219 protein-coding genes, 1 tRNA gene and 1 pseudogene (2 of these 221 cut by a window edge) are annotated in these 227,977 nt (G+C 68.0%); 141 read left to right on the top strand and 80 right to left on the bottom strand.

The window, feature by feature from the left end; genetic code table 11:
* The 4 genes from G3T36_RS15805 to G3T36_RS15820 form a co-directional block, all read left to right on the top strand.
* Positions 1-236: the end of a GNAT family N-acetyltransferase gene (locus G3T36_RS15805; protein ID WP_338031607.1), read on the top strand. 343 nt of this gene lie to the left of the window's left edge; only the last 236 of its 579 coding nucleotides appear in the window; its start codon lies beyond the left edge, outside the window; its stop codon occupies positions 234-236.
* A gap of 124 nt (positions 237-360) precedes the next feature.
* Complete coding sequence (locus tag G3T36_RS15810; RefSeq protein WP_163290796.1) at positions 361-1,383, top strand: hypothetical protein; 1,023 nt, start codon at positions 361-363, stop codon at positions 1,381-1,383.
* Between the two features lie 299 nt (positions 1,384-1,682).
* A complete protein-coding gene (locus tag G3T36_RS15815; protein WP_163290797.1) occupies positions 1,683-2,147 on the top strand; it encodes a hypothetical protein in 465 nt (154 codons plus the stop codon).
* 67 nt (positions 2,148-2,214) lie between these two features.
* Positions 2,215-2,763: a DUF2781 domain-containing protein gene (locus G3T36_RS15820; RefSeq protein WP_163290798.1), complete on the top strand. Its 549-nt coding sequence runs from the start codon at positions 2,215-2,217 to the stop codon at positions 2,761-2,763.
* A gap of 18 nt (positions 2,764-2,781) precedes the next feature.
* Here G3T36_RS15820 and G3T36_RS15825 read toward each other — a convergent pair whose 3' ends face one another.
* Positions 2,782-3,159, bottom strand: a complete 378-nt coding sequence (locus tag G3T36_RS15825; RefSeq protein WP_491047483.1) for a DMT family transporter — start codon at positions 3,157-3,159, stop codon at positions 2,782-2,784.
* Positions 3,160-3,182: 23 nt separating this feature from the next.
* Here G3T36_RS15825 and G3T36_RS15830 point away from each other — a divergent pair, with 23 nt between their 5' ends.
* Entirely contained in the window at positions 3,183-3,644 is a 462-nt protein-coding gene (locus G3T36_RS15830) for a VOC family protein (RefSeq protein WP_240148598.1), read from the top strand.
* 418 nt (positions 3,645-4,062) lie between these two features.
* A complete protein-coding gene (locus G3T36_RS15835) occupies positions 4,063-4,425 on the top strand; it encodes a hypothetical protein (protein ID WP_163290747.1) in 363 nt (120 codons plus the stop codon).
* A gap of 29 nt (positions 4,426-4,454) precedes the next feature.
* On the opposite strand, the gene G3T36_RS19860 is transcribed toward G3T36_RS15835, so the two are convergent.
* Positions 4,455-4,787, bottom strand: a complete 333-nt coding sequence (locus G3T36_RS19860) for a hypothetical protein (protein WP_193571297.1) — start codon at positions 4,785-4,787, stop codon at positions 4,455-4,457.
* Positions 4,788-5,019: 232 nt separating this feature from the next.
* Between G3T36_RS19860 and G3T36_RS15845 the strand changes: the two genes are divergently transcribed.
* On the top strand, positions 5,020-6,447 hold the full coding sequence (locus G3T36_RS15845) for an amidase (protein ID WP_163290800.1): 1,428 nt from the start codon (positions 5,020-5,022) through the stop codon (positions 6,445-6,447).
* Between the two features lie 43 nt (positions 6,448-6,490).
* Positions 6,491-6,634, top strand: coding sequence for a hypothetical protein (locus tag G3T36_RS15850; protein WP_163290801.1), 144 nt, complete (start codon positions 6,491-6,493; stop codon positions 6,632-6,634).
* A gap of 137 nt (positions 6,635-6,771) precedes the next feature.
* On the opposite strand, the gene G3T36_RS15855 is transcribed toward G3T36_RS15850, so the two are convergent.
* The 6 genes from G3T36_RS15855 to G3T36_RS15880 all read right to left on the bottom strand — a co-directional run bounded on the left by G3T36_RS15855 (position 6,772) and on the right by G3T36_RS15880 (position 11,890).
* Positions 6,772-7,629, bottom strand: coding sequence for an SDR family NAD(P)-dependent oxidoreductase (locus tag G3T36_RS15855; RefSeq protein WP_163290802.1), 858 nt, complete (start codon positions 7,627-7,629; stop codon positions 6,772-6,774).
* A complete protein-coding gene (locus tag G3T36_RS15860) occupies positions 7,626-7,991 on the bottom strand; it encodes a Fe-S oxidoreductase (protein ID WP_163290803.1) in 366 nt (121 codons plus the stop codon). The genes G3T36_RS15855 and G3T36_RS15860 overlap by 4 nt, the downstream gene beginning before the upstream one ends.
* Position 7,992: 1 nt before the next feature.
* The gene (locus G3T36_RS15865) at positions 7,993-9,435 is read right to left on the bottom strand and encodes a dihydrolipoyl dehydrogenase family protein (RefSeq protein WP_163290804.1); all 1,443 of its coding nucleotides are present in this window, start codon (positions 9,433-9,435) and stop codon (positions 7,993-7,995) included.
* A 105-nt stretch (positions 9,436-9,540) separates the two neighbouring features.
* Positions 9,541-10,326, bottom strand: coding sequence for a crotonase/enoyl-CoA hydratase family protein (locus G3T36_RS15870; RefSeq protein WP_163290805.1), 786 nt, complete (start codon positions 10,324-10,326; stop codon positions 9,541-9,543).
* A 44-nt stretch (positions 10,327-10,370) separates the two neighbouring features.
* Entirely contained in the window at positions 10,371-11,228 is an 858-nt protein-coding gene (locus G3T36_RS15875; protein WP_338031608.1) for an arginase family protein, read from the bottom strand.
* Positions 11,229-11,242: 14 nt separating this feature from the next.
* Positions 11,243-11,890 carry an NADPH-dependent F420 reductase gene (locus G3T36_RS15880; RefSeq protein ID WP_163290807.1) on the bottom strand — a complete coding sequence of 216 codons (648 nt, stop codon included), beginning with the start codon at positions 11,888-11,890 and terminating at the stop codon, positions 11,243-11,245.
* 105 nt (positions 11,891-11,995) lie between these two features.
* Between G3T36_RS15880 and G3T36_RS15885 the strand changes: the two genes are divergently transcribed.
* Complete coding sequence (locus G3T36_RS15885) at positions 11,996-12,742, top strand: gamma-glutamyl-gamma-aminobutyrate hydrolase family protein (protein WP_163290808.1); 747 nt, start codon at positions 11,996-11,998, stop codon at positions 12,740-12,742.
* A 28-nt stretch (positions 12,743-12,770) separates the two neighbouring features.
* Here G3T36_RS15885 and G3T36_RS15890 read toward each other — a convergent pair.
* The 9 genes and pseudogenes from G3T36_RS15890 to G3T36_RS15930 all read right to left on the bottom strand — a co-directional run.
* Positions 12,771-13,400, bottom strand: a pseudogene (locus G3T36_RS15890) (protein-L-isoaspartate(D-aspartate) O-methyltransferase); the annotation flags it as partial.
* A 130-nt stretch (positions 13,401-13,530) separates the two neighbouring features.
* A complete protein-coding gene (locus G3T36_RS15895) occupies positions 13,531-14,556 on the bottom strand; it encodes an N-acetylglucosamine kinase (RefSeq protein ID WP_163290810.1) in 1,026 nt (341 codons plus the stop codon).
* Entirely contained in the window at positions 14,553-15,824 is a 1,272-nt protein-coding gene (locus G3T36_RS15900) for a family 4 glycosyl hydrolase (RefSeq protein WP_163290811.1), read from the bottom strand. Before G3T36_RS15900 ends, G3T36_RS15895 begins: the two co-directional genes overlap by 4 nt.
* 2 nt (positions 15,825-15,826) lie before the next feature.
* Complete coding sequence (locus G3T36_RS15905; RefSeq protein ID WP_163290812.1) at positions 15,827-16,729, bottom strand: carbohydrate ABC transporter permease; 903 nt, start codon at positions 16,727-16,729, stop codon at positions 15,827-15,829.
* Positions 16,726-17,706 (bottom strand): ABC transporter permease subunit, encoded by a 981-nt coding sequence (locus tag G3T36_RS15910; protein WP_163290813.1) that lies wholly within the window; start codon positions 17,704-17,706, stop codon positions 16,726-16,728. Before G3T36_RS15910 ends, G3T36_RS15905 begins: the two co-directional genes overlap by 4 nt.
* 1 nt (position 17,707) lies before the next feature.
* Entirely contained in the window at positions 17,708-19,045 is a 1,338-nt protein-coding gene (locus G3T36_RS15915) for an extracellular solute-binding protein (protein WP_163290814.1), read from the bottom strand.
* A gap of 100 nt (positions 19,046-19,145) precedes the next feature.
* Complete coding sequence (locus G3T36_RS15920; protein ID WP_338031609.1) at positions 19,146-20,330, bottom strand: ROK family transcriptional regulator; 1,185 nt, start codon at positions 20,328-20,330, stop codon at positions 19,146-19,148.
* A 171-nt stretch (positions 20,331-20,501) separates the two neighbouring features.
* Positions 20,502-21,494 (bottom strand): SDR family oxidoreductase, encoded by a 993-nt coding sequence (locus tag G3T36_RS15925; RefSeq protein ID WP_163290816.1) that lies wholly within the window; start codon positions 21,492-21,494, stop codon positions 20,502-20,504.
* 30 nt (positions 21,495-21,524) lie between these two features.
* A complete protein-coding gene (locus tag G3T36_RS15930; RefSeq protein ID WP_163290817.1) occupies positions 21,525-22,385 on the bottom strand; it encodes an AraC family transcriptional regulator in 861 nt (286 codons plus the stop codon).
* Positions 22,386-22,511: 126 nt separating this feature from the next.
* Between G3T36_RS15930 and G3T36_RS15935 the strand changes: the two genes are divergently transcribed.
* Entirely contained in the window at positions 22,512-23,282 is a 771-nt protein-coding gene (locus G3T36_RS15935) for a phytanoyl-CoA dioxygenase family protein (RefSeq protein WP_163290818.1), read from the top strand.
* Between the two features lie 15 nt (positions 23,283-23,297).
* Here the strand turns inward: G3T36_RS15935 and G3T36_RS15940 are convergent.
* Together G3T36_RS15940 and G3T36_RS15945 are read right to left on the bottom strand one after the other, a co-directional pair.
* A tRNA-Arg gene (locus G3T36_RS15940) sits at positions 23,298-23,370 on the bottom strand.
* Positions 23,371-23,395: 25 nt separating this feature from the next.
* Complete coding sequence (locus G3T36_RS15945) at positions 23,396-24,028, bottom strand: iron ABC transporter ATP-binding protein (protein ID WP_163290819.1); 633 nt, start codon at positions 24,026-24,028, stop codon at positions 23,396-23,398.
* Between the two features lie 183 nt (positions 24,029-24,211).
* On the opposite strand from G3T36_RS15945, the gene argS reads away from it, so the two are divergent.
* The 8 genes from argS (at position 24,212) to prfA (ending at position 35,441) form a co-directional block, all read left to right on the top strand.
* Positions 24,212-25,888: an arginine--tRNA ligase gene (gene argS, locus G3T36_RS15950; protein WP_163290820.1), complete on the top strand. Its 1,677-nt coding sequence runs from the start codon at positions 24,212-24,214 to the stop codon at positions 25,886-25,888.
* A gap of 10 nt (positions 25,889-25,898) precedes the next feature.
* Positions 25,899-26,714: an LmeA family phospholipid-binding protein gene (locus tag G3T36_RS15955; RefSeq protein ID WP_163290821.1), complete on the top strand. Its 816-nt coding sequence runs from the start codon at positions 25,899-25,901 to the stop codon at positions 26,712-26,714.
* A gap of 143 nt (positions 26,715-26,857) precedes the next feature.
* Positions 26,858-28,270 (top strand): diaminopimelate decarboxylase, encoded by a 1,413-nt coding sequence (gene lysA, locus G3T36_RS15960; RefSeq protein ID WP_163290822.1) that lies wholly within the window; start codon positions 26,858-26,860, stop codon positions 28,268-28,270.
* Positions 28,267-29,607 (top strand): homoserine dehydrogenase, encoded by a 1,341-nt coding sequence (locus G3T36_RS15965; protein ID WP_163290823.1) that lies wholly within the window; start codon positions 28,267-28,269, stop codon positions 29,605-29,607. The genes lysA and G3T36_RS15965 overlap by 4 nt, the downstream gene beginning before the upstream one ends.
* A complete protein-coding gene (gene thrC, locus G3T36_RS15970; protein WP_163290824.1) occupies positions 29,607-30,719 on the top strand; it encodes a threonine synthase in 1,113 nt (370 codons plus the stop codon). Before G3T36_RS15965 ends, thrC begins: the two co-directional genes overlap by 1 nt.
* Positions 30,716-31,678 (top strand): homoserine kinase, encoded by a 963-nt coding sequence (gene thrB, locus G3T36_RS15975; RefSeq protein WP_163290825.1) that lies wholly within the window; start codon positions 30,716-30,718, stop codon positions 31,676-31,678. Before thrC ends, thrB begins: the two co-directional genes overlap by 4 nt.
* Positions 31,679-31,925: 247 nt before the next feature.
* Complete coding sequence (rho, locus tag G3T36_RS15980; RefSeq protein WP_163290826.1) at positions 31,926-34,241, top strand: transcription termination factor Rho; 2,316 nt, start codon at positions 31,926-31,928, stop codon at positions 34,239-34,241.
* A 120-nt stretch (positions 34,242-34,361) separates the two neighbouring features.
* Positions 34,362-35,441, top strand: a complete 1,080-nt coding sequence (prfA, locus tag G3T36_RS15985) for a peptide chain release factor 1 (RefSeq protein ID WP_163290827.1) — start codon at positions 34,362-34,364, stop codon at positions 35,439-35,441.
* Between the two features lie 159 nt (positions 35,442-35,600).
* Here the strand turns inward: prfA and epsC are convergent, their stop codons facing one another.
* Positions 35,601-36,173, bottom strand: coding sequence for a serine O-acetyltransferase EpsC (gene epsC / locus G3T36_RS15990; protein WP_163290828.1), 573 nt, complete (start codon positions 36,171-36,173; stop codon positions 35,601-35,603).
* A gap of 5 nt (positions 36,174-36,178) precedes the next feature.
* Entirely contained in the window at positions 36,179-37,117 is a 939-nt protein-coding gene (gene cysK, locus G3T36_RS15995; RefSeq protein WP_163290829.1) for a cysteine synthase A, read from the bottom strand.
* Between the two features lie 139 nt (positions 37,118-37,256).
* Between cysK and prmC the strand changes: the two genes are divergently transcribed.
* On the top strand, positions 37,257-38,138 hold the full coding sequence (gene prmC / locus G3T36_RS16000) for a peptide chain release factor N(5)-glutamine methyltransferase (protein WP_163290830.1): 882 nt from the start codon (positions 37,257-37,259) through the stop codon (positions 38,136-38,138).
* 16 nt (positions 38,139-38,154) lie between these two features.
* Here the strand turns inward: prmC and G3T36_RS16005 are convergent, their stop codons facing one another.
* The 8 genes from G3T36_RS16005 to G3T36_RS16040 all read right to left on the bottom strand — a co-directional run bounded on the left by G3T36_RS16005 (position 38,155) and on the right by G3T36_RS16040 (position 45,979).
* Positions 38,155-39,225 (bottom strand): glycoside hydrolase family 130 protein, encoded by a 1,071-nt coding sequence (locus G3T36_RS16005; RefSeq protein WP_163290831.1) that lies wholly within the window; start codon positions 39,223-39,225, stop codon positions 38,155-38,157.
* Positions 39,222-40,304 carry a glycoside hydrolase family 130 protein gene (locus G3T36_RS16010; RefSeq protein WP_163290832.1) on the bottom strand — a complete coding sequence of 361 codons (1,083 nt, stop codon included), beginning with the start codon at positions 40,302-40,304 and terminating at the stop codon, positions 39,222-39,224. The genes G3T36_RS16005 and G3T36_RS16010 overlap by 4 nt, the downstream gene beginning before the upstream one ends.
* Before the next feature lie 12 nt (positions 40,305-40,316).
* Positions 40,317-41,240 (bottom strand): carbohydrate ABC transporter permease, encoded by a 924-nt coding sequence (locus tag G3T36_RS16015; RefSeq protein WP_163290833.1) that lies wholly within the window; start codon positions 41,238-41,240, stop codon positions 40,317-40,319.
* Positions 41,237-42,217, bottom strand: coding sequence for a carbohydrate ABC transporter permease (locus G3T36_RS16020; RefSeq protein WP_163290834.1), 981 nt, complete (start codon positions 42,215-42,217; stop codon positions 41,237-41,239). The genes G3T36_RS16015 and G3T36_RS16020 overlap by 4 nt, the downstream gene beginning before the upstream one ends.
* 5 nt (positions 42,218-42,222) lie before the next feature.
* A complete protein-coding gene (locus G3T36_RS16025) occupies positions 42,223-43,512 on the bottom strand; it encodes an ABC transporter substrate-binding protein (RefSeq protein ID WP_163290835.1) in 1,290 nt (429 codons plus the stop codon).
* A 51-nt stretch (positions 43,513-43,563) separates the two neighbouring features.
* Positions 43,564-44,613 carry a LacI family DNA-binding transcriptional regulator gene (locus tag G3T36_RS16030; RefSeq protein WP_240148599.1) on the bottom strand — a complete coding sequence of 350 codons (1,050 nt, stop codon included), beginning with the start codon at positions 44,611-44,613 and terminating at the stop codon, positions 43,564-43,566.
* 107 nt (positions 44,614-44,720) lie between these two features.
* Positions 44,721-45,350: an HAD family hydrolase gene (locus G3T36_RS16035; protein ID WP_163290836.1), complete on the bottom strand. Its 630-nt coding sequence runs from the start codon at positions 45,348-45,350 to the stop codon at positions 44,721-44,723.
* A complete protein-coding gene (locus G3T36_RS16040; protein ID WP_163290837.1) occupies positions 45,350-45,979 on the bottom strand; it encodes an HAD-IA family hydrolase in 630 nt (209 codons plus the stop codon). The genes G3T36_RS16035 and G3T36_RS16040 overlap by 1 nt, the downstream gene beginning before the upstream one ends.
* Before the next feature lie 63 nt (positions 45,980-46,042).
* On the opposite strand from G3T36_RS16040, the gene G3T36_RS16045 reads away from it, so the two are divergent.
* From G3T36_RS16045 to G3T36_RS16105, 13 genes are all read left to right on the top strand, one after another.
* Entirely contained in the window at positions 46,043-46,771 is a 729-nt protein-coding gene (locus tag G3T36_RS16045; protein WP_163290838.1) for an L-threonylcarbamoyladenylate synthase, read from the top strand.
* A complete protein-coding gene (locus G3T36_RS16050) occupies positions 46,768-48,027 on the top strand; it encodes an MraY family glycosyltransferase (protein ID WP_163290839.1) in 1,260 nt (419 codons plus the stop codon). The genes G3T36_RS16045 and G3T36_RS16050 overlap by 4 nt, the downstream gene beginning before the upstream one ends.
* Positions 48,028-48,510 carry a Cg1360 family ATP-synthase-associated protein gene (locus G3T36_RS16055; protein WP_163290840.1) on the top strand — a complete coding sequence of 161 codons (483 nt, stop codon included), beginning with the start codon at positions 48,028-48,030 and terminating at the stop codon, positions 48,508-48,510.
* Between the two features lie 156 nt (positions 48,511-48,666).
* Positions 48,667-49,464, top strand: a complete 798-nt coding sequence (gene atpB, locus G3T36_RS16060) for a F0F1 ATP synthase subunit A (protein ID WP_163290841.1) — start codon at positions 48,667-48,669, stop codon at positions 49,462-49,464.
* A 48-nt stretch (positions 49,465-49,512) separates the two neighbouring features.
* Positions 49,513-49,734 carry a F0F1 ATP synthase subunit C gene (gene atpE, locus G3T36_RS16065; RefSeq protein ID WP_163290842.1) on the top strand — a complete coding sequence of 74 codons (222 nt, stop codon included), beginning with the start codon at positions 49,513-49,515 and terminating at the stop codon, positions 49,732-49,734.
* Between the two features lie 32 nt (positions 49,735-49,766).
* Complete coding sequence (locus G3T36_RS16070) at positions 49,767-50,324, top strand: F0F1 ATP synthase subunit B (RefSeq protein WP_163290843.1); 558 nt, start codon at positions 49,767-49,769, stop codon at positions 50,322-50,324.
* The gene (locus G3T36_RS16075; protein WP_163290844.1) at positions 50,324-51,118 is read left to right on the top strand and encodes a F0F1 ATP synthase subunit delta; all 795 of its coding nucleotides are present in this window, start codon (positions 50,324-50,326) and stop codon (positions 51,116-51,118) included. Before G3T36_RS16070 ends, G3T36_RS16075 begins: the two co-directional genes overlap by 1 nt.
* A gap of 66 nt (positions 51,119-51,184) precedes the next feature.
* Positions 51,185-52,822, top strand: coding sequence for a F0F1 ATP synthase subunit alpha (gene atpA, locus G3T36_RS16080; protein WP_163290845.1), 1,638 nt, complete (start codon positions 51,185-51,187; stop codon positions 52,820-52,822).
* Positions 52,823-52,887: 65 nt separating this feature from the next.
* Complete coding sequence (locus tag G3T36_RS16085) at positions 52,888-53,790, top strand: F0F1 ATP synthase subunit gamma (RefSeq protein WP_163290846.1); 903 nt, start codon at positions 52,888-52,890, stop codon at positions 53,788-53,790.
* 44 nt (positions 53,791-53,834) lie between these two features.
* A complete protein-coding gene (atpD, locus tag G3T36_RS16090) occupies positions 53,835-55,304 on the top strand; it encodes a F0F1 ATP synthase subunit beta (RefSeq protein WP_163290847.1) in 1,470 nt (489 codons plus the stop codon).
* 2 nt (positions 55,305-55,306) lie between these two features.
* Positions 55,307-55,570, top strand: a complete 264-nt coding sequence (locus tag G3T36_RS16095) for a F0F1 ATP synthase subunit epsilon (protein ID WP_163290848.1) — start codon at positions 55,307-55,309, stop codon at positions 55,568-55,570.
* Between the two features lie 5 nt (positions 55,571-55,575).
* Positions 55,576-56,151: a P-loop nucleotide/nucleoside kinase family protein gene (locus tag G3T36_RS16100; RefSeq protein ID WP_163290849.1), complete on the top strand. Its 576-nt coding sequence runs from the start codon at positions 55,576-55,578 to the stop codon at positions 56,149-56,151.
* The gene (locus G3T36_RS16105) at positions 56,151-56,936 is read left to right on the top strand and encodes a peroxide stress protein YaaA (protein WP_163290850.1); all 786 of its coding nucleotides are present in this window, start codon (positions 56,151-56,153) and stop codon (positions 56,934-56,936) included. The genes G3T36_RS16100 and G3T36_RS16105 overlap by 1 nt, the downstream gene beginning before the upstream one ends.
* A 419-nt stretch (positions 56,937-57,355) precedes the next feature.
* Here the strand turns inward: G3T36_RS16105 and G3T36_RS16110 are convergent, their stop codons facing one another.
* Positions 57,356-57,928, bottom strand: a complete 573-nt coding sequence (locus tag G3T36_RS16110) for a DNA-3-methyladenine glycosylase I (RefSeq protein WP_163290851.1) — start codon at positions 57,926-57,928, stop codon at positions 57,356-57,358.
* Positions 57,925-58,422, bottom strand: a complete 498-nt coding sequence (locus G3T36_RS16115; protein ID WP_163290852.1) for a methylated-DNA--[protein]-cysteine S-methyltransferase — start codon at positions 58,420-58,422, stop codon at positions 57,925-57,927. Before G3T36_RS16115 ends, G3T36_RS16110 begins: the two co-directional genes overlap by 4 nt.
* A gap of 120 nt (positions 58,423-58,542) precedes the next feature.
* Here G3T36_RS16115 and G3T36_RS16120 point away from each other — a divergent pair, with 120 nt between their 5' ends.
* From G3T36_RS16120 to G3T36_RS16165, 10 genes are all read left to right on the top strand, one after another.
* The gene (locus tag G3T36_RS16120) at positions 58,543-59,640 is read left to right on the top strand and encodes a dipeptidase (RefSeq protein ID WP_163290853.1); all 1,098 of its coding nucleotides are present in this window, start codon (positions 58,543-58,545) and stop codon (positions 59,638-59,640) included.
* A gap of 74 nt (positions 59,641-59,714) precedes the next feature.
* Positions 59,715-61,295 (top strand): ABC transporter substrate-binding protein, encoded by a 1,581-nt coding sequence (locus G3T36_RS16125; protein WP_163290854.1) that lies wholly within the window; start codon positions 59,715-59,717, stop codon positions 61,293-61,295.
* Positions 61,273-62,373, top strand: a complete 1,101-nt coding sequence (locus G3T36_RS16130; RefSeq protein WP_240148600.1) for an ABC transporter permease — start codon at positions 61,273-61,275, stop codon at positions 62,371-62,373. The genes G3T36_RS16125 and G3T36_RS16130 overlap by 23 nt, the downstream gene beginning before the upstream one ends.
* Positions 62,370-63,248: an ABC transporter permease gene (locus G3T36_RS16135; RefSeq protein WP_338031610.1), complete on the top strand. Its 879-nt coding sequence runs from the start codon at positions 62,370-62,372 to the stop codon at positions 63,246-63,248. Before G3T36_RS16130 ends, G3T36_RS16135 begins: the two co-directional genes overlap by 4 nt.
* Positions 63,245-64,111, top strand: coding sequence for an ABC transporter ATP-binding protein (locus G3T36_RS16140; RefSeq protein ID WP_163290855.1), 867 nt, complete (start codon positions 63,245-63,247; stop codon positions 64,109-64,111). The genes G3T36_RS16135 and G3T36_RS16140 overlap by 4 nt, the downstream gene beginning before the upstream one ends.
* Positions 64,108-64,887 carry an ABC transporter ATP-binding protein gene (locus G3T36_RS16145; protein WP_163290856.1) on the top strand — a complete coding sequence of 260 codons (780 nt, stop codon included), beginning with the start codon at positions 64,108-64,110 and terminating at the stop codon, positions 64,885-64,887. Before G3T36_RS16140 ends, G3T36_RS16145 begins: the two co-directional genes overlap by 4 nt.
* Positions 64,888-64,935: 48 nt before the next feature.
* Positions 64,936-65,898 (top strand): aldo/keto reductase, encoded by a 963-nt coding sequence (locus tag G3T36_RS16150; RefSeq protein ID WP_163290857.1) that lies wholly within the window; start codon positions 64,936-64,938, stop codon positions 65,896-65,898.
* A gap of 103 nt (positions 65,899-66,001) precedes the next feature.
* Positions 66,002-66,640, top strand: a complete 639-nt coding sequence (locus G3T36_RS16155; RefSeq protein WP_240148601.1) for a TetR/AcrR family transcriptional regulator — start codon at positions 66,002-66,004, stop codon at positions 66,638-66,640.
* A complete protein-coding gene (locus tag G3T36_RS16160; RefSeq protein ID WP_163290858.1) occupies positions 66,631-68,364 on the top strand; it encodes an ABC transporter ATP-binding protein in 1,734 nt (577 codons plus the stop codon). Before G3T36_RS16155 ends, G3T36_RS16160 begins: the two co-directional genes overlap by 10 nt.
* On the top strand, positions 68,361-70,337 hold the full coding sequence (locus G3T36_RS16165) for an ABC transporter ATP-binding protein (RefSeq protein ID WP_163290859.1): 1,977 nt from the start codon (positions 68,361-68,363) through the stop codon (positions 70,335-70,337). The genes G3T36_RS16160 and G3T36_RS16165 overlap by 4 nt, the downstream gene beginning before the upstream one ends.
* Before the next feature lie 15 nt (positions 70,338-70,352).
* Here the strand turns inward: G3T36_RS16165 and G3T36_RS16170 are convergent, their stop codons facing one another.
* From G3T36_RS16170 to G3T36_RS16180, 3 genes are all read right to left on the bottom strand, one after another.
* Complete coding sequence (locus tag G3T36_RS16170) at positions 70,353-71,750, bottom strand: NAD(P)/FAD-dependent oxidoreductase (protein ID WP_163290860.1); 1,398 nt, start codon at positions 71,748-71,750, stop codon at positions 70,353-70,355.
* Between the two features lie 83 nt (positions 71,751-71,833).
* Positions 71,834-73,231 (bottom strand): aspartate aminotransferase family protein, encoded by a 1,398-nt coding sequence (locus G3T36_RS16175; RefSeq protein WP_163290861.1) that lies wholly within the window; start codon positions 73,229-73,231, stop codon positions 71,834-71,836.
* A 2-nt stretch (positions 73,232-73,233) separates the two neighbouring features.
* Positions 73,234-73,716: an Lrp/AsnC family transcriptional regulator gene (locus tag G3T36_RS16180; protein ID WP_163290862.1), complete on the bottom strand. Its 483-nt coding sequence runs from the start codon at positions 73,714-73,716 to the stop codon at positions 73,234-73,236.
* Between the two features lie 88 nt (positions 73,717-73,804).
* Between G3T36_RS16180 and G3T36_RS16185 the strand changes: the two genes are divergently transcribed.
* From G3T36_RS16185 to G3T36_RS16225, 9 genes are all read left to right on the top strand, one after another.
* On the top strand, positions 73,805-75,241 hold the full coding sequence (locus tag G3T36_RS16185; protein ID WP_163290863.1) for a gamma-aminobutyraldehyde dehydrogenase: 1,437 nt from the start codon (positions 73,805-73,807) through the stop codon (positions 75,239-75,241).
* 60 nt (positions 75,242-75,301) lie between these two features.
* Complete coding sequence (locus tag G3T36_RS20185) at positions 75,302-76,366, top strand: FHA domain-containing protein (RefSeq protein ID WP_163290864.1); 1,065 nt, start codon at positions 75,302-75,304, stop codon at positions 76,364-76,366.
* Between the two features lie 37 nt (positions 76,367-76,403).
* Positions 76,404-77,240 (top strand): protein phosphatase 2C domain-containing protein, encoded by an 837-nt coding sequence (locus tag G3T36_RS16195; RefSeq protein WP_163290865.1) that lies wholly within the window; start codon positions 76,404-76,406, stop codon positions 77,238-77,240.
* Positions 77,241-77,428: 188 nt separating this feature from the next.
* Entirely contained in the window at positions 77,429-78,853 is a 1,425-nt protein-coding gene (locus tag G3T36_RS16200; RefSeq protein WP_163290866.1) for a serine/threonine-protein kinase, read from the top strand.
* On the top strand, positions 78,826-84,771 hold the full coding sequence (locus G3T36_RS16205; RefSeq protein WP_240148602.1) for an Ig-like domain-containing protein: 5,946 nt from the start codon (positions 78,826-78,828) through the stop codon (positions 84,769-84,771). Before G3T36_RS16200 ends, G3T36_RS16205 begins: the two co-directional genes overlap by 28 nt.
* Before the next feature lie 82 nt (positions 84,772-84,853).
* Positions 84,854-85,825, top strand: coding sequence for an AAA family ATPase (locus tag G3T36_RS16210; protein WP_163290867.1), 972 nt, complete (start codon positions 84,854-84,856; stop codon positions 85,823-85,825).
* On the top strand, positions 85,822-87,165 hold the full coding sequence (locus G3T36_RS16215) for a DUF58 domain-containing protein (protein ID WP_338031611.1): 1,344 nt from the start codon (positions 85,822-85,824) through the stop codon (positions 87,163-87,165). The genes G3T36_RS16210 and G3T36_RS16215 overlap by 4 nt, the downstream gene beginning before the upstream one ends.
* Before the next feature lies 1 nt (position 87,166).
* Positions 87,167-89,479, top strand: a complete 2,313-nt coding sequence (locus G3T36_RS16220) for a DUF4129 domain-containing transglutaminase family protein (protein ID WP_163290868.1) — start codon at positions 87,167-87,169, stop codon at positions 89,477-89,479.
* A gap of 65 nt (positions 89,480-89,544) precedes the next feature.
* Entirely contained in the window at positions 89,545-90,081 is a 537-nt protein-coding gene (locus G3T36_RS16225) for an FHA domain-containing protein (RefSeq protein WP_338031612.1), read from the top strand.
* Positions 90,082-90,097: 16 nt separating this feature from the next.
* Here the strand turns inward: G3T36_RS16225 and ald are convergent, their stop codons facing one another.
* Entirely contained in the window at positions 90,098-91,216 is a 1,119-nt protein-coding gene (ald, locus tag G3T36_RS16230; protein ID WP_163290870.1) for an alanine dehydrogenase, read from the bottom strand.
* Between the two features lie 264 nt (positions 91,217-91,480).
* Here ald and G3T36_RS16235 point away from each other — a divergent pair, with 264 nt between their 5' ends.
* From G3T36_RS16235 to G3T36_RS16250, 4 genes are read left to right on the top strand one after another with little or no spacing between them, the layout of a single operon-like run.
* Complete coding sequence (locus G3T36_RS16235) at positions 91,481-92,665, top strand: ABC transporter substrate-binding protein (protein WP_163291109.1); 1,185 nt, start codon at positions 91,481-91,483, stop codon at positions 92,663-92,665.
* Positions 92,665-93,867, top strand: a complete 1,203-nt coding sequence (locus G3T36_RS16240; RefSeq protein WP_163290871.1) for an ABC transporter ATP-binding protein — start codon at positions 92,665-92,667, stop codon at positions 93,865-93,867. Before G3T36_RS16235 ends, G3T36_RS16240 begins: the two co-directional genes overlap by 1 nt.
* A gap of 1 nt (position 93,868) precedes the next feature.
* Entirely contained in the window at positions 93,869-94,783 is a 915-nt protein-coding gene (locus G3T36_RS16245) for an ABC transporter permease subunit (protein WP_163290872.1), read from the top strand.
* On the top strand, positions 94,780-95,589 hold the full coding sequence (locus tag G3T36_RS16250; RefSeq protein WP_338031613.1) for an ABC transporter permease: 810 nt from the start codon (positions 94,780-94,782) through the stop codon (positions 95,587-95,589). The genes G3T36_RS16245 and G3T36_RS16250 overlap by 4 nt, the downstream gene beginning before the upstream one ends.
* A 33-nt stretch (positions 95,590-95,622) precedes the next feature.
* Here the strand turns inward: G3T36_RS16250 and G3T36_RS16255 are convergent, their stop codons facing one another.
* On the bottom strand, positions 95,623-96,636 hold the full coding sequence (locus G3T36_RS16255; protein ID WP_163290873.1) for an asparaginase: 1,014 nt from the start codon (positions 96,634-96,636) through the stop codon (positions 95,623-95,625).
* The gene (gene gabT, locus G3T36_RS16260; protein ID WP_163290874.1) at positions 96,633-98,006 is read right to left on the bottom strand and encodes a 4-aminobutyrate--2-oxoglutarate transaminase; all 1,374 of its coding nucleotides are present in this window, start codon (positions 98,004-98,006) and stop codon (positions 96,633-96,635) included. The genes G3T36_RS16255 and gabT overlap by 4 nt, the downstream gene beginning before the upstream one ends.
* Positions 98,007-98,061: 55 nt before the next feature.
* Between gabT and G3T36_RS16265 the strand changes: the two genes are divergently transcribed.
* Positions 98,062-98,535 carry an OsmC family protein gene (locus G3T36_RS16265; protein ID WP_163290875.1) on the top strand — a complete coding sequence of 158 codons (474 nt, stop codon included), beginning with the start codon at positions 98,062-98,064 and terminating at the stop codon, positions 98,533-98,535.
* Positions 98,536-98,549: 14 nt separating this feature from the next.
* Here the strand turns inward: G3T36_RS16265 and G3T36_RS16270 are convergent, their stop codons facing one another.
* Complete coding sequence (locus G3T36_RS16270) at positions 98,550-98,801, bottom strand: hypothetical protein (protein ID WP_163290876.1); 252 nt, start codon at positions 98,799-98,801, stop codon at positions 98,550-98,552.
* Positions 98,802-98,886: 85 nt separating this feature from the next.
* On the opposite strand from G3T36_RS16270, the gene G3T36_RS16275 reads away from it, so the two are divergent.
* Entirely contained in the window at positions 98,887-99,393 is a 507-nt protein-coding gene (locus G3T36_RS16275; protein WP_163290877.1) for a CGNR zinc finger domain-containing protein, read from the top strand.
* A gap of 15 nt (positions 99,394-99,408) precedes the next feature.
* Here G3T36_RS16275 and G3T36_RS16280 read toward each other — a convergent pair whose 3' ends face one another.
* Genes G3T36_RS16280 through G3T36_RS16290 form a run of 3 tightly spaced genes read right to left on the bottom strand, consistent with a single transcriptional unit; the run spans position 99,409 to position 102,451 of the window.
* On the bottom strand, positions 99,409-100,218 hold the full coding sequence (locus tag G3T36_RS16280; protein ID WP_193571299.1) for a lysophospholipid acyltransferase family protein: 810 nt from the start codon (positions 100,216-100,218) through the stop codon (positions 99,409-99,411).
* Positions 100,215-101,102: a LasA N-terminal domain-containing protein gene (locus G3T36_RS16285; protein ID WP_163290879.1), complete on the bottom strand. Its 888-nt coding sequence runs from the start codon at positions 101,100-101,102 to the stop codon at positions 100,215-100,217. The genes G3T36_RS16280 and G3T36_RS16285 overlap by 4 nt, the downstream gene beginning before the upstream one ends.
* Before the next feature lie 11 nt (positions 101,103-101,113).
* Positions 101,114-102,451 (bottom strand): aminotransferase class III-fold pyridoxal phosphate-dependent enzyme, encoded by a 1,338-nt coding sequence (locus tag G3T36_RS16290; RefSeq protein WP_163290880.1) that lies wholly within the window; start codon positions 102,449-102,451, stop codon positions 101,114-101,116.
* Between the two features lie 149 nt (positions 102,452-102,600).
* Between G3T36_RS16290 and G3T36_RS16295 the strand changes: the two genes are divergently transcribed.
* The 6 genes from G3T36_RS16295 (at position 102,601) to G3T36_RS16320 (ending at position 109,876) form a co-directional block, all read left to right on the top strand.
* Complete coding sequence (locus G3T36_RS16295) at positions 102,601-103,569, top strand: FKBP-type peptidyl-prolyl cis-trans isomerase (protein WP_163290881.1); 969 nt, start codon at positions 102,601-102,603, stop codon at positions 103,567-103,569.
* Between the two features lie 16 nt (positions 103,570-103,585).
* Positions 103,586-104,668, top strand: a complete 1,083-nt coding sequence (locus G3T36_RS16300; RefSeq protein ID WP_163290882.1) for a 1-deoxy-D-xylulose-5-phosphate reductoisomerase — start codon at positions 103,586-103,588, stop codon at positions 104,666-104,668.
* A 71-nt stretch (positions 104,669-104,739) separates the two neighbouring features.
* Positions 104,740-106,062: a site-2 protease family protein gene (locus G3T36_RS16305; RefSeq protein WP_163291111.1), complete on the top strand. Its 1,323-nt coding sequence runs from the start codon at positions 104,740-104,742 to the stop codon at positions 106,060-106,062.
* Between the two features lie 66 nt (positions 106,063-106,128).
* Positions 106,129-107,259 (top strand): flavodoxin-dependent (E)-4-hydroxy-3-methylbut-2-enyl-diphosphate synthase, encoded by a 1,131-nt coding sequence (gene ispG, locus G3T36_RS16310; RefSeq protein WP_163291112.1) that lies wholly within the window; start codon positions 106,129-106,131, stop codon positions 107,257-107,259.
* Positions 107,260-107,376: 117 nt separating this feature from the next.
* Positions 107,377-108,063 carry an SGNH/GDSL hydrolase family protein gene (locus G3T36_RS16315; protein WP_163290883.1) on the top strand — a complete coding sequence of 229 codons (687 nt, stop codon included), beginning with the start codon at positions 107,377-107,379 and terminating at the stop codon, positions 108,061-108,063.
* 46 nt (positions 108,064-108,109) lie between these two features.
* Positions 108,110-109,876, top strand: coding sequence for a proline--tRNA ligase (locus G3T36_RS16320; RefSeq protein WP_338031614.1), 1,767 nt, complete (start codon positions 108,110-108,112; stop codon positions 109,874-109,876).
* A gap of 27 nt (positions 109,877-109,903) precedes the next feature.
* On the opposite strand, the gene G3T36_RS16325 is transcribed toward G3T36_RS16320, so the two are convergent.
* On the bottom strand, positions 109,904-110,707 hold the full coding sequence (locus G3T36_RS16325) for a DUF1206 domain-containing protein (RefSeq protein ID WP_163290884.1): 804 nt from the start codon (positions 110,705-110,707) through the stop codon (positions 109,904-109,906).
* Positions 110,708-110,849: 142 nt separating this feature from the next.
* Here G3T36_RS16325 and nusA point away from each other — a divergent pair, with 142 nt between their 5' ends.
* Positions 110,850-111,857: a transcription termination factor NusA gene (nusA, locus tag G3T36_RS16330; protein WP_163290885.1), complete on the top strand. Its 1,008-nt coding sequence runs from the start codon at positions 110,850-110,852 to the stop codon at positions 111,855-111,857.
* Between the two features lie 348 nt (positions 111,858-112,205).
* Here nusA and G3T36_RS16335 read toward each other — a convergent pair whose 3' ends face one another.
* Positions 112,206-114,662 carry a cell wall-binding repeat-containing protein gene (locus tag G3T36_RS16335; protein WP_163290886.1) on the bottom strand — a complete coding sequence of 819 codons (2,457 nt, stop codon included), beginning with the start codon at positions 114,660-114,662 and terminating at the stop codon, positions 112,206-112,208.
* Positions 114,663-114,825: 163 nt separating this feature from the next.
* Here G3T36_RS16335 and G3T36_RS16340 point away from each other — a divergent pair, with 163 nt between their 5' ends.
* The 4 genes from G3T36_RS16340 to G3T36_RS16355 all read left to right on the top strand — a co-directional run bounded on the left by G3T36_RS16340 (position 114,826) and on the right by G3T36_RS16355 (position 118,975).
* A complete protein-coding gene (locus G3T36_RS16340; RefSeq protein ID WP_163290887.1) occupies positions 114,826-115,104 on the top strand; it encodes a YlxR family protein in 279 nt (92 codons plus the stop codon).
* 80 nt (positions 115,105-115,184) lie between these two features.
* Positions 115,185-118,001 (top strand): translation initiation factor IF-2, encoded by a 2,817-nt coding sequence (infB, locus tag G3T36_RS16345; protein WP_163290888.1) that lies wholly within the window; start codon positions 115,185-115,187, stop codon positions 117,999-118,001.
* Positions 118,002-118,112: 111 nt separating this feature from the next.
* On the top strand, positions 118,113-118,637 hold the full coding sequence (rbfA, locus tag G3T36_RS16350; protein ID WP_163290889.1) for a 30S ribosome-binding factor RbfA: 525 nt from the start codon (positions 118,113-118,115) through the stop codon (positions 118,635-118,637).
* 32 nt (positions 118,638-118,669) lie between these two features.
* Entirely contained in the window at positions 118,670-118,975 is a 306-nt protein-coding gene (locus tag G3T36_RS16355; RefSeq protein WP_163290890.1) for a YciI family protein, read from the top strand.
* A 31-nt stretch (positions 118,976-119,006) separates the two neighbouring features.
* Here the strand turns inward: G3T36_RS16355 and G3T36_RS16360 are convergent, their stop codons facing one another.
* On the bottom strand, positions 119,007-119,906 hold the full coding sequence (locus G3T36_RS16360) for an HhH-GPD family protein (RefSeq protein ID WP_163290891.1): 900 nt from the start codon (positions 119,904-119,906) through the stop codon (positions 119,007-119,009).
* Positions 119,907-119,943: 37 nt separating this feature from the next.
* Between G3T36_RS16360 and G3T36_RS16365 the strand changes: the two genes are divergently transcribed.
* Positions 119,944-120,618 (top strand): nucleoside/nucleotide kinase family protein, encoded by a 675-nt coding sequence (locus G3T36_RS16365; RefSeq protein WP_163290892.1) that lies wholly within the window; start codon positions 119,944-119,946, stop codon positions 120,616-120,618.
* A 5-nt stretch (positions 120,619-120,623) separates the two neighbouring features.
* On the opposite strand, the gene G3T36_RS16370 is transcribed toward G3T36_RS16365, so the two are convergent.
* A complete protein-coding gene (locus tag G3T36_RS16370) occupies positions 120,624-121,625 on the bottom strand; it encodes a ketopantoate reductase family protein (RefSeq protein ID WP_163290893.1) in 1,002 nt (333 codons plus the stop codon).
* A gap of 71 nt (positions 121,626-121,696) precedes the next feature.
* Complete coding sequence (locus G3T36_RS16375) at positions 121,697-123,136, bottom strand: MFS transporter (RefSeq protein ID WP_163290894.1); 1,440 nt, start codon at positions 123,134-123,136, stop codon at positions 121,697-121,699.
* 86 nt (positions 123,137-123,222) lie between these two features.
* On the opposite strand from G3T36_RS16375, the gene G3T36_RS16380 reads away from it, so the two are divergent.
* The 6 genes from G3T36_RS16380 to G3T36_RS16405 are packed head-to-tail and all read left to right on the top strand — an operon-like array spanning position 123,223 to position 127,922.
* The gene (locus G3T36_RS16380) at positions 123,223-123,867 is read left to right on the top strand and encodes a TetR family transcriptional regulator (RefSeq protein ID WP_163290895.1); all 645 of its coding nucleotides are present in this window, start codon (positions 123,223-123,225) and stop codon (positions 123,865-123,867) included.
* Positions 123,864-124,823, top strand: coding sequence for a tRNA pseudouridine(55) synthase TruB (gene truB, locus G3T36_RS16385; RefSeq protein ID WP_338031615.1), 960 nt, complete (start codon positions 123,864-123,866; stop codon positions 124,821-124,823). The genes G3T36_RS16380 and truB overlap by 4 nt, the downstream gene beginning before the upstream one ends.
* On the top strand, positions 124,820-125,188 hold the full coding sequence (locus G3T36_RS16390; protein WP_163290896.1) for a hypothetical protein: 369 nt from the start codon (positions 124,820-124,822) through the stop codon (positions 125,186-125,188). The genes truB and G3T36_RS16390 overlap by 4 nt, the downstream gene beginning before the upstream one ends.
* A 26-nt stretch (positions 125,189-125,214) precedes the next feature.
* On the top strand, positions 125,215-125,721 hold the full coding sequence (locus G3T36_RS16395) for a hypothetical protein (RefSeq protein ID WP_163290897.1): 507 nt from the start codon (positions 125,215-125,217) through the stop codon (positions 125,719-125,721).
* Entirely contained in the window at positions 125,718-126,647 is a 930-nt protein-coding gene (locus tag G3T36_RS16400) for a bifunctional riboflavin kinase/FAD synthetase (RefSeq protein ID WP_163290898.1), read from the top strand. Before G3T36_RS16395 ends, G3T36_RS16400 begins: the two co-directional genes overlap by 4 nt.
* A 51-nt stretch (positions 126,648-126,698) precedes the next feature.
* Positions 126,699-127,922 (top strand): MFS transporter, encoded by a 1,224-nt coding sequence (locus G3T36_RS16405; protein ID WP_163290899.1) that lies wholly within the window; start codon positions 126,699-126,701, stop codon positions 127,920-127,922.
* 21 nt (positions 127,923-127,943) lie between these two features.
* On the opposite strand, the gene G3T36_RS16410 is transcribed toward G3T36_RS16405, so the two are convergent.
* Positions 127,944-128,891, bottom strand: a complete 948-nt coding sequence (locus tag G3T36_RS16410) for an ROK family protein (protein ID WP_163290900.1) — start codon at positions 128,889-128,891, stop codon at positions 127,944-127,946.
* A 119-nt stretch (positions 128,892-129,010) separates the two neighbouring features.
* Between G3T36_RS16410 and G3T36_RS16415 the strand changes: the two genes are divergently transcribed.
* The 5 genes from G3T36_RS16415 to G3T36_RS16435 all read left to right on the top strand — a co-directional run bounded on the left by G3T36_RS16415 (position 129,011) and on the right by G3T36_RS16435 (position 134,044).
* Positions 129,011-130,003, top strand: a complete 993-nt coding sequence (locus tag G3T36_RS16415; RefSeq protein WP_163290901.1) for a sugar-binding transcriptional regulator — start codon at positions 129,011-129,013, stop codon at positions 130,001-130,003.
* Positions 130,000-131,022 carry a deoxyribose-phosphate aldolase gene (gene deoC, locus G3T36_RS16420; RefSeq protein ID WP_163290902.1) on the top strand — a complete coding sequence of 341 codons (1,023 nt, stop codon included), beginning with the start codon at positions 130,000-130,002 and terminating at the stop codon, positions 131,020-131,022. Before G3T36_RS16415 ends, deoC begins: the two co-directional genes overlap by 4 nt.
* 9 nt (positions 131,023-131,031) lie before the next feature.
* A complete protein-coding gene (locus G3T36_RS16425) occupies positions 131,032-132,540 on the top strand; it encodes an aldehyde dehydrogenase family protein (protein WP_163290903.1) in 1,509 nt (502 codons plus the stop codon).
* Positions 132,537-133,397, top strand: coding sequence for an aldehyde dehydrogenase family protein (locus G3T36_RS16430; protein ID WP_163290904.1), 861 nt, complete (start codon positions 132,537-132,539; stop codon positions 133,395-133,397). The genes G3T36_RS16425 and G3T36_RS16430 overlap by 4 nt, the downstream gene beginning before the upstream one ends.
* Before the next feature lie 62 nt (positions 133,398-133,459).
* Positions 133,460-134,044 (top strand): GDSL-type esterase/lipase family protein, encoded by a 585-nt coding sequence (locus G3T36_RS16435; protein ID WP_163290905.1) that lies wholly within the window; start codon positions 133,460-133,462, stop codon positions 134,042-134,044.
* Positions 134,045-134,060: 16 nt separating this feature from the next.
* Here the strand turns inward: G3T36_RS16435 and G3T36_RS16440 are convergent, their stop codons facing one another.
* Genes G3T36_RS16440 through G3T36_RS16450 form a run of 3 tightly spaced genes read right to left on the bottom strand, consistent with a single transcriptional unit; the run spans position 134,061 to position 136,233 of the window.
* On the bottom strand, positions 134,061-135,413 hold the full coding sequence (locus G3T36_RS16440) for a M20/M25/M40 family metallo-hydrolase (RefSeq protein WP_163290906.1): 1,353 nt from the start codon (positions 135,411-135,413) through the stop codon (positions 134,061-134,063).
* A 13-nt stretch (positions 135,414-135,426) separates the two neighbouring features.
* On the bottom strand, positions 135,427-135,951 hold the full coding sequence (locus G3T36_RS16445) for an O-acetyl-ADP-ribose deacetylase (protein ID WP_163290907.1): 525 nt from the start codon (positions 135,949-135,951) through the stop codon (positions 135,427-135,429).
* 3 nt (positions 135,952-135,954) lie between these two features.
* Positions 135,955-136,233 carry a metal-sensing transcriptional repressor gene (locus tag G3T36_RS16450; RefSeq protein ID WP_163290908.1) on the bottom strand — a complete coding sequence of 93 codons (279 nt, stop codon included), beginning with the start codon at positions 136,231-136,233 and terminating at the stop codon, positions 135,955-135,957.
* 244 nt (positions 136,234-136,477) lie between these two features.
* Here G3T36_RS16450 and G3T36_RS16455 point away from each other — a divergent pair, with 244 nt between their 5' ends.
* The 3 genes from G3T36_RS16455 (at position 136,478) to G3T36_RS16465 (ending at position 139,758) form a co-directional block, all read left to right on the top strand.
* Complete coding sequence (locus G3T36_RS16455; RefSeq protein WP_163290909.1) at positions 136,478-136,903, top strand: RbsD/FucU domain-containing protein; 426 nt, start codon at positions 136,478-136,480, stop codon at positions 136,901-136,903.
* A 124-nt stretch (positions 136,904-137,027) separates the two neighbouring features.
* Positions 137,028-137,369, top strand: coding sequence for a DUF6804 family protein (locus tag G3T36_RS16460; RefSeq protein WP_163290910.1), 342 nt, complete (start codon positions 137,028-137,030; stop codon positions 137,367-137,369).
* A 217-nt stretch (positions 137,370-137,586) separates the two neighbouring features.
* On the top strand, positions 137,587-139,758 hold the full coding sequence (locus G3T36_RS16465; protein ID WP_163290911.1) for a DEAD/DEAH box helicase: 2,172 nt from the start codon (positions 137,587-137,589) through the stop codon (positions 139,756-139,758).
* A 47-nt stretch (positions 139,759-139,805) separates the two neighbouring features.
* On the opposite strand, the gene G3T36_RS16470 is transcribed toward G3T36_RS16465, so the two are convergent.
* Positions 139,806-139,994, bottom strand: coding sequence for a hypothetical protein (locus G3T36_RS16470; RefSeq protein WP_163290912.1), 189 nt, complete (start codon positions 139,992-139,994; stop codon positions 139,806-139,808).
* An 81-nt stretch (positions 139,995-140,075) separates the two neighbouring features.
* Here G3T36_RS16470 and G3T36_RS16475 point away from each other — a divergent pair, with 81 nt between their 5' ends.
* The 6 genes from G3T36_RS16475 to G3T36_RS16500 all read left to right on the top strand — a co-directional run bounded on the left by G3T36_RS16475 (position 140,076) and on the right by G3T36_RS16500 (position 145,581).
* Positions 140,076-141,833: a pyruvate dehydrogenase gene (locus tag G3T36_RS16475; RefSeq protein WP_163290913.1), complete on the top strand. Its 1,758-nt coding sequence runs from the start codon at positions 140,076-140,078 to the stop codon at positions 141,831-141,833.
* A gap of 40 nt (positions 141,834-141,873) precedes the next feature.
* Positions 141,874-142,536, top strand: coding sequence for a CYTH domain-containing protein (locus G3T36_RS16480; RefSeq protein ID WP_163290914.1), 663 nt, complete (start codon positions 141,874-141,876; stop codon positions 142,534-142,536).
* Positions 142,537-142,627: 91 nt separating this feature from the next.
* Positions 142,628-143,656 (top strand): 6-phosphofructokinase, encoded by a 1,029-nt coding sequence (locus G3T36_RS16485; RefSeq protein ID WP_163290915.1) that lies wholly within the window; start codon positions 142,628-142,630, stop codon positions 143,654-143,656.
* Between the two features lie 72 nt (positions 143,657-143,728).
* Positions 143,729-144,655, top strand: coding sequence for an NADP-dependent oxidoreductase (locus tag G3T36_RS16490; protein ID WP_163290916.1), 927 nt, complete (start codon positions 143,729-143,731; stop codon positions 144,653-144,655).
* An 84-nt stretch (positions 144,656-144,739) separates the two neighbouring features.
* Complete coding sequence (locus tag G3T36_RS16495) at positions 144,740-145,168, top strand: DUF1761 domain-containing protein (protein ID WP_163290917.1); 429 nt, start codon at positions 144,740-144,742, stop codon at positions 145,166-145,168.
* Positions 145,165-145,581: a hypothetical protein gene (locus G3T36_RS16500; RefSeq protein WP_163291115.1), complete on the top strand. Its 417-nt coding sequence runs from the start codon at positions 145,165-145,167 to the stop codon at positions 145,579-145,581. The genes G3T36_RS16495 and G3T36_RS16500 overlap by 4 nt, the downstream gene beginning before the upstream one ends.
* Here G3T36_RS16500 and G3T36_RS16505 read toward each other — a convergent pair.
* The gene (locus tag G3T36_RS16505) at positions 145,536-146,897 is read right to left on the bottom strand and encodes an alpha-hydroxy-acid oxidizing protein (RefSeq protein ID WP_163290918.1); all 1,362 of its coding nucleotides are present in this window, start codon (positions 146,895-146,897) and stop codon (positions 145,536-145,538) included. The genes G3T36_RS16500 and G3T36_RS16505 overlap by 46 nt on opposite strands.
* A gap of 59 nt (positions 146,898-146,956) precedes the next feature.
* Here G3T36_RS16505 and G3T36_RS16510 point away from each other — a divergent pair, with 59 nt between their 5' ends.
* Positions 146,957-147,367: a DUF1622 domain-containing protein gene (locus G3T36_RS16510; protein WP_163290919.1), complete on the top strand. Its 411-nt coding sequence runs from the start codon at positions 146,957-146,959 to the stop codon at positions 147,365-147,367.
* Between the two features lie 62 nt (positions 147,368-147,429).
* Here G3T36_RS16510 and G3T36_RS16515 read toward each other — a convergent pair whose 3' ends face one another.
* The gene (locus G3T36_RS16515) at positions 147,430-147,816 is read right to left on the bottom strand and encodes a DUF5997 family protein (protein ID WP_163290920.1); all 387 of its coding nucleotides are present in this window, start codon (positions 147,814-147,816) and stop codon (positions 147,430-147,432) included.
* Positions 147,817-147,848: 32 nt separating this feature from the next.
* Here G3T36_RS16515 and G3T36_RS16520 point away from each other — a divergent pair, with 32 nt between their 5' ends.
* Positions 147,849-148,544, top strand: coding sequence for a LysR family transcriptional regulator substrate-binding protein (locus G3T36_RS16520; protein WP_163290921.1), 696 nt, complete (start codon positions 147,849-147,851; stop codon positions 148,542-148,544).
* A 47-nt stretch (positions 148,545-148,591) separates the two neighbouring features.
* Entirely contained in the window at positions 148,592-148,993 is a 402-nt protein-coding gene (locus G3T36_RS16525; RefSeq protein WP_163290922.1) for a DUF6855 family protein, read from the top strand.
* A gap of 20 nt (positions 148,994-149,013) precedes the next feature.
* Here the strand turns inward: G3T36_RS16525 and G3T36_RS16530 are convergent, their stop codons facing one another.
* Together G3T36_RS16530 and G3T36_RS16535 are read right to left on the bottom strand one after the other, a co-directional pair.
* Entirely contained in the window at positions 149,014-151,002 is a 1,989-nt protein-coding gene (locus tag G3T36_RS16530) for an APC family permease (RefSeq protein ID WP_163290923.1), read from the bottom strand.
* A gap of 61 nt (positions 151,003-151,063) precedes the next feature.
* Positions 151,064-152,593: an SDR family NAD(P)-dependent oxidoreductase gene (locus G3T36_RS16535; protein ID WP_338031616.1), complete on the bottom strand. Its 1,530-nt coding sequence runs from the start codon at positions 152,591-152,593 to the stop codon at positions 151,064-151,066.
* Between the two features lie 169 nt (positions 152,594-152,762).
* Here G3T36_RS16535 and G3T36_RS16540 point away from each other — a divergent pair, with 169 nt between their 5' ends.
* A complete protein-coding gene (locus tag G3T36_RS16540) occupies positions 152,763-154,340 on the top strand; it encodes an HNH endonuclease signature motif containing protein (RefSeq protein WP_163290924.1) in 1,578 nt (525 codons plus the stop codon).
* Positions 154,341-154,420: 80 nt separating this feature from the next.
* Here the strand turns inward: G3T36_RS16540 and G3T36_RS16545 are convergent, their stop codons facing one another.
* The 3 genes from G3T36_RS16545 to G3T36_RS16555 are packed head-to-tail and all read right to left on the bottom strand — an operon-like array spanning position 154,421 to position 156,050.
* Entirely contained in the window at positions 154,421-154,720 is a 300-nt protein-coding gene (locus G3T36_RS16545; protein ID WP_163290925.1) for a DUF6510 family protein, read from the bottom strand.
* Positions 154,717-155,442 (bottom strand): FAD-binding oxidoreductase, encoded by a 726-nt coding sequence (locus tag G3T36_RS16550; RefSeq protein ID WP_163290926.1) that lies wholly within the window; start codon positions 155,440-155,442, stop codon positions 154,717-154,719. The genes G3T36_RS16545 and G3T36_RS16550 overlap by 4 nt, the downstream gene beginning before the upstream one ends.
* Positions 155,443-155,456: 14 nt before the next feature.
* The gene (locus G3T36_RS16555) at positions 155,457-156,050 is read right to left on the bottom strand and encodes a sulfite oxidase-like oxidoreductase (RefSeq protein ID WP_193571301.1); all 594 of its coding nucleotides are present in this window, start codon (positions 156,048-156,050) and stop codon (positions 155,457-155,459) included.
* 75 nt (positions 156,051-156,125) lie between these two features.
* Here G3T36_RS16555 and G3T36_RS16560 point away from each other — a divergent pair, with 75 nt between their 5' ends.
* Complete coding sequence (locus G3T36_RS16560) at positions 156,126-156,443, top strand: MoaD/ThiS family protein (RefSeq protein WP_338031617.1); 318 nt, start codon at positions 156,126-156,128, stop codon at positions 156,441-156,443.
* 21 nt (positions 156,444-156,464) lie between these two features.
* Here the strand turns inward: G3T36_RS16560 and G3T36_RS16565 are convergent, their stop codons facing one another.
* From G3T36_RS16565 to G3T36_RS16605, 9 genes are read right to left on the bottom strand one after another with little or no spacing between them, the layout of a single operon-like run.
* Positions 156,465-157,655: an ATP-binding cassette domain-containing protein gene (locus G3T36_RS16565; RefSeq protein WP_163290927.1), complete on the bottom strand. Its 1,191-nt coding sequence runs from the start codon at positions 157,653-157,655 to the stop codon at positions 156,465-156,467.
* Complete coding sequence (locus G3T36_RS16570; protein WP_163290928.1) at positions 157,652-158,485, bottom strand: ABC transporter permease; 834 nt, start codon at positions 158,483-158,485, stop codon at positions 157,652-157,654. The genes G3T36_RS16565 and G3T36_RS16570 overlap by 4 nt, the downstream gene beginning before the upstream one ends.
* Positions 158,460-159,290 (bottom strand): molybdate ABC transporter substrate-binding protein, encoded by an 831-nt coding sequence (modA, locus tag G3T36_RS16575; RefSeq protein ID WP_163290929.1) that lies wholly within the window; start codon positions 159,288-159,290, stop codon positions 158,460-158,462. Before modA ends, G3T36_RS16570 begins: the two co-directional genes overlap by 26 nt.
* 4 nt (positions 159,291-159,294) lie before the next feature.
* Positions 159,295-159,699 (bottom strand): TOBE domain-containing protein, encoded by a 405-nt coding sequence (locus tag G3T36_RS16580; protein WP_163290930.1) that lies wholly within the window; start codon positions 159,697-159,699, stop codon positions 159,295-159,297.
* 49 nt (positions 159,700-159,748) lie between these two features.
* A complete protein-coding gene (locus G3T36_RS16585; RefSeq protein WP_163290931.1) occupies positions 159,749-160,162 on the bottom strand; it encodes a molybdenum cofactor biosynthesis protein MoaE in 414 nt (137 codons plus the stop codon).
* Positions 160,155-161,264, bottom strand: a complete 1,110-nt coding sequence (moaCB, locus tag G3T36_RS16590; RefSeq protein ID WP_338031618.1) for a bifunctional molybdenum cofactor biosynthesis protein MoaC/MoaB — start codon at positions 161,262-161,264, stop codon at positions 160,155-160,157. The genes G3T36_RS16585 and moaCB overlap by 8 nt, the downstream gene beginning before the upstream one ends.
* Positions 161,252-162,469 (bottom strand): molybdopterin molybdotransferase MoeA, encoded by a 1,218-nt coding sequence (locus tag G3T36_RS16595; protein WP_163290932.1) that lies wholly within the window; start codon positions 162,467-162,469, stop codon positions 161,252-161,254. Before G3T36_RS16595 ends, moaCB begins: the two co-directional genes overlap by 13 nt.
* 42 nt (positions 162,470-162,511) lie before the next feature.
* Complete coding sequence (locus tag G3T36_RS16600; RefSeq protein WP_163290933.1) at positions 162,512-163,711, bottom strand: ThiF family adenylyltransferase; 1,200 nt, start codon at positions 163,709-163,711, stop codon at positions 162,512-162,514.
* A 19-nt stretch (positions 163,712-163,730) separates the two neighbouring features.
* Positions 163,731-165,317, bottom strand: coding sequence for a molybdopterin-dependent oxidoreductase (locus G3T36_RS16605; protein ID WP_163290934.1), 1,587 nt, complete (start codon positions 165,315-165,317; stop codon positions 163,731-163,733).
* 99 nt (positions 165,318-165,416) lie between these two features.
* Here G3T36_RS16605 and G3T36_RS16610 point away from each other — a divergent pair, with 99 nt between their 5' ends.
* From G3T36_RS16610 to G3T36_RS16635, 6 genes are all read left to right on the top strand, one after another.
* Entirely contained in the window at positions 165,417-168,035 is a 2,619-nt protein-coding gene (locus G3T36_RS16610) for a DEAD/DEAH box helicase (protein WP_163290935.1), read from the top strand.
* Positions 168,036-168,111: 76 nt separating this feature from the next.
* Complete coding sequence (locus tag G3T36_RS16615) at positions 168,112-169,722, top strand: carboxylesterase family protein (RefSeq protein ID WP_163290936.1); 1,611 nt, start codon at positions 168,112-168,114, stop codon at positions 169,720-169,722.
* A 117-nt stretch (positions 169,723-169,839) separates the two neighbouring features.
* Positions 169,840-171,117, top strand: a complete 1,278-nt coding sequence (locus G3T36_RS16620) for an inorganic phosphate transporter (protein ID WP_163290937.1) — start codon at positions 169,840-169,842, stop codon at positions 171,115-171,117.
* Complete coding sequence (locus G3T36_RS16625) at positions 171,114-171,449, top strand: peptidase (RefSeq protein ID WP_193571303.1); 336 nt, start codon at positions 171,114-171,116, stop codon at positions 171,447-171,449. The genes G3T36_RS16620 and G3T36_RS16625 overlap by 4 nt, the downstream gene beginning before the upstream one ends.
* A gap of 107 nt (positions 171,450-171,556) precedes the next feature.
* Entirely contained in the window at positions 171,557-172,948 is a 1,392-nt protein-coding gene (locus G3T36_RS16630) for an aldehyde dehydrogenase family protein (RefSeq protein WP_163290938.1), read from the top strand.
* A 214-nt stretch (positions 172,949-173,162) separates the two neighbouring features.
* Positions 173,163-174,578 (top strand): aspartate ammonia-lyase, encoded by a 1,416-nt coding sequence (locus tag G3T36_RS16635; RefSeq protein ID WP_338031624.1) that lies wholly within the window; start codon positions 173,163-173,165, stop codon positions 174,576-174,578.
* A gap of 24 nt (positions 174,579-174,602) precedes the next feature.
* Here G3T36_RS16635 and G3T36_RS16640 read toward each other — a convergent pair whose 3' ends face one another.
* Positions 174,603-175,478 (bottom strand): fumarylacetoacetate hydrolase family protein, encoded by an 876-nt coding sequence (locus G3T36_RS16640; RefSeq protein WP_163290939.1) that lies wholly within the window; start codon positions 175,476-175,478, stop codon positions 174,603-174,605.
* A 65-nt stretch (positions 175,479-175,543) separates the two neighbouring features.
* Here G3T36_RS16640 and G3T36_RS16645 point away from each other — a divergent pair, with 65 nt between their 5' ends.
* Complete coding sequence (locus G3T36_RS16645; protein ID WP_163290940.1) at positions 175,544-176,443, top strand: alpha/beta fold hydrolase; 900 nt, start codon at positions 175,544-175,546, stop codon at positions 176,441-176,443.
* A gap of 108 nt (positions 176,444-176,551) precedes the next feature.
* On the opposite strand, the gene G3T36_RS16650 is transcribed toward G3T36_RS16645, so the two are convergent.
* Both G3T36_RS16650 and G3T36_RS16655 read right to left on the bottom strand, forming a co-directional pair.
* Positions 176,552-177,319, bottom strand: coding sequence for a glycosyltransferase (locus tag G3T36_RS16650; protein WP_163290941.1), 768 nt, complete (start codon positions 177,317-177,319; stop codon positions 176,552-176,554).
* Positions 177,320-177,356: 37 nt separating this feature from the next.
* Positions 177,357-178,865 carry an AlkA N-terminal domain-containing protein gene (locus tag G3T36_RS16655; RefSeq protein ID WP_193571304.1) on the bottom strand — a complete coding sequence of 503 codons (1,509 nt, stop codon included), beginning with the start codon at positions 178,863-178,865 and terminating at the stop codon, positions 177,357-177,359.
* 76 nt (positions 178,866-178,941) lie between these two features.
* On the opposite strand from G3T36_RS16655, the gene G3T36_RS16660 reads away from it, so the two are divergent.
* The 5 genes from G3T36_RS16660 (at position 178,942) to rpsO (ending at position 183,023) form a co-directional block, all read left to right on the top strand.
* Positions 178,942-180,333, top strand: a complete 1,392-nt coding sequence (locus G3T36_RS16660; protein ID WP_163290943.1) for an FAD-binding oxidoreductase — start codon at positions 178,942-178,944, stop codon at positions 180,331-180,333.
* A 220-nt stretch (positions 180,334-180,553) separates the two neighbouring features.
* Positions 180,554-180,928, top strand: a complete 375-nt coding sequence (locus tag G3T36_RS16665) for an FKBP-type peptidyl-prolyl cis-trans isomerase (protein ID WP_163290944.1) — start codon at positions 180,554-180,556, stop codon at positions 180,926-180,928.
* An 87-nt stretch (positions 180,929-181,015) separates the two neighbouring features.
* Positions 181,016-181,795, top strand: coding sequence for a VOC family protein (locus G3T36_RS16670; RefSeq protein ID WP_163290945.1), 780 nt, complete (start codon positions 181,016-181,018; stop codon positions 181,793-181,795).
* A gap of 41 nt (positions 181,796-181,836) precedes the next feature.
* The gene (locus G3T36_RS16675; protein ID WP_163290946.1) at positions 181,837-182,622 is read left to right on the top strand and encodes a hypothetical protein; all 786 of its coding nucleotides are present in this window, start codon (positions 181,837-181,839) and stop codon (positions 182,620-182,622) included.
* A 131-nt stretch (positions 182,623-182,753) separates the two neighbouring features.
* Complete coding sequence (gene rpsO, locus G3T36_RS16680) at positions 182,754-183,023, top strand: 30S ribosomal protein S15 (RefSeq protein WP_163290947.1); 270 nt, start codon at positions 182,754-182,756, stop codon at positions 183,021-183,023.
* Positions 183,024-183,152: 129 nt separating this feature from the next.
* Here the strand turns inward: rpsO and G3T36_RS16685 are convergent, their stop codons facing one another.
* Entirely contained in the window at positions 183,153-183,554 is a 402-nt protein-coding gene (locus tag G3T36_RS16685) for a VOC family protein (RefSeq protein WP_163290948.1), read from the bottom strand.
* 3 nt (positions 183,555-183,557) lie between these two features.
* Complete coding sequence (locus G3T36_RS16690; RefSeq protein WP_205245078.1) at positions 183,558-184,787, bottom strand: low temperature requirement protein A; 1,230 nt, start codon at positions 184,785-184,787, stop codon at positions 183,558-183,560.
* Between the two features lie 111 nt (positions 184,788-184,898).
* Between G3T36_RS16690 and G3T36_RS16695 the strand changes: the two genes are divergently transcribed.
* From G3T36_RS16695 to G3T36_RS16720, 6 genes are all read left to right on the top strand, one after another.
* Entirely contained in the window at positions 184,899-186,305 is a 1,407-nt protein-coding gene (locus G3T36_RS16695) for an HNH endonuclease signature motif containing protein (RefSeq protein ID WP_163290949.1), read from the top strand.
* Between the two features lie 23 nt (positions 186,306-186,328).
* Positions 186,329-186,781, top strand: a complete 453-nt coding sequence (locus G3T36_RS16700; protein WP_163290950.1) for a VanZ family protein — start codon at positions 186,329-186,331, stop codon at positions 186,779-186,781.
* Positions 186,782-186,845: 64 nt separating this feature from the next.
* On the top strand, positions 186,846-187,988 hold the full coding sequence (locus tag G3T36_RS16705; protein WP_163290951.1) for an LLM class flavin-dependent oxidoreductase: 1,143 nt from the start codon (positions 186,846-186,848) through the stop codon (positions 187,986-187,988).
* A complete protein-coding gene (locus G3T36_RS16710; RefSeq protein ID WP_163290952.1) occupies positions 187,985-188,614 on the top strand; it encodes an FMN reductase in 630 nt (209 codons plus the stop codon). Before G3T36_RS16705 ends, G3T36_RS16710 begins: the two co-directional genes overlap by 4 nt.
* Before the next feature lie 91 nt (positions 188,615-188,705).
* On the top strand, positions 188,706-189,500 hold the full coding sequence (locus G3T36_RS16715; RefSeq protein ID WP_163290953.1) for a fructosamine kinase family protein: 795 nt from the start codon (positions 188,706-188,708) through the stop codon (positions 189,498-189,500).
* A 367-nt stretch (positions 189,501-189,867) separates the two neighbouring features.
* Positions 189,868-192,180, top strand: a complete 2,313-nt coding sequence (locus tag G3T36_RS16720) for a polyribonucleotide nucleotidyltransferase (RefSeq protein ID WP_163290954.1) — start codon at positions 189,868-189,870, stop codon at positions 192,178-192,180.
* A gap of 92 nt (positions 192,181-192,272) precedes the next feature.
* Here G3T36_RS16720 and G3T36_RS16725 read toward each other — a convergent pair whose 3' ends face one another.
* The gene (locus G3T36_RS16725) at positions 192,273-192,740 is read right to left on the bottom strand and encodes an Lrp/AsnC family transcriptional regulator (protein ID WP_163290955.1); all 468 of its coding nucleotides are present in this window, start codon (positions 192,738-192,740) and stop codon (positions 192,273-192,275) included.
* Between the two features lie 266 nt (positions 192,741-193,006).
* Between G3T36_RS16725 and pdhA the strand changes: the two genes are divergently transcribed.
* The 3 genes from pdhA to G3T36_RS16740 are packed head-to-tail and all read left to right on the top strand — an operon-like array spanning position 193,007 to position 196,672.
* Positions 193,007-194,194, top strand: a complete 1,188-nt coding sequence (gene pdhA / locus G3T36_RS16730; protein ID WP_163291123.1) for a pyruvate dehydrogenase (acetyl-transferring) E1 component subunit alpha — start codon at positions 193,007-193,009, stop codon at positions 194,192-194,194.
* A complete protein-coding gene (locus G3T36_RS16735) occupies positions 194,191-195,201 on the top strand; it encodes an alpha-ketoacid dehydrogenase subunit beta (RefSeq protein ID WP_163290956.1) in 1,011 nt (336 codons plus the stop codon). The genes pdhA and G3T36_RS16735 overlap by 4 nt, the downstream gene beginning before the upstream one ends.
* Position 195,202: 1 nt before the next feature.
* Entirely contained in the window at positions 195,203-196,672 is a 1,470-nt protein-coding gene (locus tag G3T36_RS16740; protein WP_163290957.1) for a 2-oxo acid dehydrogenase subunit E2, read from the top strand.
* 9 nt (positions 196,673-196,681) lie between these two features.
* Here G3T36_RS16740 and G3T36_RS16745 read toward each other — a convergent pair whose 3' ends face one another.
* Positions 196,682-197,302, bottom strand: coding sequence for an SACE_7040 family transcriptional regulator (locus tag G3T36_RS16745; protein ID WP_163290958.1), 621 nt, complete (start codon positions 197,300-197,302; stop codon positions 196,682-196,684).
* Positions 197,303-197,407: 105 nt separating this feature from the next.
* Between G3T36_RS16745 and G3T36_RS16750 the strand changes: the two genes are divergently transcribed.
* The 8 genes from G3T36_RS16750 (at position 197,408) to G3T36_RS16785 (ending at position 206,507) form a co-directional block, all read left to right on the top strand.
* The gene (locus tag G3T36_RS16750; protein ID WP_163290960.1) at positions 197,408-199,015 is read left to right on the top strand and encodes a carboxyl transferase domain-containing protein; all 1,608 of its coding nucleotides are present in this window, start codon (positions 197,408-197,410) and stop codon (positions 199,013-199,015) included.
* 5 nt (positions 199,016-199,020) lie between these two features.
* On the top strand, positions 199,021-201,228 hold the full coding sequence (locus G3T36_RS16755) for an acetyl/propionyl/methylcrotonyl-CoA carboxylase subunit alpha (RefSeq protein WP_163290961.1): 2,208 nt from the start codon (positions 199,021-199,023) through the stop codon (positions 201,226-201,228).
* A gap of 2 nt (positions 201,229-201,230) precedes the next feature.
* On the top strand, positions 201,231-202,433 hold the full coding sequence (locus G3T36_RS16760; protein ID WP_163291124.1) for an acyl-CoA dehydrogenase family protein: 1,203 nt from the start codon (positions 201,231-201,233) through the stop codon (positions 202,431-202,433).
* A gap of 62 nt (positions 202,434-202,495) precedes the next feature.
* Positions 202,496-203,263, top strand: coding sequence for a CoA transferase subunit A (locus tag G3T36_RS16765; RefSeq protein ID WP_163290962.1), 768 nt, complete (start codon positions 202,496-202,498; stop codon positions 203,261-203,263).
* The gene (locus G3T36_RS16770; RefSeq protein ID WP_163290964.1) at positions 203,263-203,916 is read left to right on the top strand and encodes a CoA transferase subunit B; all 654 of its coding nucleotides are present in this window, start codon (positions 203,263-203,265) and stop codon (positions 203,914-203,916) included. Before G3T36_RS16765 ends, G3T36_RS16770 begins: the two co-directional genes overlap by 1 nt.
* A 13-nt stretch (positions 203,917-203,929) precedes the next feature.
* Positions 203,930-204,421 carry a MaoC family dehydratase gene (locus G3T36_RS16775; protein WP_163290966.1) on the top strand — a complete coding sequence of 164 codons (492 nt, stop codon included), beginning with the start codon at positions 203,930-203,932 and terminating at the stop codon, positions 204,419-204,421.
* Complete coding sequence (locus G3T36_RS16780; protein WP_163290967.1) at positions 204,418-205,233, top strand: HpcH/HpaI aldolase/citrate lyase family protein; 816 nt, start codon at positions 204,418-204,420, stop codon at positions 205,231-205,233. Before G3T36_RS16775 ends, G3T36_RS16780 begins: the two co-directional genes overlap by 4 nt.
* Before the next feature lie 218 nt (positions 205,234-205,451).
* Positions 205,452-206,507, top strand: coding sequence for an aldo/keto reductase (locus tag G3T36_RS16785; protein ID WP_163290968.1), 1,056 nt, complete (start codon positions 205,452-205,454; stop codon positions 206,505-206,507).
* Positions 206,508-206,646: 139 nt separating this feature from the next.
* On the opposite strand, the gene G3T36_RS16790 is transcribed toward G3T36_RS16785, so the two are convergent.
* On the bottom strand, positions 206,647-207,231 hold the full coding sequence (locus G3T36_RS16790) for a TetR/AcrR family transcriptional regulator (RefSeq protein WP_163290970.1): 585 nt from the start codon (positions 207,229-207,231) through the stop codon (positions 206,647-206,649).
* Between the two features lie 187 nt (positions 207,232-207,418).
* On the opposite strand from G3T36_RS16790, the gene G3T36_RS16795 reads away from it, so the two are divergent.
* Both G3T36_RS16795 and G3T36_RS16800 read left to right on the top strand, forming a co-directional pair.
* Positions 207,419-208,795 (top strand): M16 family metallopeptidase, encoded by a 1,377-nt coding sequence (locus G3T36_RS16795; protein WP_163290972.1) that lies wholly within the window; start codon positions 207,419-207,421, stop codon positions 208,793-208,795.
* A 55-nt stretch (positions 208,796-208,850) separates the two neighbouring features.
* A complete protein-coding gene (locus tag G3T36_RS16800; protein ID WP_163290974.1) occupies positions 208,851-209,453 on the top strand; it encodes a histidine phosphatase family protein in 603 nt (200 codons plus the stop codon).
* 20 nt (positions 209,454-209,473) lie between these two features.
* Here G3T36_RS16800 and G3T36_RS16805 read toward each other — a convergent pair whose 3' ends face one another.
* Positions 209,474-209,983 carry a GNAT family N-acetyltransferase gene (locus tag G3T36_RS16805; RefSeq protein ID WP_163290976.1) on the bottom strand — a complete coding sequence of 170 codons (510 nt, stop codon included), beginning with the start codon at positions 209,981-209,983 and terminating at the stop codon, positions 209,474-209,476.
* A gap of 47 nt (positions 209,984-210,030) precedes the next feature.
* Here G3T36_RS16805 and dapB point away from each other — a divergent pair, with 47 nt between their 5' ends.
* Positions 210,031-210,813, top strand: coding sequence for a 4-hydroxy-tetrahydrodipicolinate reductase (gene dapB, locus G3T36_RS16810; protein WP_163290977.1), 783 nt, complete (start codon positions 210,031-210,033; stop codon positions 210,811-210,813).
* On the top strand, positions 210,810-211,265 hold the full coding sequence (locus G3T36_RS16815; RefSeq protein WP_420811055.1) for a hypothetical protein: 456 nt from the start codon (positions 210,810-210,812) through the stop codon (positions 211,263-211,265). The genes dapB and G3T36_RS16815 overlap by 4 nt, the downstream gene beginning before the upstream one ends.
* Positions 211,266-211,287: 22 nt before the next feature.
* Here the strand turns inward: G3T36_RS16815 and G3T36_RS16820 are convergent, their stop codons facing one another.
* The 4 genes from G3T36_RS16820 to G3T36_RS16835 form a co-directional block, all read right to left on the bottom strand.
* Positions 211,288-212,196 (bottom strand): TIGR01777 family oxidoreductase, encoded by a 909-nt coding sequence (locus G3T36_RS16820; protein WP_163290978.1) that lies wholly within the window; start codon positions 212,194-212,196, stop codon positions 211,288-211,290.
* 7 nt (positions 212,197-212,203) lie between these two features.
* Positions 212,204-212,629, bottom strand: a complete 426-nt coding sequence (locus G3T36_RS16825) for an OsmC family peroxiredoxin (RefSeq protein WP_163290979.1) — start codon at positions 212,627-212,629, stop codon at positions 212,204-212,206.
* Positions 212,630-212,724: 95 nt separating this feature from the next.
* Positions 212,725-213,198: a DUF4395 domain-containing protein gene (locus tag G3T36_RS16830; protein ID WP_163290980.1), complete on the bottom strand. Its 474-nt coding sequence runs from the start codon at positions 213,196-213,198 to the stop codon at positions 212,725-212,727.
* Positions 213,182-213,631, bottom strand: coding sequence for a TlpA family protein disulfide reductase (locus tag G3T36_RS16835; RefSeq protein ID WP_163290982.1), 450 nt, complete (start codon positions 213,629-213,631; stop codon positions 213,182-213,184). Before G3T36_RS16835 ends, G3T36_RS16830 begins: the two co-directional genes overlap by 17 nt.
* A 134-nt stretch (positions 213,632-213,765) precedes the next feature.
* Between G3T36_RS16835 and thyX the strand changes: the two genes are divergently transcribed.
* The 14 genes from thyX to dapF all read left to right on the top strand — a co-directional run.
* Positions 213,766-214,476, top strand: a complete 711-nt coding sequence (gene thyX, locus G3T36_RS16840; RefSeq protein WP_193571352.1) for an FAD-dependent thymidylate synthase — start codon at positions 213,766-213,768, stop codon at positions 214,474-214,476.
* A 48-nt stretch (positions 214,477-214,524) separates the two neighbouring features.
* The gene (gene dapA / locus G3T36_RS16845) at positions 214,525-215,502 is read left to right on the top strand and encodes a 4-hydroxy-tetrahydrodipicolinate synthase (RefSeq protein ID WP_163290985.1); all 978 of its coding nucleotides are present in this window, start codon (positions 214,525-214,527) and stop codon (positions 215,500-215,502) included.
* Positions 215,503-215,569: 67 nt separating this feature from the next.
* The gene (locus tag G3T36_RS16850; protein WP_163290987.1) at positions 215,570-217,246 is read left to right on the top strand and encodes a ribonuclease J; all 1,677 of its coding nucleotides are present in this window, start codon (positions 215,570-215,572) and stop codon (positions 217,244-217,246) included.
* A 193-nt stretch (positions 217,247-217,439) separates the two neighbouring features.
* A complete protein-coding gene (locus G3T36_RS16855) occupies positions 217,440-217,931 on the top strand; it encodes a GNAT family N-acetyltransferase (protein WP_163290988.1) in 492 nt (163 codons plus the stop codon).
* 63 nt (positions 217,932-217,994) lie between these two features.
* Positions 217,995-220,805 carry an FtsK/SpoIIIE family DNA translocase gene (locus G3T36_RS16860; RefSeq protein ID WP_163290990.1) on the top strand — a complete coding sequence of 937 codons (2,811 nt, stop codon included), beginning with the start codon at positions 217,995-217,997 and terminating at the stop codon, positions 220,803-220,805.
* Positions 220,806-220,809: 4 nt separating this feature from the next.
* Positions 220,810-221,430 (top strand): CDP-diacylglycerol--glycerol-3-phosphate 3-phosphatidyltransferase, encoded by a 621-nt coding sequence (pgsA, locus tag G3T36_RS16865; RefSeq protein ID WP_163290992.1) that lies wholly within the window; start codon positions 220,810-220,812, stop codon positions 221,428-221,430.
* Positions 221,423-221,935, top strand: coding sequence for a CinA family protein (locus tag G3T36_RS16870; RefSeq protein ID WP_338031619.1), 513 nt, complete (start codon positions 221,423-221,425; stop codon positions 221,933-221,935). The genes pgsA and G3T36_RS16870 overlap by 8 nt, the downstream gene beginning before the upstream one ends.
* Positions 221,936-222,090: 155 nt before the next feature.
* Positions 222,091-222,402: a helix-turn-helix domain-containing protein gene (locus G3T36_RS16875; RefSeq protein ID WP_163290993.1), complete on the top strand. Its 312-nt coding sequence runs from the start codon at positions 222,091-222,093 to the stop codon at positions 222,400-222,402.
* A 74-nt stretch (positions 222,403-222,476) separates the two neighbouring features.
* The gene (locus G3T36_RS16880) at positions 222,477-222,701 is read left to right on the top strand and encodes a DUF3046 domain-containing protein (protein ID WP_163290995.1); all 225 of its coding nucleotides are present in this window, start codon (positions 222,477-222,479) and stop codon (positions 222,699-222,701) included.
* Positions 222,702-222,870: 169 nt separating this feature from the next.
* Positions 222,871-223,944, top strand: coding sequence for a recombinase RecA (gene recA, locus G3T36_RS16885; protein ID WP_163290997.1), 1,074 nt, complete (start codon positions 222,871-222,873; stop codon positions 223,942-223,944).
* Between the two features lie 5 nt (positions 223,945-223,949).
* Positions 223,950-224,714 (top strand): regulatory protein RecX, encoded by a 765-nt coding sequence (locus G3T36_RS16890; protein ID WP_240148626.1) that lies wholly within the window; start codon positions 223,950-223,952, stop codon positions 224,712-224,714.
* Between the two features lie 86 nt (positions 224,715-224,800).
* The gene (miaB, locus tag G3T36_RS16895; protein ID WP_163291000.1) at positions 224,801-226,411 is read left to right on the top strand and encodes a tRNA (N6-isopentenyl adenosine(37)-C2)-methylthiotransferase MiaB; all 1,611 of its coding nucleotides are present in this window, start codon (positions 224,801-224,803) and stop codon (positions 226,409-226,411) included.
* Positions 226,398-227,354, top strand: coding sequence for a tRNA (adenosine(37)-N6)-dimethylallyltransferase MiaA (gene miaA / locus G3T36_RS16900; protein WP_163291002.1), 957 nt, complete (start codon positions 226,398-226,400; stop codon positions 227,352-227,354). Before miaB ends, miaA begins: the two co-directional genes overlap by 14 nt.
* Positions 227,355-227,356: 2 nt before the next feature.
* Positions 227,357-227,977 carry the 5' portion of a diaminopimelate epimerase gene (gene dapF, locus G3T36_RS16905; protein ID WP_163291003.1) on the top strand. 261 nt of this gene lie beyond the right edge of the window, so 621 of the gene's 882 nt are visible here — the first part of the coding sequence; the start codon lies at positions 227,357-227,359; its stop codon lies beyond the right edge, outside the window.

The raw sequence follows: 227,977 nt of genomic DNA on the forward strand, positions 1-227,977 counted from the left end.
TGGGCGCGGCATCCACGGGCAAGGGCCTCGGGCCGGTGCTGATGCAGGCACTGATCGACAAGTCGAAGGCGGCCGGCCTCAAAGAGATGATCGCGGTGATCGCCGACAAGGGCGCCGAAGCATCCATCAAGATGCACGAGAATTTCGGGTTCACCGAGATCGGACGGATGGGACGGGTCGGCTACAAGTTCGACCGCTGGCTCGGCACCGTGCTGATGCAGAAGTCCCTCAAATAACGATTTCGCATTCGCCCGCCGTCGCCGTGTGCGATCGGCTAGTCTCCTCGTGACGGGTTCGTTCGGGCATACATGCCCTGGGGGGAATATGCGACGTACGCGCATCATAGCGGCACTGCTTACGATGCCCTTCGTCGCGCTGCTCGCGGCGTGCGCACCCAGCGCGCCGCCTGCCGCCCTCCCCGCCTCGGCGCCCGTCGCCAGCTCGACGCCCACGCCGACGTCGCCTGTCGCGACGGGGCCGACCCTGCGTGTGAACACGACCTGCGACGACCTGGTGCCCCCGGCGATGGTCCAGCAGCTGGCGGGTAAGGCCCTGTCCACGGTGGTGCCGACGGGGACGACCTCGCCGACTTCGTTCGGCAACGCGCGGGTCGGTGCTCTCGAATGTCGGTGGTCAGACGGGGGCACGCCGGGCTTCGATGGAATAGCCCTGTATCTGACGGTCGGCCCAGACGTGACGCGCGACGGCTTCGACTACTATCTCCACGGAGAGAGTGGCGGGGACGCGAAACCGTCCACGGTGGGTCCAGACGCCTATCTCATGTCCCAGGGCGGCACGCCGGTCGGGTTCGTGTTCCTCACCGCGCACTACGGCGTCAGTGCATACGTCTACAAGCCTGCTGCGGTCACGCTCGCGCCGACCGCTGCGTCGACCCTGCTCGAGCATGTGTACGGAATCGTCTCGGCTCTCCCAGCGCCGGCCCCTTTGTGGAGGCCGACCCCGGACCTCCGCGGCACAACAGGCTGTGACGGCCTTGCGACCGCCGGTCAGGTTGCAACAACGGTAGGGCTGGACAGCCCTCGTGTCGTGAAAGACGACGGGGGAGAATACTCGACGTCACTCTTCGACATCGATCGGCAGGTCGGCGGCTACTGGTGCGTTTGGGTGTCCGACACGGGATCCAGCGCATATGCGAGCGTGGCAATACTTCCCGGAGGCGCCAGCTTTGCGCCCAAGGCCAGAGTCGCAGGCTCGCGCGATATCGCAGGGCTCGGCGACTCGGCGTTCGTCAGCCCGGATGGGCGCCTGGACGTGATAGCCGCCAACGGTTGGATTCAGCTGGGGGACCCCGGAGCGACCGAGGAGCAGCTGGTCGCACTCGCTCGCACGGTGCTTCAGAACAACGGTTACCAGGGAGGATGAGCGTCGTGCCGACGATTCATCGAAATGTGCTCGTGAAGCGCGTTTCGGTTATCTGCCTGGCGGCGGGTGTCGCCGCGCTCGCGCTTTCGGGATGTGCCGGATCGGAACCGACGGCCCAGGCCATCCCGGCGGGAGCGGCCTCGGCCACGCCGACTGCGTCAGCCCTCGGATCCGACACACCGACGCGGCAAACCCCTGCGGTAGATACGCCGACTCCGCCACTCGTGGAATCGGACGCCCCGCCGCCCGCGCCACCCGTTGCATCCGCGCCCCCCTCTCCGCCCGCGCCGGCGCTTCACGTGCCGACGGCGTGCAAGGCACTCATCCCCCTGTCCGCGATCCTCGACGATGCAGGCGAAACGGTGGATCCGACCGCCTTCGCGCCGGGGCTGACCCCTCCGAGCTTCGCGGACACCTCGAACGGCGCACTCCGGTGCCTGTGGGCCGGCTACGACGTCTACGATCCTGCGACGGCGGCGATCGAGATCAGCATCGTTCCGCGCGTCTCTCGCGCCGTCTTCGACGCGTATCGCGCCGGCATCGGGTGGCCGGAGACCGTATCGTCGGTCGCGCCCGACGCGTACACCTACTGCACGACGGCTGGGCACGTGTGCGGGTTCCACGAGCTCACGCCCGACTACGCGATCGTCGGCTTCGCCTGGAACCTCCACACGAAGCCACCGGAAGGAGTACGGGCGTCTGCGCAGGATCTGCTGCGACGAGTCAACAGCGTCGTCGCCACGCTCCCTGCGCCAAAGCCATAGCGATCAGGCTGACACGCGGACGGCCTGGTCTGCCACGCGACGTTCCGCACTGACTAAGGTGTCGTTCGTGACCACCGTGACCCCCGCGAACGACAAGGCAACCGCATCCGCCGTAGCGACACCGCCGAACCTGCCGCTGCGCAAACGCCCGATCGACATCTTCTTCCTCGTGATGTTCTCGCTGTTCATCGTGACCTGCATCATCAGCGATGCGATTCCGACACTGGGCATTCCACAGACGGCGACGACCCACAACCTGTTCGCGCAATGGAACTACACGTACTCCTCGCAGTACGACCCGCTGTACGAGAATCCGCCGATCTGGCTGCGGTTCATCACCGGCACCTCCGCATTCATCTACCTGCCGTTCTACGTGCTGCTCAACATCTGCCTGGTCAAGGGATACAACTGGATCCAGCTGCCCAGTGTCATCTACGCGACCATGATCATCAGCCTCACGGCCATCCCGATCTTCGGGGTCGAGTTCTTCGGCGACGCCGCCCAGCGCACCCCGCAGCCGATCATCTTCCTGCTCTACAACGGGCCGTACGTGCTGGTCCCGCTGCTGCTGCTGATCCGGATGCGCAAACCGATGCCGTTCACGCGAAAGTTCTGAACCGGCCTGGGAGCTCGGTCAGGCGTGCCTCCCGCCGAGCTCCAGCAGCCCGACACCCCCGATGACGAGCACGATGCCGACGAGCTGCACCCAGGTGAGCGATTCGTGGAAGAACAGCCACGAGATGAGGACGATCAGGACGACGCCGACCGCCGACCAGATCGCGTAGGCGACGCCGAGCGGGACGCCGCGGCTCAACGACTGCGAGAGGGCGACGAACGAGACGATGTAGCCGGCGGCCACGATCAGCCACGCCCACCACTTGGCGTCCTCGCCGGAGGTGAACTTGAGGAACGTCGTCGCAACGACCTCGGTCACGATCGCGATGGCGAGGAATAGGTAACCCAGCATGGACGGTTGCTCCTGTCGTCGGGCGGATGCTCGATCTGGAAACACCGTACCGACCAGGAGGCGAAGTCATGGGCGACATCGACGGGAACGGCGACATCCGCACGAACAACGAGATGGGCGGCGAGCGGCGGGTGCGGCAGCTGAGGGTCGTGGTGGAAGCGGAGGACTACGAGGCGGCGCTTGCGTTCTACCGGGACGTACTCGGACTCCCCGAACAGGAATCGTATTCGGGAGAGGGCGGCGCGCAGGTGGCGATCCTCGACGCCGGACGTGCGACGCTCGAGATCACCAACCCCGCCCAGAAGCGCATGATCGACGAGGTCGAGGTCGGACGACAGGTCGCGCCGCGCATCCGCCTCGCCTTCGAAGTCGCCGACACGGCCGGCGCGACCGAAGATCTGGTGGATGCGGGTGCAGCGCTCGTGGCGCCACCCACCGTTACGCCGTGGCAGTCCCTGAACGCGAGGCTGGACACCCCCGCCGGCCTGCACATCACCCTCTTCGAGGAGCGCGGCGGCGTCGAAAACTGAGCGTTGCCTTTCACCCGGGTTCGGAAACCCCGGGGGTTTGGTTCGCGGTGGCTCGGGCGACCTAGATTGAAACCAACGTCATCGACGGTTCGGACACCCGGGAAACGGGTGATCGGGCCGTGACGAGGCAGATGCGAAAACCGGGGCCGGCAGGGGAGACCTGCCGGCCCCGTCCAACTGTGCTTGTTGGCGTCGCCGGTCCTCGCCCGGCGGCGCGTGGCTTCGCTGTGGCCCGACGCGACGGCCCTTCGCTACGCTGGTTTCTGGCGTCGCCGGTCCCCGCCCGGCGCCGCGTGGCTTCGCTGCGGCCCGACGCGACGGCCCTTCGCTACGCGGTACCGGTGGTAGCTCGATGGTGCTGCTGGCGCGCTGCATGGGAGCGATTCCGGGGAACCGCGGGCTGACGTAGCATCGGGGGATGCAGGATGCGTCACTCGAACGGCCCGCGAAGAACACCCCACTGCTCGCGCTCGCCGGGGTGGTGCACGCGGATGCGGACACGACCTACGCGGTGCTCGCCGAACTCGTCGCACCGCAGGGTGAGGGCGCAACCTTCCTCCGCGACGACGAGACGCGCACGCTTGTCGTGCAAGGCGGCTGGTGGTATCGCGGCGAATACCGTGTGCTCCCCGACGAGGAGGGCGCGCGAGTCGAACACGAACTCGTCAACGTCGCCCGCACCGCTCATTGGGCCGGCCCGATCACCGGCCGCTCCGTGATCGCCGACACGCCCGCCCTGTTCCAGCAGCTCCTCACCGACCTCGTCGCGCGCGTCGAGTAGCCCAGCCGCCGAGCACAGGGTTGTTCCCGTTATGAGTCGCTGATAACGGGAACAGCCCTGTGCTCGGCGGCGTGGGGCTGGAGGGCGGCGCGGGCGGTGCGGGGGCTGCGGTCGTGGCGGTCGTGCGCTCTGTCGAATTCTGTCGGCTGGACGTTGGTCTTGCGGGCGATCAGTTGCTGGAGGGACACCGGCGACAGCTCGAGTCCCGCAGCGACGGCCTCGGCACGCTCGGCGGGGCTCAGTGCGCCGAGGGTGACGGAGGCGAGCCCGCCGATCCCTTCGCGGTGGAGCACGTCGCGGCCGGCGGCAAACGCGTCGACGGCGCCGCGCGAACCGACGACGGTGGTGGCCGACCCGCGCACGGCGTCGGCTTGGTCTTGCCGGCGCCGTTGCGGCCGAGCAGCCCTTAGATGCGGTTCGGCTTCACGGTGAAGCTGACATCATCGATGGCCGTGAAGGACCCGAAGCGCTTGGTGAGTCCGTCGACGCGAATGGCCGGGGCGATGGAGGCCGTGGTGGTCATGCGCTGACCCCTTCTGTGGCGATCGTTGACGAGTTTGTCAATACCCGAAGATCCGCGGATAGTCTCTCCACATGGCTGAACTGCACGAGCTGACCGCCCTCGAACAATGGGAGGAGCTGCAGGCCGGCTCCGTCTCCCCGGTCGAGCTCGCCACCCACTATCTCGATCGCATCGACCGGCTGAACCCTGAGCTGGGCGCCTTCGTCACCGTCACCGCGGATGCGGCGCTCGAGCGAGCTGAGAACGTGGCCTCCTCGGTACCACGCACTGCTCCGCTCTGGGGGCTCCCGTTCGCCGACAAGGACCTGTGGCTGCGCGCCGGCGTGCCCGCCGGGTTCGGTTCGCGGCTGATGGCTGGGTACGTGCCGGACCACTCCGATGAGATCGTCGAGACGCTCGACGCGGCGGGCGGCGTCAGCCTGGGCAAGACGAACGCACCCGAGTTCGGCCTCCCCGCCTACACCGAGAGCCTCGTGGCCCCGCCCGCGCGCAATCCGTGGAGCATCGATCGGGGCGCGGGCGGGTCCAGCGGAGGTGCTGCCGTTGCCGTGTCCGCCGGGCTGCTGCCGTTCGCGCCGGGCTCCGACGGCGGCGGTTCCATCCGCATCCCCGCCGCCGCCTGCGGGCTGGTCGGCCTCAAGCCGACCCGCGGCCTCGTGCCGGCCGGCAGCGGCATCGACTCCCTCGCCGGGCTCGTCGTCGATGGACCGCTGGCGCGGACGGTGGCGGATGCGGCCCTCCTGCTCGACGGGATGATCGCCCGGGTGCACGGCCGCATCGACCACCACTACACGCTCCGGGCACCCGACGACGATGAGGGTCCCCTGCTCGGTGCCGCCATCCGCGGGGAAGGGCGTTACCAGCTCGGCGTGATGACGACCTCCGCCTGGGACGACGCCTACGAGATCACCCTCGACCCGGCGGCGCTCGGCGCGCTCGATGAGGCTGTCCTCGCCTTCGACGCTCTCGGCCACGGGATCGAGCAGACCGCACTCGAACACGACGAGACGTACGCGCCCGCTTTCCGCACGATCTGGCAGGCGGGGGCGGCACGCATCCCGGCGGAGGGCGACGCTCTCGACCTCCTCGAGCCGCTGACCCGCTGGCTCGTCCTGCGCGGGCGGGAGCTGTCGGCCCGCCAGCTGAGCGAAGCGCTCAGCACCCTGACCGCCTTCGAGCGTTCGCTCATCCGCCAGCTCGCCGCGTACGATGCGGTGCTGACGCCGGCCATGGCGATGACCCCACGGCCGCTCGGCTGGTTCGACCAGGAGGACGGCGAGCGCAACTTCGCGCAGCAGGTGCAGTACACGCCGTTCACCTCGATGCTGAACGTGAGCGGCCTTCCGGCGATCGTGCTTCCCGTGTCGCAGACAGGCGACGGGCTCCCGATGGGTGTGCAGCTGATCGGGCGGCCGGGAGGCGAGGCCACGCTGCTGTCGCTCGCCCGGCAGCTGGAGCGGCGCATCCGGTGGGATCGCCGTCACCCACCGGTCTGGTGACGTCCCGGCGTCCGCCCGGTTTCAGGCTTCGGTTAGGTTAGGCATGCCGATACTGAGTGCGAGCGAACTCGCGCTGCTGCCTCTGTGCGCTCGTGGCCGGGTCTTCGTCGAGGTCGATAGCCCAGAGGACTTCGCCCCCGACGCGGTCTCTGCGCCCGCCGCGTTCCGCCTCCGCGCCTCGCACTGACGGGCCCGCACTGACGCGCCCCGCACTGACGCGTTCAGCGCCTTCGCGTGGGCGAGCGTGCCAGTTCCCGTCGAGCGTGCCCGGCACAACTGTCGCACTTGTCTGGAACCGACGGTCTCGGCGCGCGATGCCCGCCCTCAGGCCACGCCGGTGAGCTGCGCCGACAGCGCCCAGAGGTCGCGGCCGAGCTGGGCGTCCTTCGCCTGGGCCCGCACCCGCCCGTTCGCCGCGAGCCGGTCGAAGTAGGTTCCACTCGGTGCCCCCACGGGCGCATCGGCGGCGAGGGCGATCAAGGGGACCGCGCCGGCATCGGCCGGGATTCCGTAGGTGCCCCGGGTCGCCCAGTTGCCGAACCGGATGAGGGCGCTCGACTGCCCGAAACCGGTCACCACGGTTCCCGGATGGAACGAGTAGGCGTCGACGCCGGTACCGGTGAGCCGTTCTGCGAGCTCGCGGATGAAGAGGATGGTGACCAGTTTCGACGTGCCGTACGCACGCCATCCGCCGAGCCACGGCCGTTTCTCCCAGTCGAGGTCGTCCAGTCGCACATGTCCGAACAGGTTCGCCAGGCTCGCAGTCGACACGACGCGGGGGCCGTTCTCCCCGTGGCCGACGGTGTTCGCGGTCTCGATCAGCCTCGGGAGCAGCAGGTTCGTCAGCAGGAAAGGCGAGAGATGGTTGCTCTGGATCGTGCGCTCGTGCCCGTCGACGGTGAGCTCGCGACGAGAGTGCAGGCCGCCGGCGTTGTTCGCGAGCACATCGATGTGTTCGTAGCGCTCGAGAAGGGCGGCGGCCAGGCTGCGCACATCGTCGAGCCGGTCGAAATCAGCGAGGAACGCCGTGCCGCCCACCCGGTCGGCGACGGCCCTGGTCCGCTCGGGGTTGCGGCCGACGATCGCGAGGTCCGCTCCCTGCTCGGCGAGCCGGTCCGCCGCGACCGCCCCGATGCCGGAACTCGCGCCGGTGAGGACGATCGTGCGCTTGCGGGGGCTCACAGGTAGCCGCCTTTCTCGAGGCCGGCCTCGATCTCGAACCTGTTCTTCAGCGGATTACGGCCTGCCGCCAGGTAGAGCAGCGGAAAGAGCATCCCGTACCGCTGCCACTGGCGTTTGTGGACGGCCTCGTGCTCCATCACCTCGTCGTTCACGTTCTGCGCGGTGAGGTAGCAGCCGCCGACGCACGAGCCGCCGCGGCCGAACGACCACGTGGGCAGGCCCCGGAACACGATCAGCCCGGCCCGGCGCTCGATCGGGCCGGTGCTCCAGATGAAACCCCACACCAGACCCACGGCGGTGGCATAGAGGTAGCCGAGGCGGCTGAGCGGGGAGTCGAACAGCAGGTCTTCGAGGGTCTTCACATCACTCCGTCGGTCGTCCGTAGGCCTCGAGCAGACGCAGCCAGACTTCGCTGAGCGTCGGGAACGACGGTACGGCGTGCCAGAGCCGCGAGAGCGGAACCTCGCCGACGACGGCGATGGTCGCGGAATGGAGGATCTCGGCGACATCCGCTCCGACGAAAGTGACGCCGAGAAGCACCTGGCGGTCCTCGTCGACGATCATGCGCGCCTGGCCGACGTAGTCGTCGGCTGCGATGCTCGCTCCGGACAGCCCGCTCATGTCGTAGTCGACGACGCGGATGCGGTGCCCGGCCTTCTCGGCTGCGGCTGCGGTCAGGCCGACGGATGCGACTTCCGGGTCGCTGAAGGTGACTTTCGGGATTGCGGAGTGGTCGGCGGTGGCGACGTAGGTCGACCACGGCTCGGTGGAGAGGGTGCGGCCTTTCGCGCGGGCCGCCATCGCGTCCCCGGCGATGCGCCCCTCGTATTTGCCCTGGTGGGTGAGGAGCACGCGATGTGCCACGTCCCCGGCGGCGTAGAGCCAGTCGATCGGCGACCCGTCCGGGCCGATGACCCTCATCGAGTCGTCCGTCTCCAGCCATTCGCCGGACGGGAGCCCGAGGGTCTCGAGGCCGAGGTCGCTCGTACGCGGATGGCGTCCGACGGCGACCAGTAGTTCGTCGGCTTCGATCGTGTCACCGTTGCCGAGCTCGATGTGTACGACGCCGTCGGCGGTTCGCTCGACACGGCCGACACCGGTGTGGAGGTGCAGCGAGACGCCGAGGTCTTCGAGCGCTTCGGCCACCATCTCTCCGGCGAACGGCTCCTCCTTCGACAGCAGGGTGGAGCGTGCGATGAGGTCGACGTGGGTTCCGAACCCGGCGAACGCAGTCGCGATCTCCACGCCGACGACACCGCCGCCGAGGATGGCCAGGCGGTCGGGCACCTGCTTCACACTCGTCGCGTCGCGGCTCGTCCACGGCCGGCTCTCACGGAGACCGGGCAGATCGGGAAGCACCGCTGCGGAGCCCGTGACCACGGCGACCGAGTGCCGGGCGGTGAGGGTCGTGACCGTTCCGTCGGGACCGGTCACGGTGACCTCGCGCGGGGCGGTGAACATCGCGTGGCCGCGCACGAGGTCGATGTCGGCGCTGCGGAGCCACTCGACCCCGCCGTCGTCCGTCCAGTCGCTCGTCATCCAGTCGCGCCGTCTCAGCACGGCGGCCACATCGAGTTCGCCGGTGATCGCTTCGCGCGCCCCGCCGACTTTGCCCGCCGCCCGCAGGAGTGCACCACTGCGCAGCAGGGTCTTCGACGGCATGCACGCCCAATAGGAGCATTCGCCGCCGACCAGTTCGGCTTCCACGATGACCGTGCGCACTCCACCTTGCGCGGCACGGTCGGCGACATTCTCGCCGACCGTTCCCGCCCCGATCACGATCACGTCGTACTCGGCTGCGTTCATGGGTGCTCCTTCACGGTCTGGATGTCACGGTCTGGATTTCACGGTCTGGATGTCTGGGTCCGGATGGTCACTGTACGCTCGGCGCCCGGGCCGGAGTCCTCGTGTTCAGCGCCCGACGAATTCGGCTTCCGTGCGCTGGAGGAAGGACTCCATGCCGATGCGCGCATCCTCTGTCGCGGCGAGCCTCGAGAGCGCCGGCTGCAGTTCGGACTCGGCTGCAGCGTCGCCGTCGCGGATGGCCCGCTTCGCGTTCGCGAGGGTCGCCTGCACGGCCAGCGGAGCCTGTGCTGCGATCCGCTCGGCGATCGCGAGGGCCCGGTCGAACTGCTGTCCGTCGGGGACGATCTCCTGAACGAGTCCGATGCGGTGGCCCTCGGCCGCGTCGAACCAGTCGCCGGTGAGGATCCAGCGCATCGCATTGCCCCAGCCGACCGCGCGCGGAAAGCGCAGGGTCGCGCCACCGAACGGGAGGATCCCCCTGGTCACTTCGATCTGCGCGAAACGCGTCGATTCCGCTGCCACCGCCACCTCGCTCGCCAGCATCAGTTCGATCCCGAGGGTGAGGCAGATGCCCTGGACGGCGACGACGACCGGCTTGCTCAACTGCTCGCCTGTCACCTGCCACGGGTTGATGCCGCCTTCGGTGACGTAGTCGATGCCATCGGCGCCGATCCGCGGGCCGATGTCTGCGAGGTCGAGCCCGGCGGTGAAGTGGTCGCCGACCGCGTACACGAGGCCTGCGCGGAGCTCCGGGTCGCGCTCCAGTTCCCCGTAGGCGAGCGCCAGCTGGCTGAGCAGTTCGAAGTCGGCGGCGTTGCGCTTGTCGGGCCGGTTGAAGCCGATGAGCAGCACGTGCCCGCGGCGTTCGGTGAGGATCCTCGGTTCGGTCATGATCCGAGGCTACCCTCGCAGGCCCTCGCACTCCCCCAGGCAGCTCAGGGAGCTGCCTGGGGGAGTGGTGCCGTCAATGCGCCGAGTACGCGCAGGATCACCGCGAGGTCGGCCGAGGCCGCATCGAGCGACTCCGGTGCGAACTCGGTCAGCGCGGCTCCGGCGAGTTCGAAGCGTCGGCGCACGGCGCGGATCACATCGCTCAGCTGGTCGGGCTGGATGCCGAAGGGCTCGGGAAAGCCGATGCCCGCGACGGTCCCCGGGTCGAGGACGTCGAGGTCGATGTGGAGGTAGACGGCGGATGCGCCGGTCGCCTCGATGGCAGAGACGACGGACTCCGGGTCGGCCAGGTCGTCGACACTGATCACACGGATGCCCGACGCATCGACGAAGGCGCTCTCGCCGTCGTCGAGCGCACGGGTTCCGGCGAGGATCACGTTCGACGGTGTCACGAGCTCTGCGCCCGTCGAAGCGAGACCTTCGGGCGCATCCCCGAGGAGCGCTCGAAGCACCATCCCGTGGAAGGCGCCGGAGGGCGACGTCGTCGGGTCGTTGAGGTCTCCATGGGCGTCGAGCCAGACGAGAGCTACGTCGCCTGCAGGCCGCGCGGACACCGCGTGCTGCACACTCGCCAGGTCGGCCGCGCAGTCGCCCCCGATGGTGACGACGGGGCTTTCGAGCGCACGCAACTCCGCCATCGCGGCTTCTCGGATGGCGACGAGGGCTGAGAAGCGGTGCACCCCCGTATCCAGGGATTCACCGGCCTCCATCGGAACCTCGACGACGTGCGTGGCCGACGCGGGAAGATCTCCCTGGATCGCCTCCGCCCCGTCGATGAGCCGCATCGCGCGCGACGAACCCGAGCCTTGCCATTGGGGTACCACCAGGAAACGTGCAGCCACGCTCCCAGTCTGCCCTACATGTCGCGGTGGCGCCTCGCCGAAGCGAGGGCATCGCGCAGTTCCGGAGCCGTCAGGCGGGAGCCGTAGGCCGGGGTGTCCTTCTGGTAGCGCCATCCCTCCGCGAGCGGACCGGCGTCCACGACGTCGAATCCGATCGTGTCGATGAAACCGGCGACCGCGGCCTTGGCGGCCTCGTCGTCGCCGGCGATGGCGAGCGCCCTGCGGTTCGGGTCGCCGGCAGGCCGTCCGTCCGCCGTGAGGTCCGCCGCATAGATGTGGTTGAAGGCCTTCACGACGTGTGCACTGGGCAAGTGGGCCTGCAGGAGTTCCGACACCGTGGTTGTCTCGTCGTCGAGCACGGGGAACTGTCCGTCGCGCTGGGGGTAGTAGTTGTCGGTGTCGATCACCGTCTTGCCGTCGAACGCGCCCGCGGGCAGGCTTCCGATGTTCTTGAGCGGGATCGTGACGACCACCAGGTCTGCCGATCTGGCCGTGTCCTCGACCGTCGCCGCGCGGGCGGACGGGCCCAGCTCGTCGACGAGTGCAGCGAGCGTTTCCGGCCCCCGTGAGTTGCTCACGATGACCGTGTAGCCGTATGCCACGCCGAGGCGGGCGAGCTGGCCGCCGATGTGTCCTGCGCCGATGAGTCCGAGAGTCGTCATTGCACCATGCAATCACGATTCATGCATTCAGGATTCGGCGTGCAGTGTTTCCGGAGGTTACGGCGGCGGATGCGGGCGTTGCGCACCGCAGGCACACTGGTTGTCATGTCCGCAGCCCGCTCCCTCGCCGTCGTCGAGGTCACTCGCTTCCGGGCACACGATCCCGCCTACCACGACTACGTACAGGTGCTCATCGGCCGCACGATCGCACGGGCCGAAGAGCTCGGCTGGCAGGTCGACCGCGTCGCGGCCGCAGACCTCGGCCCAGCGTCCCTGCTCGCGCAGACCGACTCGGCCGACGCGGTCGTCATCATGGGCGGCGAAGACATCGCACCGGAGTTCTACGGCGGCCGGGCGGGTTACGAGGGTGAGAGCGCGCACTTCCCTTCCGCAGACGAAGGCCAGGTCGCCCTCGTTCTTCGCGCCCTCGAGCGCGGGACCCCGCTTCTCGGCATCTGCCGAGGACACCAGATCATCAATGTCGCACTCGGCGGCACGATCATCCAGCACCTCGGTGATGCGACGGTGCACAAGAACCACGGCGCTCCGATCGCGGAGATCATGTCGTCGCACGGCGTCGAGCTGGTCCCGGGGAGCGCCGTCTCAGACCTGCTCGGCGCGGAGCGGGTGCAGGTCCAGAGTGCTCACCACCAGGCGATCGACACGCTGGGTGAGGGACTCGTGGTAGCCGGCCGCACGCCCGAGGGCGAGATCGAAGCGATCGAGCACACGCAAGCGCCCATCGTCGGCGTCCAGTGGCATCCGGAAGACCCGGGTGCGCCCGCGGGCCAGCTCGCCGCACTCCTCTCATCCCTCGAGCGCGTGCCGGCCGGCGTGCGCGTCGCCGCCTGACCCCGCAACAGCGACCGGATGCACGCCCTCAGCCGTCGACGGGCCAGGCCTGCTCTCCGAGCAGCGGCACGAAACTGACGGCGCCGAGATTCTCCTCGCGCAGGTGGCCGTGCGAATCGAGTGTGAAGGCGGCAAGATGCTGTGCGCCTCGCGGGGAGCCGATCGGCATCACGATCCGGCCGCCGGGGGCGAGCTGTTCCACCCAGGCCCGGGGAACGGACGGTCCGGTCGCCGCGGCGAGCACGGCGTCGTACGGGGCTCCGTCGGGCCAGCCGAGCGAGCCGTCGCCCTCGACCACCTCGACGCGGTAGCCGAGCCGTTCGAGACGCTCCGCCGCACTCGCGGCGAGGCGTGGCTGCCGCTCGATGCTGACGACCCGGTCGGCCAGCTCCGCCGCCACCGCTGCCGCATAACCGGAGCCGGTCCCGACGTCGAGCACCGTATCGTCCGGGCCGATGCGCGCGCTCTCGACCATGAGGGCGACGATGTAGGGCTGCGAGATCGTCTGCCCCTCTGTCAGGGGGAGCGGCCGGTCGTCGTAGGCGTAGTCGACGATTCCGGGGGGAACGAACTCGTGCCGCGGCACGCGGGCCATCGCATCGAGGACCCGTGGATCCCCGATCCCGCGTGGGATCAGCTGGCGCTGAACCATCCGGCGTCGAGCTTCATCGAATGCCGTGAGATCCTCCCTTCATCGATTAGACCACCGGTCCACCGAATCGGAAAGGACTCAGCCCGCGACGGCCGGCCGCGAGAGCCTCAGCCCGCGATGGCCGGCCCCGAGAGCCTCAGCCCGAGACGGAGACCGAGGCCTGGCGTGATGAGAGCCCGGCACGCGCCGTCTCCAGTGCCTCCCGTCCGGCCCCGACCGCCTCGAGGGCGAGCAGTCCGGCGCCGAGGATCGGCGCTGCAGTGACCAGCTCGATATGGGCGCGTGGAGCACGCGCTGCGAGCCCGCGCTCGATCCCGGACAGGAGCCGCTCGTCGCGCGCGCCGATCACGCCGCCGCCGAGCACCAGTGGCGTCGGCCGGTCGAGCAGTCCGAGCTTGCGCAGCGTGGCTTCGGCGAACACGACGATCTCCTCCGCCTGCCGGTCGACGAGTCGCCCCGCAATGGCATCGCCTTCTCGCGCCGCCCGGAACACCACCGGGCTCAGGGCCGACAGCTCGGCGTTCGGGAGACGCCCGAAATGCATTGCTTCGATCACCGCCTGGACGTCGGCGAGGCCGAATGTCTCGGGAACCGCTTCGACGAGGGATGTGGCGGGTCCACGACCGTCGACGGCGCGCGCCGCGTGCCAGAGCGCCTTCTCGCCCAGGTGCCAGCCGCCGCCCCAGTCGCCCGAGATCATCCCCAGTGACGCGTACCGCACGACCGCACCGTCGGCGCGGACACCGACGCAGTTGATGCCCGTGCCGCAGACCACGGCCACCGCATCGGCCTCGTTCGTTCCCGCGCGCAGCAGGGCGAACAGGTCGTTCTCGACGATCGCTGGTCGCCCCGTCGCACCGGATGCCCAGGGAAATGCGCTGATCGAACGGGAGAACGCCTCCACCTCCGCCGGCAGGTCGAGACCCGAGAGGTAGATGTTCGACTGCACGATCGGCCGGCCCCCGGTCTGCTCGACGATCTCGTTGGCGAGCCCGTCGATGAGCGCGATGGTCGCGTCGACGCCGATGATGTGGGGGCTCGAGGTCGCAGCACGCGCGCTCGCCAGCACGTTGCCTGCGAGGTCGAGAGCGACCGCATCCGTCTTCGAGCCGCCGCCGTCGACGGCGAGCACGACGCCGTCGCGGGGGTACCCGCCGCTCATCGCGCCCACGCCAGGTGCTCGCGGTTGCGGTCGATGAGCAGGTCGGTGAGCTTCTCGGCTTTGTCGTACTGCCCGACCAGCGGATGCGCGAGCATCGCCCGTACCACCCGGTCGCGTCCTCCGTGCACGGCCGCGTCGAGGGCGAGCCGCTCATAGCCCGCGACATGGACGACCAGGCCGGCGATATCCGCCGGGAGCGGCTCGATCGGCAGTGCGGTGAGCCCGTCCGCGCCCACGACCGCGGGAACCTCGATCACGTGGTCGTCGGGCAGGAACGGCAGCGCACCGTTGTTGCGGAGGTTCACGATCTGCGTGTCGCGGCGGTCCGACGTCAGGGAGGCGAGCAGGTCGACAGCCGCCTCCGAATAGAAGGCGCCGCCGCGCTTGGCCAGCGCATCCGGTTTCGTGTCGACCGCAGGGTCGGCGTAGAGGTCGAGCAGCGCGCGTTCGACCTCGAGAACGGCCTCGGCGCGTGTGGGGGAGCCGAGCTGTTCGCGCAGGACCTCGTCGTGGGCGTAGTAGTAGCGCAGGTAGTACGACGGCACGGAGTCGAGCAGCGTGATCAGCGATGCGGGAAGCTCGATCTCCTCGGCCAGCGTGCCGAGGTGGTCGCCGATCAGGCCGGGCAGCGCGTCATGCGTCCCGTTCTCGTCGGTCACGTAGGCCGCGCGTTCCCAGGTCAGGTGGTTGAGCCCGACGTGGCCGAGGCTGATCGCGGTGTGGTCGACGCCGAGCAGGCTCGCGAACCGGCGCTGGAATCCGATCGCGACGTTGCAGAGGCCGACGGCGCGGTGGCCCTCCTGGAGAAGAGCGCGCGTGACGATCCCGACCGGGTTGGTGAAGTCGACGATCCACGCATCCGGTTTCGCGTGCGCACGCACCGCTTCGGCCACCCGGAGGACGACCGGAACCGTGCGCAGCGCTTTCGCGAACCCGCCGGGGCCGGTGGTCTCCTGCCCGATGCAGCCGCACTCGTGCGGGAAGGTCTCGTCGCCGTGGCGTGCGGCCTGGCCTCCGACGCGCAGCTGGATGAGCACGGCATCCGCGTCCGACACCCCGGCGACGAGGTCGCCGGTCGGCACGATGCGCCCGGTGTGGCCGGCCGCGCGGAACATGCGCTCGCTCATCCCTCCCACGAGGCGGAGCCGTTCGGGGTCGGTGTCGACCAGCCACAGCTCTTCGATGGGGAGCAGGTCGCGCATACGGGCGAACCCGTCGATGAGTTCCGGGGTGTAGGTGGAACCTCCCCCGACGACAGCGAGTTTCACGGCTATCCCTTCACGCCGGTCAGTGTGATGCCCTCGACGAAGACGCGCTGGGCGAAGAAGAAGATGAGGACGACGGGGACCGTGACGAGGATGGTCATGGTCATCGTGAGCCCCCAGTCCGTCCCGTGCACCCCGCGGAACGACGCCAGGCCGTAGGCGACGGGCCAGTTGTCCGCGTTCTCCGAGGTGTAGAGCAGTGGGCCGTAGTAGTCGTTCCACGAGTTGAAGAACATGAAGATCGCCGTCGCCGCGATGCCCGGCTTCGCCATCGGGATCATCACGCGCCAGAGCACACCGAACTCACCGCAGCCGTCGATGCGCGCGGCGTCGGCGTATTCGCTGGGGATCGTCAGGAAGAACTGTCGCAGCAGGAAGATCGAGAACGCGTCACCGAGCAGGTTGGGCAGGATGAGCGGCCAGAGCGTCCCGGTCAGGTTCAGCTGCGACCACATCACATAGATGGGGATGGCCGTGACCTGCGGCGGGAGCAGCATCGCGATGATGATCGCGGTGAAGAGGACGTTCGCGCCGCGGAACTTGATCTTCGCGAGCGCGTACGCCGCCGGGACGGACGAGAGCAGCATGAAGGCGGTAGCGAGCACGGCATACAGCGCCGAGTTGCCGAACCACTGCAGCAGCGGGACGGTCTGGAACACGGTGAGGTAGTTGCTCCAGACGAACGGCTGCGGCCACAGGGAGGCCGTGAGCGTCTGGTCGCTCGACATCAGCGAGGTCAGCACGACGAAGACGACTGGTGCGATGAAGATCACGGCGAGCGCCACCAGCACCGTGTGTTCGGCGATCCAGCCCAGGAGGCGACGCCCGCGCAGAGGCGGAGTGCGTCGCTTCGGGGCCGGTGGCGCCGGCGGCTGGGCGGGTTTCGCGGTGAGCGTTGCGGAGGTCATTGTGCGCCTTCGGGGGTGAACGCCTTGAACCGGCGGAGCAGGAGGATGAGGATCGCGCTGGACACGAGGAACAGGATGACCGCGAGAGCCGACGCGTAGCCGAGCTGGTACGTGCTGAAGCCGCGGACGTAGAGCCATTGCGTGTAGGTGAGAAGCGACTGGTCGGGGTAGCCGATGTTGTTGCCGATGCCTTCGCCGACGACGGCCTTGCCTGACGCCACACCGGACGCGACCGCCGCCTCGGTGAAGTACTGCACTGCCGCGATCACCCCGGTGATCAGGGCGAACAGCAGTACCGGCGAGATGCTGGGCAGCGTCACGTACCGCACCTGTTGCACACCGTTGGCGCCGTCGAGCGCCGCTGCCTCGTACTGTTCGCGCGGCACGTCGAGGAGCGCTGCCAGGAAGATGATCATGATGTCGCCCATGACCCAGATGCCGAGCAGCACCAGCGACGGCTTCGACCAGGCGGGGTCGTTGAACCACAGCGGACCCTGGATGCCGAACACTTTCAGGATCTGGTTCACGGGGCCCGTGCCCGGGTTGAACAGGAAGACGAAGGCCACCACGCTCGCGACCGGAGGCACCAGCGCCGGCAGGTAGAAGATCGTCCGCCAGGCGCCGGACGCCTTCTTCGCCCGCGCGAGGAGCCCGGCGATCAGCAGCGCGAAGACGAGCTTCGCGGGCACCCAGAACACGATGAACCACAGCGTGTTGACGGTGGCCGTCCACACGTTCGGGTCCTGGGTGAACAGGTAGACGTAGTTGCGCAGGCCGATCCACTGCGGCGCCGACACGAGGTCGAATCGCGTGAACGAGTAGTACACGGATGCGATCAGCGGGTAGACGAAGAAGATCAGCAGGCCGAGGAGCGCAGGGGCGAGGAGCGCGAGCGTCGCCAGCTTGCGCTTCCTCCTCGCCCGCGAGGAGCGGCCGGTGGTGGCCGGCCGCCCCCCGCGTGTGGTGGTGGAGGTCACGTCACGGACCCGAGACGAGTGCGAGCGCGTCGTTGATCTGCTTGTCGACGCTCTTGAGTCCGGCCTGGACGTCGCCGCCTTCGCTCTGGTACTTGTTCCACCAGTCCTGGAAGGACTGCTGGTAGCCGGCGCCGAGCGGGCTCGCCGGGGTGGTGGAGACGTTCTTGTTCGCGGCGACGTCGAGGAACGTCTTGTACTGGTCGGACACCTGGAGGTCGGGGGAGTTGAGCGCGTCGTTCGTGGTCGGCACGTTCTTGAGGCCGTTCGCGAGCTTCACCACGGCACCCGTATCGGTGGTGAGGTACTTCAGGAGCGCCCACGCCAGCTCCGGGTTCTTCGAGCCCTTCGAGATGCCGATGATGTTGCCGGTCATGTAGCCGCCGCCGTACAGGTCCGTGTGGTTGTCCGCGGTCGGGAAGGGCGCCGTCCCGTAGTGGAGGCCCTTCGCCTGGTCGTCGATGAATGCGGTGCGGTACTCACCGTCCATGTTCATGGCGACCTTGCCCTTCTGGAAGGCGTTGTCGGCCGAGAACTCCTGGCCGAGGCCCGAGGTGAAGGTGTTCAGCTTGTCCCAGCCGATCTTGTCGACGAAGGCCTTCTGCCAGTTGATGAGCTCGGTCCAGCCCGGCGAGGAGCTGATGGCACTGGTGCCGTCGGCCTTCAGCCACTCGGCGCCGGCCGCGGGGCCGTAGTGCGCCGCCGCGTTCTCGTACCAGCCCATGGTCGGGTTGAAGCCGAGGGTCTTGATCGAGCCGTCCGGGTTGTAGGTGGTCAGCTTCTGGGCCATGGACTCCAGCTCGGAGAGCGTCTTCGGCGGTGCGCTGAATCCAGCCGCGCTGAGCAGGTCCTTGTTGTAGTAGAGGCCGTAGACGTCGGCGAGCATGGGCATCGAGCAGCGGTTGCCCTCGAACTCGGTGTAGCTCTTGACGGTCGGCGAGAACTGGCTCATGTCGATCTTGTCGCGCGCGATCACCTTGTTGAGACTGCGGAACGCACCGGTCGAGCAGAAGTTGCCGACGATGTCGGTCGAGTAGGACAGTCCGACGTCGACCTTGCTGCCGGTTGCGATCGCCTTGCGGAGTTTCTCGTCGTCCTGGCCCGAGTGCACCTGGACCTTGATCTTCGGGTACTTCTTCTCGAAGTCGTCGACGACGGACTGGATGACCTTCGCCTCGCGGTCCGAGAAGAAGTGCCAGAACGAGACGGTGCCCGAAAGATCGGACGGCGTCGTCGACTCGAAGGCCGTGCTGCTGCCTCCGCCGGAACACCCGGCGAGGGTCAGTGCCGCTGCCGCGGTGACCGCGACGGCGGCGATGATGTGACGGGAACGGTGTTTCACTGTGTCTTCCTCACTGTTCTTGTTTGTTGGCCGGTGCCCTTCGGTGCTTCTTCGACGCTGGCGAGGCACGGCCGGCTGTTGTTGGTGCGGTGCAGGACGGTCAGGCTGTGATGCGGCTGACCTCGGAGAAGAGCGAGTTGCGGACGTCGGCGAGCAGGTGCTCGCGCGCTCCGCGGAGTACCGGATGCTCGGCCACGCCCGTAGCGACGATGGTGGCTGTCCAGCGGGACGCTCGCCGAACGTGGTGTCCGACGAGTTCGGCGAGGCGGTCGCCGCCCGCGCGGCCGGTGGGGCCGCCCAGCACGACGAGTTCGGGATCGAGGAGGGCCAGGACCGGGATGACTCCGACCGCGATGCGCGGCGCCAGGTCGTGGAGGACCGCCTCGCGCTCGGGAGCCGTCGCGATCGCCTCGACGAGTGCCGCGTAGCCGCGACCGCGCAGCCCGTGGGACCGTGCGATGCGCGCGACGCTCGGGCCGCCGATCAGGTCCTGCAGGTCGGCAGCCTCGGGGTCGAGCGCTCCGGCGGATTTCGGAGTCGGGAGGTATCCGATCTCGCCGGCGCCTCCGGATGCGCCGCGATGCACGACGCCGCCCTGGTCGATGGACAGTCCGAGTCCGTCGCCCATCCACAGCAGTGCGAACCCGCTCGAATCCTCGCCGGCGCCCTCCGAGCGCTCCGCGAGCGCGGCGAGGTTCACGTCGTTGTCGATGTGCACCCGGATGCCCAGCGCCTCTTCGAGGTGACGGCGGATGCCTTTGCGCGGCCAGCCCGGAAGGGTCTCGACGAAGCTCAGCTCGTCGGTGCGCGGATCGAGGGCGCCCTGCACACCGATGCTCACGGCCTGCACCGCGCTGGAGGTGACACCTGCTGCGTCGCAGGCTGCGTCGATGGCGGTCCGCACATCCGTCGCCGCGGAGCGTTCACGCGCGGACCGCGACAGTGTCAGGCTGATCGTGGGATGCTCGTGGCCGCTCGCGTCGACGACGGTGGCCCGCATGACCTGGTAGTTGATGTCGATGGCGACGCCGAGCACGCGATCGGTGCGCACGGCGTAGCTCGCCGCGTTCGGTCCGCGTCCACCGGACACTTCACCGACGGCGTGGATCAGCCCCGCCGTTTCGAGGCGGGCGACCATCTGGGCCGCCGTGGGCTTGGAGAGGCCGGAGAGCTCGCCGATCCTGGTGCGCGTGAGGACTCCGTGCTCGAGCAGGAGGGCGAGCGCGGTGCGGTCGTTGGTCTCACGAAGCCACGACGGTGTCCCGCGTACCGGTTTCGGACTCACTCTCCGCACATCCCTTCGTTGGAACGACTGCATTCATTGGAACGACTGTGTCCAGAATGTATCAGGAAAGTTTCTTAATAGTAAAGATGATGTTCGAACACGACCCGCGACCCGGTGAGGGGTGCCCGGTCAGGGGTGCCCGGTCAGGGGTGCCCGGTCAGGGGTGCCCGGTCAGATCGAGCGGGCGTGGTCGGCCAGGCGGTCGAACGCGGCGTCGAGGTCGGGGTCGACACGCTGTCGCGCGGGGTCGGCGAGATACCAGTCGACGATCTCACCCGCACCGTGTGCGAAGGCGACACGGGTCTGGAATTCCGGCACCAGGGACTTCACCTTGCTGTTGTCGAACACCATCGAGTGGGCTTTGTCGCCGATGAGACCCGGACCGAGTGCGGGCACAGCGGCCGCGATCGTCTCCGAGGCGACGTGCACGAGGTCGGCTTCGACGCCGAGCCCTTCGGCCAGCCAGCAGTAGATCTGGTCCCACGTCGGCGCCTCGTCGGACGTGATGTGGAACGAGTCGCCGACGGCCTCGGGGCGACCCAGGAGACCGACGAAGGCGACGGCGAAGTCGGTGTTGTGCGTGATCGTCCAGCGGCTCGTGCCATCGCCGTGCACGATGACGGGGGCGCCGCGGCGCATCCGCTCGAGGTCGGTCCAGTGACCGCTCGTCGGGATCATGGTGCGGTCGTACGTATGGGACGGCCGGACGATCGTCATCGGGAACCCGCGCTCGCGGTAGGCCTCGACGAGGAGGTCCTCGCTCGCGATCTTGTCGCGCGAGTACTGCCAGAACGGATTGCGCAGGGGAGTGGACTCGACGACAGGGACCCGTGCAGGCGGCTTCTGGTAGGCCGACGCCGAACTGATGAACACGTAGTGCCCGACGCGGCCCTCGAAGAGTTCGAGGTCGGTGCGGATGTGCTCGGGAGTGAATGCGAGGAATTCGGCGGCGACATCGAAGCTGCGTTCTCCGAGGGCGGCGTGCACGCTCTGCGGATCGCGGATGTCCGCGTGCAGCTCCTCCACCCCGCTCGGGAGCGGCCGGTTCGTCGGACGTCCCCGGGTGAGCACAGTGACTTCGTGCCCCTTCTCGACCGCCCTGGCGACACACGCCGAGCTGATCACTCCCGTTCCCCCGATGAAAAGCGTCCGTGTCGCGGCCATGCGTCCGACTCCTTCTCTCCCCATACCGATTCAGCGTAGCCCCGACGCATCCCGCGTCGCGCCCCAGAAGCGACGGCGGTACTCGGTCGGGGTCACCGCGTACAGGGCGCGGAAACGACGGCTGGCGTAGTTCGGGTCTACCCAGCCCACCGTACGCCCGATCCGGGAGATCGGGAGGTCGGTCTGCACGAGCAGCCGTGCCGCAGCCTCGCCGCGGAGCTGGTCGAGCCACGCCATCGGTGAGATCCCGACCTGGCTGCGGAAGGACCGCTGGAGGTGGGGTGCCGAGATCCGCGTCGCCTGCGCCAGTGCTGGGACGGTCCAGGGGCTGTCGAGCCGGTCGGCGAGAAGCGCCATGGCCTCACGGACGAACGGGGACGGCGCACGAGCATCCGCCGGCGTGCCGGAGAACTCCGCGTCGACCAGTTCGGCGAGGATGCACGTCGTCAGCCCCAGCAGGGACGGGCGGCGACGCGGGCTGGGCAGCGCTTCCAGCTGGCCGAGCCACTCGGATGCCCGTTCCAGCGCATCCGGCGAGATCGACGCGGTCGTCGCGCCTCCCCGCAGGAGCGCGGAGGAGAGCGAGGGATGCTCCAGGATCCAGGACAGATCGCGGTGCAGCAGTTCGGGTGCGACGTAGAGATTCACGACCGTCAGCGGTTCCAGCCGTTCGTAGGCGTGCCAGCTTCCGGGCCTGACCAGCACGACCGAGCCGCGCTCGACCAGCTGGGTACCGTCGGCCGCGCGATGGTGCGCGCGCCCCTCCGTCACGAAGGCGATCTCGATGAAGTCGTGCGTGTGCTCCCCGACGTCGTGCGTGACCTCGACGCGGGCGGCGCCGACCTCCTCGTCGGGCGCGACGAAGACGTCGCGACGCCGGTACAGTTCCATCCACCGCTCCCGTCAGATGCGTAATCGTGCTAGTAGTCGGTCGCATCGTACTACGGGTGGACCGGCGCGCCGATGAAGAATCGAGTGCGAGCATCCGCCGCATTCTCTTCCCGAAAGGTGCGAACCATGGCCAGTGCCGATCTCGTTTCGACCCCGTTCCTTCTCGACGCCGACCTCGTATCGTCCTATCGACGCGACGGGTTCGCCCACATCCCGTCGGTGCTCACGATCGACGAGGTCGACCGGTACCGTGAGGCGGCTGCGCGGCGCTACGACGCCGACACCGGGCTGGCGTACGCCGGCAACATCTTCCGCCAGATCATCCAGGTCTGGAAGACGGACGACGTGCTTCGCGAGCTCACCTTCAACGCCGACCTCGCATCCATCGCGACGCAGCTCGCAGGGGTGCCGTTGCGCCTCTGGCACGACCAGCTGCTGGTGAAGGCGCCGCACAACGGAGCGAAGACCGAGTACCACCAGGATGCCCCGTACTGGCCGCACGAGAACGCGCGGCACAGCCTGTCGGCGTGGATCGCGCTGACCGACGTGACGGTGGAGCGCGGCTGCATGACGTTCATCCCGGCCCAGCAGGATCGCCACGACATCCGGGCGATCGACCTGACCGGAGGCACGGACCTCTTCAGCGCAGCGCCGGACCTCGTCTGGGAGCCGCGCGTCACGATCCCGCTCCGCGCCGGCGACGTCACATTCCACAACGGGTATACGCCCCACACGGCCAACGCGAATGACACCGACGAGTTCCGCTGGGCCCAGGTGAACATCTACGTGGATCGCGCTGTGACGTTCAGCGGTGGTGAGCATCCGGTCACCGACGGGCTCGGCCTCGCACGGGGCGACCGGCTGCCGGACACAGAGTTCCCGCCGCTCCCGCGGTAGGGACGGGTGAAAAAGTGCCCCCAGTAGGATTTGAACCTACGGCCTTCTGCTCCGGAGGCAGACGCTCTATCCCCTGAGCTATGGGGGCCAGGAGTGCGAGCACTAGGTTAGCATCACTGCTTGGGCAGGTTGTCCAGTACGTTCTGCATGAGCGGTGCCGCATCGCCGGGCTCCTGGAACGCCGGTGAATTCGCGACGACCCAGTAGGCGCCGGTGAAGATCTGCACCTCGCCCTTGGCGCCGCGCATCGCGAAGTAGCCTTCGACCTGCGGCGGGATTCCGTACGTCGGCACCGGCTGGCTGTTGGTCACCGCCGTGTTCTTGAGCCCGTCCAGCTCGCTCGCCGGCGGCTTTGCGACCGCGATCTCGATCACGTCGCCGCTCGTCTGGTTGAGCCAGCCGCACGCCACGCCCTGGTCGGCGACGACGGAGGCCTCGAGGGATCCGGACGTCGGCGCGTAACCGGGATCGGCGCCGAAGTTGGGGTTGTACGCGTAGACCTGCTGGGGTGTGACGATCTGGTCGCACGTGAGCGTCACGGGCGTCGGCGGATCGGACGGCGTGGGAGTCGGCGTCGGAGTGGGCGTCGCCGACGCTGTCGGGGTGGACGATGCGGCGTTCGTCGCCGTTGCCGCCGGCTTGGCCCCGCCTGCGCAGGCGCTGAGGGCTATCGTGCCGGCCACGACCAGGAGGACAGCGCCCGTTCGAGCGAGACCTGTGAATCGATTGCGGGTCGGTTCAACCATGTCGGGAGTTTCCTTGTGCGATGCGGATGTGCGGAATGGTCTGGTGAGTCGCGCACCGTCGCGCGTCTCCGCGACCTTATCAAGCGCGGATGGGTGCAACCGACCAGACACCGGCTTCGTTGCGGAATCGATGCGCCGGACTCTCGCCGGGCCCACAGTCGGCGCCCGGTAGAATCGGTCCCTGTGACTCCAGCCGACCTTTCCGCCTCCCTGCTCGACATCGTGACCGCGATCGTCGACCGGCGACGCGCGGCCGAGCCCGGCTCCGCGCCCGTCGTCCTGTCCATCGCCGACGTTCCCCTCGAGCGTCCGAAGAACCGCGAGCACGGCGACTGGGCCTCGAACGTCGCGATGCGGCTTGCGAAGCCGCTCGGCGTCAACCCGCGTGAGCTCGCGTCGGAGATCGCGGAGGCCGCATCCGGGATCGACGGCGTCGCGTCCGCCGAGGTGGCCGGCCCCGGCTTCATCAACTTCCGGCTCGACGCGGCCGCCGCCGGGCAGCTCGCCCGCACGATCGTCGACGCCGGCGAGTCCTTCGGCAACGGATCGATCTACGACGGCATCCCCATCAACCTCGAGTTCGTGTCGGCGAACCCGACCGGCCCCATCCACATGGGCGGCGTCCGCTGGGCGGCCGTCGGCGACAGTCTCGCCCGCATCCTGGCAGCCGAGGGGGCGGATGTGACGCGCGAGTACTACTTCAACGACCACGGTTCGCAGATCGACCGGTTCGCCCGCAGCCTTCTCGCCGCGTACCTCGGCGAGCCCACCCCGGAGGACGGGTACGGCGGAGCGTACATCGGCGACATCGCCGCGCAGGTGGTCGAGCGTTTCGACGGCGACCTCGCGAGCCTGCCGCGCGACCAGCAGCAGGAGGTCTTCCGTTCGATGGGCACCGAGCTCATGTTCGGCGAGATCAAGTCGAAACTGCACGGGTTCGGCGTCGACTTCGACGTGTACTTCCACGAAGACTCCCTGCACGAGTCCGGCGCCGTCGAGCATGCGATCGAACGCCTCCGTGAGCAGGGTCACATCTTCGAAGAGGACGGCGCGGTGTGGCTGCGCACGACGACGTTCGGCGACGATCGCGACCGAGTGATCATCCGCAGCAACGGGGAGCCCGCGTACATCTCGGGCGACCTGGGCTATTACCTGAACAAGCGCGAGCGCGGCTTCGAACAGAACCTGATCATGCTCGGTGCCGACCACCACGGCTATGTCGGGCGCCTGATGGCGGCGGTCGAAGCTTTCGGCGACACGCCCGGGGTGAACCTGCAGATCCTGATCGGCCAGATGGTCAATCTGCTGCGCGACGGCGAGCCGGTGAAGATGAGCAAGCGCGCCGGGACGATCGTCACGCTCGACGACCTCGTCGACGCCGTCGGTGTCGACGCCGGCCGGTACGCGCTGGTGCGGTCGTCGAGCGATTCGCAGCTCGACATCGACCTCGACCTGCTCAGCAAGCGCACCAACGAGAATCCGGTCTTCTACGTGCAGTACGCGCACGCCCGCACCCGTTCCGTCGCGCGCAACGCCGAGACCGGCGGCGTCGACCACAGTGCTTTCGCGCCCGAACTGCTCACCCACGAGACGGAGTCTGCGCTCCTCGGCGCCCTCCAGGAGTTCCCGCGGGTGGTCGCCCTGGCGGCCGAGCTGCGCGAGCCGCACCGTGTCGCCCGGTACATCGAGGAGGTCGCCGGCCTCTACCACCGCTGGTACGACTCGACCCGGGTGATCCCCTTGGGCGACGAGCCCATCACCGACCTGCACCGCACCCGCCTGTGGCTGAACGACGCCACCGGCCAGGTGATCCGCAACGGGCTCGGCCTCCTCGGAGTGTCCGCGCCCGACCGCATGTGAGGATGCTGCGATGACGGACGCGACCCAGCCGACCGAACCGCTCGCCCCATCTCCCCCTGCCCAGCCGTTCGTGCCCGAACCCCGAAGGCGGAGGCGCGGGCTCCGGGCGATGCTGTGGATCGGCATCTCCATCGTCGTGCTCCTCGTGCTCTATTTCGTCGCCGACGGTGTGGCCCGTGCGTACGCGGAGGGCCGTGTGAAGGCCGAGATCGAGCAGAACCTGCCCGATGTCGTCACGGGCGACGTCACCGTGCACATCGGCGGCGTGTCCGTGATCGCCCAGTACCTGTCCGGAACGTTCGAGAAGGTCGAACTGGATGCGCCCCAGCTGACCGTCCAGTCGATCCCGTTGTCCGCATCCGTCGTCGCGAACGGGGTTCCCGTCGACCTGACGAAACCGGTGTCCGCTTTGACAGGGACGATCACCATCAGCCAGTCGTCCGTCAACTCCCTGCTGCGCCTGCCGGGTGCCACCGGGGACGTCACCCTCGGCGAGGGCACGCTCCAGTACGACGGGAGCACGACGGTGCTCGGTCTCCCGATCGGCTACAAGGTGACCGTCGAGCCGACCGCCGACGGCGACTCGATCCTGCTGAGGCCCACCAAGGCGGAGGTGACGACAGGTGGGGGCAACCTCGATCTCTCGCGCCTGCTCGGCACCGTCGTCGGCTCGAAGCCGCTCTCGGTCTGCGTCGCCCAGTACCTGCCCGCCGGTGTCAAGGTCGACGACGTCACCGTCAATCCGGGCGCGGCGACCATCCACCTGTCCGCCCAGGATCTGGTGCTCTCGCAGTCGACGCTCGCGACCAAGGGCACCTGTTCGTAACGAAGTCGAAGCCGGTCGCCGAACATCGCTAGAATTCCGGTACCACGCGCTTGACGCGTCTGTTCTCCATTGGCTTCAGGGACCAAGCCGGGTCCGCTCGCCCCGAGAGACCCCCACTCGTCCCGACCCGTGAGGTTTTCCCCGTGGCCCCGAACCCGCTCGCACCGCACTGGCTGGTCGTCCCCGACGACGCCAACGCGCTCTCACCCGAGCTCTGGTCCCGGACCGTGACCCGGTCGAGCGGCGAACTCACTGTCGGCGGGGTCGGCGTCGGCGAGCTCCAGAGCCGCTACGGAACGCCGCTCTACGTGGTCGACGAGCTCCACGCACGAGAGCGGGCCGCCGAGGTCCGCGACGCCTTCACAACGGCATTCGCGCGGGTCGGGTCGGCGGCGAAGGTCTACTACGCGGGCAAGGCCTTCCTCAGCATCGAGATCGCGCGGTGGATGACCGAGGCCGGCCTCAACATCGACGTCTGCAGCGGCGGCGAACTCGCGGTCGCGCTCGCGGCGGACGTCGACCCCGGGCGCCTCGGATTCCACGGCAACAACAAGTCGGTCGGCGAGATCGACCGCGCGGTGTCCGTCGGCGTCGGCGCCATCGTGATCGACAGCGTGCAAGAGATCGAGCGGGTGGCAGAGGCTGCAGCACGGCACGGGCGGGTGCAGCGGGTGCGGCTGCGCGTGAACAGCGGCGTCCACGCCCACACCCACGCCTTCCTGGCGACAGCGCACGAAGACCAGAAATTCGGCATCGCGCTCGGTGACGCGGCGGATGCCGTTGCGCGCATCCGCTCGAATCCCGGCCTCGACTTCGTCGGGCTCCACTGCCATATCGGGTCGCAGATCTTCGGCTCGGACGGGTTCGCGGAGTCGGCGGCGCGGCTCCTGGCCGTTCACGCCGAACTGCTCGCCGAGGGTCCGGTGCCCGAACTCAACCTCGGCGGCGGATTCGGGATCGCCTACACGACCAGCGACGACCCGTCCCCGATCGGAGAGCTCGCGGACCGCATTGCGGATGTGGTGGCGGCCGGATGCGCGACCCTCGACATCCCCGTGCCGGTCGTCGCCTTCGAACCGGGCCGGGCGATCATCGGCACCGCCGGGTTCACTCTCTATACAGTCGGCACGACCAAGGATGTCCTCGTCTCGACCGGCGACGAGGGGGTCACCGCGGTCCGGCGCTATGTGAGCGTCGACGGCGGCATGAGCGACAACGCGCGCCCCGCACTCTACGGCGCGGACTACGCCGTGCGCATCGCCGACCGGGTCAGCGACGCGCAGCCGGAGCTCGTCCGGGTCGCCGGAAAGCACTGCGAGAGCGGCGACATCGTCGTCGACGCCGACTATCTTCCCGGTGATGTGCGGCCGGGAGACCTGCTGGCCGTCCCTGTGACGGGCGCATACTGCTGGTCCCTGGCCAGCAACTACAACTATCTCGGGAGGCCACCGGTGGTCGCTGTGCGCGACGGGGCGTCCCGCGTCATCGTCCGCGGCGAGACCGAGGCCGACCTGCTGGCGCGCGACGCCGGATTCCGCGAAGGAGCATCCGCATGATCGAATACCGCAACCTCAGGGTCGCGCTCCTCGGCGCCGGCTCCGTCGGCTCCCAGGTGGCGAAGCTCCTGCTCGAGCACGGCGACGAACTCGCCGCGCGGGTGGGCGCAAGCCTCGAGATCGTGGGGATCGCGGTCCGGGACGAGACCGCGACCCGTGACGTCGACCTGCCCAGGCACCTCTACACGACGGACGCCGAGTCCCTCATCCTCGGCGCCGACATCGTCGTCGAGCTGATGGGCGGCGTCGAGCCGGCGCGCAGCTATGTGCTGCTCGCGCTCAATTCGGGGGCGGATGTGATCACGGCCAACAAGGCGCTCCTCGCCACCCATGGTCCCGAACTCTTCGACGCCGCTGAGCAGGTCGGCGCGCAGCTCTACTACGAAGCGGCCGTCGCCGGCGCCATCCCGATCATCCGGCCGCTGCGCGACAGCCTCGCAGGCGACCGCGTGAACCGCATCCTCGGCATCGTCAACGGCACGACGAACTTCATCCTCGACCGCATGGACGTCGACGGCGACACCCTGGAAGACGCCCTCGCCACGGCGACCGAGCTGGGCTACGCGGAAGCCGACCCGACGGCCGACATCGGCGGCTACGACGCGGCGCAGAAGGCGGCCATCCTTGCCAGCCTCGCCTTCCACACGACCGTGCCGATCGAGTCGGTCTACCGCGAAGGCATCACGTCGGTCAACCGGGCGCAGGTCGAGGCTGCGCGGGCCAACGGCTCGGTGATCAAGCTTCTGGCGATCTGCGAGCGCATCGTCCACCCGGTGACCGGCGTCGAAGGCGTGTCCGCTCGCGTCTACCCCGCGCTCATCAGCAGGACGCATCCGCTCGCCGCCGTGCACGGCGCCCACAACGCGGTGTTCGTCCAGGCTGCTGCGGCGGGCGATCTCATGTTCTACGGGGCGGGCGCCGGGGGAGTGGAGACCGCATCCGCCGTCCTCGGCGACCTGGTCTCGGCCGCGCGCCGCCACGTCGTCGGCGGGCCCGGCGTCGCGGAGTCGACGCACGCCCAGCTTCCGGTGCTCGACATCGGCCAGGTCATCACCCGCTACCAGATCACGCTCGAGGTCGTCGACCAGCCCGGTGTGCTCGCCACCGTCGCGCGCATCCTCAGCGACGGCGGCGTATCCGTCGAGACCGTGCAGCAGTCGATCGCCGGCACCCCCGTTCCCGCACTCCCCGGTCAGGAGCTGGGCGCGGCCACCGCTACCCTTGTAATCGGCACCCACGAAGCCGAGGAGGCCGCGCTCGCGGCCACCGTGGAGGCGCTGAGCGCGAGTGATGTGGTCAGCGCCGTCGCATCCGTTCTCCGAGTCGAAGGATCGTAATGCCCGCAGAATTCACCCCCCGCCCGAACAGCCGCCAGTGGCGCGGAGTCCTGCGTGAGTATGCGGACCGCCTCGACATCTCCGACGCGACGCCGATCATCACCCTGGGCGAGGGTGGGACGCCGCTCCTTCCCGCCCCCGCGCTGTCGGCGCGGACCGGTGCGAACGTGTTCGTCAAGTTCGAAGGGATGAACCCGACCGGCTCGTTCAAGGACCGCGGCATGACCATGGCCATCTCCAAAGCCGTCGAGCACGGCGCCAAGGCCGTCATCTGCGCCTCCACCGGCAACACGTCGGCGTCGGCCGCGGCCTACGCGACCCATGCGGGCATCCAGGCCGTCGTGCTGGTGCCGGAGGGCAAGATCGCGATGGGCAAACTCAGCCAGGCCATCGCCCACAATGCGCAGCTGCTCCAGGTACAGGGCAACTTCGACGACTGCCTCGAGATCGCGCGCGACCTGGCCACCAACTATCCGGTGCACCTGGTCAACTCGGTCAACCCCGACCGCATCGAAGGCCAGAAGACGGCGGCGTTCGAGGTCGTCGAGGTGCTCGGCGACGCGCCCGACTTCCACATCGTCCCCGTGGGCAACGCCGGCAACTACACCGCTTACCACCGCGGCTACTCCGAGGAGCTGAAGCGTGGCGAGTCGACGAAGCTGCCGCGGATGTTCGGCTTCCAGGCGGCCGGAAGCGCGCCGCTCGTGCTCGGGCACCCCGTCAAGGATCCCGACACGATCGCGAGCGCGATCCGGATCGGCAACCCGGCATCGTGGGACCTCGCGCTCAATGCGCGCGCCGACAGCGACGGCTATTTCGGCGCCATCGACGACACCAGGATCCTCGAAGCACACCGGATCCTCTCCGCCGAGGTCGGCATCTTCGTGGAGCCCGCGTCGGCGATCAGCGTGGCCGGACTCCTGGAGCGTTCGGCGGCGGGTGTGATCCCCGCGGGCGCGACCGTCGTGCTGACGGTCACCGGCCACGGCCTCAAAGACCCGCAGTGGGCCCTGCGCACGGCCGACGGCTCCGACGTGAAGCCCACCGTCGTCCCCGTCGACATCACGGCGATCGCCGAGGTGCTCGGCCTGACGGCGGGAGCACACGCGTGACCTACTCCGCCGGTGACCTCCGGGGCCGCGCGGTCACCGTCAAGGTCCCCGCGACGAGCGCCAACCTCGGCCCGGGCTTCGACACGCTGGGCCTCGCTCTCGCGCTGTACGACGAACTCGAGGTGCGAGTGCGCGACGAGCCGGGTGCGTCGGTCGACGTGCACGGTGTCGGGGCGGGCGAGGTGCCCACCGACGAGAGCAGCCTCGTGGTCCGTGCGATCGCCCACACCTTCGCCGCCGTCGGGCACCCGATGCCGGGCCTCGATCTCGTCGCGCGCAACGCGATCCCGCACGGGCGGGGGATGGGATCGTCGGGAGCGGCGATCGTCTCGGGCATCATGGCCGCCAAAGGTCTGCTCGAAGGGATCGTCGAGATCGATGCGCAGGGACTGCTCGCCCTCGCCAACGAGATGGAAGGCCATCCCGACAACGTCGCACCCGCGTTGTTCGGCGGACTCACGATCGCGTGGGTCACACCCGATGGCCCGCGGTTCAAGAAGCTGATCGTCCACCGGGGGGTCTCTCCTCTGGTCTTCGTCCCCGAGCACGTGATGTCGACAGCACTTGCGCGCAGCCTCCAACCCGACTCGGTGCCCCACGAAGACGCCGTGTTCAACCTGTCGCGCTCAGCGCTGCTCGTGGCGGCGCTCATCCAGAGCCCCGAGCTGCTCCTCGCGGCGACGGAGGACAAGCTCCACCAGAGCTACCGGGCCTCGGCTATGCCGGAGACCGACCGGCTCATCACCCTCCTCCGCGACAGCGGCTTCGCGGCCGTCGTCTCCGGTGCGGGGCCTTCGATCCTGGTGCTGTGCAGTGACCCCAGCCAGCGCCTCGCCGCCGCCGATCTCGTCGCCCAGAAGGCGGAGACGCGCTGGCAGCCCCTGATGCTCGCCGTCGATTTCAAGGGCGCGACGGTGCAGCAGATGGCCGCAGGCACGGTCGACACGCCCGCGGCCTGACGGAATAATCACCATCATCAATGGTGTTAGACTGTGACAGAACCCAGGAGATACCGCGTAACGAGCGAATCTGGTCTTCGGGTGACTTTCTAGCAATCATGCTGTCGCTCCTGCCTGTGTACCCGGGCCTATCGTCCCGAGTACCGACGCCGTGTGGATCAGAACACACCGCGTAAAAAGGCAGTTCACGTGACACGCGCTCCAGACGCCAGCGAAAAACGCTCGTCGGAGGAAAGGAATCCTCTTAGTGACTGATGTCAAACTCCACGCCCCGGGTGTGGAAAAGAGCGAACTGACGACTCTCAAAGTGGCTGAGCTCCAGGCTCTCGCCGCCCAGCTGGGTATTCAGGGAGCCAACAAGCTTCGTAAGGGAGAACTCGTGGATGCCATCTCCGAGATCCAGAACCAGGGCGAAGGTGATGCAGCGGCCGATGCCGCTGACTCGGCCGAGCCCGCGGAGTCCGAAACGACCGAATCCGCCAGGGCGGCGTCCCAGGTCCTGATCGAGCCGCTCATCGCGGAGCCGCTCGTGGGTGACCTGCTCGCCGGCATTCCTGCAGCCGAGGTTGCTCCGGGTGCCGTGGCGACGGATGCGTCTTCCGCGCCCCGCCGGCGCGCACCCCGCCGCGCGACGAGCGCGGACGCTCTCGCCGGCGTAGCTGCCGGATCGCACGTCAACTCCGGTACGACCGGCGTCGACTCCCTGATCCCGGCCGTCGACGCCCTTCTCGACCGCGCCCGCGCCGAAGCGGCGTCGGATGAACAGCCCAGCACGCAGGACGGCGCACGTACGGAAGGCGTCCTGCGCAACGGCCGCCGCAACGGTGCCCAGCGCGACAACGCTCCCGAGCGTGCCGACCGTGCGCCCGAGCAGGGTGAACCCGGCGAGTCCGGCGACGAGCAGGCAGAGCGCGCCGATCGGGCAGAGGGCGAGCAGCAGGCGGAGGGCGGCCAGGCCGAGGGTGCAGAGCAGCCGCGCCAGGGTCGCAACCGCAACCGCAACCGTAACCGCAACGGTCAGAACCAGGGCGGCCAGAACCAGGACCGCGAAGGCCAGGGCGACCGTGCTCAGGGCGACCGTGCCCAGGGTGACCGTGCCCAGGGTGACCGTGCCCAGGGCGACCGTGCTCAGGGTGACCGTGCTCAGGGCGACCGCAACCAGGGCGACCGCGCTGACCGTTCCCAGGGCGACCGCGCTCAGGGCGACCGCGAGCAGGGCGGCGACCGCCAGGGCCAGAACCGCAACGGCCAGGGCCAGAACGGGCCGGCCGGCCAGCTCCAGGTCGACGGCGAGCGCAGCGGCCGCAGCCGCTACCGCGACCGCAAGCGTCGCGGCCAGGGCGCCACCGACGACCTCGAACCCGAGATCTCGGATGACGACGTCCTCATCCCCGTCGCCGGCATCCTCGACGTGCTCGACAACTACGCGTTCGTCCGCACCTCGGGCTACCTGCCCGGTTCGAGCGACGTCTACGTCTCGCTCGGACAGGTGAAGAAGTACAACCTGCGCAAGGGCGACGCCGTCGTCGGCGCGATCCGCCAGCCGCGCGAGGGCGAGAACAACGGCCGCCAGAAGTACAACGCGATCGTCAAGGTCGACTCGATCAACGGCCAGACCCTCGAAGAGGCCGAGAACCGCGTCGAGTTCGGCAAGCTGACCCCGCTCTACCCGCAGGAGCGTCTGCGCCTCGAGACCGAGCCGGGCAAGCTCACACAGCGCATCATCGACCTCGTCGCCCCGATCGGAAAGGGCCAGCGCGGCCTCATCGTCGCGCCCCCGAAGGCCGGCAAGACGATCGTCATGCAGCAGATCGCGAACGCGATCACCACGAACAACCCTGAGGTCCACCTCATGGTCGTGCTGGTCGACGAGCGTCCTGAAGAAGTGACGGACATGCAGCGCACGGTCAAGGGTGAGGTCATCGCATCCACCTTCGACCGCCCGGCTGAAGACCACACCACGGTTGCCGAGCTCGCCATCGAGCGCGCGAAGCGCCTCGTCGAACTCGGCCACGACGTGGTCGTCCTCCTCGACTCGATCACCCGCCTGGGCCGTGCGTACAACCTGGCCGCCCCGGCATCCGGACGCATCCTCTCCGGCGGTGTCGACGCATCCGCCCTGTACCCGCCGAAGCGCTTCTTCGGGGCCGCTCGCAACATCGAGCACGGCGGATCGCTCACGATCCTCGCCTCGGCGCTCGTCGAGACCGGGTCCAAGATGGACGAGGTCATCTTCGAAGAGTTCAAGGGCACCGGCAACATGGAGCTCCGCCTGTCACGCCAGCTGGCCGACAAGCGCATCTTCCCCGCCGTCGATGTGAATGCCTCGGGCACCCGTCGCGAAGAGATGCTCATGGGCGCCGACGAGGTCAAGATCACCTGGAAGCTGCGTCGCGCCCTCGCGGGCCTCGACCAGCAGCAGGCGCTCGAGATCGTCCTCGGACGACTCAAGGAGACCACGAGCAACGTCGAGTTCCTGATGCAGGTGCAGAAGTCGATGCCGGCCCCGGCGACCACCCACGGCACGGCGCACTCGCACTCCAGCGAGCACGACCACCGCTAGCTGAATAAGTGCCCGCCCGGTTCGACCCTGTGTCGACCGGGCGGGCACTTTTCCATTGGTGCCGGATGTGCACCGCGAGAAGAATGAAGGCAGCGACTGGCTGCCGAGGGAGATGAAGAGATGTTCGAGTCGGTGAACAGTCTGCTCGCTGAGCACGACGACCTGCAGGAGCAGCTCGCCGACCCCGACCTGCACAGTGATCCGGTGCGCTCCAAGCGCGTCAACCGCCGCTATGCCGAACTCAGCCGGATCGTCGCCGCCTACCACCAGTGGAAGCAGCTCGAAGACGATCTCGCGGCCGCGCGCGAACTCGGCGCTGAGGACGAGGCGTTCGCCGCCGAGATCCCCGAGCTCGAAGAGCAGCTCGACGACTCGAGCGAGAAGCTCCGGCGCCTCCTGATTCCCCGCGACGAGAACGACGGCCGCGACGTCATCATGGAGATCAAGATGGGTGAGGGCGGTGCGGAATCGGCGCTCTTCGCAGCCGACCTCCTCCGCATGTACCTCCACTACGCCGAGTCGAAGAAGTGGAAGACGGAGATCCTCGAACAGACTTCGAGCGACCTCGGCGGGATCAAAGACGTGCAGCTCGCCATCAAAGGCAACTCGAGCGACCCCGCCCAGGGCGTGTGGGCGCACCTCAAATACGAGGGCGGCGTGCACCGGGTGCAGCGTGTTCCGGCGACGGAGTCGCAGGGGCGCATCCACACGTCGGCCGCGGGCGTCCTCGTCTTCCCCGAGGTGGACGAGCCCGAAGAGGTCGAGATCAACCCGAACGACCTCAAGATCGACGTCTACCGGTCGAGCGGCCCTGGCGGCCAGTCGGTGAACACGACCGACTCGGCGGTGCGCATCACCCACCTCCCGACCGGCATCGTCGTCGCGATGCAGAACGAGAAGAGCCAGCTGCAGAACCGCGAGGCGGGGATGCGAGTGTTGCGGGCGCGCGTCCTCGCGCGGCAGCAGGAGGAACTCGATGCCGCAGCGTCGGCCGTGCGGAAGAGCCAGATCCGTACGATGGACCGCTCGGAGCGCATCCGGACTTACAACTTCCCGGAGAACCGGATCGCCGACCACCGCACAGGCTACAAGGCCTACAACCTGGATGCGGTCATGAACGGCGCGCTCGACCCGGTCATCGAGTCGTGCATCGCCGCCGACGAGGAGTCGCGCCTCGCCGACCTCGGCGCCGAGGTCTGACCGCGCGTCGTAGCCACGAGCGTGCTCGGGCCGAGCGCCCCGAGGGGATTGGTCGCCAGAAGGTACTGCCGCAAGGCGATCGGTTGCCAGAATATTGGCGACCAATCGGCGCGGGCCGCGAGGCCCGGCCGGGATGAGGACCCCCGCGGGAGTGACGGGTCAGATGTAGATGCCGGGGTCGATCCAGGTGTCGCCCGGGATCTGCTCGGTGCCGGTGCGCGGGCGCGCGGTCGCCGGCACGCCGACGAGCAGCGAATTCGGCGGGGCGTCGTGGACGACGACCGCATTCGCGCCGACGACGCTGTGTGCGCCGAGAGTGATCGCTCCGAGAACTTTGGCGCCGGCGCCGACGGTCACCCCGTCGCCGATCGTCGGATGACGTTTGCCGTGCCCGCGTCCCTTCCCGCCCAGGGTCACCCCGTGGTACAGCATCACGTCGTCGCCGATCTCCGCCGTCTCACCGATCACGACACCCATGCCGTGGTCGATGAAGAAGCGGCGGCCGATCGTCGCGCCCGGGTGGATCTCGACCCCGGTGAGGAAGCGCGTGAACTGCGACAGGATGCGCGCCACGGTGCGTGCACCCGCCAGCCAGAGTCGGTGCGACAACCGATACGCCCAGATCGCGTGCAGCCCCGAGTACACGACGAAGATCTCACCTCCGCTGCGCGCAGCCGGGTCGTGCCTGCGCGCATTGGCGATGTCTTCGCGGAGTCGGGAGATGACGGCCATCGGGACTAGTCGACCAGATCCGCCCAGAGTGCCGTCGAAATGTAGCGCTCGCCGGTGTCTGCGACGATCGCGACGATCGTCTTGCCCGCGTTCTCAGGGCGCTTCGCCTGTTCGAGGGCGGCCCAGACGATCGCTCCGGACGAGATGCCGGCGAGGATTCCCTCCTCGCTGGCAAGGCGCTTGGCGACCGCGATCGAATCGTCGAACGTGACGTCGACGACCTCGTCGTAGACCGTGGTGTCGAGGATCTCGGGCACGAAGTTCGCGCCGATGCCCTGGATCTTGTGCGGTCCCGGCTTGCCGCCGCTCAGGATGGGGGAGTCGATCGGCTCGACCGCCACGATCTTCACACCGGGCTTGCGCTCCTTGAGAACCTGGCCGACGCCGGTGATCGTGCCTCCCGTTCCGATACCGGATACGAAGATGTCGACGCCGCCGTCGGTGTCGGCCCAGATCTCCTCGGCGGTCGTCGCGCGGTGGATGGCCGGGTTGGCTTCGTTGGCGAATTGCTTCGCCCAGATCGCGTTCTCGGTGTTCGCGACGATCTCCTGTGCCTTCTCGACGGCTCCGCGCATCCCGTCGGGGCCGGGCGTGAGCACGATGTCCGCGCCCAGTGCGCGCAGCAGGACGCGGCGCTCCTTGCTCATCGTCTCGGGCATGGTGAGGATCACCTTGTAGCCGCGGGCCGCGCCGACCATGGCCAGGGCGATTCCCGTGTTGCCGCTCGTGCCTTCGACGATGGTCCCGCCCGGCTTCAGCTCACCGGATGCCTCTGCCGCGTCGATGATCGACACCCCGATCCGGTCTTTGACGCTTCCCGCGGGGTTGGCGAATTCGAGTTTCACGAGCACGGTGGCGTCCGCGCCGTCGGTGATGCGGTTGAGCCGGACCAGCGGGGTGTTTCCGACTGTTTCGGCGACGTTGGCGTAGATGTGACCGGACATGGGCCTCTTCCTTGTGGCAGACGGGTGGATCGTGGGCTCCACCAGCCTAATCATCCGCCCCGTGTGCGGCGCTTGTGTGACGGAGTGTGATCGTGACCGGTGCCTGACGTCGACTCGCAGAAGATAGGCTCGACGGGCGATGACGACTGCTCCCGACCACCACCCGGCCACGTTCCGGTCCCTGCGCGACCAGGTCGTGGGCACCCTCGACCGCGCCGGCGTTCCCGACCCCGACGTCGACGCCGAGCTTCTGATCGGGCATGTCGTCGGGGAGGGACGGGGCCGCGTCCAGGCGCTCGTCGCGATGGACGCGACCGTCGACGACTCCGTTCGGGATGCGGTGCTCGCGCTCGCCGACCGCCGCGCGACCCGCGAACCCCTCCAGCACATCACCGGGCGTGCTCCGTTCCGGTCGCTGGAGCTCGCCGTCGGGCCGGGCGTCTTCGTGCCCCGCCCGGAGACGGAGCAGGTCGCCCAGTTCGCCATCGACGCACTCCGCGCGGTCGCGTCGGCGGAGCCCATCGGTGTCGACCTCGGCACAGGAAGCGGTGCGATCGCGCTCGCAATGGCCACGGAGGTGCCGCATGCGCGGATCATCGCCGTCGAGAATTCCCCCGAGGCGTTCATTTGGGCACGACGCAATGTCGACGAGTCGGGCGCTTCGAACGCGCGCGTCGTCTTCGTCGATCTCGCGGATGCCCTCCCGGAGCTCGACGGAACCGTCGACGTCGTGATCTCGAATCCGCCGTATATCCCGGCGGACGCCATCCCCCGGGATCCGGAGGTGCGCCTGTTCGACCCGGAGCGCGCGCTCTACGGCGGCGCCGACGGTCTGGATGTGGTGCGTGCCGTCTCACGCACGGCCCTCCGCCTCCTGCATCCCGGCGGCACGCTGGTGATCGAGCACGGCGAACTGCAAGGTGCCGAGATCCGTGCGCTGCTGGCAGCGGATGGTTGGCGGGCGCCGGCCACGCACCGCGACTTCACCACGCGGGATCGCGCGACCACCGCCATCCGCTGAGGCGTGGATGCTCGGCTCAGCCGGCCCGACGGCTGAGCCGAGCAACCCCGATCTTCGAATCGGCCATGCCGTAGAAGACGTAGTCGACGCCGTCGACCGCTTCGATAGCGGTGGGGAACACCACGTTCGGTACGGTGCCGGAACGCTCGTCCTCGGTCTCGGCGGACAGCAGAGGAGCCGATGTGCGGTCGATGACCCGCCACGGCTCGTCGCCGTCGAGGATCATCGCGGCCGCGGCGTAGTTGACGTTCTGCTGCTGGGCCATCGAGTTCACGATGACACCCGTGACGCCGTGGTGCAGCAGCAGCCAGCCTTCCGGGACCCGGCGAGGGGCCGGGCCGCCGCCGATCTTGAGCTCCTCGAAGTCGAACTCGGGGCCGGCGAGGAACCGGTTTCCCCGCCAGCGTGCGAGTTCACGGATGTCGTCGCCCACCGCGGCGAGCGGGATGAACGCGATCCAGATGCTCGGACGCGGATCGGGGATGTTCTCCGGAGGCCGGTTTCCTTCGCCGGGGCGCACCTCGCCGAGCTCCCAGACCGGGCGATGGAGCACAGCGAGACTCTCGACACCGTCGGGCGCGATGACCGGCTCCGGAAAGAACACGGTGTCCTTGTTGTGGTACAGCCCGAGGTCGACGCCGAGCTCGTCGTCGTACTCGAAGGTGACGGGACCGAGACGACGCCAGGTGCGCAGGTCATCGGAGACGGCGACCGCGGTGCGCGGGCCGAGCGGTCCGAACGCGACATAGGTCATGACGTGCAGACCGAGCGCCGGAATGGTCGTGATGCGCGGGTCCTCGACTCCGGAGTTGTTCGCGCCCTTCTCCCACTCGCGTTCCGGTTCGAGGACGACACCCTCGCGCGTGACGCTGACGGGCACGCCGTCGACGACGTTCACCTTCGCAAGCCCCACGCGCGACACGTTGCCGTCGGCGACGAGGCGCGGCAGCAGGTAGAGCTCGCCGTCGGGTCCCCGACCACTCGCCGGGTTCAGCACACCCTCCGCCTCGAGAGGATTGCCGTCTTCGGGCGTCATCACGACGCCGACACGCTCGAGGAAGTAGGGGAATTCGTCTGGGGTGCTCATGCGGTCGTGGTTCCTTCGTTCGGTGCAGTTCGATAGATGAAGATCTCGCGGGTGTTCGGCCGGGCGTCCCAGCCCTGAGGGAACGCCCAGTCGCCATCCAGCTGAAGCAGCCCGCCCCATGCCAGCGACCCGCCGCGGTTGATCGCGAGCTGGGTGAACGGGGCGGTCGTCGAGTAGTGGGCCTGGGCCGCGGCGAACTCTCCGTCGGCGTCGCTGTAGAAGAAGTCGAGCACCAGGTCGTCCTCGGCGTGCGCTCCGACGACGGCGCAGGCGACCTCGTAGAGCGAGCCGCCCAGTTCGCCGAGGTCGAGGTAGGGCTGACGCTCGAAACGCCACTCGAGCAGGTCGGTCGATCGTCCGACTGTCGGCACTCCGCCGCATCCCTCCGACAGGAACATCAGGTACTCGCCGCCGATCTTCACCGCTTCGCCCGCTCCGTTGCGGGGGATGACCGCCCCCTTCGCCCAGAGGCGCGACACCTCGTACGGCACCGCCAGTCCGCGCTTCTCCCAGGTGACCAGGTCGTCCGAGACGGCGACCATGATGTCGCATCCGACGTCCCCGAGCGGATAGTCCGGTGACGGATACGTCTCGCGGTCGGGAGACCCGGCGATCGAACGGATGCCGTTGTAGAACATCACGTAACGGCCGTCGACCGCGTAGACCTTCGGGTCCTCGCAGCCGAGGGTCTCGTTCTCGAAGGTCGGGTAGATCACCGGGTTCGCCGGGTCATCCGTCCAGCCCACTCCGGGCCGATGGACGGCATGCCCGATCCGGCTGGAAGTCGATTCCTTGCGAGGCGAGGCTCGGTAGAAGAGGTGCAGTTCGTCGCCGCGGGCGATCATCGTCGGATTGAAGATCGAGTCGCTCGTCCAGCCGATCCCGGTCGGGTCGTCCCACTGCCCGGCGAGCTCGAAGGTCAGCGATTCGTCACGCGCGAACGGGCCGATCGCCCACTCGGGCCGCTCGTCGTAGTGAGCAGAGAACTGATCGGTGGAGATCCGGTCGGTCAGGGCGTTCGTGTGCTCGAGGGCCGCCCGGTAGCTGTCTCGGAGCGCGCTGGTGTCGGCAGTCTGCATGTGTAGGGCCTCCTAGCCCTTGACCGACGAACCGATGTCCGTCGAGATGAAGTAGCGCTGGCCTGCGATGAACAGGATCACGACGGGCGCAGCGAGCACGACGGCACCGGCGAGGATCGATCCGAAGGGGTTCGTGGTGGATGCCGCGACCGTACTCAGGTAGTTCGCCAGGGACACGGCGAGCGGCTGCATGCTTGCCTCCTTGGTGATGAGGAACGGCCAGAGGAATTCGTTCCACGGCCCGATGAACGTCAGCAGGATGACCGTGACGAGCGCCGGCCTCACCAGCGGCAGCGCTATGCGCCAGAGCACGGCCAGTTCGCCAGCGCCGTCGATCCGGGCGGCGTCGAAGAGCTCATTCGGTATCTGGAGGAAGTACTGCCGGAAGATCAGCACCGCCGTCGAGTTGATCGCGAAGGGCAGGATCATGCCCAGGTAGTTGTCGGCCAGCCCGTAGTTGCGTGCGATGAGCACGTAGAGCGGGATCATCAGCAGCTGGAACGGTACGACCTGCACCAGCAGGGCGAGCGCGAAGGTCGTCCCTCGCCCGCGCCACCTCAGGATCGAGAGCGCGTAGCCGACGAGAACGCCGAACACGACCGTGCAGAGCAGGACCCCGCCGGTGAAGATGCCCGAACTGACGAGCCCGCTCAGGAGGCTGATCCGCGAGTTGATCGCCACGTAGTTATGGAACGTCAGGTTCGCGGGATTGGGGAAGGCTCCCGCCACTGTGGTGTCGGGCGCGGCCTGGAACGAGCCGATGAGCATGTAATAGAAGGGGAACAGGAAGGCGAGGGCACCGATGGCCAGCACGGCGCCTTGCAGGATCGCCTGGCCTCGAGTGAGGCTTCTGGCCGATCCGAGGTCACGCCGCCGACGGCGGGGCTTCTTGAGTACGGGGGGAGTGGCACCCACCGCGGGTCTGATCGAGGTCATGATTCCCGTCCTCCAGCGAATCGGTTCTGCAGGAATGCGATGATGAGGACCCCGATGACCAGCACGATGCCGATTGCCGAGGCGAAGCCAGGATGGCCCTGCTCGATGCCCTGCTGGTACATGAGGAACACCGGCGACGACGATGCTCCATTCGGACCTCCGCCGCCCGTCAGCAGGTAGGGCTCGGTGAAGAGGTTCGCCCCCGTGACGGTCGCCAGGAGCAGCACGAGTACCGTCGCCGAACGCACTCCGGGGACCGTGACGGAGAAGAACGAGCGGATGCGCCCCGCCCCATCGGTTGCAGCGGACTCGTACAGCTCCGTCGGCACGTTCTGGAGTGCGGCGAGGTAGAGCAGGATGTAGAAGCCGAGCTCTTTCCACGTCACGTAGATCGCGATCGACGGCATCGCCAGCGTCGGATTGATGAACCACGTCGGGTTCGGAGCGAGCGGGCCGAGGATGTGGTTCACGAGCCCGTCTCCGCTGAACAGGAACAGCCACACCCCGATGATCGCGACGCTTGCCGTGACGTATGGCACGTAGTAGCTGACCCGAAGGAAGCTGCGGAACCGCTTGACGCTGTTCAGGCCGCTTGCAAGGACGAGCGAGAGCACGACCGTGAGCGGGACATTGATGATCAGGAAGATCCCCACGTTGGCGAACGACTGGAGGATCGCTGGATCGGTGAACACCTGCACGTAGTTGTCGAAGCCGACGAAGGGGCGGTCGACCACCGCTCCCGGCGCCGCGAAGAAATAGTCGAAGAACGACATGTACAGAGCGAACCCCAGGGGGAAGGCGAAGACGATGAAGACGAAGATCAGGTAGGGCGCGCTGAACAGCCATCCGAGCGGATTGCGTCCGAAGACGCGGACGCGCAGGGGCTTGTTCCGGCGGCCGGGAGCCCGGCCCGGCCGCCCGGCGGCGGGAGGCTGTGCAAGCCCTCCTGCCGCCGGGGTGGTGCTGGTGTCGGCCATGGCAGCTACTTCTGTGTCTGCAGCTGGTCGATCTTGTCCGAAGCCGCCTTGAAGGCGTCCTCGACGCTGCCGCTGCCCGAGATCACGGACTTCGTGTAGGCGTCACGCAGCGCCTGCATCTGGGCCACGGTGTTCGGACCCGACGGGTCGTCGACCGTGCGCGCCGCCTGGGCGCCGAACTCCTTGTAGGCGGGGTGGGAATCGAAGTAGCTCGCGTAGGTGGACTGCAGCTGGTCGCGGATCGGCATCTGGCCGGTCACGTCCAGGAGCTTGCCGTCCTGGTCCTTGCTCGTCGCGAACTTGAGGACGTCCCATGCGGTGCCCTGGTTCTTGCACGAGGTGTACATCCCGATGTTCTTCGCGTCAGGGAAGGTGTAGGTCTTGTCAGCCGAGACGCCGTCCTTGGTCGGAACCGGGACGGAGCCCCACTTGACCTTGTCGCCGTAGTAGGCGATGGCCCACGGGCCGACGATGGCCATGGCCGACTTGCCGTCGGCGAACGCGTCGCCCTGGTACTGCTCCTTGCCGGCGAGGCCCTGGCTGTAGATCGACTTCCAGAAGTTGGCGACCGTGGTGGCCTCCGGGCTGGTGAGTGTCGACTTGCCGTTCTCGATCATGCCCTTGCCGCCGGTCTCGGCGGCGTACAGCGGGAGGAAGTCGAAGTTCGGCTGGAAGAACTCGCTGGTCGGCGACGGGTAGATCGCGTACTTCGCCGCGCCGCTCGAGACGACCTTCTTCGCTGCGGCAAGGAACTTGTCGTAGGTCGAGAGGTCGGGGTTGTCGCCGAGGCCGGCCTTCTCGAAGATCGCCTTGTTGAAGAAGATCATCACAGGGTTCGACTTCCACGGCATCTGGTAGTAGTCGCCGTTGGGCGACTTGTACTGCGCCGCAGCGCTACCGCTGCGCGACTCGATGTACGACTTGCCGTCACTGAACTTCGAGAGGTCGACGAGGCCGCCCTGCTTCTGGAACTGACCGGTCGCCGCCGGAAGGTTGTTGAACACGAGGCACGGAGTGGTGCCCGCGGTGATCGCGGCCGTGATGACCTCTTCCGTGCTCTTGCCGGCGGGGACTTCCTGTGCCTTGATCTGCTCCTTCGGGTGTGCCGAGTTCCAGGAGGAGACCATCGACTTGCCCCACTGGACTTCCTGGGCGTTGTTGGAGTACCAGATCGTGATCGGGCCTTTGGCCTTCATCGCGTCGGTTGCGCCTCCTCCGCTGCTGCTGCATGCGGCGAGCGAGACGCCCAGGGCGGCCGCCGTGATCATGCTGATCAGGATTCTGCGTCGTTGCATTGTGTGCTTTCCTTTATCTACTTGGTGCGATGCCCGATGAATCGCATGCGGTCACGGGCGGGCGGGTGGCGCCGTGGAAGCGCGCACCACGAGTTCTGCGGGTGGAAGGGCGACGTCGTCGGAGGCGCCTTCCTCGATGAGCCGCAAGAGCGAGCTCGCCGCAGCGAGACCCCATTCGGTCGGGTCGTTCCTGAGGGTGGTCAGTGACGGATACACGTAGGTTCCGATCTGGGATCCGTCGAGTCCCGTGACCGAGAGGTCGCCGGGAACGCGGAGGCCACGCCGGTGCGCCACGGACATCCCGGCGATGGCCATCGGGTCGTTTCCATAGATGATGGCCGTCGGAGGCTCTGCCGAGTCGAGGAGCGCTTCGGTCGCCGCAGCGCCCTGCTCGGGCGAGAAGTCCGTCGGCACGACGACGGCCTGCAGTCCTGCGTCGCTCATCGAGCGCTCGAACTGCTCCCGGCGGAGGCGCCCGTGCAGCATCCGTTCGTCGCCGGAGACATGCGCGATGCGACGGTGGCCGAGTTCCATGAGGTGGTCGGCCAGCGCCGCGATGCCCTTGTCGTAGTCGCGGGTGACCACCGGGAAAGTGCTGTCGACGTTGGGTTCACCGAGCGTGACGGCGTGCATCCCGAGCCCTTCGATGAGGTGGATGCGGTGATCGTCGGCGAGCAGGTCGGTGATGAGGAAGCCGTCGACGCGCTTGTCGTGCGCCAGGCGGGTGTATGCCTTGGCCTCGCTCTCGACGTCGGGAACCACACTCAGCACGAGGACCTGGCCACGGTCGGCGAGGACGGTCTCGACGCCGGCGATGAAGGCGGAGAAGAAGGGGTCGGCTTCGATGATGCTCGGGTCGCGCCGCACGATGAGCCCGAGGGCGTATGCCCTCCTGCTGGTGAGTCCGCGCGCGCTCGGGTTGGGGTGCCATCCCAGCTCTTCGGCCGCTTCGAGGATGCGCGCACGAGTGTCGGGGGCGACCCCGGCGCGGTCGTTGAGTGCGAGCGATACGAGACCCTTGCTGACGCCGGCGGCGCGGGCGACATCGTTGATCGTCGGTTGCAGCGCCACCTCGTCATCTCCTTCGATGGTCTCGGCCAAACCCGGACTAAACCGGTTTAGTTCATCTGAATGTGACGCTAAACCGGTTTAGAGATGATGTCAACCCCTTGATCTGCGCTGCCGATGGTGCATCGGGCGGCGCGCGCTCAGCTGGTGCGGGGGCGTCCGAGCTGGGAAGCCGCGAAGTCCTCGATCGCCTCGGCGAGCGCCTCCGGAGTGCTGAACAGGTGCCCCGTGATGCCGATCGACTCGGCGCCGGCGACATTCTGCGCCATGTCGTCGGCGAAGAACGTCTCCGACGGTTCAGCGTCGTAGCGCGCGAGAACACGGCGGAACACCGTCGGATCGGGCTTGCGCGCGCCGTACTCCGACGAGGTGAACAGATGGTCCGCGCCGAACAGTGGCACCAGGTCGGGAGCGAGGGCGTGGAGATGTTTCGCCGTCATGGCACCGTTGTTCGTCAGCAGCGTGATCGTACCCAGTTCGGAGGCGCGCTTCACCGCCGCGAGCGAGTCGTGCCACGGGGTCATGGCGGCGGCCCGCACCCGCACCCAGTCCTCCTCGCTGACCGGGAAGCCGAGCGCGGATCGAAGGGCCTGGAGGTAGTCGTCGGCCGTCGAGTAGGCGCCGGCCTCGGCGGCCCATTCGCCTTCGTCGTTCCACCAGCGCTCACGGAGCTGGTCGAGGTCGAGGCCGGTCAGTTCGGTCATCGCGGCCATCCGGTGCCGCCAGTCGTACTCGTAGAGCACGTTGTCCATGTCGAAGATGAACAGCATCAGCGGTCCCGCCCGGCGAAGGCGCGCATCGCCTCGGTGAGGCCTTCGGTGTCGAAGCCGTCCGGGCCACGGCGGAGCTGGAACGCGTGCATCCCCACCTCTCGCGCTCCGGCGACGTTCGCGGCCGAGTCGTCGAAGAGGATCGCATCCTCCGGGGGCACCCCGAACCGGCCGAGTGCACGCGTGTAGATGCGCCGCTCGGGCTTGCGGGCACCGAGGACCGCCGAGATGAGGTCGTTGCCCTGGAGCGCATCCACGATCTCGGGCGTCAGCACGGGCAGCGAGTCCCTGAACGGGATCGGATTGTTCGACAGGAGCGAGACGGTGCCGAGCGTGGCGGCCTCGTGGAGGGCGTCGATCGCGCCGGCGATGGGCGTCATGGCCGCCTTGCGCGCCTGTTGCCACTGCCCGAGCGTGAGGGATGCGCCGGTCACCTCGGCGAACGCGGCCAGGTACTCCTCGCTGGTCCGGTACTCGCCGATCTCCGCAGCGCGTTCGAAGCCGCCTGCCCACCACCGGGATGCCAGCCGGTACTGGCTGACTCCGGTGAGCTCCGCAAGCATCGGAAGCCGCTTGTGGAAGTCGTAGTCGTACAACGTCTTGTCGCAGTCGAAGAAGTAGACATCCATCGCGTCAAGTATCGCCCAGTACTCAGGGTGTGCGGGCCGCCCTCAACTATCATTGGTGCCGACATGGCTCCCATCTACGACTGCTCGGTCGACTCCGAACTTCTCACCGGCATGAGACTCGCACGCGCGGCGATCGGCCGCGGCGAGCTGGTCGTCATCCCCACCGATACGGTGTACGGCGTCGCCGCCGACGCCTTCGACCCCGCTGCCGTGCAACGTCTGCTGGATGCCAAGGGCCGCGGCCGCCAGTCGCCGCCGCCGGTGCTCATCCCCGGCATCCCGACGCTCGATGCCCTGGCGCAGTCCGTCCCGCAGGCGGTGCGCGACCTCGTCGCCGAGTTCTGGCCGGGTGGACTCACGATCGTGGTGCCAGCGCAGCCGTCCCTCGCGTGGGACCTGGGCGAGACCCGTGGCACGGTGGCTCTCCGGATGCCCAGCGACACGATCGCGCTCGAACTGCTCTCCGAGACCGGGCCCCTCGCCGTCTCATCGGCCAACCTCACCGGTCGGCCCTCCGCGCGCACCGCAGCGGACGCCGAGAGGATGCTCGGCGACTCCGTCTCGGTCTATCTCGACGGCGGCGAGGCGGGGGCGGGTTACGAGAACGACGGGGGAGCCGACTCGTCGTCGACGATCGTCGACGCGACGGCGCTGGCAGCGGGCGTTGGCCCCTTGCGCATCCTCCGGCACGGCGTCATCAGTGAAGAGCGCCTCCGCGCGGTCGTCGGCGATCAGCTCGAACCGAGGGCGACCGATCGGGGCGAGGCCCCGGCGGGTGAGACGACGACGTGACCCTCTACCTCGCTCTCGCGCTGATCTCGGCCGTCATCACCTTCGTGATGTCGCTGGTCGTCTACCGGCTCAGCCTCAAGTACCGGCTCTATCCGAAGATCCGTGCCCGCGACGTGCACACCCGGCCGACCCCGCGCCTCGGCGGGATCGCGATGTTCCTCGGCATCGTCGTCGCCTTCGGCTCCGCCTACCTGCTGTCGAGCCAGTTCCCGATCCTCCGGCTGATCTTCGCCGATCCGGGTCCCATCCTGGCGATCCTCGCGGCATCCGTGCTCATCGTCGCGATCGGTGTCGCCGACGATGTGTGGGACCTCGACTGGATGACCAAACTTGCCGGCCAGTTCGTCGCGGCAGGGCTCGTGGCGTGGCTCGGCGTGCAGATCTACTCGCTGCCCATCGGCGGGATCACCGTCGGCTCGCCCCTGATGAGCATCGTGATCACCCTGTTCGCGATCGTCCTGGTGATGAACGCGATCAACTTCATCGATGGGCTCGACGGCCTCGTCGCGGGCGTGGCCCTGATCGCCAACGGCACGTTCCTCATCTACACCTACCTGCTGCAGCGCGAGATCAACCCGACCAACTACTTCAGCCTGGGCGGCGTCATCGCGGCGATCCTCGTCGGGGCGTGTGCGGGGTTCCTCCCGCTCAACTGGCACCCGGCGAAGATGTTCATGGGCGACGCCGGAGCGCTCCTGGTGGGCCTCCTGATGGCGACCTCCGCGATCTCCGTCACCGGCAACATCAACCCGGAGACCCTTCCGACGCTGGGCCGCTCCGCGCTTGTGCCGGCGTTCATCCCGATCATCCTGCCGTTCGCCGTGCTCATCGTGCCCCTGCTCGACTTCGGGCTGGCTGTCGTCCGGCGCCTGCGTGCGGGCAAGTCGCCGTTCAGCGCCGACCGCAAGCACCTGCACCACCGCCTGCTCGACATGGGCCATTCGCACCTGCATGCCGTGCTGATCTTCTACGCGTGGACGACCGTCCTCTCCGTCGGCTGCCTGCTGTTCTTCTTCCAGCCGTACTGGATGGCGATCGTCTTCATCGCGATCGGTCTCGTGGTGTGCGCGGCGTTCACCTTCGCGCCGCTGAGCAGGCGCAAGATCGCCGAAGCCGCGGCAGAGCTGACCCCGGCCGGATCCGCAGAGGCCGACGAGGTCGCCGTGTACGACCCGCTCGACCGGGCATCCGACGACCTTCCGATCGACACCGACACGCCCGTGACGACACCGGCCGCCACCACCAAGGAGCTGTAAGTGACCGACAACCAGAACCCGAAGCCGGCCCGCCCGGTGCCGTCGTCGGAGCCCGTGCTCCGCAACGTGCTGAAGTGGGGCGGGATCCTCGCCATCGGGATCGCGGTCGTCGGAGCGATCGTCGGTTACATCTTCGCCGGCTGGATCGGCGTGGCGAGCGCCCTGATCGGCACGGCGATGGCCGTGGTCTTCCTCGGCATCACCGCTGCGAGCATCCTGCTCGCGAACCGGTTCTCGGGCTCCGACATCTTCGTCGGGGCGTTCTTCGGGATCGTCCTCGGGGGGTGGCTGCTCAAGTTCGTCCTGTTCATCATCCTGGCGTTCGCGCTCAAGGGCCAGCCCTGGATCAACCCGACGGTGATGTTCCTCAGCCTCATCGCCGGGGTGCTCGGATCGCTGGTCGTGGACGTGCTGGTCGTGTTCCGCTCGCGGATGCCGTACGCCAGCGATGTCACGCTGCCGGGGGAGAACCCTAAAGCATGATTCGATTCGTTACCTCAGCGAAACTCTTGTAGAGTTATCGAAGATTCCCCCCACCCGCTCCACGGATTTCGTGGAAATCCCGGGTGCCACATGTTCGTCGTCGCGAGAGCCTAGCTCGACGCCCCGAAACAGGAGATAGCGCTGTTAGCTAACGCTGTGAACCTGCTGGTCCAGACCACGACTACCGACGATGGTAGCTTCCATGGTCCGTCGATCGATGAGTTCTTCCCACCGGCCGTCTTTTCCATCGGCAGCTTCGAAGTCAACCGCGTCATGCTGGTGCGCTTCGTCGCCGTCATCGCGATCCTCCTGGTCTTCTGGCTCGGCACCCGCCGGATGAAGCTCATCCCGGGCCGCGGGCAGAGCATCGTCGAGATGGGTCTCGACTTCGTGCGCGTCAACATCGCCGAAGACCTCCTGGGCAAGAAGGACGGCACGCGCTTCCTGCCGATCCTCACGTCCATCTTCTTCATGGTGCTGTTCATGAACCTGACGGGCATCATCCCGTTCCTGAACATCGCCGGCACGTCCGTCATCGGCGTGCCCCTCGTCCTGGCGATCGTCGCCTACATCTGCTTCATCTACGCCGGCGTCAAGAAGAGCCCGGGCAACTTCTTCCGCAACTCGCTCTTCCCGCCCGGTGTTCCGTGGTTCCTCTACATCCTCGTGACTCCGATCGAGTTCGTCTCGACGTTCATCCTGCGGCCGATCACCCTCACGCTCCGACTTCTCATGAACATGGTCGTCGGGCACCTCCTCCTCGTCCTGTTCTTCAGCGCGACGGCGTTCTTCCTCTTCACCGCGGGCAGCTGGTGGTCGCTCTTCGGAATCGGCACCTTCGCCTTCGGCTTCGCTTTCACACTGTTCGAGATCCTGGTGGCAGTCCTCCAGGCTTACGTCTTCGCACTGCTCACGGCTGTCTACATCCAGCTCGCAGTCGCCGAGGAACACTAATCGAGCTGCGCGCCCGCACAGCTCACATCACGGAAGGAAACACATAACGTGGACATCGCTGCTATCTCCGGCAACATTGCCACCGTCGGATACGGTCTCGCCGCCATCGGCCCCGCGATCGGCGTCGGCATCGTCGTCGGCAAGACCATCGAGGGCGTTGCGCGCCAGCCTGAGCTCGCCGGCCGCCTCCAGGTCCTGATGTACATCGGTATCGCGTTCACCGAGGCGCTGGCGTTCATCGGTATCGCCGTCGGCTTCATCTTCGTCTAATCCTCTTTATCTTTCTTCAGTAAGGAGGAACGATGCTCAACGGTGTGGTTAGGGCCGCAACGGGGGAGACGATCAACCCGCTCATCCCCGCGTGGTACGACATCGTCGGATCGCTGATCTGCTTCGCCATCATCCTGTTCTTCTTCTGGAAGCTCGTGCTTCCGCGTATGAAGAAGCTGCTCGATGAGCGTGCGGAGGCCATCGAAGGCAACATCGCGAAGGCCGACGAGGCCCAGCACAAGGCGGAGGCGCTCCTCGAGGAGTACACCGAGCAGCTGGCGGATGCGCGTGCCGAGGCAGCGAAGATCCGCGAGCAGGCTCGCACCGACGGCCAGAAGATCCTGGCCGAGCTGAAGGAGCAGGCGTCCGCCGAGGCGGCGCGCATCACTGCCACCGCTCAGGCCCAGATCGAGGCGGAGCGCCAGGCGGCGGTCGTCTCGCTGCGTGGCGAGGTCGGATCGCTCGCGATCGACCTGGCTTCCAGTGTGGTCGGAGAAGTCCTGAGCGACGACGAGAAGGCGCAGGCCATCGTCGACCGCTTCCTCGCCGACCTCGAGGCCAGTGAAGCGAAGGCAGGATCGGGCTCGTAATGGGAAGCGCCACCAGAGAAGCATTGGCCAACGCTGTGTCGGCACTCGCCGAACTCGGCGCCAAGGCCGATCTGGCGACGGCTGAAGACCTGTTCGCCGCAGGACGAGTCGTCGCCGACTCCGCCCAGCTGCGTGCGGTCGTCAGCGATCCTTCCGCCGACCCGCAGGGCAAGGCGGAACTCGTGAAGCGTGTCTTCGCACAGCTGTCGCCCGGCGCCGTCTCCCTTCTGTCCACGATCGCCGCGCAGCGGTGGTCGCGCCAGAGGGACGTACTCGCTGCGATCGAAGAGCTGGGCATCCGGAGTATCGCGATGTCCGCGCCTGCCGGGACGGACATCGAAGGCGAGCTGTTCACATTCGGAGGCGCCGTGATCTCCAGTGCTGACCTGGAACTCGCCCTGCGCAGCAAGCTCGCCGACCCGACGGAGAAGGCCGCACTCGTCGACCGGCTCCTTGCCGGAAAGGCCTCACCGCAGACCTCGGCGATCATCCGCCAGATCGTGCTGCAGTCGCGTGGCCGCAGCATCCGCGAGGCACTTCGTGAAGCCGCCCGGATCGTGGCCGACCAGTCCGGGCACTCCATCGCGACGGTGACCAGCGCCCATGCGCTTCCGGCCGCGCAGCTCGAGCAGCTGCGGGCCGCGCTCTCCGCGAAGTACGGCGTGCGCCTCAAGATCAACGAAATCGTCGACGCCGCCGTGATCGGTGGGGTGCGGGTGCAGGTCGGCGATGATGTGATCGATGGAAGCATCGCGCGCCGGATCAGCGATCTACGACTTCAGCTGGTGGGCTGACCCCGACGGGTCGACCACCTCAACAGGCATCTGGGACGACGTGTCCCGCATAGATAGGGAACAAAGATGGCAGAACTAACGATCAGCCCCGACGAGATCAGGGACGCGCTCAAGGACTTCGTCTCGGCATACGAGCCGAACCGGGCCGACGCCACCGAGATCGGCCACGTCATCGACGCGTCTGACGGCATCGCGCACGTCGAGGGGCTCCCCGGCGTGATGGCGAATGAGCTCATCCGCTTCTCGAACGGCGTCTCGGGCCTCGCCCAGAACCTCGACGAGAACGAGATCGGCGTCGTTATCCTCGGTGAGTTCGACGGCATCGTCGAAGGCATGGAAGTGACGCGCACCGGTGAAGTCCTCTCGGTGCCCGTCGGCGACGGCTACCTCGGTCGCGTGGTCGACCCACTGGGCAACCCGATCGACGGTCTCGGCGAGGTCGCATCGGAAGGCCGCCGCGAGCTGGAGCTCCAGGCGCCCGGCGTCATGCAGCGCAAGAGCGTGCACGAACCGCTCCAGACCGGCATCAAGGCAATCGATGCGATGATCCCCATCGGTCGTGGACAGCGTCAGCTGATCATCGGCGACCGCCAGACCGGCAAGACCGCGATCGCGATCGACACGATCATCAACCAGAAGGCCAACTGGGAGTCCGGCGACGAGAACAAGCAGGTTCGCTGCATCTACGTCGCGATCGGCCAGAAGGGCTCGACGATCGCGGGTGTGAAGGGTGCACTCGAGGACGCCGGCGCGATGGAGTACACCACCATCGTCGCGGCTCCCGCCTCAGACCCGGCCGGCTTCAAGTACCTGGCCCCGTACACCGGTTCGGCGATCGGCCAGCACTGGATGTACGCGGGCAAGCACGTCCTCATCATCTTCGACGACCTGTCGAAGCAGGCCGAGGCCTACCGTGCCGTCTCGCTTCTTCTCCGTCGTCCGCCGGGACGCGAGGCCTACCCTGGTGACGTCTTCTACCTGCACTCCCGTCTGCTGGAGCGTTGTGCCAAGCTCTCCGACGAGCTCGGCGCGGGGTCGATGACCGGACTGCCGATCATCGAGACGAAGGCGAACGACGTCTCGGCTTACATCCCGACCAACGTGATCTCGATCACCGACGGCCAGATCTTCCTCCAGTCCGACCTGTTCAACGCGAACCAGCGTCCGGCCGTCGACGTCGGCATCTCGGTGTCGCGCGTCGGTGGCGATGCCCAGGTCAAGTCGATCAAGAAGGTCTCGGGCACGCTGAAGCTCGAGCTCGCACAGTACCGTTCGCTCGAGGCGTTCGCGATGTTCGCATCCGACCTCGACGCTGCGAGCCGTCGCCAGCTCGCCCGTGGTGCCCGCCTGACCGAACTGCTCAAGCAGCCGCAGTACTCGCCGTTCCCCGTCGAGGAGCAGGTCGTCTCGATCTGGGCCGGAACGAACGGAAAGCTCGACGAGGTTCCGGTCGAGGACATCCTGCGCTTCGAATCCGAGCTGCTCGACCACCTGCGACGCAACACCGATGTGCTCGACGTGCTGCGCGAGACCAACGTGCTCTCCGACGAGACCGTCGACAAGCTCGAGGCAGAGGTCGACAGGTTCAAGCTCGAGTTCCAGACGGGCGAGGGCAAGCCGCTCGCGTCGGTCGGCAGCGAGAAGTTCGAAGCCAGTGCCGAAGAAGACGTCAACCAGGAGCGCATCGTCAAGGCGAAGCGCTGACGCGCCGCGCGAAACGCATTGACGACACGCACGAGACGCATCGACAAGTTAGGTAAGTAGGAGACATGGGAGCGCAACTTCGGGTCTACCGGCAGAAGATCAAGTCTGCCCAGACGACCAAGAAGATCACTCGGGCCATGGAGCTGATCTCCGCCTCACGCATCCAGAAGGCGCAGGCGAGGGTGGCGGCGTCCACGCCGTACGCGCGCGCCATCACGCGCGCCGTGTCGGCGGTCGCGACGTACTCGAATGTCGAGCACGTTCTGACCACCGAGCCGGAGAAGATCGAACGCGCGGCGATCGTCATCTTCTCCTCCGACCGCGGACTCGCCGGCGCGTTCAACTCCAACGTGCTCAAGGAGTCCGAGCAACTCGCCGAACTCCTGCGGAGCCAGGGCAAGGATGTCGTGTACTTCCTTGTCGGGCGCAAGGCGGCCGGTTACTTCAGTTTCCGCCGGCGCTCTTTCGAACGCGTGTGGACCGGTGGAACCGACGCACCGGAGTTCGAGACGGCCAAGGAGATCAGCGACGCCATCCTCGAGTCGTTCCTCCGTGACGCCTCCGACGGCGGGGTCGACGAGATCCACATCATCTACAACCGCTTCGTCAGCATGCTCACCCAGGTACCCGAGATCGTGCGCCTGCTGCCCCTCGAGGTTGTCGAGGGCGTCGAGGAGCCCAGCGACGGAGAGGTGCTCCCGCTCTACGAGTTCGAGCCCGACGTCGAGACGGTGCTGGACTCGCTGCTGCCGGTCTACCTCGAGAGCCGTATCTTCAACGCCATGCTCCAGTCGGCCGCATCGAAGCACGCCGCGACCCAGAAGGCGATGAAGGCTGCGAGCGACAATGCCGACAAGCTCATCCGCGACTACACGCGTCTGGCGAACAACGCGCGACAGTCCGAGATCACCCAGCAGATTTCCGAGATCGTCGGTGGCGCCGATGCGCTGGCCACCTCCGACAAATAATCCGGTCACGAACCACGTTTGACGTAGAACGAGAAGAGAAGACAATGACAACGATCGCAACCGACGAGACGCAGACCGCGCCGGTGCAGGCCGAAGGCGCCACTGGGCGCGTCGCCCGCGTCACCGGCCCCGTCGTCGACATCGAGTTCCCGCACGACTCGATCCCCGGCATCTACAACGCCCTCAAGACGACAATCGCCATGGGCGGGACGTCGCATGAGATCACGCTCGAGGTCGCACAGCACCTCGGCGACGACCTCGTCCGAGCGATCGCGCTGAAGCCGACCGACGGTCTCGTCCGCGGCCAGGAGGTGCGCGACACCGGCGGTCCCATCACGGTCCCCGTCGGCGACGTGACCAAGGGCAAGGTCTTCAACGTGACCGGCGACGTGCTGAATGCCGAGCCGGGCGAGAAGATCGAGATCACCGAGCGCTGGGGCATCCACCGCGAACCCCCGAAGTTCGACCAGCTCGAGTCGAAGACCCAGCTCTTCGAGACCGGCATCAAGGTCATCGACCTCCTCACGCCGTACGTGCAGGGTGGAAAGATCGGCCTGTTCGGTGGTGCGGGCGTCGGCAAGACGGTGCTCATCCAGGAGATGATCCAGCGCGTCGCGCAGGACCACGGCGGTGTGTCCGTATTCGCCGGTGTCGGCGAGCGCACCCGTGAGGGCAACGACCTCATCCACGAGATGGAAGAGGCCGGGGTGTTCGACAAGACCGCCCTCGTGTTCGGCCAGATGGACGAGCCGCCGGGAACGCGTCTCCGCGTCGCGCTGTCCGCGCTGACGATGGCGGAGTACTTCCGCGACGTGCAGAAGCAGGACGTCCTGTTGTTCATCGACAACATCTTCCGCTTCACGCAGGCGGGCTCCGAGGTCTCCACGCTGCTCGGCCGCATGCCGTCGGCGGTGGGCTACCAGCCGAACCTCGCCGACGAGATGGGTGTGCTCCAGGAGCGGATCACCTCGACCCGCGGTCACTCGATCACGTCGCTGCAGGCTATCTACGTCCCTGCGGACGACTACACCGACCCGGCGCCCGCGACCACGTTCGCGCACCTCGACGCGACGACCGAGCTCTCTCGTGAGATCGCCTCGAAGGGACTGTACCCGGCTGTCGACCCGCTGACCTCGACCAGCCGCATCCTCGACCCCCGGTACCTGGGCGAGGACCACTACCGCGTCGCCACCACGGTCAAGCAGATCCTCCAGAAGAACAAGGAACTGCAGGAGATCATCGCCATCCTCGGTGTCGACGAGCTCTCCGAGGAAGACAAGATCACGGTGTCGCGTGCGCGCCGCATCCAGCAGTTCCTCTCGCAGAACACCTACATGGCCAAGAAGTTCACAGGCGTCGAGGGTTCGACCGTCCCGCTGAAGGACACGATCGAGTCGTTCGACGCGATCGCCAAGGGTGAGTACGACCACGTGGCCGAGCAGGCGTTCTTCAACGTCGGCTCGATCTCCGACGTCGAAGAGAAGTGGGCACAGATCCAGAAGGAGAACGGCTGAGCATGGCTTCGCCGCTGAAGGTGAGCGTTGTCGCCGCCGACCACGAGGTATGGTCAGGCGAAGCGACCATGGTCGTCGCCCGTACCGTGGAGGGCCAGATCGGAATCCTCGCCGGGCACGAGCCACTGCTGGCGATGCTGGCGACCGGAGAGGTCCGCGTCACCCAGGTCGGAGGGTCCGTCGTGACCGCCCAGGCCGATGACGGGTTCCTCTCCGTTGAGAACGATACGGTGACGGTCGTCGCCCGCCAGGCGGAACTGGTCTAGGCGTTATGGCCGAAGCGGGGGCGGCTGTGGACCGGCAGTTCGGGGATGTGCGCGTACCGGTGCTCATCGCCATGGCGGGTCTGCCCGGAGCGGGAAAGTCAACGATCGCCGAGATCATCGGCGCCCGGCTCGGGGCGGCGATCGTCTCAGTCGATCCGATCGAGTCCGCGATCCTGAGTGCGGGCATCGACTCCGACCAGCCGACGGGTCTCGCCGCCTACCTGGTGGCAGAGACGATCGCCGAGCAGGCTCTGCTGTCCGGGCATTCCGTGATCGTGGACGCGGTCAACGCGGTCGAGCCGGCGCGGCTCCAATGGCGCGATCTCGCCGCGCGCGCCGATGTCAAACTCCGCGTGATCGAGGTCGTCTGCAGCGACCAGGACCTCCACAAAGCTCGACTCGAGAAACGCATCCGCAGGCTGCCGCACGTCGATGAGACCTCGTGGCACGCCGTCGAGCAGAGCATCGAAGAGTATGACGAGTGGAGGGGCGCGAGCGCAGCCCTTCCCCGCATCACGGTCGACACGACCGCGACCATCGGCGAGAACGTCGAGACCGCGCTCGCCTTCCTGGAGGGGTAGTGCTCGTCCTCCTGCCGCCGTCGGAAACGAAGAACGACGGCGGGTCCGGCGGCACGCTCGATCTGGGAAGCCTGCGGTTTCCGTCGCTCACCCCGACGCGGCGCGCGGTGCTGCGTTCGGTGGCCGAACTGTCACGGGATCGCGAGGCGAGCATCCGTGCCCTGAAACTGGGGCCCAAGCAGCACGGCGAAGTCGACCGCAACCGGAGGCTCCGGCGTTCGCCGACGATGCCGGCCATCGAGCTGTACAGTGGCGTGCTCTACGATGCATTCGATGTGGGGACGCTCTCGCCGACAGAGCGGGAGCGGACACAAGACGTGGTTGCGATCCACTCCGCGTTGTTCGGGCTCGTCTCCGCGGGAGACTCGATTCCGCCTTACCGGTTGTCGTTTGATTCGCGGGTCCCCGGGACGACCCTCAAGCGGAGCTGGACGGCGCCCGTATCGACGGTACTCGAACGAACGACCGGTGTGATCGTCGATCTCCGCTCTGACGGCTACGCGGCCCTCGGCCCTCTTCCGACAGGAAAGGAAGCCGTCACCGTGCGCGTGCTCGGGCGTGATGCGGAAGGACGTGTGCGGGCGCTGAACCATTTCAACAAGCAGGCGAAAGGGCTCTTCGCGCGAGCCATCGTCGCAAGCGGGCTCGAATTGGCTGACGCCGAGCAGCTTCTGGACTGGGCCAGAGCCGAAGGTTACGACGTTGGGCTGAACGGCAGCGAATTGGAGCTGACCGTATCGCAGGTGACGGGTGAGCCCGGCCGTCTGATGGCGGCGCTGCGTTAGCGAGCAATCGCTGTTCAGACTACGAAAACGTGAGAAAGGTCCGTCCGGAGATTCCGAGGTCGGCATGGTGGTGTCCACCAGAAAAGTGAGATATGCTCACCCTAAGGTGAAGCTCATCACAGCTTCGTATCGGGCTATGCGAAACAGAGGAGGAGCACTCAGCCTGGGTGGGCCCTCGATCAGCGACGGTCGGTCGCAGCAGAGGTCCCCGCCAATCTGTCGGGCCGACGCATCGGTTGCACGGGCGCGAATCCCCTCGCGCCGGAGTCGAGCAGCTCGGACGCGTGACGATCCCTGACTCCGCCCTGCGGTCGGGCCGTGCGGAGGTGATCTCACGAGCGAGAGTTCGAAGCTTGCGATTCCCGCAGCCTTCGTCGGCCCGACGCTCTTCGTCGGCCTCGCGTTCCCGCGGACTTCGCTCAGACGGTCGCGCGGAAACAGCCCACCACGTGGTCGTCGACCATTCCTGTCGACTGCATCAAGGCATACATCGTTGTCGGGCCGACGAAGCGGAACCCACGTCGGCGGAGCTCCTTGCTCATCGCAGTCGATTCCACGGTGACGGCCGGGACCTCGCTGAAGTCCGCCGGGCGCGGGCGGCCCGGTGCGGGGGCGAAGCCCCACATCAGCTCCGTGAGCCCGACATCGAGAGCGAGAGTCGCTTTCGCGTTCGCGATCGTCGCCTCGATCTTGCCGCGATGCCGGATGATGCGCTCATCGAGCAGCAGGCGCTCGACGTCGACCTCCGTCATCGCAGCGACGCGCGCCGGTTCGAAGTCATAGAACACCTCGCGGAACGCCGGCCGGCGCCGCAGGATCGTGATCCACGACAAGCCTGCCTGGAACCCTTCGAGGCAGAGCTTCTCGTACAGTGCGCGTGGATCGCGCTGGACGCGCCCCCACTCGTCGTCGTGGTAGCGCAGATACTCCGGGTCGCTGCCGGCCCACGAGCACCGTTGTCGTCCGTCTTCTCCGATGATGGTCGCGCTCATGCGGCCAGCATGATCCCCTCATGGGTGAGCAGCCAGAGTTTGGTCGGGATGCCCTCGCCCCCGCTGTAGCCGGTGATGCGCCCGGTGGAGGAGAGAACACGATGGCAGCCGACGATGATCGGGATGGGATTCGCGCCGACGGCGCCGCCGATGGCCCGCCCGGATCCCGGCCGGCCGATCTCTGCTGCGAGCTCGCCGTACGACGTGAACTGGCCGTACTCGAGCCGGCCCAGCGCATCCCACACACTCCGCTGGAACGCGGTGCCGTCCTGCCGTAACGGGAGCTCGAAGTCTTTGCGGGTGCCGGCGAAGTATTCGCCCAGCTGCCGGACGGCCTCGTCGAGGACAGGGGTCGTGCGCTCCGGATGCTCTTCGAGCGGGAGGTGGCCGTCGCGCTCGATGGACAGCGAAGTGATCGCTTCGCCGTCGCTGGTGAGCTCGAGCCGGCCGATGGGGCTTTCCGTGCGGATCAGGTACGCGAATGAAGTGCTCATGTCTCGACTGTAGACGGACCCTGTGACAGGTTCGCGCGGAAATCGGACATTGGGGATAACTCGCCTGCAGGGGGTGTGGACAACGCCGGAGGCAGGCATTCGAACGGTTAGCCTTGGCAGATGCCGATCACCGATGACAGCCCCTCCGCCATCCCTGCGATCGTCTCCGAGGTGCTCCGCAGCTCGCCCGTGATCGACGGGCACAACGACTGGGCCTGGGAGTGCCGCGAGAATCGTGGCTACTCGGTCGAGGGGCTCTCCGAGCCTCTCTTCACCGACACGGACATCCCGAGGCTGCGCGCTGGCGGCGTGGGCGCCCAGTTCTGGTCGGTCTACATCACCGATGAGCTCGAGGGTGCGGCCGCCGTCCAGGGAACGCTCGAGCAGATCGACTGGGTCTACCGGCTGATCGCGCGCTATCCCGATGCATTCGCGCTCGCGCGCACGGCAGACGATATCGAAACGGCCGTCCGGTCGGGCAGGATCGCGTCCCTCCTCGGAGCCGAGGGGGCGCACGCCATCAACGACTCGCCGGCCGTTCTCCGGATGCTCGCGCGGCTCGGAGTGCGCTATCTCACGCTTACTCACGTCCACAACACGGAATGGGCCGACTCGGCGACCGACGAACCGCGCTTCGGAGGGCTCTCCGAGCGTGGTCGCGACTACGTGCGCGAGCTCAACCGGCTGGGCATCCTCGTCGATCTGTCCCATGTCTCGGCGGCGACCATGCACGACGCGCTCGATGCGACGGCCGCTCCCGTGATCTTCAGCCACAGTTCGTGCAGGGCGCTCGCCGGTCATCCGCGCAATGTACCCGACGACGTGCTCGCCCGGCTCGCCGCGAACGGGGGAGTCGTGATGATCACCTTCGTCCCGCAATTCCTGTCGGAGGACTTCGCCGAATGGGCGGACGGGCCGAGGACGGCCCCGCCACCGCGCGTCACGATCGCCGATGTCGCCGATCACATCGACCACGCGCGTACCGTGGCCGGCCTCGAGCACGTCGGCCTCGGCGGCGACTTCGACGGAACCGACCTGTTCCCTGAGGGGCTGGAGGGCGTAGACGGGTACCCGGCGCTCCTCGCGGAGCTCGCTCGCCGCGGCTGGAGCGCATCCGAGCTCGCGGCTCTCACAGGGGGGAACATCCTGCGCGTGCTGCGCGCGACGGATGGCGCCTTCGCTGCACCGCACCTGGGCGTCCCGGCACTCGAACTCTGATTCGCCGCGAGTCGGAAACTCGCGCGAAACGTGCGCGCCCTACGCTGGGCGAACAGCGCAAAGAAGGGGAATTCATGACCAGGTCTCACACCGGGCGCACGATCGCGGGCATCGTCGCGGTCGGCATCGCAACCGCACTCGTCATCACCGGATGCTCACCGAGCGGGGGAGCCAAGAGCTCCAGCGGAAAGACCCTCGTGGTCGATCAGTCGTTCGACCTGAAGACCGCCGACCCCGGTCGTGCCTTCGAGCTCACGGGCAGCATCGTCGATCGCGCGCTCTACGAGACCCTTCTCACCTTCAAAGGCTCCGATGTCACCAAGCCGGTGCCGCAGCTCGCCACGTACAAGGAGTCGTCCGACAACAAGACGCTCACGCTCACGCTCGACGGCAAGCACACGTTCTCGGACGGAACGACGGTCACCGCCGACGACGTCGTGTTCTCTCTCAAGCGAGTCCAGGGAATCAAGGGCAACCCGTCGTTCCTCCTCGACGGGGTCACCGTGAACAAGGTCGACGACAAGACCGTCACCCTCACCACCGCGACCCCGAACCCCGCGCTTCCGTTCATCCTCCCGAACCCGTCGCTCGGAATCCTGAACTCGAAGCTCGTCACGAAGAACGGCGGAGCGCCGGACAACACCGACAAGGCGGAGGCGTTCCTCAACAAGACCTCCGCGGGCTCCGGGCCGTACGAGCTCGAGTCGTACAACGTCAGCACCAAGGTCGTCTTCAAGCTGAACCCGCACTACGTCGGCGCCGCACCCGCCTACAGCCGCGTCGTTCTCGAGAATGTCGCGGGACCCACGCAGAAGATCAACGTGCAGGCCGGCTCGAGCCAGGTCGCACTCGACCTCAACGCTGACCAGGTCCAGGGCCTCGACGGAGGTTCGACCAAGGTGATCAAGGGCGTCTCGCCGTACGTGATCTACACCTGGTACAACCAGAACCCGACGGTCGGGGCAGGCGTCACCAACAAGGCGCAGTTCCTGACGGCGGTCCGCCACGGCATCGACTACTCGAAGATCCTGTCCATCGCCGGAACGGGCTCGACCCAGCCCGGCGGCATGGTCCCGTCGATGTTCCTCGGTGCGCTGACCTCAGATCCGTCGAACACGTTCGATGCAGCCGCGGCGAAGACCGCGCTCGCGGCATCCGGATACGCCGGCCAACCCGTGAAGTTCTCGTACCCGAACGACATCACGGTCAACGGGCTGCAGATGCAGACCCTCGCCGAGGCCATCCAGGCACAGCTGAAAGACATCGGCATCACCATCACGCTCGCTCCGTCTCCGATCTCGACCTTCCTCGACGCCTACCGGGCCGGGAAACTGCAGTCGGGGATCATGTACTGGGGCCCGGACTTCCCGGACCCGTCGGACTACCTCGTGTTCAACCCGGGTGAGTCCCTCGGCCTGCGCGCCGGCTGGGCGAAGGGGGCAGACCCCGCGGTCAGCACTCTGGCCGACGCCGCTGCGTCGGCGGTCGGGTCGGCCGACCGCACCAAGGCCTACCAGGCCTGGCAGACGCAGGCCAACGCCACGGGGCCGTTCCTGCCCGTCGTGCAGCCCGGCCAGTACGTGGTCACCGCAACCTCGGTGACGCAGCTCGAACTCAATCCCGTGTGGACCGTTGACCTCGCAGAGATCAAGTAGCTCGACCCTGGAGGCGCCTGCGCCCGACCGGCTCGTCACCGACGAGCGCAGGCGCCTTCCCCCTCTCGTCCGCTACATCGCGCTCCGCCTCGGTGTGAGTGTGCTGCTGATCTTCGGCGTCACACTCGTCACCTTCACGCTCACGAACCTCGTACCGGCCGACCCGGCCCAGGCGGCACTGGGAGAGCGGGCGGCGAGCGACCCCGCCGTGGTCGCGGAGTTCCGCAAAGCGCAGGGCCTCGACAAACCGGTGGTCGTGCAGTATTTCGTGTACCTCGCCCACCTGCTCCAGGGAAACCTCGGGGTCTCCACGCAGACGCACAACCCGGTGTCGCAGGACCTCGCGGTCGCCTTCCCAGCGACGGCTGAGCTGGCGATCTTCGTGATCGTCTTCTCGATCATCATCGGGATCGGGCTCGGATTGTTCGCAGCGCTGCGACACAACCGCTTCTCGGACCAGCTCATCCGGATCTTCAGCCTCGGCGGGATCTCGATCCCGACGTTCTGGCTGGCGCTCGCGGTGTTCTACATCTTCTTCTACCAGCTGCACTGGGCGCCGGGCAGTGGTCGGCTCGATCCGGCTGCACAGGCCCCACCCACGGTCACCGGCATGTACACGGTCGACGCGCTCCTGGCCGGTCAGTGGGACACCTTCTGGGATGCGCTGTCGCACCTTGCGCTCCCGGGCCTCGTCCTCACGCTGTACACCGTCGGCCTGCTGATCCGCTTCGCCCGGTCTGCCGTGCTCGACATCCTCGGTCTCGACTACGTGACCGCTGCCCGCGCCAAGGGGCTGAGCTCCCGGCGCGTCGTCTTCGGTTACACGCTGCGCGGCGCGCTCCTTCCGATCCTCACGATCGTGGGACTCGCCTTCGGGTCGCTGCTCTCCGGGACGGTGCTCACCGAGCAGGTGTTCTCCTGGGGAGGCATCGGCCAGTACGCGTACAAAGCCGCGACGACCCTCGACCTGCCGGCCGTCATGGGCGTCGGCCTGATCGTCGGGCTCGTCTACATCATCACCAACTTCGTGATCGACGTGATCTACGGTCTGGTCGACCCGAGAGTGAGGGTCCAGTGACCGCAACCCTCGACATCGCCGTCAAGCGCAAGCGACCCATCCTGCCCGCCGTCTGGCGCCGGCCGATGGCCGTCATCGGAGTGGCGGTGATCGCCATCTGGCTGTTCATCGCGATCTTCGCGCCGCTCATCGCGCCGTACGACCCGCTCGCCCAGAGCTTCACGCGTCTCTCGCCGCCGAGTTCGGCGCACTGGTTCGGAACGGACGCTGTCGGGCGCGACGTTCTCTCGCGTACCCTGTACGGCGCACGGGTATCGCTTCCGCTCGCGCTCATCCTCGTGGTGTCCTCGATGATCATCGGCTCCATCCTGGGAGCGGTCGCCGGCTACTTCGGCCGCGGAGTCGACGAAGTGATCATGCGCATCTCCGACCTGGTCTTCGCGTTCCCGACGATCATCCTCGCCATGATCGTGGCGGCCTCGCTCGGCCCGAGCCTCACCAATGCGGTGATCGCGCTGCTGGTGGTGTCCTGGCCGAGCTATGCCCGCGTCATGCGATCCATGGTGCTGGGAGAGCGGGCACGCGAGTACGTCATCGCCGGCCGGCTGCTCGGGGCGAGCGCCTACCGCTCGCTCGGCCGCGATGTGCTGCCGAACGTCGCAGCTCCGGTGCTGGTACTCGCCACCCTGGACTTCGGCAACGCGATCCTGCTCCTCTCGGGGCTGTCGTTCCTCGGTCTCGGCGCGACGCCGCCGACACCGGAATGGGGTTCGATGGTCGCCGACGGCGTCCAGAACTTCAGTGCCTGGTGGCTCTCGGCGTTCCCCGGTCTTGCGATCTTCACCGTCGTCATGGCCTTCAACTTCCTGGGTGACGCGATGCGCGATGCGCTCGACCCGCGCACTGCCGGCAAGGTCCAGGGGGTCTCGGTATGACCGGAATCACGATCTCGGACCTCACTCTGGAGCTCGGCGACCCGAAGTCGCCGAAACGGATCCTGCGCGGGATCGATCTCGAGGTGCCCGCGGGCCAGATCACCGGCCTCGCCGGCGAATCCGGTTCGGGGAAGACCGTGACCGGACTGACCGTCTGCGGGCTTCAGCCTGCTGGTTCCCGCGTGTCCGGTCGCATCAGGCTCGACGGTGCGCGCCGGTCGGTCGACAACCTCCTCGAGCTCTCGCAGGCCCAGCTCAACCGGCTGCGCGGGCGTGAGCTGGCGATGATCTTCCAGGACCCGACTGCGAGCCTGCACCCCATGATCTCGATCGGCGGCCAGCTCACCGATCACGTGCGCTACCACCTGGGCCTCGGACGCCGGCAGGCGCGCGAACTCGCGGTCGAACTGCTCGAGCGGGTGCGCGTCCCGGAGCCGGAGAATGCGCTGTCCAAATACCCGCACCAGTTCTCGGGCGGCCAGCTCCAGCGCATCGCGATCGCGATCGCCATCGCGTGCGAACCGTCCGTACTGATCGCGGATGAGCCGACGACGGCGCTCGACGTGACGGTCCAGGCGGGCATCCTGCGACTGCTGCGCGAACTCTGCGACACGATGGACCTGGCGATCCTCCTCGTCACGCACGACCTCGGCGTCATGTCGGCGGTGGCCGACACGGTGGCGGTCATGCACAACGGCTCGATCGTCGAACACGGATCGCGCTACCAGGTCATCCGCGAACCGCGCACCGAATACACGCGCTCGCTCATCGAGTCGCTGCCGGCCGTGCCTCCGCCCCCGCAGGTCGTGCACGAGGTGGCCGTGGAGACCGGGATCGAGAACGACGAGGAGAGCGGCCGATGACGGGCGAACTGGTGGTCGACGGTGTCAGCGTGCAGTATCGCCGCCCCGGGCGCGGAAAGCTCACGGCCGTAGACGATGTCTCGCTTTCGCTCGGCACCGGCGAGGTCGTCGGGCTCGTGGGCGAATCCGGTTGCGGAAAGTCCACGCTCGCACGCGCCATCTGCGGACTGGAACCCCTCTCCGGGGGATCCATCACCTTCGACGACGAACCGGTGCCGAGGCTGCGACTGCGGTCGCGACCGGTCCGCCTGCGGCGGATTCAGATGGTGTTCCAGAACCCCTACGCCTCGCTCAACCCGCGCCGCAAGGTCGGCGCCCAGATAGCGGACGCTTTCGCGGTCGCCGGCCCGGATCGCTCCACGGTGCCCGAGCTGCTCGCCGACGTCGGGCTCGACCGTGACGCGGCCGACCGCTACCCCCATGAGTTCTCCGGCGGCCAACGTCAGCGCATCGCGATCGCACGCGCGATCGCAGCCCGACCGGACGTCCTGATCGGCGACGAGCCCATCGCATCCCTCGACGCCTCGCTCCAGGCGAAGGTCGCTCAGCTCATGCGCGACGTCGCCCTGAAGAACGGCGCCTCCCTCCTGTTCATCAGCCACGACCTCTCCGTCGTGCGGGTCATCGCAGATCGGGTCGCGGTCATGCAGGCGGGCCGGGTGGTGGAGAGCGGGCCGATCGACCAGGTCTGGAACGCGCCGAAGAACGACTACACGGCCAGGCTGCTCGCCTCGATCCCGGTTCCCGACGGCCTGGGGAACCTACCCGTCGGCTGACGGCGGCACGGGCACGGGCCCGTCTCGGCGGGCGGCTAGCCTAGGATCATGGCTCAGATCGAATACCGCACCCTCGGCACATCCGGACTCGTCGTCTCCACCATCGGACTCGGCTGCAACAACTTCGGCAGGCAGGGGACGGCATCGGAGAGCCAGGCCGGTACGGACGCCGTGATCGGGGCCGCCATCGACACCGGGGTGACGCTCTTCGACACGGCGGACATCTACGGCGCTGAGCGCGGCCTCTCCGAGACCCTGATGGGCAACGCACTCGCGGGCAAGCGCGATGGCATCGTGCTTGCGACCAAGTTCGGAATGGACATGGGTGGTGCGAACGGTCCCGACTGGGGTGTTCGCGGATCGCGCCGATACATCCGCCTGGCGGTGGAGGCGTCCCTGCGCCGCCTGCGAACCGACTGGATCGACCTCTACCAGTTGCACACGCCGGACCCGGTGACGCCGATCGAGGAGACCCTGGCGACCCTGGACGATCTCATCACCGAAGGAAAGATCCGCTACATCGGCCATTCGAATCTCACCGGCTGGCAGATCGCCGAGGCCGAGTTCACCGCCCAGCTCGCCGGACACCCGAAGTTCATCTCGGCCCAGAACGAGTACAGCCTTCTGGTACGCGGCGCTGAGAAGGAGGTGCTGCCCGCCGTCAACCGGTACGGGCTCGGGTTCCTCCCATATTTCCCGCTCTACAACGGCCTGTTCACGGGCAAGTTCTCTCGTCAGGGCGGGCCGGCGGACAGCCGCATCATGAGGATCCGCCGGCATCTCGCCGACAACGCTCCGTGGGATGTCATCGAGCAGTACCAGGCGTTCTGCGACGAGCGCGGGGTCACCATGCTCGAGGCGACGTTCGCGTGGCTTCTCGCACAGCCCGGGCTGACGAGCGTGATCGCAGGCGCCACGAGGCCCGAGCAGATCATCCAGAACGCGGAAGCCGCTTCGTCGTGGAAGCCGACCGCCGACGAGGTGGCGGCCATCTCGGACCTGTTCTCGTAGCCTTCGGGCCACGTGAGGGTTCACGGCGACGCGCCGCCGTTTTCGCCGTGAGCGAACGCCTTGCGGCACCTGAGTGAGTACTCACTCAGCTAGTCTGGACACCATGGTGCAGAACCGGCGAGCGCAGCCGTTGTCGGTCGAGGAGCGGCAGTCGATGATCATCGATGCCGTCATCCCGCTGCTCATCGAGCACGGCCGCAGCGTCACCTCGAAGCAGATCGCCGAAGCCGCCTGCGTCGCCGAAGGCACGATCTTCCGGGCGTTCGGCGACAAGGACACCCTGGTCACGGCCGCCATCGAGAAGTATCTCGACCCGGAGCCGCTCCGGCAGGCGCTGCGGTCGATCGACCCCGCGCTTCCGCTCGAGAACAAGGTGCGAGCGATCATCTACCTCATGCGCGAACGCTTCTCGAGCATGTTCCGCATGATTGCCGCCATCGGGGGCGAACGGCCGCCCGTGCCGCACGCGCGCCACGAGTTCCCGGCGATCATCGCCGAGGTCCTCGCACCCGAGGCGGCGATGCTGAACTGGCCGCCCGAGCGTGTCGCGCACATCGTGCGGATGATCAGCGTCGCCTCCTCATTTCCCGCGCTCAACGAAGGCATGGAATTCAGTGTCGACGAACTCGCGCGCGTCGTCCTCTACGGGATCGCCGGGAAACCGGTCGATCCACATGAGACGCTCCCTCCTGCCCTGTCCACCACTGCAACCGCTACGAGCGAGGACCGAACATGCTCCTGAAACTCCTCGGGCGCTTCCTGCGCCCGCATTGGCGACTCCTCGTCGGAGTCGTCTTCTTCCAGCTCGCGCAGTCCCTGCTCTCGCTCTGGTTGCCGACTCTCAACGCCGACATCATCGACAACGGGGTCGTCAAGGGCGACACGAACTACATCCTCTGGGTGGGTGCCGGGATGCTCGGGGTCACGGTCCTGCAGGTCGCGTGCTCGATCACCGCCGTCTACTTCGGGGCGAAAGTCGCGATGCGGGTGGGCCGTGACCTGCGCGGCGCGATCTTCGTCAAGGTCGGCGAGTTCTCCGAACGGGAAGTCTCGGCCTTCGGAGCGCCGTCGCTCATCACGCGGAACACCAACGACGTGCAGCAGGTGCAGATGCTCGTGCTGATGACCTGCACGCTGCTGATCTCGGCGCCGATCCTGGCCGTCGGCGGCATCATCCTGGCACTCCGGCAGGACATCCAGCTGTCCTGGCTGATCGTAGTCAGCGTGCCGGTCCTCCTGATCGCGGTCAGCCTGATCATCGTGCGGATGGTTCCGCAGTTCCGGCTCATGCAGGCCCGGATCGACAAGGTCAACAAGGTGCTGCGCGAGCAGCTCTCCGGCATCCGCGTCGTCCGTGCGTTCGTGCGCGAAGACGTCGAGGTCCGGCGGTTCAAGCAGGCCAACGAGGAGGTCACCGAGACCGCGCTGCGCGCCGGCCGCCTGTTCGCACTGATGTTCCCGATCGTGATGCTGGTGCTGAACGTCTCGAGTGTCGCTGTGATCTGGTTCGGTGCGTTCCGCATCCAGGACGGCTCGATGCAGATCGGGACCCTGACCGCCTTCCTGCAGTACCTGATGCAGATCCTGATGGCGGTCATGATGGCGACGTTCATGGCCGTGCTGATTCCGCGCGCATCCGTGTGCGCGGACCGCATCTCCGAGGTGCTCAACACGGAGTCGACCGTGAAATCGGCCGCGACGCCCGTGAGCGTGCTCGAGACGCACGGGACCGTGGAACTGGTGGATGCGAGCTTCGCCTACCCCGGTGCGGAGCAGCCGGTCCTCAGCGACGTGAGCTTCCTGGCCCGCTCGGGCCGCACGACGGCGATCATCGGCAGCACCGGCGCGGGCAAGACCTCGCTCGTCAACCTGATTCCGCGGTTGTTCGATGCGACCAGCGGCCTCGTCCTGGTCGACGGAGTCGACGTCGCCGAGCTCGAACCCGACCTGCTCTGGTCGCGCATCGGATTGGTGCCGCAGAAGCCGTACCTCTTCTCGGGCACCGTGGCGAGCAACCTCCGCTACGGCAAACCGGACGCGACCGACGACGAATTGTGGGCTGCACTCAGCGTGGCGCAGGCGCGTGACTTCGTCGAAGCGATGCCGGAGCAGCTCGAGGCACCGATCGCACAGGGCGGCACCAACGTTTCGGGCGGCCAGCGGCAGAGGCTCGCCATCGCCCGCGCTCTCGTCAAGCGACCGGAGATCTACGTCTTCGACGACTCGTTCTCGGCGCTCGACGTCGCCACGGATGCGCGGCTGCGGCAGGCGCTGAAGCGCGAGATCGCCGACGCCACGTTCATCATCGTCGCACAGCGGGTGTCGACGATCATCGACGCCGACCAGATCCTCGTGCTCGAGGACGGCCGCATCGTCGGCCGGGGCACGCACGAAGAACTCCTCGAGACCTCCGAGACCTATGCGGAGATCGTCTCGTCCCAGCTCACCGCGGAGGAAGCAGCATGAGCACGACAGAAGAGAAGACCCCGACCCCGCCTCCGCCGGTGCGGCGCGGGCCCGGTGGCGGTGGGCCCTTCGGCGGCATGCAGGGCCCGGTCGAGAAGGCGATGAACTTCGGGCCGAGTGCCAAGCGCCTCGCCGGTCGCCTGTCGCCGGAACGCTGGGGAATCTTCTTCGTGACGATCCTCGGTGTCGTCAGCGTGGCGTTCGCGGTCCTCGGGCCGAAGATCCTCGGCAATGCCATCAACATCGTCGTAGCCGGGGCGATCTCGTCGACGATGCCCAAGGGGCTGACGCAGGAACAGGTCATCGCCGGGCTCCGCGCGTCGGGCCACGGACAACAGGCCGACCTGCTGAGCGGCATGACCCTCACGCCCGGCGCCGGGATCGACTTCCATGCGCTCAGTATGGTGTTGATGGGTGTTCTCGCCCTGTACGTCTTCTCGTCCGTTTTCGCCTACCTGCAGGCGTATGTGCTGAACGGGATCACGCAGCGCACCGTGTACCGCCTGCGTGAAGAGGTCGAGGCGAAGATCAACCGGCTTCCGCTGAAATACTTCGACGGGATGAACCGCGGCGAGCTGCTGAGCCGGGTCACGAACGACATCGACAATATCTCGCAGACGCTGCAGCAGACCCTGAGCCAGTTGCTCACCTCCCTGCTCACCGTGATCGGCGTCGTCGTGATGATGTTCATCGTGTCGCCGCTCCTCGCGCTGATCGCGCTCATCACCATTCCGCTCACGCTCATCGTGACGATGCTGATCGCCCGGCGCTCGCAGAAGCTGTTCGTAGCCCAGTGGAAGCACACGGGCGAACTGAACGGCCAGATCGAGGAGGCCTTCACCGGCCACGCCCTCGTCAAGGTGTTCGGGCGTCACCGCGAGGTGGAGGAGCAGTTCCGGCTGAAGAACGAAGAGATGTACAAGGCGAGCTTCGGAGCGCAGTTCATCTCGGGCATCATCATGCCGGCCATGATGTTCGTCGGGAACCTGATGTACGTGGTCATTGCGGTCGCGGGCGGACTCCAGGTCGCATCCGGTGCGCTGCAGATCGGCGACGTCACCGCGTTCATCCAGTACTCCCGGCAGTTCACCCAGCCGCTCACCCAGCTGGGCTCGATGGCGAACCTCCTTCAGTCCGGCGTCGCGTCGTCTGAGCGCGTCTTCGAGCTGCTGGACGCCGAGGAGCAGTCCGCCGATCCGGCCGCCCCGAAGAGCCCGGTGGGCACCAGGGGGCGCCTCGAGTTCCAGGACGTCTCGTTCCGATACACCGAGGAGACGCCGCTGATCGAGAACCTGTCCCTGGTCGCCCAGCCCGGCCAGACGGTCGCGATCGTCGGCCCGACGGGGGCAGGAAAGACCACGCTCGTCAACCTGATGATGCGGTTCTACGAGATCGACTCCGGCCGCATCACGCTCGACGGTGTCGACATCGCGTCGATGAGACGCGACGATCTTCGGAGCCGGATGGGGATGGTGCTGCAGGACACCTGGCTGTTCGGTGGCACCATCCGCGAGAACATCGCCTACGGGCGACCGGATGCGACCGAGGAAGACATCCTCGACGCTGCCAGGGCGACCTACGTCGACCGCTTCGTTCACTCGCTGCCGGACGGCTACGACACAGTGCTCGACGACGAGGGCTCGAACGTCAGCGCCGGCGAGAAGCAGCTGCTCACGATCGCCCGGGCGTTTCTCGCGCAGCCGAGTGTCCTCATCCTCGACGAGGCGACGAGCTCGGTCGACACCCGCACAGAGCTGCTGGTGCAGAAGGCGATGAGCGCACTGCGCGCCGACCGCACGAGCTTCGTGATCGCGCACCGGCTGTCGACCATCCGTGACGCCGACCTGATCCTCGTCATGGAGTCGGGCCGCATCGTCGAGCAGGGCACGCACTCCGAACTGCTGGCGGCCGGCGGCGCGTACTACAACCTGTACAACTCGCAGTTCGCTGCGGCGATCTCGGAGGACGTCTGATCGGTCAGTGGCCGGTCAGTGGCCGGTCAGCGGCCGGATGAGTCGCGCGGCGACGGAGGGGCGGCGGGTGAGCCGCTCCTCCGTGTCGGCGAACTGCATCCCGACGAGGCCGGCGTTGGCGCCGGCGAACCGGAGCGGTTCCGGCTCCCAGCGGCGCGATCGGTGGTTCACCCACGCCAGTGACGTCAGTTCCGTCGACGCGCCCGTGATCAGGTCGGCCAGGGTCCGTCCGGCGAGGTTGGTGGTGCTCACGCCGTCGCCGACGTAGCCGCCCGCCCACGCCTCCCGGCGTCCCGCGTCGTAGCCGACCGACGCGTGCCAGTCCCGCGGTACGCCGAGCGGGCCGCCCCACTCGTGGGTGATGCGGGCGTCCGCAGCGGCGGGGAACAGGTCGACGAGCGCCTTGCGCAGGTGGTGGGTTACCCGGCCGACGCGATCATAAGCGGGCCTGATGGCGCTCCCGAGGTGATAACGGGCGCCGCGGCCACCGAAGGCGAACCGGTTGTCCGCGGTCCGCTGGCCGTAGATCAGCAGGTGACGGAAGTCGGTGAACGTCTGGCCGTGCTCGATTCCGATGCGGTCCCAGACCTCATCGGACAGGGGCTCCGTCGCGATCATCAGCGAGTAGAGGGGGAGGATTCGTCGTCCGACCTGGGGAAGCGCCGAGCCGTAGCCTTCCGTCGCATTGACGACGGTCGCGGCGCGGACGGTTCGCGGCGTGCCGGCGACCACCGCATCCACTCGGCCGTCCGCCCAGGCGCGCACCTCGGTGCGCTCGTAGATGGTCGCGCCGCGTAGTTCGACCGCGCGGGCGAGACCGCGCACCAGCTTCGCCGGCTGGATGCGGGCGCACTCGGGCGTGAAGGTCGCGGCGATCGCGCTCGGCACCCCGAACCGCTCCCGCACGGTCTCCGTGCCGAGCAGCGACACCTGGTCGACACCGAAGCGTGCGGCCTCGGCGACGTCGGCCCTTGCGCTTTCGAGCTGGACCGCGGAACGCACGAACGCGACGGTGCCGCCGCGTACGAAGTCGCAGTCGATGCCCTCTGCCTCGGCGGCCCGGCCTACCTCGTCGACGGTGTCGACCATGGCCCGGCGCAGCGCCACCGCGGCGTCGAAGCCGTAGCGCGATTCGAGGGCGGATGCCGACAGCGGGAACAACGCGGAGCTCCAGCCGCCGTTCCGCCCGGACGCGCCGAACCCGGCGATGTCCTTCTCCAGGATCGCGATCGACAGCGTCGGATCGGCCTGTTGCAGGTAGTAGGCGGTCCAGAGTCCGGTGAGACCGCCGCCGACGATGCACACGTCGACGGTGACGTCCTCAGCGAGCGACGGGCGGGGCTGCAGGTCATCTGCGCCCGACGCGACGAGCGCATCCATCCAGAAACTGACGCGCCGGTAACCGTCGCTCATCTCACGTCCTCCAGGAAGCCGAACACAGGAGAAGTGGGCTCAAAGCGGCGCCTTGGACCCACTTTTCCTGTGGTGGTGGTTGGTCAGAGTCGCGTCCACGCCTCGGAGAGGACTCCACGGAGGATCTGGCCGATCTCCTTGAACTCCGCCGGTCCGATCGTGAGCGGAGGAGCCAGCTGCACGACGGGGTCGCCACGGTCGTCGGCGCGGCAGTAGAGGCCTGCGTCGAACAGCGCCTTGGAGAGGAACCCTCGGAGCAGGCGCTCTGACTCGTCGTCGTCGAAGGTCTCCTTGGTCGCCTTGTCCTTCACCAGCTCGATGCCGAAGAAGTAGCCGTCGCCGCGGACGTCGCCGACGATGGGCAGGTCGAGGAGCGTCTCGAGCTCCGCTCGGAAGAGCGGCGAGTTCTCGCGCACGCGCTCGTTGAGCTTCTCCTCTTCGAAGATGTCGAGGTTCTCCATCGCGACGGCGGCCGACACCGGGTGACCGCCGAAGGTGTAGCCGTGGTAGAACGACGTGTTGCCGTGCTTGAAGGGCTCGTAGATGCGGTCGCTCACGATCGTGGCGCCGATCGGGGAGTACCCGCTCGTCATCGCCTTGGCGCAGGTGATCATGTCGGGCACATAACCGTACTCGTCGCAGGCGAACATGTGGCCGATGCGGCCGAAGGCGCAGATGACCTCGTCGCTGACCAGGAGCACGTCGTACTTGTCGCAGATCTCGCGCACGCGCTTGAAGTAGCCGGGAGGCGGCGGGAAGCAGCCGCCCGAGTTCTGCACCGGCTCGAGGAACACGGCCGCGACGGTGTCGGGGCCTTCGAACTGGATCATCTCCTCGATGCGGTCGGCCGCCCAGACACCGAAGGCCTCGAGGTCGTCGCCGTGCTCCGGCGCGCGGTAGAAGTTCGTGTTCGGAACGCGGAATCCGCCAGGCGTCAGCGGCTCGAACATCTCCTTCATCGCCGGGATGCCGGTGATGGCGAGGGCGCCCTGCGGCGTGCCGTGGTAGGCGACGGCGCGCGAGATCACCTTGTGCTTGGTCGGCTTGCCCTGCAGCTTCCAGTAGTACTTGGCGAGCTTGAACGCGGTCTCGACCGCTTCTCCGCCGCCGGTCGAGAAGAACACGCGGTTGAGGTCGCCGGGCGCGTAGCTCGCGAGCCGGTCCGCGAGTTCGATGGCGTTCGGATGCGCGTACGACCAGATCGGGAAGAACGCGAGCTGCTCGGCCTGGCGAGCGGCGACCTCGGCAAGGCGCTTGCGGCCGTGGCCGGCATTGACGACGAACAGGCCGGACAGGCCGTCGATGTACTTGCGCCCCTGCGAGTCCCAGATGTGGTGGCCCTCGCCGCGCGTGATGATCGGCACACCGTGCCCGTCTTCCATGACGGACTGGCGCGCGAAGTGCATCCAGAGGTGGTCCTTCGCCTTGGCCTGCAGTTCGGCCTCGGTCGAGGTGGTCGGTGCTTCGGTGGTTGTGCTCATAATTACCGCGTTCCCCAGTTGTAGAACTGTTTGTGGAGTTTCAGATAGACGAACGTCTCTGTCGAGAGCACACCGTCGAGGGTGCGGATCTCCGAGTTCAGCATGGTGATGAGGTCGAGGTCGTTCTCGCACACCACCTCCGCGAGGATGTCGAACGTGCCGGCCGTCAGCACGACGTAGTCGACGGCCGGCATGGCCGCCAGCTTGTCGGCCACGACCCGGGTGTCACCGCTGACACGGACGCCGATCATCGCCTGCCGGTAGAAGCCCAGCTGCATCGGGTCCGTCACGGCGACGATCTGCATCACCCCGGATTCCGTCAGCTTCTGGACGCGCTGGCGCACGGCGGCCTCGCTCAGCCCGACCGCTTTGCCGATCTCCGCGTAGGAGCGTCGGCCGTCGGCCTGGAGTTGCTCGATGATCGCTTTGGACACGTCGTCGATCTGCATCGGCTTGCCCGGCGTCGACGCCCTGAGGGTGCTCATGGGTCGATTCTGTCAGCGAGATCCACCTTCAGCAAGTGATTCCGTATATTTCGACCCATTTCACAGACGAAATCAGTAGACTCGCGGCATGGAAACGCAGGAACTCCGCAATTTCGTCAACGGTGACTACGCCGAATCCCGCGCAACGGAGCGCATCCACCTCATCGACCCGGCGACCGAGAAGGTCTACGGGAGCACACCCGTGTCGACCGAGGCCGATGTCGCTGAAGCGTTCTCGGCCGCTCGCGACGCATTCGAGGTGTGGGGAGAGACCACGCCGGGCGAACGCCAGCTCGCGCTGTTCCGGATCGCGGACGCGATGGAGGCGCGTGCGGAGGAGTTCGCCGATCTCGAATCGCAGGACACCGGAAAGCCCCGGTCCACTCTCGTCGACGACGAGATCCTCCTGTCGGTCGACCAGATCCGTTTCTTCGCCGGCGCCGCTCGGAACCTCGAAGGCCGCAGCGCCGGCGAGTACATGAAGGACCACACGTCGTTCATCCGCCGCGAGCCGATCGGCGTCGTCGGCCAGGTCACGCCCTGGAACTATCCGCTGAACATGGCGGTCTGGAAGTTCGCGCCGGCGATCGCGGCCGGGAACACGACCGTGCTGAAGCCGTCCGACACGACGCCGCAGTCCACGCTCCTTCTCGCCGAGATCATCGCTGAATTCGTCCCGGCCGGGGTCGTCAACGTGATCACGGGGGACCGGACGACCGGTGCGGCGATGACGCAGGACCCGATCCCGCAGATGATCTCGATCACCGGTTCGGTGCGGGCGGGGATGGAGGTGGCACGCGCCGCCTCGTTCGATCTGAAGCGCGTGCATCTGGAGCTCGGCGGCAAGGCGCCCGTCATCGTGTTCGACGACGCCGACATCGACGCGGCCGTCGAGGGCATCGTCGCGGCCGGGTACTTCAACGCGGGCCAGGACTGCACGGCGGCCACGCGGCTGCTCGTCCAGGAGGGCATCCACGACGAGTTCGTCGCCGCCCTGACCGCTTACGCGCGCGAGAATGCGACGACCGGCGCGCCGGACCAGGACGGCATCCTGTTCGGTCCCGTCAACAACGCGAACCAGCTCGCCCAGGTCTCCGGCTTCATCGACCGGCTGCCCGATCACGCGACGGTGCAGCTGGGCGGCCACCGCCAGGGTTCGAGCGGCTACTTCTACGAGGCGACCATCGTGTCGGGCCTCAGACAGGACGACGAGGCGGTGCAGCGCGAGATCTTCGGGCCGGTCCAGACCGTCCAGAAGTTCTCCGACGAGGCGGAGGCGCTGCGGTGGGCGAACGGCGTGCAGTACGGCCTTGCGTCGTCGGTGTGGACGCGCGATCACGGCCGGGCCATGCGCTTCGCGAAGGGCCTCGATTTCGGCTGCGTGTGGATCAACACCCACATCCCGATCGTCGCCGAGATGCCGCACGGTGGATTCCGGCACTCCGGCTACGGCAAGGACCTCTCGATGTACGGATTCGAAGATTACACTCGGATCAAACACGTCATGAGCTACATCGGCTCATAGGCCGCAGCGGATGGAACGCGCGGCCGACCCACGCATCGCCGGCAGCAGGAGGCAGCAGCAGTGACCCCCGGCTACACGCGGTACGCGCCGAGCGCGGGCCGATCGAAGTGGCATTTCGTCTCGGGCCGCACGTTCGTCGCCGTCTTCGACAGCACCGCGAGCGATTCGGTCGTCGATGCGCTCTGGTGGCTCGCGGAATCCGACCTCGCCACGATCGAATCGGTGGTCGGGGCGTTCCCACTCGTCGGGGACGACGCCGTCCGGTCGTTCGCGGCCGCGACGATCGCCGTGCAGCACGAGACGGGGGAAGGGCACGTGACGGCCGTCGTGCGCGGCAGCGCGTGCATCGACGTGTTCTCGGTGGGCGGCTCCCGCCGTTTCTCCGCCCGGGGAACCCAGCCGTGGGTGCTCGCCGAGTTCCGGTCCGTCATCGGCCTGGTGCTCGGTGACGACGACCATCCCACCGGGCCGGTCGCGACGGCGGCCCGTGGGGCGCTTCCGCTCGGGACGGGCGTCGTCGACGGCGAGCTGCTCGTCTGGTCGACGCATCCGATCGAGCGCGTCGACGAACCTGCCGAGGCCGCCCCGCACGCGAGACCACAACCCGAATCGGTCGCACCGGCGCCGGCTGAGGGCGAGACGGACGAGACGGTCATCCGGCCGAAGCGTGTTCCCCCGCCGGTCGTCGACGTGGTCACGGCCGCCATCCCGCTCCCGACGATGAACGACTCGGTGCGCGCCGGGCGCCGAGCCGTACTGGCCCAGGCACCGGATGGGGTCCTCGGATTCCGCGTCGGCTCGGCCGACCCCATCGATCTCGATCTTCCCGTGCTCATCGGCCGCAGCCCGCGGCCTCCGCGGGTGTTCGCCGGCGTCGAGCCGCGGCTCATCGAAGTGGAGTCGCGCCAGCAGCAGGTGTCGTCGACGCATGTCCAGCTGGAGCAGGTGGGCGACACGGTGGTCGTCACCGACCTCCGTTCGACCAACGGCACGTTGGTGTCGTCGCGGGAAGGACTACAGAGCCGGCTGAAACCCGGCGAGTCGATCGTGGTGCTGCCTGGCGCCCGGGTCGACATCGGCGACGGTAATATCATCGAGATCACCCCTGCACGGGATGAACCGTGATGACCTACTCGTCAGGCACGACAACGAGAGGATGCGCGTGACCCAGATCGGTCGCAGCAACAGACGCCACAATGTGGCTGTGCCCGGAGGTTCGGGCGCCCGCGTCGGCCTCGCCTGGGCGGCATTGAGCGACAAGGGATACCGTCGTTCCGTCAACGAGGACAGTCTGCTCGCGCGTTCCCCGATCTTCGCTGTCGCCGACGGCATGGGTGGCCACACGGCCGGTGACTTCGCCAGCACGGCTGTGGTTACCCGCCTCGCCGAGCAGGTCTCGGTCGACTTCGTCCGGGAGGACGCGATCAACGACGCCCTCCGCTCGGCGGTCGACGACATGGGTCGCGGTGTCGGGCACACCGATCTCGGGACGGGGACGACCGTCACCGGTCTTGCGCTGACCCTCGTCGACGGGGCCCCGTACTGGCTCGTGTTCAACATCGGCGACTCGCGGGTGTACAGCTTTCTCGACGGCGTGCTCGAACAGCTGACGATTGATCATTCGATCGTCCAGGAACTGCTCGACGCGGGCGCGATCACGCCGGCGGAGGCAGAGGTGCACCCGCACAGCAACGTGATCACCCGTGCCGTCGGCCTGAATGAAGATCCGGTGCCCGACTACTGGTTCATCCCGATCGTCGCGGGGACGCGCCTGCTGGTCTGCTCCGATGGGCTGACGAAGGAGCTGACCGAGCACGGCATCCGCCATTTCCTGCGGGAGGGCTCGTCCCCCCTCGATGCGGCGCAGCAGCTGATGGATGCGGCGCTCGGCAACGGCGGGCGCGACAACGTGACCGTCGTCGTGGTCGACGTTCTGGAGACGCCGGAGAGCGGCGCACGCGGCGAGGGTTTGTCGCGCCGGGCGGTCCGGAGGCACTGACCCCCCGGCTTTGTCCCCCGAGTTGGGGGTGTTTAAGTTGTCCACAACGGGGATAGGCGCCCCGGACCGTTATCTGCGCCTGCCTAGAATAGGGAAACGTTTGCCGTTCAACCCGTACCGGCGGCGTTGACGGATCCGACACAGGCAGCACGACGTACCGGAGTGCACGACTTCATACGGGAGGCGAAATGGCCAGGCGTCTGCCATCCCAGCCACCGAACCTTCCCGGGTTCTCGTACGTCCGTGTCCTCGGGTCCGGCGGATTCGCCGATGTCTTCCTCTACGAGCAGAACCTCCCTCGCCGCCAGGTGGCCGTGAAGGTCATGCTCGCCGAAGTCGTGACCAGCCAGGTGCGACAGATGTTCCAGGCCGAGGCGAACCTCATGGCCCAGCTGAGCACGCATCCGTCGATCCTCACCGTCTACCAGGCCAGCGTCTCCGCCGACGGGCGCCCGTACCTCGTCATGGAGCTGTGCTCTGCCGCGATCGGCCAGCGCTATCGCACCGAGCCGCTGCCGGTGCCCACGGTGCTCAGCATCGGCATCCGTATCTCCAGCGCCGTCGAGACGGCACACCGCGCCGGTGTGCTCCACCGCGACATCAAGCCCTCCAACATCCTGACCACCGTCTACGGGCATCCCGTGCTCAGCGACTTCGGAATCGCGGCCACCCTCGGTGAAGCGGACGTCACGGAGGCCATCGGGCTCTCGATCCCCTGGTCGGCGCCCGAGGTGCTGCTCGACGAGACGTCGGGCACCATCGCCAGCGAGGTCTGGGCGCTCGGCGCTACCATTTACTCGCTGCTCGCCGGTCGATCGCCCTTCGAGGTTCCCGGCAAAGAGAACACGTCCGCCGAGCTGATCTCCCGCATCACGAGGGGCCGCCCGCAGCCGATCGACCGTGCCGATGTGCCGCCGCGCCTCATCGCCGTGCTCGAGCGAGCGATGTCCAAGAAGCCGAACTCCCGGCAGCACTCGGTCCTCGAACTGATCCGCGAACTGCAGGCGGTCGAGACCGAGCTCGGGCTCGCCCAGACGCCGATCGAAGTGGCCATGGATGACTGGGCGCTCGCGACGGCCGCTGACCCGGAGGACCGCACCCGCATCAAAGGCGTTGTGACGGTCGACCCGGCGGGAACCCGGCGGCGCCGGACGGGAGGCGGAGGATCGACCTCGCGCGCTCCGTCGAGCACCATCGTGCGCGAGACCCTCGGCAGCGCCGATACACCGCCGCAGGCGCCTCCGTCGCGGTGGTCGCGCGCGCTCGTGCTGTCGATCGCAGCGTGCTCGGTGCTGGTGGTGGCGCTCGCCATCACGGCGACACTCGTCCTGGTGCGGGTGGGGTCGAGCAGTGACATCCCCACGGTGCGCGACCTCTCCGGTCAGCTCACCCAGGGAACGGTCGTGTTCACGTGGACCGACCCCGGGCTCCAGCCCGACGACGCCTACCAGGTCGCGGTCGGGGACTCACCGCCGAGCATCCAGCGCGGAACGGAGTTCCGGGTCGACGCCAAACCGGGGGAGCGGGTCTGCGTGACCGTGACCGTCAACCGGGACGGGCGCACCGGCCAGCCCAGCGCGCAGAAATGCGTCGAACGGTCCGGCGGCTCATGATCGGATCGTGGCTCGCAGCGCATAAATCGCTCGTCGCGACAGCGACCAGCGGTACGGCGATCGTCGCACTGGTGACGACGATGGCCGTCGTGTCGAGCGGCTACAGCGCCCAGCGTATGAACCTGGGTGATGCGGCGGTGTGGGTCGCAAGCGGCGCCAAGAAATCGATCGGGCGGGCGAACACGGAGATCGACAGCCTGAACACGGTGGTCCCTGCCACGGGGAGCACGCTCGACGTCGTCCAGGACGGCACCAACGTGCTGCTGGTCGACTCCGAGAGCAATACCGTCGCGGTCGTGGACCCGGCCACGAGCGAGGCGGGCAAGAGCATGCCGCTGCCCCCGCGGAGGCCTTCCGTGCACCTGGCCGGAAACCGGGTCGCGATCACCTCGCAGACGACGGGCCAGGTCTGGCTGACGACCGTCGGCGACCTCTCCAACTTCAATTCCGGTGCTGCGCCCACGCTCGATCTCGGCGGGGCGGCCACGACGACGATGGATGCGTCAGGCGTGCTCTACGCGTTCCTTCCGGACACGGGGGTAGTGCACCGCATCGACACGTCGGGCACCGACACGGTCAGCACGACGGAGCGCGTGCCGCAGGCGGCGCAAGGGGTCGACGACACCATCACGACCGTCGCGGGCCGCTGGGCGCTCCTCGACCCCGATCGGCGCGTCCTGTACCTCCACGGCCGCACCGTCGACCTGGCCCCGATCCTCGGAACGTCGACCGACCCGGTGCTGCAGCAGCCGAGCACCACAGGTGACAGCGTTGCCATCGCGACGTCGACGGGCCTCATCCGCGTTCCTCTCGACGGTTCGCCGCCGGTGCTGCGGGTCAGCGGCCGCTCCGGTCTCCCGGCGCCTCCGATCACGGTCGGCGGATGCACGTACGCGGCCTGGACGGGCGGTTCGAGCTGGTCCGCCTGCTCCGACAGCGCGGCCGGATCGACACGGGCGCTGCCGCAGCTGCCGCCCGGTGCGTCCCTCGCCTTCCGCGCAAACGGACCGCGTGTCGTGCTGAACGACGCGAAGTCGGGTGTGGCCTGGGCGGTGCAGAACGGCAACGCCGTCATCGACAACTGGGATCAGCTCGTCCAGAAGAAGAACAACCAGGAGCAGGTCGACCAGAGCAAACAGGACAGGCCTCCCCAGTATGCGAAGGCGCAGCAGCCGCCTGTGGCGATCAATGACAGCTTCGGCGCGCGGCCGGGGCGCGTCACCCCGCTGCCCGTGCTGCTGAATGACTACGACCCCAACGGGGATGTCCTCGTGATCGACTCGTTCACCGGCATTCCTGCCCAGCAGGGGACCGTCGAGCTGGTCAACAGCGACCAGCAGCTGCAGATCACCCTCCCCGAGAACGCCACGGGGCGGATCTCGTTCCAGTACACGATCTCCGACGGTCACGGCGGGAGTGCGTCGGCCACGGTGACGGTCACCGTGCGGCTGCCCGACGAGAACTCGCCACCTGTGTGCACGCGCACCGCGAAGGCGGTCGTGCAGTCCGGCGGCCGGGTGACCAGCCAGGTCCTCGGCAACTGCTACGACCCCGACGGCGACGCGTTCTTCCTCGCGTCGGCCACCGTGCCCGCACCGGATGCCGTCACCTTCACCCCGCAGGGCTCGGTCGCGTACTCCGACAAGGGCAGGGGCGGGACGCTCAAGGACGTCTCGCTCGTCGTCTCCGACTCGAGGGCCGACGGCACGGGGACGCTGTCGGTGACGGTACGCTCGCCCGGCTCGGTGCCGATCATCGCCGATCCCTTCGCCGTGCTCGCCTACCAGGGCCAGGAGGTGACGATCTCCCCGCTCCTCCATGTGCGCGGTGGCACCGGAACGGTCCGGCTCAGCAACGTGCCCGCCAAAGCGGACTCGACGATCACCCCCGACTTCCAGGGTGGGACGTTCCGCTTCACCAGCGATCAGGTGGGAACGCACAACCTCGAATACGCCGTCACCGACGGTGTGCTCACCGCCACAGGTTCGATCCGCATCGACGTCAAGGCGCCGCCCGGCGCCAAGACCCAGCCGGTGGCGGTGCCGCACACCGCGTTCATCCGCGAGCAGACGACCCAGTCGGTCGACGTGCTGGCCACCGACTTCGACCCGTCGGGCGGCGTGCTCCTGATCACGGCCGTGACTCCACCGCCCGCCGCCACCGGGGTGCGTGTCGAGATCCTCGGCCAGCGCACCCTCCGTGTGACACTGAACCGCCCGCTCGACGTTCCGGTGAACTTCCACTACCGCATCAGCAACGGCCTCGCCGAGACCGAAGGCACGGTGACGGTGGTCATGCTGCCGCCACTGACGATCCACCAGCCGCCGATCGCGAACCCAGACACGGTCTCGGTTCGGGTCGGCGACGTGGCCGACATCCCTGTCCTGGCCAACGACGTGCAGCCCGACGGCGACAAGCTCACACTGGATCCGACGCTGGCATCGCCGCTGCCGGCCGGCGCGGGCCTGCTGTTCGCCTCGGGAAACCAGTTGCGCTACCTGGCGCCGTCGAAGCCGGGTAACTTCACCGCGGTCTACCGGGTCACGGGCGAGGACGGCCAGTGGGCGACCGCCGAAGTCAGCATCTCGGTCCGCGAGCGAGACGCGGCGACGAACAATCCGCCGGTGCCGAAGACCGCGACGGCCCGCGTCCTCTCCGGCGACACCGTGCGCATCACCATCCCGCTGTCGGGGATCGACCCCGACGGCGACTCCGTTCAGCTCATCGGACAGGAGACCAACCCCCAGAAGGGCGCCGTCATCGCCTCGGGCCCCGACTGGATGGACTACCAGGCCGGGGAGTACTCCGCCGGAACGGACACGTTCACCTATGCGGTGGTGGATGCGCTCGGCGCGCGCGCGACAGGCGTCATCAGGGTCGGCATCGCGCCGCGGATCGACGGCGCGCGCAACCCGGTCGCCGTCGAGGACGACGTGACCGTGCGCCCGGGCAAGACCCTCTCCATCCAGGTCCTGGCCAATGACTCCGACCCCGACGGCAGCCCCCTGTCGATCACGAAGGTCACCTCGCTGGACGGCAAGGCGACGGCCAAGATCGTCGGCAGCATCGTGACGGTGAAGGCTCCGAAGACCGAGGGCGTCACGAGCTTCTTCTACACGATCCAGAACGAGCGCGGGGGCACGAGCGAGAACTTCATCAGGGTGACGGTGAGCAAGGATGCGCCCCTCGCGCGGCCTGTCGCCAGCGACACTGTTCTCGGGCTCTCCGACATCCTCGGCAAGCGCACCGTGTCGGTGAACGTGCTCGCCAACGTCTTCTTCGCGGACGGGCCGGTGGGCAGTCTCAAGCTCAGCGTCGTCCCGGGGTACGGCAACAACGCCGAGGTGACCTCGGGCAAGCGCATCCGCATCGCCATCACGGCGAAGAGCCAGATCATCCCCTTCAGGGTCGCCCACCCGGACGACGACAAGATCGCCGCGTACGCGTTCGTGCGCGTGCCCGGGTACGACGACGCGCTGCCCCAGCTGAAGCGGGGTGCGCCGAAACTGAGCGTGCCGAGCGAGAAGCAGCTGACGATCCACCTGAACGACTACATCGTGGCGGTCGGCAACCGCAAGGTGCGGCTGACGGATGCAGCCACCGTGCGTGCAACACACGCGAACGGCGACGATCTCGTGGTCAACAACGACACCCTCCAGTTCACCAGCGAGGCACGCTACTTCGGCACCGCCTCGATCTCGTTCCAGGTGACGGACGGGTCGAGCGACAACGACCCCAACGCCAACGTCGCGACCATCGTGCTGCCCATCACGGTGACGCCGCGACAGAACCAGCCGCCCGTGTTCACCGGTGCCCTCATCGACTTCGAACCGGGTCAGTCGAAGACGATCAACCTGGCGAAGCTGACCAGCTACCCGTACGCGAAAGACCAGAACGAGCTCGTCTACACTGTCCAGGAGCCTAAGCCCGCCGGCGTGAACCTGAGCCTCGACGGGCAGAAGCTGACGATCGCTGTCGATGCGAACACGCCCAAGGGAGCGCATCCGTCGATCTCCGTCGGCGTGAAGGATGCGATCAACGCCGGCCAGGCGGGGAGGATCGACCTCAACGTCGTCCCGTCGACGCGGCCGCTCGCCAGCCCGGCGGCCGACCGGGTGATCGCGCCGAGAGGCAAGACGACGACGGTCGACGTGCTGGCCAACGACAACGCGACCAATCCGTTCCCCGACAAGCCGCTCAAGGTCATCGGAGTGCGCGGGCTCACCAGTTCGAACCTTCCTGCAGGGGTCACCATCGCGCCGAGTGCGGACAAGAGCACACTGAGCGTGACGGTCTCGCCCACGGCGGCCCCGGTGGACACCACGCTGCAGTACGAAGTGTCGGATGCGACGGGCGACCCCGCCCGCTACGCCTGGGGCACGGTCACCGTCTCGGTGCAGGATCGCCCCGCCCCCGTGTCGAACGTGCAGGTGACGACGTTCGCCGACCGGGCGCTGACGCTGTCCTGGATCCCCGGGGCGTACAACAACTCGCCGATCCTCGGCTACGACCTCACGGTGACCCGCGCCGACAACGGCCAGGTCTTCGGGGTGACCACCTGCGTGAGCACGACCTGCACCGTTCCGACGCCGGGCAACGGGCCGGACAACGCCGTCCACATCACCGTCGCCGCGCGAAATGCTCTCGGGCTCTCCGACCCGGTTCCGTACACCGACGCCGTCTGGTCCGACCTCGTACCGACGGCCCCCGCCAACGTGTCGACCACCCCGCTCGACCACGGACTGCGCTTCACCTGGACCAAGCCGGCGGACGCCTCCGGCGCGAGCCCGATCACGTCCTATCTTCTGACACTCGGCAGTGTGACGGCATCGCTCTCGGTCTCCGGTAAAGACGGGGTGGGCACGGCATACTCCCTCAACCTCACCGACGCGGGAGTCTCGAACGGTGCGAGCGTCCCGATCAGCATCGCTTCGCGGAACGACTTCTACGCAGGCAGGACGACCTGGAACCAGACGACGGGAAGCGGTGTGCCGGCCGGTGCTCCCATCGCCACCGGCGCCGTTCCGGTGGCATCCCCGAGCAGGAGCGACGGCCGCTCGGCCACGTTCAGCTGGGGCGGGGCCTTCGCCGACAACGGCCGCGCCATCCAGTCCTACTTCGCAGGCGTGTACGAGGGGAACAACGCGCCGTCCTGCACGGTCACCGGCGTCGAGAACGGCCAGCCCGTGCTCACGGTGGACAACCTCGGACCACGGTTCAAGCAGGTCGACGGGAGCTCGGTCGACTTCTCCGGGCTCAGCCCCAACCACACGTACTCCTTCATCGTGTACGCCTACAACGGGCAGGGATGCACGGCCGCCCCGGTCGTCCAGGCGGTTCCGCGGCTCGCCCCCGGGACACCCACCGACGCCCAGACCTCGCCGCCCACCGACGACGGCACAGGGCTGTTCGACTTCACGCTCACCGGGGTCACCTACCGGGCGGGCGGCGGCACCAATGGAAGCGTCGTGAACTACGTATTGACCGGCAACGGCGTGAACGAGTCGGGGCAGCTCGGGCTCGGCGGCGGGGTGCTCGCGCCCGCGGGGACCCGTCACTACGGCGTCTCGCTCACTCTTCACGTGCAGGTGTGCGACCTGTACCCCGGCTCCGACCCGATCTGCAGCGGCACGTTCCAGGAGCCGCTCGGCACGCCCGTCAGCACACAACTCAGCGGGGCACGCTACGACCCGGTCGCGCGCACCTTCAGCTGGACCGGATGGCCGACCGGCGCGTACGACTATGTGCGGTTCAGCTGCGACGGGGGCGCCACCCGCACCGACATGCCCGCCGTCGGCCAGACCCCGACGTGCACCGTCACGCCGATCGAGACCAACCCGACGCTGATCGTGTACGTCGGAGTCCCCGGTGTCTCGACCCCGTACGAACACAGCTGGAGGAGTGCCGACCTTGGATAGCCCCTCGCCCACCATACTGATGAATGGAACGCCGCCGATGAGCAGTGCCCCGCAGACGAGCACGATCGAAAGAGACCCCAGTATGACGATGACGCCGGAACAGGCCACCTGGTTCTCGGACGTGTTCGAGCGCATCGTGTCGAACGTCGACCGGGTGCTTCTCGGCAAGGCGCACATCATCCGGCTCGCACTGACGGCACTCTTCAGCGAGGGGCACCTGCTTCTCGAGGACTACCCCGGCACGGGGAAGACCTCGCTCGCGCGAGCGATAGCCCAGAGTGTGCGCGGCACCAGCAACCGTGTGCAGTTCACGCCCGACCTGCTGCCCGGTGACATCACCGGCGTCAACATCTATGACCAGCGCACCGGCAATTTCGAATTCCACCGGGGACCGGTCTTCGCGAACATCGTGCTCGCCGACGAGATCAACCGCGCCAGCCCGAAGACCCAGTCCGCGCTGCTCGAGGTGATGGAGGAAGGCCAGGTGACGGTCGACGGCGTGACGCATCCGGTCGCCGGTCCGTTCATGGTCATCGCGACCCAGAACCCCATCGAGCAGGCGGGGACCTACCGGCTCCCCGAAGCGCAGCTCGACCGCTTCATCATGAAGGCGTCCATCGGGTACCCCGACCATGAGGCGACCATCCGCATCCTTGAGGGATCCGAGCGCAAGGCGCACGAGATCGTGGTCCCGGAGGTCGTCCCGGCGGCCACGGTCGTCGAGATGGCGGCTCTCGCGCGATCCGTCCACGTCGACGCCTCGATCAACGACTACGTCTCGCGGCTGGTGGATTCGACCAGGACGGCGGCGGAGGTCCGGCTCGGCGTCAGCGTTCGCGGGGCACTCGCGCTCGTGCGTGCGTCCAAGACCCTGGCCGCTGCAAGCGGTCGCTACTACGTGACCCCCGACGACATCAAGTCCCTGGCGGAGCCGGTGCTCGCCCACCGACTCGTCCTCGACCCGGAGGCGGAGTTCGAGGGCGTCACGTCGTCGAGCGTCATAGCCCAGATCCTCATCGAGACCGCACCACCGATCGATCGGCCCGCCGTGTGACCAACACCGCGAAACTCACCCAGACGGAGCTCACCAACGCGCGTGCCCGCATTGTCGGCACGCGCGATGGCCTGCTCGCGGACACCATCATCGCACTCGTACGGTTCACGCGAGCGGCAGGCGCGGCGATCGCGCGCGTCTGGGCCTGGCTGACCGGGGTGATCACCGCCCTCGGCTGGTCGATCATCGTCGTCGGGATCGTCTCGCTCGCGGCCGGCTACCTGCTCGGCTGGGTCGAAGCGGTCGTCGTCGGCTGGACAGCGCTGGTGATGATCGGCATCGCCACGCTGTACCTCGCGGGTCGGAACGCCTACGCCGTCACGCTCGGTCTCCCCGGCAACCGCGTCGTGGTCGGTGACAAGGCGCCGGGCGAAGTGATCGTGGCGAACCCGACACGTCGCCGCCTGCCCGGCGTGCGGGTCGAAGTGCCCGTCGGGAAAGGCCTGGCCGAATTCGCCGCGCCGTCCCTTCCGCGAGGCGACAGCCACAGCGACGTCTTCCTGGTGCCGACCTCGAGGCGCGGGATCATCCCGATCGGTCCCGTGCGCACGGTCCGCGCCGACCCGGTCGGCCTGCTCCGGCGTGAAGTGGTGTGGGCGGAATCGCTCGACCTCTTCGTGCATCCGCGCACCATCGCCATCCCGAGCATGAGCACCGGCTTCGTGCGCGACCTGGAAGGGGCGCCGACGAGGGATCTCACCGCAAGCGATGTCGCCTTCCATGCGCTCCGCGAATACGTGCCGGGGGATGAGCGGCGCAACATCCACTGGAAGAGTACGGCGAAGACCGGCAGCTACATGGTGCGGCAGTACGAGGAGACGCGGCGCAGCCACCTGCTCGTCGCGCTCAGCCTGTCGAAATTCGACTACGCCACGCCCGACGAGTTCGAACTCGCCGTCAGTGCGACGGCGTCGCTCGGGGTGCGCGCGATCCACGATTCGCGAACGCTGTCCGTGGTCGCGAGCGAGGAGACGCCGGAGTTCGCCAAGCGCACGGTGCACGCCGTCCGGCGCATCAGCACGCTCAACCGCGGGCGGCTCCTCGACGACCTCTCAGCGGTGGAGACCGCCCATGCGGCGCTCCGGGTGCCCGAGCTCGCGCGGATCGCGGCGGAAGGCGCCGCCGGCACGTCGATCGCGTTCCTGGTCTGCGGATCGGCGGTCACGCCGGCACAGCTGCGGTCCGCCTCAGCGCACTTCCCGGTAGGCGTGGACGTCGTCGCCGTCGTCTGCGACACCGGCGCGACGCCGCGGCTGCGTCGCGTGGCCGAGCTCAGCGTGCTCACGATCGGGTTCCTCGAGGACCTCCAGAAGAGCCTGGCGAAGCGGATGGCGGCGTGACATGAACAGGACACGCGCCGGCTTCATCGTGATCAACGTCGTGCTCGCACTGCTGGCCACCGGTCTCGCTGCGGCATCGTTCTGGCCGGTCTACCAGGACGCAGCCTTCGTGACGATGCTGGCGGTCACCCTCGCCGTCGGTGCGGCCATCGCGCTGTGCGGGGCCCTGTTCCGGTGGCCGAGCATCATCGTGGCCGGTGCGGCGGTCGCCGCCTACGTCGTGCTCGGAGTGCCCCTCGCGATCCCCAGCGAAGCGACAGGGGGCATCCTGCCGACCGGGCAAGGCCTGAGCTCGCTGCTGACGGCGACCTGGGAGAGCTGGAAGCAGCTGGTCACGATCTCGCTGCCGGTCGGGTCGTACCAGGCGCTGCTCGTGCCCGCCTTCATCCTGACCCTGCTGGCGATCGTCGTCTGCCTGACCGTCGCGCTCCGGGCGAAGCACGGCGAGCTCGCTGCGCTTCCCCCTGTCGCGCTCCTGGCCGCCGGCATCCTGCTCGGACCCGGATCGTCCTCGCTCCCGATCGCGCTCAACCTCGGCCTGATGGCCATTCTGCTCGTCTGGCTCATCTGGTTCCGCTGGCAGCGGAGGTCGGCCTCGATCGGGCTGCTCGCGGAACACACCGGTGTGCTGGTGGAGACGCCGCGGGAGCGACGGTTCGCCGGCGTGCGGACGGTGGTCGGCGCCGCCGTCATCCTCGTCGTGGCGGGTGTCGCCGGAACGGCCGCCGCCATCGTGCTGCCCGCGCGCGTCGACCGCCAGGTCGTGAGGACGGCGATCGAGCAGCCGTTCGACCCCCGCGCCTACGCGAGCCCGCTGAGCGGGTTCCGCAACTACCTGGAGCCGGCGGAGTCCGATGTGCCGATGCTGACCGTCAGCGGTCTGCCCGCGGACCGCCGCATCCGCGTCGCCACCCTCGACACCTACGACGGCGTGGTCTACTCCGTCGGGACCGACCAGGTCTCGAGCGCGTCCGGATCGTTCACCCGGGTACCGTCCCGTCTCGAACAGTCGGGCGTCCACGGCGCGAAGGACACCATCACGGTCGCGGTGCGCGGGTACTCCGGCGTGTGGGTTCCCGGGAGCGGTCAGCTGCAGCAGATCACCTTCGCCGGCGGTGACGCCGAGGCCCTGACCGGTTCGTTCTACTACAACGACACGACCGGCACGGGGGCGGTGACGCGCGGGCTCCGCTCAGGCGACGCCTACACGCTGGACGCCGTGGTGAAACCTCAGCTCACACCCGCCCAGCTCGTCGATGCGCAGCCGGGTACCGCGCCCGTGCCGAAACCCGCCGTTGTGCCGGACGAGCTGACGCAGGCCCTGCAGAAGTACTCGTCGGCCCAGACGACGCCGGGCGCCAAGCTTGCCGCAGCCCTGAAGGGACTGCAGGCCGACGGCTACATCAGCCACGGGATCGGCCCGAACGAACCGGTCAGCCGTTCCGGCCACGGAGCAGACCGGATCACGCAGCTCCTCACCGACGATCCGATGGTGGGCGACCAAGAGCAGTACGCGGTCACGGCGGCCCTCATGGCCAGGCAGCTCGGGTTCCCCGCCCGCGTCGTCGTGGGCTTCGTCGCACCGTCCAGTGCGCCGGCCGGAGGTACGGTCACGCTCACGGGCGCCGACATCTCCGCGTGGATCGAAGTGCAGACCCACGGAGCCGGCTGGGTGACGGTCGACCCGACCCCACCCATCCGCCCGATCCCGCCGAAGCAGCCGGAGACACCCACGCAGATCTCGCGGCCGCAGACGAACGTCCTGCCGCCGGTGGACGACACTCAGAGCCAGCGCGACGATCCTCCCCAGGCTCAGGTCGACAACAGCGACCAGAACAACGCGGACCCGCTGCTGGCGACCATCCTCGCGGTGCTCACGATCGTGGGATGGACGCTGCTGGGGATGGCGCTCGTATCGGCGCCGTTCCTCGCCATCATCGGGGCGAAATGGCGCAGGCGCACCCTGCGGAGGACGGCGCCGACATCGGTGGACAGGATCAGCGGAGGCTGGCGGGAGTTCGCGGACGCCGCCATCGACCACGGCTACAATCCGCCCCCGTCGGCGACGCGGAGCGAATTCGCCCGCACGGTCGGCGGCTCACGAACGGCCGCCCTCGCCTCGGTCGCCGACCGCGCCGTCTTCGGTCCCGCAGCGCCGAGCCCGGAGGAGGCGGACACGGTCTGGCGCGCGGTCGACGACCTCCGACGGGCGCTCGGCAGGCGCCTGACGCCCTGGCGCCGGTTCGTCGCCCTCATCTCGCTGCGTTCGCTCGGCGCCAGCCGTGGACGCACGGTTCGAAAGACCCGACGATGAACTGCAGGGTGTGCGGCAGCGAACTGCCTGAGGGCGCGCTCTTCTGCGGGGAATGCGGGAGTTCCGTGACAGCCACGCGGGTGCGGCCCCCGGTGGTCGTGGACCCTCGGACGTCGGACACGACGATCGTCGAGCCGTTGCCGAAGCCGGCGGTGGTCGGACGCTTCCCCGCAGCGGACGACGGCGGCCGGCAGGCGGTGGTCTCTGTGGAGTCGGCCCCGATCGTTCCCGACCCGGCTCATGCGATGCCTGCCGACGCCGAGCCGGCGGGTGGCCATCACACCTTCACGCTCTCGTTCAGCACGGGCGAGATCGTCACCGTGCGCGGAGACGGCCTGCTCGGGCGTCGTCCGATCGCGCAGCCCGGTGAGAGCTTCGATCAGCTCATAGCGATCACCGATCCGGGCCGTTCGGTCTCCAAGACGCACCTGGAGTTCGGCCTCGAGGGCGACGAACTCTGGCTCTGCGACCGATACTCCGGCAACGGCACGATCGTGCGACCGCCCGGCGGCGTCACCCGCCAGTTCGAGCCGGGGCGACGGTACCGCGTCGCCCGAGGCACGCGCGTCGAGATCGGCGACCAGTACTTCGATGTGAACTGATCGCCGTCCCCGGGGTTCAGCCGGCGATAGCCGAGCCGACCGTTCCCGCCGTGAGTGCGTGCGCCGCGGCGACGGCGTCGTTGGTGACGATGCCCGCGTGCGTGTTGAGCCCGACAGCGAGCGAGGGGTCGGCCGACAGGGCCTCACGCCAGCCGCGGTTGGCGAGCGCGCGAGCGTAGGGGAGGGTCGCGTTGGTGAGCGCGTAGGTCGACGTGTGGGGCACGGCGCCCGGCATGTTGGCGACACAGTAGAACAGCGACTGGTGCACCGCGAAGGTCGGATCGGCGTGGGTCGTCGGGTGGGAGTCGGCGAAGCATCCACCCTGGTCGACGGCGATGTCGACGAGGACGCTGCCCGGCTTCATCCGCGACACGAGCTCGTTGCTGACGAGCTTCGGGGCTTTCGCTCCCGGGACCAGGACCGACCCGATGACCAGGTCGGAGGCCACGACGGCTTTGTCGATCTCGAAGCTGTTCGACGCGATCGTCTTGATGCGGCCCGCGTAGAGGGCATCCAGCTCGCGCAGCCGCGCAATGTTCGTGTCGAGCACCGTCACCTCGGCGCCGAGGCCCACGGCGACGCTCGTCGCATTGGTGCCGGCCACACCGCCGCCGAGCACGGTCACCACAGCCGGATGCGTTCCCGGGACCCCGGGTACCAGGAGGCCTGGACCACCGTTGGGCTTCATCATGGTGTTCGCGCCGACGATGGGGGCGAGCCGCCCTGCCACCTCGCTCATGGGGGCGAGCAGGGGGAGCGAGCGGTTGGGGAGCTGCACGGTCTCGTAGGCGATGGCCGTCACGCCGGACGCGAGGAGGGCGCGCGTGAGCTCCTCCTCGGCGGCGAGGTGGAGGTAGGTGAAGAGCACCAGGTCGGGGCGGAAGAACCGGTATTCGGACTCGACCGGCTCCTTGACCTTGAGGAGCAGTTCGGCGATCTCCCAGGTGCTCTCAGCGTCGGGGAGGATCGTGGCTCCGGCCGAGACGTATGCCTCGTCGGGGATGGATGAGCCCACTCCGGCGCCCGTCTCGACGAACACGTCATGACCGTTGCCGACGAGGTCGTGGACCCCTGCAGGCGTAATCGCCACCCGGAATTCGTTGTTCTTGATTTCGCGGGGGATCGCGACCTTCATGGTGCTCCTAACACATCTGCGTTGACCGTTCGGCTTCAACAAGCGTAAACCGTCCGACCAACGATTTCGACCGACGAACGTGCCCTTCGGTGCTGATTTCGTAAAGTTTATGTTTCCAAATGGGCGATTTCCCCACTAACTGCTGCGCTCCGCCCTGTGCCTGTGCAAGTATCGATCCACCGCATCGTCGCGGAAAGAATACGCAACCCTAGTCGTATCGAAGGAGTCACCGACGTGAACTCGAGGCAGCTGCCACAGGACCCGATGATCCAGAACCTCATCCAGCACGCACGTCAGTCGCAGGTCACACGCCGGGGCATCCTCGCGGGCGCGGGCGCCGGCGCGGCCGCGCTCGCGCTCGCCGCGTGTTCCACCGGCGCCAGATCCACCAAGCCGAAGGCGGCCAAGGACCTGTCGTCGAGCGACAAGACCCTGACCTGGGCCAACTGGCAGGCCTACCTCGACCAGGACGACGCGGGCAAATACCCCACACTCGAGGCCTTTCAGAAGCAGTCCGGCCTCGCCGTGAAGTACGACGTCGCTGTCGACGACAACAACACCTATTACGCCAAGGTCAAGGACCAGCTGGCGCTCGGCAAGGACATCGGCGCCGACACGGTGTGCCTGACCGACTGGATGATCGCGCGCCTGATCCGGTTCGGCTACGTGCAGACCTTCGACGAGGCGAAGATCCCGAACAAGAAGAACCTCACACCGGCGCTCGCGAACGCCGACTTCGACCCCGGGCGCAAGAAGTCGCTGCCCTGGCAGAGCGGTTTCGCCGGGATCTGCTGGAACAAGAAGAAGGTTCCGAACGGCCTGAAGTCGGTCGACGACCTGTGGGACTCGAGCCTCAAGGGCAAGGTCGGTGTGCTCAGCGAGATGCGCGACACGATGGGCCTCATCATGCTCCAGCAGGGCGTGGACATCTCGAAGAAGTTCACGGACGACCAGTACATGAAGGCCATCGACAAGCTCACCAAAGAGGTGAGCGACGGCCAGGTGCGCAACATCAAGGGCAACTCGTACCTCAACGACCTCAAGAGCGGTGACACGCTCGCTGCGATCTGCTGGTCGGGCGACATCACCCAGTTGAACGCCGAGGCAGGCGACAACTGGGAGTTCGCCATCCCCGAGGCGGGCGGCACGCTGTGGAGCGACAACTTCGTGATCCCGATCGGATCGCCGCGCAAGTCGAACGCCGAGGAGCTCATCAACTACTACTACGAGCCCGCCGTCGCAGCGGAGGTCGCCGCCTGGGTGAACTACATCACCCCCGTCGTCGGCGCCAAGGAGGAGGCGGTCAAGATCGACCCTGCTCTGGCGGACAACCAGCTCATCTTCCCCGACGCATCGACCCTCTCGAACGCGCACATCTTCCGCTCGCTCACCCCCGCCGAGGAACAGAAATACCAGGCGGCCTTCCAGAAGGTGATCCTGGGCGCCTGATGGCCAGGGGAGTTTTCGCCGAGTCCGGCGCCGATCTGCAACTGGTCGGGATCACGAAGCGCTTTCCCGGGTTCACCGCGATCCAGGATCTCGACCTCACCATCCCGGCCGGTTCGTTCTTCGCGCTGCTCGGGCCGTCCGGCTGCGGCAAGACGACCACGCTGCGGCTGGTCGCCGGCCTCGAGGAGCCGACGACGGGGAGGATCCTCATCGGCGGCAAGGACGTGACGCAGGCGAAACCGTTCCAGCGGCCGGTGAACACGGTGTTCCAGAGCTACGCACTCTTCCCGCACATGACGGTCCTCGAGAACGTCGCGTTCGGGTTGCGCAGGCGCAGGATCCCCGACCCGGTGGCCCGGGCGCACGAGGCACTCCGGCTGGTCGAGCTCGACCATCTCGCCGCCCGCCGCCCGGCGCAGCTCTCCGGCGGCCAGCAGCAGCGGGTAGCACTCGCGCGCGCCGTGGTGAACCGCCCGGCTCTGCTCCTGCTCGACGAGCCGCTCGGCGCACTCGACCTCAAGCTCCGGCGGCAGATGCAGCTCGAATTGAAGTCGATCCAGAACGAGGTCGGACTGACGTTCGTGCACGTGACGCACGACCAGGAGGAGGCCATGACGATGGCCGACACGGTCGCCGTCATGAACAAGGGTTCGATCGAGCAGATGGGTTCGCCCGAAGTGCTCTACGAGCTGCCGTCGACCGTCTTCGTCGCGAACTTCCTCGGCCAGTCGAACCTGTTCGCGGGCCCCGTACGCGACGACCGGGGGTCGACGATCTCTCTCGACATCGCCGGGCACCGCCTTGTCGTCCCGAAGAGCAGGGCGAAGCGTCACTCCGGCCGCGTCACAGCCGGTGTCCGCCCCGAGAAGCTGTCGCTCCACGCCGGTGCGGCGAGCATCCCCGGCGGTCGCAACCAGCTCGGTCCCGGTCGCGTCATCGACGTCTCGTTCAGCGGGGTGAGCACCCAGTACCTGGTGAACGTGCCCGGTGTCGGCACCGTCGTCGTGTTCGCGCAGAACATGGCCGCAGGCCCCGTCGTGACTCTCGGGTCCGAGGTCTGGGTGAGCTGGGATCCGGACCATACCTTCGTGCTCGCGGACGACCAGGTCGACGCAGCGGCCGACGAGACGGTGGATGCGGACACGGCGGCGGTCGCAGCGCAGACCAGGGAGCGGCTCCTCTCCGAGCTCGAGGAGGCCTGACGTGGCGCTCGCTGCGTTCACGACGGCGGCTCCAGCACAGGAGCCCGCACAGCGCCGCAAGAGCGGGATCGCGCTGGTGCTCCTGCTTCCGGGTGTGCTCTACCTCATCCTGTTCTTCCTCACGCCGCTCGTCTCGCTGATCATCACGTCGTTCCAGGCTCCGGTCGAGGGCGGCGACATCGGCCAGTATCAGGCAGCGTTCCAGTGGCAGAACTATACGGATGCGGTCGCCGAGTACTGGCCGCAGATCATCCGGTCGTTCGGTTACGCGCTCATCGCGACCGTGTGCGCGCTGCTCATCAGCTACCCGCTTGCATATTTCATCGGCGTCAAGGTGCGCCGGTTCCCGCTGTTGCAGAACCTGCTGATGACCCTCGTCATCGCCCCGTTCTTCATCAGCTTCCTGCTGCGGACCCTCGCCTGGAAGCAGCTGCTCTCCGACGACTCCTGGTTCACGAGTTCGCTGAAGGCGCTCTCGATCCTGCCGCCGGACGCACACCTCACCGGCACCCCGTTCTCGGTGATCTTCGGCCTGACCTACAACTTCATCCCCTTCATGACCTTGCCGCTCTACTCGACTCTGGAGCGACTGGACACGAGGCTGCTCGAGGCGGGCTCCGACCTCTACGCAGGAGCGTTCACGACGTTCCGCAAGATCACCATCCCGTTGTCGATGCCCGGCATCGTTTCGGGCACGCTTCTTACCTTCATCCCGGCCGCAGGTGACTACATCAACGCATCGCAGGACTTCCTCGGAAGCGCGGACACGTCGATGATGGGCAACGTCATCGAGAGCAACTTCCTGGTGCTGCAGAACTATCCGACGGCGGCGGCCATGTCCGTGATCCTGATGGCGGTCATCCTCGTGATCGTCGGCTTCTATGTGAAGCGGAGCGGAACGGAGGACCTGCTGTGAGAAGCGCACGATTCCGGTTCCGCGGGCTGGGCCTCGCCACCTACTCGGTGCTCGCTCTCGCGTTCCTGCTCATCCCGATCGTCTACACGTTCATCTTCTCGTTCAACGCTGCCCTGAAGAACAACATCGCGTGGCGCGGGTTCACCCTCCGCAACTGGACCAACGTCTGCGATGCGCCGGGAATCTGCGACGCCTTCGCAGCGAGCATCATCATCGGCATCGTGTCGACGGTGATCGCCACGGTCCTGGGCACGATGATCGCCATCGCGCTCATGCGCTATCGCTTCCGGTTCCGGTCGCAGACGAGCCTGCTGCTGTTCCTCCCGATGGCCAGCCCGGAGGTCGTCCTCGGTGCGGGCCTCGCCGCGCAGTTCCTCAGCCTCGCCGTGAACAAGGGCTTCGGGACGATCATCATCGCCCACGTGATGTTCTGCATCAGCTTCGTCGTGGTAACGGTGAAGGCCAGGGTGGCGAGCCTCGACCCCGCCCTTGAGGAGGCCGGTCGAGATCTCTACGGGTCGCCGAACGCCGTCTTCTGGCGGATCACCTTCCCGCTGCTGCTGCCGGGCATCCTCGCCGCCGCGCTGCTGTCGTTCTCGCTCAGCTTCGACGACTTCATCATCACGAACTTCAACGCGGGGGCGGTGACGACCTTCCCGATGTACATCTACATCGCGGCGTCGCGCGGTATCCCGGCGCAGGCGAACGTGATCGCATCCGCCGTCTTCATCCTGACCATCCTCGTCGTGCTGATCACTCAGATCACGGCGGCGGCCCGGGCCAGACGGCTCGCGCGCATCCGCTAGACCCCCTGAGCCGCCTACCCGCAGCGACCGGGCTCACTGCGGGTAGGCCACCCGGATGGAACCGACGGGCACCCCTCCGCCGAGCACGGCCAGGTCGAGCTCCGGGGTCAGAGCGTCGACGTCGGCCGACGCGATCGCACCGGCGTCGACGAGCAGCCGCAGTGCGACGATCGAGGCGGCGCGCAGGCTTCCGTCGAGCATCTTGAGTGCGACCGTCGTTCCGTCGGCGGCGGCCATCACCATCACGCCTTCCGCGCCGAGTTTGGCGAACACGCCGAGACGATCGATGACGACGGTGTTGGCCCGGCCGGGGCCGTCGATGGCCCAGCCGTCGGCCAGCACGGCGTTCCTCAGGATGGCCGCGTTGCGGTACAGCGCGAACGGCGACCCCGATGACGCGGTCGCGATCCGGTGGATGCCGCGTGCGAGTGCCTCGAGCGTCATGGCGTAGACGGGCGCGCCGCAGCCGTCCACCGCCGTGGCGGCCACCTTCTCGCCGGTCAGGCGTTCGATGGTCTCGCGGATGCGCACCTGAAGCGGATGCTGCGGGTCCAGGTACGTGTCGGTCGGCCATCCGTTCGCCACACAGGCGAGCAGCATGGCTGCGTGCTTGCCGGAGCAGTTCATGTACAGGCGCTGCTTCGTCTCGCCGGCGCGGATGACGGTCTCCCGCGCTCCTGCGTCGAGGGGCCAGTCGCGCGGGCATTGCAGGGCGCTCTCGGGAAGCTGCGCCTGGGCCAGCAGTCCGCGGACGACGGACAGGTGGGCAGGGGTGCCGCCGTGGCTGGCCGTTGCGAGCACCGCTGCCGGTCCGTCGAGTGGGACGCCCGCGCCCATGACGGCGATCGCCTGGAACGGTTTCATGCTGGAGCGCGGGAAGATGAGCGCCTCCGGGCTGCCGAGCTTCCTGACCACGCTGCCGTCGGGACCCAGCACGACGGCCGAGCCGAGGTGGCGCGATTCGGCGAAGCCGCCGCGTTCGACCACGGCGAGCTGGACGGCTTCCGCTCCGGTGAACGTGCCGAGCGGCGTGGCTCCCAGGCTCACAGGGTCGCGAAAGCGTCGTCGAGCACCGAGACGGCGTCGGCGATCAGCTCGTCGGTGACGGCGAGGCTCGGCAGGAAGCGCAGGACGTTGCCGTAGGTTCCCGCGGTGAGCACGAGCACGCCGTGCTGCGCCGCGTAGGCCGCGATCGCGCTGACCGCTGCGGCGTTGGGCTCCTTCGTCGTGGACGCCGTTCCCGGCTGGACGAGTTCGATGGCGAGCATCGCGCCGATCCCGCGCACGTCTCCGATGATGTCGTACTTCTCCTGGAGGGCGAGTAGCGCCGGCTTGAGGGCGGCTTCGATTCTGCGCCCTTCGGCCAGGAGGTTGCTCCGCTCGATCTCCTCGAACACAGCGACGGCTGCCGCGGCGGCGACCGGGTTACCCCCGAAGGTGCCGCCCAGGCCGCCGGGGTGCGACGAGTCCATGATCTCGGCCCGTCCCGTGACGGCGGCCAGGGGGAGCCCGCCCGCGATGCCTTTCGCGCTCAGCACGAGATCGGGGACCAGGCCGAAGTGCTCGCTCGCGTAGTACGCGCCCGTGCGCGCCATGCCGCTCTGGATCTCGTCGGCGATGAACACGACGCCGTTCGCGGTGCACCACTCCTGGAGTGCGGGGAGGTAGCCGTCTGCGGGAACCATGAAGCCGCCCTCGCCCTGGATCGGCTCGACGACGAGGCACGCGAGGTCGGCCGCGCCCACGATCTTCTCCAGGTAGGCGATGGTGCGCGCAGCGGCATCCGCCCCGCCCAGGCCGTCGTGGTAGGGGTACGAGCTCGGGGCGTGGTAGACGTCGCCGGCGAACGGGCCGAAGCCGGCGCCGTACGGCATCGCCTTGAAGTTCATCGCCATTGTGAGGTTGGTGCGGCCGTGGTAGGCGTGGTCGAGCACGGCGACGCCGCGGCGTCCCGTGTACTTGCGCGCGATCTTGACGCCGTTCTCGACGGCCTCGGCGCCGGAGTTGACGAGCACCGTCTTCTTCGCGTGGTCGCCCGGCGTGTGCTCGGCGAGAAGCTCGGCGACGCGTACGTACTCCTCGTACGGCGTGACCGTGAAGAGGGTGTGGATGACGTCCTGGAGCTGCGCCGCTGCAGCCTGGACGACCGTCTTCTCGGTGTGGCCGATGGTGGTCACACCGATGCCGGCGCCGAAGTCAACGAACTGGTTGCCGTCGACGTCGACGAGGATGGCACCGTTCGCCTTGGCGATGTAGACGGGGAGGATGGAGGATACGCCCGTCGGCACGACGGCCAGCCGGCGCTCGTGCAGCGCCTGCGACCGGGGGCCGGGGATCGCCGTGACGATGCGGCGTTCCTGCGGGATGGAGACGACGGGGGCGTCCGAGGACGCAGCGGTGCTCAGCGTTTCAGTCATGATGGGCAAGTTTAGCCCGGCCCGAACCGTCCGCTGCTGCTGACAGAATCGGATCATGAAGAACGCACACCGTTACGAGGTCTACCTCGAGTGGACTGGAAATCGCGGCACGGGCACGAGCGCATATCGTGCGTACGGCCGCGACCATCTCGTGTCGGTCGAGGGCAAGCACGACATCGAGGGGTCGTCCGATCGCGTCTTCTTCGGCGACCGGGATCGCTGGAACCCCGAGGAACTCCTGCTCACCGCCCTGAGCCAGTGCCACATGCTCAGCTACCTCCACGTCGCGACGAATCACGGCGTCGTCGTCGTCGGCTACACCGACGAACCGACGGGCGTCATGGAGGAGACGGGGAACGGCGGCGGCCACTTCACGAGTGTGACCCTGCGGCCGCGTGTGACCGTCCTCGAACCGGGGATGCTCGAGACCGCGAAGTCCCTCCACCACGAAGCGTCCGAGTTGTGTTTCATCGCGTCTTCGGTGAATTTCCCCGTCCTCCACGAGCCGGAGACGTTCGTCGTCGCCTGAGCGCCGACCCGGATTCAGGCGGTGGCGCACCCCGCGGCTGCCGCGCCCATCGTGGGCGCTACCGTACGCGGTGCCGGGGCCTTCTCCACAGCGCGCGCCTGCGCCGCCTGCTCTGCCCGCCGGTGCAGAACATCGGCCCAGTGCTGGTCGCGTGCGCGCTCCGCCTCCCGGACGCGCGCATCCCGCTGCCGCCGCATCAGCCGGTCTTCGTTTTCGCGTTCACGGAACTGCGAGGTGCTGATGAGCCAGACTGCAAGCGGATGCATGATGTCCTCCTACGACGATGTAACCTGCAAACCCTTTTTGCTAGTTACATCGTAACGTAACCAGCTATTGGGTTACAATGGTTATATGCGTACGAATGCACCCGCGGTCGAGGAGCGCGAGACCGAACGTGAACCCGAGCTCGGAGCCGGGCTTCTGGTCGATTTCCTCAACACGCTCGACATCGAGGAGGGCACCGACCTGCTCGACGACGCAGCGGCCTTCGACGCCTGGTGCGACACGCATGCGGTGAGTGCGGGCGATCGTGCGGAGGCGAAGTCGGTGAGGGATGCGCTCCGTTCGTTCCTCGACGGTGAATCGCCGTCGCTCCCGAGCCTGGAGCTGGAGACGACGTGCGGCGACCGCGGAGTGGCCCTGCGTGCGCGCACCGCGGCCGAGGCGGCCGTCGCCTCATCGGTCGTGCTGAGCATCCAGGGGTCGATGGGGCGCGTCAGGCTGTGTGCCGCCGAGGACTGCCGCTGGGCGTTCTACGACCGTTCGAAGAACGGCTCCCGCACCTGGTGCAGCATGGGCGTGTGTGGCAACCGCCAGAAGGCGCGTACCTACCGCGCCAAAGGCTCCCCTGACGACTGACGCCGCGACGGCGGGTTAGAGGCGCTCGTGGGGGAGAGCCCGCCTGACGCGCTCGACAGTCGTCGCGGGCGGCGCCTCGTTGTACTTGTTGGCCAGTTCCTGCCCGGTGAGCGCGTGGATGGCAGCCATCACTTCGTCGGTCGCCTGCCGCCTGGCGCGGCCCGAGTCCGGGCTGCCGTAGTGCGACAGGTCGATCGGCTTGCCGAAGGTCACGGTGATGGGCCTCACCCGCGGCACCTTCGTGCCGACAGGCTGCAGTTCGTTCGTCCCGATCAGCCCGACCGGCACGACCGGGGCGCCCGTCGTGAGCGCCAGCCACGCGATGCCCGTGCGCCCCTTGTAGAGGCGGCCATCGAGCGAGCGGGTCCCTTCCGGGTAGAGCGCGAAGGCGGCCCCCGTGTCGAGGATGCGCTTGCTCTGCTCGAGCGCCTCCTGTGCGGCCTGGCCGGCGCCGCGCTCGACGCCCACAGCCCCGATGGCCGTGAAGAACGTGCGGGAGAGTGCGCCCTTGACGCCGGTCCCCGTGAAGTAATGCGACTTGGCCAGGAACTGCACTCTGCGGGGAGCCATCAGCGGTATGGCTACCGAGTCGATGAACGACAGGTGGTTGCTGGCGAGGATCACCGGCCCCTTGCGAGGAACGTTCTTGCGCCCGATGACGGTGGGCCGGTAGACGAGTCGCGCGATCGGTGCGACGACGGTGCGGATGAACAGGTAGAGGAAGCCGGGGCGGCGTGGTTCCTCCGTCGTCCCGCCATCGGGTTCGATTTCCGTCACGTCATTGAGCGTAGCGACAAATGTATTCCGCTGCCGGAATGGCCTCATCGGCCCGAAGCCATGGCAGCGAAGTCGAATGGCTGGTCAGAAGGACAATCCTGACCGCCGACGAAGTTGAGGCATGCCGGGAGGATGCCGGGGAACCTCACCGTGAGGGGCGACCCGAACCACTGGTTGAAGATGCGCGAGAAATTCAGGTTGCCGAACGTCGAGCAGGAGCCCGCCGGACCTTTGGGGTGCGCGAGCGTCTCCGCGTTGGGCTGGTACGGCGTGTAGTTGTAGAGGTTCGCGGTCGCCTGGTCCGCGATGTGCACGGTGCTCGAGCCGCACGCCGCATCCGGGTGGTACTGCACCGGCACCCGGCCGATCCGGTAATGCCATTCGCCGGGATGCAGTGTGTATTCCCTGAACTGCCACGCAGCGCGATACACCTGGTTGAAGAAGCCGAGGTACTTCTTGTCGCAGGCGGCCGTGTCGGGGCAGGCGTACCCCGTCGCCTTCGCATAGCCGGAGGCGCTCGGTGCGGTCAGCAGGGACTGCTCCTTCTGGAGCAGGACGAGCAGCACCTGCGGGTTGATACCGCAGGCGACGGCGACGCGCTCGATGATGCTGCTGGCCGCTTCGTTCCGGCGCCCGGTGATCGCGTCGCAATGCCCGGCGCCCTGGTCGGGGATGCTGCGGCTGTCGGCCGAATAGTCCGCCAGGCACGGGGACGTGTCCTTCGGCTTGCAGGTGCGGGCTTCGAGGAACGCCTGGATGTCCCGCGCAGACATCGACTGGTAGTTGTAGAACGTGTCGTCGCTGATGATCAGGCCGGGGTGGAACGGCGGGTCGGATGCGGCTGCCGCGGGCGCTGCGAAAAGCGTCACGACGACAGCGATCGCTGCTGCCGACGCGCCGACGATCGTGGCGGCCCTGCCGCGGAGTCCCATGCCGCGCCGATTCAGTTGAATCGGGCGAGAGCTTCTTCGATGACGGTCGCCGCGTCGTCGATGAGCTCTTCGCTGATGATCACCGACGGCATGATGCGCAGCACGCTGTCCCAGCTGCCCGCGTCGAGCGCGATGACGCCGTTCGACGTGGCGTGCCTGAGCACGGCCGTCAGGGCCTCGGGGTTGGGCTTCTTCGAGCCGGGGTGAACGAGCTCGACACCGAACATCGCGCCTTTGCCGCGCACCTCGCCGACGACGGCGAACCGATCCGCCCAGTCACCGATGCGCGCGAGGAGTGCGCGCTCGACGCGCTGCGCTTCGGCCAGCAGCCCTTCGCTCTCGATCACGTCGAAGACGGCGAGGGCGGCGGCCGTCGAGACCGGGTTGCCGCCGAACGTGCCGCCGATCCCACCGGGCTGGACCGCATCCATGATCTCCGCCCGACCGGTGACGGCGGCGAGCGGGAACCCGCCGGCGATGCCCTTGGCGCTCGTGACGAGGTCGGGCACGACGCCGTGGTGCTCGATCGAGTACCACGTGCCGGTGCGGCCGATGCCGGCCTGGATCTCGTCGGCGACGAACACGATGCCGTTCTCGGTGCAGAACTCGCTGAGTCGGCGGAAGAAGCCGTCCGCCGGGATGATGATGCCCCCGTCGCCCTGGATCGGTTCGACGAACAGGGCCGCGAGCTCGGTCGCCCCGATGTGCGTGTTGATGTAGTCGATGGTGCGCTCGGCGGCTTCTTCGCCCGTCATGCCGTCGGGGTCGCGGAAGGGGTAGCTGATCGGCACGCTGTACAGCTCGCCGGGGAACGGTCCCATGCCCGCACGCTCTGGCCAGGGCCGGTAGGTCATCGCCATCGTGAGGTTCGTGCGCCCATGGAACGCGTGGTCGAGGGATGCGATGGCACGCCTGCCGGTGAACTTGCGGGCGATCTTCACCGCGTTCTCGACCGCCTCGGCCCCGGAGTTGACGAGGATGGAGTGCTTCTCGAAGTCGCCGGGCGTGATCTGTGCAAGCTTCTCGGCGACGCGGACGTAGTTCTCGTACGGCGTGACCGTGAACAGCGTGTGGGTGAGCTTCGCCGCCTGCTCCGCCGCCGCAGCCGCGACCGCGGGATGGGCATGCCCGATCGTGGTCACGCCGATGCCGCAGCCGAGGTCGATGAGGTGGTTTCCGTCCACGTCGACCAGGATCGCGCCCGAACCGCTCTCCATGTAGATGTTCGCCAGAGTGCCCGCGCCGCGGCTGACGGAGGCGACCCTGCGCTCCTGCAGCGCGATCGAACGCGGACCGGGGAGGTCGGTGACGAGCTTGCGGGCCTGCGGAACGGAGAAGTCACGTGTCATCCCCCCATCGTAGGTCGACCGTGTTTCCGGCTCGTCACCGCGCGGCCGCGCGGGCGAATGGACAGGAGGTGTTAAGGCCACTGTCAGCTTGGACAAAGGCCGATAGGTCAGACTGGGTGCCTCCCCTCTCGACTTCCGAAAGTGATCCCGTGCGCAAAACCCTCTCCCTGATCGTCGCCACCGGCGCCATCCTCGCTCTTGCGGCCTGCAGCTCGGGTTCCCCGGCGCCAACGTCGACTTCGACGTCCGCCTCCGGCGCGAAGTGCGTGAGCACCCCCTCGGGCTCGATCTCCGACTCGGTGAAAGTGACCGGCGACTTCCGCGCAACGCCGACGGTGAAGTTCTCGGCGCCGCTGAAGGCGACCTCGATCCAGCGCACCGTCGTCATCAAGGGCGACGGGGCCGACGTCAAGCCGTCGAGCACGGTCGACATCGCGCTCGCCGCCTACAACGGCACGACCGGCAAGCTTCTCAGCGCGAGCGGGTTCGACAAGACCAGCCCCGTGCCGATCGTCGTCGACGCCACCCAGTACGTGCCCGGTCTCGTGCGCACGATCGAGTGCGTCCCGGTCGGCTCGCGTGTCGTCACCACCTCGAGCGTGAAGGATTCGTTCGGCAGCGCCAACACCTCGAGCCTGGGGCTTAAGGCGACCGACACGGTCGTCTTCGTCGCCGACGTCGTGGATGTGGTGCCGACCCGTGCCAACGGCACGCCGGTCGCGCCGACCCCCGGTTTTCCCACGGTGAAGCTCTCCACGACCGGTCAGCCGACCGTCACCATCCCGAAGAGCGCGCCGCCGACCACGACGAAGATCGCCCTGCTCAAGCAGGGTGACGGCGCCGTCGTCACCTCGGCCGACACGATCTCGCTGCAGTACCAGGGTGTGCTCTGGCGTACCGGCAAGGTCTTCGACCAGAGCTGGGGCCGCGGGGTGTACAGCGGGCCGGTCACCGGCTTCGTTCCCGGCTTCACGAAGGCCCTCGAAGGCCAGAAGGTCGGTTCGCAGGTCCTCGTGGTCATCCCGCCGGCCGACGGCTACGGCTCGAAGGGCAACGGCGAGATCAAGGGCACCGACACCATGGTGTTCGTGATCGACATCGTGAAGACCACGCACTAGCCCGTAGCATGGCCCTGTGCGCAGGGTAGTGATTCTCGGCTCGACCGGGTCGATCGGAACGCAGGCCCTCGACGTCATCCGCGCCAACCGCGAGCGGTTCAGTGTCGTCGGCCTCGCGGCCGGCACGAACGTCGAGCTCCTCGCGCAGCAGGCCGAGGAGTTCGACGTCGCCGACACGGCCCTCGGGGCGGCGGATGCCGAGCGTCTCGTGCGCGCCGTCGACGCCGACGTGGTGCTGAACGGCATCACCGGATCGGTCGGGCTCGGGCCGACGCTCGCCGCGCTCGAAACGGGGCGCACGCTGGCACTGGCGAACAAGGAGTCGCTCATCGTCGGCGGCGAGCTCGTCACCCGCGTCGCGCGTCCGGGGCAGCTCGTCCCGGTGGACTCGGAGCATTCCGCGATCGCGCAGGCCCTGCGCTCGGGGACCGCAGCAGAGGTCTCACGGCTGGTGCTCACCGCATCCGGCGGCCCTTTCCGTGGTCGCAGCCGCGAGTCGCTGCGCGACGTCACCCCCGCCGAGGCCCTCGCCCACCCGACATGGGACATGGGGCTCGTCGTGACGACGAATTCGTCCACGCTCGTGAACAAAGGCCTCGAGGTGATCGAAGCGCACGTGCTGTTCGACGTGCCGTACGACCGGATCGCTGTGACGGTGCATCCGCAGTCCGTCGTCCACTCGATGGTGGAGTTCGTCGACGGATCCACGATCGCGCAGGCCTCTCCACCCGACATGCGCCTGCCGATCTCGCTCGGACTCGACTGGCCGAACCGTGTCGCCGGGGTCGGCGTGCCGCTCGACTGGACGACCGCCCACGCCTGGACGTTCGAACCCCTCGACGGTGAGGCGTTCCCCGCGGTCGCGTTGGCGAAGCGCGTCGGCACGGCAGGGAGCACCTATCCCGCCGTCTTCAACGCCGCGAACGAGCAGGCCGTGACCGCATTCCACGCCGGGCGGATCGGTTACCTCGACATCCTCGACACCGTCGAGCGCGTGGTCGACGCGCACGAACCGGAACGGGAGCTCACCCGTGAGACGCTCGCCTTCGCCGAACTCTGGGCGCGTTCGGAGGCCGACCGGCTGATCGCCGCCCACTGAGCGCGACCGTCGCACAGCGAACGTCCGGCTGGTTCCAAGCCGTCCGGCGGTAGGGTTGCGGCGTGGAATCCGTGCTGCTCTTCATCCTCGGCGTCGTCATCATGGTGATCGGCCTCGCCGTGTCGATCGGCCTGCACGAGATCGGGCACCTCGTTCCGGCGAAGGCGTTCGGCGTCAAAGTGACCCAGTACATGATCGGGTTCGGCAAGACCCTCTTCTCGTTCCGCAAAGGCGAGACCCAGTACGGGGTGAAGGCGATCCCGCTGGGCGGCTACATCTCGATGATCGGCATGTTCCCACCCGGCAAGGACGGCGCGGGAGCGCGCAACGCCACGACCGGCTTCATGCAGAACATGGTGCAGGATGCGCGCGAGCAGAGCGCACAGACCATCGCCGCCGGCGAGGACAGCCGAGCGTTCTACCGCCTCCCCGTCGCCAAGCGCATCGTCATCATGCTCGGCGGCCCCGTCATGAACCTCCTGATCGGCATCGCGTTGTTCGCCGTGCTGCTGTGCGGTTTCGGCACCGCCCAGAACAGCACCACCGTCGCCACCGTGAGCACCTGTCTCATCTCGCCGACCGCGACCAACCAGAAATGCGCACCCACCGACCCGGCCGCTCCGGCATACGCTGCGGGCATCCGGCCGGGCGACCGCATCGTAAGCATCGACGGCACGGCTATCACGAGCTGGGACCAGTCGACGGCGATCATCCAGAAGTCGGCTGACCGGGCACTGACGGTCGTCGTGGAGCGCAACGGCACGAAGCACACCTTCACGGTGACGCCGGCGACGACGAAGAAGTACGTGACGGATGCACAGGGCGCGGTCGTCAAGGACGCGAGCGGCGCATCCGTCACCACCCAGGCCGGCTTCATCGGCATCGGTCCGCTCCGCGAACTCGTGCAGCAGCCGCCGAGCGCCATCCTTCCCGCCGTCGGCACGCAGATCGGCGCCGTCGGCGGCATGATCATCGATCTGCCCCAGCGGCTCGTTGGCGTCTGGAATGCCGCCTTCGGCCCGGGCGAGCGCGACCCCAACGGTCCGATCAGCGTCGTCGGCGTCGGGCGCGCCGCCGGCGAGCTCACGGCTCTCAACAACGTCCCGGTGGTCGACAAGGTGTACACGATGATCGGCCTGCTCGCGTCGCTGAACATCGCGCTGTTCGTGTTCAACCTGATCCCCCTGCTGCCGCTCGACGGCGGCCACATCGCCGGGGCCCTCTGGGAGGGCATCCGGCGCAGCTGGGCGAAGCTCTTCAAGAAGAAGGATCCGGGCCCCGTCGACATGGCGAAGCTGATGCCGTTGACGATGGCGGTCGTCGTCGTGCTGGGCGGGATGAGCCTGCTGCTGATCTACGCCGACATCGTCAAGCCGGTCAACCTCTTCGGCTGAGGCTTCTCCCATAGAACCTTGTGGCGCGCGGCCTAAGCTAGAGGCGTGGCTGCAATCAATCTGGGAATGCCCAAAGTGCCCGAAGTCCTGGCTCCGCGACGGAAGACACGACAGATCAGGGTCGGCAAGGTCCTCGTCGGCGGCGATGCACCGATCAGCGTCCAGTCCATGACGACGACGCCGACGCCGAACATCAACGCGACGCTTCAGCAGATCGCCGAACTCACCGCATCCGGTTGCGACATCGTGCGTGTCGCCGTGCCGAGCCGCGACGACGCCGAGGCCCTTCCGATCATCGCGAAGAAGAGCCAGATCCCGGTGATCGCCGACATCCACTTCCAGCCGAACTACGTCTATGCAGCGATCGATGCCGGATGCGCGGGCGTGCGCGTGAACCCGGGCAACATCCGCAAGTTCGACGACCAGGTCGGCAAGATCGCCCGGCGCGCCAAGGAGGCGGGTGTCTCGATCCGGATCGGCGTGAACGCCGGCTCTCTCGACCCGCGCCTTCTGGAGAAGTACGGCAAGGCGACTCCCGAGGCACTCGTGGAGTCGGCCGTGTGGGAGGCGAGCCTCTTCGAGGAGCACGACTTCCACGATTTCAAGATCTCGGTGAAGCACAACGACCCCATCGTGATGGTCAAGGCGTACCGCCTGCTCGCCGAACGCGGTGACTGGCCGCTCCACCTCGGCGTCACAGAGGCGGGCCCGAGCTTCCAGGGCACGATCAAGTCGGCGACGGCGTTCGGGATCCTGCTCTCGGAGGGCATCGGCGACACGATCCGCGTCTCCCTGTCGGCCCCTCCAGCTGAGGAGGTCAAGGTCGGGCTGCAGATCCTGCAGTCGCTGAACCTCCGTGAGCGCAAGCTCGAGATCGTGTCCTGCCCGAGCTGCGGCCGTGCGCAGGTCGACGTCTACAAGCTGGCGAACGATGTCACCAGCGGACTCGAGGGCATGAGCGTTCCGCTGCGGGTCGCGGTCATGGGATGCGTCGTCAACGGCCCCGGCGAAGCGCGCGAGGCCGACCTCGGTGTCGCTTCCGGAAACGGCAAGGGCCAGATCTTCGTCAAGGGCGAAGTCATCAAGACCGTCCCCGAGTCGGAGATCGTCGCGACCCTCATCGCGGAGGCCAACCGGCTGGCTGCTGAGATGCCGGACGCCACGAGCGGGGAGCCGGTCGTCACCGTCGCGAACTGAGCCACGCCGGGCCGAGTCGCGCAGGCGTCCTCAGGCGGGCGTCCTCAGGCGGGTTCCCTCAGCCGGAACAGGGCGAGCGCATAGCGGATCCACGGTACCTTTGCATATCCTGTCGCCATGGGATCGAGGGTCAGGCGGATTCCGGCTGCACTGGCTGCCGGCGCCCTCGTCGTCGCCGCATCGCTCGCGATCGGCGTCGTCGCCGCAGCGGGCACGCCGACCGTCGTCCCCCACACGACGGTGGCCGCTCCGCACGGACCGGTCGTGGTCGCGATCGGGGATTCGATCATGGAAGGCCACGGGCTGGCACCGAGCCAGGCGTGGCCGGCGCTCCTCGCGAACGAGTTCGGCTGGCGGCTCACCAACCTGGCGAGCGACGGGTCCGGTTTCGTCACCACCGGCAACAACGGCGACGATTTCGCCGACCAGGTGGCCGCAGCCGCACGCCTCGACCCGTCGATCGTGCTCGTCTCGGGGAGCAGCAACGACCTCGGCGACGATGACACGATGATCGCGGGGGAGACCGCTGCGACCATCCGCGCCCTGCATGCCGCCCTGCCGCGCGCCCAGATCTTCGCGGTGAGCCCGATCTGGAACGACAAGGACGTCCCGCCGCAGCTGGACAGCATCGACCTCGACGTCACCCGCGCGGTGGCAGCCGTCGGCGGCCGCACGCTGGACATCGGCCAGCCGTTGTACGGTCAGCCGGCCCTACTGCAGTCCGACGACGTGCATCCGACCCCGGCCGGCCAGCAGGTGATCGCGGCGGCCGTCGCGAAGGCCCTGCAGCATCCGGCGGCGTGACCGGATGCCGTCTGTGGCGCCGGTCGCCGCCCTCTAACATGGAACGGTGCCTACACGCCTGTCGAACTACTTCCTCCGCACCCTCCGTGAAGATCCCTCCGACGCAGAAGTGACCAGCCACCGGCTGCTCGTGCGTGCGGGGTACATCCGCAGGCAGGCGCCCGGCATCTTTGCGTGGCTGCCCCTCGGGCTCCGGGTCAAGGGAAAGATCGAGCAGATCATCCGCGACGAGATGGAGACCGCTGGAGCGCACGAGGTGCATTTCCCGGCGCTCCTCCCGCGCGAACCGTACGAGGCCACCGGGCGGTGGGAGGAGTACGGTGACGGGATCTTCCGGCTCAAGGACCGCAAAGGCGGAGACTACCTCCTCGCCCCGACGCACGAAGAGGTCTTCACTCTGCTGGTGAAGGACCTGTACTCGAGCTACAAGGATCTTCCCCTCTCGATCTACCAGATCCAGGACAAGTACCGTGACGAGGCGCGGCCCCGTGCCGGCCTGCTGCGCGGACGCGAATTCACGATGAAGGATGCGTATTCCTTCGACTACACCGACGAAGGGCTCGACGCGAGCTACATGGCCCAGCGCGACGCGTACGAGCGCATCTTCGCGCGGCTCGGCCTCGAGTACGTGATCGTGCAGGCGGATGCGGGCGCGATGGGCGGCTCGCGCAGCGAGGAGTTCCTGCACCCGACTCCGGTCGGCGAGGACACCTTCGTGCGCTCGGCCGGCGGCTACGCGGCCAACGTGGAGGCTTTCACGACTCTGGCGCCGCCCACCCGCACGTACGAGAAGCTGACGCCTGCCGAGGTCCTCCACACTCCGGACACCCCGACGATCCAGACCCTGGTCGACCTGGCGAACGAGAAGCACCCGCGCCCGGACGGCCGCGCCTGGACCGCCGCCGACACGCTCAAGAACGTCGTCCTCGCGCTCAAGCATCTCGACGGACGGCGCGAAGTGATCGTCGTCGGCCTTCCTGGCGACCGGGAGGTCGACCTGAAGCGCGCCGAAGTCGCGTTCGCGCCGGCAGAAGTGGAGCAGGCGACGCCGGAGGACTTCCTGGCGAACCCCGGACTCGTGAAAGGCTACATCGGGCCCTGGTCGGCGCTCGGCCCGGTGCTCGGCGAAGACGCGAGCACGGGCATCCGCTATCTCGTCGACCCGCGCGTCGTCGACGGTTCCGGCTGGATCACCGGCGCGAACGAAGAAGGACACCACGTGTTCGGACTGGTGGCCGGGCGTGACTTCTCCAGCGACGGCACGGTCGAGGTCGCCGACGTGCACGACGGAGACCCGGCGCCCGACGGTTCCGGACCGGTCGAGCTCGCCCGTGGCATGGAGATCGGCCACGTGTTCCAGCTCGGCCGCAAGTACGCCGAGGCGCTCGGACTGAAAGTGCTCGACGAGAACGGCAAGCTCGTCACCGTGACCATGGGGTCCTACGGCATCGGCGTCACGCGCATGCTCGCGATCATCGCCGAGCTGAACAACGATGACAAAGGACTGATCTGGCCGGAGTCGGTCGCGCCGTTCGATGTGCACGTCGTCGCCGCCGGTCGCGAACCGGTCGTGTTCGAGGTCGCCGAGGCACTCGCCGCCTCGCTCGACGGCGCCGGATTCGACGTGCTGTTCGACGACCGTCCCAAGGTCTCGCCCGGTGTGAAGTTCGGCGACGCGGAGCTCATCGGCGTACCGAAGATCGTCATCGTCGGCCGGAGCGCAGCCGAGGGTGTTGTCGAGGTGTGGGATCGCCGCACCGGCGAGCGCGCGCAGGTTCCCGTCGCCGAGGTGGCCGGGCAGCTCGATCGCTGAGGCCGCGTTACCGCGGCCCTCGCGGGATCAGAGGCGGACGACGAACGCTTTCACGCAGTAGTAGACGCCGTAGGCGATGAGCCCGAGGGACACCGCAAAGAGGATGACCGGGCCGAAGGGCAGCCCGCGGAGCGTCACGAGGGCGCCGTCCAGCCCGCTCGCCTTCTGCGGATCGGTCGTCACTGCCGCGACGACCACGAGAATGCCGACGATTCCCAGCGCAATGCCCTTGGAGATGTAGCCGACCACGCCGAGCGTGATCGTCGCATCCCCGACGGCGCCGGATGGCGTCTGGATGTCGCGGGCGAAAGTCTTCCTCGCGCCCCTCACGATGTAATACACGCCGATGGCGATGACGCCGAGTCCGATCAGGACCAGCAGGAAGACTCCGCCCGGTGCCGCGAGGATCTTCGCGGTCATCGAGGTGTTCGACGAGTTCGAACTCGCCGACCCGCCTGTCGCGATCACGAACCCGAGCCAGGCCAGCGCGAAGTACACGATGGCCTTGCCGCCCTCTTTCAGTCGGGTCGCCCAGCGCCGCTTCGGGTCCGCGCCCGGCGCGAGGATCGTCTCGAGCACCTCCCAGAGCCCGAGGGCCAGAAGCCCGACGACCACGACCCACAGAATGAAGACGCCACCGGGCGTCTTCATGAGCTGCTGGAACGCACCCGACTGGTCCGCCTCACCGCTGGCGCCGAAGGCGAGGCTGATCCCGATGCCGCCGATAAGGATGTGCACGACCCCGACGGCGACATTGCCGACCCGGGCGAGCGCTTGCACAGCTGGATTGTTCTCCGCGGAGCGCGCGGCTCCCTTAACTTCCGTCGTCATCTCGGTCACGGTACGCCCGCGCGGCCGATTGTCCAGTAGACCGACCGCCCATCGTTACGAGTGGGCTCGCGATCGGGTACCGTAGATAGCTGAGTCCGTCGCGCGGTTCGCGACGGCAAGAATCTGAATAGAGGAGGCCGGCATGGACATCGACCTCAGCGTCTTGCGTCTCATGGAACGCGAACGAGAGATCCCCTTCGACGAGCTGGTGCAGATCATCGAGCAGGCGATCCTGACCGCCTACCTGAAGCACACCAACCAGGCCGACCACCGTCACGGCCACACGGATCAGCCTCCCGCAGCGCGTGTCCACCTCGATCGCAAGACCGGTCACGTGTCCGTCTTCGTTCCCGAGCTCGACGATGAAGGAAACGTCATCGGCGAGGCGGAGGACAGCCCGAGCGACTTCGGGCGCATTGCGGCGTTCGCTGCGAAACAGGTCATCAACCAGCGTCTGCGCGACATCGCCGACGACGCTGTGCTCGGGGAGTTCCGTGGGCGCGAGGGTGACATCGTCGCCGGCGTGATCCAGCAGGGTCCGAACCCGCGCATGATCCACGTCGACCTGGGAAGTGTCGAAGCGATCCTTCCGCCGGAGGAGCAGGTTCCCGGCGAGGAGTACACGCACGGTTCGCGCATCCGCGTCTACGTCACCAGTGTCTCCAAGGGGCTCAAGGGCCCGTCGATCACGGTGTCGCGCACGCACCCGGCGCTCGTCCGCAAACTGTTCGCGCTCGAGGTCCCTGAGATCGCGAGCGGCGTCGTCGAGATCGTGTCGCTGGCCCGTGAGGCGGGTCATCGCACGAAGATCGCGGTGCGGGCGACCGAGCCCGGCGTCAACGCGAAAGGCGCCTGCATCGGAGAGCTCGGGCAGCGTGTGCGTGCCGTCACGGCCGAGCTGAACAACGAGAAGATCGACATCGTCGACTATTCGCCCGACCTGGCCACGTTCGTGTCGAGCGCCCTTTCACCGGCTAAGGTCACCAGCGCGTTCGTGATCGACGAGTCGCTGAAGGCCGTCCGTGCGCTCGTCCCCGACTATCAGCTGTCGCTGGCGATCGGCAAGGAGGGCCAGAACGCCCGCCTCGCCGCCAAGCTGACGGGCGCGAAGATCGATATCCAGCCGGACTCGATCCTCGACGACGAGTAACTCTGGATATCGGTCTTCGCGCAGGCGCATAAGCACGTATTCAGCCGTCTTTGCTGTCACCCTGCCGCCCGCGCCTGTTTTCACAATTCAGGATCTTCGGCGGCACGCCGGCGGGAGCCGGTCATCCGATCAGGGCTTTTTCCGCGCAGGCTTGCGCGTCCGTCACTTCTGTCACATGAACTCCTGAATTACGAACGGCGCCCCTCGCGCCGTAGCCCCTTCTGCCTGCGCCTGCGGTGTTCGCAATTCAGGGACTCCCCGGCGAATCCGCGCGAGTCAGTCGGGCACGACCCTCGACGAGTAGAGCGAGTGTGACCGGAACTGACGGGTTGGAGCGTGTGGGCAGGCTCAGTGCACGTAGGCGCCGAGTGCCTGCTGCACGGAGTTGTCGACGGCGCCCGTTCCACCGACCACGATGATCGCTGTCGGCTGCAACTTCGTCAGCGCGTCTGCGATGGCAGCGGGAATCGAGTGCGTGGTGACCAGCAGAACCGGGGCGTTGACATGTCCCGCAGCGCTGGCCGCCGCGAGGCCGTCTGCGAAGGACGTCCCGACTGCGACGTAGGCGACCGAAGCCCCTGGCGTGAACGTGTTCGCGACGGCGGCGCTCGTCCCGTACCTGTCCGTGCCCTCGATTCTGGTCACTCCGGCCGCGCCTCGGGTCGCGAAGCCTGCAAGCTGCTGCTCGACGGTGGTGCTCACGGCGCCCGTCCCGCCGAGGACGACGATGTTCGCCGGCTTCAAGCGACCCAGTTCGGTGGTGATCGACGCGGGAATCGCGTCATGCGTGACGAGGAGCACGGGACCGCCATTCTTGCTTCCAGCAGCCAGTGCACCCCCTGATAGTGCGTCGGGGAAATCCTCGCCGCTAGCGACGTAGGCGACGGGATTTGAGGGTGCAAAGGCCGACTTCGAGATCCGAGCGCTGGTGTCGTAGCGATCCGTCCCGGCGATCCGGGACACACTCGTCGCGCCGCCGCTGGCGTACTTGGCGAGTTGCGCCCTGACGCCGTCACTCACAGCACCCGTCCCGCCGAGCACGACGATGCTCGTCGGACGCAGGCGTGTCAGTTCGGCGGCGACGCTCGACGGGATGCCGGTGGGGGTTACCAGCAGCACCGGACCACCGCCTTTGCCTGCCGCGGCCGAGCCGGAGAGCGCATCCGCGAAGCCTGTGCCCGACGCGATGTAGGCGACCTGCACACCGGGACTGAACGTAGACGCCGAGAGGGCGGCGCTCGTCGCATAACGGTCGGCGCCGGCGACGCGTGATGCTGTCGGAAGGGTGAACGCGCGCAGGTGCCCACTCCCGTCGGCGTAGAACAGGGCTCCGTTGACGACGATGGGGCTCTGCCAGTGGAGTCCGACGGTGCCGGACGGGTCCGACCACAGGACCTGACCGGTCGTGGGATTCAGTGCGCGCGCACCGCCGTTGGTGAGGTAGAAGAGCACCCCGCCGGCGATGATCGGCGATGTGCCGGCGGATGTGCTGGTCCAGCCCTGCGCGAGCTGAGGCTTGCTGCCCGTGCCCAGCACCACCTTGAGCGCTGAGATACCGTTGCCGTTCGCGACGAACACCCAGGAGGTCTTGGTCGCCGGGTCCACCCATGCGGCAGGCTGGGTAAGGACGGTACCACCCTGGGGCACATTGATCGGCGACAGTTCGCCGCCTTGATGGCCGGGGCCGCCCTGTCCGCTCAGGTTCGACAGGTTGAGGAGTCGCAGTTTCGCGTCCTTGCCGCCCTGCACTCCGAGGTTCACGACGGTCGAGCCGGCCGGCGCGGTCACGATCTCGGGCGCTGTGCTCCCGAGGTCCCGATCGGACGAGTTGAGCTGGTCCTGGTTGAGGGGCGTGTAGCTGTCCACCGGGCCGCCGCCCGCACCGCTGCCGTCGGGGTTGAGGGCCAGCACCGAGTCACCCCAGTTGTGAACTCCGTCGAAGGTCCCGTTGCCCGTGGCGAAGTAGATCCGGTTGGTGGCGGCGTCGTAGTCGACGCTCGGCCGCGCCCACACCGCGGACTGGACCTGCGGGCAGTCGGTCGACGCCGTCGTGGTGAAGTGGATCGTCTTGTCGCTGCAGAGAGTGTTGAAGACCTTCTGGGCTCCGGTGGCGAGGTTGATCGTCGTCACGTGACCCTGGTAGTCGCCCCGGTCGCCCGGATAGCCGCCGTTCGCTGCGTACAGGTACGACGTGCCGTTGACGGTCGCGATCGTGAGCGCGGGGGAGCTCTTCTCGTCGAAGGGCTTCGTCGTGGTGAGCTCGGGCCAGGGTGCTGTCTTCACCTCGGAGCCGTCACCGATGCGATACTTGTGCACCCGCCCGTCGAGCCCGTACGAGTAGACGAACGTGGCCGCGGGGTCGATCGCAGGCGACGAGGTGGTGTAGCAGGGCGTGCTGCCATCGTTGTTGATGGTGCAACCGCCCGGCCCGTTCTGGTGCGACCAGATCGTCGAGCCGGTGGAAGCGTCGAGGGCGACGATCCAGCCGGACTTGGTCGTCACGAAAAGGAGGTCGCGCGTACCGCTCGGCGTCACGACCCCCGGCTGGTAGACCGGCGGTCCGTCGGACGTGCCGGGCAGCGACGCGCTGTACCTCAGGGTCAGGTTTCCGACCGTGGCTGCGCTGATCGCCGTCTCGGACGCGTTGACGCCGGAATGGGCGGGCCCGTTGCCGAACTGCGGCCAGGACGTGGCTGCGCCGGCGGCGGGAGAGGCGAGGCCGAGGGCCAGCACCACGGCTGCGGCGGTACCGGCGGCTATCACCCCGGTCCGGCGGCGTCTGCGCTTTGTCAGAACATGCTTCATCAGGACATGCTTCGTCAGGCCATGCGTCATCGGATCGATCCCTCCCGCATGAAGTGTGCCCCCTCGCATGGGTCGTTGACAATGCTCGCCCGCGTGGCGCCGAGGTAGCCTGAACGGTGGACGTGGCGCAGCTGTGCGCCGCAGCCGCCTCAGGAGGGGTAAGATGGTACCTGTAAGAACGTGCGTCGGTTGCCGTTCTCGCGCCTCCCGGTCCTCACTTCTGAGGGTTGTCGCTCGGGGTTCAGAACTCGTGGTGGACCATTCCGCCACTCTGCCCGGGCGTGGTGCGTGGCTGCATCCGACTGGTGAGTGCCTCGCGAAGGCCTTGCAGCGACGGGCCTTCGGGCGGGCGCTCAGGGTCGAGGGAGCGCTCGACACCGAGGCCATCCAGGCCGCACTACGAGAGAACAGGCTGAACGGCACAGTGAACTCAAATGAGTGACAACTAATGAGCGGCTCGAAATGAGACCCGTCCGTTACTAACGGTCTGCCCTGTCCGGGTCAGGCCCAGACAGGAGAATTGTGGCTGCAAAACCACGCGTACACGAGGTCGCTAGCGAACTCGGAGTCGACAGCAAGGTAGCCCTTGCAAAACTGAAAGAAATGGGCGAGTTCGTCAAGGGACCGTCCTCCAGCATCGAACCGCCGGTCGCGCGCAAGCTTCGCGCAGCCCTCCAGGCGGATGGCATCGCCGCGCCCGCAGCTGCGACCGCGACCGCGCCGACAGCACCCAAGGCCCGCCCGACCCAGGCGACGGTCGCGGCCCCCGCGCCCGCCGTGGCAGAGCCGGCAGCGGCTGCACCCGCAGCAGCGCCCGCAGCCCCCGTTCCGAGCGCACCGCTGTCGGTTGCGGAACGTCAGGCGCTCGCAGAAGAGAAGGCTGCGGCCGAGAAGGCCGCCGCTGACAAGGCCGCGTCGGCCGCAGCGACGCCCGCCGCGGAAGAGAAGCCCGCTGCAGGCGACACCGCAGCACCGGCGGCGCCGCGCCCCGCGGGTAGTATCCCTCGCCCGGGCGCACCGCGTCCCGGCAACAACCCCTTCGCCTCCAACCAGGGCATGGGCCAGCGTCCGGCGAACCCGCGACCGGGCAACAACCCGTTCGCAAGCTCGCAGGGCATGGGCCAGCGCCCGAGCCCCGGCAACATCCCGCGTCCGTCGGCGCCGCGTCCCGGTTCGCCGCGCCCCGGTGCACCCGCACAGGGTCAGCGCCCCGGCGGCGGTGGCTTCCAGCGCCCCGGCGGTGGAGCCCGAACCGGTGGCTTCCAGCGCCCGGGTGGTGCTGGTGCCGGTGCAGGCGGCGGCTTCCAGCGCCCCGGCGGCGCCGGAGCCGGAGCCCCCGGCGGCAGTGGATTCGGTGCACCCCGCCCCGCAGGCGGCGGTGGCCGTGGCCGTGGCCCCGGCGGTGGTACCGCTGGTGCGTTCGGTCGCGGTGGCGGCAAGAGCAAGGCTCGCAAGTCGAAGCGCACGAAGAGGCAGGAATTCGAGCTGCGCGAAGCTCCGTCGCTGGGCGGCGTGAGCGTACCCCGCGGCGACGGCAACACCATCGTCCGGCTCCGTCGTGGCGCCTCGATCTCCGACTTCGCCGACAAGATCGACGCGAGCCCGGGAAACCTGGTCACCGTGCTCTTCCACCTCGGTGAGATGGCGACGGCGACCGAGTCCCTCGACGAGGCCACCTTCGGCATCCTGGGCGAAGAGCTCGGCTACAAGGTGCAGATCGTGTCTCCGGAAGACGAGGACAAGGAGCTCCTCGAAGGCTTCGACATCGACCTCGACCAGGAGCTCGAGGACGAGACCGACGAAGACCTCGAGATCCGTCCGCCCGTCGTCACGGTCATGGGCCACGTCGACCACGGTAAGACGCGACTCCTCGACGCGATCCGCAACGCGAACGTCGTCGCGGGCGAGGCCGGCGGCATCACCCAGCACATCGGTGCCTACCAGGTGCGCACCGAGCACGACGGTCTCGACAGGGCGATCACCTTCATCGACACCCCGGGCCACGAGGCGTTCACCGCCATGCGTGCCCGTGGTGCGCAGGTCACCGACATCGCGATCCTGGTGGTCGCGGCCGACGACGGCATCATGCCGCAGACCATTGAGGCACTGAACCACGCCCAGGCGGCGAACGTGCCGATCGTGGTCGCGGTGAACAAGATCGACAAGCCCGACGCCAACCCGGCGAAGGTGCGCCAGCAGCTCACCGAGTTCGGACTGGTCGCCGAAGAGTACGGCGGCGACGTCATGTTCGTCGACGTGTCTGCGCGTAACGACATCGGCATCCAGGACCTGCTCGACGCCGTGCTCCTCACGGCCGACGCCGGGCTCGACCTGCGCGCGAACCCCAACAAGGACGCACGCGGTGTCGCGATCGAAGCGAAGCTCGACAAGGGCCGCGGTGCCGTCGCGACGGTGCTCATCCAGTCGGGAACGCTGCGGGTCGGAGACGCGATCGTCGCCGGAACGGCGTACGGACGCGTCCGTGCGATGGCAGATGAGAACGGCGATGTGGTCCTCGAGGCCACCCCGTCGCGTCCCGTCCAGGTGCAGGGCCTTTCGAGCGTGCCGCGAGCAGGCGACACCTTCCTCGTCACCGAGGAGGACCGCACCGCCCGTCAGATCGCCGAGAAGCGCGAAGCCGTCGAGCGCAACGCCCAGCTGGCCAAGGCCCGCAAGCGCATCAGCCTCGAGGACTTCACCCGTGCACTCGAAGAGGGCAAGGTCGAATCGCTCAACCTCATCATCAAGGGCGACGTGTCCGGTGCCGTCGAGGCGCTCGAGGACTCGCTCATGAAGATCGAGGTCGACGACTCGGTGCAGTTGCGCATCCTCCACCGTGGTGTGGGTGCGGTCACCGAATCCGACATCGACCTGGCGACCATCGACAACGCGATCGTGATCGGCTTCAACGTCCGCCCGGACGTCAAGGCCCGCGAACGCGCTGCCCGCGAGGGTGTGGATGTGCGCTTCTACTCGGTCATCTACAACGCGATCGAAGACATCGAGAACTCGCTCAAGGGCATGCTCAAGCCCGAGTTCGAAGAGGTCCAGTCGGGTGTGGCCGAGATCCGCGAGGTGTTCCGCTCCTCCAAGTTCGGGAACATCGCCGGTGTCATCGTGCGGTCCGGCACCATCACACGCAACGCGAAGGCGCGGGTCATCCGCGACGGCGTCGTCGTCGCTGATGGTCTCGCGATCGAGTCGCTGCGCCGGTTCAAGGACGACGTCACCGAGGTGCGTACCGACTTCGAAGCCGGTATCGGCCTCGGCAAGTTCAACGACATCCAGATCGGCGACGAGATCGAGACGATCGAGATGCGCGAGAAACCGCGCGTCTGATCGATCGGGCCGGAAGCGGGCAACCGCTTCCGGCCCATTCCCATTCACGGCCCTGCAGCGGATGCAGGTCACCGGCAGTGACTCCCTGAAGGGAAGAAAGAGGGGACAACGATGGCCGACCCGGCACGCGCGAGAAAGCTCGCCGACAGGATCAAAGTGATCATCGCCAAACGGCTGGAGCGCGGAGTCCGCGATCCCCGGATGGGTTTCGTCACGATCACCGACGTCAAGGTGACCGGTGACCTCCAGCACGCGAGTGTCTTCTACACGGTCTACGGCACCGACGAGGAACGCGCCGACACGGCAGCCGCACTCACCGCTGCGACGGGAATGCTCCGCAGCGAGGTGGGCAAGAACATCACGGCCCGCCTCACACCGTCGCTCGAGTTCATCCCGGACGCCGTCCCCGAGAACGCGGCTCACATCGAGGACTTGCTCCGCGAGGCGCGCCAGCGCGACACTGAGGTGGCGGGCCTAGCGGCCGGAGCCACCTATGCCGGGGAGGAGGATCCCTACGTGAAGCCACGTGAGTTGGACACTGCGGGCGAGGACGACGATTTCGGCAGCGACTTCTACGCCGACGACGACGATGCCGCCGAAGAAGAGGTCGAGGAAGAGGCCTCCGAAAAGTCGTAGCCGAATCCGCAGGTCGACGGTAGCCTTCGACCATGTATGCGGTCTCGTTCTATGACAGCGACCCCGACCCGGATCCGAAGACGTTCGAACGCCTGGTCGAGACGTATCCACGCCATCGCGCCTACCTCGAGGAGTTCGCAAAGGGCGGCGAAGTGCTGATGATCGGTACGTTCGGCGACCCGGCCACCGAGGGTTCGATGGCGGTCTTCACGTCCCGCGAGGCTGCGGAGCGTTTCCGTGAGAACGACCCCTTCGTCACCGAAGGCCTGGTCTGGCGTTCGCGCATCCTCGACTGGAATCCGCTCGTGTTCGAGGGCGGGACCCTGCTCGAAGGTTAGGGCCCTGCTCGAAGGTTAGGGCCCTCGAGGGCTAAGGGAGGACGAGCCCGTCGGGGTTCTCCACCGCGAGACCGTCGGCGACCAGACCGGCGATCGCGCGCTCGCGCTGTGCACTATCGGGCCACAACGTCTCGAGTTCCGCGCGCGTCACCGGGATGTGCGATGCCCTGAGCTCCGCCATCACGAGGCCGCGGACCTGCCGGTCGGAGCCTTCGTACTTCTTCTGCACGGCCTTCCGCGGACCGTCGTAGGCAGGATAGCCCGCCAGGCGCCACGCGCAGGCTTCGCTCAGCGGGCATCCGTCGCACCGTGGCGCGCGCGCCACGCAGACGATCGCGCCGAGTTCCATCATTCCTGCGTTGAACGCCACCGAGGCCGCGCGGTCGCCGGGCAGCAGCGACTCCATCGCCGGCAGGTCGCGTCTGGCGTTCGGCGGGCCGGGGTCGGCGTTGCCGTCGACCACCCGGGCGATGACGCGGCGGATGTTCGTGTCCACGACCGGATGCCGGCCCCCGTACGCGAAGACGGCGACCGCGCGCGCGGTGTAGTCGCCGATCCCCGGGAGGGTGAGGAGCGCATCCACGTCGTCGGGTACGACGCCGCCGAACTCCTCCGTGATGGCGACCGCGCAAGCGTGCAGCCAGAGCGCACGCCGCGGATAGCCCAGGGACTTCCAGGCGCGCACCGCCTCGCCGGGCGGAACGGTGGCGAGATCGGCGGGCGTCGGCCAGCGGGTCAGCCAGTCCTCGAGGTGAGGGATCACGCGCGAAACGGGGGTCTGCTGCAACATGAACTCGCTGACCAGGGTGCCCCAGGCGGTGAACCCGTCGCGGCGCCACGGGAGGTCGCGCCGGTTGGCGTGGAACCAGTCGATGACGATCGCGGCGAGCGGCAGCGGCGGCGCGGAGGCTGCTGCGATTTCGGACACCATCCCAGCGTAAGCGGCCTCAGCGGCTTAGGCTCGACTCATGCAGCTGCCGCCCACACCGCGCATCGAATTCCTGAGGGAACTGGTGGGAGAGATCGCCCACAACTACGGCCACGGACGGGTGATCGTCGCGATCGACGGCATCGACGGGGCCGGCAAGACGTCGTTCGGCGACGACCTCGCCGCCGTGTTCCGCGAGGCCGGTCATGACGCCTTCCGTGCATCCATGGAGGACTTCCACCGTTCGCGTGCCGAGCGGTACCGGGACGGCCGCGAATCGCCGGAGTCGTTCTACCGCGATTCGTTCGACTACGGGACGTTTCGCCGGGTGCTCATCGACCCGTTCCGGATGGCGGGCAGCACCGGCTTCCAGACCGCGGCGTGGGATGTGAGACGGGATGCGCCCACCCTGTCCCGCTGGATCACCGGCCAGCCCGACGGCGTGCTCATCGTCGACGGGGTCTTCCTGAGCCGGCCCGAACTGCGCGGGATCTGGAACTATTCGATCCTGCTCGAGGTCCCGTGGGATGTCGCCTATGCGCGCCTGGCCGAACGCGATGCCCGCGACCCGAACCCGGATGCGTTCGCGAACGCACGATATCGGGAGGGTCAGGAACTCTACTTCGCGGAGGCGAACCCGCGGCAGTATGCCAGCGCGCTCGTCGACAATGCCGACCCCGCGCATCCGAAACGGATCTTCGCCGACAGCTGCTGAGCCGGCTACAGCAGCGGCGCGATCGTCGTGATCACCTCGGCCGGTGTCACGAACTCGCCGGTGTGTTCGACGCGGTGAACGAGGCCGACGAGGGCTGCGTTGATCGGTGCGTGGATGCCGAGACGAGCGGCCTGGTCGACCACGGCGCCGTTGAGGTAGTCGATCTCGGTGGGCTGGCCGCGCCGGATGCTCTGCAGCGTCGATCCCGGGTTCGGAGTGCGCCCCATCCGCCGCTTCATCAGCAGAGGTACGACCTGTGCGACCGCCAGCGGACTGCGCGCGACGAACCGCAGGATGGGGTCGGTGAGACCCTGCAGGCTCCCGAAGTGCACGCCGGCGGAGATGGCGACGCGGACGGCTTCGCGCAGGCTGGCCGTGACGATGAGGCGCAGGTGCCGGTCGGCGAGGGTCTCCTGCGCGCTCAGGCCGGTGATCGCCGGCATCGCGTTGATCTGGTTGACCATGAGCTTCGTCCACTGACAGCCGGTGAAGTTGTCGGTCGCCTGGCACGGCATGACGGCGCCGAGCACGCGGGCGACGAGCAGCGTCGCAGCGGTGGGCGGTCCGTCGCCGGAGCCGAGATAGGTGGTCGACGGGGTCGTCACGCTGACGGAGCCCGGGGACAGGTAGCTCGCAGCCCAGAGCGCAAGGGCCCCGACGCAGTCGGAGTCGGGAAGGAGGGCGGATGCCTCGTCGAGCCCGGTGAGCCCGTTCTGCACGATGACGACCGGAATGCCTGCGAGCAGCGCGGTGTGCTCGCGAATGGCTGCCGCCGCATCCTGCGCTTTCGTCGTGACGAAGGCGAGCTCCGGCGCCCGCTGGAGGGTTTCGGCCGCTGCGACGTGCGCGGTATGGGTGCCCCAGCCTCCCGATAGTTTCAGCCCGGTAGACCGGATGGCGGCGAGGTGTTCACCTCGCGCGGTCACTTCGACGTCGTGGCCCGAACGGTCGAGGAGGGCGGCGATCGTTCCGCCGATCGCTCCCGCTCCGATCACTCCGATTCGCATCGTCCCAGCGTAGCGGCGGCGGTGTTCCGGGGGGCTCGCCTTCAGGTGCGCGGCGCTCTGGCGCCCGGCGCTCAGGCGGTGCGGGCAGGCTCCGGGACGGCATCCGGGATGGCCGGGGCCGCGACCGGCTCGCGGCGGCGGATGCCCGACGGAAGTGCGAGGGAGATGAGGGCTGCGAGGCCGAGGACGCCGGCCCCGACGAGGACGGCCGGGATGGCGGCGTGAACGTAACCGGTCGGGGTGAGCGTGCCGCCGGCACCGGTGAACACGGCTGTCAGGACGGCGACGCCGAGGGCGACACCGATCTCGCGCAGCGTCGAGTTGGTGCCCGACGCCTTGGCGTGATCGTCCGGCACCATGTTCGCGAGGACCGCGGTCGAACTGGGCGCGAAGACCAAGCCCATGCCGATACCGGCCACGGCGAAGGCCGGCCACATCTCGCTGTACGGCTCGGTCGCCGACAGGGTGAGCGCGATCCACAGCATGGCGGCCGTCAGGAACACCAGGCCGATGAAGATCGGAAGACGCGTGCCGGTGCGTGGCGAGAGCAGTCCGGTGAGCGGCGCGACCACCATCGGCGCGAGCGTCCACGGCATCGTCATCACGCCGGCCTCGAGCGGGGTGTGGCCCTGCACCACCTGCAGGAACTGGATGAGGATGAAGATCGACCCGAAGATGCCGAAGCTGAAGGTGATGCCGACGAGGTTCGCGACGGTGAAGCTGCGGTCGCGGAACAGCCGGAGGGGGAGGAGAGGCGACGGTGTGCGCGACTCCCAGATCACGAACGCGACGAGCAGCACCCCGCCGGCTACGAGCGATCCGACGACCTCGAAGCTGTCCCAGCCGACGGGGTTGCCCCGGACGATCCCGTAGACGAGCCCGAGCAGTCCGAGACCTGCGAGGAGGAGCCCTACGACGTCGGCGCGAACGCGCTCGCCGAAGCTGTTGGGCAGCGCCAGCAGGATGAGCGGAATGGATACGATGCCGAGCGGCACGTTCAGCCAGAAGATGGCCTGCCAGTTCCAGCCCTGGACGACGGCTCCTCCGATGAGCGGGCCGAGGGCGACTCCGAGGCCGGCGATGCCTCCCCAGATGCCGATGGCGGCGGGACGCAGGCGTTCGCTCACGGTGCCCGCGAGCAGGGTGAGCGACAGCGGCATGAGCGCTGCGGCTCCGACGCCTTGGACGGCGCGTGCCGCGATCAGCATCCACGGCTCGGTCGCGAGGGCGCTGAGCGCGGAGGCGACGGTGAAGACGCCGACGCCCGCGAGGAAGATGCGACGTCTGCCGAACCGGTCGCCGAGGGCCACGGCCATGAGCATCATCGTCGCGAAGGTGAGCGTGTAGGCGTTCACGACCCATTGCAGGTCTTCGATGGACGCCGTCAGGTCCCTGGCGATGACTGGGAGGGCGCTGGTGACCACGAGGTTGTCGAGTGTCGCCATGAACATCGGGAGGGATGCTGCGATGATGGCGAGCCAGAGGGGCACGCGCCGTGCGGGTGAACTCATCGACCGGCTCCGTTCAGGAGAGAGGATTGTGGTTATTGGATGATTACTAAGCCACAGAGTAGTAATCGACTGATAACCTGTCAAGCGTGAAAGACAAATCGGCCGAGCGGATTCCTGCAGGTGAACGACGCGAGTCGATCCTCGCGGCGGCGAGCCTCGTCTTCGGCGAGCGCGGGTACTTCGGCGCGACCACCGACCAGATCGCCCGCGCAGCAGGCATCAGCCAGCCGTACGTCGTGCGCATGTTCGGCAGCAAGGAGAACCTCTTCCTCGAAGTCCTCGACCGCGCGGTCGGCAAGCTCATCGAGGCGTTCCGCTCCGTGCTCGCCGAGAGCCGGGACACCGACGAACCGGACGACGACCTGCACGTGCGCATCGGCTTCGCCTACGTCAACCTCATCGAGGACCGCGGGATCCTGCTCTCCCTGATGCAGGCCTTCAGCATGGGCGGCGATCCCGTCGTCGGCCGCAAAGCGCGCGAAGGCTTCCTCACGATCTACCGGCTGCTGCGCGACGAAGCCGGCTTCGACGCTGAGCGCATCCGCGACTTCCTCGCCCACGGCATGCTGCTCAACACCGTGCTGGGGCTGCGGATGCCCGACGAGTACCTGACCGACGACGCCGCGCGCGAACTGCTCCAGTCGACGTTCGGCACGAAACTGCAGATGGTCCTCGACCTGGCCGCTCTCGAAGCGGCAGGCGAGTCACGAGCGGTCGGGGCCGAAGCGTGAGCCTCACCGAAGGAGTGCTCGCCGGGACGCCCGCGCCGAGCGGCATCCTGCTCGTCGACAAGCCGGAAGGCTGGACCAGCCACGACGTGGTCGCGCGCACCAGGCGCCTGGCGGCGACGCGCAAGGTCGGGCATGCCGGAACGCTCGATCCGATGGCGACGGGTCTGCTCATCCTGGGCATCCAGAGCTCGACGCGCCTGCTCACCTACATCGTGGGCACGGACAAGGAGTACCTCGCGACGATCCGGCTCGGCGCTTCGACCACGACCGACGACGCGGAGGGCGAGATCCTCTCGGAGGCGGCCGCCGCCGCGCTCGACGCGGTGCAGCCGGATGCCGTGCTCGCAGCGATCGCCGACCTCACGGGCGAGATCGAACAGGTCCCCAGTTCGGTGAGTGCGATCAAAGTCGACGGCAAGCGGGCCTACGCGCGCGTGCGCGCCGGCGAGGAGGTCGTGCTCCCGGCACGGCCCGTGACCGTGTCGACCTTCGAACTCCTCGGCTCCGAACGCGTCGTCGACGGCCTCCTGGCCGGCATCGACCTCGACGTCCGGGTCGTGTGCTCGTCGGGGACGTACATCCGTTCACTCGCCCGCGACCTGGGCGCCGCTCTCGGCGTCGGAGGTCACCTGACCCGGCTGCGGCGGACGCGGGTGGGGCCCTTCGACGTGGCGGATGCGCGCCCGCTGGAGGACATGGACGTCGTGGCGCGCATCATCCCGCCCGCCGATGCGGCCGCGCGCCTCTTCGAACGGTTCGACCTGACCGAGCAGCAGGCGCTGGACCTCGGCCACGGCAAGCGCATCCACGTACCCGACCGTGAGGGCGGGGGTGAGCCCGTCGCGGCCATCGCTCCGACCGGCCATCTCGTCGGCCTGATCGAGTTCCACGGCAAGGAGGCCAGGACCCTGGTCAACTTCCCGGCCGACGAGATCGCCGAGGGCGCCGGGGCATGATCGAATGGTTCACGGCGGTCCAGGTGGCCGTCGCGTGCATCGCCGGTGTGCTCTGCATCGTGCTCGGGCTCGCCGGGCGGGTGCCTTCCGACCTGACGATGGGCGCCGTCGCGCTCGTGGAACTCCTCCTCGTCGCCCAGCTCGTCGTGACGATCATCGCCCCAGTCGTCGGGAACGAGCCGACCGGGAGCCTCGCCGAGTTCTACATCTACCTGATCTCAGCCCTCATCCTGCCCCTCGCCGGGGGGTTCTGGGCGCTCGTCGAACGCAACAGGTGGAGCACCGTCATCCTCGGTGCCGTGTGCCTCGCGATCGCGGTCATGGTGTACCGGATGGGGCAGATCTGGTTCGTGCAGGGCACCTAGCGGCACGCGTCTAGAATCGTAAGGCGATGCCAGAACAGACCCCCGCCGTGCACCAGCACGCCAAGACCAGAAGACCGCGTATCACCGGCGTCGGCCGTCTCCTCATCCTCGTCTACGGCATCCTCGCGCTCGCGGCCACGGGGCGCAGCGTCTTCCAGATCATCGACCGCTTCGGCGAGGCGCCCGTCGCGTTCACGCTGTCCGGGCTGGCCGCCATCGTCTACATCGTGGCGACCATCGCGCTGATCGCTCCGGGAGCGGTCTGGTACCGCGTCGCGTGGTTCACCATCTCGTTCGAGCTGGCCGGCGTGCTGGTGATCGGCACCCTCAGCCTGTTCGCGCCCGAGACGCTCGGGCTCACCAGCATCGACCCCTTCGGGCGGCAGGCGACGGTGTGGTCGGTCTACGGCATGGGCTATCTCTTCGTCCCGCTCGTCCTTCCGATCCTGGGCATGCTCTGGCTGTCGAAGAACAAGCCTGTTCCTGCCGAGGTCGGCGAGACCGCGGAATCCACCGAAGCCGGTATGTCGTGAAGGTCTTCAGGACGCTCGAGGCCGTTCCGGCCGATTTCGGCCCCAGCGCCGTCACGATCGGCAAGTTCGACGGCGTGCACTCCGGGCACCGGGCGGTCATCGCGACCCTCGACCGCGCTGCCGCCGAGCAGGGCCTGACGGCGACCGTCATCACGTTCGACCGGAATCCGCTCGAACTCCTGGCGCCCGAGAAGTGCCCCGCCTCGCTGACCGGCATCGAGCAGAAGCTCGACCTGCTGGCCGGCACCGGTGTCGAGGCGACACTGCTGCTGACCTTCGACAGGCAGACGGCCGACCTGAGCCCAGAAGACTTCGTGGAGAGCATCCTGGTCGACCGGCTCCACGCCCGTGTGGTGCTGGTCGGCACCGATTTCCGGTTCGGTGCGCACGGTGCAGGCGACGTCGCCGCACTCGAGGCACTCGGCAGGAGGTTCGGTTTCGTGGTCCGTCTCATCGACGACGTGCGCCCGGAAGGCGGGCGACGGGTGTCCTCGACCTGGATCCGTGAACTGCTCGCGGAGGGCGACGTCGCCCATGCGGCGCGCCTCCTCGGCCATGTGCCGACCGTTCGGGGTGTCGTCGTGCACGGTGCGAAGAGGGGGAGGGAACTCGGCTTCCCCACCGCCAACCTGTCTCCCGAGTCGGAGGGCCTGATCCCCGCCGACGGCATCTACGCGGGCTGGCTGACCGACGACGGCGTGCGCTACCCGGCGGCCATCTCGGTAGGCAACAACCCGACCTTCGAGGGCGTGCCCCAGAAGCAGGTCGAAGCGTATGTCCTCGACGAGGATCTGGACCTGTACGACCACCGCGTCGAGATCGCGTTCGTCGAGCGCATCCGGGGCATGGTCGCCTTCTCCGGGATCGAACCGCTGATCGCGCAGATCGCGGCGGACGTCGAGCAGGCCCGCGTCATCCTTTCCTGACCGGGAGGGCTCCTGACCGGGGGGCCCGAGCGTCCCCGATAGGATCGAGTGGTGTCGGACTCCCCGCAACGCCCCCTCTGGCACGGCAGGACGCTCGCTCTTCTGGGCATCCTGCTCGTCGCGGCGAACCTGCGGACCGCGGTCGCCGCATTGTCGCCGATCTTCGCCCAGATCCGCGTGGATTTCGCACTCACCAGCATCGGCGTCGGCGTGCTCGGGATGCTGCCCCCGGTCTGCTTCGCGGTCTTCGGGATCCTCGCTCCGGCCTTCACCCGCCGCGCGAGTCTCGAGACCGTCATGGTCTTCTCGCTGGTGGCCATCCTGCTCGGCGACCTGGTGCGCGCCCTTTCCGGGTCGTTCGTGGTGCTGGCCGTCGGGTCTGCCATCGCGTTCGCCGGCATGGGGGTGGGCAACGTGCTGCTCCCGCCGCTCGTCAAGAGGTACTTCCCCGACCGGATCGGGCTCGTCACGTCGCTCTACGCAACCGTCATGTCGGTCAGTACGCTGCTTCCGCCGCTCATCGCGGTTCCGGTCGCGGACAGCCTGGGCTGGCGCACCTCCGTGGGCATGTGGGGCGCGCTGAGCCTTCTGGCGGTGCTCCCGTGGCTGCGCATCCTGGTCTCGCACCGGCCCGCGCATCCCGACCACGACGTCGAGGTCGAGGAGCCGGAGCCGCGCCTGTTCGGCCGGGTCTGGCACACCGCGATCGGGTGGTCGCTCATGATCATCTTCGCCGTATCGGCTGTGAACGCGTACGCGATGTTCGCGTGGCTGCCCGAGATCCTCCACGACACCGCCGGGTCCGACCCGGTCGAGGCCGGCGCCCTGCTCTCGCTCTACGCCGCGATGGGCATCCCGTCCAGTCTGCTCGTCCCGCTCCTGGCGGCGCGGCTGAAGAATGTCGCCCTGCTGGTCTACGCCGCCGTCGCCTGCTTCGTGGTGGGCTATCTCGGACTCATCCTGGCCCCATCGACGGCGACCTGGGTCTGGGTGGTGTTCGCCGGGCTCGGGCCGCTGCTCTTCCCGCTCTCGCTCGTGCTCATCAACGTTCGCACGCGCACGCACGAGGGGGCCGTCGCGCTCAGCGGGTTCGTCCAGGGCGTCGGCTACACGCTCGGCGCCCTCGGCCCGCTCGTCGTGGGCGTCCTGCACCAGGTGACGGGCCAATGGACGCTCGCACTCGTCGTGCTGCTGGCCACCGCGGCAGCCGCGGCGGTCGCCGGCTCGGTCGTCGCGCGCCCGCACCAGCTCGAGGACAGTTTCCGACTTCGCTGACTCCGTTGACCGGGGGTCGGGTCAGCGTCGGGACAGCAGGTGCGCCCGGTGAACGAGCGCGCCTGCTCCGATGAGCGGGCCTTCGCCGGAGAGTGCGGACGGCACGACCCTCACCTTGCGGACGAATTCGAAGTAGTGGCGCGCGATCGTCGCACGGACGACATCGAACAGGTCGGGTGTGGACTGTGAGAAGCCGCCCCCGATGGCGACGAGTTCGAGGTCGACGAGCGCTGTGGCGGATGCGATGGCACGGCCGACCGCCTCGCCGGTGCGTTCGATGGCCTGGCGTGCGATCGGGTCCCCGGCTGCGTACGCTGCGGCGAGGTCTTCACCGGTCGCGCCGGTGAAGCCGTGGCTGCGCGCCCAGGCGACCGTGTGGGGACCGGAGGCGATGGCCTCGAGCGCGGTGGGGCTGCCGAAGGTGTTCTCCCCGGTCATACCGCCGACATCGACGTGACCGATGTGGCCGGCGTTGCCGGTCGGGCCGGTGATGACACGGCCGCCGACGATCAGCCCGCCGCCGATCCCGGTCGAGACCACCATGCCCATGACGTTGTCGACGCCCTGTGCCGCACCGACCCAGTGCTCGGCCATGGTGATGGCGACCCCGTCCATCTCGAGTTCGGCGGGCACGTCGTGGCCGGCGGCCTCTGCGACCCCTGCGACGAAGGACCGCATCGGGTAGTCGCGCCAGGCGGGCACATTGAGCGGGGACACGAGACCGTCGACCCGTTCGATGGGGCCGGCGCAGCCGATCCCGATGCCGATCACCTCGCCGTCGGGCGGAACGGTTGAGAGCGCGTCGCGGACGACGGTCGCAACGGAGTGCTCCAGCGCATCGGAGGTGGCGGCTCGGCCCGTCGGTTGACGGTGCCGCGATCCGGGAACGACCGCGCCGTCGGCATCGACGAGAGCGGATTCGACTTTGGTGCCACCGAAGTCGACAGCGAGGGCAAGGGGTGTGCGCACCCGTCAAGAGTAGGCGAAACAAGGGATGCTCATATGAGCAAACAGCGCGCAAGCGTTGCTCCGGCGCGAATGGCTTCTTAAGCTGTTGAGGGTGCATCGTGCGAAGGGAGACAGCCGCGATGAATGACAGCGACGAGATCCTCGCCGTGAAAGCAGCCGAACTCTATTACGAGGCGGGCAAGACGCAGGACGAGATCGGGCTTGCGCTCAGCGTGAGCCGATGGAAGGTCGGCCGGCTCCTGGTGCAGGCCCGCGAGCAGGGTTTCGTCCGGATCGAGATCGTCCACCCGAGCGCCAGGCGCTTCTCGCTCGAACGCGAACTCTGCGGCTTCTACGACCTCGCTGACGCGGTCGTCGTGCCCACCATCGACTCCGACTCCGACGTGCAGGCCAGGGTCGCGCAGGCGGCCGCCGACTACCTCACGACCCTGCGGCCCGTTCCCCGCGTCCTCGGCGTGAGCTGGGGCCGCACGCTCCACGCGGTGGCCGCACGACTGCGGCCCGGCTGGGCCGTCGGCGTCAACCCCGTGCAGATCAACGGCAGCGTCAGCAGCACCCGGCAGGCGACAGCCGCAGCCGACACCGCCGTCGTCATCGCGCGCAAAGCCCAGGGGACGGCGACGCTGCTGCCCAGTCCGGCGATCTTCGAACAGGCGGCGACGCGTCGCGCGATCGAAGCGGACCGCGCCGTTCAGAGCGTGCTCGAGATCGCGCGGAACGCATCCGCGTACCTGTTCAGCGCCGGCGTCGTCGACGCCAGCTCGGTGCACGTCGACAGCGGCTACCTGACCGCCGAGGACGTGCGCAGCCTCGCCGAGAAGGGCGCCGTCGGCGATGTCGTCGGCCGGTTCATCACCGAAGACGGCTTCGTGGCCGACGAGGAGCTGAACGGCCGCACCCTCGGCATCACGCTCGACGAATTGCGGGCCGCGCGCGTCAGCATCGCGGTCATCGCCGGCGAATCCAAGCACCGGATCGCCCACGCGGTCGTCTCGAGCGGTCTGTGCACCACGCTCATCACCGACGAAGCGACCGCCAACGACCTGCTCGGCAGGTCGACGACCGCCGGCAACGCTGTCGGCGACCCCGTCAGAATCGAAGGAGTGAAGTGACCATCGAAACAACGCCGCCCGTGCGATCCCTCGCGCCGGCAGCACGCGCAGTGGACGTGCTGGGCGGTGACCTCACTGAGGCCAGCCTGCGCCGCTACCTCGAAGGCATCCCCGGGGTCGACGCCGTCGGCCTCGAACAACGCGCGGGCGGTCTGGGCACGCGCTCCATCAAGACCTCCAGCAAGCGCTGGGCCCTCGACAAGATCATCGAGCTCATCGACCTCACCACCCTCGAAGGCGCCGACACCCCCGGCAAGGTGCGGTCGCTCGTGGCGAAAGCCATGACGCCGGACCCGGGCGACCTCACCACGCCACGGGTCGCTGCGGTGTGCGTATACGGCGACATGGTCCCCTATGCGGTCGCAGCGCTCGGCGACGCCCACGTGGCGAAGAACCCCGGCGGCATCGCCGTCGCAGCGGTCGCCACGGCCTTCCCCAGCGGGCGGGCCTCGCTCACAGTGAAACTCGCCGATACGGCGGATGCGGTGGCCGCGGGAGCCGACGAGATCGACATGGTCATCGACCGTGGCGCCTTCCTCGCCGGCCGCTACGGTCTCGTGTTCGATGAGATCGTGGCCGTCAAGGAGGCCTGCCGTCGCCCCGACGGCACCTACGCTCACCTCAAAGTGATCCTCGAGACGGGGGAGCTGAACACGTACGACAACGTGCGCCGCGCATCCTGGCTCTCCATCCTCGCCGGAGGCGACTTCATCAAGACCTCCACCGGCAAGGTCTCCCCGGCGGCGACACTGCCCGTCACCCTCTCGATGCTCGAGGTCGTGCGCGACTGGCACCGGCTCACGGGCGAGAAGATCGGCGTGAAGCCGGCCGGCGGCATCCGCTCATCGAAGGATGCGATCAAATACCTCGTGACGGTCGCCGAGACCGCAGGCGAAGAGTGGCTGCAGCCGCACCTGTTCCGGTTCGGCGCCTCCAGCCTGCTGAACGATGTGCTGCTCCAGCGGCAGAAGATGACGACCGGGCACTACTCCGGCGCCGACTACGTGACGATCGACTAAGGACAGACAATGAGTTTCCTCGAATACGCACCTGCGCCCGAGTCGCGGTCGATCCTGAATCTTCGCGACCAGTACGGCCTCTTCATCGACGGCGAGTTCGTCGACGGCGGCGGCCCGGCCTTCCAGACCATCTCGCCCGCATCCGAAGAGCGCATCGCGACGATCGCCACCGCCGACGCGGGCGACATCGACACGGCGGTCGCGGCAGCGCGCCGCGCCTACGACCGGGTCTGGTCACGCATGAGCGGCTCGGACCGCGGCAAATACCTGTTCCGCATCGCCCGCCTCATCCAGGAGCGCTCCCGCGAGCTCGCCGTCGCCGAGAGCCTCGACAACGGCAAGCCGATCAAGGAGAGCCGGGATGTGGATGTCCCGCTCGTCGCGGCGTGGTTCTTCTACTACGCGGGATGGGCCGACAAGCTCGACCACGCCGGTCTCGGCCCCGCTCCGCGCGCGCTCGGGGTCGCAGCCCAGGTCATCCCGTGGAACTTCCCGCTGCTGATGCTCGCGTGGAAGATCGCCCCCGCGCTCGCGGCGGGCAACACGGTCGTGCTCAAGCCGGCGGAGACCACGCCCCTGACCGCACTGCTCTTCGCCGAGATCGTGCAGCAGGCCGACCTCCCGGCGGGTGTCGTCAACATCGTCACCGGTGCGGGCGAGACCGGGCGGCTCCTGGTGAACCACCCCGACGTCAACAAGGTCGCCTTCACCGGTTCGACGGCCGTGGGTCGCGAGATCGCACGTTCGGTGGCCGGCACGGACAAGAAGCTGACCCTCGAGCTCGGCGGCAAAGCGGCGAACATCGTGTTCGACGATGCTCCGATCGACCAGGCCATCGAAGGCATCGTCAACGGCATCTTCTTCAACCAGGGCCACGTCTGCTGCGCAGGCAGCCGCCTCCTGGTACAGGAGAACATCCACGACGAGGTCGTCGACCGCCTGAAGACGCGACTGTCGACGCTCCGCCTCGGCGACCCGCTGGACAAGAACACCGACATCGGCGCCATCAACAGTGCCGAACAGCTGCAGCGCATCCGTGAGCTGTCCGACATCGGCGAGGCCGAGGGGGCCGAACGCTGGAGCCCGGCCTGCGACATCCCGGAGAACGGCTTCTGGTTCGCACCCACGATCTTCACGAACGTGTCGACCAGCCACCGCATCGCCCGCGAAGAGATCTTCGGGCCGGTGCTGTCCGTGCTGTCGTTCCGCACCCCGGCCGAGGCGATCGCCAAAGCGAACAACACGCCGTACGGGCTTTCGGCCGGCATCTGGAGCGACAAGGGCAGCCGCATCCTCGCGGTCGCCGACAAGCTGCGCGCCGGAGTGGTCTGGGCGAACACGTTCAACCGGTTCGACCCGTCGAGCCCGTTCGGCGGCTACAAGGAGTCGGGCTACGGCCGCGAGGGTGGTCGCCACGGACTGGCTGCCTACCTTAAGCCGGCCATTTCGGCGTCTGCCGCGAAGGCCGTCACAGCACCCGCATCCACCTCCACCTCCACCAAGGGAGCGAAGAAATGAGCCGCCTCGCCGTGCCGAAGACCTACAAGCTGTACATCGGCGGAAAGTTCCCGCGCAGCGAGTCGGGTCGCACCTTTGAGGTCGTCTCGGCCAAGGGCGCGTTCCTGGCGAACGCGGCCAAAGCATCCCGCAAGGATGCGCGTGACGCCGTCGTCGCCGCCCGTGCGGCTCTCGGCGGATGGGCCGGTGCGACCGCCTACAACCGCGGCCAGGTGCTCTACCGCATCGCCGAACTCCTCGAGGGGCGTCGTGCGCAGTTCGTCGACGAGATCGTCCACGCGGAGGGCGTCACCGCGTCCGTCGCAGGTGCTCAGGTCGATGAAGCGATCGACCGCTGGGTCTGGTACGCCGGATGGACCGACAAGTTCGCCCAGGTGGCCGGCAACGCCAACCCGGTCGCCGGCCCCTACTTCAACATCTCGGTTCCCGAGCCGACCGGTGTCGTCGCCGTCATCGCCCCACAGGGCTCCAGCCTCCTCGGATTCGTCAGTGCCGTCGCTCCCGCCCTCGTGGCCGGGAACACGGTGGTCGTCGTCGCGAGCGAGCGGTTCCCGCTGTCGGCGATCAGCCTGAGCGAGGTGCTCGCGACCAGCGACGTCCCGGGCGGCGTGGTGAACATCCTGACCGGCTCGCCGGCCGAGATCGCTCCGTGGCTCGCATCCCATTCCGATGTCAACGCCGTCGACCTGGTCGGCGCCGGTGACCTCGACTGGGTCGACCTGCAGATCGCGGCCGCCGAGACGCTGAAGCGCGTCCTGCCGCCGGAGAACGGGGCGGATGCAGCGGCGCCCAGCCTCGATCGGATCACGGCGTTCACGGAGACCAAGACCGTCTGGCACACCAAGAGCCTCATCTGATCGACGGGTCGTCGTCGGTCGGCGCGCTGGCGGTTCGGAGCCGCGCGGGTGATGATGGATACATGTCGGAATTCGGAGCCACTGCGTTCGTCGGCGACAGCCTGACCCAGGCGGGCCGCTGGGAGGAGTGGTTTCCTGACGAGGATGTGCTGAATTTCGGGGTCAGCGGCAACACCACCGATGACGTCATCGTCAGGCTGAGCGAGGTGATCGACTCCGGGCCTGGCTCGATCGTGCTGCTCATCGGAACCAACGATCTCGCCTGGCGCAGGTCGGCCGAGCACATCGTGCGCAATGTCGAGACCATTCTCGTCACGCTGCGACGGGACCTGCCGGAGACGCGCATCCTGGTGCAGTCCGTGATGCCGCGCGGGCACGAGTTCGCACCCGAGATCCGCGACGTGAACAGGCACCTCTGGCAGTTCGCTCCGACGATTCACGCACAGTGGCTCGACCTGTGGCCGGCGCTCGCCCTCGAAGACGGTGAACTGAATCCGGCGTACTCCGACGACCGCCTGCACCTCAACGAGGCGGGCTACAGCGCGTGGATCGCCGAGTTGAGGCCCGCGCTCGAGCGCCTGCGCCAACAGCCGCCGTCGAGCCGGGCGATCCAGTTGCCCGACCTGCGCGGCTGGACTGGGCCGTGAGCGTTCCCCAGCGTCGTCAGCGCGAACGCAGCAGCGCGGCGTAGAAGCCGATCCCGCGCAGCCAGGTCGCCACCCGGATACGTTCGTTGCGGGCGTGCAGGGTGCCGCGCTCCTCGGTGCTCATCTCGAACGGGGTGAACCGGTACACCGCGTCGCTGATGGCTGTGAAGTGCCTGCTGTCGCTTGCGCCGAGCATCACGTAGGGCGAGACGATCGCCTCCGGGAAGGTCTCTGCGATGCTCTCCCGGATCGACTCCCATTCCGCCCCGCTGGTCGGCGAGACAGAGGAAGGCTCGTTGGCGTCGACGACGATCACCTCGACGAACGGGTCGCCGATCGCACGGCGGACGTGGCGCAGCGTCTCCTCGACGGTCGAACCGACCGCGATCCGCACATTCACCTCTGCGTAGGCCTCTTCGGCGAGGGCGTTGGAGGCGAGGCTCCCGCTCAGCCGGGTGACGGCCGTGGTCGTCCGCACGATCGCCCTGGTCTCGTCGCTGAGGCGCCCGAACGCTGCGATCAGGAGCGGCTTGAGCAGGCGCGCCCGCGTGAACACGTGCCGCAGCGGCCCACTGGCGTGGCCGCCCAGCGTCTCGATCATCTGCAGGTCGGTCTCCGACAGGCGCGCCGGGAAGGGCCGTCCGTTCAGGCGGGTGATCGCACGCGCGAGACGCACTGGCGCGCTCATCCGGGGCGGGGTCGAGGCGTGGCCGCCGGGCTGGCTCACCTGCAGTCGCAGCGTGGTGATCCCCTTCTCGCTGACCCCGACCACGGCTATCGGGTCGTGCACGGCGGGGAAGACGCCCTCCACGATCGCACCGCCCTCGTCGACGACCATGGCCGGCCGGATGCCTCGCTCCGCCAGGTGCGCGACAACGGCCTGCGCGCCTTTGCCGGTGGTCTCCTCGTCGTGCCCGAAGCTCAGGTAGACGTCGTGCTGCGGCAGGTGACCGGCGCCCACGAGCGCGTCGACCGCCTCGAGGATCGCGACGAGCGCACCCTTGTCGTCGAGCGTCCCGCGGCCCCAGAGCACCCGATCCTGGTCAGACCCGACCAGGTCGGCGGCGAACGGCGGATGCTCCCAGCCCTCCTCCTCGGCGGGGACGACGTCGTAGTGCGCCATCAGAATCGTCGGCGCGCCGGGCTCGCGCCCTGCCCAGCGGTAGAGCATCGAGTGGCGCGCGATGAGGGTGCGCTCGACCGTGGCGTGGAGTTCGGGGTAGAGGCGGGGAAGTGCCTCGACGAAGGAGTCGAAGTACTGCCACTGGGTCGTCTCGATCTCGTTGCGGGACATCGTCGGGATACGCAGGAGTTCACGGAACCGATCCACAGCCACGGCGTTCTCGTGTTCCAGGGCGCAGTCGGGCATGGATCGACTGTACTCATTCACCGGCGGCCGCTCGGAACGCGGCAAGCGCGGTGTCGGAGAAGAGCACGAACCGCACCCGCTCCACCGTCCCGGTGGAGGCGGCGAGCACCGAGCGCACCGTGCTGATCGCCGTACGAGCGGCATCGTTCATCGGCCATCCGTAGATGCCGGCCGAGATCGCCGGGAAGGCGATGCTCGTGGCACCCAGTTCGCGCGCCACCCGCAGTGACGAGCGGTACGCGTCCTGCAACAGGGGAGTGCGGTCGTCCGTGGCCGACCAGACGGGGCCGACCGTGTGGATCACCCAGCGTGCGTCGAGGCGCCCCGCCGTCGTGGCCACCGCCTGGCCGGTCGGCAGCCCGTCGGGGTACGTCGTCGCTCGCAGCCGGCGGCACTCCTCGAGGATCTCGGGGCCGCCGGCCCTGTGGATCGCGCCGTCGACGCCGCCGCCACCGAGCAGTGAACTGTTGGCGGCGTTGACGATCGCATCGACCTGTTCGTCGGTGATGTCGCCGCGCACGATCTCGATGCCGCTCATCGGTCAGCTGCGGTTGTTGGAGAGTTCGTACACTTTCAGCAGTTCGGCGATGGCAGCGTCGCGCGTGCTTCCGCCTTCTTCGAACATTTCGGCCACATGGGTCCTGAGGTGGTTCTCCACCAGGAGCTTGTTGAGGGAGCCGAGTGATTTCTGGATGGCGAGGGATTGCGTGAGGATGTCGACACAGTAGTCCTCGTTCTCGATCATCTTCTCGACGCCCCGAAGCTGGCCTTCGAGGATGCGGGCGCGGTGGAGGGCGCGCTTCTTGATGTCTGCGATCACAGGTCACACGATACTCTTCGAACGTGTATACCCCTCAGGGGTACCGTGAGCCCTCCTTCGGGTGGGCAGGCGATATATGCCGCCGACAGCATCTGCGCCTAGCAGATACGTCCCCCGGAATGGGTCTGGTTTCCCGGCGCGTCACGTGAATTACCCCATAACGGGGGGTGGGGTGCCCTAAACAGACGGGTCTATGCTCTGCGTAGGGGTTGAGAAATATTCGTTTAACAGGAAAGGCCCGACTTTGCTGAAGAACCTCAGCCCGCTGCTGTCCGGCGCGCTTTTAAGCGCTCTGGATTCCATGGACGATGGCGACCTCCTTACGTTGGTCGGCAGCGGCTACCCAGAAGAAGAAATCGTTTCACCCGTCATTCATCTCGGTGAGGTGACGACAGAGGCCGCGGCAGACGCGATCCTCAGCGTCGTTCCGCTCGACTGCCACGATCCGGCTCCCATAGCGTTTCTGGACTGCACAGGCACCCTCGACGACTTGCCAGACGTGGCATTCGCAGTGAACGGCATCGCGTCCGATGCCGAACTCCGCCGCATTTCGATGTCACGCCTCGAGCTCGACGAATTCGTCGCGCTCGCCCGTCAGTCCGTGGTGACCGTGCGTGTGGGCTCAGATGCCCCACCGTGCGCGTTCCTCCTCCGGAAAGGCATCTGCTAAGGGCGCGTGCAGGGGGTCGGCCTGCACCACGCATTCGGCCGGGTCTCTCGTCCGCCGCGAACGAGCGGTGGGCGGGGAGCCCCCGGCCAGGGGCGCCGGCGCGGTGCCGTAGACTCGGTCAGCTATGACACGACCGGCGGCCAGACCCGAATTCTCCCGCAGCGCGCTCGTACCCGGCTTCCTCGGGGCCATCGTCCTCATCGCCGGCTTCGCGCTCATCGGAACCGAGTGGTACCTGTACGTGCAGTACGCCGTCAGCATCCTCGCCCTCATCCTGTGCGTATTCGCCGGGCAGGCGAAGCAATGGTGGTGGCTGGCCGGGCTCCTTCCGATCGCCGTGATCTGGAATCCGGTGTGGCCGATCACGCTCGCCGACCTCGTCCTCCGCGGACTCGAACTCGTCGCGGCGGTCGTCTTCGTCGGCGCGGCGATCGTCATCAAGGTCCCGGTCGATCACCGACGCTGACCCGAAGGGTTCGCCACACCCACCGGATCGGTGGTGTCGAACTGCCTCCTCTCGCGTAAACTGGGAATGCGTCACCGGTTTCGTGACGCACTCGCTCGTCTCGGCCGGGATCACCCTCTCCGGCTGCCACGGCTGACATCTCAGCCACACGGCGTCGCCCGCCCACACCGGCGGCGCGCAGCGGTCGCAGCCGACCGCCCGCTCTCACTGGAGGACCATGCCCCGTTCCGGTCAACGCAGCGCCTCGCCGCGCGCGACACAGCAGCGCCGCACCCGGCACGCGAACAACGACGGCCTCATCCCGGTGCTCGCGCGAAAGGTGCGCGAGGTCGAAGCGAAGGCCGCCGACGGCAAGAAACTCGGGCCGACGAACCGCACGAAATTCCAGGTCATCGCATTTCTCATGCGCGAAGAGCGCGCTCGGGCCAAGGCCGACACGGAACTGTCCGATGCCGCTCGCGCGGAACAGCTCAAACGACTCGACGGGATCGCCACGATCCTCGCGAAGACCGCTGCTCGCGACACCTCCCTCATCGCCCTGCTCGAGAGCGAAGCCCCGCCGAGTGCGACCGCCCAGAAGCTCCGCCGTGACTGGCTCCTCGAATCCGGCACCGAACTCAGCCCCGACGACCTCATCATCACCACCGAACGTCCGGCCCCGCCGCAGGAGTCGATGCTCCCGCCCGAACTCGCCGAGAAGCAGGTCGTCCCCCAGTCGGTGAAGGCCCGCCAGCTCTCCAACCCGTTCCTCGCCCCCGATTTCTCGCGTGCCGCGGCATCCACTCCAGCGCCCCGGCGTCGCCTCGACTCCTGGGAGCTCCTCGGACCGCTCTTCAAATCGTTCGAGTACGGATCGGGCGGCCAGGCGGCCTCCATGGACCTGCCTCCCGCGCCCGCGATCGACCGCTACTCGCCTCCTGGCCTCGAACTGATGCACCACCAGGCGCGCTTCGTCGAAGAAGTCCGCCGTGGGCATCGCAGTTTCCTCCTCGCCGACGAGCCGGGACTCGGCAAAACCGCCCAGTCGCTTCTCGCGGCCTCGGTCGCCGGCGCCTACCCGCTTCTCGCGATCGTGCCGAACGTCGTCAAGATGAACTGGGCGCGCGAGGTGGAACTCTGGACACCGCACCGCCGGGCCACGGTCATCCACGGTGACGGCGAGGGGCTGGATGCGTTCGCCGACGTCGTCATCGTCAACTACGAAGTGCTCGACCGGCACCTCGCGTGGCTCAGCAGGCTCGGCTTCAAGGGCATGGTCGTCGACGAGGCGCACTTCATCAAGAACCTGCACTCCCAGCGCAGCAAATACGTCCTCGGGCTGGCAGAAGCCATCCGGGCGACCGCGCCGGCGGGCGACCCGCTTCTCCTCGCTCTCACCGGAACGCCGTTGATCAACGACATCGACGACTTCCGTGCCATCTGGCAGTTCCTCGGCTGGATCGACGGCGCGAAGCCGCGTCCGAAACTGATGGAGAAGCTCGAGGAGACCGGCCTCACCCCAGCCGACTTCGGCTTCTACGCCGCCGCGCGCGAGGCCGTGATCGACATGGGCATCGTCCGGCGCCGCAAGATCGATGTCGCCGCCGACCTCCCGAGCCGCCGCGTTGTGGACCTGCCGGTCGAGCTCGACGACGATCTGGGCCGCTCGATCCGCCAGGCTGAGCGCGAGCTCGCGGCGCGGCTGGTCGCACGCTTCAACCGCGCTGCGGCAGCGGGGCGCCCGGACTCCTTCGAAGGCGACGACGAAGCCCACCGCGCCCACCTCATCCGGCTGGTCGCGCAGTCCGAGCTGGAGGAGTCGAAGTCGGCGAAGACCGGCGAGAACGTCTTCACGATGGTGCGCAAGATCGGCCAGGCGAAAGCCAACCTGGCCAGCGACTACACCGCGCAGCTTGCGCGCTCCGTCGGCAAGGTGGTGTTCTTCGCGAAGCACATCGACGTGATGGATGCGGCGGAGGCGGCGTTCGCCTCCCGCGACCTGAAGACCATCTCGATCCGCGGCGACCAGACGGCTCTCGCGCGGCAACGGGAGATCGACGCATTCAACAACGACCCGACCGTGGCGGTGGCGGTGTGCTCACTCACCGCGGCCGGCGTCGGCCTCAACCTGCAGGCCGCCTCGAACGTCGTGCTGGCCGAACTGTCGTGGACGGCCGCTGAGCAGACCCAGGCGATCGATCGAGTGCACCGCATCGGTCAGGAGGAGCCGGTCACGGCCTGGCGCATCGTCGCCGCGCAGACCATAGACTCGAAGATCGCCGAACTGATCGACGCGAAGAAGGGCCTTGCTGCCCGAGCGCTCGACGGTTCGGATGTCGAACCCGGCTCGGCGGACTCGGTGCAGCTCGAAGCTCTGATGGGGCTGCTCCGTGACGCCCTGGAGAACTGACGCCCGGGAGAACTGACGCCCGGGAGAACTGACGCCGGGGAGAGGGGCTAGTCGATCTCGGCGTCGTCGAGGTCGAGCGGCACGGGGCGCTGCTCGTCGGGGACGAGGTCGTCCTCATCCTCGTCGACAGGAACGTCGTCGGCGTCGAACGGCGTCGGGGCGGGCTCGTAGTCGCCGTCCTGCGCCTCGATGAAGTCGTCGAGTGAATCGTCCCGATCGGTGTCGCGATCGCTCATGTCTGCAAGGGTACGCCGCCCGCAGCCGGGGGTCTACGCCCGCTCTGGCGCGCTGCACGCTGCCGGGAGTTGAATGGGCGCATGGCCACGACAGTCGCAGACCAGCTCATCGCCCAGCTCATCGACGCACGCGTCCACCGCATCTACGGGATCGTCGGCGACAGCCTCAATCCTCTGGTCGACGCGGTGCGGCGAACGGGCGGCGCCAAGAACGGGGGGATCGACTGGGTCCACGTCCGCAATGAGGAGGCGGCGGCGTTCGCGGCGGGTGCGGAGGCCCAGCTCACCGGGGAGTTGGCCGTCTGTGCAGGCAGTTGCGGCCCCGGCAACCTGCACCTGATCAACGGCCTGTACGACGCCCACCGGTCGGGGGCGCCCGTCCTGGCGATCGCGAGTCACATCCCGAGTGCGCAGATCGGGTCGGAGTACTTCCAGGAGACCCATCCGGATCGCTTGTTCGTCGAATGCTCCAGCTATCGGGAGCTGGTCTCCACCGCCGAGCAGGCGCCGCGCGTGGTCAACTCGGCGCTGCGCCACGCGATCGCGATGAAAGGCGTAGCCGTCGTGTCGCTTCCCGGCGACATCGCCGAGCTGGATGCGGTCGGGACCGCGCCCGCGTTCGTGACGACCCTGCCGCCGACCATCGTGCCTGCTGAAGGTGATGTCCGTGCCCTGGCCGACGCGATCAACGCAGCGAAACGCGTCGCCATCTTCGCCGGCGCCGGGGTGGCGGGCGCACATGACGAGGTGGTCGCGTTCGCCGACCTGCTCGCCGCACCGCTCGGCCATTCGCTCCGCGGAAAGGAGTGGATCCAGTACGACAACCCGTTCGATGTCGGGATGACCGGTCTCCTCGGCTATGGAGCCGCCCACGACGGCATCCACGACGCGGATCTCCTGCTCTTGCTCGGCACCGACTTCCCCTACAACCAGTTCCTCCCCGACGCCGGTGACGTGGTGATCGCGCAGGTGGATGCACGGGCAGAGCATCTCGGCCGCCGTGCCAGTGTCACGGTCCCTCTACACGGGGATGTCGCGGCAACGATCGCCGCGGTCACTCCGCTGATAGATCGCACCCCTGATCGCCGGTTCCTGGATCGCACCCTGAAACACCACGCGAAGCTGCTCGACTCCGTCGTCGGAGCGTACGCGAAGAACGTCGAACGCAAGACGCCGATCCACCCCGAGTTCGCCGCATCCCTGCTCGACGACCTGGCCGCGGACGACGCCATCTTCACGGCCGACACCGGCATGTGCAATGTGTGGACGGCTCGGTACATCAACCCGAACGGAAAGCGCCGGCTGATCGGTTCGTTCCTCCACGGCTCGATGGCCAACGCCCTCCCGCAGGCCGTCGGCGCCCAGTTCAGCCATCCGGGCAGGCAGGTCGTCTCCGTGTCCGGCGACGGTGGACTCTCGATGCTGCTGGGCGAGCTCGTCACCGTCGCGGCCTACAAGCTGCCGGTGAAGATCATCGTGTTCAACAACTCGACGCTCGGGATGGTGAAGGTGGAGATGCTCGTCGACGGCTTCCCGGATTTCGGGGTGGACGTCCCGATGGTCGACTATGCGGCCCTCGCCGAGTCGCTCGGCATCTTCGGCCAGCGCGTCGAGAAGCCGACCCAGATCGAGGGCGCGCTCCGGGCGGCGTTCGCGTTCGACGGGCCTGCCCTCGTCGACCTGGTGACCGATCCGCTGGCGCTCTCCCTTCCGCCGACCATCACCGGAGACCAGCTCAAGGGTTTCGCTCTCGCCATGTCGAAGGTCGTGATGAACGGGGGAGTCGGCGAAGCCGTGAAACTGGCCAAGACGAACCTGCGGAACATCCCGCGACCGTGAGCGATTTCGCGCCAGCCGTTTCCTCGACTAGACAAGTGGAATGACCAAGCGAAGCCAGGTCGAGATCGAGCGCAAATACGACGTCGACGAGAGGGCTGTTCCGCCACGCCTTGTCGGCGCGGGGCCTGTCGCCCTCGAGAGCGACCCCGAAACAGTGGAGCTCGTCGCCGTCTACTTCGACACTCCGGGCCTCGAACTGGCCCACCACCGGATCGCGCTGCGCGTGCGGCACGGAGGCGGCGATGCGGGTTGGACCGTGAAGCTGCCGGGCGACGAAGGACGCACCGAGCTCAGTTGGCCGCTGGGCGCGGCAGAGGGTGTGCAACCGGGCTCGCAGCCCCCGCCCGGCGAGGTCGTCGACGCCGTGCGCGAATACATCGGGGATGCGCCGCTCGAGCCGCTCGCGCGCGTCACGAACATCCGGACCACCGTGATCCTCCAGGACGCAGCCGGTTTCGCGATCGCGGAGCTGTGCGACGACCACGTGAGCTCGGAAGGACTGCGCGGGCCAGAGGATCCGTCGTCCGTGCGGCGATGGCGCGAATGGGAGGTCGAGCTGCTCGAAGCGGCCCCGGACACCCGGGAACGCCGCGCCGCCCTCCTCGACGACATCGAGGCGAGAGTGCTGGAGGCGGGAGCGCGTCCGTCCACCAGCTCATCGAAGCTGGCCAGGGCACTCGGGGTCGACTCCCTCGGCAGCTAGGCCGACGGCGTTTTGGAGCTGCCGCCCCTGCTCGGGCAAGATCGACTCAGGCGGCAAGATCGACTCAGGCGTTAACGAGGTTAGGAGCACCATGAAGATCGGCATTCTCACGAGCGGTGGCGACTGCCCCGGGCTGAACGCCGTGATCCGCGGGGCCGTCCTCAAAGGAGACCGCGTTCACAAGGCCGGTTTCGCCGGGTTTCGCTACGGCTGGCGGGGTGTCGTCGACGGTGACATCATGCCGCTCGACCGCCACAGCGTGCGCGGACTCTCTCGCCAGGGTGGCACGATCCTCGGTTCGAGCCGCACCAATCCCTTCGAAGGCCCCAACGGGGGCCCCGAGAACATCCAGCGCGTGATGGACGAGAACGGGATCGATGCGATCATCGCCATCGGCGGTGAAGGAACCCTCACGGCGGCCAGACGACTGACGGATGCGGGCATCAAGATCGTGGGAGTCCCGAAGACGATCGACAACGACCTCGCCGCGACCGACTACTCGTTCGGCTTCGACACCGCGGTGGAGATCGCGACAGAGGCGATCGACCGCCTGCGCACGACGGCCGAGTCCCACCAGCGCTGCATGGTCGTCGAGGTCATGGGGCGCCACGTCGGCTGGATCGCCCTGCACTCGGGGATGGCCGCCGGCGCCCACGCGATCCTGATCCCGGAGCAGCCGCAGTCGATCGAGCAGATCTGCGAATGGGTCGAGTCGGTCCGCGACCGCGGCCGTGCTCCGGTGATCGTCGTATCCGAGGGCTTCCACCTCGACACGATGGAGGAGGCGCACTCGCACAAAGGCCTGGACGCCTTCAACCGTCCCCGCCTGGGCGGCATCGGAGAGATGCTCGCGCCGATGATCGAAGCGCGCACGGGGATCGAGTCGCGGGCGACCGTGCTCGGTCACATGCAACGCGGCGGCGTCCCGAGCGCCTACGACCGCGTACTCGCCACACGTCTCGGCATGGCGGCGATCGACGCCGTCTTCGAGGAGCGGTGGGGCAGCATGGTCTCGCTGAAGGGCACCGACGTCGTCAACGTCAGCATCGCCGACGCGACCGGCGGACTGAAGACGGTCCCCCAGCAGCGGTACGACGAAGCCGCGCTACTGTTCGGGTAAGACTGTACGGGTAAGAGACCGAACGGGATCACCATGCAGCAGGGGTCGTCGCAGAACCGTGAAGGGACGAGGATGTCGCGTTTCGTGCAGTTCGAGGAATACGGTCCACCCGAGAACCTGAAGGTCGTCAACGTCCAGCCGCCGTGGCCGGGACCGGGCGAAGTCCGGGTGCGCGTGATGGCGGTCGGCCTGAACGCCGTCGACTACAAGGCGATGGCCGGCGGACCCGCCGTGAATGCGTTCGGACTGAAGCTCCCCTCCGGGATCGGATACGACTTCTCGGGGTTCGTCGACGAGGTAGGCGCCGGCGTCACGCGTTACACGCCGGGCGACGCCGTCCTCGGCAGCAAGCCGTTCGAGGCTGCAGCCGACTTCGTGATCGTCGCGGAGGACGGGCAGCTCATCCCGAAGCCCGCCGCGCTCACCTTCGAGGTGGCCGGTGCGCTCGGCGCGGTGGGCCGCACGGCGATGGCGAGCGTCGCATCCCTCGAACTCGACGAGTCCGACACGGTCCTCGTCAGCGCCGCGGCAGGCGGTGTCGGGGTGCTGGCGTGCCAGCTCGCGATCCGTGCCGGCGCCACGGTGATCGGGACCGCGAGTGCGGCGAACCACGACTACCTCAGCGACCTCGGCGTGATCCCCGTCGAATACGGCGAGGGGCTCGCGGACCGCATCCGGGAATCCCTGCACGACGGCCAGCCGCTGACGGCAGCGCTCGACAACCACGGACCCGAGACCATCGACGTCGCGATCGAGCTCGGCGTTCCGGTCGAGCGGATCAACACGATCGCCGCCTACGGACCGGCCGCCCGCGGCGCCGCGCACGTCGGCGGAAGCCGGGCGACGAACGACCACCTCGCCGAGATCGCCGAGCTGCTCGCGCAGGGGGAGCTCGTGCTGCCCATCGACTCGATCTTCCCTATCGAGCGCGCCGCCGAAGCGTATCGCCGGCTCGCGGCGGGACACGTCCGCGGAAAGGTCATCCTCGTCACCGACTGACACCGTGCGTAATAGACTCCGTAAAAACCGCACAGGGCGGCCAGCTGCAACCCAAGGCCGACTGCACCGAAGGAGTTCTGCCGCATGGTTCCTGCCATCAACTACTGGGCCGTCCTGCTCGCCACCGCCTCGAGCATGATCGTCGGGTCGATCTGGTATTCGCGCCGGGTGTTCGGAACCTACTGGATGAAGGCGGTCGGCCACGACGAAGAGTCCATGCGCACCGGCGCGGCGTTCCCTCTGATCATCACGGTCGTCGTCAGCTTCATCACCGCGTGGGTGCTCGCCGGAGCCGCCGACATCTCCTGGCGGTTCTACAACGGCAGCTTCTTCTGGAACGCCGTCCTGACCGGCATCATCCTGTGGGCCGGGTTCACGGCCGCCCGCATGATCACCCACGATGCCTTCGACCGGAGGCCGAGCGGGCTCACCGTGCTGAACCTCGCGCACGAGTTCGTCACGATCGTCATCATGGCGATCATCATCGGCGTGTGGCCGCCTGCCGGCGCATGATCGACCTCGTCGTCGCGCGCGACCTGAGGGAGGCGGGCCTGCGCTGGAGGCCGATCTCGGGCGACGCGTTCGCGATCGACCGACCCGACATGCAGGGTGAGCTCTTCACCGTCAGCGAGATGACCATCGAACCGCACGAATTCGACACGGGAACCATCCTCGGCTTCAACGGGACGACCGAGTGGGCCCTCGACTCGCTTGCGCTCGAGGACGCGTTGTGGCTGCCGAGGGAAGACCAGCTGCGGGAACTGCTCGGCGAGGCTTTCCGGTCGCTCCAGCGTACGGGCGGCGGGTTCCGGGTGGAGGTCGACGATCCGGATGCGATCGGCGGGATCGCCGCGTACCAGGACGCCGACGCCGCGACCGCCTACGGCCGGGCCCTGCTCGTCCGCATCCGCTCCGCCGTCGGCTGAAGCTCGAGGATGTCCGGGGTGAGGTCGGCGATCGAGGTCGCGCCCGCCAGCCCCATCGTGATGTCGAGTTCCGCGGAGAAGTTCCGCAGCAGTTCGAGCACCCCTTCCTCACCCGCGATCGCGAGAGCGTAGGCGTACGGCCGCCCGATGCCGACGGCGGTCGCTCCGAGTGCGAGGGCGATGACCGCATCCGCACCGCTTCTGATCCCGCTGTCGAAGAGCACCGGGATGCGTCCAGCGACCGCCGCGACCACACCCGGCAGCGCATCCAGGCTCGCGACCTCGGAGTCGATCTGCCGGCCGCCGTGATTGGAGACCACGATGCCGTCGACACCGTACTCCACCGCGCGTGTCGCGTCGTCGGGGTGCAGCACGCCCTTGAGGATGATCGGCAAGGTCGTATGCTCGCGGAGGAATGCGATCCGCTCCCAGGTCAGCGCGGGGTTCGCGAAGACGTCGAGGAACGTCTCCACGGATGCACGGGGAAGCGGTGAACGGAGGTTGTCGAGCACCCGGCCCGGGTGGTGCCGCAGGATGCTGGCGAACGACGCGATGGTCGTCGGAGTGACTCGCATGCGCGGCGCCGGAGCGGCATCCGGATCCGGCTGAGCTGCGGGCATCCGGCTTGCGGCGTCCACGCGTTCCTGGACGAGCCGCTGGAAGACCGGGTCGCTCGTGTACTGAGCGATCCCGCGTCCGCGGCTGAACGGCAGGTAGCCGAGGTCGAGATCACGCGGGCGCCAGCCGAGCACGTGCGTATCGAGCGTGACGACGATGGCTTCGCATCCGGAGCGCTCGGCCCGCGTGACGAAGCTCGCGACGAGCTCATCCGAGGCACTCCAGTACAGCTGGAACCATCGGGCCGCGGTGTCGTGGGGTGTACGCCCCGCATCCATCGCCCGCGCCACGACCTCCATCGGCGTCGATGCCTGGTTGGAGAGGACCGCCGGAACGCCTGCCCGCGCGGCCGCGCGCGCTGCGCCGGCGTCGGCGGCAGGATGCGCGAGATCGAGCACGCCGATCGGTGACAGGAAGAACGGGGTCGGTCTGCGCTCGCCGAACAGCTGTACCGACTGGTCGCGGCGCGCCACGTCGCGCAGCACGCGCGGCACGATGCGGCGCGATCGGAACGCCGCCAGGTTCGCCGCATCCGTGCGTTCGAGCCCCGCCGAACCGGCGATGTAGGCGAAAGCGGCCCGCGACAGCCGGCGCTGCGCGGTGCGCTCCAGTTCCGCCCAGGAGACAGGGATGCGCGGCCGGCGGCCGGAGACCCCGTCACGATAGATGGCCGACTGGGCTTCGCGTCCGGTGCTCATGCGCTCATTCTGCACCCGGCTTCCCCGTCGCCGGCGTCAGTCTGTGGGACCATGAGCCCATGCAGGACTTCTTCGAGACGGTGACGAACGTCTTCGAGTTCGTCGGTGTCGCCACGATGGTGCTCGGATTCGTCGTCGTGGCCGGAATCGCCATCCGCGTATGGGTCCGCTCACGCGACGGTGGCGTTGCGTTCCGCACGCTTCGGCAGTCCATCGGAGGGGTGATTCTGCTCGGGCTGGAGATCCTGGTCGCGGCAGACCTGGTCAAGACCGTGACGTCGCCACCCTCGCTGACCGACGCCGTCGTGCTCGCCGTCATCGTGCTCATCCGGACGGTGCTGAGCTTCTCGCTGCAGGTCGAGATCGACGGGGTCGCCCCCTGGCGCAGGGCGTTCGTGACCGGCCCCGAGGTGATCGCGCACGCCGCCCGTCGCGCGGACGGCTCGGTGGAGGGTTCTTCAGGGGTCTAGACCTCGGTCGCGCAGCTGCCTCGGCGCTGGCGTCGCGGTGCCGCAGTGCGGCACTCTCGGCTTCAGCGCGTTGCTCGCTCCGCGTTGCGGGCCTTGACGCGGGCGTTCTCAGCGCGCACCTCGGCCTGCGTCGCCCGCTCCTTCACAAGCCACTCGGGCGGCGCGGCGAGCAGGTCCTTGATCTGCGCGGTCGTCAGGGCCTCGGTGATCCCTCCCCGGGCGAGGCCGGACACGGACACCCCGAGCTTGTTCGCCACGACGTCGCGCGGGTGCGGGCCCTCACGCCGCAGCTCGGCCAGCCACGCAGGCGGTTCCGCGAGAAGCTCGTTGAGCTCCGTCCGGGTGATGTCGTGGTCGCCGAAGCCGTCTGGCGCGGCCGGGAGGTAGATCCCGAGCTTCTTCGCTGCCGTCGCCGGCTTCATGGTCTGCGGCTTCTTGTCGGCACTCATGCACTCAGGGTATCCCGCGCTACCCTCGACACATGGCACCGGGAACCTTCACCATCGCATTCCCGCTCGGGGTGACGGTGGGCAAATGGACCCGCGTCTTCGAGGAACGGCACCCGGATGTGGACCTCTCGGTCGTGAGGGAACGTCCGGACGAGTTGCGCGTACGCCTCGATCTCGGCGAAGTGGACCTGGCATTCGTGCGGCTGCCGCTCGATACCGAAGGCCTCCATGTGATCCCGCTGTACGCCGAGAACGTCGTCGCGGCCATGAACCACGAGCACGTCCTGACGCTGGAGAAGAAGCTGCACATGGCCGACCTCGACGGCGAGACCATCATCGATCCCGGCGCCGGAGAGGAATGGGACGAGACGTTCATGCGTCGGGTCGCCGCCGGAGACGGCATCGGGGTCGTGCCGCAGTCCGTCGCCAAAGCCCTGCGCCGACGCGACGTCGTCGCACTTCCGCTGGAGGATGCGGATCCCGCCGAGGTGGCGCTCGCCTGGCCCCGGGAGTCGGAGAACGCGTGGGTGGACGAGTTCATCGGCATCGTTCGTGGCCGGACCGCACACAGCTCGCGCAACCCCGAAGTCGCTGCTGCGGAAGCGGCGGATGCCCGGCAGAAGGACGCCGCAAAGGGGCGGACAGGCGACAAGCCGCGAACAGGCGTCCGTTCCGGCTCGAAAAGCTCCCGCGGTGGGAAGGGTGCGCCCCGCAAAGGCCGGCGCTAGCGTTGAGCTGGTCGCTTCGACCCGCAACGGAGCCAAGGGAGCATGCGATGGCGCAGGGAACCAAAGACGATCCGTGGGTGCTGAAGACCGCACCCGGAACGAGCGAGTACACCATGTACCGCGACGAGAGCGCCGATCCGCCCGCACTCGTCTGCCAGGTCGGATCGACCAAACTGCTCTACCAGCTGCGTGCGATCGACGACCTGCGAGCCTGGCTGGCCGAGCAAGGGGACTGGGTGCCGCTGGGGGCGGCCGACGAGCAGAAGCCGGCAGCCAAGGGAACGGTCGAGGCGTGGGGTCGCGACGAAGGCAATCCGGTCGGCGGATGGTATGGGCTGCGCAAGGGGTACCGCGGTCGGTTCGGCATGTACCTGCCGCCCCTGCTCGAGGAACTCGGCTACGTCGAACTCACCCACGACGCGCGCAACAACTCGGTGAAGGCGATCTGACCTGGCTGACGTGGACGGCCCTAGCTGACGTGGACGGCCGGCCGTCGTTTGACGTCCTTCTCCGCCTCTCGCAGCACTTCGCGGGTGACCGGTGCGACCTCGCCGACGCCGGTGATGAGGAACCGGAACATGTTCGAGATCGGATTGCCTTCCGTCCACTCGAAGTAGATCGTCGGTACCACGCCGGTCACGTCGCGGATCTCGAGCAGTACCGCCGCGATGGTGTTGGGGACGTTGCCGCTGCTCACCTTCAGGACCCGGTAGCCGTGCTTGACCACGCCCTCCACGACGAGGTCCTCCTCGAAATCGGACGAGTCGGACGGGTACACCTCGAGGAAGATGGTGCGTGAACGCTGCGGGATGTGACTGAACCGTCGCTCGTCCTTGTTCTTCTGGGCATACTCCTTGTCGGTGTCGACGTCGGGTTCGTGCGAGATGATCCGGATCTCGCCCTCCTCCGCGTCCTCGAGGACGAAATCGAGGGCCGAGATGTCGAGGGTCACACTCGTCGCCCGGAGCTGGAACGACCGGCCGACACGGGAGATGAGCGAGATGACGAGGATCCCCAGGATGAACAGGCTCGCGATGCGCAGGCCGTCCGGCCGCTCGATCATGTTGTCGATCGTGGTGTAGATGAACACCAGGGAGATGACCGAGAACGCGATCGTGCGGTTGCGCTGCCGCTTGCGTCGTGCAGACAGGGTCACCGCGACGGATGCGGACGTGATGAGCACCAGGACGCCGGTCGCGTACGCGCCACCCTGCGCATCCACGTTCGCGCGGAAGACCAGCGTGATGATGAACGCGATGGCGGTGAAGACGAGCACCAGGGGCCGGACCGCGCGCGACCACTGCGGAGCCATGCCGTAGCGGGGAAGGTACCGGGGCACCAGGTTCAGCAGGCCCGCCATCGCGGAGGCTCCCGCGAACCACAGGATCAGGATCGTACTGATGTCGTAGACCGTGCCGAAACCGTTGCCGAGGTACTCGTGCGCCAGATAGGCGAGTGCGCGGCCGTTCGCGGGTCCCCCCGGCTGGAAGTCCTTCTGCGGGATCAGCAGCGTGGTGACCAGGCTCGAGGTGATCAGGAACACGCTCATGATGATCGCGGCCGTGCTCAGAAGGCGGCCGGCCCCGCGGATCCGTCCCTTCGGATAGTTCGGGTCGTCGTCCGGATCGCCCTTGATCTGCGGCATGACGGCGACGCCCGTCTCGAAGCCCGACAGGCCCAGTGCGAGGCGGGGGAACACGAGCAGGGCGATTCCGACGATGATCAGAGGATCGCCATGCGCGGTGGTGAGCGCCGCCCACCAGTCGGTGATCGTTGACGCGTGGGTGAACACCTCGCCCAGCGACACTGCGATCACCACGACGTTGAGGGCCAGGTACACCGCGACGAGGATCACCGCGATCCCGATCGCCTCACGGAACCCTTTGAGGAAGACCGCGCCGAGCAACGCCAGGAGGAAGAGCGTGATGCCGACCTGGTTGCCCTGGAACCACGCAGGAGCGAACGGATTCTCGATCGCGTGCGCCGTCGCATCCGCCGCCGACAGCGTGATCGTGATCATGAAGTCCGTCGCCGCGAACCCCAGCAGCACGAGAACGAACAGCTTTCCCGCCCACCAGGGGAGCAGGCGTTCGAGCATCGCGATCGACCCCGAGCCCTTGAAACTCTCCCGAGCCACCCGGCGGTACACCGGGAGCGCGCCGAGCAGCGTGAGGGCGACCAGTACCAGCGTTGCGAACGGCGAGACCAGGCCGGCGGCCAGCGCAGCGATGGCCGGCTGGTAGCCGAGGGTCGAGAAGTAGTCCACACCGGTCAGGCACATGACCTGCCACCACGGATGCGTCCGCTCCGGAGCCTGACCGTGCGGGCCCTGGTGCTGGCCGCGCTCGTCGACGATTCCCTTCAACAACCAGTGACGGAACGGGCTCAGCTGCCGGCGGGGAGGCGGTATGTGCGCCTGCCCGGGAACCGGAGTGGATTCCGCGGGGGTGGTGGACATCAGCATCCTTCTTCGCATCGTGCGCCGGGCGCGCAGACTTCAGATTACCCGCCTGCGGGCGTCACCATGCGGAGACGCGGTAGTCCTTCAGGAACACGCCGTGGACATCCTCGCCGGCCTCGCCGCGGACGATCGGGTCGTACACCCGCGCTGCCCCGTCGACCAGGTCGAGAGGCGCGTGGAAGCCCTCCTCAGCCAGGCGGACCTTCGTGAAGTGCGGGCGCTCATCGGTGATCCACCCCGTGTCGACACTCGTCATCAGGATGCCGTCGGACTCGAACATCTCGCGGGCGCTCGTGCGGGTGAGCATGTTGAGGGCCGCCTTCGCCATGTTGGTGTGCGGATGCCCGGGCCCCTTGTAGCGGCGCCCGAACACGCCCTCCATCGCCGACACGTTCACGACGTAGGACCGATGGGTCGTCGTCGCCGCCATCGAAGCGCGGAGCCTGCTGATCAGCAGGAACGGTGCCGTCGTGTTGCAGAGCTGCACCTCGAGCAGCTCGAGCGGGTCCACATCCTCGATGTTCTGGGTCCAGCTGTTCACATGGTTGATGTCGGGGACCAGGCCGCCCGCGTCGATCGCGCTTCCGTCGGCGTGACGCGCCAGCGACGACGAGCCGGGGGCCATCGCCAGGGTGGCCAGGTCATCCGCGGTCAGCACTGGCGCAGCCGACGCCGCGACCGTGCCGGCGAGGGACGCGACCGACAGGATGGGGTGGCTGGCGACCGAGGCCTCGAGCGCCTGCGGGTGCGGATCGTTCGTGTGACCGAACGTTTCCATCTCAGGAAGCGGTCCGTCGGGAAGCGGCTGTGTCTCCGCATCTGCCAGCAGCGAATACGAACCCGGCGACCGGCGGACCGTCTGGGCCGCGTTGTTGATCAGGATGTCCAACGGACCCTGCGCCGCAACCGAGTCGGCGAGGGCGACGACCTGGGCAGGGTCGCGCAGGTCGATGCCCACGACGCGCAGGCGATGCAGCCACTCGGGTGAGTCGGGTAGGGACGAGAACCGGCGCACCGCATCGCGGGGGAACCGTGTGGTGATCGTCGTGTGGGCGCCGTCGCGCAGCAGCCGGAGTGCGATGTGCATACCGATCTTCGCGCGACCACCGGTGAGCAGGGCGCGCTTCCCGGTGAGGTCGGTGCGGGCGTTGCGCTTCAGGTGGCTGAACGTCGCGCACTCCGGGCAGAGCTGGTGGTAGAAGGAATCGACCACGCTGTAGTGCTTCTTGCAGATGTAGCAGGCGCGCGACTTGATCAGAGTGCCCGCAGTCGGTGCGCTCGTGGTGATCGCGAGCTGGATTCCGCGTGTCTCGTCATCGATGCGATCCGGGGCGCCCGTCGCCGTCGCCGCAACGACTGCGCGGTCGGCATCCTGCACGGCGTCACGGAGTTCCCGTCGACGCGCCTTCTTGACAGCCTTGAACATGTGCGCCGTCGCGCGGCGCACCGTGATGAAGTCGGTGCTGTCCTCGTCGAGGTCCTGCATCGCGGCGAGGACACGGAGGGTCGTCGCAAGATCGGCGGGGTCGATGGGGAGGCCGGCGCGGTCGGCCGGGTCGGCGGGTTCAGCGGGAGTCTCGTGCAGCACCGGAGGATTCTACTCGCGCGCTGCTGAGCGGCAGCTTGTGGTCGTGACCGGGGGTTTTGTCGAGCCCTCCACAATTGGGCGTTTCCGGAATCTATCCACAGGGAAATTGCTGATCAGAGGTTGTTTATTCGCGGCTCCGATTGTCGGTGGTTGCTGGTTGGGTTGAACCATGACCTTCCCACCCGCCGACGATCTCGACGCGGTCGCCGCCGCGCTCGCCGCGTTGCGTGCGCTCGAAGCGGATCCGGATGCGGTGGCGGTAGCGGATGCGGGTGCTTCCGGTCTGAGTGAGGCGCAGCTGCTCGCCCGCTCGCTGGCGGCGATCGGCGCGGTGCGGGCGGCGGTGGAGCGGGTGGCGTTGCGGCGGATCGCTGCCCTGGACCGGGCCGGCGGCCTCGACCCGGCGACGGATCCGGTGCGGGCCGGCGGGCACGGTGATATCGGGTCGTTTCTAGCGGAGGTGTGGCGGACCAGCCTGCCGAGTGCCCGCCAGTTGTGCGCGGTGGCCCGCGCAACCGCACCTCAGTACAGCCTGCATGGCGAAGAACTGCCGCCCGTGTTCCCCGAGCTCGCCGTCGCTCTGCTCGGCGTCCCTGACGACCCTGACTTCGACGCTGAGTCCGAGACCGACGTGCCGGCAGCCCCGAGCGTGTCGACCGATCAGGCGGCGGTGATCATCCGGGAACTGGGCAAGACCGGCGACGGCTGCAGCCTGGAGCAACGCCATATAGGTGAGCGGTTGTTGGTCGAGCATGCGCCGGCCCTGACCGTCGAGCAGGTGCGCCGTGCGGCGATCCAGCTCCGCGACCGGCTGGATGAGGACGGCACCGAACCGAGGGAGCAGATCCAGCGCAGGCGTCGGTCGTTGACGATCACGACCACCCGGGATGGGATGACCCGTATCGACTGGCGCCTCGACGCCGAATCCGCTGGGCATGTGGTGCCGCAGATCACCGCCTATGTCTCCCGCGACTTCCACGACAAACGCAACGGCCGCAACACCGGTGACGGTCACGACGTAGGCGACTCCGGCGACACCGGTGACGGTCACGACGTAGGCGACTCCCGCGCCACGGCCGACGCCCGCAATGCGTCGGCTGGATCGACGGGTGTGCGGTTCGAAGACCCCGAACCCGGCCCAACGGACACGCCAGCGATGGAGGAGACCCGGAGTATGGCCCAGCTGCGCTCGGATGGGGCGGTCGAGGTGTTCCGGCACCGGGCCGGCTGCACCTCCGGGGCGACCAGTCCGCCGGTGACCATGATCGTCCGAGTGGGCCTGGACCAGCTGCGCTCCGGGAAAGGTGCCGCGGAGATCGACGAAGTACCCAGCCCGGTCTCCGGCGCGACGGCACGGCGGCTCGCCGCCGACGCGAACCTGATCCCGATGGTCTTGGGGCGTGACAGTGAAGTGCTTGACCTGGGCCGGAAGCAGCGACTGTTCTCCCCGGCGCAGAAACACGCCCTCGCCGAACGGGACGGCGGGTGCGCCTGGACCGGCTGCCCACACCCACCCTCCTACACGCAGGCGCACCACATCCGCTGGTGGGACAGAGACACCGGACCGACCGATCTGAAGAACGGGATCCTGCTCTGCTCGCACCACCATCATCGGGTGCACGACGACGGCTGGGACATCCAGGTCCGCGAACACATTCCCTGGTTCACCCCACCGGCGCACCTCGACCCGACCCGCACACCCCGCAAAGGCGGACGCATCCGGCTGCCCGACAAGGCACCACCATGACCCGCACCACCATGACGGGCACCACCACGACCAGCACACCACCATGACCAGGCGCCCGCATGGTAACCCAGTGGCACCGGTCAGGCGAAGATCTCCAGGAAGGTCATCCCTCGCAGATCCAGGCATGTCGAGTGATCCGTTTCGACGATTCGGACCAGGATGTTCTCGCATACCGAGCACCGCAGCAGCATGCCGTGGTCATCCGGATACAGTCGGGCAGCCGCGACCACCGCCTCGTTGCCGCAGCTCGCACACCGGCCGCGCGCGCTCGTGATGTCGGCACGGAAAAGGTCCGAGAGGATTCCGGCGGCCGCATTCCCATCCAGGTAGTCCTTGCGTGGAAAATCCTGCCGCGCGAAGTCTTCGACGACGTCACTCACGATGCTCCTCCGATCCCGCCGTAGCGTTCGGTCTTGATGCGGTCGGGATCATGCCCGGACTGCACGAGCCAGTCGGAAACGGTCTCGACGAAACCGGTCGCGCCGCAGATGAAGAAGGCGGGGTTCTCAGGAGCGGGGAGGACGCTGCGCGCCAGAAGGTCCGCATCCAGCCGTCCAGGCGGTGTCGGCCAGCCGGCAGGTGCGACACGCGTGTACACGTAGGTGATGTCCAGCGGAGCGGAAGCACCCGGCATCGCGAGCCGCGCGAGCTCGTCGCGGTAGAACACGGAATCCGGGTTGCGCACGGAATAGAGCAGCCGGAAAGGCGCAAGGCTTTCGGAGGCCGCGTGAGCCCGGATCATCGACATGAGCGGGACGACACCCGAGCCACCGGCGATCAGCTGCGTGGGCGAGGAGTCGTCGGGATGCCACACGAACCATCCGCCGACCGGTCCGCGGATCTCGAGCTGGTCGCCCACGGAGACACCGCGGACGAGGTACGGCGAGACTTCCCCGTCCGGCAACTCCTCGACGGTGATCTCCAGCTCGTCCGACGGGAGGGCACTCGCGACCGAATACGACCGAACGGCCTGGTAGCCGTCTGGCGCGGTCAGCCGCACATCCACATGCTGGCCGGCGAGGTGGCCCATGAGTTTCGGCACACGCAGGCGCAGAGTCCTGGCGTTCGGGGTTTCGTCATGGACGGCGACGACATCGGCCACCTTCCAGCTGCTCCCTACCAATAGCGTTCTTCCCGCCACGGGTCGCCATACATGTTGTAGCCATTCTGCTCCCAGAAACCGGGCTCGTCGCGACGAAGCATTTCGAGTCCGCGCACCCATTTGGCGCTCTTCCAGAAGTACAGGTGAGGCACCAGCAGACGAGCAGGTCCGCCGTGTTCGGGCGCGAGATCCTTGCCGTCGAACTGGTGGGCGACCCAGGCCTTGCCGTCCAGCAGGTCCTTCAGCGGAACGTTCGTGGTGTACCCGCCGTACGAGTGCGCCATCGTGAATTCGCAGTCACTGTCGACGTTCTCGAACAGGGTGTCGAGTTTCACGCCACGCCAACTGGTTCCGAGTTTGGACCAGCTGGTGACACAGTGGATGTCCGTGCTGACGTCGTCCTGCGGGAGCGCCATGAACTCGTCCCAGGTCCACCGGTAGACCTTGCCGGTCTCGTTCGTGATGGTGAATTCCCACACGGATTTGTCCACCTTGGGGGTGGGCCCTGCGGACAGCACAGGGAACCCTTCGGTGATGTACTGACCCGGTGGCAGGCGCGGGTCGTCCGTTCGGCGACGACCGAGGAAGCCGTTCGAAATGATTCCCATGTTCGCTCCTCGCTTCGAGGTGGCTGATCATTCGCAGCTTATTCGCACGAGCGGTCGGCGGTCTATGGTGAACGGGTGGCATACACGCAGCAGCACGCGCAGCAGTCCGGGCAACAGTCTGGGCAGAAACCCGGTCAGGCTCCGTCGCAGACGACGGTGACGGTCCGCTATTTCGCAGCAGCAGCGGATGCGGCCGGCCGCGAGGAGGAGACGATCGCACTCGAGCAGCCGACGGTCTCCGCTTTGCGCACCGAACTCGCGCACCGGTACGGGGAACCGATGGAGCGCGTGATGCGCTCGGGTTCGTTCCTGGTCGATGCGGTGGTCAGCCGGGACCCTTCCCAGACGATCGTGAAGACAGTGGATGTCCTCCCTCCGTTCGCCGGCGGCTGAGACCAGCTGACCTGCCGCCGGTCAGGCGGGATAGAGATCGACATCGGTGGCGGCGAACGAGAGCACGACCGGCGAACCGGGGGCAAGGTCGAGATCGGCGACTCGGCCCGGAGTGATGTCGGCGACAAGCCATTCGGTGCGCACCCTGACGAGGTCGCCGTGCGGTTCGAGATCGCGAACGGTGGCGGCGACGACGTTCACGCCGTCCGAATCCGGCGGCGACCAGGCGACGGAGCGGCGATCCACATGGACGGCGGAGGGTCTCAGCGCAGCCGTGACGCGCAGGCCCACGACCGGGTGGGCAGTGTGATGCCCGTCGTCCGACTCGGATGCGCGCACCGGGTCGAAGGGTCCGGTCGACTGCGCGGCGCGGGTCACAGGGCCGGCCGCGGTCGCGGTCGCGGCTCCGGTCGCAGCCGGCACCCGGTGCGATTCGACCGCGGCGATGGTGACGCCATCGTCGGTGAGCAGACCGCCGGGAACCCGCAGGCCGGTGAGCAGGCTCACACCGGCGAGCTGTGCGGTGAACTGCGCACGCGGTCGCTCGAGAACATCGCGTGTCGGTCCCTGCTCGACGATGCGCCCACCGCCGACGATGACGACCCGGTCGGAGAGCAGGTAGGCGTCCAGCGGGTCATGGGTGACGACGATCGTCGTGCGGTGCGCGATGACGCGCCGGAGCATCCGACGGATGGTGGGAGCGACGGCGACATCCAGGGCGGCGAGGGGTTCGTCGAGCAGGAGGAGTTGCGGCTCGGCGGCCAGCGCGCGTGCGATCGCGACACGCTGTGCCTGGCCTCCCGAAAGCTCTTCCGGCTTGCGGTCGGCGAGCTCGAAGGTCTCTGTCTCGGCGAGCCAGTGGTCGGCGCGATCGGCTGCATCCGCCCGGGATGCGCCGAGGCTCCGCGGACCGAAGGCGACGTTCGCGCGGACGGTGAGGTGGGGGAACAGCAGAGGCTCCTGCGCAAGGAGCGCTACCCCGCGACGGTGGGGCGCTAGCGAGGTGGAGCGATCCTCGGCGAGGTCGAAGAGGATGCGTCCGCCGATGTCGGCGTGACCGTCGTCCGGTCGGATGAGGCCTGCGAGCATCCCGAGGAGCGTCGACTTGCCTGCGCCGTTCGGCCCGAGCACGGCCAGGGTCTCACCGTCGGCGACCTCGAGAGCGATGTCGAAGTCGCGTGCGCGCAACCGAGCGTCGAAACGGACGCTCACCGCGCATCCCTGAGTCTGGTGCGAGCCGGCTCCGCCGCGCCGTGGGCGACCGCGACGACCACGATGGCCACGACCACGAGCACCAGGGAGAGCGCGACGGCGGCGTCAGGGTCGGTCTCGCGACGCAGGTAGATTTCGAGGGGCAGTGTGCGGGTCACGCCCTGAAGGCTGCCCGCGAACGTGAGTGTGGCGCCGAACTCGCCGAGTGCGCGCGCGAACGACAGGACGGCGCCCGACACGAGAGCGGGAAGGACGAGCGGGAGGGTCACCCGCCAGAGAACCGTGCTCGGTCGTGCACCGAGCGTGGCTGCGACGGCTTCGAAGCGGGTGCCGGCGGTGCGGAGCGCTCCCTCGAGGCTCAGCACGAGGAACGGCAGCGCGACGAACGTCTGCGCGAGGATCACGGCGGTGGTGCTGAAGGCGATGGTGATCCCGAACAGGTCGAACGTGGATCCGAGCAGGCCACGCCGCCCGAAGAGATACAGGAGAGCGAGGCCGCCGACGACGGGCGGGAGCACGAGGGGGAGCAGCACAAGCGCACGTACGACTCTCTGCCCGCGGAAGCGGGTCCTGGCGAGAACGAGAGCCATGGGAACACCGAGGACGGTGCAGAGCACGGTCGCGACGAGCGAGGTTCGCAGACTGAGGAGCAAAGCGTCGATCGACGATTGCGACGTGATCAGCGGGATGAAGTTCGTCCAGTCGACCCGCGTGACCAGCGCGACGAGCGGGAGCAGGATGAACAGGGCGCCGGCGATGGCGACGACGACGACCCAGACGGGAACCCCGAACCGCTCGCTCGCCTTACGGTTTGCCGAAACCTGCGTCACTCAACACCTTCTGTCCCTCAGGGCCGGTGACGAACTCGACGAAAGCGTCAGCCACCTTGCTGTTCGGTGCACCCTTCAACACGGTGATGGGGTAGACGTTGACCACACCGGCAGCCTCGGGGAACGGAACGGACTCGACGCTGGAGCCTGCGCCCGTGACATCGGTGACGTAGACGATGCCCGCATCCGCCTCACCCGAGCTCACTTTGCCGAGCACATCGGTGACCGCGGACTCTTCGCTCACAGGATGGAGGGTGACGCCTGTCGACTTCTCCACCTTGACGGTCGCGGCGCCGCACGGCACCTGCGGCGCACAGGTGACCACCTTCACGCCGGGTTTCGCGAGCTCGTTCCACCCGGTGATCTTTGCCGGGTTGCCCGGGGGTACGGCGATCGCGAGAACGTTGGTGGCGAAATCGACGGGTACTCCGCTCGCCAGCCCGGCGTCGGTGACCTTCTTCATGTTGGCCTGGTCAGCGGATGCGAACACCGAGGCGGGGGCGCCCTCCGTGATCTGGGAGACCAGGTCGCTCGAACCGGCGAACGAGAAGGTCACCTTGGTGGTGGGGTTGGCTTTCTCGAAGTCGGCACCGAGCTGGATGAACGTCTTGGTCAGGGAGGCGGCCGCGAAGACGGTGATGGGGCCGCTGAGACTCGAGGTCGCTGCGGCGGGAGTCGGCGTCGAACCGCTGGAGCTGGAGCATGCGGCCACACCGACGGCGACGGCCGCTGCGAGAGCGGCAGCACACACCACGTGGCGCAATCCGCGGTGCCCGGTGCGCGCGGAGGTGGCTGCTGTGCGCATCCGATCAGTCCTTCCCGGGCGGCGTTTCGACGATCACGGTCGTCGCTTTGACGACGGCGACGGCGACCGAGCCGGGTTCGAGACCGAGTTCGCGCACGGCTTCGCTGCTCATGAGCGAGACGACGCGGTGCGGGCCGCACTGCAGCTCGACCTGGGCCATGACGGTGTCCATGAGGATGTTCGTGACCAGGCCGACGAAACGGTTGCGCGCGGATCGCCCGACCTCCGAGGGATCGGGTGGCAGCACGGCGTTGTCCCGTGCCAGTTGCGCGAGGGCGAGTCCGTCGACGACGGTGCGACCGGCATCGTCGCGGCTGCTTTCGAGAGTTCCCGCGTCGATCCACCGCCGAACGGTGTCGTCACTCACTCCCAGGTACAACGCGGCGTCTCTGACCCGAATCTGCGGCATGAATCACATGGTAGAGCCGAATCTGCGGATGCGGGAGAGGGGATGGGTCCTAAAGACCGACCCACTCCGACATGCCGTCGGCGAAATGCTGCCGTTTCCAGATCGGGACGTCCGTTTTGATCCGCTCGACGAGTTCGGCGCACGCGGCGAACGCGGCTGCGCGATGCGGGGCCGCGACGACGGCGAGGAGAGCCAGGTCGCCTACGGCGAGCGAGCCGACGCGGTGGACGGCAGCGACGGCGAGACCGGTTCGCTCAGCGACGGACTGGCAGCAGTCGAGCAGGAACCGCTCGGCTTCGGGATGCGCCTGGTACTCGAGCAGGGTGACGGCGCGACTGCCGTCGTGGTCGCGGACGATGCCCCGGAATCCGACGAGCGCGCCGTTCGCCGGAGAGAGCACGAAGCCGTCGAGCTCGCCCGGCTGGATGGGCTCGGCCGCAATTCGCGCGAACGCCTCAGCCACGGTCGTGCTCCCGGGTCTCCACGCTTTCGTCATGCCTCGCCGACCCGGATACCTGGTCGACGAGATGGGCGAGGATGCCGTCGAGCACCTCCAGGCCGTCTGCGACGCCGCCGCGGGAGCCCGGCAGATTGACGACGACGGTCCGACCGGACGTTCCGGCGAGCCCACGACTCAGAGCGGCCGCCGGCGTGCTGGCGAGGCCGCGGGCACGCAGCGCCTCGGCGACGCCGGGGAGTTCTCGGTCGAGTACGGCGCGGGTCGCCTCGGGGGTCACGTCGGTGGGGGAGACGCCGGTGCCGCCTGTGGTGACGACGACGGACGGATGCTCACCGACCGCATCCGCGAGGGCCCCGGCCACGTCCGCATCGGCCACGACCATGGCCGGCCCGGTCTGGTACCCGCGCTCGGCGAGCCAGGCGACGATGACGGGACCTGTCGTGTCCTCGCGTTCGCCGGCTGCACCGCGCGTGGACGCGACGATGACCCGAGCCGTAAGCGAGGCGGGCCGTGCCTGTGCTTCGTCCTGCGCTGCGGGCCGGGCTTCCTCGTCGGCTGTGCGTACAGGTTCCGTGCGTCCGCGTTCCCAGCGGCCCCGTTTGCCCCCGCTCTTGAAGTCGAGCCGGATGTCGGTGATCGTCGAACCGGGATCGACCGCCTTGATCATGTCGTGCAGGGTGAGACCCGCGACGGCAACGGCGGTGAGCGCTTCCATCTCCACCCCGGTCCGGCCGGTGGTCTTGGCGATGGCTTCGATGTCGATCGTCGTCTCGCCGAGTTCGAAAATCACCGTGACGCCGGTCAGCGGCAGGGGATGGCAGAGCGGGATCAGGTCGGAGGTGCGTTTCGCCCCGGCGATCCCCGCGATGCGCGCGGTGGCGAGGACATCGGCCTTGGGCAGGCCGTCGGCGCGGACGAGCCCGATCACCTCGGCTGTGGTCTGCACCCGGCCGCGGGCGATCGCGACACGGTGGGTCTCGGGTTTTCCGCTGACGTCGATCATGCGGGCGCGCCCTTCGGAGTCGACATGCGACAGGCGGTCAGCGCCACCGGCATCAGCGCCGCCAGCATCCTGGTTCACAGCATCCGGGTTCACAGCATCCACACTGCCACGCTCTCTCCCGCTTCGAGGCGGGTCGTCTCGACCGGAATGTCGATCAGCACGTCGGCGCGCGCCATGGCGGCCACGAGATGGGAACTGGGACCGGAGACCAGGGCCACGGTCCCGTCGTCGGACGCGACACCGCGCAGGAACTGCCGCTTGCCGGCGACGGACTGAACCGGGGACGCGAGTGTCCGGGTCTCCGCCGACCGAGCCGGCAGCCCGGCGACACGTCGGAGGATCGGCGCGAGGAAGACCGCGAAGGAGACCTGCGTGCTCACGGGATTGCCCGGAAAGCACACCACCGGCACGCTGTCGACCACGGCGGTTCCCTGTGGGCCGCCGGGCTGCATGGCGACGGAGCCGACGGATGCTCCGAGCGGTTCGAGAACCTCCCGCACGACCTCGAAGGCCCCTTTGGACACGCCGCCTGATGTGATGACCAGATCGGACGCCCCGATGACCTCGTCGAGGACCCGTCGGAACGTCACGGGATCGTCGTCGCTGCTCGTCGCGATGGACACGATGGCGCCCGTTTCGGCGATTCCGGCCGCGAGGGCGATGCGATTGGCATCGAAGATCCGCCCCAGCGCGAGTTCTTCGTCGTCGGCGACGAGTTCGGCCCCGGTGGTGATGACGCCGACCCTGAGGCGTCGGCGCACGTCCACGTGACTGACGCCCGCCGCGGCGAGGGCTGCGAGGTGACGGGGTGCGAGCCGGGTTCCTGCCGGTAGCAGCAGGTCGCCGCGCCGGAGATCGCTGCCGCGTTCCCGAACGAACTCACCGGCGGAGCGTGCACGCGCAACGGTCACGATGGCTCCCTCGAGGGCGTCGTCGCGTCCGAGCACGAGTTCGGTGTCCTCGACGGGGATGACAGTGTCGGCACCGGTGGGCATCGGCGCGCCGGTCATGATCCTGAGCGCTGTGCCGGCGATCAGAGCGACGGGAGCTGCGTGCCCGGCAGGGATGTCGCCGGTGACTTCGAGCGCGATCGGAGCCGAGGCCACATCGATCGCCCGCACGGCGAATCCGTCCATCTGCGAGTTGCGGAACAAGGGAAGGTCGACGTCGCTTCGGATGTTCGCGACGGTGAGGCACCCGAGGGCCGAGGCCAGCGGAACGGGCTCTGCGCCGAGCGACTCGATCACGGGAGCGAGCAGCTGTTCGATCCGTCGGGCGTGCTCCTCGACGGTCACGGCGGGCGTCATGCGTTCAGTATCCCGCAGACCGGCGTTCGGGCGCCGTGCCTGTCAATAGCGGGCCATCCCCGGGTCGATCTCGCGCGCCCAGGCGTCGATGCCGCCGGTGAGCACGACGGTGTCCGCCACGCCCGCTTCGATGAGCAGGCGCCGGGCCATCTCGGCGCGCGGGCCGTAGTGGCAGTAGATCACGACGCTGGCATCACGGAGTGCGGTAGCGACACCCTCGGCGTCTTCGTCGAGGTCGGCCTCCAGTTCACCGAGCGGAACGAGCGCGGAGCCCGGGATGGAGGCGAGCTGGGCCTCCCACGGTTCCCGCACGTCGATGAGGGTGATCTTCTGGCCCTGGGCGAGGAGTTCCTGCAGCTCGCGATTCGTCACCGAGCCCCCGGTGCGCCGGGCGAGCGTGCTGGATTCGTCTGGAGCCGTCGCTGCACCGGCACCGCAGAACAGGTCGTAGTCGATCAGTCTCGTGATCGGCTCGGCGAACGGGTCCCGCGTGTAACGCACCTCGCGGAATGTGCTTCGCAGCGCATCGTGGACGATCGCGCGACCGAGCAGCGGATCACCACGGCCGGTCACCAGGGTGATCGCCTGGGTGACCATGAGACCGCCGATGACCGTGCACACGGAGGGGAGGGCTCCGGCGTCGGCGCAGCTGGCAACCGAACCGGGCTCGGGCGGGACGGGGAACAGGTCGCGATAGGTCGGACCGTACTGTGCCCAGCTCACGCCGACCTGGCCGCCGAACTGGTGCACGGCTCCCCACACCGCAGGGATGCCGGTCAGCGTCGCGGCGTCGTCGACCAGGTACCGCGTCGGAAAGTTGTCGCTCCCGTCGAGCACGAGGTCGAACTCGGCGAACAGGGCGAGCGCGTTGCCGGAGTCGAGCATCGAACCGACCGGGACGACCCTGGTCTCACTGTCGAGCCCGGTGATCGTGTCGCGGGCGGACGCGACTTTCGAACGGCCGACGTCCGCGGGGGTGTGAAGGGTCTGCCGAGGCAGGTTGCTGGTCTCCACCGCATCCGCGTCGACGACTCCGATGGTGCCGAAACCGGCTGCCGCGAGGGCGGGGATGACAGCGCTGCCCAGGCCGCCTGCGCCGACCACGAGCACCCGCGCTGCGCGGATGCGCCGCTGCGCCTCCTCACCGAACCCGGGTAGGGCCAGGGTGCGAGAGTACCGTTCGAGCCGCGCCGGAGTGAGTGCGGGCCCGGGTTCCACGAGGGGCGGCGGGTTCTCGGTCATGTCGTTCAGCCTACGTTCGTCAGCCGACGGTAACGGAGATCTCGTGCAGCCCCGTCGCACCGTCGGGCACGACGTCCTGCACTTTCGACGTCTGGATCGTGCCGTTCGCATCCGTCGCCCGGACGCGCAGCGTGTGACGCCCAGAGCTGGCCGGCCAGACCCATTTCCATTGCCGCCAGGTGTCGGCCGAAATCGCGTCCGCGAGTGTGGCATCGTTCCAGGCGCCCCCGTCGACCTGGACCTGCACGCGGCTGACGCCGACATGCTGCGACCACGCGACGCCCGCGACGACGACATCTCCGGCCGGCGCTGTGGCCCCTCCGGATGGCACGTCGATCCGCGACGAGAGCTTCACCGGCCCGCGTTCGGACCAGCCGCGGTCGGTCCAGTACGAGGTGACTTTGTCGAAGCGCGTGACCTCGAGCTCGACCACCCATTTGGTCGCCGAGACGTAGCCGTAAAGGCCCGGGACCACCATCCGGACGGGGTAGCCGTGTTCCAGGGGAAGCGGTTGGCCGTTCATCCCGACCGCCAGGATCGCGTTCCGCCCATCGGTCAGGGCTTCGAGCGGGGTGCTCGCCGTCCAGCCGTCCTGGCTGCGCGAGAGCACCATGTCGGCATCGGCCTGCGGCTTCGCCTGGGCGAGCAGGTGGCGGATGGGGTAGCCGAGCCAGACCGCGTTGCTGATCAGGTTTCCGCCGACCTCGTTCGAGACGCAGGTGAGCGTGGTCGCACTCTCTTCGAGCGGCAGGGCGAGCAGCTGGGCGAAGGTGAGCTCGACCTCGTTGTCGACCATGCCGGTGATCTTCAGCTTCCAGGTCGACGGGTCGATCCCCGGGATCTGAAGTGCGGTGTCGATGCGGTAGAAGTCGGCGTTCGGCGTGATGATCGGCGAGAGCCCTTTCACCGGGAAGGAGGCTCCGGCGGGAATTGCCGGGGCCGGGACGGCGGGCGCCGGGAGGTGGAACGCGGCCCTCGCCGCAGCGGCGGCGCGATACCCGGCGGAGATCGCCTGGCCGAGCACGATGCCGATGATCCCTGCCACGGCCGTCGCGCCGGTCGCGGTGACGAACCTGCGGCGCGAGACGGCGCCGTTCGGCGCCACGCGGGTGGGCAGCGTGCTGCGCAGCATCCGGATGAGAACAGTGAGCAGGATGGCCGCGACGACCATCGCGACGACCGAGGGCACAGCATCGATGAGCGAAGCGGATGCGCGGGTGAGGGCGGCGAGCACGCCGAGTGCGCCACCGGCGACGATCAGGATGCGCCCCCAGGGAGGCCGCCGCTCTTCGACCACACCGGCGGCGCCGGCGCCGACGAGGAGGACGAGGGAGAGACTGATGATCAGGACGGCCTTGTCGTTCGTGCCGAACACGGAGATCACGGCGTTCTTGAGCCAGGCGGGAACCAGGTCGATGACGGCCGCACCGACCACGAGGATCGGGCTGCCGTTCTGCGCGATGAACGAGCTGACCAGCTCGGCGGCGCCGATACCCGCGAGGACCGCGGCGACGCCGACGGCGGCCGCGAGCCACCAGGGGACGCGCTGGGGCGCCGGCTGGGCGGCGGGCGCGGAACTCGGCGCCGGGGAGTCTCGCACGACCATGCACTGAGCCTACGAGCGAATGCTGTGCTTATGACGTGGATTCTGCGTCTCTGCAAAACGGCGCGCGCCGACCGCGTGGCGTGCCAGTCTTGAAGCACCATGGCCGACGCTTCCACTCTGTCCCGCATCCTGTCCGTCTCCGACATCCCGGCCGCGATCGAGGGCGAGGCCGTCGACGAGGATGCGCTGTACCAGGCGTTCGTGGACTGGGTCGAGGCCGGCGGCATCAGCCTCTATCCGGCGCAGGACGAGTCGGTCATCGAGATCGTCTCGGGCGCCAACCTGATCCTCAGCACCCCCACCGGGACCGGCAAGTCGCTCGTCGCGGTCGCGGCTCATTTCACGGCCTTGGCCCGCGGCATCCGTACGTTCTACACGGCACCGATCAAGGCTCTGGTGTCGGAGAAGTTCTTCTCGCTCGTCGAGATCTTCGGCGCTGCGAACGTCGGAATGATGACCGGCGACTCCGCCGTGAATCCGGATGCCCCGATCATCTGCTGCACGGCCGAGATCCTGGCGAACCTGGCGCTGCGTCACGGAGCGGAGACGCCTGTCGGCCAGGTCGTCATGGACGAGTTCCACTTCTACGCGGACCCCGATCGCGGGTGGGCGTGGCAGGTGCCGCTGCTCACGCTCCCGAACGTCCAGTTCGTGCTCATGTCGGCGACGCTCGGCGATGTGACGGCGCTCGCCGAGGATCTCACCAGGCGGACCGGACGCGAGACGGCGACGGTCACCGGGGTCGAGCGGCCGGTTCCGCTGCACTACTACTACGAGACGACGCCGGTTCACGAGACCGTCGAGGACCTGCTGAGCACCGGCCAGGCGCCCGTGTACATCGTGCACTTCTCCCAGCTCGCCGCACTGGAGCGCGCGCAGGCGTTGTCGAGCGCGCGCATCGCGAGCCGGGAGCAACGGGATGCGATCGCCGACCTGATCGGGGAATTCCGATTCACGACAAGCTTCGGCAAGACGCTCTCGAGACTGGTCAGGGCTGGGATCGGCGTGCACCACGCCGGCATGCTCCCGAAGTACCGTCGCCTTGTCGAGCAGCTCGCCCAGCGTGGTCTGCTCCGTGTGATCTGCGGGACCGACACGCTCGGGGTCGGCATCAACGTCCCCATCCGCACTGTGCTGCTGACGGCTCTCACCAAGTTCGACGGCGTGCGGATGCGGCAGCTGAACGCCCGCGAGTTCCACCAGATCGCCGGCCGGGCGGGCCGGGCGGGGTACGACACGGCCGGCACGGTCGTCGTGCAGGCGCCCGAGCACGAGACGGAGAACCTGAAGGCGATCGAGAAGGCCGGCGACGACCCGAAGAAGCGGCGCAAGATCGTCCGCAAGAAGGCGCCCGAGGGCTTCGTCTCCTGGGGCGAGCCGTCGTTCCGCAAACTGGTCGATGCCCAGCCGGAGACCCTCACCTCGAGCATGCAGATCACGAGCGCGATGATCATCAACGTCGTCGCTCGCGGTGGCGACGTCTTCGCGCACGTCCGCGCGCTCGTGTTCGACAACCACGAGCCGTGGCGGCGGCAGCTCGCGCTCGCCCGCCGTGCGCTCGGCATCTACCGCACGCTGCTCACGGCCGGCGTCGTCGAAGCGATCGACGAGCCTGACGGACGAAAGTCCATCCGCCTCACCGTCGACCTGCAGCCGAATTTCGCACTCAACCAGCCCTTGTCCCCGTTCGCGCTCGCCGCGTTCGAGCTGCTGGATCCGGGCGCAGAGGACTCGCCGAATCCGAGCTACGCGCTCGATGTGATCTCCGTGGTCGAGGCGACGCTCGACGATCCGCGGCCGGTGCTGTCTGCGCAGCAGTTCGCCGCACGCGGGGAGGCCGTCGCCGCGATGAAGGCGGACGGCGTCGAATACGACCAGCGTATGGAGCTGCTCGAGGAGGTCACGCATCCGAAGCCGCTCGACGAGCTTCTCACCGCTGCCTTCGAGACGTATGCGCGCAGCCAGCCGTGGGTGAACGATTTCGAGCTGAGTCCCAAGTCGGTCGTGCGCGACCTGTACGAGCGGGCGATGACTTTCGGCGAGTTCATCGCGTTCTACAAGCTCGCCCGGTCGGAAGGCGTCGTGCTGCGCTACCTGTCCGACGCGTACCGCGCTCTCGGCCAGACGGTCCCATCCGAGCTGCGCAACGACGATCTCCGCGACATCATCGAATGGCTCGGCGAACTCGTCAGGCAGGTGGACTCGAGCCTGCTCGACGAGTGGGAGGAACTCGTGCACCCGGATGCGGCCAGACACGCGGCCGAGGCCGCCGCGATCGCACCGCCCGCACCGAAGAACGTCACCACCAACCGGCGGGCGTTCCTCGTCCTGGTGCGCAACGAGCTGTTCCGCCGGGTGCAGCTGGCGGCACTCGACAAGTTCGAGGAGCTCGGCGCGCTGGAGGTGGAGGCTGCAGCGCTCGGCGCGGAGGAGGCGGTCCCTCCGGTCCCGAGCTTCACTGCACTCGACTGGGCGGATGCGCTCGAAGCGTATTTCGCCGAGCACGACGCGATCGGCACCGGCGCGGACGCCCGGAGCACGGCGATGATCATCGTCGACGAGTCTCCCGCCGCGACCGATGGCTTGTGGCGCGTCCGCCAGATCCTTGCAGACCCGGAGGACGACCACGACTGGGGCATCTCGGCCGACGTCGACCTGCGCGCGTCGGCCGAAGCCGGGGTCGCCGTCATCCGCGTTCGCACCGTCGACCGGCTCTGACCCTCAGGCGAGAATTCAGCGGATTCAATGCCAATGGGGGACGCAGCCCCCGCCGCGTCCGGTCTAGTGTCGAACAGTGACCGTCGACACGCGCACCACCTCAGCGCTCGACGTGCCGGTGAGCGGCGGAATCGTTCGCGGCGTCCGCGAGCGGGGGCTGGATGCCTGGCGCAGCATCCCCTATGCGGCTCCGCCCACGGGGCGCCTGCGTTTCCGCGCACCCCACCCGGTCGTGCCTTGGGAGGGCATCCGCGACGTCTCCGACTTCGGCAAGGTCTCGCCGCAGGCGCACCGCGGCCAGTTCCTCGGCGCGAAACCGGGCACGCCGATGGGCGAGGACTGCCTGACTCTGGAGGTGATGCGCCGCGCTGGAGGGTACGCGGAGCCGGCGCCGGTGATGGTGTTCATCCACGGCGGCGCCTACAGTGTCGGATCGGTCCGCTCCGTGCCGCACCAGGGCGAAACGCTCGCCCGCCGTGGCGGCGTCGTCTACGTCGCGACGAACTACCGGCTCGGCGCGCTCGGCTACCTCGACTTCACCCGCTACTCGACACCCGAGCGACCGTTCGAGAGCAACCTCGGCCTGCGTGACCAGGTGGCCGCACTCGAATGGGTGCGCGACAACATCCGCGCCTTCGGCGGCGACCCGGGCAAGGTGACGGTGTTCGGCGAGTCGGCGGGTGCGAACGCGGTGACCACGCTGATGACCGCACCGGCGGCGCGCGGGCTGTTCCACCGTGCCATCGCCCAGAGCGCACCACCGAACGCGCTCTACCTCCCCGACCTGACGGCGAAATGGGCGGGCGAGTTCGTCGAGCTGCTGAGCGCCGAGATCGACGATGCGAGCGTCGAGTCGACGACGCCGGAGGATGCGGTGACCCTCCTGGAGACCGCGGACACCGACGCGCTGGTGCGGGCGACGACCGCACTCCAGCTCCGTACACCCGACGAGAACCCCGGCACGATCTGTCTCTGCCCGGTGATCGACGGTGACTACCTGCCGATGCGGCCGCTCGATGCGTTCAAGAGCGGGGATGCGCATCCGGTGCCCCTCATCATCGGAACGAACGACCGCGAAGGGTCGCTGTTCATCGGGAGGCTGGACATCCTCGCGACGTCGCCGGCGCGCATCCGTGCCATCTTCTCCCGGACGCGCAAGAAGACCCGCAAGGCCATCAAACGGGAGTACCCGGGGCTGCCCGCACGCAGGCCGGCCGCGGACTTCGGCGGAGACTACTCGTTCTGGTATCCGAGCGTGAAAGTGGGCGAACGGCACGCGCAGTTCGCGCCGGTGCATTTCTACCGGTTCGACATCGCTCCGCGGCTGGTCCGGATGCTCGGCTTCGACGCCACCCACGGACTCGAGCTGTTCGCCGTCTTCGACCGGATGAATTCGCTGTTCGGTCGCGCGATGACCCTCCTCGGTGGCAGGCGCGCCTTCATCGCGGCCGGCGAGCGGATGCAGCGCCGCTGGCTCGCGTTCGCCGCGACCGGCGATCCGGACGGCCCGCTGCCCGAGGAAGCCCGGATGAGGCCGGGCCCGCGGGACCCGGCCTGGCCCTGCTACGACGCCGAATCCGACGACGACTACCGGCTCACGCTGATCATCGACCGTCACGACCGGATCGAGTCCGATCCCCGTGCGACGAAGCGCGTCGCCTGGCAGGAGTTCGTCCCGCATGTCTGAGCCGAGTTTGACCATCACGGCATGAAGTGTGAGTATCGTCGTTGATCGGTGAACCGCGCCGGTCGGTCTCCATGAATTCCCGGTGAATCACGCCCGGTTTCCACGAGAAGGGCGCAGGTGGATCTCACCCTCATCGTCGTGCTGGTCATCGTGCTGGCGCTGTTCTTCGACTTCACGAACGGTTTCCACGACACCGCGAACGCCATGGCGACGCCGATCGCCACCGGGGCCATGCGGCCCAAGGTGGCCGTTGCGGTGGCCGCTGTGCTCAACCTCGTCGGCGCGTTCCTCTCGACGGAGGTCGCCAAGACCATCTCCGGCGGAATCATCAAAGAGGGTCCCGGAGGGGTGCAGATCACCCCTGAGCTGATCTTCGCCGGACTGATCGGCGCCATCGTCTGGAACATGGTGACCTGGCTCTTCGGCCTGCCGTCGAGTTCCAGCCACGCACTCTTCGGGGGACTTATCGGGGCGACGATCGTCGGGGTGGGCATCCAGGCGGTCGACTTCACTGTCGTGCTTGACAAGGTGATCCTGCCTGCTGTCATCGCGCCGTTCACTGCGGGGCTTGTGGCGTACGCCGCGACGAAGCTCGCGTACGCGGTGACCCGCCGGTATGACGGCAGACCGGATGGCCGGGGCGGGTTCCGCGTCGGCCAGATCTTCTCGTCGTCGCTCGTCGCGCTCGCCCACGGCACCAACGACGCCCAGAAGACCATGGGCGTCATCACGCTCACTCTCATCGCCGCGGGGATCCAGCCGACCGGGAGCGGACCAGAATTGTGGGTGATCACCGCGTGCGCGCTCGCGATCGCGCTCGGCACGTACACCGGCGGGTGGCGGATCATCCGCACGCTCGGAACGGGCCTCACCGCTATCAAGCCCGCGCAGGGATTCGCGGCCGAGACCAGCACCGCGGCCACGATCCTCGCATCGAGTCACCTGGGCTTCGCGCTCTCGACCACCCAGGTCGCGTCCGGCTCGGTGATCGGTTCGGGACTCGGCCGCCGCGGCGCGTCCGTCCGCTGGGGAACGGCGGGCCGGATCGGGGTCGGCTGGCTTCTGACACTTCCCTCCGCAGCCGTTGTCGGTGGTCTCGCAGCATGGATCGCGAGTTTCGGTCCCGTCGGGATCCTCGTGGACATGGTCGTCGGGGTCGCCGTGGTCGCAGCCATCTTCGTCCGCTCCAACCGCAGCCGCGTCGACAGCACCAATGCCGTCAGCGGGGGTGTTTCGGGTGGGGTCAGCGAGGTCGCCCAGTCGGGCAGCGTCGTGAAGATCACGAACGTCAAACCCCTGAAGAGATCGAAGCCGCCCACGAAGCCGCCCACGAAGCAGCGCGACCCGGAGGCGCGCGGGCCCGAGCCCCGCGACCCTGAGGAGGAGCGGGCATGATCATCGACTGGGGATCCTTCCTCGCCGTGGCACTCGCCTCGCTCGTCTCGACCTGCGTCGTCGTCGGGTTGTACTCGCTGGCGACCAGGCTCCTGGCGGCGGCAGGGCGCGCGCCACAGGTCGACCCGGTCGAGTTCACCGACGCGATCACGGTGGTGACTCCTGCCGAGGCGGCTGCCGCGGCCAAGCGCGCACGCAAGGCGGCTAAGAAGAATCCGCTGTCCGACGGGCAGAAGCGTGCCGCCCTCATCGGGGCGTACACCTGTTTCACGCTCTGCGGCGCGGCCGTGCTCTACGGCATCTATCTGATCGTCCCGTACTTTCACTCGTGACAAGCGCGGTCATCAGCAGTGCCGATAGACAGTATGGCCGGTGAACCCCGTTTCACACGCCACTCCGTCGGCCCGCTCAGCTGGCCGCCCGAGCCTAGGATTGTCACATGACCCATGGCGAGATCGCCGGCACCGTCGCCGGCCTTCGTAAGACCTTCGAGGCCGGCACGACCAAGTCGCTGGCCTGGCGCGTCGACCAGTTGAAGGCCCTTCGGCGGATGCTCGTCGAACGCGGCACCGACTTCGAGGCGGCGCTGCAGAGCGACCTCGCGAAGAACCCCACCGAATCGCAGCTCGCAGAGATCGGCTTCGTGGTCGGCGAGATCGACCACACGTTGAAGCACCTGCGCTCCTGGCTGCGCCCGCGCTCCGTCAGGGTGCCGGGCGCCGTCATGCCCGCCAGGGCGTCCATCGTGCGCGAGCCTCTCGGTGTCGTCCTCGTCATCGCCCCCTGGAACTACCCTGTGCAGCTGCTGCTGGCGCCGGTCGTCGGTGCGATCGCTGCCGGCAACGCCGTCGTCATGAAGCCGAGCGAACTCGCCCCCGCGACGTCGGCGGCGATCGCACGGCTGGTTCCGCTCTACCTCGACCAGCGGGCCGTCGCCGTCGTCGAGGGCGCCGTCGACGAGACCACCGAACTGCTCGCGCAGCGGTTCGATCACATCTTCTTCACGGGCAACAGCCGCGTCGCGCGGATCGTGATGGCCGCGGCCGTCGCCGACCTCACACCGGTGACGCTCGAGCTGGGCGGGAAGTCGCCGGTCTACGTCGACGACACGGTCGACATCGACGCTGCGGCAAGGCGCATCGCGTGGGGCAAATTCATGAACGCAGGCCAGACCTGCGTCGCCCCCGACTACCTCCTCGCGACCGCCGAGGTCGCCCGCCGGCTCGAGCCCGCCCTCATCGCCGCAACCCGCGAGCTGTACGGCGACGATCCGTCGGCCAGCCCGGACTACGGCCGCATCGTCAACCAGCAGCATCTCGACCGGCTGACCGGGCTGCTCCCGTCGGGCCGCGCGATCGTGGGTGGAAGCTCCGACGAGGCATCCCTGTACCTCGCACCGACGGTGCTCGCCGACGTACCGCGCGATGCGCCGATCATGGAGGACGAGATCTTCGGTCCCGTCCTCCCGATCGTGACGGTGAGCGGTCTCGACGACGCCATCCGCCTCATCACCGTGGGGGAGAAGCCGCTCGCCCTCTACGTGTTCAGCGAGAACGACAAGGTCCGTCGCCGCTTCCTCACCGAGACCAGCTCGGGGGCGATCGGTTTCGGGATCCCCGCGGCCCACCTCATCGTGCCCGGCCTGCCCTTCGGTGGGGTCGGCGAGAGCGGGACGGGCGGATACCACGGCGACCACTCGATGCGCACGTTCAGCCACGAGAAGGCCGTGCTCAGCAAACCGCTGAAGCCCGACACGATCCGGCTGATCTCGCCCCCGTACACGACCGGCAAAGACCGTTTCATCCGAGGGCTGCTCAGGAAGCTCGGCTGACACCATGTCCCGAGGTTCGCGCGCTAAAGTCGACTCGTCGACAGCCACAAGCATGCCGACGGAACACGATGCCACCGCACAACGACAGGCAATGGAGCCACCAGTGAATACCCCCAGCACGACCGCAACGCCCCCACGCACGAGCCCGGTCCCTCTCATCGACGCTTCGGAGAACGTGTCAGACGTTCCCACCCCGACGGCGGTCCACGGACCCGTGCGGATCGAGAGCGACTCCCTCGGCACCCGCGAGATCCCCGCCGACGCCTACTGGGGCGTCCACACCTCTCGCGCTCTCGAGAACTTCCAGATCGCCAAGCGGCCGATCTCCGTCTACCCCGATCTGATCGTCGCCCTCGCGAGTGTCAAGCAGGCGGCCGCGCGTGCCAACCTCGAGATCGGCGTGCTCGACCCGCACAAGGCCGACCTCATCGACCGAGCCTGCCAGCTGATCATCGACGGCGGGTTCCACGACCAGTTCGTCGTCGGCGTGATGCAGGGCGGCGCCGGTACGTCCACCAACATGAACGCCAACGAGGTCATCGCCAACATCGGTCTCGAACTCGACGGGCACGCCAAGGGCGAATACCAGTTCCTGCACCCGATCGACGACGTCAACCGCAGCCAGAGCACGAACGACACGTACCCGACGGCGATCAAGATCGCCCTCACCTTCGCGCTCTCCCACCTGCTCGACGAGCTCGCACTGCTGCGCGACTCCTTCGCCCGCAAGGGTGAGGAGTTCCGTCACGTGCTCAAGGTCGGCCGCACCCAGCTGCAGGATGCCGTGCCGATGACGCTCGGCCAGGAGTTCCACGGCTTCGCCACGACCCTCACTGAGGATCACGCCCGCCTCACGGAGACGAAGTGGCTGCTTGCGGAGATCAACCTCGGCGCGACCGCGATCGGCACCGGCATCACGGCCGACCCCGGCTACGCCGCGGCGGCCTGCCGTCACCTCAACGTGATCACCGGGCTCAACCTCGAGACGGCACCGGACCTGATCGAATCGACGAGCGACGCCGGCGCCTTCATGTCCTTCAGCGGGTCGCTGAAGCGGTCCGCCATCAAGCTCTCGAAGATCTGCAACGACCTGCGACTGCTCTCCAGCGGACCGCAGGCGGGTCTCGGCGAGATCAACCTCCCGCCGCGCCAGGCGGGCTCGAGCATCATGCCGGGCAAGGTCAACCCTGTCATCCCCGAGGTCGTCAACCAGATCGCATTCTCGGTCGCGGGTGCGGACGTAACGGTCACCATGGCTGCCGAGGGCGGCCAGCTGCAGCTCAACGCCTTCGAGCCCGTGATCGCCCACTCGCTGCTGCAGAGCATCACCTGGATGACCCAGGGCTTCCACACCCTGCGCGTGAACTGCATCGACGGGATCACCGCCAACGAGGAGCGTCTCGGTGCGATGGTGGGCTCATCCGTCGTCGTCATCACGGCGCTCATGCCGCACATCGGCTATTCGGCGGCTGCCGCCCTCGCGAAGACCGCCCTGCTGACCGGTGGAAACGTGGCCGACCTCGTCGTCGAGGCCAACCTCATGAGCCGCGAAGAAGTGACCAAGCTCCTCTCGCCCGCCCGCCTCAGCGGTCTCGAATCGATCACGACGAGCATCCCGGTCATCACGTAGGGCGTCGCCTGTCGCGAAAGTCGATCAGGTGACGCGGCAGTAGGTCGTGAGATAGCCGATGCCGCCGATCGACACGGTGACAGTCGAGCGGTCGCGCAGGAACACCGGAGGGGTGCGGGAGTAGCCCGCGCCCCCCGGGCTCCCCGTCGAGATGAGGGTGCCGGGCTGCACGGTCGCCGACCGCGACAGGAAAGAGATGATCTCGGCGACGCTGCGCACCATGTCAGCGGTGGACGCATCCTGCAGGATCGCTCCGTCGACGTTGGTGGTGAGCCACAGGTCCTGAGGGTCGGCGATCTCGTCGGCGGTCACGACGACCGGGCCGTTCGGGGTGAAGCCGTCGAACGATTTGCAGCGGGACCACTGCGCCTCGGAGAACTGGAGGTCGCGCGCCGTGATGTCGTTGACGACGGTGTACCCGTAGACGTAGTCCAGCGCATCGCGAACGTGCACGTCACGCGCGGGCTTGCCGATGATGACGCCGAGCTCCGCCTCGTAGTCGACCTGCGTCGTCAGGTCCTCCGGCCACGTCGTCGTCCCCTCGTGTCCGGCCAGCGAATTGGGCCAGAGCGAGAACACGGTCGCGGCCTTCTCGCTCCGGAGCTTCAGCTCGGACGCGTGGGCGGCATAATTGGCCCCGATCGCGATCACCTGGGGCGGCCGGAGAACGGCGGATGCGTGGCGCAGGTCGCGAATCGGCTCGAGCTCGGTGCGGTTGGCGACGGCGTTGTCGACGACGGCCCGAACGTGCGCGAGGCCGTGGTCGCCGCGTTCGATCAGCTCCTGGAGGTCCCGGGGTGCCTCATCCATCACCTCGTCCAGGAAGAGAGCCCCGTCTCCGACGACGGCTGCTAAACGTGGATGGCGATCTGTGGCGGTGCTGAGGTGCGAGAATCTCACGTCCCAAGGCTATCGGGCGGGCTCGGCTGCCGGAAAACGTCGCCAGGAACAGCTAGCGTTGGTGTGTGTCCATCGGTGAAAGACGGCCCGGACTCGCGGGCGGCGGCGACGAGGCGTACCGCCTCGATGCGAGCCTGCCGGAGATCGACTGGTCGATAGCCCCGGTCGGTGCGGCCTTCTCCACCTTCACCGCACCCAGTGGCGAACTGGCAAATTTCTCGCTCGGCAACCCGAACGACCCGCGCGTGGTGCTCATCCCCGGGGTGACCGGTTCGAAAGAGGACTTCTACCTGCTGGCGCCCATCCTCGCCGCCGGTGGCTACTTCGTGCAGAGCTTCGACCTCGCCGGCCAGTACGAGTCGGCGGAGGCCGGCCCCGTGCCCGGCGGCCACTACACCTACGAGCTCCTCGTGGCCGACGTGGTCGCGTTCCTCCGCGCAGGAGCACCGGCGCACGTTCTCGGGTATTCGTTCGCGGGCATCCTCAGCCAGCTCGCCCTGGTGGAGCATCCGCACCTGTTTCGCAGCCTCACCCTGCTCACCACACCGCCCGAACCGGGGCAGGCGTTCCGCGGGGTCCGCACGATCGGATGGCTCAGCTGGTTCCTCACCGGGCGGCAGGGCGCCGGCCTCATGATCTGGGGCATCGTCACCAACAAGAACAAGGTGCCTCCCAGCCGGCTCGCGTTCGTGCGCGCGCGGTTCGCCCTGACGCGGCGTTCGAGTGTCGACGACATCGTCGGCCTGATGAAGCGGGTGCCCGATACGCGGGCGGGCGTCGCTGCCAACCCCATCCCGAAACTGGTCGCCACCGGAAACCACGACCTCTGGCCGACGCACCTGCACGCGGCGTTCGCGAACCGGATCGCGGCGAAGCTCGCGGTCTACCACACCGGTCACAGCCCCTGCGAGACGGCGCCCAACCAGCTCGGCCGCGACATGCTCGCGCTCTTCGCCTCCGCCTGACCCGTCCGCCTGACCCGTCCGCCTGACGCGTCCGCCCGACCCGTCCGCCTGGCGCGTCCGCCCGACCCGTCCGCCTGGCGCCTGCTTTCCTCGCCGATCAGTCCGCGGTCAGGCGATGGCTCCGGGGAGGTCCTGTTCGGCGTGCTCCTCTTCCCAGCGGCGCCGGGCAGCACGCCTGCGCCAGGGCGACTCCTCGGGCAGGTGCATGCGCAGCGTGGAATACGCCCAGCTGAGCCGGCGCCCGAGGCCGCGCCAGGTCGCGAACGGGCGCGACGAGATCCCGACCGTGAGTCGTTCGTCGAGCCGCACGATCTGGTCGGGATCGAGGTGGATGCTCAGGTCGAGGTCGTCGTGGATCTCGCGCAGGTCGCGGTGAACGCGGCCGCGCACCCGCTGCCACACGTCGCGACGCATGGCGAAGTTCGAGCCGAACACCGGCGGCTGGCCGAGCCAGATCGACATCGACCAGAAGAAGCCCCCGATGTAGACGGTCTGCCCGATTCCGGCGACCAGCGGGTTGCCGTCGTAGAACACGCCGGGACCCGTGAGCACCGAGATCTCGGGCGACACGGTGAACTCGGCTTCGATGTGCATGAGCCAGTCCTCGGGCGGCCGCGAGTCGGCGTCGAGCCGCGCGATCAGGTCGCCTGTGGCGGCGTCGTATCCTGTCGCCGCCGCCGGCCAGATCCCGCGCACCGGCTGCTCGATGACCCGGGCGCCGCCTGCCATCGCGACCGCGGCCGTGTCGTCGGTGCTGCCGTTGTCGACCACGATGATCTCGTCGGCCGGGCGCAATTGCGCCTGCAGGTCGCGCAGGCACCGTTCGAGCATGACGGAGTCGTCCAGAGCCGGAATCACCACGGTGATCGAAGGCACGTGCGCGTCCTCCTCCGTTCCGGCTTAGGCTCCGATCCTACGCCTGGGCCGCTCGCCAGAGGTGCATTCCGGCGTAGCTTCGCCACGGAGCCCAGGCCGCTCCGTGCGCGGCGAGTTCGCGCGCTTCGGAGGGCAGGCCGAGACGGGCGGCGCCCTGGCGGATGGCCAGGTCGCTGGTGAGCAGGATGTCCGGGCTCCCCAGCACCCGCATGGCCACGTAGCCGGCGGTCCACGGGCCGATCCCGGGGAGGGCGGTCAGCCGCGCCTCCAGTTCTTCGCGGGATTCGCCGACGTCGATGACGAGGCTGCCGTCGGCCAGCGCCTCCGCTGTTGCGAGGATCGTCTGGACACGCCGGGCGGGACCGCGCAGGACCTGCCGGCCGCCTTCGGCGATCTGTTCCGCGGTGGGGAAGAGGCGCGTGAACGGCGCGGCGTCGATCGGGGTGCCGAGGGCGTGGGTCAGGCGGGCGAGCGCCGTACGCGCACCCGCGACGGACACCTGTTGCCCGATCAGGGCCCGGAACAGGATCTCCTCGGCATCGACGCTGCCCGGCACGCGCCTGCCGGGATTGTCGCGCACGCTGTCGGCCAGCGCCGGGTCCGCGGCGAGTCCTTCGTCGATGGCGACCGCGTCCGCATCGAGGTCGAGCAGCCGGCGCACGCGTGCGACGAGGGGAGCGAGGTCGGCGACATCGGCGAGGTGGGCGTCGCAGATCACGTGGGGGGCGGTCGCCGTCCCACCGAGGCTGAGGGTGACGACGGCCGGTCCGTGCGGCAGGGCGAGGGTGCGCGAGTACATCGACTCATCGCCGGCCTCCGCTGTCGGTACGGCACGCGCCGCGAGAAAGGCGAAGAGCGCGGCGCCGTCGAACGGGGCGCGGGCGGGGAGGCGGAGGGTCAGGGACGCCGCCTGCCCTGCATCCGCGTGCGCATGCGTCGGCCGGTCCGGGCGCCCTTTCGCCGACGCCCGGATCGCGCCCGGCGTCGTACGGTAGATCTCGGCCATGGTCTCGTTGAACTGGCGCACGCTGGTGAACCCCGCGGCGAACGCCACGTCGGTGATGGAGAGGTCTGTGCCGGCGAGCAGGAGTCGAGCGGTCTGGGCGCGGTGTGCGCGCGCGAGCGCAAGCGGACCTGCGCCGAGTTCGCTGGTCAGCACCCGCCCCAGGTGCCGCGGCGTGTAACCGAGGCGGCGCGCCAGCCCGGGCACTCCTTCGCGTTCAACGGTGCCGTCGGCGATGAGGCGCATCGCGCGGGCCGCCAGGTCGTCGCGGACATTCCATTCGGGGGAGCCCGGAACAGCGTCGGGCAGGCAGCGTTTGCAGGCGCGCAGCCCCGCTTCGTGGGCTGCCGCCGCGGTCAGGTAGAAGGTCACGTTGCCGGGTTTCGGCGTCGCCGCCGGACAGCTGGGGCGGCAGTAGATGCCGGTCGTGTGCACGCCGGTGATGAACTGGCCGTCGAACCGCGCATCCCTCGACGACATCGCGCGGTACCGCTCCGCGAACACGGGGTCGGCCAGCGGTGCGTCGGAACGGTTCGAGCTCATGCTTACAGCCTGACACCTGCCACCGACCATCGGTAGCGGAAATCGGACGTGACTGGCCGCGGCTAGTCTGGCACGCATGGATGTGATCACCTGGCTCTCTGCGGCACTCGGCCCCGAAGCCGTCGCCGCGGGAGCGCTCCGCACCGACCCCGCCGAGCTGGATGCGCTGCGCACCGACCGGTCGGGCTGGGTTTCCCCGGGTCGGCCTCTCGCCCTCGTCTCGGCGCGCTCGGTGGCCGACGTCCAGGCGACGATGCAGGCGGCCACCGAGTTCCGCATCCCGGTCGTCCCGCGCGGTGCGGGTACCGGCCTCGCCGGCGGCGCGAACGGCACGGATGGGGCGATCGTCCTCAGCGTCGCCGGGATGAACCGCATCCTCGAGATCAGTCCGGAGGACGAGCTCGCCGTCGTCGAGCCGGGCGTGATCAACGCCGACCTGAACGCCGCGCTCCGGCCCCACGGGCTCTGGTTCGCGCCCGACCCCGCCAGCAGGGCGATCTCCTCGGTCGGCGGCAACATCGCGACCAATGCAGGTGGCCTGCTCTGTGCGAAGTACGGCGTCACCCGCGAGGCGGTGCTCGGACTGTCGGTGGTCCTTCCCGACGGCCGGCTGATCCGCACGGGTCACCGAACCGTGAAAGGTGTGACGGGTTTCGACCTGACGGCGTTGTTCGTCGGGTCCGAGGGCACGCTCGGCGTGATCGTCGATGCCACGGTGCGCACCCTGCCCCTTCCCGTGGGCGGCGTGACGACGATCGGAGCGCTGTTTCCGGATGTGGGAAGCGCAGCCGCTGCTTCGGCACGCGTCACCGCATCCCGCCTCCGCCCTGCCGTCATGGAACTCCTCGACGGGCCGGCGCTCGAGCGCATCGCGGTGTTTCTCGGCAGAGAGACGATCGAGGCGGCGATGGGCGCGTCCGGGGGCGCGGCCTTCCTTCTCGTCCAGTTCGACGGCCTGGCATCGTCGACAGACGCCGCGGCCGCATCCGAGCTGATCCGCGCCTCCGGGGGCGCCGTGCGGGTATCCGCGGACGCCGCAGAAGGCGAGCGGCTCCTGGCCATCCGCCGGGCATTCCATCCGGCGCTGGAGGCACAGGGGACGGTCCTGATCGAGGACGTGTCCGTGCCCCGCTCACGGATGCCGGAGATGTTCGCGGCCATCCGCGCGATCGGCGAGAAGTACGGCATCGTCATCCCGACCGTCGCGCACGCCGGCGACGGGAACCTGCATCCCAACTTCGTGTACGAGGGCGACGACGTTCCCGACCGGGTGTGGGAGGCGGCCGGTGAGCTGTTCCGAACCGCGATCGCGCTCGGCGGAACCCTGACGGGGGAGCACGGTGTCGGGCTTCTGAAGCGACGCTGGCTGGCGCATGAGCTGGGCGCCGACGCTTACGAACTCCAGGTGAAGGTGAAGTCGGTCTTCGATCCGCTCGGCATCATGAACCCCGGCAAAGTGTTCGGCTAGGTGTTCATCGACTCGGCGTTGTTCCTTAAAAAGACTCATCGCCCGGCGGTGCGGCGATGCCTGCGACTCTCCCGAACGATGAGTTGATCTGTAACTAGGGTGGCCCGGGGCCCCGCCGAATGCAAGAGCGGATTTCGGACATCCGGTCGTCGAGCGCCGTTTGTGCGTGAACGCGCGGACGGCTTTGACGCAGCGTCGCTCGGCGCGGTTGGATGGACCCATGACTGATTCGAAGCATGAGAAGCCGGAGATCGACGCACCCGAAGGCCCCGCTCCCGAGGCCCTCGAGATCGTGGACATCGTCGTGGGCGACGGCGCGGAGGCGACTCCGGGCGCCAAGGTCGACGTCCACTACCTGGGCGTGGAATACGACTCGGGCGAAGAGTTCGATTCGTCCTGGAGCCGGGGGCAATCGATCAACTTCCCCCTGAACAACCTGATCCGCGGCTGGCAGGAGGGCATCCCCGGCATGAAGGTCGGCGGTCGCCGCAAGCTGACCGTTCCGCCGCAGCTCGCCTACGGCCCTGCCGGTGGCGGTCACCCGCTGAGCGGCAAGACCCTGATCTTCGTGATCGATCTGCTCGGCGTCAGCTGAGCGACGCTCCGGCCCTGGTGCGCGCCGCATCCGGGCGCTGTGTACGTGCCCTGTTCCGACCCTGAGCCCGGGCGTAAGGTGTGTGCCATGCCCGTCATCGATGCGTTTCCACCAGGCACCCCGGTGTGGGTCGACCTGCAGAGTTCCGATCCTGCCGGGGCCGCGGCGTTCTACCGCGACCTGTTCGGCTGGGAGGTCGCGCCCGCGACCGACGAGATGGGCGGCTACGCGGTCGCGACCCTCAGTGGTACGCCGGTGACCGCGATCGGACCACTGCCGCCGATGGTCGCGGACGCGGGCGGCCGCTCGACCTGGACGACCTATTTCGTCGTCGACGACATCGAGCGCGCCGCGTCGGCGGCGACCGATCACGGCGGCCAGGTGCTCGTGCCGCCCGGCGAGCTCGCCCGCGGGGTGTTTCTCGCGATCGTGGCCGACCCGACCGGAGCCGTCTTCGGCCTCTGGCAGCAGGAAAAAGGATCGCCCTGGCTCCGCAACGAACCCGGTGCGGTCGACTGGCTCGAACTCGTCGCCGACGGGTATGAGAACTCGCTCGGGTTCTACGAGAACGTGCTCACCGTCGGCGTCAGCCAGACGGCCATGAACGAGGGCGTGTACACCCTGTTCGACGTCGGCGACGCGAACGTGGCGGGGGCGTCGTCACCGTGGGCGCCCGACACTCCGAGCCACTGGCTCGTCTACTTCCAGGTCGCGGACCTCGACGCAGCCATCGCACGCCTCGTCGGGCTGGGCGGGGCGACCCTCTCGCTGCCGCTGGCGGCGACAGGGGTCGGCCGCTGGGCCGTCGTCGTCGATCCCTTCGGCGGCGCGTTCGCGCTGCTCGAACCGGAGCGCGAGGCGGCCTGATGGCGATACGCCGTCCGCGTCAGCACGACGATACGCAACCCTTGACCAGCGATTCGGAGATGACCGGGCTGCCCGAACTCCCTGACGACGACGACACGGTCGTTCTCGACGGCGACACCGTTGTTCTCGACGGCGACACCGTTGTTCTCGGCACGGTCGTCTTCGAACAGGATGCGGTCGACACCGCCGTCGACTTCGCGACCGTCGAGGCCGACCGCGCGGATGCCGACGAGACGGCCGTGCTCGACGAAGCGTTTCTCGAGACGGCGGATGCGCGCCCCTGGGAGTTCTCACCCGCGCAGCTGGTCAACGACCCGCTGCTTGCCGCAGACGACGAGATCGTGGCCGACCTGGGACGAAAGCTCCGCTGGGCGGCGTTCCTGTACGGTCTGGTCGGCATTGCGCTCGCCTGGACGGTCGCAGCACAGCTGACGATCGGTCTCGGACCGGGCCTCGGTGCGTACGCCTGGGCGGCCGGCGCGACCATCATCATCATCGCCGTCGGCATCTGGTATTTCGCACACGTGGCCGACGCCTACCGCGACGCCGGCGCGTACCGGGCATCGCGCTCGGCCTACACGCTGCGGCGGCTCGACCGCGAGCGCGTCATTCTGCTCACGGAGGAGCTCGGCCGCTGGATCGCGGTCGCGCTCGTCGGGTTCCTCCTCATTGTGGGCGTCGTGACCGGGCTGCTGTTCCTGGCCGACCCGAACGCTGGTAAGCGCCTCGTCCCCCTCGCCACCGTGCCCGTCGTCGCCGTCTACGTCTTCGGCTTCATCGCCCTCACGTACCGCCTTGTGGACAGGGCTCGCGACGCCGCGATCTGACCTGGTCGCGGTCCAGGGACGCTGTCGGGGTCTGGTAAACTGACTCGGTTGCCGTCTGAACGGCCGCGGAGAAAGAGAGCCCAGGCATCCTGCCCCGGGCACCGCGCAACGAGAGAAAGGGGATCCCATCTATGGCACTTGAAGCCGATGTCAAGAAGGCGATCATCGAAGAGTACGCGACCCACCCCGGTGACACCGGATCCCCCGAGGTTCAGGTTGCGATCCTGACCAAGCGGATCAAGGACCTCACCGAGCACCTCAAGGAGCACAAGCACGACCACCACTCGCGTCGTGGCCTGCTTCTCCTGGTCGGCCAGCGTCGCCGCCTGCTGGGCTACCTCGCAGACATCGACATCAACCGTTACCGCTCGCTGATCGAGCGTCTCGGCCTCCGTCGATAACCTCTGCAGGAGTCGGCGCGGCAGCTCATCGTTGACCACGCGAACTTCTTGCGAACGGGCCGTCACCTTCGGGTGACGGCCCGTTCGTCGTCTGCCGCGTCAGACTTCTCCGCTGCCGGTTGCGGTGGCCTACTCGACGTGGGAAGGGTCCATCCAGAGCGCTTCCCACATGTTCCCGTCCGGGTCCTGGAAGCTCCGGGTGTACATGAATCCGAGGTCCTGCGGGTCGTTGGTCTGGATGCCGCCGGCCAAGATCGCCTTGTCGGCGATCGCATCCACATCCGCTTTGCTGTCACGCGAGAGCGCCGTGATCGCGGCAACGCTTGTCGACGTGTCCGCGATGTCCTTCGAGGTGAAGGTCGAGAAGTACGGTTTCGTCACGATCATGGCGTAGATGGTGTCGCTGATGACGACGCAGGCCCCCTTCTCATCGCTGAACTGCGGGTTGATGTCGAAACCGAGTGCGGAGTAGAACGCCTTCGACCGCTCGAGTTCCGAGACGGGGAGGTTCACGAAGATCATGGTCGGCATGGTTCAGCTCTCTTCCGGTGTCTGTTCACGTGACGCGATGCGTGCGCGATCAACGATAGTCACGCCGGTGAGGGCGGCCGCAACCAGTGCGACACCGAGCACGGCGCCTTCGAGCCCGATCACCGGGGACGCCAGGGGGAGCAGGAGCACGAGCGCCGCCGAAACGGCGATGGACAGCGGGCGGATGACCGGCTCGTCCACCACAGGCGCGTGCAGCGCCCAGAGCATCACGAGGTAGACGGCGACGGGGATGGCGATCGCATACTCGACCACGACATCCGCCGTGCCGACCTGACCCGCGCCTCGCTCGACCGCGACCTCGAGGCCCGCGCCGAGAGCGGCAAGCGAAGCGAACACGAAGTAGTGGCCGTAGCCCCAGAAGTACGAGAAGCGCCGATGCGCCTCGAGCGCATCACCCGCCGGCTCCAGGAAGTACAGCCACCACAGCGCGAACAGGAGGACGAGACCGGATGCGGCGATCGTCACGAGCGGAAGCGTCAGGCCGCTGTGGTCGAGGCCCTGCTGGACTCCGATCGCCGACGCTGCGACCGACTCGCCGAGCACGATGATGGTGAACAGCCCGTAGCGTTCGGCGATGTGGTGCGGGTGCCAGGTCGTCGTCCCCGTGCGTTCCGCCCAGAGCGGCACCGACAGGTCGGCCGCAGCAAGAACAAGGAAGCTCCAGACCTCCGTCCCCGGGGGGAGGGCGAGTCGTGACAACCAGCCGACCTGTACCACCGAGATGCCGATCGCATAGCGCAGGGCTGTCGTTCGGCGCGCCGGATGTTCGATGGCGGCACGCACCCACTGGCTCACCAGCCCGACGCGCATGATCAGGTACCCGATGGTGATGGCCGTGAAGTTCCCGCCGGCGAAGGCGGTCGGTACTCCCGCGGCGAGTACCAGCACGCCTCCCATCTGGATGAGTGTCAGCAGGCGATACGGAACGTCGTCGGTGTCGTAGGCCGAGGCGAACCAGGTGAAGTTCATCCACGCCCACCAGATGGCGAAGAACACCATGCAGTACGGGCCGATTCCGCTGGCGGCGTCGCCTCCGGCGATGCGGTGGGCGAGCTGGGAGGCGACCTGGGCGATGGCGACGACGAAAGTGAGGTCGAACAGGAGCTCGAGGGGGCTCGACACGCGGTGGAGCTCGTCGGTGGACCGGCCGGTCATGCGCGAGCGGATGCCCGGGAAGCGCGGGCCGCGCGCGGAGCCGCTGGGCGTCGTCATGCAGACAGACTAGGGCCTTCGACTCCTTCACAATGAGGGGGTCGGACGAGTTGTCCACAGTTTAAGTGCAGGTCAGGGGCCGTTATCGGTGGTCCATGCTTGGATGGACACATGTCAGATCACCGGCCGCACGTGCCCACGGCGGACGTACGCCACGGGGATCCTTACGGCGCGCGCTCGCGTGAGGTGGGCGACGCGATCAGCGAGTTGCTGGGCGATCTGACGGGTGATCCGAGCTTGCTCAGCGAGGCAGAGCTGCGACGGCGGCTCAGGATCGCTGCCGAACTCGGGCGGCGGATCGACGCGGTGAAAGCGACGCTGGCGGCGGAAGCGGCGGCGCGGTCACGCCGGATCGACGGACACGGAGGGTGGGCGGCGCGCGAAGGGCATCGCAATGCGGAGTCGCTGGTTCGCGAGATCTGCGGTTCGAATTATCGCGAAGCGGCCACGCTCGTCCGTGTGGGCGAATTGATGGCCACGCCCGCCGGTCTCGGATCGGTGGCCGACGGTGTGCGCGACGGTCGCATCCATGTCGACGCGGCCGATGGAATCGTCCGGGCGCTCGCCCCGGTAGAGGCGCAGGCAGACATGGCGGCGTTCAGATCGGCTGCCGAGACACTCGCCCGCGAGTCCGAATCGTCGCACGCCGACGCCGTGACACGGATGGCGAAATCCGTGCGCGACACGCTCGACCGCGGAGGCGTCGCCGAACGTGAGCAGCAGTTGCGCGACAAGCGCTTCCTGACCATCGGTCCGGAGATCGACGGGATGCGCCGCCTGTCGGGCCTACTCGATCCCGAGTCGGCCGCAGTCGTCGTCTCGGCGGTCGATGCGGTGACAGCTCCGCGCCGCGGCGGCCCGAGGTTCGTCGACCCGCTACAGCAGGACCGGGCTCGCGCCATCGTCGACGATGAGCGCTCGCACGGCCAGCTCGCGCTCGATTCGGTCGTGGAGATGATCCGGATCGCCGGTGAGGCGGACCCGGGCCGAGTCTTCGGCACCACGCGGCCGGCCGTGCGGGTCACGATCGCCCTGGAAGATCTGCGGGCCGAGGCGTCCGGTGCAGACGACGGTGCTGCACACGTCGAGTCATCGGCTGAGCCGCTGAGTGCGGCGACAGCTCGTCGGTATCTCTGCGACGCGGGCGTCCTGCCGATCGTCTTCGGAGGCAGGAGCGAAATTCTCGACGTCGGCCGGACCGAGCGCTGCTTCACGCGACCGCAACGAGTGGCCCTTGCAGCCCGGGACGGCGGATGCCGCTGGCCGGGCTGCGATCGACCGCCGTCATGGACCGAGACGCACCACATCGACCCGTGGTCATCCGGAGGTCGCACAGACCTGGCTGACGGAATTCTGCTGTGTCGACATCACCACATGTTGCTGCACAACAACGGGTGGTCCGTGGTGCGGAGTCGCGGCCCAGGTGAGTTCGACCTGCTCCCGCCGCCCGACGTCGACCCCCTGAGGCGAGTCCGGCCGATGCCGAGCCGCAGACGCCACAACAGCGGCACGAGCTGATGGAGGCCCGCTACGATTCACGGGTGCCGGCACGCTCTTCGATCCTTCATGGCGTCCTCGTCGCACTGACCGTCGGCTACATCGCGTTCGTCGGCTGGGTGACGCTCACGCCGCAGCCCGCCGCCCCCGACCCGAACAGCTTCGTGCAGCAGCTCATCCGGCTCATCCTGGGCAGCGCCGCTTTCCACTGGCTCGGCTACGCGGGCCTCGAGTTCACGGCGAACATCGGGATGTTCATCCCTGTCGGTGTGCTGCTGGCGCTGCTGCTGCCGCCGAGACGCTTGTGGGTGGCTGTGCTGATCGGGTTCGCCATGACCGTGACGATCGAGACGGCCCAGTTGTTCATCCCGGGGCGCTTCAGCGACATCCGGGACATCATCGCGAACACGGCTGGTGCGGCACTGGGCGTCGCGATGGTGAGCCTCGTCCGGGCGGCGAGCGCGCCCCGGAGTGCGGTCGGCGAACCCCGGGAATAGATACCGACGCTCGATGGTTTGGTCGGATATCCATGCAAACGCATTGAAATTGGAGTAGCCAGAAATGCAGTTCGGAATCTTCACCGTCGGCGACGTCACCACGGACCCGACCACCGGCCAGACGCCCACGGAACATGAGCGCATCAAGGCCATGCTGACCATCGCCCAGAAGGCGGAAGAGGTCGGCCTCGACGTGTTCGCCCAGGGTGAGCACCACAACCCGCCGTTCGTGCCGTCCAGCCCGACGACCATGCTCGGCTATATCGCTGCGAAGACCGACCGGATCATCCTGTCGACCTCCACCACCCTCATCACCACCAACGACCCGGTCAAGATCGCTGAAGACTTCGCAATGCTCCAGCACGTGGCCGACGGCCGAGTGGACGTGATGATGGGCCGCGGCAACACCGGCCCGGTCTATCCGTGGTTCGGCAAAGACATCCGCCAGGGCATCGAACTGGCGCTGGAGAACTACAACCTCGTGCACCGACTGTGGCGTGAGGACTTCGTGGACTGGGAAGGCCAGTTCCGCACCCCGCTGCAGGGCTTCCAGTCGACGCCCCGCCCGCTCGACGGCGTTCCTCCGTTCGTGTGGCACGGGAGCATCCGGAGCCCGGAGATCGCCGAGCAGGCCGCCTTCTACGGCGACGGCTTCTTCGCCAACAACATCTTCTGGCCGAAGGAGCACTACATGCGCCTCATCCAGCTGTACCGCCAGCGCTTCGAGCACTACGGCCACGGCACGGCAGACCAGGCGATCGTCGGGCTCGGCGGCCAGGTGTTCATGCGCAAGAACTCGCAGGATGCGGTCCGCGAATTCCGGCCGTACTTCGACAACGCGCCCGTCTACGGGCACGGACCGTCGCTGGAGGAGTTCACCGAGCAGACACCACTCACCGTCGGCAGCCCCCAGGAGGTCATCGACCGTACACTCACCTTCCGCGACTACTTCGGCGACTACCAGCGCCAGCTGTTCCTGATGGACCACGCCGGCCTGCCGCTGAAGACGGTGCTCGAGCAGCTCGACATCCTCGGCGAGGAAGTCGTGCCCGTGCTTCGCAAGGAGTTCGACGCCCTTCGCCCTGCGAACGTGCCCGACGGCCCCACGCACGAGGCACTCGTCGCGGCACGCGACGCGGCCGAACTCGCCGAGGACCTGGCCGACGCATCCGCTGCGGTGCCCGAGAGCGCGGAGGTCCAGCGATGACCGAACGCACGATCGCGGTGATCTCGGCGGGCCTCAGCCAGCCGTCATCCACCCGGCTGCTGGCCGACCGGCTCGCGGACGCCACCGTGAGCAGGTTGGCCGAGCAGGGCATCCAGGCGAAGGTCGAGGTCGTGGAACTCCGTGACATCGCGAAGGACGTGACCAACAACCTGCTGGCCGGCTTCCCCAGCCCGACGCTCGCCGACGTGATCGAGAAGGTCACGACGGCCGACGGGATGATCGCGGTGACTCCGATCTTCACCACCAGCTACAGCGGGCTGTTCAAGTCGTTCTTCGACGTGCTCGACCCGTCTGCGCTCGAAGGCATGCCCGTCGTGCTCGGGGCCACCGGCGGGACCGAGCGCCACTCGCTCGCCCTCGAATACGCGATGCGCCCGATGTTCACCTACCTGCACACGAACGTTGTCCCGACGTCGGTCTACGCGGCGTCAGCGGACTGGGGCAGCGGTGCCGACGCCGTGAAGGCGCTTCCGGACCGCGTCGAGCGTGCCGCAGGCGAGTTCGCGGCTCTCGTCGCGGCATCCGACCGCTCCAGCCTGGTGAAGGATCCCTTCGACCTCGAAGGCGACTTCAGGTCGATGATCGGCGGCTTCCAGGCCGAGTAGACGCCACCAAAGGTGCCAGTAAAGGGGTTCAAGCGACGCTTGAACCCCTTGTGGCGCCTTTCGCCGTTGCCGCGACGAGTAGATTCGGCGGATGGCGGTCCCGACGTTCGTGAAACGGCGACCGGATGCGCCCGACCTGTTCTTCGAAGCGGAGGCGGCGGGGCTCCGCTGGCTGAGTGAAGCGGAGCCCGACGGCGGGGCGAGGGTCGTCGAGGTGATCGGCGTGTGGCCCGGCGTCATCGAACTGGAGCGCATCCGAGAGGCCCGGCCGACCGCCGACGCAGCTCGCGCATTCGGTGCCGGCCTTGCAATCACCCACCTTGCCGGGGCCGAGGCGTTCGGTGCCCCGCCTGAGCATTGGCGCGGCCCGCTCTACATCGGCGGGAGGCAGCTTCCGGTCGCCTCCGAGAGCTCGTGGGGACGGTTCTACGCGCGCCACCGCATCCTGCCGTACCTGCCGATCGCGGTCGAAGCGGGCAGCGTGAGCCCTGCGCAGCTGCCGGACATCGAACGTGCCACGGCGAGGATCGCATCCGGCGAGCTCGACGACGAGGATCCACCGGCACGCATCCACGGCGACCTGTGGCACGGCAATCTTCTCTGGGACAAGAGCGGCGGCGTCCTCATCGACCCGGCAGCTCACGGCGGTCACCGCGAAACCGATCTTGCGATGCTCGCCTTGTTCGGTTGCCCCTACTTCGACGAGATCGTCGCCGGATACGAAGCAGCCGCGTGGGATCGGGGGAGGCCGTTGCTCTGGGGCTGGCAGGACCGCATCCCGCTGCACCAGCTGCATCCGCTCGCCGTGCACGCGGCGTCATATGGCCCCTCGTACGGGCACGCTCTGCACGAAGCCGCTCTCGCGACGCTCGCGCTCGCGAGCTGATCCAGCCGCCCCGCACCGGCACCTGATAGGATTCTCGCGGTTGACGTGGATATTCTCCCGTCGCCGACAACTGAAGACAGAGCACCAACGGAGCAGGCTGGCAGGAAGCTGGTCCTCGGTGGTGGTATCCGGATGCGACCCGAACGTCACACGCAGCCGTGTATTTCTACTGATGGCCAGACGCGCGCCCACCGAGCGGTCCACGTCGAGAGACGATCGACCGGGTGGGAGGCCGCACGTACACGTAGACACGCGTGTCGATCTGCCTGTTCCCCCTGCTCCGATGTACGAGACGCCGCCCATACGGGGTCGCGCCTCGCCGCCCACACGGGGCGGTCAGTAGTACTGAACAAAGGAGAAAGACCTCTTGGAAGGTCCAGAAATCAAATTCGCCGAAGCCGTTCTCGACAACGGACGTTTCGGCACGCGCACGGTCCGCTTCGAAGCAGGCCGCCTCGCCCAGCAGGCGCAGGGCGCCGTCGCGGCCTACCTCGACGAGGAGACCATGCTGCTGAGCGCGACCAGCGCGAGCAAGCACCCCAAGGACAACTTCGACTTCTTCCCGCTGACGGTGGACGTCGAAGAGCGTTCCTACGCCGCAGGCAAGATCCCCGGCTCGTTCTTCCGTCGTGAGGGTCGTCCCTCGACCGAGGCGATCCTCGTCTGCCGTCTCATCGACCGTCCGCTGCGCCCGTCGTTCGTCGACGGACTCCGCAACGAGGTCCAGATCGTCATCACCGTCCTGAGCATCGCTCCCGGCGAGTTCTACGACGCGCTGGCGATCAACGCCGCCTCGATGTCGACCCAGATCTCCGGCCTGCCGTTCAGCGGTCCGATCGGTGCGGTGCGCCTTGCGCTCATCCCCGGCAACGGCGCTGCTGAAGACCAGTGGATCGCGTTCCCGAACGTGACGCAGCTCGAGGAGGCCGTCTTCGACATCGTCGTCGCCGGCCGCGTGATTACCGCTGCCGATGGTTCGGAAGACGTCGCGATCATGATGGTCGAGGCGGAAGCGACCGAGAACAGCTGGAACCTCATCCAGGGCGGTGCCACCAAGCCGAACGAAGAGGTCGTGGCCCAGGGTCTCGAGGCGGCGAAGCCGTTCCTCAAGCAGCTGGTCGGTGCACAGAACGTGCTCGCGCAGCAGGCCGCGAAGGACATCGCCGAGTACCCGGTGTTCCTTCCGTACTCGAAGGAGACCTACGACAACGTCGCCGGCCTCGCCTACGACGAGCTGGTGAACGTCTACCAGATCGCCGACAAGATCGAGCGCCAGAACGCCGACGACGCCCTCAAGGAGCGCGTCAAGGTCGCTCTGACCGAGAAGGTCGAAGCCGGTGTGCTCGACGCCGAGGTGCTCTCGCAGTTCTCTGCGGCGTACAAGTCGGTGTCGAAGGTGGTCATGCGCGGCCGCGTGCTGCGTGAGGGCATCCGCATCGACGGCCGTGGCCTGACCGACATCCGTCCGCTCGACGCCGAGGTGCAGGTCATCCCGCGCGTCCACGGTTCGGCGATCTTCCAGCGCGGCGAGACCCAGATCCTGGGCGTCACCACGCTGAACATGCTCAAGATGGAGCAGCAGATCGACTCGCTCTCGCCGGTGACGAAGAAGCGTTACCTGCACCACTACAACTTCCCGCCGTACTCGACCGGTGAGACCGGCCGCGTCGGTTCGCCGAAGCGTCGCGAGATCGGGCACGGCTACCTGGCCGAGCGCGCACTCGTGCCGGTGCTGCCGAGCCGCGAGGAGTTCCCGTACGCGATCCGCCAGGTGTCCGAGGCTCTCGGCTCCAACGGTTCGACGTCGATGGGTTCCGTCTGCGCGTCGACCCTGTCGCTGCTGAACGCCGGTGTGCCGCTGCGCGCTCCGGTCGCCGGTATCGCGATGGGCCTGATCTCCGACACCGTCGACGGTGAGACCCGCTATGCGGCCCTCACCGACATCCTCGGCGCCGAAGACGCTCTCGGCGACATGGACTTCAAGGTCGCGGGTACCAGCGAGTTCGTCACGGCGATCCAGCTGGACACGAAGCTCGACGGCATCCCTTCCGCGGTGCTCGCCGGCGCGCTCAAGCAGGCGAAGGATGCTCGTACGACCATCCTCAGCGTGCTGAATGCCGCCATCGACCGGCCGGACGAGATGGCCCCGACCGCGCCGCGGGTGATCTCGGTCCAGATCCCCGTCGACAAGATCGGTGAGCTGATCGGCCCGAAGGGCAAGACGATCAACGCGATCCAGGACGAGACCGGCGCCGAGATCTCGATCGAGGAGGACGGCACCGTCTACATCGGTGCGACCGACGGCCCCTCGGCCGAGGCGGCCCGTGCCCAGGTGAACGCGATCGCGAACCCCACCAACCCGGAGGTCGGCGAGCAGTTCCTCGGAACAGTCGTCAAAATCGCCGCGTTCGGTGCGTTCGTCTCGCTGCTGCCCGGCAAGGACGGCCTGCTGCACATCTCCGAGGTGCGCAAGCTCGCCGGTGGCAAGCGTGTCGAGAACGTCGAAGACGTGCTCAGCGTCGGCCAGAAGATCCTGGTCGAGATCACCAAGATCGACGACCGCGGAAAGCTGTCGCTCGCTCCGGTGCTCGCCGACGAGGCCGACACGCAGGGTCGCGACGCCTCGAGCGAGGGCCCGACGGCTCCCGTCGAGGACGCGGACGCGGACGTCAACGCGTAGCAGTTCGCACTCAACGGATGCCCGTCCCGGTTCGCCGGGGCGGGCATCCGTCGTCTGTGCCGTCGTCTGTGCAGTCGTCTGTGCCGCCCCGCTCAGCGCAAGCGCTGCTCCAGGAGCGGGCGGATGCGGTACGGGATGAGCTCGCCCATGTCGAGCGCGGTCTCGGTGCGCTCGACGCCGTCGCACGCGAGGATCGCACCGTTGATCCGGAACAGGTCTTCCGCATCCAGGCACACGCAGCGCACCAGCAGGTCGCTCGGCCCGCTGAGTCCGTGCGCCTGGATGATCTCGGGGATCGCGGCGAGCGATTGGACGATCCGGGCGAGTTTCTGCTGCTGCACGTGCACCGTGATGAAGGCGGTCAGGGGATATCCGGCAGCGGCCGGATCGATGCGCCGATCGAAGGCGAGGAACACACCCGAGCGCTCCAGCTGAGCCATTCGCGCCTGAACCGTGTTGCGGCTGAGGCCGAGTTCGTCGGCGAGCGAGACGTACGTCGCGCGCGGTTCTCTGCTGAGGGCTATGAGAAGCTGGAAATCGGTGCTGTCGAGGCTGCGCATAGTGCGAAATCTAGCAGGTCGCGACACGCCAGAACAGTGCATCGTGCACACCGCGCGTGTTGCTGGTTGTGCTTTGTGAGCACGCAGCGTACCGTCAGAGGTACTTTCGGCAAGGACGCCGAGGGCCGGTCGACGCGCCACGAACGCAACGACCGGGCGAAGAGCGAAGGCTGCGTGCACCCATGTCAACCGAGAATGTTTCCGCCGGCACCGTCTCCGTCGACGAACACGTCGAACGGGCCCACTCCGCCGAGCCGTCCGAGCGCATGGATGAGATCCAGCTCGGCGCGCTCCATCTGGGCGACATCGACACCGTTCAGCTCCTGACCCCCGACGGCGCCCGACTCTCCGACTCGCGCTACGACGCCTGGGTGGCCGACGTCGGCGACGAGCAGCTTCTGGCCCTCTACGAGGACATGGTGGTCATCCGCCGGATCGACACCGAGGCGACAGCACTGCAGCGCCAGGGCGAACTGGGCCTGTGGCCGCCGCTTCTCGGGCAGGAGGCCGCCCAGGTCGGTTCGGGTCGCGCACTCCGCAGCGACGACTTCGTGTTCTCCAGCTACCGCGAGAACGGCGTCGCATACTGCCGTGGCGCAGATCTCACCGATCTCGTCCGGGTGTGGCGCGGGACGACCGCTTCGGGCTGGGATCCGTACGCGATCAACATGGCGACGCCTCAGGTCATCATCGGCGCCCAGACGTTGCACGCGACCGGGTACGCGATCGGCATCCAGAACGATGGGTCGGATGCGGTCGCCGTCGCCTACTTCGGGGACGGCGCGACGAGCGAGGGCGACGTCACCGAGGCGATGATCTTCGCCGCGACGTATTCGGCGCCCGTGATCTTCTTCTGCCAGAACAACCAGTGGGCGATCTCCGAGCCGGTGACCCTCCAGGCGCAGCGGCCGGTCGCCGAACGCGCTCCGGGCTTCGGCATCCCGAGCGTCCGGGTCGACGGAAACGATGTGCTCGCCGTGATGGCGGTCACCCGGCTCGCTCTTGATCGCGCGCGCGGCGGAGGCGGTCCCACGTTCATCGAGGCGGTCACGTACCGCATGGGGCCGCACACGACCGCCGACGACCCGACGCGCTACCGCGAGGCGTCCGAGGTGGAGTCGTGGCGCGCGAAGGACCCGATCGCCCGGCTTGCCGCCTACCTGACGGAGCGGGGCCTGATGACCGACGAGCGCTCGGAGGCGGTCTCGGCGAAAGCGGATGCGGTGGCGGCCGAGCTGCGCGCCGGCTGCATCGCTCTGCCCGACCCCGAGCCCATGGCGGTGTTCGACCACGTGTACAGCACGTCTCATACGGGGCTGTCCCGCCAGCGCGACCATTACAGCCGATACCTCCGCACGTTCGTCGGCGAAGACACGACGCCGAGCCAGGCGCTCCGCGAGCACGACAGGCTCGACCAGGACAGGCTCGGCCACCAGGACAGGAAAGTATCATGACAACACTGACGATGGCGAAGGCGATCAACGCCGGACTCAGGCGGTCGCTCGCCACGGATGACAAGGTCGTCCTGATGGGTGAGGACATCGGCCGCCTCGGCGGCGTGTACCGCGTCACCGACGGGCTGCAGGCCGAGTTCGGCGCCCGCAGGGTGATGGACACGCCCCTGGCGGAGTCGGGCATCCTCGGCACCGCTGTCGGCCTCGCCTATCGCGGCTTCCGCCCGGTCTGCGAAATCCAGTTCGACGGTTTCATCTACCCGGCGTTCGACCAGATCGTCAGCCAGGTGGCGCGGATGCACTACCGGACCCGCGGCATCGTGAAGATGCCGATCACCATCCGGGTTCCGTTCGCGGGCGGCATCGGTGCCGCCGAGCACCACTCGGATTCGCCGGAGGCCTACTTCGCGCACGCAGCGGGACTCCGGGTCGTGAGCGTCGCCGACCCCCAGGATGCGTACACGATGATCCAGCAGGCGATCGCGTGCGACGACCCTGTGCTGTATTTCGAGCCGAAGCGCCGCTACCACGTCAAGGGCGAGGTCGACGAGCTGACGCCGCTCGACGATGCGCGCCCGATGGGCACGGCCAAGATCGTGACGCCGGGAACGGATGTGACCCTGGTCGCGTACGGTCCGCTCGTCCAGACGGCCAAGGACGCCGCGGTCGCCGCATCCGACGAGGGCATCTCCGTCGAGGTGATCGATCTCCGCTCGCTCGCGCCTGTCGACTTCGACACCGTCGTCGCCTCCGTCCGCAAGACCGGCCGGCTCGTCGTCACGCATGAGGCGGCGCAGTCCGGCGGCCTCGGCGCCGAGGTCGCTGCGAGCATCACCGAGCGGTGCTTCTACTATCTCGAGCACGCGCCGGTGCGGGTGACCGGACACGACATCCCCTACCCGCCGGCGAAGCTCGAGCAGTACCACGTTCCCGACCTGGACCGCATCCTCGACGGTGTGGACCGCGCGATGGACCGGCCGAACTCGCTGACCGGTGTGGAGGACTGACGTGGGTGTCATCAAGGATTTCGCTCTGCCCGACCTCGGTGAGGGACTCACCGAGTCCGAGCTGGTCGAATGGCATGTGGCCGTGGGCGACACGGTCCAGCTGAACCAGATCATTGCGGATGTGGAGACCGCAAAGGCGCTCGTCGAGCTGCCGGCACCGTGGTCCGGTGTCATCTCCCGCCTGTATGTCGAACCGGGCGTGACGGTGAACGTGGGGGAGCGGATCGTCGCATTCGAGGTGGAAGGCGACCCGGGCGACGGTGTTCGGCTGGACGATTCGAGCACGGCTGCGGAGGCGCCGGACGCTCCGGAACCCAATCTGGTGGGCTACGGCGCGCGGGCCGACTCGGCTGCGCGTCCGGCGCGCCGTGTGCGTCCCGGTCTTGCGACCACTGAGCAGGTACCGGCGTCGACACCCGGGTCGACCGCGCCCGAACAGCAGCACGAGGACCAGCAGCAGCCGCAGCCTGCAGCGACCGCGACGCCTGCTCCGACAGTGACAGCGACTCCGACAGTGACAGCGACTCCGATAGTGACAGCGACTCCGACAGTGACCGAACAGGCGACATCGACCGCGACCCCGGAACGCCCTCGGGCGACGCCTCCCGTGCGCAAGCTGGCCCGCGAACTCGGCGTCGACCTGTCCGAGGTTCCGGCGACCGGCGACCGCGGACTCGTCACACGCCACGACGTGGAACAGTTCTCCGCGCGCGTGACGGCACCCGTCGCCGAGCAGGCGCCCGCGCCCCGTCTCCCGCGCACCGGACGGGAGCGCGAGACGCGCATCCCGATCCGCGGAGTGCGCAAGCACACGGCGGAGGCGATGGTCCAGAGCGCGTTCACCGCACCGCACGCGACCGTGTTCCTCACGGTCGACGTGACCGAGACGACGTCGATGCTGGAGCGGATGAAGACGGACCGCGCCTTCGAGGGCGTCCGGATGTCCTTCCTCGTCGTCGTCGCCAAGGCGATGTGCATCGCGGCATCACGCACGCCGTCGATCAATTCGCGCTGGGACGCCCAGGCGAACGAGATCGTGGAGTTCGGCTACGTCAATCTCGGCATCGCCGCCGCGACTCCGCGCGGGCTGCTGGTACCGACGATTCCGGATGCGGACCAGCTGACGCTCGTCGAACTCGCCCGGGCGCTCACCGACCTGGTCGCGGTCGCCCGGGAGGGCCGCACGCCGCCGGAGCGGCTCACGGGCGGGACCCTCTCGGTCTCGAACGTCGGGGTGTTCGGCGTCGACACGGGCACACCCATCCTGAATCCGGGTGAGGCGGGCATTCTCGCGCTGGGTGCAGTGCGGCGGCAGCCGTGGGAGCACGACGGCGGGATCGCCCTGCGCGATGTCGTGACGCTCAGCGTCTCGTTCGATCACCGTCTCGTAGACGGCGAGCAGGCATCCCGGTTCATCGCGGATGTCGGGCGGATCCTGTCCGAGCCCGGTTCCGTGCTGACGATGGTCTGACCGGCTCGGTCAGCGGACAGGGGCGTTGAGTCCTGCCCACGCCATGGCTTCGAGCACCGGCCGGGCTGTGGCCGGGTCGATGGCCCGGCCGTGGGTGCGCGCGCTGTGCGGCGTCGAGTTGATGAGGCCGAACGTGGCCTGGACGCGCACCCGGAGCACGGTCGCGTCGAGCGAGGGGTGCAGGCGGCCGAGCACGGCGGTCCACTGCTCGATGTAGCGGCGCTGGAGGCTCCGCACCTCGCGGCGGTCTTCGTCGGCCAGGGAGTCCAGATCGCGGTCCTGCACGCGGATCACGTCCGGGTTGCCGAGTGCGAAGTCGGCGTGGAAGGCGATCAGCGATCGGAGCGCCAGCGCGTCGTCCGCCGACCTCTCGACGACCGCCCTGCCTCCGTCGAGAAGGTCCTGGCTGACGCCGACCAGCAGGGCCGCGAGCACGGCCTGCTTACCGGCGAAGTGGCGGTAGACCGCCGGTCCGCTCACGCCGACCGCGGTGCCGAGGTCTTCGATCGAGACACCGTTGAAGCCCCTGTCGGCGAAGAGTTTGGCGGCGGCGTCGAGAAGGGCTGCGCGGCGGTCGGCTTTGGCCTGGCTCCGCTGGGTCGGGCGGGCGCCGTCCACGACTTCTGTCACGTGGCTGCTCCTTGCGCTGGACAATTCGGTTAATGAACACTAACCTAAATGTGAGTTAGTGGCTACTAACTGAACGGATGCGACGAGGGAGTCGGCGAATAGCTCATGCACACGCTCACGACGGCGATCGAAACCGGGGACGCGCGCTTCACCGCCAACGACGAGGCCCAGCGCGCTCTCGTCGCCGAGTTGCACGAACGCCTCGAGGTCGCGGCTGCGGGCGGCCCTGAGCGCTCGCGAGAGCGTCACGTCGCGCGTGGCAAGCTGCTTCCCCGGGACCGCATCGACGAGCTCCTCGACGATGGCAGCCCGTTCCTCGAGATCGCTCCGCTCGCTGCGACCGGGCTCTACGACGACGAGTGCCCCGCGGCCGGCCTCATCGCCGGCATCGGGCTCGTACACGGCCGCCAGGTGCTCGTCATCTGCAACGACGCCACCGTCAAGGGCGGCACGTACTACCCGATGACCGTCAAGAAGCACCTGCGCGCACAGGAGATCGCCCTCGAGAACCGGCTTCCGTGCATCTACCTCGTCGACTCGGGCGGGGCGTTCCTGCCGATGCAGGACGAGGTCTTCCCCGATCGCGACCATTTCGGGCGCATCTTCTTCAACCAGGCACGCATGTCGGCCGCCAAGATCCCGCAGATCGCCGCCGTGCTCGGTTCGTGCACCGCCGGCGGCGCGTACGTGCCGGCGATGAGCGATGAGACAGTGATCGTCCGCAACCAGGGCACGATCTTCCTCGGCGGCCCGCCGCTCGTGAAGGCGGCCATCGGCGAGGTCGTCACCGCCGAGGAGCTCGGCGGCGGAGAACTGCACGCCCGCACGTCCGGCGTCGTCGACCATCTCGCCGAGAACGACCGCCACGCGCTGCAGATCGTCCGCGACATCGTCGCCACCCTTCCCGCACCGGCGGAGCCGGCGTGGCGGGTCATCGAGACCCGGGAGCCGGCGGTCGACCCATCGTCGCTCTACGGCGTGGTGCCGGTCGACGTCCAGGCCCCGTACGACGTGCGCGAGGTGATCGCGCGCTTGGTGGATGCCAGCGAGTTCCACGAGTTCAAGGCGGAGTACGGTCCTACTCTCGTCACAGGCTTCGCGCACATCCACGGTCATCCGGTCGGCATCGTCGCCAACAACGGCGTGCTGTTCAGCGAGTCCGCCCTCAAGGGTGCGCACTTCATCGAACTGTGCGACCAGCGGGGCATCCCGCTGCTGTTCCTCCAGAACATCTCCGGCTTCATGGTCGGGCGCGACTACGAGGCGGGCGGGATCGCCAAGCACGGCGCGAAGATGGTCACGGCGGTCGCAACGACGCGGGTGCCCAAGCTGACCGTCGTGATCGGCGGATCGTTCGGCGCGGGCAACTACTCGATGTGCGGCCGGGCGTACTCGCCGCGCTTCCTCTGGATGTGGCCGGCGAGCCGCATCTCGGTCATGGGCGGCGCGCAGGCGTCGTCGGTGCTGGCCACCGTCAAACGCGAGCAGCTCGAGGGCCGCGGTGAAGACTGGTCGGCAGAGGACGAGGCGGCCTTCAAGGCCCCGATCGCCGAGCAGTACGAACATCAGGGAAGCCCTTACTATTCGACCGGCAGGCTCTGGGACGACGGTGTCATCGACCCCGCCGACACCCGCACCATTCTCGGGCTCGCCCTCGACACCTGCTCCCGTACCCCGCTGGCCGACTCGGCCTTCGGCCTGTTCCGGATGTGACGACCATGACCCCAGCAACCCACGGCGCTCCAGGCAACGTGCCCACCGCCACCCCACTGTTCGGCACCGTGCTCGTGGCCAATCGCGGCGAGATCGCCTGCCGTGTCATCCGGACGCTCCGTGAGCTCGGCATCCGTTCGGTCGCCGTCTACAGCGACCCGGACCGAACCGCAGCGCATGTCGCGCTCGCCGACGAAGCCGTTCGCATCGGGCCGGCCCCCGCCCGCGACAGCTACCTGAACATCGACGCGATCCTCGAGGCCGCACGCCGGACGGGGGCGCAGGCCGTCCATCCGGGCTACGGCTTCCTCTCCGAGAGCGCTGCCTTCGCCGACGCCTGCGCGGCTGCGGGTGTCGCGTTCATCGGCCCCGGAGTCGCGGCCCTCGACGTGATGGGCGACAAGATCCGGGCCAAGCTGGCCGTGGCCGAACACGGCGTTCCGACCATTCCCGGCGTCGCGAAGCCGGGACTCGACGACGCACAGCTCATCGAGGCGGCCGCCGAGGTGGGTTACCCACTGCTCGTCAAGCCCTCGGCCGGCGGAGGCGGCAAAGGTATGCAGGTGGTCCGTTCGGCCGACGAACTCCCCGACGCCCTCGCCGCCGCGCGACGCGTCGCTGCCGCGGCCTTCGGCGACGACACCCTCTTCCTCGAACGCCTCGTCGAGTCGCCCCGGCACATCGAGGTGCAGGTGCTCGCCGACACCCACGGCACGACCATCCACCTGGGCGAGCGCGAATGCTCCCTGCAGCGGAGGCACCAGAAGGTCGTCGAAGAGGCGCCCTCGCCGCTGCTCGACGCCGAGACCCGCGAGCGGATCGGCCGGGCGGCCTGCGCGGTCGCCGAGAGCGTCGACTACGTCGGCGCCGGCACCGTCGAGTTCCTCGTCTCCGACGCGTCGCCCGGCGAGTTCTTCTTCATGGAGATGAACACCCGTCTCCAGGTCGAGCACCCCGTCACCGAACTCGTCACCGGGATCGACCTGGTGGAGTGGCAGGTCAGGATCGCCGCGGGCGAGGCGCTCCCCTTCGTCCAGGATGACATCCGCCTCCGCGGTCACGCGATCGAAGTGCGGGTGTACGCCGAGAACCCCGAGCGCGACTTCCTCCCCACCGACGGCACCATCCTCGTGCTGAGCGAGCCGAGCGGAGCGGGCGTCCGCGTCGACAGCGGTCTGGTCCAGGGCAACGACATCGTTCCCGACTACGACCCGATGCTGTCGAAAGTGATCGCGTGGGGCGCGGACCGCGAGACGGCTCTCCGCCGGCTGGATGCGGCGCTGGCCGAGACGGTCATCCTGGGCGCGACGACGAACGTCGGCTACCTGCGCACCCTGCTCGCCGACGACGATGTGCGCGCCGGACGTATCGACACCACCCTGATCGACCGCCGGTTCTCGCACCTCGTCGCCCGGGAGGCCGACGTGGCCGAGCTCGTCGCGGTCGCGTTGCTGCGTCACCTGAGCCGCAGGAACGGGCATGACCCGGCGGCGGATGCGCATTCCGGCGGTCGCGCGGCGAGCTCTGCCCTCTGGCGCACACCCGACGGCTGGCGCCTGGCCGCACCCCGGCCTTCCGCTTACCGGATCACGACCGGCCCGACCGACCGTGTCGATGTGTTCGTGCGGCAATCCGCGGGCGACGGCCGCGTCGTCGATGACGCCCGCCTCCGCGCATCCGTCACCGTCGACGGCGTCGAACACGCCGCCGAACTCGTCCTGCTGCTCGCGGCCGGGGGACTGCCGGCACGCGCATCCGTCACCCTCGACGGGCTGACGCGCGACTTCGTCTTCGCCGAGACTCCGGCGAGCACCTGGCTCGGCGCCGAGGGCCGGGCGCGCGAGTTCCGCATCCTCACCCGCAGCGAAGCGCTCGCCGAAGAGCTGGCCACCGTGATCCGTGCGGAGGGCACCGCCGACCCCGACGTGCGCTCGCCGATGCCGGGCACGGTCGTGTCGGTCGCGGTGACCCCCGGCGATCATGTGGATGCGGGCGACACCCTCGTCACCGTCGAGGCGATGAAGATGGAGCACCGTCTCACCGCACCGGTCGCCGGTATCGCCCACGTCACCGTCTCACCCGGCGACCTGGTGAAGCTCGACCAGCTCGTCGCGACGATCCACGCCGCACAACCCGTCGACGACATATCCGTTGACACCATCGCAGAGCCGACACAATCGGCCGAACCGGAGAACACCGAGGTACCGACATGACCATGACACTCCCTGCAATCGAGCCCGCCACCGAGGTCGCCGGCTTCGAGCTGACCGACGACCACAAGCGCCTCGTCGCCGAGGTGCGCGACTTCGCCGACCGGGTCGTGGCTCCCGCAGCATACGAGTACGACACGAAGCGCAGCCTGCCGTACGACATCATCGGCCAGATGGGCGAGATGGGCCTCTTCGGCCTGCCGTTCCCTGTCGAGTACGGCGGCCAGGGCAAGGACTACCTGTCGCTGTGTCTCGCCGTCGAGCAGCTCGGGCGCGCCGACCAGAGCATCGGTGTCACCCTGGAGGCCGGTGTCGGCCTCGGCGTCATGCCGATCTTCCGCCACGGCAACGAGGCCCAGAAGCAGGAATGGCTGCCGATGCTCACCTCGGGCAAGGCGCTCGCAGGCTTCGGTCTCACCGAGGCGGATGCGGGATCGGATGCCGCGGGCACCAAGACCTCCGCGGTCCTCCGCGACGGCGAGTGGGTCATCAACGGCACCAAGCAGTTCATCACCAACTCGGGCACCGACATCACCCGGCTCGTCACCATCACTGCAGTGACCGGCGAGGAGCTCCGCGCCGACGGGAGCATCAAGAAGGAGCTGTCGGCCATCCTCGTTCCCGTGCCGACTCCCGGCCTTGTGCAGGAGCCGTCTTACGACAAGGTCGGTTGGCACACCTCGGACACGCATCCGCTCACCCTCACCGATGTGCGCGTGCCCCAGGCGAACCTCCTCGGCGAGCGCGGGCGCGGGTTCGCGAACTTCATCCAGACGCTCGACGAAGGCCGGATCGCGTTCGCTGCACTCTGCACGGGCGCCGCGCAGGGCTGCCTCGAGGAGGCCATCCGCTATTCGAAGTCCCGCAACGTCTTCGGGCGCGCGATCGGCTCGAACCAGTACATCGCCTTCAAGATCGCCCGGATGCAGGCCCGGGTGCACACGGCGCGTCTCGCCTATTACGACGCGGTCTTCAAGATGATGGCCGGTAAGCCTTTCAAGATGGAGGCGTCGATCGCCAAGATGGTGGGAAGCGAGGCCGCGATGGACAACGCGCGCGACGCCACCCAGATCTTCGGAGGCTACGGATTCATGAACGAGAACCCGGTCGCACGGCACTACCGCGACGCGAAGATCCTCGAGATCGGCGAAGGCACGACCGAGGTCCAGCTGATGGTCATCGCACGCTCGCTCGGCTTCGACGCCTAGGTTCGACGCACACAGTTCGCAGGAGCTCGACCCAGAGTTCGACCCAGAGGAGGAGATCGACGATGATCGACAAGGTGGTGGCCAGCGCCGCGGAGGCGATCGCGGACATCCCGGACGGCGCTTCGCTCGCCGTCGGCGGCTTCGGGCTGTGCGGCATCCCGAGCGCGCTCATCCAGGCGCTGCACGAGAAGGGGACGACCGGTCTCGACGTTGTCAGCAACAACTGCGGCGTCGACGACTGGGGGCTGGGCATCCTGCTCGCCGACCGGCGTATCCGGCGCATGGTCAGCTCCTACGTCGGTGAGAACAAGGAGTTCGCCCGGCAGTTCCTCTCCGGTGAGCTGGAGGTCGAGCTGACGCCGCAGGGCACGCTCGCCGAGAAGCTGCGCGCCGGGGGTGCCGGCATTCCCGCGTTCTACACGCCGGCGGGGGTCGGCACCCAGATCAGCGAGGGCGGCCTGCCGCGGCTGTACGCTCCGGATGGATCGATCGCGGTCGCATCGGAGCCGAAGGAGGTGCGCACGTTCGACGGCGCCGACTATGTCCTCGAGCGATCGGTGACACCCGACTTCGCCCTGGTGCACGCCGCGAAGGGCGACCGCTACGGCAACCTGGTCTTCCACGCGGCGGCGATGAACTTCAACCCGCTTGCGGCCATGGCCGGGCGGATCACCATCGCCGAAGTGGAGGAGGTCGTCGAGGCAGGGGAGCTGGACCCGGAGTGCATCCACACCCCGGGCATCTACGTGCAGCGGGTGGTACTCGCAGCCGACACGGAGAAAAGGATCGAACGGCGCACGGTCGCCCTGGCCGACGGGAGCGCACGCTGATGGCCCTCACCCGCAACGAACTCGCAGCGCGCGTCGCCCTCGAACTCGAGAACGGCCAGTACGTCAACCTGGGGATCGGGATGCCCACCCTGATCCCGAACTACATCCCCGACGGTGTCGAGGTCATCCTCCACTCCGAGAACGGTATTCTCGGCGTCGGTCCGTACCCGGCCGAGGATGCGGTCGACCCCGACCTCATCAATGCGGGCAAAGAGACGGTGACCGTCAATCGCGGTGCGGCCTTCTTCGACTCGTCGACCTCTTTCGGCATGGTGCGCGGCGGTCACGTCGATCTCGCGGTGCTCGGCGCGATGGAGGTCTCGCAAGCGGGCGACCTCGCCAACTGGATGATCCCCGGCAAGATGGTCAAAGGCATGGGTGGCGCCATGGACCTGGTCTTCGGCGCAAAACGGCTCATCGTGATGATGGAGCACGTCGACAGGGAGGGCCGACCCAAGATCCTCACCGAATGCACGCTGCCCCTGACCGGGCGCGGATGCGTCGACCGCATCATCACCGACCTGGCCGTGATCGACATCGAACGCTCCGACGACGGCACGTCGTCCCTCGTGCTCCGCGAACTCGCACCGGGCGTGAGCGTCGACGAGGTCGTCGCAGCGACCGGCGCCCCACTGCGGATCGAGCTCTCATGAAAGACGGGTTGTCATGAAAGACGTCGAGCAGCGCGGCCTGTACTTCGAGGAGTTCGACCTCGACACGCGGTACCTGCACCGGCCCGGCCGCACGGTGACCGAAGCCGACAACGTGCTCTTCACCACCCTGACGATGAACACCCAGGCGCTCCACCTCGATGCGGCGTGGGCGGCTAGCCAGCCATTCGGACAGCGGCTGATGAACTCCATGTTCACGCTGTCGACCATCGTCGGAGCATCCGTCACCCAGCTCACGCAGGGCACGATCGTCGCGAACCTGGGGTTCACCGATGTGTCATTCCCGCATCCGCTCTACCACGGCGACACGCTGTACTCCGAGACGGTCGTGACGGCGAAGCGGCTGTCGACGTCGCGGCCGGGGCAGGGGATCGTGACGATGGAGCACACCGGGCGCAACCAGGTCGGCGTGGTCGTCGCGAAGGCGACCCGGTCGGTGCTGATGTGGTGCCGGGATGCGCACGCCGAGGCGGTCGGAGGCGCATGAGCGACCTCCCCTGGGGCCCGGCGCTGCTGTTCTGCCCCGCCGACCGGCCGGAGCGCTACGCGAAAGCCCTCGAACGGGCGGATGCGGTCATCATCGACCTCGAGGACGCCGTAGATCCGGCGGCGCGGCCGGCCGCCCGAGAGGCGCTGATCGGGTCGCAGCTGGATCCCGCACGGGTGATCGTGCGCATCAACCCCGCCGGCACGCTCGACCACGTCGCCGATCTCGCCGCCGTGCGCGCGACGCCGTATCGCACGGTGATGCTGGCGAAGACGGAGCGCGTGTCCGACTTCGCGGCGCTCGACGGGCTGCGGGTGATCGCGCTCTGTGAGACGGCCGCAGGGGTCCTCCGGGCGCCTGAGTTCGCGGCGACCAGCGGGGTGATAGCCCTGATGTGGGGCGCGGAGGACCTCGTCGCCTCTCTCGGGGGAACCGCGAGCCGCCACGCCGACGGCACCTACCGGTCGATCGCTGTCCATGCGCGATCGGCTGTGCTGATCGCGGCCGGGGCGTTCGGCAAGCCGGCGATCGACACGGTCCACGTCGACATCGGCGACCTCGACGGGCTCGCGTCCGAAGCGGAGGACGCCTCGGCCGTGGGGTTCGCTGCGACGGCGTGCATCCATCCTGGCCAGGTCGACGTCATCCGTGCGGCGTACCGGCCCTCCGAGGAGGAGGTCGCTTTCGCACGCGATCTGCTTGCTGCGGCGGGGGAGCAGCAGGGGGTGTTCCGGTTCCGAGGGCGCATGGTCGACGGCCCGGTGCTGCGCCACGCCGAGACGGTCGTCCACCGGTCGGAGGCGCGGGGTTAACCTGACGCCGAGGGCTCGCGTCGTCGCCGGAAATGGCGTGTGACCTGCTCGGGGGGCACCTCGCCGGTTCGTAATCAAATCGTGATACAAGTTTTTGTAACAGTTCATCGGATTGCCCGGGCCCCGTCGGTGGCATGTCGTAACCTGCAAGTACGTGACAGGGGGGTTCACGTCCTCGGGTCGAATCGAGGATGGCAAGGTACCACCGGGGAGGGGATATGGCACAGCTGCTGCCGTTGCGCTTGCGCGACCACTCCTCTCGCGGTGCGAAGGGCGCAGGAGCCGACGAGCGTGTCGAGACGTCAGCCCTTCCGGTCTTCGATCCGGCACTGGAGCTCACCGGTCCGCTCTCCATCGTCGCGCCACGCCGCATCGGTGAGAGCGACCTCGCGGTGTACCCGCTCTCACTGGGTGCGAGCGTGTTCGGCTGGACGGCCGACAGCGAGACCTCGCTGAGCATCCTCGACCGCTTCGCGCAGCTCGGCGGCAACTTCGTCGACACCGCAGACAGCTACGTCGGCGGCCGCAGCGAAGTGCTGATCGGGCGGTGGATGCAGGAGCGCGGCAACCGCGACGGCATGGTCATCGCCACCAAGGTCGGGCGGCACCAGGACAACCCGGGCCTCAGCTCGGTGAGCATCGTCCGTGCGGTGGAGGCATCCCTCGAGCGCCTGCAGACCGACCACATCGACTTGCTCTACTTCCACGACGACGACCTGACCGTTCCCCTCGAAGACAGCCTCGCCACGGTCGAATGGCTGATCGAGTCCGGCAAGGTGCGGTACCTCGGGGCGTCGAACTTCTCGGCCGACCGGCTCATCGAGGCGCGCATCCTGTCATCGACGGGCCTGCCCAAGTTCATCGCCATCGAGCCGCATTACAACCTCGTGCACCGTGCGGAGTTCGAGAGCGACCTGCGCATCGTCGCATCGGCACAGGGGCTGGCCGTGATGCCCTGCTATGCGCTGGCGAACGGTTTCCTCACCGGCAAGTACCGCACGAAGGACGACCTCAAGGCCGGCGCCCGCAGCGTTCGCGCGGCCGAATACGTCAACCGTCGCGGCCAGCGTGTGCTCGCGGTTCTCGACCGGGTCGCGCGCGAGCACGAATCGACCGTCGCGAGCATCGCCCTGGCCTGGCTGCTCGCCAAGCGCAGCATCGTCGCGCCGGTCGCCAGTGCGAGCCGCCCTGAGCAAGTCGACGCACTCATGGCGGCTGCGGCGATCCGCCTCACGCGTGCACAGATGCTCGACCTGGACCGCGTCTCCGAGTAGCCGACGAGGGTGACCGTTCCGGTCGAGCGTGACCGGTGCGCTGGGCACCCTCGACCGCAGGTGTCATTTCGACGCTCAGGGCAGCCGCGACCGCAGGGGGCAGCCGCGACCGCAGGTGCCACTCCGAGGCTGGGGCGCTCTACGCCTCGGAGAGCAGGCGCTCCGCCGAGCGGTGCAGCGCTGCGCTCGCGGCGATCGAATCGCCGACGTAGCCGCCTGCGAGCGCGCCGTCGCGGGCGAGGATGAGGTCGTCGGCCGCGTCGCCCGGGTGCGGGTGCCCGATCTCGCGGAACAGGTCTTCGATGCGGTGGGCGTACCAGTCGCGATGCGCCGTCACAGCGATACGCACCGGATGGTTCGGGTCGGCGAACTGCGCCGCAGCGTTGATGAACGGGTCGCCACGGAATCCGGGACGGACCGCCTCGACGCTGATCTCGTCGACGAGCGCGCGCACGATGGCGCGCGGGTCCTTGAGCGTGCGTTCCTTCTCGTCGAACCAGTCGCGGATCCGGCGGTCGCGCCCTTCGACATAGGCGATGATCAGCAGGTCCTTCGAGCGGAAGTGCTTGTAGAACGTCGCCTTCGTTACGCGGGCTCCCGCGATGATGCGATCGACGCCGACGGTGTGAATTCCCTCGGAATAGAAGAGTTCATCGGCCGTGGCCAATATCTTCAGTTTCGAGGGAGCGGGCGGCCGGATGGTCGAACGGGCACTTGCGACCATCCGGCGCAACTCCTTTTCTCGTGAAGCGTTCGGGTGCGCTTCATGTTAACGGTCGGGCAGGTGGCGTTTTGGGGTTTCCCCACCTGCTGTATACGTCAGGTCAGTATATACATAGACAGACCAGTCTGTTTGTCCTCCTCCCGAAAAGTCACAGCGTGTCCAAAGCTGCTGGCGTAGGGTGGAGGGGATGAACAGCGCAGTCGACCTCCCCCTCGGTCTGGCCGACCTCTCTTTCGCCGCATCCGGCGAGGCGCTGGTCAGGCGGAGCATCCTCCCCAGCGGAGTCCGCATTCTGAGCGAGCACGTTCCGGGGTCGAGGAGCGCCACCCTCGGCTACTGGGTCGCCGTCGGCTCCCGCGATGAGACGGCCGCCGTGCCGGCGAACGAAGGCTCGAAGGGGCATCCGGCCACGTTCGGCTCGACGCATTTCCTCGAGCATCTCCTGTTCAAGGGCACCACGAAGCGCACGGCGCTCGACATCGCCATCGCGTTCGACTCGGTCGGCGGAGAGCACAACGCGATGACCGCCAAGGAATACACCTGCTACTACGCCAAGGTGCAGGACCGCGATCTTCCGATGGCCGTCGAGGTCATCACCGACATGCTCACCTCCTCGCTGCTCGACCCGGCCGAGTTCGAGAACGAACGGGGCGTGATCCTCGAAGAGCTGTCGATGGCCGAGGACGACCCGTCAGACGTGGCGAACGAACGGTTCTTCGAAGCCGTCCTGGGCGAGCATCCGCTGGGCCGCCCGATCGGTGGCAGCCCGGAGACGATCCGCGCGGCTTCCCGTGAGGCCGTCTGGGAGCACTACCGGGCCAACTACCGGCCGCAGGACCTCGTCATCACCGCAGCCGGCGCCGTCGACCACGACCTGCTCGTCGCCGATGTCGAACGCGCCCTCAACGGCGCCGGATGGGATCTCAGCGTCGTCTCGACGCCGGTACCGCGCCGCGACTCCGCGCCGTCTGCGATCCGCCGCGGTCGCGCGATCGTCACGGTCGAGCGTCCCATCGAGCAGGCCAACCTGCTGGTCGGCGTGCCCGGCCTGGTCGCCAGCGACGAACGCAGGGTGACCATGAGCGTCCTCAACTCCATCCTCGGCGGTGGGATGTCGAGCCGCCTGTTCCAGGAGGTGCGGGAGAAGCGCGGCCTCGCCTACTCGGTCTACTCCTTCTCCGGCGCGTACTCCGACGCCGGCGTCTTCGGCCTGTACGCGGGTTGCGCGCCGTCGAAAGCGACCCAGGTCGCCGAACTGATGCTGTCCGAACTCAACGGGATGGCGTCGGGCGGAGTGACCGCAGACGAACTCAGGCGGGCGGTCGGCCAGCTCTCCGGGGGAGCGGCGCTCGCCCTCGAAGACTCCGACACCCGCATGTCACGTCTCGGCCGTTCCGAGATCACGCTGGGAGAGTTCGTCGACCTCGACGAGAGCCTCCGGCGACTCCACCTCGTCACGCGTGACGATGTACGCGACCTCGCAGCCGACCTCGCCTCCCGTGAGGTCTCGGTCGCCGCGGTCGGGAGCGTCGACGACGACATGTTCACCTCGCTGCTGTCATGATTCCCGCTGTGATGATTCCCGCTGGCCGATCCCACGAACCACCGAAAGGTTGACGGTGCCCCATTATCTCTACCTTGTTCGCCACGGCGAGCAACAGGACGCCGAACACGGTCTGCCCGACGGCCCGCTCTCCGCACGTGGCAAGCGTCAGGCCCACCTGATCGCCGAGCGGCTCGGGGGCATCCCGTTCACCTCCATGTACCACTCGCCGCTCAAGCGCGCGGCGGAGACGGCGGCGATCATGGCCGAGCGGATGCCCGCACTGACGCCCGAGCCGTCCAGCCTGCTCTTCGACTGCATCCCGTCGGGCCCCACGCCCGACATGCCGAAAGCGTTCGACTCGTTCTTCGGTGCGGTCACCCCGGCCGAGATCGAGGCGGGGCGCGCCCAGATGGATGACGCCGTGAACGAGTTCCTCACCCCGGCGCGCGCCGATCGGCACGACCTGCTCATCACGCACAACTTCGTGATCGGATGGTTCGTGCGCCAGGTCTTCGACGCACCGGACTGGCGGTGGCTCGGCCTCAATCAGGCGAACTGCGGTCTCACGATCATCCGTGTGCGTTCGGCGAAGCCGCCCGTGCTCGTCGTCCACAACGACCTGGGTCACCTGCCCGTCGAACTGCGCACCGGTCTTCCGGAGCTCCAGCCCGTCTGAGCCGGCGGGTCTGAGCGAGCTCAGAGGACCTTGCGGAACCAGTCGGTCGCGTTGGGGTTGTCGTTGTAAGGCTCGATCCGTTCGTACCCGCTCGACCGGTAGAGGCCGCCCGCCGCCTCCAGACTGGAGTTCGTGTCGAGAACGACCTCGGTCGCTCCGAAACCGCGTGCGCGATCCTCGAGTTCGTCGAGGATCGCGCGTCCGAGGCCGAGGCCGCGATGGGCCGGCTCGACCCAGAGATGTTTGATCTCGTACCGAACCACCGGATGCGTGCCTGCAGGCGCGCCGACAGCATCGGCCTGCCTCTCCGGGTAGAGGCTGCGCACGCCGCCGCATCCTGCCGGGTTGTCGTCCTCATCGTGGGCGATGAGGAACACGCCTGCGGGTGGAATGAACTGCTCAGGATCGGGGAAAGTCGTGCGGTAGGCGCCGAGTTGCGGGGGGAAGCCCGCAGCGCGTTCAGCGAAGTAGGCGGCGAGCATCCTGTGTGCGGTCGGGTCGGTGACGGGGACGTCGGCGAATGACACCATCCCCCCAGCCTAAAGTGATCGCCCGCGCGATCATCTACATTGGACAGGTGACTATTCGCGTGGCCGTCGCTGGTGCGACCGGAAAGCTCGGTTCCGTCGCCGTCCGGCTGATCGAGTCGGCCGACGACCTCGAGTTGTTCGCTGCGCTCGATTCGAAGTCGCCGCTCGAGTCGATGATCGGCGCCGACGTACTGGTCGACATGACGCTTCCGGCGGTCAGCCCCGGTATCGTCCATTTCGCCGTCGACAACGGCATCAACGTGCTCGTCGGCACCTCGGGATGGGCGGCCGACCGCATCGTCGACCTCGAGCGCCGGGTCGCCGAGCGAGATGGCGTCGGTGCCGTCGTCGTTCCGAACTTCTCGCTCGGGTCCGCTCTGGGCACGGCGTTCGCCGCCGTCGCCGCGCGCTTCTTCGACTCGATCGAGATCATCGAGACGCATGGGCCCAGCAAGGTCGACTCGCCGTCCGGCACGGCCGTGCGCACCGCCGAGCTGATCGGCGCGGCGCGTGCGTCCAGAGGGCCCGTGGATGCCCCGCGCACCGACCAGCGAGCCCGCGGCCAGCAGGTTGCGAGCGTCCCGATCCACAGCCTGCGCATGCGCGGGGTCGTCGCGCGCCAGGAGGTCGTCCTCGGTGGCGACGGTGAGACCCTGACGATCCTGCATGACACGGTCGGATCGAGCGCCTACGAGGCAGGCATCCTGCTGGGCATCCGTGCTGCTGCGGCAGCTCGCGGCGTGACCGTCGGCCTCGACAAGCTCATCGATCTCGGAATCGCCGAGCCCGCCGGGGACGTTCCCGAACCCACCGTGCGCGAAACCTCGTGAAGAACCGCGTCGCCGCCATCCTGATGGCGGTCCTGCTGCTGCTTTACCTGGTCCTGGTCTTCCAGCGCGCGGTCCTCTTCATCGAGACGGGCCAGCCGATCGCTATCGCCATGGGCGTCGTCCTTTTCGTGCTGCCCGTGATCGCAGCGTGGGCGATCGGCCGCGAACTGCTGTTCGGTGCGCGAACGGAGAAGCTCGTGCGCATCCTGGACGGGGAGGGCGGCCTGCCGGTGGACGACCTTCCGCACCGCGCGAGCGGCCGCCCGATCCGCGACGCCGCCGACCAGGAGTTTCCGCAGTACAAGGCCGAGGTCGAAGCCGAGCCGGCCAGCTGGCGCGCCTGGTTCCGGCTCGGGCTGGCGTACGACGCGTCCGGGGATCGCCGCCGGGCGCGCGCAGCGCTTCGGGAGTCGATCCGGCTGTACCGCGAAGCCGAGCGCCGGGCGGCGTAGCGGGGTGGCCTAGCCGGGCGGCTCAGCTCGCAGAGGCCGCCGGCACGCGGGCCAGCAGTCGAGCGATCGCGTCGCGCGCCGTTGCATCGGCGAATTGGAAGCCGTCGCCGAGCAGCTTCTCCGGCACGACCTTCTGGCTGGTGAGCAGCAGGTCGTGTCCGGCGTCGCGCAGCGTCAGGTCGATCACCTTCTCGGGCAGCGGCAACCCGTACGGGCGGTGCACCTGCGTCGCCAGCTCGCGCAGGAACGCGGCCGCGGTCGCCGGCGTCGGCCCGGCGAGGTTCACCGGACCGTCGAGCTCGGAGTCGAGCAGGTGGATGATCGCCTCGATCTCGTCGTGCAGGCTGATCCACGGCCAGTGCTGGCCCCCGGTGCCGATCGGCCCCGCGAGCCCGAGCCGCGCCAGGGGGAGGAGCGGCTTCATCGCGCCCCCGCGCCCGACGACGACGCCACTCCGGGCGGTCACGACCCTGGTCTCCTCCGGAGCGAGATGTGCCGCTGCCTCCCACGCCTCGACGACATCGGCGAGGAACCCGGAGCCCCGTGACGACTTCTCGGTGAGCCGCACACCGGGCCGGTCGCCGTAGTAGCCGACCGCGGATGCGCTGACGAACACCTTCGGTCCGTGCGACGCCATCCGCATCGCGTCGGTCAGCGTCTGGGTCGCGCTGATGCGCGAGTCGAGGATCTGCTTCTTGTAGCGTCGCGTCCACGGCAGGTGGCTGAGGGAGGCGCCGGAGAGGCCGATCACCGCATCCACCCGCTCCATCAACGTGAAGTCGATGATGCGCGCCGCCGGCGCCCAGTGGAACTCGCTGTCGCTGCGCGGGTCGTGCCGCACGAGCCGGAGCACGGTGTGCCCGCCCTCGGTCAGTCGCCGGCAGAGTGCAGCGCCGATCATCCCCGAGGCGCCGGCTACGAGAACCTGCATCGCCGGCTCAGGCGAGGTCGGCTTCGATCGTGATCGGGATGCCCACGAGTGCCCGGGAGACCGGGCACGTCGACTTGGCTTCCTCGGCGAGGCGCTGGAAGTCCTCTTCGCCGATCCCGGGGACCTTCGCGTTGACGAGCAGGTGGCTTCCGGTGATCCCGGATGCGGGGTCGAACGTTACCGCCGCCGTCACCTGGATGCTCTCCGGCGCCGTGCCGAACGAGGCCAGGATGTTCGAGAACGCCATGGCGAAGCAGGCGGAATGCGCAGCGCCGAGAAGCTCCTCGGGGTTGGTGATGCCCTCGCGGCCCTCGGATCGTGCAGCCCAGCTGACCGGGAACTCGGCGGCGCGAGACGAATCCAGGGTGAGAGTGCCCGAACCGGACTTCAGGTCACCGTTCCAAACGGTCGTCGATTCGCTCGTGAGCGCCATGGGGGATCCTCCTCAGGATTGCCGGCAGATGGTTTCCCAGCCTATCGACGGAGTGGTTCCTCGTCGGAGGGATGCAGGCGATTACCAGCCTGCGGTCACGCGGCGTCTGTGTGCGCCCGGCGGATCACGCCTGCGCGGACCAGCAGCAGGTAGATCTGGCAGCCGAGGCAGTAGCCGAACACCGCGTTGAGGAACGCCGCGACGAAGGCGAGAGCGGCCGCCACCACGACGGCATACGGGACACCGAACAGCGCGAGCACGAGCCCGAGGGCGGTGATCACGAAGCCGACCCCCTGCGCGAACGTCGGCGGCGCCGGGTCCTCGCGTTCGGCGGGAGGACCGAGCCTGGGTCGCACGAACGCCCGGAACAGCACCCCGTACGGGTGCAGCTGGATGCCGGCGAAAGCACCCCAGGCGAACAGGAGCGAGACGACCAGGAGCACGACGAACGCGGCGATGTCGAGTCCGGCGAGCCCCAGGAAGATCGTGACGAGGAGGAGCACGGCGGTGATTCCCGCGCCGAAGCGAGGGCTCCGTGGGTCGATCCCGGCGTCAGGCTGTTGTGGCATGAGCTCTCCCGATGAGGTCGTCGAGTGCGGCGCGAAGATCCTCGCGCCGTGGCGCCCCGCCGATGCGGGCGCGGACGACGCCCGATCCGTCGACGAGGAACGTTGTGGGGGTCTGGAGGATGTTGTACTCACGCGCGAGCTCCGGACGCGCGGTGAGGTCGATCTCGACGTGCGCGACGCCATCGCGCTCCGCGCTCAGTTCGCCGAGGACGACCGCGGTGCTGCGGCACGGTGCGCAGAACTCCGTCGAGAACTGGAGGAGGGTCGCCGCCGCTCCGAACGGATGCGGTGAGTCCAGTCCCTCGGCCGTCACCACAGTGTGCGCATCCGTGCGTTCGAGCACCCGGCCCGTCCGCGACCGCCAGAGCAGGCCGATCACCGTGCTGACGGCGACGAGGCCGAGCACGATGGCGAGGGAGGCGAGCCCGTTCATGGTGTCGCCGACACTACGCGCGCGACGGGGCCTCCGTGCCGAGTGTGACGTGGCGTTACGCGCACGTCGCTCCTGCCCCTGGTGCCCGGGCCGGATAGTGTTGGCGGGTGCCCGAGATCGAGTTCCGTTCCGAGATGACCGTGGAGCTCGTGCGCTCGAGCGCCCACGACTCCGACGTGCTGTTCGCGGCCCGCGTCTCGACGCAGGGCGAACAGACCCTGGAGCAGAGCAGGCTCGACGGCAGCGAGACCGACACCGACATCGCGCGCGACCGTGGCCTGATCAACTACCTCATGCGCGACCGTCACGGTTCGCCGTTCGAGCACAACTCGATGACGTTCTACGTGCAGGCCCCGATCTTCGTCTTCCGCGAGTTCATGCGCCATCGGATCGCGTCGTACAACGAGGAGTCGGGGCGGTACCGCGAGCTGCGGCCCGTCTTCTACGTGCCGGACGCCGACCGGCGCCTCGTCCAGACCGGCAAACCGGGCGCCTACGAATTCTCTCCGGGCTCGGCCGAGCAGTCCGCTCTGGTCGAGCAGCAGACGATGACGGCATCCCGGCTCGCGTTCGAGGCCTACCAGCGGATGCTCGAAGCCGGTGTCGCGCGCGAGGTCGCCCGGATCGTGCTGCCGCTGAACATCTACTCCTCCATGTACGTCACGATGAATGCCCGTTCGCTGATGAACTTCCTCTCGCTGCGCACCCGGCGGCCCGAGTCGCATTTCCCGTCGTTCCCGCAGCGCGAGATCGAGATGTGCGCGGAGCAGATGGAGGCGCTGTGGGCCCGGCTGATGCCGCTCACCCATGCGGCATTCGAGGCGAATGGGCGAGTCGCCCCCTGACCGTTCCGCGCGCTGTTCCGATCACCCCGAGGCGATAGCCTGTACAACATGTCTGACTCTGCGAATCCGTTCGGCCAGGTCCTGGTCGCCCTGGTCACGCCGTTCACCGCCGACGGCGAGGTCGACTGGGCCGGGGTCGAGAAGCACATGGACGACGTCATCAATGACGGCGCCGACGGCATCGTCGTCACCGGGACCACCGGTGAGACGTCGACACTGACCGACCCGGAGAAGCTGCGGCTCGTCGAGGTCGGAAAGGCGGTCTCCGCAGGCCGGGCGAAAATCATCACCGGCGGGGGGTCCAACGAGACCGCGCACGCCATCCAGCTCTACCAGCAGAGCGAGAAGGCGGGCGCCGACGGCGTCATGATCGTGACCCCGTACTACAACAAGCCGACCCAGGCCGGCATCCTGACGCATTTCCGCATGATCGCCGACGCGACCGATCTTCCCGTCATCCTGTACGACATCCCGGGACGCACCGGTGTTCCCATCAAATACGAGACGATCCTGCGCGCCGCCAAGCACCCGAACATCCTCGCGATCAAGGATGCGAAGGGCGACTTCAGCGAGGTCAGCCGCGTACTCAACCAGACCGACCTCCTGTATTTCTCCGGCGACGACGCAAACGTGCTCCCGCACCTGTCGATCGGCGCGTCCGGGCTGATCGGCGTGACGGCGAACATCGCGGCCAGGCCGTACCGCCAGATCGTGGATGCGGTCAACGCCGGCGACCTCGCCACCGCAACCGCAGCGCACCGGAAACTCGAACCCCTGGTCCGGGCCGTGATGACCCACGTCCCCGGCACGGTCGCGGCGAAGTACATCCTCCACGGGCTCGGCCGGATCGGCAGCCCGCGGGTCCGCCTGCCCCTCGTCGGCCCCGAGGAGTGGGAGGCCGCCCAGATCGAGGACGAGATCGACCTCGTCACCGACATCCCCGGCGTCGACTTCCGCAACTTCCGGCCCGACCGCAACGCCGCGGCCGGTGGAGCACTCCCACGAATCGCCGGCACAACACGTTAGGTCCTGGCCACTGCCCGGACCGCACCACCAGGAGCGCTTCGCGCCCGCACAACACCTAGGAGGGCACATGCCCAACCTCGTCTCCGACCCGCCCGCACTCGAACCGGGCACCCTCAGGATCATCCCCACCGGTGGGCTGGGCGAGATCGGCCGCAACATGACGGTCTTCGAGTTCGACGGCAAGATCCTCATCGTCGACTGCGGCGTGCTGTTCCCTGAGGAGAACCAGCCCGGCGTCGACCTGATCCTCCCCGATTTCGCGCCCATCCGTGACCGGCTCGACGACATCGTCGGCGTCGTGCTCACCCACGGTCACGAGGACCACATCGGCGCGGTGCCGTACCTCCTCCGCCTGCGCGCGGACATTCCGCTGATCGGGTCGGGGCTCACGCTGGCCTTCGTGGAGGCGAAGCTCAAGGAGCACCGCATCCAGCCGTACACCCTGACCGTGAGGGAGGGCGAGCACGAACAGCTCGGCCCGTTCTCGCTCGAGTTCGTGGCCGTCAACCACTCGATTCCGGATGCGCTCGCCGTGGCCATCACCACAGACGCCGGAGTCGTCCTGCACACGGGCGACTTCAAGATGGACCAGCTCCCTCTCGACGACCGCATCACCGACCTGCGTGCGTTCGCTCGCCTCGGTGAGAAGGGCGTCGACCTCTTCATGGCGGACTCGACCAACGCCGACGTCCCGGGGTTCACGCCGCTCGAGCGTTCGATCGGGCCGGTGCTCGACAACGTCATCGCCCGCGCGCCGAGGCGCGTCATCGTCGCGAGCTTCTCGAGCCACGTGCACCGGGTGCAGCAGGTGCTCGATGCTGCGGAAGAGAACGGAAGGCGTGTGGCCTTCCTCGGCCGCTCCATGGTGCGCAACATGGGCATCGCCGCCGACCTCGGCTACCTGAAGGTGCCCGAGGGCGTGCTCATCGACTACAAGAAGGCGGCCGACCTGCCGGACGACCGCATCGTCTACATGTCGACGGGTTCGCAGGGCGAGCCGATGGCTGTGCTCGCACGGATGGCCAACCTCGACCACCAGATCGAGATCGGGCCCGGTGACACGGTCATCCTCGCTTCGAGCCTGATCCCCGGCAACGAGAACGCCGTCTACCGCGTGATCGACGGCCTCACGAAGCTCGGCGCGAGCGTGGTGCACAAGGGCAACGCGAAGGTGCACGTCTCCGGGCACGCCGCGGCGGGGGAGCTGCTCTACTGCTACAACATCGTGAAGCCGAAGAATGTCATGCCGGTCCACGGCGAATACCGCCACCTCGTGGCCAACGCTGCTCTCGCGATGGACACCGGCGTGCCGGTGGAGAACACGATCATCGCCGAAGACGGCACCGTCATCGACCTGCGTGACGGGGTCGCACGCGTGGTCGGCCAGCTCGACGTCGGCTACGTCTACGTCGATGGCTCGAGCGTCGGCGAGATCACGGATGCGGACCTCAAGGACCGCAGGATCCTCGGCGAAGAAGGATTCATCTCGATCATCGTCGTTGTCGACGCGGCCAGCGGCCGCATCATCACCGGCCCCGAGATCCACGCCAAGGGTTTCGCCGAAGACGACGCCGTCTTCGACGACGTGAAGCCGAAGATCGCCGCAGCCCTCGCGGATGCGGCCCACAACGGCGTCCGCGACTCGCGCGCTCTCAGCCAGGTCGTGCGCCGCACGGTCGGTCGCTGGGTGAACACGAGCTACCGCCGCCGCCCGATGATCGTGCCGTTGGTGATCGAGGCGTAAGCCTCGACCACCAGCAAGCACCGCATCGAGGCGTAGCCTCGACCACCACCCCACCATCCCGCTCGCCGCACTACTTGCTCCCGAGCGCACGCGTACGTACACGTGCGCCCGGGACTAATTAGTGCGGCGACGGGATTGTGACGATCTTCGACGACGAAATAGGCCGGAAACACTCGGCGAGTACGCTCCCGCTATGGGAGGGTTCGAGATCCGCAATGCGACCCCGGCAGATGCCCGTTTCATGGGCGACATGCTGGTCGAGGCCGCGAACTGGAACGTGACCCGCGCTCGCCCGCGTGTCGCGATCCTCGATGATCCGAACGTGTCCCGTTATATCGCCGGCTGGCGACGCCCCGGCGACTTCGGCTCGGTCGCAATCGATTCCCATGGCATTCCGATCGGCGCGTGCTGGGGTCGACTGTTCCCCCCGAACGCGCCCGGCTACGGTTTCGTCGCCGTCGGGGTCCCTGAGCTGACGCTCGGTGTGAATCCGCAGTGGCGTGCGCAGGGCATCGGACGCGCCCTGCTCAAGGCGATCACCAGGCAGGCGCGCGCCGCCGGGCATTCCCGGCTCAGCCTGAGCGTGGAGCGGGCGAATTTCGCCCACCGTCTCTATGTGAGCGAGGGCTACATAACGGTCGAGTCCGGTGAATCCTCGGACACGATGGTCGCCACCCTCCGCTGACCTGCGGAGTGACACCCCGCGCCCTTCCGACGCAATGACGGCGGCTCGAAGTACCGTGTTCGCATGGCTACGAGCACCAAGTCGACTTCTCGCGCCCGCAACACCCCCGCGCGCGGCGGTTCGGCGGCGCGCAAGCCTGCCGCGAACACCGCTGCACAGAAGACGGTGAAGTATCCCTCGGCCGAGCCGAAGCCCGGTCTTCTCGTGCGGTTGTGGATGGCGCTCGCACATATGGTCGGGGGAGCCTTCCGGGCGCTCGGCCCTGAGAAGTTCGCCAAGGAGGAGCGCCGTGACGGCATCCCCTTCTTCCTTTTCCTCCTCGCGATCGCAGGCGCGATCGTCGAGTGGTTCCTGATCGACAACACGGTGGCGCAGACGCTCGAGGTCTGGACGTTCGGCGGCCTCTTCGGCCGGGTCGCCTACGCCCTTCCCGTGGTCATGGTCCTGTTCGCGGCCTGGCTGTTCCGGCATCCCAGTTCGGTCCACGACAACACGCGCATCGGCATCGGGCTCGGCATCCTGCTCGTCTCGATCTCGGGGCTGTGCCATGTGTTCAGTGCGCATCCGGTGCCGTCCGACGGCATCGCGGAGCTGGCGACCGCGGGCGGTGTACTCGGGTGGCTCCTGGCCTGGCCGCTGACAGCCCTGCTCACATCCGTCGGTGCGGGGATCGTCATCGGTCTCCTGCTGGTGCTCAGCCTCTTCATCATCACGAAGACACCGCCCAACAAGGTCGGGGCGCGCATCCGCGAGCTGTACGCCTACCTTTTCGGCGCGCAACTGCCGACGGAAGAGGAGCGGAAGGCCGCGAAGGAGGCGAAGACCCAGCAGGTCGAGCTCGACGGTGTCGACGAGCCGGTCGACGAGGCGAACCTTCCCTGGTGGCGACGCAACAAGTCCCAGCGTGAAGACGATCCCGCCTTCGACAGCCCGGTCATCGCCGAAGACTTCACGGCCCTTCTCGGCACGCCGGCGAAGGCGGGAAACGGCGAGTTCGCGTCGGCGATCGAGCCGGATCCCGCGTCCGACCATTACGGTACCGAGGTGCTCGACGAGTTGCGCCATGCGGAAGACGCGGTCAAGCGGTTCACGGGCGAGGTCGCGGCTGCCGGCCAGCATCCGACCGGTCTGCGACCCGACGGCGCGACAGAGGTGCTCCCCGGGTTCTCCACGGATGCGCAGGCCGACTTCGACGAGGTGGCCGCGGGAGCCGCGAAGCCGCTGGTCCCGGTGCCGCCCGCGCCCTACCGGCTTCCCGCCCCGACCATCCTGTCGGCGGGCTCGCCCGCGAAGACACGGTCGGCCGCCAACGACGAGGTGGTCAAGTCGATCACCGAAGTGCTCGACCAGTTCCAGGTGGATGCGAAAGTCACCGGCTTCTCGCGCGGCCCGACCGTCACCCAGTACGAGATCGAACTCGGGCCGGGCGTCAAGGTCGAACGTGTGACCGCCCTCAGCAAGAACCTCTCGTACTCGGTCGCCAGCAACGAGGTGCGGATCCTCTCGCCGATCCCGGGCAAGAGCGCGATCGGTGTCGAGATCCCGAACAGCGACCGCGAGATCGTGTCGCTCGGTGACGTGCTCCGCTCGGCTGCTGCGACGAAGAGCGTGCACCCGATGACGATCGGCGTCGGCAAAGATGTGGGCGGAGGCTACATCGTCGCGAACCTGGCGAAGATGCCCCACCTGCTCGTGGCGGGCTCGACCGGTTCCGGCAAGTCGAGCTTCGTCAACTCGATGATCACCAGCCTGCTGATGCGCGCGAAACCCGCCGACGTGCGGATGGTCCTCATCGACCCCAAGCGCGTCGAGCTGACGATCTACGCCGGCGTCCCGCACCTCATCACGCCCATCATCACCAACCCCAAGAAAGCGGCGGAAGCGCTGCAGTGGGTCGTCAAAGAGATGGACATGCGATACGACGACCTGGCGAGCTTCGGCTATCGCCATATCGACGACTTCAACAAGGCGGTCGTCAACGACGAGATCGTGCTCCCGGCCGGAAGCGAGCGCAAGCTCAAGCCGTATCCGTACCTGCTGGTCGTCGTCGACGAGCTCGCCGACCTGATGATGGTCGCTCCGCGTGATGTCGAGGACTCGATCGTGCGCATCACCCAGCTGGCGCGCGCATCCGGAATCCACCTGGTGCTCGCCACCCAGCGCCCGTCCGTCGACGTCGTCACCGGCCTCATCAAGGCGAATGTGCCGTCCCGGCTCGCGTTCGCGGTCACGAGCGTCACGGACTCGCGGGTCATCCTCGACCAGCCTGGCGCCGACAAGCTGATCGGCCAGGGCGACGGCCTCTTCCTGCCCATGGGCGCCTCGAAGGCGGTGCGTGTCCAGGGGGCCTGGGTCAGCGAGTCGGAGATCCAGAAGGTCGTCGACCACGTCACGCGCCAGGCGCGCCCGGAGTACCGGCAGGATGTCGCTGCCGTGGCCGAGAAGAAGCAGATCGACTCCGACATCGGCGACGACCTCGAACTGCTCCTCGCGGCCGCAGAGCTCGTCGTGTCGACCCAGTTCGGCTCGACCTCGATGCTGCAGCGCAAGCTCCGGGTGGGCTTCGCGAAAGCCGGACGCCTGATGGACCTGCTCGAATCGCGCGAGATCGTCGGTCCGTCGGAGGGCTCGAAGGCCCGCGACGTGCTCGTGACAGCGGAGCAGCTGCCGTCGGTGCTGGCGAGGCTGCGCGGCGAAGAACCCCCAGGTGGCAGCTCGGCCGCAGAGCAGGCGCGCCCGTCGACGCTGCCGTCCCCGTCCGCGGACGATGACGACCAGTACGCGGGCGACCCTGTAGCGCGCATGACCGAGGGCTATCCTGAGGTGGAGGGCGACTCGAACGAGGACGCCTGGCAGCTGACCGACAGGGAGTAGACCGATGTCGGTGCCCGACAACCCTCCGCCTGCGGCGGCGGGGGGCCAACCGCTCCGTGCCCCGAGCAACTGGAACCTGCCGAACATCATCACCGTCGTTCGCATCCTGCTCGCGCCGCTGTTCGTGTGGATGCTCCTGGCCGACGACGGCAAGGACGGCTGGCTCCGCTGGGCGGCAGCCGCGCTCTTCATCCTGGCGATCGCGACGGACGGCGTCGACGGCGCCATCGCACGGCGGCGCAACCTCGTCACAGAGCTGGGGAAACTCCTCGACCCGATCGCCGACAAGGTGCTCACCGGGGGTGCGCTCATAGCCCTCTCGATCCTCGGCGAGCTGCCCTGGTGGGTGACGATCGTCATCCTCGTGCGCGAGGTGGGGATCACGATCTACCGGTTCGTCGTCATCCGGCAGGGTGTGATCGCGGCTTCACGTGGGGGCAAGATCAAGACGATCGTCCAGTCGGTCGCGATCTCGTTCGCCCTCGTCCCGCTGTGGACGGTGTTCGGCGACTGGATCTACTGGGTCAACGGCATCCTCATGACCGCTGCGGTCATCCTGACCGTTGTCACCGGGATCGACTATCTCTGGCAGGCGTGGAAAGGCCGGAAGGCGCGTCGTGCCTGACCGGGTCGACGCTCCCGGCCTCACCGAGCGCGTGATCGGCGAACTGATCGAGCGCTCCCTCACGATCGTCGCCGCGGAGTCGCTCACGGGCGGCGAACTCGTCGCCGAGCTCACGCGCGTGGCGGGGGCATCCGCCACCGTCCTCGGGGGAGCGGTGGTCTATGCAACGGCCCTCAAGCATTCACTGCTCGGCGTCGACCAGGGACTGCTGGATGCGCACGGTCCGGTTCACCCGGAGGTGGCCCTGCAGCTCGCGCGAGGGGTACGGGAGCGCCTGGCCGTCGAGGGTCGGGCGGCCGACGTGGGACTGTCGACGACCGGAGTGGCCGGGCCGGACGGCCAGGGCGGACGATCGCCGGGAACGGTCTTCGTCGGCGTCTCGGTCGGTGCGCGCACGAGAGTGGTCGAGCTCGCGCTGTCGGGGTCGCGGGCGGAGATCCGCCGGCAGACGGTGACGAGGGCGATCGAGGAGCTCGCGAAGGAGCTCGGGATCAGCCTCATGTAACAGGCGGGAATACCCCCTGTTTCGGGTCTGTTACATGTGACAGATTCACAAGAAAACTCCAGTCGCCGTCGATATCGTTGAGCAATGGATGCGTGTAGTGTTGGGCATCCGGATCTATCGTCCGACGTGGTGGCAGGGTTGAAAAGGAGGCTCCAATGATTCTTGTACGTCAGGAAATCGGCGACGTGCTCAGGGACTTCCGCCTGCAGAAGGGGCGCACGCTGCGGCAGGTCGCCAGCAAGGCGAGCGTCGCACTCGGATATTTGAGCGAGGTCGAGCGGGGCCAGAAGGAGGCGTCGAGCGAGATCCTCGCCTCGGTGGCCGACGCGCTGGACACACCGATCTCGGTGATCATGCGCGAGGTGGGAGATCGCCTTGCGGTGCTCGAAGGCATCGAGCCCATCATCCCCGACACGATCCCCGACGAGTTCGTCGCGGCTATGGACGCCGATCTCGTCACACGCTGATTCGATTCTCTTCATCGGACGCCCCGGGAGACCGGGGCGTCCGTCATGTCCGCGGTAACTCTTAAGGTGGTCCCATGAAGTTGAGCGAGTTCCAGCGCGCCGTCGCTGACGAGTTCGGAGTCGAGTACGGGCGCGCGCTCACACACGACCTGGTGCTGGGCGAACTCGGAGGGCGCACGGCCGTCGAGGCGCTCGCGGGCGGCATTCCGGCCCGGGAGGTCTGGCTCGCGCTGTGCCGCGAGACGGACGTGCCGAAGGCGCACTGGTTCGGGGCGGGAAGGCCCGCGCCGAAGCCCTGAGGCTCCTGACACGCCGTCGAATCTCTCGAAGGTATGTTCGGATCTTGATAGGCTCCTTCACAACGGCAATCGAAAACGGGTTGTCCACAACCTGGCCCGTCGACGCGTGAGTGTCGGTGCCCACGCGTACAGTCGAACTCGTTAGCGAAGCCCAGAAGGAGAGACCGAAATGCCATCACCCGCCGATCGTGAGAAGGCCCTCGAGACTGCGCTCGCGCAGATCGACCGTCAGTTTGGCAAAGGCTCCGTCATGCGCCTGGGCAGCGACGAGCGCGCTCCCGTCGAGGTCGTGCCCACCGGGTCGATCGCACTCGATGTCGCGCTCGGCATCGGCGGCCTCCCGCGTGGCCGCATCGTCGAGATCTACGGTCCGGAGTCGTCAGGTAAGACGACCCTGACCCTCCACGCGATCGCCAATGCGCAGAAGGCGGGCGGCATCGCGGCTTTCATCGACGCCGAGCACGCGCTCGACCCCGAATACGCCCGCAAGCTCGGCGTCGACATCGACGCCCTCCTGGTCTCCCAGCCCGACACGGGTGAGCAGGCCCTCGAGATCGCCGACATGCTCGTGCGAAGCGGCTCCATCGACCTGATCGTCATCGACTCGGTCGCGGCCCTGGTGCCCCGTGCTGAGATCGAAGGCGAGATGGGAGACTCGCACGTCGGCCTTCAGGCCCGACTCATGTCGCAGGCGCTCCGCAAGCTGACCGGCGGTCTCAGCCAGACCAACACCACGATGATCTTCATCAACCAGCTCCGCGAGAAGATCGGTGTCTTCTTCGGCAGCCCCGAGACCACCGCAGGCGGCAAGGCGCTGAAGTTCTATGCGTCCGTGCGCCTCGACATCCGTCGCATCGAGACCCTGAAAGACGGGACGGAGGCGGTCGGAAACCGCACGCGCGTCAAGGTCGTCAAGAACAAGATGGCGCCGCCGTTCAAGCAGGCCGAGTTCGACATCCTGTACGGCGTCGGGATCTCCCGCGAAGGCAGCCTGATCGACTTCGGTGTCGATCACGGCATCGTCAAGAAGTCGGGTGCGTGGTACACGTACGAGGGCGACCAGCTCGGCCAGGGTAAAGAGAACTCGCGCAACTTCCTCATCTCCAACCCCGATATCGCCGAGGAGATCGAGACGAAGATCAAGATCAAGCTGGGAATCATGGCCGACCCGAACGCGGTAGCAGAGCCGGCTTCGAACGTCGGGTCCATCGAGGAGAAGCTCCAGGCCCGCAAGGGAGCGTGACCGGCATGGTGCGCTTCCCGCCATCGTCGGATTCCGAGGACAGCGAGCACGTCGCACCGGTGGTCTTCCTGCAGCGGCGTCCGGCACGCGAGCGTGTGGCGTTCACGCGGTTCGACGACCCCGACGGCGACGCGAGTTTCGGCGGCACCCTGGATGAGAACGGCGAATTCGTGCCCAAGGAAGAGCCCGGCGCAGCTCGCCGTGCACGCGTGACGACCATCAGCGGCTCGGACCTGTCCGACGCCGAACTCGAGGATGAGCACGCGCAGAAGGATGCTGAGCAGAAGGCCCGGGACCGTGCGGCGAAACTGTCGCTCGACCAGCTCGCGCGGCGGGGGATGTCGCGGTGGGAGCTGGAGCAGGTCCTGAAGAAGCGCGAGATCGACGACGAGACGATCAGGATTCAGCTCAATCGGCTCGAAGACGTCGGGCTGCTCGACGATCATGCGCTCGCTACCTACCTGGTCTCGACGCTTCAGGAGCGTAAGGGGCTCGGCAGCGCGGGCATCAAGCAGGAGCTCAAGCGCAAGCACATCCCCGAGTACGACATCGAGTCGGCGCTGGCCGAACTGCACGACGAAGAGGAAGAGGCGCGGGCCATCGAGCTCGCGATGAAGCGGATCCGGCAGCTCTCGACCTATGACGACGACGTGGTCAGGCGGCGTGTGCACGCCTTCCTCGCGCGCAAAGGCTACGACGGTCACACGATCAACTCGGCGATCAGTGTCGCCATGGCGAAGCACAAGGGATTCGGGGTGCGGTTCGAATGACCCACGACGACGCTGCCGGAAGGTGCAGGGCCCGGTGGTTGCCCGGGTCGGCGCAGGCCTGCGCTCGACCGTAAACTAGTCGCATCATGAGCACCATCACCGAAGCGCGCACTGTGATCCTGCCGTCAGACGCTGCAGTAGACGAGACCGGTCGAGCCCGCACCTATGAAGTGCGCACCTACGGGTGCCAGATGAACGTCCACGACTCCGAGAGACTCAGTGGTTCGCTCGAAGCCGCAGGCTACGTCCCCGCGAACGGCGAAGAAGCCGACATCGTCGTCATCAATACCTGCGCCGTGCGTGAGAACGCGGACAACAAGCTCTACGGCAACCTGGGACACCTCGCGTCGGTGAAGAAGCGGCACGCCGGCATGCAGATCGCCGTCGGCGGGTGCCTCGCCCAGAAGGACAAGAACGTCATCCTCGAGAAAGCCCCGTGGGTCGACGTCGTCTTCGGCACCCACAACATGGGCTCGCTCCCGAGCCTGCTCGAGCGGGCGCGCCACAATGAGGCCGCCGAGATCGAGATCCTCGAAGCGCTCGAGACCTTCCCCTCGACCCTTCCCACCAAACGTGACTCCAGCTACAGCGGCTGGGTGTCCATCTCCGTGGGCTGCAACAACACGTGCACGTTCTGCATCGTGCCGTCGCTGCGCGGCAAAGAGAAGGACCGCCGGCCGGGGGAGATCCTGGCCGAGATCCAGGCGCTCGTCGACGACGGAGCGATCGAAGTCACCCTTCTCGGCCAGAACGTCAACTCGTACGGGGTCGAGTTCGGCGATCGCCAGGCGTTCGGCAAACTCCTGCGGGCGGCGGGGCAGATCGACGGCCTGGAGCGCATCCGGTTCACGAGCCCGCATCCCGCCGCGTTCACCGACGACGTGATCGACGCCATGGCCGAGACCCCGGCGGTCATGCCGCAGCTCCACATGCCGCTCCAGTCGGGCTCGGACCGCATCCTCAAGGCCATGCGCCGCTCCTACCGCTCCGAGAAGTTCCTCGGCATCCTCGACAGGGTCAGGGCGAAACTGCCGGATGCGGCCATCAGCACCGACATCATCGTCGGATTCCCCGGCGAGACGGAAGACGACTTCCAGGAGACCCTGCGCGTCGTCGAAGCCGCACGGTTCGCCTCCGCCTTCACCTTCCAGTACTCGATCCGCCCCGGCACCCCGGCTGCGACGATGGCCGACCAGGTGCCGAAGGAGATCGTGCAGGACCGCTACGACCGGCTCATCGCGCTCCAGGAACGCATCTCCCTCGAAGAGAACCAGAACGTCGTCGGCCGCACGGTCGAGCTGCTGGTGGCGAACGGCGAAGGGCGCAAAGACGCCGACACTCATCGCCTGAGCGGCCGCGCCCGGGACAGCCGACTCGTGCACTTCGAGGTTCCCGCCGGGTCCGAGGTCCCACGTCCCGGTGACGTGGTCACGGTCACGGTCACCCACGCCGCACCCTTCCACCTCATCGCGGATGCACCCGACGGCGCCCCGCTGACGATCCGTCGCACGCGAGCCGGCGACGCCTGGGATCGTGCAGAGGCCGATTCGTGTGCTGTACCGGCGCACGGGTCGTCGGGCAGCGCTGCGCAGGGGAGAGTGTCGCTCGGGCTCCCGACCATCCGCACGGTCGAGCCGCTGACGGTGCCGGGCGTCGGCACGATGCCCATCTACGATGCGTCGGATGGCGAGCGCTGACCTGCAGCCGGCCGATCCGGCGGCCGACGGCGCGCATCCGCTGATCGTCGTCGTCGGGCCAACCGGAACCGGCAAGACCGACCTCTCCCTCGCCCTGGCGGCGCGTTTCCGCGATGCGGGCCGAGCCGCAGAGGTCGTCAATGCCGATGCGATGCAGTTCTATCGCGGCATGGACATCGGCACGGCGAAACTCCCGCCCGACGAATGGCGGGGGATCCCGCACCACCTCATCGACATCCTCGACGTCACCGACGAAGCCACCGTCGCCCGCTACCAGCCACTGGCCCGCACGGTGATCCAGGAGATCACGCAGCGCGGGGCGGTGCCCATCCTCGTCGGCGGTTCCGGGCTCTACGTGTCGAGCGTCATCTACGACCTCCGGTTCCCTGGCACGGATGCGGTCATCCGCGAACGCCTCGAGCGCGAGCTCGAGCAGAACGGGCCCGGTTCGATGTACCGGCGGCTGGCTGCACTCGACCCCGCTGCAGCCGCATCGATCGGGCCGAGCAACGGCAGGCGTCTCGTACGCGCCCTCGAAGTCATCGAACTGACCGGCGAACCCTTCAGCGCATCCCTGCCGGACGAGCCTGCACCGTGGATGCCCACCGTCGTGCTCGGGCTGCGTGCGCCGCGCGACGAACTGACGGCTCGGCTCGACGCGCGGGTCGAACGGATGTGGCTGGCCGGCCTCGTCGACGAGGTCGCGCGGCTCGTCCCCGCCGGCATCGAACGCGGCGTCACCGCGAGCCGGGCGATCGGCTACGCCCAGGCCATCGCACAGTTGCACGGCCGACTCGACGAACGCGAGGCGATCCAGCAGACGCAGCAGCTCACCCGTCGTTACGCCCGCCGCCAGGTCAGCTGGTTCAAACGCTACCCCGGGCTCCACTGGCTCGACTACGACGACCCCGAACTCGTCGACCGCGCTCTCGATAGGCTGTGAGTATGGCGACGACCCTCCACTTCACCAAAGGGCACGGCACAGGAAACGACTTCGTGCTGTTCGCCGACCCCGACGGCCGGCTCGACCTGACGCCGGCCCAGATCGCCGACATCTGCGACCGCCATTTCGGTGTCGGGGCGGATGGAGTCATCCGCGCCGTCCGCTCACGCCATCTCCCCGAGGGGGCCGAGTCGCTCGCCGAGGACGAGGGCGCCGAGTGGTTCATGGACTACTACAACGCCGACGGATCCGTGGCGGAGATGTGCGGCAACGGCATCCGCGTGTACGTGCGGTTCCTCATCGAGTCCGGTCTCGCTGAACTGGCCGACGGCGACACGCTGCCGATCGGCACCAGGGGTGGAGTCCGCGACGTGCAGCGCAACCTGACCGGGTTCCAGGTGGATCTCGGCCGGTGGTCGCTCTCCGGGGGCGAGCCCCTTGTTCGCGCCCGCGAGCTTCCGGTCGCGCGTCCCGGTCTCGGGCTCGATGTTGGCAACCCGCACGTCGTGGTCGCCCTCGCCGACGAAGAGGAGCTCGACGCGGCAGACCTGACGTACATCCCGCACCTCGACCCGGCCCCTCCGGAGGGCGCCAACGTCGAGTTCGTTGTGCCGCGCGAGCCG

This window comes from Leifsonia tongyongensis (assembly GCF_010686705.1).
GTDB lineage: Bacteria > Actinomycetota > Actinomycetes > Actinomycetales > Microbacteriaceae > Diaminobutyricibacter > Diaminobutyricibacter tongyongensis.

Coding starts and splice junctions, on each gene's coding strand:
- G3T36_RS16520 (WP_163290921.1), top strand. CDS start 147,849: ATGGCACCGGGAACCTTCACCATCGCATTCCCGCTCGGGGTGACGGTG.
- G3T36_RS15865 (WP_163290804.1), bottom strand. CDS start 9,435: ATGAACGCAGCCGAGTACGACGTGATCGTGATCGGGGCGGGAACGGTC.
- G3T36_RS16785 (WP_163290968.1), top strand. CDS start 205,452: ATGGCACAGCTGCTGCCGTTGCGCTTGCGCGACCACTCCTCTCGCGGT.
- G3T36_RS16315 (WP_163290883.1), top strand. CDS start 107,377: ATGGGATCGAGGGTCAGGCGGATTCCGGCTGCACTGGCTGCCGGCGCC.
- G3T36_RS16600 (WP_163290933.1), bottom strand. CDS start 163,711: ATGACCGAGAACCCGCCGCCCCTCGTGGAACCCGGGCCCGCACTCACT.
- G3T36_RS16825 (WP_163290979.1), bottom strand. CDS start 212,629: ATGGCGCTCACGAGCGAATCGACGACCGTTTGGAACGGTGACCTGAAG.
- G3T36_RS16240 (WP_163290871.1), top strand. CDS start 92,665: ATGGCCAGGGGAGTTTTCGCCGAGTCCGGCGCCGATCTGCAACTGGTC.
- gabT (WP_163290874.1), bottom strand. CDS start 98,006: ATGACTGAAACGCTGAGCACCGCTGCGTCCTCGGACGCCCCCGTCGTC.
- G3T36_RS16170 (WP_163290860.1), bottom strand. CDS start 71,750: ATGAGCGACGGTTACCGGCGCGTCAGTTTCTGGATGGATGCGCTCGTC.
- G3T36_RS15895 (WP_163290810.1), bottom strand. CDS start 14,556: ATGAGCGGCGGGTACCCCCGCGACGGCGTCGTGCTCGCCGTCGACGGC.
- G3T36_RS16725 (WP_163290955.1), bottom strand. CDS start 192,740: ATGCGCAGCCTCGACAGCACCGATTTCCAGCTTCTCATAGCCCTCAGC.
- pgsA (WP_163290992.1), top strand. CDS start 220,810: ATGTCGGTGCCCGACAACCCTCCGCCTGCGGCGGCGGGGGGCCAACCG.
- G3T36_RS16020 (WP_163290834.1), bottom strand. CDS start 42,217: ATGGCCGACACCAGCACCACCCCGGCGGCAGGAGGGCTTGCACAGCCT.
- G3T36_RS16655 (WP_193571304.1), bottom strand. CDS start 178,865: ATGAGCTCGAACCGTTCCGACGCACCGCTGGCCGACCCCGTGTTCGCG.
- G3T36_RS16035 (WP_163290836.1), bottom strand. CDS start 45,350: ATGCTGTTCATCTTCGACATGGACAACGTGCTCTACGAGTACGACTGG.
- G3T36_RS16375 (WP_163290894.1), bottom strand. CDS start 123,136: ATGAGTTCACCCGCACGGCGCGTGCCCCTCTGGCTCGCCATCATCGCA.
- G3T36_RS16270 (WP_163290876.1), bottom strand. CDS start 98,801: ATGCATCCGCTTGCAGTCTGGCTCATCAGCACCTCGCAGTTCCGTGAA.
- G3T36_RS16445 (WP_163290907.1), bottom strand. CDS start 135,951: ATGAGCGGCATCGAGATCGTGCGCGGCGACATCACCGACGAACAGGTC.
- G3T36_RS16880 (WP_163290995.1), top strand. CDS start 222,477: ATGAAGTTGAGCGAGTTCCAGCGCGCCGTCGCTGACGAGTTCGGAGTC.
- G3T36_RS16180 (WP_163290862.1), bottom strand. CDS start 73,716: ATGAGCACCCTCAGGGCGTCGACGCCGGGCAAGCCGATGCAGATCGAC.
- G3T36_RS16265 (WP_163290875.1), top strand. CDS start 98,062: ATGAAGAACGCACACCGTTACGAGGTCTACCTCGAGTGGACTGGAAAT.
- G3T36_RS16365 (WP_163290892.1), top strand. CDS start 119,944: ATGCAGCTGCCGCCCACACCGCGCATCGAATTCCTGAGGGAACTGGTG.
- G3T36_RS16205 (WP_240148602.1), top strand. CDS start 78,826: ATGCGTCGAACGGTCCGGCGGCTCATGATCGGATCGTGGCTCGCAGCG.
- G3T36_RS16325 (WP_163290884.1), bottom strand. CDS start 110,707: ATGACGACGGAAGTTAAGGGAGCCGCGCGCTCCGCGGAGAACAATCCA.
- G3T36_RS16790 (WP_163290970.1), bottom strand. CDS start 207,231: ATGGTCGCAAGTGCCCGTTCGACCATCCGGCCGCCCGCTCCCTCGAAA.
- G3T36_RS16070 (WP_163290843.1), top strand. CDS start 49,767: ATGCTCAACGGTGTGGTTAGGGCCGCAACGGGGGAGACGATCAACCCG.
- G3T36_RS16850 (WP_163290987.1), top strand. CDS start 215,570: ATGCCCAACCTCGTCTCCGACCCGCCCGCACTCGAACCGGGCACCCTC.
- epsC (WP_163290828.1), bottom strand. CDS start 36,173: ATGGCCGTCATCTCCCGACTCCGCGAAGACATCGCCAATGCGCGCAGG.
- G3T36_RS16490 (WP_163290916.1), top strand. CDS start 143,729: ATGTCGCGTTTCGTGCAGTTCGAGGAATACGGTCCACCCGAGAACCTG.
- G3T36_RS15945 (WP_163290819.1), bottom strand. CDS start 24,028: ATGGTTGAACCGACCCGCAATCGATTCACAGGTCTCGCTCGAACGGGC.
- G3T36_RS16765 (WP_163290962.1), top strand. CDS start 202,496: ATGATCGACAAGGTGGTGGCCAGCGCCGCGGAGGCGATCGCGGACATC.
- G3T36_RS15925 (WP_163290816.1), bottom strand. CDS start 21,494: ATGGCCGCGACACGGACGCTTTTCATCGGGGGAACGGGAGTGATCAGC.
- G3T36_RS16370 (WP_163290893.1), bottom strand. CDS start 121,625: ATGCGAATCGGAGTGATCGGAGCGGGAGCGATCGGCGGAACGATCGCC.
- G3T36_RS16780 (WP_163290967.1), top strand. CDS start 204,418: ATGAGCGACCTCCCCTGGGGCCCGGCGCTGCTGTTCTGCCCCGCCGAC.
- G3T36_RS16275 (WP_163290877.1), top strand. CDS start 98,887: ATGCGTACGAATGCACCCGCGGTCGAGGAGCGCGAGACCGAACGTGAA.
- atpA (WP_163290845.1), top strand. CDS start 51,185: ATGGCAGAACTAACGATCAGCCCCGACGAGATCAGGGACGCGCTCAAG.
- thyX (WP_193571352.1), top strand. CDS start 213,766: ATGACCGTGGAGCTCGTGCGCTCGAGCGCCCACGACTCCGACGTGCTG.
- G3T36_RS16685 (WP_163290948.1), bottom strand. CDS start 183,554: ATGCCGACCATGATCTTCGTGAACCTCCCCGTCTCGGAACTCGAGCGG.
- G3T36_RS16095 (WP_163290848.1), top strand. CDS start 55,307: ATGGCTTCGCCGCTGAAGGTGAGCGTTGTCGCCGCCGACCACGAGGTA.
- G3T36_RS15905 (WP_163290812.1), bottom strand. CDS start 16,729: ATGACCTCCGCAACGCTCACCGCGAAACCCGCCCAGCCGCCGGCGCCA.
- miaA (WP_163291002.1), top strand. CDS start 226,398: ATGGCGAGCGCTGACCTGCAGCCGGCCGATCCGGCGGCCGACGGCGCG.
- G3T36_RS16435 (WP_163290905.1), top strand. CDS start 133,460: ATGTCGGAATTCGGAGCCACTGCGTTCGTCGGCGACAGCCTGACCCAG.
- G3T36_RS16890 (WP_240148626.1), top strand. CDS start 223,950: ATGGTGCGCTTCCCGCCATCGTCGGATTCCGAGGACAGCGAGCACGTC.
- G3T36_RS16460 (WP_163290910.1), top strand. CDS start 137,028: ATGACACGACCGGCGGCCAGACCCGAATTCTCCCGCAGCGCGCTCGTA.
- G3T36_RS16755 (WP_163290961.1), top strand. CDS start 199,021: ATGACCCCAGCAACCCACGGCGCTCCAGGCAACGTGCCCACCGCCACC.
- G3T36_RS16540 (WP_163290924.1), top strand. CDS start 152,763: ATGACCTTCCCACCCGCCGACGATCTCGACGCGGTCGCCGCCGCGCTC.
- G3T36_RS16280 (WP_193571299.1), bottom strand. CDS start 100,218: ATGAGGCCATTCCGGCAGCGGAATACATTTGTCGCTACGCTCAATGAC.
- rbfA (WP_163290889.1), top strand. CDS start 118,113: ATGGCCGACCCGGCACGCGCGAGAAAGCTCGCCGACAGGATCAAAGTG.
- G3T36_RS16750 (WP_163290960.1), top strand. CDS start 197,408: ATGCACACGCTCACGACGGCGATCGAAACCGGGGACGCGCGCTTCACC.
- G3T36_RS16335 (WP_163290886.1), bottom strand. CDS start 114,662: ATGAAGCATGTTCTGACAAAGCGCAGACGCCGCCGGACCGGGGTGATA.
- G3T36_RS15880 (WP_163290807.1), bottom strand. CDS start 11,890: ATGACGACTCTCGGACTCATCGGCGCAGGACACATCGGCGGCCAGCTC.
- G3T36_RS16010 (WP_163290832.1), bottom strand. CDS start 40,304: ATGCAGACTGCCGACACCAGCGCGCTCCGAGACAGCTACCGGGCGGCC.
- G3T36_RS15930 (WP_163290817.1), bottom strand. CDS start 22,385: ATGGAACTGTACCGGCGTCGCGACGTCTTCGTCGCGCCCGACGAGGAG.
- G3T36_RS16185 (WP_163290863.1), top strand. CDS start 73,805: ATGGAAACGCAGGAACTCCGCAATTTCGTCAACGGTGACTACGCCGAA.
- G3T36_RS15965 (WP_163290823.1), top strand. CDS start 28,267: ATGATCGAATACCGCAACCTCAGGGTCGCGCTCCTCGGCGCCGGCTCC.
- G3T36_RS16140 (WP_163290855.1), top strand. CDS start 63,245: ATGACCGGAATCACGATCTCGGACCTCACTCTGGAGCTCGGCGACCCG.
- pdhA (WP_163291123.1), top strand. CDS start 193,007: ATGGATGAGATCCAGCTCGGCGCGCTCCATCTGGGCGACATCGACACC.
- G3T36_RS16290 (WP_163290880.1), bottom strand. CDS start 102,451: ATGACACGTGACTTCTCCGTTCCGCAGGCCCGCAAGCTCGTCACCGAC.
- G3T36_RS15850 (WP_163290801.1), top strand. CDS start 6,491: ATGCCGATACTGAGTGCGAGCGAACTCGCGCTGCTGCCTCTGTGCGCT.
- G3T36_RS16015 (WP_163290833.1), bottom strand. CDS start 41,240: ATGACCTCGATCAGACCCGCGGTGGGTGCCACTCCCCCCGTACTCAAG.
- G3T36_RS16775 (WP_163290966.1), top strand. CDS start 203,930: ATGAAAGACGTCGAGCAGCGCGGCCTGTACTTCGAGGAGTTCGACCTC.
- G3T36_RS16440 (WP_163290906.1), bottom strand. CDS start 135,413: ATGCCCGACTGCGCCCTGGAACACGAGAACGCCGTGGCTGTGGATCGG.
- G3T36_RS16625 (WP_193571303.1), top strand. CDS start 171,114: ATGATCATCGACTGGGGATCCTTCCTCGCCGTGGCACTCGCCTCGCTC.
- G3T36_RS16415 (WP_163290901.1), top strand. CDS start 129,011: ATGAATGACAGCGACGAGATCCTCGCCGTGAAAGCAGCCGAACTCTAT.
- G3T36_RS16200 (WP_163290866.1), top strand. CDS start 77,429: ATGGCCAGGCGTCTGCCATCCCAGCCACCGAACCTTCCCGGGTTCTCG.
- cysK (WP_163290829.1), bottom strand. CDS start 37,117: ATGTCCGGTCACATCTACGCCAACGTCGCCGAAACAGTCGGAAACACC.
- G3T36_RS16690 (WP_205245078.1), bottom strand. CDS start 184,787: ATGACGACGCCCAGCGGCTCCGCGCGCGGCCCGCGCTTCCCGGGCATC.
- G3T36_RS15935 (WP_163290818.1), top strand. CDS start 22,512: ATGGCCAGTGCCGATCTCGTTTCGACCCCGTTCCTTCTCGACGCCGAC.
- dapA (WP_163290985.1), top strand. CDS start 214,525: ATGTCTGACTCTGCGAATCCGTTCGGCCAGGTCCTGGTCGCCCTGGTC.
- G3T36_RS15885 (WP_163290808.1), top strand. CDS start 11,996: ATGTCCGCAGCCCGCTCCCTCGCCGTCGTCGAGGTCACTCGCTTCCGG.
- thrC (WP_163290824.1), top strand. CDS start 29,607: ATGCCCGCAGAATTCACCCCCCGCCCGAACAGCCGCCAGTGGCGCGGA.
- G3T36_RS16670 (WP_163290945.1), top strand. CDS start 181,016: ATGCCCGTCATCGATGCGTTTCCACCAGGCACCCCGGTGTGGGTCGAC.
- recA (WP_163290997.1), top strand. CDS start 222,871: ATGCCATCACCCGCCGATCGTGAGAAGGCCCTCGAGACTGCGCTCGCG.
- G3T36_RS16110 (WP_163290851.1), bottom strand. CDS start 57,928: ATGAGCGCGACCATCATCGGAGAAGACGGACGACAACGGTGCTCGTGG.
- G3T36_RS16045 (WP_163290838.1), top strand. CDS start 46,043: ATGGCTCCCATCTACGACTGCTCGGTCGACTCCGAACTTCTCACCGGC.
- G3T36_RS16515 (WP_163290920.1), bottom strand. CDS start 147,816: ATGAGTGCCGACAAGAAGCCGCAGACCATGAAGCCGGCGACGGCAGCG.
- G3T36_RS16390 (WP_163290896.1), top strand. CDS start 124,820: ATGATCGAATGGTTCACGGCGGTCCAGGTGGCCGTCGCGTGCATCGCC.
- G3T36_RS16525 (WP_163290922.1), top strand. CDS start 148,592: ATGGCGCAGGGAACCAAAGACGATCCGTGGGTGCTGAAGACCGCACCC.
- G3T36_RS16210 (WP_163290867.1), top strand. CDS start 84,854: ATGACGATGACGCCGGAACAGGCCACCTGGTTCTCGGACGTGTTCGAG.
- rpsO (WP_163290947.1), top strand. CDS start 182,754: ATGGCACTTGAAGCCGATGTCAAGAAGGCGATCATCGAAGAGTACGCG.
- G3T36_RS16040 (WP_163290837.1), bottom strand. CDS start 45,979: ATGGATGTCTACTTCTTCGACTGCGACAAGACGTTGTACGACTACGAC.
- G3T36_RS16340 (WP_163290887.1), top strand. CDS start 114,826: ATGGTACCTGTAAGAACGTGCGTCGGTTGCCGTTCTCGCGCCTCCCGG.
- G3T36_RS15845 (WP_163290800.1), top strand. CDS start 5,020: ATGGCTGAACTGCACGAGCTGACCGCCCTCGAACAATGGGAGGAGCTG.
- G3T36_RS16715 (WP_163290953.1), top strand. CDS start 188,706: ATGGCGGTCCCGACGTTCGTGAAACGGCGACCGGATGCGCCCGACCTG.
- G3T36_RS16085 (WP_163290846.1), top strand. CDS start 52,888: ATGGGAGCGCAACTTCGGGTCTACCGGCAGAAGATCAAGTCTGCCCAG.
- prmC (WP_163290830.1), top strand. CDS start 37,257: ATGACGACTGCTCCCGACCACCACCCGGCCACGTTCCGGTCCCTGCGC.
- G3T36_RS16285 (WP_163290879.1), bottom strand. CDS start 101,102: ATGGGACTCCGCGGCAGGGCCGCCACGATCGTCGGCGCGTCGGCAGCA.
- G3T36_RS16005 (WP_163290831.1), bottom strand. CDS start 39,225: ATGAGCACCCCAGACGAATTCCCCTACTTCCTCGAGCGTGTCGGCGTC.
- G3T36_RS16855 (WP_163290988.1), top strand. CDS start 217,440: ATGGGAGGGTTCGAGATCCGCAATGCGACCCCGGCAGATGCCCGTTTC.
- G3T36_RS16610 (WP_163290935.1), top strand. CDS start 165,417: ATGGCCGACGCTTCCACTCTGTCCCGCATCCTGTCCGTCTCCGACATC.
- G3T36_RS16805 (WP_163290976.1), bottom strand. CDS start 209,983: ATGGTGTCATTCGCCGACGTCCCCGTCACCGACCCGACCGCACACAGG.
- G3T36_RS16705 (WP_163290951.1), top strand. CDS start 186,846: ATGCAGTTCGGAATCTTCACCGTCGGCGACGTCACCACGGACCCGACC.
- G3T36_RS16595 (WP_163290932.1), bottom strand. CDS start 162,469: ATGACGCCCGCCGTGACCGTCGAGGAGCACGCCCGACGGATCGAACAG.
- G3T36_RS16425 (WP_163290903.1), top strand. CDS start 131,032: ATGAGTTTCCTCGAATACGCACCTGCGCCCGAGTCGCGGTCGATCCTG.
- miaB (WP_163291000.1), top strand. CDS start 224,801: ATGAGCACCATCACCGAAGCGCGCACTGTGATCCTGCCGTCAGACGCT.
- G3T36_RS16770 (WP_163290964.1), top strand. CDS start 203,263: ATGGCCCTCACCCGCAACGAACTCGCAGCGCGCGTCGCCCTCGAACTC.
- G3T36_RS15955 (WP_163290821.1), top strand. CDS start 25,899: ATGACGGACGCGACCCAGCCGACCGAACCGCTCGCCCCATCTCCCCCT.
- G3T36_RS16165 (WP_163290859.1), top strand. CDS start 68,361: ATGAGCACGACAGAAGAGAAGACCCCGACCCCGCCTCCGCCGGTGCGG.
- G3T36_RS16150 (WP_163290857.1), top strand. CDS start 64,936: ATGGCTCAGATCGAATACCGCACCCTCGGCACATCCGGACTCGTCGTC.
- G3T36_RS16665 (WP_163290944.1), top strand. CDS start 180,554: ATGACTGATTCGAAGCATGAGAAGCCGGAGATCGACGCACCCGAAGGC.
- G3T36_RS16235 (WP_163291109.1), top strand. CDS start 91,481: ATGATCCAGAACCTCATCCAGCACGCACGTCAGTCGCAGGTCACACGC.
- G3T36_RS16495 (WP_163290917.1), top strand. CDS start 144,740: ATGGTTCCTGCCATCAACTACTGGGCCGTCCTGCTCGCCACCGCCTCG.
- modA (WP_163290929.1), bottom strand. CDS start 159,290: ATGCGCACAGCAGCCACCTCCGCGCGCACCGGGCACCGCGGATTGCGC.
- G3T36_RS16555 (WP_193571301.1), bottom strand. CDS start 156,050: ATGGGAATCATTTCGAACGGCTTCCTCGGTCGTCGCCGAACGGACGAC.
- G3T36_RS16475 (WP_163290913.1), top strand. CDS start 140,076: ATGGCCACGACAGTCGCAGACCAGCTCATCGCCCAGCTCATCGACGCA.
- G3T36_RS16530 (WP_163290923.1), bottom strand. CDS start 151,002: ATGTCCACCACCCCCGCGGAATCCACTCCGGTTCCCGGGCAGGCGCAC.
- G3T36_RS16100 (WP_163290849.1), top strand. CDS start 55,576: ATGGCCGAAGCGGGGGCGGCTGTGGACCGGCAGTTCGGGGATGTGCGC.
- G3T36_RS16710 (WP_163290952.1), top strand. CDS start 187,985: ATGACCGAACGCACGATCGCGGTGATCTCGGCGGGCCTCAGCCAGCCG.
- G3T36_RS15835 (WP_163290747.1), top strand. CDS start 4,063: ATGCAGGATGCGTCACTCGAACGGCCCGCGAAGAACACCCCACTGCTC.
- prfA (WP_163290827.1), top strand. CDS start 34,362: ATGTTCGAGTCGGTGAACAGTCTGCTCGCTGAGCACGACGACCTGCAG.
- G3T36_RS16510 (WP_163290919.1), top strand. CDS start 146,957: ATGCAGGACTTCTTCGAGACGGTGACGAACGTCTTCGAGTTCGTCGGT.
- G3T36_RS16630 (WP_163290938.1), top strand. CDS start 171,557: ATGACCCATGGCGAGATCGCCGGCACCGTCGCCGGCCTTCGTAAGACC.
- G3T36_RS16760 (WP_163291124.1), top strand. CDS start 201,231: ATGACACTCCCTGCAATCGAGCCCGCCACCGAGGTCGCCGGCTTCGAG.
- atpD (WP_163290847.1), top strand. CDS start 53,835: ATGACAACGATCGCAACCGACGAGACGCAGACCGCGCCGGTGCAGGCC.
- G3T36_RS16795 (WP_163290972.1), top strand. CDS start 207,419: ATGAACAGCGCAGTCGACCTCCCCCTCGGTCTGGCCGACCTCTCTTTC.
- G3T36_RS16875 (WP_163290993.1), top strand. CDS start 222,091: ATGATTCTTGTACGTCAGGAAATCGGCGACGTGCTCAGGGACTTCCGC.
- G3T36_RS16075 (WP_163290844.1), top strand. CDS start 50,324: ATGGGAAGCGCCACCAGAGAAGCATTGGCCAACGCTGTGTCGGCACTC.
- G3T36_RS16175 (WP_163290861.1), bottom strand. CDS start 73,231: ATGAGCACAACCACCGAAGCACCGACCACCTCGACCGAGGCCGAACTG.
- nusA (WP_163290885.1), top strand. CDS start 110,850: ATGGACATCGACCTCAGCGTCTTGCGTCTCATGGAACGCGAACGAGAG.
- G3T36_RS16360 (WP_163290891.1), bottom strand. CDS start 119,906: ATGGTGTCCGAAATCGCAGCAGCCTCCGCGCCGCCGCTGCCGCTCGCC.
- ald (WP_163290870.1), bottom strand. CDS start 91,216: ATGAAGGTCGCGATCCCCCGCGAAATCAAGAACAACGAATTCCGGGTG.
- G3T36_RS16820 (WP_163290978.1), bottom strand. CDS start 212,196: ATGCAGGTTCTCGTAGCCGGCGCCTCGGGGATGATCGGCGCTGCACTC.
- G3T36_RS16480 (WP_163290914.1), top strand. CDS start 141,874: ATGACCAAGCGAAGCCAGGTCGAGATCGAGCGCAAATACGACGTCGAC.
- G3T36_RS16860 (WP_163290990.1), top strand. CDS start 217,995: ATGGCTACGAGCACCAAGTCGACTTCTCGCGCCCGCAACACCCCCGCG.
- G3T36_RS16355 (WP_163290890.1), top strand. CDS start 118,670: ATGTATGCGGTCTCGTTCTATGACAGCGACCCCGACCCGGATCCGAAG.
- G3T36_RS16220 (WP_163290868.1), top strand. CDS start 87,167: ATGAACAGGACACGCGCCGGCTTCATCGTGATCAACGTCGTGCTCGCA.
- G3T36_RS16160 (WP_163290858.1), top strand. CDS start 66,631: ATGCTCCTGAAACTCCTCGGGCGCTTCCTGCGCCCGCATTGGCGACTC.
- G3T36_RS16505 (WP_163290918.1), bottom strand. CDS start 146,897: ATGAGCACCGGACGCGAAGCCCAGTCGGCCATCTATCGTGACGGGGTC.
- G3T36_RS16470 (WP_163290912.1), bottom strand. CDS start 139,994: ATGAGCGATCGCGACACCGATCGGGACGATTCACTCGACGACTTCATC.
- G3T36_RS16835 (WP_163290982.1), bottom strand. CDS start 213,631: ATGAACGGGCTCGCCTCCCTCGCCATCGTGCTCGGCCTCGTCGCCGTC.
- G3T36_RS16485 (WP_163290915.1), top strand. CDS start 142,628: ATGAAGATCGGCATTCTCACGAGCGGTGGCGACTGCCCCGGGCTGAAC.
- G3T36_RS16025 (WP_163290835.1), bottom strand. CDS start 43,512: ATGCAACGACGCAGAATCCTGATCAGCATGATCACGGCGGCCGCCCTG.
- G3T36_RS16605 (WP_163290934.1), bottom strand. CDS start 165,317: ATGGTCGTGCGAGACTCCCCGGCGCCGAGTTCCGCGCCCGCCGCCCAG.
- G3T36_RS16125 (WP_163290854.1), top strand. CDS start 59,715: ATGACCAGGTCTCACACCGGGCGCACGATCGCGGGCATCGTCGCGGTC.
- G3T36_RS16830 (WP_163290980.1), bottom strand. CDS start 213,198: ATGCCACAACAGCCTGACGCCGGGATCGACCCACGGAGCCCTCGCTTC.
- ispG (WP_163291112.1), top strand. CDS start 106,129: ATGCCCAAAGTGCCCGAAGTCCTGGCTCCGCGACGGAAGACACGACAG.
- G3T36_RS15830 (WP_240148598.1), top strand. CDS start 3,183: ATGGGCGACATCGACGGGAACGGCGACATCCGCACGAACAACGAGATG.
- G3T36_RS16115 (WP_163290852.1), bottom strand. CDS start 58,422: ATGAGCACTTCATTCGCGTACCTGATCCGCACGGAAAGCCCCATCGGC.
- G3T36_RS15810 (WP_163290796.1), top strand. CDS start 361: ATGCCCTTCGTCGCGCTGCTCGCGGCGTGCGCACCCAGCGCGCCGCCT.
- G3T36_RS16145 (WP_163290856.1), top strand. CDS start 64,108: ATGACGGGCGAACTGGTGGTCGACGGTGTCAGCGTGCAGTATCGCCGC.
- G3T36_RS16465 (WP_163290911.1), top strand. CDS start 137,587: ATGCCCCGTTCCGGTCAACGCAGCGCCTCGCCGCGCGCGACACAGCAG.
- G3T36_RS16395 (WP_163290897.1), top strand. CDS start 125,215: ATGCCAGAACAGACCCCCGCCGTGCACCAGCACGCCAAGACCAGAAGA.
- G3T36_RS16695 (WP_163290949.1), top strand. CDS start 184,899: ATGTCAGATCACCGGCCGCACGTGCCCACGGCGGACGTACGCCACGGG.
- G3T36_RS16430 (WP_163290904.1), top strand. CDS start 132,537: ATGAGCCGCCTCGCCGTGCCGAAGACCTACAAGCTGTACATCGGCGGA.
- G3T36_RS16500 (WP_163291115.1), top strand. CDS start 145,165: ATGATCGACCTCGTCGTCGCGCGCGACCTGAGGGAGGCGGGCCTGCGC.
- G3T36_RS16155 (WP_240148601.1), top strand. CDS start 66,002: ATGGTGCAGAACCGGCGAGCGCAGCCGTTGTCGGTCGAGGAGCGGCAG.
- G3T36_RS16660 (WP_163290943.1), top strand. CDS start 178,942: ATGGATGTGATCACCTGGCTCTCTGCGGCACTCGGCCCCGAAGCCGTC.
- G3T36_RS15870 (WP_163290805.1), bottom strand. CDS start 10,326: ATGACCGAACCGAGGATCCTCACCGAACGCCGCGGGCACGTGCTGCTC.
- G3T36_RS16735 (WP_163290956.1), top strand. CDS start 194,191: ATGACAACACTGACGATGGCGAAGGCGATCAACGCCGGACTCAGGCGG.
- G3T36_RS16580 (WP_163290930.1), bottom strand. CDS start 159,699: ATGCCGCAGATTCGGGTCAGAGACGCCGCGTTGTACCTGGGAGTGAGT.
- G3T36_RS16120 (WP_163290853.1), top strand. CDS start 58,543: ATGCCGATCACCGATGACAGCCCCTCCGCCATCCCTGCGATCGTCTCC.